This is a genomic window from Natribaculum luteum, from assembly GCF_023008545.1.
GTDB classification, from domain to species: domain Archaea; phylum Halobacteriota; class Halobacteria; order Halobacteriales; family Natrialbaceae; genus Natribaculum; species Natribaculum luteum.
This window is the reverse complement of the sequence record NZ_CP095397.1, coordinates 3299008-3522976: the sequence shown is the minus strand read 5'-3', so window position 1 is coordinate 3522976 and position 223969 is coordinate 3299008. Positions and strand designations below refer to the sequence as shown.

Here is a 223969-nt window from a genome sequence, read left to right as displayed (position 1 = left end):
GTAGTAGCTCAGCGCCAGTCCCGTCAGGCCGCCGCCGACGATGCCGACTCTCATTCGTTCGCGTTCGGAGCCCCGGTCGGTTCCTGGGGGGCGTTCAGGCACATCGTTCCCGGTTCGTCTCGGCACTGACACTGCCGGAACTGGTAGTAACTCGGCTCGAAGCCCGCGACGAACGGCTCGACGAGGTCGGCGAGCAGGTCGCCCAAGCGCGGGTCATTGTGGGGGATCGGCACGCGGTGGAACTCGAGGCCGCGCTCCTCGGCTTCCTCGCGGAGTTCGACGTCCAGTTCCGACAGCGTCTCGGACTGTTCGTGCATGAAGCTCACCGGATCGACGACGACGCGCTCGGCGTCGACCGTCTCGATCACGTCCTCGACGTCCGGTTCGGTCCACGGGATGTCGCGGTTCTCGTGGTTCTGGTAGCCGAGTTCGTAGTCGTCGACGCCGACGAGCGAGGCGATCGTCTCGCAGAACTCCTCGACGTAGATTTCGTAGCGGCTGCCCTCCTCGAGGTAGTGTCGGGGCGTGCCGTGGGCAGAGAAGACGAGCGCCGTCTCGTCGTCGGTCAGGTCGACGCCGCGGTCGGCGGCGCACGACGTGATCGACTCGGCTCGCAGTCGGTTGTACGTGGGGTGTTTGTGCCAGCCGGAGAGTTCGTCGACCTCGACGTCCCAGTCGTCGTGGGCGTCGACGGCCTCGCGCATCTCGGCGAGCGCGGCGACCGTCGTCGACGGGCCACACAGCGGATAGATCGGCAGACCGATCAGGTGCTCGACGCCGTCCTCTCGCGCCTGTGCGACGGTCTCGTCGATATAGGGCTCGAGAAACTGCATCCCGACGTACGTCGTCACGTCGTGGCCTCTGTCCGCGAGTGCAGACTCGAGTGCCGCCGCTTGCGCTCGCGACTGTTCGTTCAGCGGCGAGCCGCCGATCTCCTCGTACTCCTCGATCAGTCCCGGTGCGCGACGCCGTGCGAGTTCCCGGGAGCGTTCCATCGCTTCCTCCTCGGTCTCTGCGCCCTCGAGGTCGGCGTTGTTGAAGAAGATGTTCGTGAGGTACTCGACGACGACCTCGCGGTCGGGCCGTGGCGGTTCGCCGAAGTTGAGCAGGATAATTCCAGTGTTCATGAACGTAGTCTACGCTTTCCCTAGGGACGGGGTCTTAACAATGGTTACTCCTTCGCTAGATGGTGTGGCAGCACGGGTGCCGACTGCGCCCCACGGCCGCCGGTCGGCACCGGGACCGTCCCCACCGGTCCCGTCAGACACACGGCAGTCCGCGATCGTGGACGCTCGCCGGCCGTTCGTGATGATCGTCCAGTCGTGCATTCGCTAGTCTCTCGGGGGGACGCCAGATTAATACGTTCGCGGATTCCTGCCGGCTGGGAACCCGTCGTTTGCCGATGGTGGTCGGGTCGGCTACCGGTCCGCTCGAGTCACGCCCTGCTTCGCTCGTCGCTCGCCTGGACCGGCTGCCTATCGGGCTGGCGCTTCGATGCGAATGCGACCGGGGTGGTCGATCTCGATCTCGTACCCGTCGAACGTGAACGTGACGGTGAACGCCGCTTCCGGCGTTCGTCCTCGAGCGTGATCGACGAGACGGTCGAGTGCGTCCGTATCGATCGCGTCGTGCAGCGGGCTGAGTTCGCTCGGGTCGACGCTCTCGATTCTGGCGAGCGCGTCGACGACGGCGAGCGTCGGTCGATCAGTTCGGCCGTAGGCGACCTCGTATACGTTCGCGTTCGACTTCTGTTCGACCAGTTCGACGTCTGTCTCGAGTAGGGGTGTCATCGGTAGCGAGTGGGAGGTGATGAGCAGCAAGCGACGGCGGATTTTCGATGAGCGAAACTGCCGCCAATATTGTCCATATTGCGCTATCTTCGAAACACCATATGCGATAGTCGTATTAAACTGTTTGGGCGATCCGGGCGCTGTGGCTCGAGCGACGTTGGATCGAAGGTGAACGTCCAGGATCGGTACCAGTTCCCACGACCTGGGAATCGGATCCACACCTTTTACGTACTGATGGGCTACCTACTCTCAAGAGAGGGCTATGAACGAGAGCACAACACCGAGGTGGTTCAAGGCGGTCGTGGGTACGATCGGCGTCGTCGTCGTCGCACTCACCGCCATCGGTCTCTACACGATCGTCCCGACCATCGACGCGATCGATTCCCCGGCGTACTTCGTGAGTATGATCGTCTTCGGTCTCGCAGTGATCGCGGTGGCGTTCGCCGTCACCCGACTCGGACAGCGCGCGACGCCGAGCAACCAGGGTCCCGACCAGACCCCGGCGAGCAGGTAACCGATCGAACCGCGACCTTCGTTTTTCGCGACGTCTCCCCACCATAACGATGGCTGTGAGTCTGTACCGCCGCAACCGCGAACCATCTTGCGGTTGCGTCGACAACCAGTCACAGCCATCATTACAGTCGTTCGCCCGTTCTCGGGAGATACGGATCGTGTCGGCGACGTTACGGACTGTCAGGTTCGTCCCGTGGCCGCCGAACTGACCCGCCCTGGTAGACGGCTGCCAGGAGCACGACCGCGACCAGCACGTCGAGACCGTGTTCGACGAGGTGGTGAACCCCCATCGGCACGACACCGAGGACGGTCCCGAGGCCGACGATCGTCCGGACGACGAGCGCGCTCAGCGCGAGCACCACGAGGAGGTACGGCGTCGACCGTCGCCGTCTGTACGCGACCGTTCCGAGCCAGAAGAGAACCGTCGTTCCGAGCGCCGCGAACGCGAGAAGACCGAGCAGCAAGGGAGAGTAGCGCACCGCCGGCCAGTTCGTCGCGATCGTTCCAGCAGTGGAGATCATAGTTCGATGTCGGACGTTTCGTGCTCGGCGGACATATACTGTCGGCCGTCGGTGTCGCGATCCGCCGGCTCGATCTCGGTGAATCGCACGACCAGGTCGTCGGCATCCGTTCGCGGTTCGCTCGAACCGCAGTGCCAGCTGATACCACTGGATAGCAGTCGGGACACACCACCTATCGAACCTCGACGTCGCATCCCTCGGCTGCCGTCGCAACGGCAGAGAGACGGTGATCCCGGCCCACCGGAATCACGGCCACGCCGAAGGCGGTCGAACGGTCCCGATCGTGGACCGTCGGCACAGCCACAGCGACACACACTTTGGCTCGCGGTTGCTGACTACAACTAGTGACGGCTATCGAGACCAGAGCATGAGCGACGTACGACACCAGATTCGACGACGGATACGGACAGATCCCGGAATCCACTTCAACGCGCTCGCACGGGACCTCGATCTCGCTGCCGGGCAGACGCAGTACCACACGCGACGGCTCCTCCGTGCCGACGAGATCGTCTCGGAGGAACTCTACGGTCGAACGCACTACTATCCCACCGACTACGATCCCTGGGACCGCCGGGCGCTCGCGTTGCTCCGCCGGGAGACGAGCCGTGACGTCCTGGTCTCGCTGATCGAGCGCGGGCCGACGTCGCCGAGCGACGTCGCCGACGAACTCGGCATCGCGCGAAGCACGCTCGAGTGGCACCTCTCGCACCTCGTCGAGCAGGGCCTCGTCGAGAAGCGATACGACGAGCGAAACCGGGTGACCCTCTACCTCGCGAATCCCGAGCGAACCGGCAAACTGCTCGCGCGCGTGACCCCGTCGGTCGCCGACCGGCTGGTCGACCGGTTCGCTCGACTCGTCGACAACCTCCTCGAGGACGCCCACGCCGACGCGAGCGCGCAGCCGGAGTGATCGCGGCCGATCACGCAGCCGATCGTTCGACAGACAAACCAGACGGTATATTTCAGTCCTCGCCCTACGTCCACTGTGCGCGAAACACGGTCGGTCTGGATTCTGGTCGCGATCCTCGTCGTGGCTGGCGGTGCCGTCGGACTGTTCACCGTCGACGCCGGATCGACCTCACCGGAGCCCGTCAACTTCGACGATACGATCTCGATGGGCATCTCGCTGCAGTCACAGTACGCACTCGAGGACGACATCGAACTCCCTCGAGTGCAGGTGTTCTACTCGCAGTACCGCTACGTCGTCGGCTACTACGGCGTCGAGACGTTCGTCGACGCCCAGCAACAGCCGAATCACGAACAGCGCTTTGGCTACCCGCTCGCCGTCTACGTCTCCGACTACAGCGGGACGGACCTCGAGTTGACCGACGAGGGCTATCCGCGAACCGACCGCTTCGGCGGCTGGACGAACGCGGAGGAGGCTCACTTCGTCGTCGACAGCGAGGCGCGAACGCCCGCCGGGGAGACGGTCATCCCGTTTTCCGACCGCGCGGACGCCGAGGCCTTCGCCGACGAGTACGACGGGACCGTCCTCTCCTGGGAGGCGGTCCTCGAGCGGACGTTCGACGTCGACACCGCCGACACGGTTCGCCAGCGCGTCGACGAGCAGCGACGAGACGCCGACGAACGGGTCGCTGCGGCGGCCGAACTCCAGGATCGACCCGAGTCGGTTGTCGTCGGCGAGGACGCGTCGACCATCCAGGAAGCGGTCGACGAGGCACCGGCGAACACGACGGTCGTCGTGCCGGAAGGGACGTACGACGAGAACGTCGTCGTCAACGAGTCGATCACCCTCGCTGGCGAGGGGACGCCGACCATCCACGGCGACGGGAACGGGACGGTCGTCAGGCTGAACGCCGACCGAGCGGCAGTCGTCGGATTCGACGTCACTGGCGTCGGGAACACGACGCGTGACCCCGACGTGGAGATCGAGACCGACACGTGGGACCACAACGTCGAACTCGGCTACGGACACGGCGACGCCGGCGTGGCGGCGGTCGACACGTCCGGCGTGTTGATCGAAGACGTGACGATCGAGACGCCCGCCAACGGCGTGTTGCTTCGTGACAGTCCCGACATGGTCGTCCGGAACGTCACGGTAAACGGCAGCGAGGAGTGGGCCGAAGGGTTCATGGGCGTCATGACGATGCGCTCGCCGGGCGTGATCGAGAACTCGACGTTCCGCCACGGGCGCGACGGCGTCTACATGCACCGTTCGAACGGGCTGGTCGTCCGGAACAACGTGATGGAAGACGGGCGATTCGGCGTCCACGTCATGCACACCTCGGAGACGCTGATCGCCGACAATCGCGTCCGCGATCAGGAACTCTCCGGAATCATCGTCATGACCGGCCCCGAGTTGAACGCCATCGTCGGAAACGACGTTCGCAACACCCCCGGCGGGATTCGGACGGCTGGCTCTAACAGCTACATCGCCGGGAACGTCGTCATCGGCAACGAACTGGGGATGACGACCGCGGCGGGCAACTCGATCTACGAGCACAATCTCATCGCGGGCAACGACGTCGGCCTCCAGGCGAGTTCGATCGTCCCCTCGAACCGGGTGGTCGGCAACGACTTCGTCGACAACGACCGCCACGCGACGGCGAGTTCAGGACCCCTGCGCATTTACACGCACGACGGTCGTGGCAACTACTGGGAGGGGGCCATCGGGACTGCGGAGGGTGGCGTTCTCGATCGGTCGTACTCCCCGACGGACCCCGTCGACCAGCGTCTCCACCGCGTCGACGGTACCCCGGCGCTCGCCCGCTCGCCCGCACTCGACGCGGTCGAGGGGCTGCAGGGAACCGTTCCCGGGATGCGAGCGGGGAGCGTCGTCGACACCGCACCGCTGTGTGAACCGGCGAATCCGGAACTGTTCGCGGACACCGACTGGGATCCGGACGACTACGCGTGTGAAACGAGCGTGAACGAGGAGACATCATGACGGAAGATTCACCGATACTCGAGGCAGTCGACGTAGACAAGTCGTACGGCGACGTCCCCGTGTTAGACGAGGTCTCGATTTCGATCTCGGCGGGCGACGTAACGGCGCTGATCGGTCCAAACGGCTCGGGGAAGACGACGCTCTTGCGCGCGCTCGCCGGTCTCCACGAACCGACGGCCGGCGAGATCCGATACCTGGGCCCCGAAACCGCCCGGCCGATCGGCTATCTCCCCCAGCATCCGGCGTTTCGTCCCGGCTTCACCGTCCGGGAGACGCTCACGTTCTACGCCTCACTGGTCGGCGACGACGAAGACGCCGCGATGAAGCTTCTGAAACGTGTCGGACTCGAGGCCGCGGCAGACCGCCAGGTCGAGGCGCTCTCGGGAGGTATGACGCGCCTGCTCGGCGTCGCACAGGCGACGGTCGGCGATCCGCCGGTCGTCGTCCTCGACGAACCCGGCAGCGGCCTCGATCCCGGAATGAGCGTCCACATCTACGACGTCGCCGCCGACCTCGCCGACGCGGGGACGGCGGTTCTCCTGAGTTCGCACGACCTCGCGCTCGTCGAGCGAGGCGTCGATCAGGTCGTCTTGCTAGACCAGGGGGAGATCGTCCAGACGGGTTCGCCAGCGGCGATCCGAGACGCACTCGAGGCCGACTCGCTGCTCGAGGCCTACGAGGCGTCGGTCACGGGTGAGGCCGGCACCGTCCGCGTCCGGGGTGAGTCGGCGTGAACGGGGAGACCGGTACCGGGACGGCGACGCCGGCGGAGACGGAACACGAAGCCGACGTCGGTGAGCGGGCCACACCGAGCCAGAGCCACGTCCTCGAGACGATCGTCCGACGCGAACTCCAGACGGTGCGTCGAACGCGGACGTTTCTCCTGCTTGGATTCGCGCTGACGGTCGTGCTCCTTGGCGTCGCGTGGGTCGGCGGCGGCGTCCGGGGTGGCTACGTTCCCACGGCGGTCGACCTGCTGACGCCGCTCGAGTTGCTCATCCCGATCGTCGCCGTCGCCTTCGGCTACCGGGCGGTGCTGGCCGACGAGCGCCGCGGCGAACTCGACGTGTTGCGAACGTACCCCGTCTCGTCGTGGCAGGTCGTCGGCGGCGCGTACCTGGGACGGGCGGCGGGACTCGTCACTGCCGTCGCGTTCCCGCTGGTCGTCGTCGCCCTCGCGGTCGCGCTGACCGGGACCGAGGAGGTTCGCATCTACGCGACCCACGCGGGTGCCGACTCACCGATCCTGTTCGCCCGCGTCGTCGTCCTCACGATCCTGTTCGCACTGGTCGTCCTCGCGGTCGCGATCGCGATCTCGGCGGTCGCGAGCACGACCCGGAGCGCGCTCGCACTCGCGGTGGTCGCACTCGTCGTCGTGCTCGTCGGCGCGGACCTCGCGATCGTCTACGGTCTCGCCTCGGGATTCGTCGGCGACTCGAGTCTGGTGTACACGCTCGCGCTCAGTCCGATCAGCGCCTACCGGGGGCTCGTCCTCGAGACGGCGGTCGTCGTGGCCTCCGGGACGGGACCGCGAACGGCCGCGCCGATCGCGAGCCTGCTGGGACTGTTCCTCTGGGCCGGTGTGTCCCTCGCGGTCGCGACGGTCGCCGTTCGGCGCTCCTAGGCGCTCGTGCTGGTCTTGGAGCCGATCGTTATCGGTTCGCTTCGAACCAGTCGACGGCGAAGTCGACGAGTATTCGCTGATCGACGAGCGTGGCGTCCCCAGTGCCGACGGTGCCCGTCGTGACCTCGTGCTCTCGAGTAAATGCCTTGCCGAGGTCGACGAAGTCCTCGGTGCTCGTCTCGAAGTCTTCGTACTCGACGAACGTTCGTCGACCGTCCTCGAGGATCGGCACGTGATTCATCGCAGTCTCCGTGGGAACGTCGGCCCGGTACTCGGCGAGGTGGAGCGACGTGTTGCTGTCGTGGCCGACGCCGAGCAGCAGGACGCTCCCGTCTCGGTCGTAGACGCGTGCGAGCGGAGAGTTCTCGCCGAGGCCGTAGTCGAGTCCGTGGTCGGCCACGATCGCGTCGGCGTCCGCGCCCCACGCCGCAAATGAGACCTCGGGATGGTCGCTGCGCACGACGTCGGGATAGGTCCGAAAACACTCGGGAATCGCGCCCATCCCCCGCGTCGGCGTAACGTCCGGACGAAACGGCGGTCTCGTCTCGCGTATCCGTTCGACCCACGCTTCGGGGACGGGCGGGTTCGACCAGCCTGCCGGATCGGTGTACTGGCCGGTGTGGGTCGGCATCACGAGCGTTCCCGACTCGGTCACGACGGTCCGAAGCGCGTCGACGACCGCCTGCGGACCGCCACAGACCCAGCCGAGCGCGCTCAGCGACGAGTGGACCAGCAGCGTCTCGCCCGCAGTGACGCCGACGTCACGGAGGTCGGCGACGAGCGACGAGACGGTGACGGGTTCGTCCACCCGTTCGACGGCTGTCCGTTCACTCATACCGACATCTCGAGGACGGGCGTGTTAAATCTGCTTCCCGGTCGTTACCTCGAGTTCGTCGAACAGGTCGGCGACGCGCCCGGCGATCTATCGGACCGGCAGAGACGACCGTCCGGCGAGCGCTTTCCGTTACCCGTATACTGTACGTAATTTAGCTCCCGATAGCCGACAGTAGGCCCGTTCGGCTGGCGCTCGGCGGTGGCCGTCCCGAACCCGCGTCAACGGCTTTGAGTTTGGCCCGCAAACACCCGTACCATGGCGATGCCATCGCTCTCGTCGTACTGGAACGAACTCGAGCCGACGGTGCTGATCGTCGTCGGTTTCGTCCTGTTCGTCTTTCCCGAGCCAGCGACGTCCGCGCTCGGCGCGGGACTGATGCTCCTCGGAATCGGCTGGTGGTTCTACGAGTGGGGACGCTGACCGCGAGCAGACCGAGCGGTGCTCGGGTCGAACAGTGGCGTTCTACCGTCGCCGCTCACGCGAACGCCGTCGGTGTGACCGATTTTGTCCTGGCGTACCGTACGAGTACGTGACGATTTCGCGACGGCGATCCGACACCGGCGGGTGGCTCGTCGCTCGAGGACCGTCGTCGTCGAACCGTGGCGGGTAATCTGCCCCTATTCGGTCGTCTCGCGTGAGACTCAGTCAGACGCGGAAAATGATTGATATCTCGGGTCACCCAACTCGGGCGGTATGACGATCGTCGATCGCCGCGACTTTCTTCTGACGACGGCAGGGGCAGTAACGATCGGATCGGTCGCCGGACGTGTCGTGGGAACGGAGTCGAAGACGAAGACGAAACCGACGGAGACGGATCGCCAGTGGGAGTGGCGCCGTAGCGACGACGGGTTCAGTTCGGTCTCGGACGTGCGCTGCGTCGACGACGGCTTCCTCCTCGTCGGGACGGTTCGAGACCTGCCGTCGCCGGCCAGGGGGTTCGCGACGAAACTGACCCGCGACGGCACGGTCGAGTGGGAGCGCCAGTACGCCTCGGCGGACCAGCGCGAGGCGCTCGAGGAAGACGTGATCGGGCCGATCCCGGAAGACGGGTTCGCGTTCGCACTCCCTGCCGACGGCGGCTACCTGCTCGTCGGCTGGACCTACTACGACAACACGGCCGTCTACGTCGGCCGGCTCGTTCGCGTCGATGGCGACGGCAGGGTGGAATGGGAGCGATCGTTCTTCGACCTCGAGGACGCGTCTGGGTACAGCTACCTCGCCGACGGCGTCGTGACCGAGGACGGCTTCCTGCTCTGTGGAATCGAGTCGCCGGGGATCCTGCTCGGCGGTGGCGGCTGGCTCGTCTCGGTCGCGACCGACGGCTCGATAAACTGGTTCCGTCGAATCCCCGCGACGGAGCGCGATCTCGCCGAGACGGCCAGACAGGACGTGTTCACCGGCATCGTCCCGACGGTGGGCGGCTACGTACTCTCCGGCCACTACGAACCAGAGTTGGGTGACGAACGTGCCTGGGTCGTCGGCGTCGACGACCAGGGTGCCGTCCGCTGGCAGGATCAGTTCGCCCTCGAGACGGCGGGGCCGACGCGAGCGACCGACGTCGAACCGAACGAGACGGACACCAGAGAGGACGTCCTCGTCGTCGGCTCTGTCGGCCCGCGTCTCGACGCCCGCGACTTCCAGACGTTTCCCGCCCAGACCCTCGAGGGCGACGGCTTCGTCGTCGGCTACACTGCCGGTGGCGACCGCCAGTGGCTCGAGGAACGAGCGGACACGCCGCTTTTCGGTGCGACGCGAACTCCTCGAGGCGTCGTCGCCGGCGGTGCACGGAACGGTCGCGGCTGGGTCGGGACGCTCGGGCGTACGTTCTTCGAGGCGGACTTCCGGAGCGTCGTCACGTCGCTATGTGACGACGAGGACGACGGTCTCGTCGCCGCAGGGAGGCGGTTCGACGACGACGACGCCGACGCCTGGGCGCGGTCGATCGACGAGAGCCGGAAACGGCACAGCGGAAAGTCGGACGACGACGCCGACGACCGATCAGAGGAGCGAACCGTCGAGTACCTCGACTGCGAGACCGTTCGCGTGACGGGGGCGTTCGCCGACGTGTTGCTCCACGTCGTCTGGTGGACCGAAGCCGACGAGGCGACGGTCGGCACGATCAGCGAACCGGTTGGCGGCGTCGACGGCGAGCGGACGATCTCGGCCAGCGAGGCGTTCGGCTCCTTCGAGTACGGACCGATCGTCGAAGCGACGGAGGTGTTCGAGGCGGGGACGTCGGTCGTACCCGGGTCGGGCGATCTCGTCGTCGAAAACCCCGACGCCGGGGCGTGTCGCGGCGCCGTCCTCGAGCAGTTCGACGGCGGGTAGTTCGACGCCGCCGTCGGCCGTGACCGTCACCAGCGGTGGATCGGCGAGTCGGCGATCGAAACCTCGTCGTCGGTCCGGTCGCCTCTGTCGGCCTCCTGCGGGCCGAGCATCACGCCGACGCTGAGCGCTCGAACGAGATCGGACTGGGTCACCATCCCGACGACCGATCCGGACGCGTCGGTGACCAGGAGCCGATCGGCGTCCGCCGTCTGGAGCGTCCGGAGCGTGCCCATCACGTCGTCGTCGGGATCGACCATCGGCACGTCGGTCGCCATCACGTCCGCGACCGTGTAAGCGTCCCGTTCGACCGGCGCCACGTCGTGGACGTCCTCGAGCGTGACGACGCCGGTGATCGTCCCCTCGTCGACGACCGGGAATCCCGTGTGTCGTCGACCGAGCATCCGCTCGAGCAGACCACTGATCGTTTCCTCTCGGTCGATCGTCACGAGGTCCTCGCGGGGGATCATCACGTCCGCCACCTGGACGTCGCCGAAGGCCGACTCGAGTGCGGTCTGTCGGGCTTCGCCGGCGGCGGCGACGTAGACGAACAGGGCGATGGCGACCATGATGAAGTTGAGCGCGAGCAGGCCGAACAGGCCGAGCGCGATGGCGAACAGTTGGCCGATCCGGGCCGCCTGCTGTGTCGCGACCGCGTAGGGGCGGTTGCGCGCGAGCAGCGCCCGGAGCACCCGTCCACCGTCGAGCGGAAAGCCCGGTAGCATGTTGAACGCCGCGAGTACGACGTTCATGAGCGCGAGATAGGCGAGGACGAACCGGACGGCGTCGACGTTCGCCGGTGTGGCGAGCAACAGCCCGTACGAGAGCGCGCCGAGGACGACGCTGACCACGGGTCCGGCGATCGCGATCGCGAGTTCCTGTCGCCAGTTGTCCGGTCGTCCCGAAAGCTGGGCGACGCCGCCGAGCAGCCAGAGCGTGATCGACTCGATAGGGACGTCGTAGCGTAACGCGACCACCGAGTGGCCCAGTTCGTGCAAGAGGACGCTCGCGAACAGCCCGACTGCGGCGGCCAGCCCGAGCAGCCAGACGACGTTCGTCCCTTCGAGCGCCGTGGCGTCGATTCCGACGCCGAAGATGGCGTTCAGAGCCGTCGCCAGGTCGGTGAACTGGCTCCCGATGAGCCAGGCGAACACCGGCAGGATCAGGAGGAACGTGACATCGAGCTTGATCGGAATCCCGAGGACCGATCCGATCCGGTAGCTTCTGAACATAGCACCACTACGGCTGCGAAAAGTAAAGTCCCTTCAGCGATCGGCCTTGGGAACGGATTCCTGGCTGACGACCGTCACCGGAACCGGTGATCGACGGACGACGACCTCCGCGACGCTCCCAAGCAGGAGCCGGGTCGCGCCGTCGCGGCCGTGACTCCCCATCACGACGTGGTCGACATCGTGACCGGCGGCGTAGTCGACGATCTCACGCCAGGGCGCTCCCGTCTCGATCGCCGTCTCGATCGTCACGTCCTCGTCGTCGAGGCGCGCTCGAGCGTGCTCGAACACCTGTTCGGCGGTCTGGCGCTGTGCCGCCGTGTACTGGCCGTCGGTCGTCGACAGGTCGTCCATCTCGCTGACCGGATCGACGACGTGCAAGAGCGTGATCGTCGCGTCCGAAACGAGTTCGACGGCGTACACCAGGGCGGCGTTCGACTGTTCGGAGCCGTCGACCGGGACCAGGACGTGGTCTATCATAGCACAGTCTTCGACCGGCGACCCAATAACGGTATGTCACCGGGGGGGCACGCCAAACGTTACACGCCACTCGCCTCCGTCCACTCACCGCCGTCGCGATTATCTGACGACGGTTACGGGTACCGGCGTCCGTCGCACGACGACCTCCGCGACGCTCCCGAGTTGCAACTGCGTCGCCTCGCCCCGTCCGTAACTCCCGACGACGACGTGATCGACGTCTTCGCTCTCCGCGTACGCGACGATCGACTCCGCCGGCGCGCCGACGGTCGTCTCTCGCTCGACCCGTTCGTCGGGGAGGTCGACAGCCTCGAGCGCGCGGTCGAACAGGTCGTCGGCGCGCTCGCGCTCTGACTCGAGCCACTCTTCGGTAAGTGGCTCTGCCGTCGACTCCTCTGGATCGCGGTCGAACGGATCGATGGCGTGAAAGCAGACGATCGCCGCGTCGGCGTACGTTTCCGCGGCGTAGGACAGTGCGGCCGTCGACTGTTCGGAGCCGTCGAGTGCGACCAGTACACGCATCGACATACGTCTCGTTCGTCGATGACGAGAATAAGTCTACTCCCGGACGACACCTTCGGTCAACGCCACGACAGGTCTTTGACGGTCGCCGTCGAACGTGGCACCCATGTACGGCGACATCCTCGTCCCGACGGACGGCCGGGAGAGTACGCGACGGGCGATCGAGGAGGCGATCGAACTCGCGGCCGTCCACGGCGCGACCGTCCACGCCCTCTACGTCATCAACTCGGCCGCGATCGCACCCGGGATCGACTTCGAGGACCTCGAGGAGATCGGCCAGCAGGCAGTCGACCACGTTGCGGAACTGGCCGCCGAAGAAGGGGTCACGGACGTCGAGACGATGGTCACACACGGACTTCGCCCCCAGGCAATCCTGAAGTACGCCGACGAGCACGACGTCGACCTGATCGTCATGGGCCGACACAGGGGCATCGACGTCGATCGCCTCTTTCGCGGGAGCGTCTCCGATCGCGTCTCAGAAGACACGTCGATCCCCGTCCTCGTGGTCGAGTGATACCGACGGACGGTCGGCGACGAGTCGCCGGGTTCTCGGGACGAACCGCCGCCGCACAACCGTCGGGTTGATGACGGCTCGACGGCAAGCAGTCGTCTACTATGCCCTCTCTCAGACTGGGTCGTCGGAGTGACGCCGAGAACGATCGACTGCGTAGCGTCAGCGTTCGAGAGCGCCCCGTCGGCGGCTCTTCGTGGCCGGCGGACCGACGCTGATGAGCACCGAGGAGGCGTCCGGGCGCACGGAGCAGCGACCCCGGCGTGCGAACGACGAGTCTGAGTCCACTCGAGGGGGCGAGGACGTGACGTTCACGCTCGAAGGGGCTCGAGTGGGCTTTCTTCGGTGTGTCCCGGTCGCTCTGGGCGTCGGCGGCTACGGCGTCGTCTTCGGCGTCCTGGCGCGACAGGCAGGGTTGAGCGTCGCAGAGGCGACGCTGATGAGCGCGACGGTGGTCGCGGGCGCGGCCCAGCTGGTCGCGATCGAACTCTGGGCCGATCCGATCCCGGTCGCGACGATCGTCGTCACGACGGTTGTGATCAACCTCCGGTACTCGCTGATGGGTGCCGCTCTCAGGCCGTGGTTCGAGCACCTGTCGGCCGCTCGCACCTACGCCAGCGTATTTTTCATGGCCGACGAGAACTGGGCGTTGACGATGAGCGACCTCCGCTCGGGGAGCGCTCGCGGCGCGTTCCTCCTCGGCAGCGGCCTTGCCATCTGGTCGTTCTGGGTCGTCGCAACGATCGTCGGCGCGACCGCGGGCGGCGTGATCGGCGAACCCGCCCGCTTCGGCCTCGACTTCGTCCTCTCGGCAGTGTTCGTCGCGCTCGCGGTCGAACTCTGGGAGGGGAGGTCGTCGCTGCTGCCGTGGCTCGTGGCGCTTTTCGTCGCCGTCGCCGCCGCCGAGATGCTCCCGGGTCGCTGGTACATCCTGCTCGGCGGACTCGCCGCAGCGACGCTCGAGGTGATCCGCTATGACGACTAGCCCGTTCGCCCTCGACCCGTACGTCGTGGCGATCGTCGCCGCGATGGCTGTCGCGACCTACGTCACGAAGGCGGGCGGTCTGTGGGTACTGAGCCGTCTCGAGGTGTCAGAGCGCGTCGAGTCCGGGCTGTCGGTGCTGCCGGGCGCGATCGTGATCTCGATTCTCGGCCCCGAACTCGCGTCGGCAGGCCCCGCCGAGTGGGGTGCGGCCGGCGTCGTCTTCTTGCTCGCGTGGCGGACACAGAACATCCTGCTCGCCCTGGGGGCTGGAATCGGGGCCGTCCTGCTGTTTCGAAGCGTGCTGTGATCGTCGCGATCTCGAATCCAATATCGTGACAGGCCGACGACCGCAAGCCACAACGTCTTTTGGCCCCTCGAGACGACGGCTTACCCGTGCCTACCTACGACCTCTCACACTCCCTCGAGAGCGGGATGCCGGTCTACCCCGGCGATCCGCCGGTCGAGATCGAACCGGCGGCGACCGTCGAGGAGGACGGGTACCGGACGACGAGCCTCGACGTCGACACCCACGCCGGAACCCACGTCGACGCCCCGGCGCACTTGCTCGCGGACGGGCGGACGCTCGATGAGTACCCACTCGAGACGTTCCGCTTCGCGGCGCGTCTCGTCGATCTGCGGCCGCTCGCCGCCCGCGAACCGATCGACGCCGACGCGCTTTATAGTGCCGTCGACGCCGACGCCGCACTCGAGGCTGACCTGCTCGCGGTTTGTACCGGGTGGGCGGCACACTGGGGAACGGACCGGTACTTCGAGCATCCCTTCCTCACAGACGGCGCGGCCGACCTGCTCGTCGAGTGGAACTGTCACCTCGGGATCGACGCGCCGAACGTCGATCCGACGCCGACGGCGACCGCTCGAGACGGCGAACCCGACGGCTACCCTGCCCACCGCGTCCTCTTCGCCGACGGCCGACTGATCGTCGAGAACCTGCGCGCGCTCGAGTCCGTCCCGTGCGAGTTCGACGTACACGCCTACCCGCTCTCGGTCCGGAACGCTGACGGATCGCCGGTGCGAGCGGTCGCCGTGGTCGAGTAGCCTCTCGAGCGGCGACCTCTCGAGCGGCGACCCCTCGAGCGTCCTCGAAAGACGGTTTCGGGCACCAATCGAGCGGCTTCATGAGGGCAGCGTCTCCAGAAGGAGATACTCGAGAGAGACGGACCACCTACGTTCGGTGTACCTTCGCCTCGAACTTCTCTCGGACCTTCTCGACTTTCGGCGCTGCGTGCATCCGGCAATAGGCGTCGTTGGGGTTCTTCTCGAAGTAATCCTGGTGATACTCTTCTGCCTCGTAGAACTCCTCGAGCGGTTCCAGTTCCGTCACCACCTCGTCGTCGTACTCCTCGTCGAGTGCCTCGATGTAGGACTCGGCCAGCCGGCGCTGTTCGTCGTCGTGGTAGAGGACGATAGAGCGATACTGCGTCCCCACGTCGGGGCCCTGTCGGTTCAGCTGCGTCGGATCGTGCGTGGCGAAGAACACCTCGAGGAGGTCGTCGTAGCCGATCACGTCGGGGTCGTACTCGACCTGAACGACCTCCGCGTGGCCGGTCGTGCCGCTACAGACTTGCTGGTACGTCGGGTTCTCCGCGTGGCCGCCGGCGTACCCCGACGTGACCGACGTGACCCCCTCGAGTTCCTTCATCGCCGCTTCCGTACACCAGAAACAACCGCCGCCGAACGTCGCTCGCTGTGTCGAACTCATTGGTACTCATTTGAATCCCAGGGTGTATGTATGTGACGTGCAGAAACCCCGTGTTCTCGCGCAGGACGCTCCGTCGTGGCGGATCACCGCGTGAGATCCGATAAACGCGAGAATTCGACGCCAGTTCTGGTGGCCGAAGTTCTTCAGCCACGCACGAAAACCAAATAGGTTCACCACTTCGTCACGTGTCTACGCTATGAGCGTTACCGCCGACTTCAGCGTTCCAGCAGAGGCGTTCTGTCTGGCCGAGACGCTCGAGGTAGTCCCGCAAATCACCGTCGAGTTGGACCGCCTGGTCGCCCACAGTCCGAACTACGTCATACCGTTTCTCTGGGTGCTGGGAGACGAGTGGGACCAGTTCGAGGCGGCGCTGGCCGGCGATCCGACGGTCGTCGAGTCGACCGTGACCGATTCGTTCTCCGACAGCCGTCTGTATCAGATCCAGTGGGCAGAAGTCGTGAACGAACGACTCGAGACGATCTTAGACCACGAGGGGGTGATCCTCGCGGCACGCGGATCTCGCGACGAGTGGCGGCTGTGGGTCCGATTCGGTTCGCACGAGCACTTCGGCGAGTTCGAAGAGCACTTCGAAGAGGAAGGCCCCGTCACGCTCCACCAGCTGACCGCACCGAAGACCCCGGGGCACGCACAGTACGGCGTCTCGGAGAAACAGCGAAAATCCCTCCTTACGGCGTACGACAAAGGTTACTACGACGTCCCGCGGAAGACGACGGGCGACGAGATAGCAGAGCGGCTTGGAATAACTCAACAGGCACTATCGGGACGATTACGCCGAGGGATGGCGACGCTCATCGAAAATACGCTGGGGCGACACAGGGACGATCGAGACGACGACGACTGATAAATGCGTAGTTCATTCAACGTGTAGGCCTACACGGAGCGATAGCTCAGTAGAGCTATATGACGACGCTCAACCGATCGAATCGAGAGATCACCTTCGACGACGCTCTCGAAGCGCTTCGCGCCTGCGTTCGCCGACGACTTCTCGTGAACCTCATGGAGTCGAATCCGCGACGCGAATCGGCCCAGTTCGAGGAACTCTCGTTCGAGGGCGACGCGAAATACTTCGAGACGCAACTCCGGCACGTCCACCTGCCGAAACTGGCCGAGATGGGGTTCGTCGAGTGGGACCGTGAAAGTGGCCGCATCGTCAAGGGGCCGGCGTTCGACGAGATACGTCCGCTGCTCGAGGTGCTGACTCGACACGAAGACGAACTGCCCGACGGTTACCTGTGAATCCTCCCGCAGAGCGGCCGTAGACACGACCAGAGCGTTCTCCATCGTCGCACCCGTGGAACGGCGTGTTCTCCGACGTTCGAGAAACAGTGTCACAGCCGACGCTCGCCAGTCTCGACGGCAAGAATCGAAAATGGCGAGTTCACGTCCACGGATTTCGAAAACATCAGAATTGTGTATTGGGGACAAGATTATCACTGCCGACCGCGTACGTCAAACTATGAGAGCCGTATTTGCAACCGACCTGTCGGAGGCCAGCACCGCTGCGATCAGTACCCAGGCCTGCCTCGAGTGTCTCAACCGGATCGGAATCGACGAGGTGCACCTCGTCACCGTCATCAGTTCGAACGTCCACTACGGGATGCCGGGGTTCGACCTCGACTCCCAGCGGCGGAAGGCTCTCGAGAACCAGCGAGCGTTCTTCGAGGAAGAGGGCTTCGACGTCGAGATGCACGTCGTCCGCGGGACGCCACACCGCCGGATCAACGACGTCGCAAAGCGCGTTGGCGCGGACATGATCGTCGTCGGCTCGAAAGGGCAGAGCCCGCTCGAGCGTCGGCTGATCGGCAGCACCGCACGGAACGTCGCACGGACTTCCGTTCGGCCGCTACTGATCGAGCGCATCGTCGAGGAGGACGACGGCCACGAGGTCGCCCGCGAGCATCTCTTCCAGCGCGTGCTGTACGCGACGGACTTCTCCGAGAACGCCGACCGCGCGTTCGATCAGTTCCGAGTCCTCAAGAACGCCACCGAGGAAGCGACGCTGGTCCACGTCAGCGACCGCGAACAGCAGGAAGCCGGTATCTCGACCGAGGAGGCGCGCGAGCGCCTCGAGTCGATGGCCGACGACCTCGAGTCGTACGGCATCGACACGACGATCGACGTCCGCGAGGACGAACCGGTCGAGGGGATCCTCGCTGCAGAAGAGGAGTACGATCCGACGGTGATCCTGATGGGGTCGCGCGGGCAGAGCCGCCTGCGCCGCCTGCTCATCGGGAGCGTCTCCGAGAGCGTCACCGCTCGTGCGAAGAGTAACGTACTCATCGTCCCGCCGACGCAGCGATAGTCATCGCAATACACTTATCTTGGCTTTTTCGATCGCCAGAAGAAGTGGACGACGCGTTCGGATTCGGGCGTGATCAGCCCTCGAGTTTTCCGGAGAGGACCTTCGCGGCGGTGAGAATCGGGTCCCAGGTGGGGCTAAACGGCGGCGCGTACGCCAGATCGAGGTTCTGGAGTTCCGTGACGGTCAGTTCTGCAGAGAGCGCGGTTGCGACCGTGTCGACTCGTTTCACGCCGTCGCGGCCGACGAGGCTCGCCCCGAGGACGCGTTCGCTCTCGCGGTCGGCCAGCAGCGTCACGGTGAGCTCGGTCGCGCCGGGGTAGTAGTGTGGGCGCGTGGGCGCGTCGATCGTGACCGAGACGGGGTCGAACCCGGCCTCGCGTGCTTGCTCGGGGTCGACGATCCCGGTTCGAGCCGCACCGAGTTCGAACGCCTTCACGATCGCCGTTCCGGCGATTTTTCCGACGGACGTCGGCGACCCAGTCACGGTCTGGCCGATCGCTCGTCCCGCACGATTCGCCGTCAACGCCAGCGGAACGTGGTCGGGTTCGCCGGTGACGACGTTCGTCGCCTCGGCGCAGTCGCCGGCCGCGTAGATCCGTTCGTCGTTCGTTCGACCGTACTCGTCGATCGCGATGGCCCCCGTCGGACCGAGTTCGATGCCTGCCTCTTCGGCGAGTTCCGTGTTCGGCGCGACGCCGACGCCGACGATCACGAGGTCGGCGGAGACGGCGTCGTCCTCGAGTTCGACCGTGTCGACCCGCTCGTCCCCGACGAAGCCCTGGACGGCCGTCTCGAGGTGGAGGTCGACGCCCTGCTCGCGGAGGTGATCCTCGACGACTTCCGCGACCGGTTCGCCGAACGGCTGGAGGACGTGTGGCAGCATCTCGAAGAGGCTGACGGACAGGCCACGCGCCGTGAGCGCTTCGGCCATCTCGATGCCGACGTAGCCACCGCCGACGATCGCGGCGGTCTCGAGGTCGTGGTCGGCCACGTAGTCGTCGATGGCGTCTGCCTCGTCCATGTCGTGGATCGTGAACACGCCCTCGAGGTCGATCCCGTCGAACGGCGGTTCGATCGCGTGTGCGCCGGTGCCGATCAGCAGGTGGTCGTACGGCTGTTCGAATCGGTCGCCGTCGACGTCGACGGTGACCGTCTGGTCGTCACGATCGATCCCGACGACTTCGTGTCCGGTTCGGAGGTCGACGTCTCGCTCCTCGACGAACTCCTCGGGCGTCACCGCCACGAGATCGTCGAGATCGTCGACGTCGCCTTTCACGTAGTAGGGCATCCCGCAGGCGGCGTAGGAGACCCACTCGCCTTTCTCGAAGACGATCACGTCCATGTCGGGTCGCTCGCGTTTTGCCTTACTTGCGGCACTCATCCCGGCAGCGTCCCCGCCGACGATCACGAACGTCTCGGTCATAAGTGACAGTACAGTTCCCATCGGCTAAAGTATTTCGTGAATGTGCCAATACTACACGCAGTGGACTGGACGGGAGCAGAGCGGCGGAACCGACGTGGGTGTTCCGAAGATCGAGACCTCGAGTGATATATGATAGGTCTTCGATATATACGTCGGAAATGGAACACCTTCTGAATTCGAGTGTACCTTCAGTATAGTAATTCCCACACATGCTGTTAATGTATATATAATATACTGTTTTCTGACCTGTAGGGAAGTTTATTAACGCTGAAGTAGCTGAGCCGTCTCGGGCAAGTATGAACCCGGCGAAGGTATTCGGTCAGGGAGAACTTAACCAGCACGTCGATCCTGCCGAACTTCTCGAGGACATCGACCTCGACGCGGACGAGATCTCTCAGCGGAAGGATTTCATCGGTTTCGACGAGGAAGACGAGCGACGCCTCGCCGACCTCGAGCCGCTGTTGCGCGACAGTCAAAACGAGATCGCGGATCGATTCTACGACAACCTGACCGAGTACGACGGGACTCTCGAGATCATGAGTCGGTCGCCGAAGGGGATCGAGGCCCTGAAACAGACCCAGCGTGCCTACCTCGTCTCGCTCGCCACCGGCAACTACGACGAGGAGTACTTCCGACAGCGGGCCCGAATCGGGAAACTCCACGAACTGCTCGACATGCCGATGAAACACTACGTCGGCCAGTACGGCGTCTACTACGACCTCATCTTCTCCGAAGTCGACGAGCGCGTCCAGCAACAGACCGTAAGCGCCATCGAGCAGTGGGTCGACGAGGAGATGGACGAGGGCGGCTTCCAGTCGCGCGTCGTCGACCGATTCCGGGGACTTACCGGCGACGATGGGGACGACGACGGACTTGATCCGTCGCTCGAGCAGGCGGTCCGCGAGGCGATCCACGACGGAATGGCGGACGTCCTGGCGTTGCTCCGGATCATCAACCTCGACATGCAGGTAGCGGCCGACACCTACTTCGAGAGTTACAGCAACGACCTCGACCGGGCGATCGAGCGGCGCGAACGGCTCGCACGGGAGGTCGAAAAGGACGTCCAGAAGCCGATCAAGGACATGAACGAGACGTCCGCGTCGGTCGCGAGAAGCGCCCAGACGATCAACGACCTCGCGTCGAGTCAGGCCCAGGACATGGACACGATCGCCGACGAGGTGGAGTCGCTGAGCGCGAACGTCGAAGAGATCGCCGCGACCGCCGACACGGTCGGCGAGATGAGCGACGAGGCCGAATCGCTGGCCGAAAACGGTGCCGAACAGGCCGACGCGGCACTCGAGGAACTGGCGGCCGTCCAGGAAGTGACGGCGGAACTCACCGAAACCGTCGAACGACTCGAGCAGCGAACGGACGCGATCGACGACGTGATCGACCGCGTCAGCGGACTTGCAGAGCGGACGCGAGTGCTGGGAACGAACGCGTCCGTCGAGGCCGGACGGGGAGAGAACACGCAGGGGACGCTCAAGGTCATCGCCGAGGAAGTCCAGTCGTTCGCCGACCAGGCCCAGTCAGACCTGGACGCGATCGAGACCGAAGTCGAGGGCATCAAGGAAGTCACGACCGATACGATCGAGACGGTCGACGAGACGACCAATCGGCTCGAACGGAGCGTCGACCGCGTCGACGAGGCGGTCACGGACTTCGACGCCATCCACGACGCGGTCGCGGAAGTCTCGACCGGGATCGACGACGTTGCGGACGCGTCGGCCGATCAGGCGACCAGTGCGGAGGCGATACACCGGACGGTCGAACAGTCGGCACAGAAGGCAGAACGCGTCTCGACCGAGACGCAGTCCGTCGCTGCTGCGACCGAAGAGCAGACGGCGAGACTCTCCGAGATCGCGACCAATGTCGGCAAACTGACCGAGCTAGAGAACGTCGAACGGCGGCCCGTGTACGAACAGTGACTACTCCCACGACTTCGGTCGTGGGATTTCTTCTCGAGTATCTGTAACGGCACGCGGACAGCGGAGGCGCAGACAGAAGTTGTGGCACGCGGACGCGAGAACTCAGACGAGCAGCTGGACGTCGGAGTCGGCCATGTGCTGGAGGGCGGTGGCGGCCCCGACACCGGTGGTGACGCCGTCGTAGAAGTCGTCTTCGTCGTAGTCCATCAGTTCGATGGTCATCTGACAGGCCTGGAGGTCGACGCCGCTGTCCAGCGAGAGTTCGATGAGTTCCTCGATGGTGGCGGTGTTGTTCTCGTCGATCTTCTTTTCCATCATGCGCGTGGCCATCGCGTCCATGCCGGGGAGTGCGGCAAGCGCGTTGGGCATCGGCATACTCGGGTTGCCGACCGCCGAGAGTTTGAGGTTCTCGGACTTCTCCTCGTGGAGGATGTCCAGCCCCCAGAACGTGTGGAAGACGACGACGTCCCAGCCGAAGGCGGCGGCGGTACTCGCCAGGATCAGCGGCGGGTACGCCATGTCGAGCGTCCCCTTCGTCGCGACGATCGTCATCTGCTTCTGGTCGTCGCCGACGGCCGCCTCGAGGTCGGCCAACTGCGCTTCGAGTTCCTCGACACGCTGTCTGAGTTCGGCCTCGGTTGGATCTGCCGCGTCCCCCGATGGCTGTGTATCCGAGCTCATCTCACGCGGTCTTCTCGACGTAGTGTTTGTAGACGTCGCCGTCGTCGACCTGTTCGAGGAGGGAAACGCCGTCGGTGCCGGCGGCCCAGCCCTCGATGTCGCTCATGCTCCCGGAGTCGGTCGCGACTACCTCGAGGACTTCTCCTTCCTCGAGATCGTCGATCGCCTGCTTGGTCTTGACGACCGGCATCGGACAGCTCGCACCCTGTACGTCGAGTGTTTCCGTAACGTCGAATTCAGTGCTCATGGTGGTTTCCTTAGTGCTCTGTATTGGAGCTACCACACAATATTGACGCCAGGATTAAAAGAATACCGGTTCTCAATCGTGAGCACAAGTCTATTATCGGCGCGCATCTCAAAGTTCGTCCGTATCTTCGTCTCTGATCACATTTGCGTGAACCGAATCCCGATCACCGGTCCCACCATATTGCACTATTTGTGAAATACTATGCAAACCCTTATGTGGGTGCGTCCGGTAGAACCGACTGCACAATATGAGCGACATGGACCTTCCGACCCCAGACGTTCCGGTCGACACGGTCGATCCGGAGACGCTCAAGAGCCGAATCGACGCGGGTGAAGACGTGACGCTCCTCGACGTTCGCATGGAAAGTGACTACGAGGAGTGGCACATCGAGGGCGAGACCGTCGAGTCGATCAACGTCCCCTACTTCGAGTTTCTCGAGGACGAGATCGACGACGACGTCCTCGCACAGATCCCCGACGACCGCGAGATCGTCGTCCTCTGTGCGAAAGGCGGCTCGAGCGAGTACGTCGCGGCGACGCTGAAAGAGCGCGGTTACGACGCCGTCCACCTCGAAGACGGGATGAACGGCTGGGCCGCGATCTACGAGGCCGTCGAGGTCGCCGACTACGACGGCCCCGGCACGCTCGTCCAGTACCAGCGCCCCTCGAGTGGCTGTCTGGGCTATTTCGTCTACGACGGCGACGAGGCCGCCGTGATCGATCCCCTCCGGGCCTTCACCGACCGCTACCTCGAGGACGCTGACGACCTCGGCGTCGATCTCACGTACGCAATCGACACGCACATCCACGCCGACCACCTCTCGGGCGTTCGCGCGCTCGACGACGAAGACGTCGAGGGCGTCATCCCCGAGGCGTCGGTCGATCGTGGCGTCACCTACGCCGACGACGTGACGCTGGCCGAAGACGGCGACGAGTTCCAGGTCGGCGACGTCACGATCGAGACCGTCTACACGCCCGGCCACACCTCCGGGATGACCTCCTATCTGATCGGTGACAGCCTGCTGGCGACCGGCGACGGTCTGTTCGTCGAGAGCGTCGCCCGCCCCGACCTCGAGGAGGGCGACGACGGTGCGCCCGACGCCGCACGCCAGCTCTACGAGTCGCTCCAGGAGCGCGTGCTCACGCTCCCTGACGACACCCTGATCGGTGGCGCCCACTTCAGCGACGCGGCCGAGCCCGCCGACGACGGCACCTACACCGCTCCGATCGGCCAGCTCGAGGACGAGATGGACGCGCTCACGATGGACGAAGACGACTTCGTCGAGCTGATCCTCTCGGACATGCCGCCCCGCCCGGCCAACTACGAGACGATCATCCCCACCAACCTCGGCCAGAACGTCGTCGACGACGACGACGAAGCCTTCTCTCTCGAGCTCGGCCCGAACAACTGTGCTGCCAGCCAGGAATCGCTCGCTGGTGACTAATCTCACTATCAATGGTAACTGACCCAGTACCACTACAGCTGGCCGCCGAACTGTTCCCGAACGGGATCAGTCGGTACGCCATCGGCGGGCTCTTCGTCGGTCTCGGGACGGTCGTGATCTACCTCGGGACCGGCATCCCCGCCGGTGCGAGTACGTTCCTCGAGTCGACGCTGTCGTACGTCTCCGGCCAGTCGAGATTCCAGCAGTACGTCTCCTCCCGGGACTGGCGGCTCGTGTTCACGCTCGGCATTATCCTGGGTGCGCTGGCGTTCGCGGCGACGTTCCAGTCCGGGATGATTACGAGTTCGCTCTACCAGCCCGGGACGACCGGCGAACTGTACGAGGTCGGTGGCCTGACGCTCTGGTCGACGGACGTCCAGCCGTGGCGACTCCTCGTCGGCGGCTTCTTCGTCGGGATCGGGACGCGTATCGGCAAGGGCTGTACGTCCGGACACGGCGTCTGTGGCGTCGGCTCCGCGTCGAAGACCTCGATCACGGGCGTGATCACGTTCATGATCGTGGCTATCCTGACCGCACAGATCGTCGCCGCACTGGGGGTGAGTCCGTAATGTCGGACCGTCATCCCCTCTTCATGCCGCTGATCCTGGTCGGCGGCCTGATCTTCGGCTTCGGCCTCGGATTCAGCCACATGGCCCGCCCCGAAGTGGTGCTGAACTTCCTCCAGTTCGAGGACTTCGGACTGGTGTTCGTGATGTTCGGCGCCGCGATCGTGACGGGCGTGACGTTCTTCCTCGCCCCGCGGCTGCTCGGTCGGGCACCGCTGACCGGCGACCAGTTCGAACGCCGGCTGAAATCGTTCGATCGCAACGTCCTGATCGGCGGTTCGATCTTCGGCGTCGGCTGGGGACTGTCCGGCATCTGTCCGGGCGCGGCCTACGCCAGCATCGGCATCGGTAACGTCACCATCCTGTGGGCGCTCGCCGGCATGTTCGCCGGTGCGTACGTCCAGGGCCTGTGGCGCAGCCGTCAGGCGGCGACCGAGACGGCCGGTGCCGGGGCCGACTAACCACCGCGACGCTGTAACGTTCACTTCTCTACGATGGAAGTTACGACAATACTGCTGTTTCTCGCCGCCGCCGTCGCGAGTCTGTTCATGGCGTGGGTCATCGGCGCCGGCTCGAGTGGCGCGACGCCGTTCGCGCCAGCCGTCGGTGCGAACGCCATCTCGACGATGCGCGCGGCGTTCGTCGTCGGCATCTTCGGCTTCGTCGGTGCGGTCACGCAGGGAGCGAACGTCTCGGAGGCCGTCGGACGAGGACTCGTCCACGGCATCAGCCTCCCGCCCAGCGGCGTCATCCTCGCGCTCACGGTCGGCGCGGGACTCATGGCGGTCGGAATCTACACCGGGTACCCGATCGCAACCGCGTTTACGGTGACAGGCGCGATCATCGGCGTCGGACTCGCGCTGGGTGGCGCGCCCGCGTGGGCGAAGTACCAACAGATTGGCGCGATGTGGGTCCTCACGCCGTTCGTCGGGGGCGGGATCGCCTACGGCATCGCGAGCGTCCTCCCGCGAGACGACGTTCCGGAGCGGGTAAGCGTCCCGATCCTGGGTGCTCTCGTCGGTGTCGTCCTCGCGAACCTCGAGTTCGCGTTTCTCGGTCCCGACGGCGGGACGTTCGCGACGACGCTCGGTGCTCGCCTCCCGGTCGACGGGACGATGGCGACGATTGTCGTCTCGCTCGGATTTGGCCTGGCAGTGTGGCTCGCGCTCCGGTGGGATATCGGCCGCGACGTGGCTGGCGGACTCCGGCGATTTCTCCTCGCACTGGGTGCACTCGTGGCGTTCTCCGCCGGCGGCAGCCAGGTCGGGCTCGCCGTCGGCCCGCTGTTCCCGCTGCTCGACGAACTGCCGGCCGTCTCGCCGTTCGCAGTTCTCTTTGGTGGCGGTGTCGGCATTCTCGTCGGCTCCTGGACGGGAGCGCCGCGGATGATCAAGTCGCTCGCACAGGACTACTCCTCGCTCGGCCCCCGTCGATCGATCGCAACGCTCGTGCCCTCGTTTCTCATCGCCCAGACGGCGGTGTTACTCGGCGTTCCGGTCTCGTTCAACGAGATCATCGTCAGCGCGATCGTCGGGAGCGGACTCGCCGTCGGTGGCGGCGGTGGGGTCAGCAGGCGCAAACTCCTCGTCACGGGCGTCGCGTGGGTCCTGTCGTTCGCCGTCGCGTTCGCCATCGGCTACGGCTCGGTTGCCGTAACGGCAGCGTTCTGACGGCCGAGTCGATCTGGGCGACGCGCGCGAGCGATCGGCGGACTCGATTCTGACCCGACTTCGCCCGCATTCTGAGAACGGTCGCGTCGCGGCCGAGACTCGTCCGTGATGCGTGTGTTGCCTATAGGTTATTCGTTGACTCCCAAAATAGTATTGTACGATGTTCCCAAAAGCGTTATTATGCCCTGTGGATTAGGAGGTACTGAGTAGAAAAGTATGATCCGCACACAACTGCACCGCAACGGTGATCGGAACCAATGATAGACGTCGCATCGCTCTCCCCCACGGCCCAGGCGGCGGTCCTCGTGGGTGCCGTCCTGCTCGAGGCGATCGTCCTCTACGTGGGGTACGGCGCGATCTCGAGTGCCGTGACGAAACCGCTGATCGACGCAATCCAGAACGCCTGACACATGGAAATACTTGGAATCGCACTAACCACGTTGGTCCTGTTCGTCGGCTTCGGCCTGATGGTCGGCGTGCTGTTTGGCTTCTTCGGGATGGGGGGATCGTTCCTCGTGACGCCCGCGTTGCTGGTCATGGGGTATCCCGCCAGCGTCGCGGTCGGGAGCGGGATGGCGTTCGTCTTCGGGACGGCCGTCATCGCGACGCTGAAACACCACGACCTCGGCCAGGTCGACTACAAACTCGGCGGCCTGATGATCGTCGGCACTACTGCCGGCATCGAGGTCGGCAAGGAGATGGTTCTCCACCTCGAGTCGATCGGGCTGGCGTCGGGCGTCATCGGCGTCACGTACGTGCTGTTGCTCGGTGGTGTCGGTGTCTTCGTCACCTACAACGCCCTCAAGAGTGACGGCAGCGACGACAGCGACGGTGGCCACCACGAGGCCGCCGACCAGGAGATCGACCCCGACGCGATCCCCGACATCGCCAAGAAAATCCAGTCGTACCACGTCCCGCCGATGATGACCATCCGCGGGGGCATCCAGGTCTCGCTGTGGATGGTGCTCGCAGTTGCGTTCGCGACCGGGCTGCTATCGGGCTTCCTCGGCGTCGGTGGCGGCTTCATCCGGATGCCCGCGATGTTCTACCTCATCGGGGTGCCGGTGCCGATCGCCGTCGGGACCGACCTGTTCGAGATCGTCTTCTCCGGCGGCCTGGGCTCGTTCCTCTACGCCCAGGGCGGCGGCGTCGACCTCTCGATCGTCGCGCCCCTGCTCGCTGGCAGCGCGCTGGGTGCCCGTGTCGGCTCGGCCGCGACCGGCATCGTCGACGAAGGCGAGATCAAGGTCTACTTCGGCCTGATGCTGCTCGGTGGCTCCGTCGCGGTCGCCTTCCGCCAGATCGGCGACTACATCGGGATGGACATCCTGAACACGGTCAGCTTCGCGCTGATCCTCCTGTCGGCGTTCCTCGTCAGCGGCGCCGTCGTCTACTCGAGTGTCGTCGCCCTCCGCCAGGAGCCCGAAACGACCGCGGTCGCCGCAGACTAGACGAGCCGTCGGCGGTCGCCGAGTATTCTCTCGCCGTAGAATTGCACAACACTCGCAAAACTCTTTTAACGCAGTAGCACCTACTGAGCGGTACGATATGGCGAACTCGATGGCCGAGCAACTCCAGCAGGACATGGTGTGTGAGGGCTTGCTGGAGTGTCTCCACGGGCTCAAACGACTCGACAAGGAGTGCTTCCGGACGCTCGTCGAGAGCGAGGAACCGTTGACGATCGACGAGGTGGCAGATCGGGTCGATCGCGAACGATCGACGGCCTACCGCTCGATTCAGCGACTGCTCCAGACGGGCTTCATCCAGAAAGAACAGATCAACTACGACCAGGGCGGCTACTACCACGTCTACCACCCGACGGACCCCAAACAGGTCGCAGACGACATGCAGCGGATGCTCAACGACTGGTACGCCAAGATGGGCCAGCTCATCCAGGAGTTCGAGGACAAGTACGGGCAACGAGACGACGACTGGTCGTCGATCGAGAACTGATACCGTCGATTGGACGTCAGTTCCGGTACAACCTGTCGTGCGGTCGCACCAGGAACCAGTTACTACCGGCAGTATGAGCCTGCGGCGATCGACCCGTCGTGGTGAGGTCAGTCCGAACGACGGCGTCACCACCTCGAGCGGTTGGCTGCGAACGCGGTGAGTGCGCTCGCCACGGGAACCGGGTGACAAGAATTATTATTTTACCTCCTCGAGAATCGTCTCATTCGAGGGCCGTCCGACGGCCTCGCGAACACGTCACGTATGTCGAAGTACATCACTGCCGAAGAGCACGTTCCCGACGACGGCGAGGGTGAGACGGTGCTCCAGATCCGGGACGCGGAGACGAAAGAGATTTTCCACACGCGAGCGCGCATCGCGAAAGAGCCGTCGCGTCTCGACGATCCACAGCCGCTGTCGGTCGTCAGGGGGCCACACGAGAACACGGCCGAGCAGTGGTACGTCGAACTCGTCGACGACGCCGTCGACGAGGACCGACTCCGGCGCATCGTCCGCGAACAGCAGGAGGGGTCGAACGTCATCAACACGCGCTCGGACGATCTGGCGGTGTTGCTCCGGTATCTCGTCGAAACGGACCACTACGAGTCGACGTCGGCAGCCGCTCGCGAGCTCATGTTCGAACGGCTGGCCGATGCCCATCCGTCGCTGCTCGAGGCGTACGACGAGTTGCGAACCGAGTACGAGAGCGATCCGTTACGCGAGGCGTTAGAGCGTGAGTGAGCGCGTGGCCGCCCGGACGTTTCGCGAATTTCTCGACGTCCTCGAGGAGGGAGACGAGACGAACTCCATCACCGACGAAATCTCCTGGGACCTCGAGGCCAGTGCGATCACGATGCTGGCAAACGAGTTCGACGACCGGATTCCCGTCTTCGAGCGGATCGAGTCAGCGATCGACGGCGCGCGCCTCGTCGGCGATCCCTACCGCGGACCGCGACACCGTCCCTGGGATCGGTTCGCTCGAGCGCTCGGCCTCGAGGCGGGGCTGTCCGGGCCGGCCTACTACGAGGCGGTGATCGATCGGCTCCGTTCTTCGCACGAACCGACCGTCGTCGAGGCGTCGGCGGCCCCGTGCAAGGAGGTCGTCCGGACGGGCGACGCGGCCAGCTTGCTCGAGTTTCCCTGGCCGTACATCCACCAGGGCGACGGCGGGCGGTACGCCAACCTCGCGACGCTCGTCGCGCCGGATCCGGACGGCGACTGGGAGAACTGGTCACACCACCGCGCGATGATCCACGCCGCCTCGCAGGCGAGCGTCCTCTTTCTGGCCGGCGAGCAGGTGCCGAACCTCTACTACTACGAGTACGAACGCCGCGACGAACCGATGCCAGTGGCGCTCGCGATCGGTGCGGGACCGGCCGTCGAGGCCGCCTCGCGGATGTGGATCCCGGTCGGTCGGAGCGAGGCGGCCTTCGCGGGCGGACTGCAGGATGCGCCGGTCGAACTCGTCGAGTGCGAGACGAACGACCTCCACGTCCCGGCGTCGGCGGAGGTAGTCGTCGAGGGGCGGGTCCTCCCGAACGAACGGCTCGACGAAGGGCCGTTCGGCGACTACTTCGGCTACATGAACGGCCCGCGGCGGTCGATGCCGGTCCTCGAGGTCGACGCGATCACCCACCGGCGAGCGCCGTACCTGCCGTTTTGCGTCGAGGGGTCGGGCGTCGGCTACAGCCGCAACTCCTCGAGTACGTTCCAGACCGCGGCGAGCGGGCCGGACGCCACGCTCGGCCTCCGGGCCGCCGGGTTCGACGTCGAGATGGCGGTGCCGTGGGACTTTACGTCCCGGACCGTCTGGGTTATCGCGATCGAGCGGTCCTACCCCGGAACGCTACACGAACTCGCGAACTTCATCTTCACGACCTGGGGGATGCTCCACATCGACTTCTTCGTGTTCGTCGACGCGGACGTGAACCCGCTCGATCCCCGTGCCGCCCTCGAGGCGATCGCGTTGCACGCCGATCCCGACCGCGACTTCCACCAGTTCGGCGTCGAGCGGATGCCGAAGGTGCCGCTCAACATCTACCAGACACCGGACGAGAAAGGCAGCGCGACGGTCGGCACGTCGAAGTCGAAGACGGCGAAGGCGTACGTCGACGCGCTGGCCGACGGCTCGCGTCCCGTCCAGACGATCGGCGATCGAGCGGCGCGCGAACGGGCCCGCGACCTGCTCGTCGAGGCGGGAGTCGACGAGACCATCTTCGAACACGACACCGGAGGAGATCGATGACGGCGTTTCGCAACCACCTCGGCTTCCTCCGGAAGACCGACGACCTCGAGTCGCTCGAGCGACCCGAGTCGCCGTCGCCGCAGGTCGTCGCCGCGGAGGCGCTTCGAGCCAACGGGCCGGCGTTGCGGTTCACGACCGACGGCTCGGCGCTCGGACTCGCCAGCGGCATCTACGGCGGCGTCGACCAGCTACAACGCCGACGCCGCTACCCGTGGACGCGACTCGGCATTGGCCTGGGCGTCGATCGCGACCCGGCGTACGTCGACGTCCTCGAGGCGCTGCTCGCGCTCGGGAGACGGCTCGACGAGCGCGACGTCACCTACGTCGCGCGTGCGGCGTCGACCACCGACCTGAACGTGCGCGACCTCGAACTCCCGACGCCGCCGGACGAGACCTGGCCGCGATTTACGCTCGGCGTGCTCTCGGTCGGTGCCGACGAAGGCTCCTACTGGACACCGATCCACGGGACGGTGATCGACGACCGGACGCTTCGCGCTCGCGTCCCCGACGCGATCACGGACCAACTCGAGCAGGGCGACGCCGTCTCGGTCGCGCTCGGCGTCCCGTCGGAGGCGCTGGCGGCGACGTACCTGCTCGCGGTCACCGACCGGCTCTCGACGCCGATCGAGGACCGCGGCGTCGGGGCCGCCGTGCCCGTCGTTCCGACGGCCGGCGGGGTCGTCCCCAGTTCCGCCGAGGTCGTCCTCGAGACGACCGTCGCCGACCAGCAACCCGAAACCCGCTCGGAAAAGCGGGAGTTCTGGGAGCGACTCGTCGACGGGACGACGCTCACACTCGAGGTGGACGACGTGTTCGCTCGCGACGACGCCGTCGTCCCGTTTACGCCACTCGGCGTCCCGCTGTCCGACGACCTCCTGCTCGTGACGCTGGCCACGGCGACGACGCTTTTCGACCGCGTCAACAGCTACTGGGGCGTCTCGCCCGTCGAGTGGCTGCTCTTGCCGGTCGAGGGACGGCTCGGCATCTGCTTCGTCGCGACCGAAACCCTCTACGCCGGTTTCGAGTGGCAGCTGGCGAACTTCCTGTTTTCGCTCTCGGACTGCTTCGACAAGGTCGTCGTCGTCGATGGGGAGACGAGTCCGCGAAACTTCGGGCGGGTGCTCGGCGACATCTGGGTCAAAGCCCACCCGTCGCGCGACTGGCTGTTCAGCGAACCCAACGCGCCGTCGGCTCGCATGCCGACCTACCACAGCGAGGGCGACACCGGCGCTCGCCTCTACGTCGACGCCACGTGGGACCCCCGGTGGGACGACGAGTACATCGCCCCCCGCGTCTCCGTCACCGACTCGTACCCGCCCGAGATCAGAGACGCCGTCTGCGAATCGTGGGCCGACCTCGGCTTCGAGAACGACCTCGAGGGCGACGACCTGACGTAAGGCGCACTCGAGTCGGCAAGCTGTATACGAAACTGTTTACGCAAGACTGCGTCGGGGTCGGATCGAGGAGAGCCGTCGACTCGAGTTTTATTCCACACGACGCGTAAGGAAACGCTCCGAAGTAGTTATTACAACTGACGGAACCTCCTGCGGTGTATGCCACCGAAACACAACATGTCCGACTACGAGCGAGAGCGTGAGTCGTTCTCGTGGACGGACATCTACGCCGACGCGGACGGGAACGCACCGGAGGAGCTGAACATCGCACACGAGGTCTGCGATCGTCACGCCGAAAACAAAGAGAAGGTCGCGCTCTATCAGGTCGACGAGGACGGCGAGCTGACGACGATGACCTTCTGGGAGCTGGCCGAGGAGACGAGCCGGTTTGCCAACGTCCTCGAGGACCTGGGCATCGAGCAGGGCGATCGGGTCTTCTCGTACATGCCGCGGATTCCCGAACACTACGTGGCGCTCGTGGGGACCCTCAAGCGCGGCGCGGTCTTCGGCGGCATCAACGAGCGGTTCGGACCGGACGGCATCTCCTATCGCCTGTCGGACTGCGACGCGACGGCGGTCGTCACCACCGCCGACAACCGCGACACCGTCGCGACGGCACTCGAGGACGCACCCTCCGTCGAGCACGTCATCGTCGTCAGCGACGACGGGACGGGTATCCGGCGCGGCGACGTCAGCTACTACGGCGAACTCGAAACCGCGAGCCGCGAGTACGAACCCGCTTCGACCGGCGGCGAGGACGACGCCCTGCTGTACTACACCAGCGGGACGACCGGGCTGGCCAAGGGCGTCCTTCACAAGCACCGCTGGGTCACCGGCGTCGCTGCCACCCAGAAGTACGCCGCCGACCTCCGGGAGGGCGACTGCTACTGGTCGACCGGCGACCTCGGCTGGCTGACCGGGCCGATCAACACGCTCGGCGCCTGGTTCTGGGGCACCGCGCTGTTCACGTATCAGGGCGAGTTCGATCCCGAAACCTGGGCCGACCTCCTCGACCGATTCCCGATCAGCGTCCTGTTCTCGGTGCCGACCGCCTACCGGATGCTCCGGGAACACGAGGAGGTACTCGAGGGGACCTCCCTCGACTTGCGCCACGCGCTGTCGATCGGCGAACCGCTCTCGGCGGGCGTCGTCGAGTGGGGCGAGGAGACGCTGGGCGTGACGATCCACGACACCTACGGTCAGACCGAAACGGGGAATATGATCATCAACAACTATCCATCGATGGAGGTCCGACCCGGCTCGATGGGCAAGCCCCTCCCCGGAATCGAGGCCGACGTCGTCGACCCGCAGACGGGCGATCCCGTAGAGCCCGGTGAGACTGGCGAGATCGCCCAGCGCGGGGACTACCCGTGTTTCTTCGCCGAGTACTGGGAGAAACCGGACCAGACCCAGGACTGCTTCGTCGACGGGCCCGGGGGCGAGTGGTACCTCTCTGGCGACCTCGCGCACAAAGACGACGACGGCTACTTCTGGTTCGAGGGCCGGGCGGACGACGTCATCATCTCCTCGGGATACCGCATCGGACCTTTCGAGGTCGAGAGTTCGCTGGGTGAACACGACGCCGTCGCCGAGGCCGCCGTCGTCCCGAAACCCCACCGCGAGCGGGGCAACATCGTGAAGGCGTACGTCGTGCCAAGCGAACGGGCGGACCCCTCCGAGGGCCTCGCGGAGGACATCAAGACCCACGTGAAAGAGGAACTCTCGGCCCACGAGTACCCTCGCGAGATCGAGTTCCGCGAGGAGTTGCCCAAGACCGTCACCGGGAAGATCCGCCGGACGGAACTCCAGGACGACGCAGAAGCCGAAGCGGACGACTGAGCCGACACTAGAGACAATGGATTTCGAACCATCACAGGAGCGATCACTGATCCGCTCGACGGCCGAAGAGGTGGCCGCCGAGTACGGACCGGAGCACTGGCGCGAGAAAGAAGAGAAAGGGGAGTTCTCCGAGGCGTTCTGGGACGAACTCGCCGAGGCCGGCTTCCACGGCCTGCTGATCCCCGAGGAGTACGAGGGTGCTGACATGGGCATGCAGGAGATGGGGCTGGCGATGGAGACCCTCTGTGCCGAGGGCTGTGGCATGGCCGGCACCTGGTATCTGGTGCTCACCGCTGGCATGGCGGCCGTCGGCATCCGCGAGTACGGCACCGACGAGCAGAAAGAGACCTACCTGCCCGACATCGCGAACGGGAAGCGAAACTTCTCGATCGGCATCACCGAACCCGAGGCCGGGACGAACACGCTGAACGTCGCCACCACCGCCGAGAGAGAGGGCGACGAGTACGTCCTCAACGGGCAGAAAGCCTGGATCACGTTCTCCGACCGTGCCGAGAACATGATCATCGTCACGCGGACGACGCCACTCGAGGACGTCGATCGGGGCACCGACGGCATCAGCCTGTTCATCGTCGACATGGACGACCCGAACATCGACGTCTCGCCGATCCCCAAACACGCCATCAACTACTCGAAGTCGTGTGAGGTCTTCCTGGAGGACGTCCGGGTCCCCGAGGAGAACTTGCTCGGCGAGGAAGACGACGGCTGGTGGGTCCTCGTGGACATGCTCAATCCCGAGCGGATCGGCTTCGCCGCTGCCGGAACCGGCATCGGGAAACTCGCGGCGAACGCGGCGATCGAGTACGCCAACGACCGCGAGGTCTTCGGCGCGCCGATCGGCACCCATCAGGGCGTCTCCTTCCCCATCACGAAAGCCTACGCGAAGATGGAGACGGCCGCGCTCATGCGCGAGAAGGCCGCCTGGCTCTACGACCAGGGCGAAGACTGTGGCTACGAGACGAACGTCGCGAAGGCGACGGCCGTCTCCGCCGGCATCGAGGCCGTCAAACATTCGATGCAGGCCTTCGGCGGCTGGGGCTACGCGAAGGAGTACGACGTCGAACGCTGGTGGCGCGAGATCAACCTCACCCGCCTCGCGCCCGTCTCCCAGCAGATGGCGTACAACCACATCAGCCAGCAGCTCGGCTTCCCCAAGTCCTACTGACCATGTTCGAGAAACTGCTGGTCGCAAACCGCGGCGAAATCGCCGTCCGCGTCATGCAGGCCTGCGAGGAGCTGGGCGTCGAGACGGTCGCGGTCTACAGCGACGCGGATCGCTCGGCCGGCCACGTCGAGTACGCCGACGAGGCGTACAACGTCGGTCCCGCACCCGCCAGCGACTCCTACCTCGACCAGGAGGCGATCCTCGAGGTGGCCGAACGCGCCGGGGCAGATGCCGTCCACCCGGGGTACGGCTTCCTCGCGGAGAACGCCGAGTTCGCCCGCCGCGTCGAGGAGGCCGACGGAATCACCTGGGTCGGTCCGTCGAGCGACGCGATGGAGGCGCTGGGCGAGAAGACGAAAGCCCGCCGTGTCATGGAGGCGGCCGACGTCCCCGTCGTCCCCGGAACGACCGAACCCGTCGAGTCGGCCGCCGAAGTGCGCGAACTCGGCGCGGAGTACGGCTACCCGCTGGCGATCAAAGCCGAGGGCGGCGGCGGCGGCCGTGGCATGAAGATCGTCCGTGGTGACGAAGAAGTCGAAGACGCCCTGGAGAGCGCGAAACGCGAGGGGAAAGCCTACTTCGACAACGAGTCGGTCTACGTCGAGAAGTTCCTCGAGGAACCGAAACACATCGAGGTGCAGATTCTCGCCGACAACCACGGCAACGTCTTGCACCTGGGCGAACGGGACTGCTCGCTCCAGCGTCGCCACCAGAAGGTCATCGAGGAGGCACCGAGCCCGGCCCTCGACGCCGACCTCCGCGCGGAGATCGGCGAGGCGGCCCGTCGGGGCGTTCGCGAGGCCGGTTACACGAACGCGGGGACGGTCGAATTTCTCGTAGAGGACAGCGTTGCGTCGGAGACGCAACGAGGGGAAGGCGGCGCAGCCGCCGAACCACAGTTCTACTTCATGGAGGTGAACACACGCATCCAGGTCGAACACACCGTAAGCGAGGAGGTCACGGGTATCGACGTCGTTCGCCAGCAGATCCGCGTCGCCGCCGACGAGGAATTGCCCGTAGCGCAGGCCGACGTGGAAATCGAGGGCCACGCGATGGAGTTCCGGATCAACGCCGAGAACCCAGCCGAGGAGTTCGCCCCGACGCCCGGCACGCTCGAGGCGTACGACCCGCCGGGCGGACTCGGCGTCCGCCTGGACGACGCCGTCGCCCAGGGCGACGAGATCGCGGGCGACTACGACTCGATGATCGCGAAGCTGATCGTCCGCGCACCCACGCGAGAGCGGTGTCTCGAGCGCTCCGCCCGAGCCCTCGCCCACTTCGACGTCGCCGGCGTGGAGACGACGATCCCGTTCCACAGGCTGATGCTCGAAGACGACGTCTTCCGGGCTGGCGACCACACGACGAAGTACCTCGATCACGAGGTCGACGCCGCAGACCTGGAAGCGGCAGTCGACCGCTGGGGTGCGCCCGAAGCGATCGGGGGGGTCGACGGCGAGCGCGCGACGAACGAACTCGTCGTGGAGGTCGACGACCGGCGCTACGAGGTGGTCGTCGAGGACGGCCTCCCACGAGCGGCCGCGAGCGCCGAGCGGCCAAACGGCGGCGGTGAGGCGTCCTCGAACGGCGGCGGCACGCAGGTCGCGGCGAGCGACGCCGTCACGGCCGAGATGCAGGGGACGGTCCTCTCGGTGAACGTCTCCCCCGGCGACGAGGTCGGAGGCGGCGACGTCGTCTGCGTCCTCGAAGCGATGAAGATGGAAAACGACGTGGTCGCGCCGGCGGGCGGCACCGTCGCCGAGGTTCCGGTCTCGGAGGGCGACTCCGTCGACATGGGCGATCCGCTGGTGGTGTTCGAGTAATCATGCGACTCAGGATCGACGAATCCACGACGGAAGGTGAAGCGCGGGCGATCGCGAAGGCGCTCGCCGACCACTTCGGCGACGACGTCGACCTCTACGTGGGCGGCGACGACGACCCGCTCGCGAGCGCGTCGGCCAGCGCGAACGGCACCGGAGCACCGACCCCTCGAGCAGACGGCGAAGCCGTCGACGACCTCGAGCCGACCGAACGCGAGGAGCTGCTGCTCGAGGAGATCGAGGACATCCTCGAGGGCGGCCCCGAGAAGTACAAAGAGCGCCTCTCCGAGCAGGGGAAGCTGTTCGTTCGCGATCGGCTCGACCTCTGGTTCAACGGCGAGGACGGCGTTTTGTTCGAGGACGGCAAGTTCGCGAACTTCGATTCGGACGACAGACTGCCGGCCGACGGGCTGCTCACGGGTGCGGCCGAGTTCGAGGGCCGCGACGTCCACTTCATGGCCAACGACTTCACCGTCAAGGCGGGGTCGATGGCCGGGAAAGGCGTCGAGAAGTTCCTGCGGATGCAACAGCGAGCGCTGAAGACCGGCAAGCCAGTGTTGTACCTGATGGACTCCTCCGGCGGCCGGATCGACCAGCAGACCGGCTTCTTCGCCAACCGTGAGGGCATCGGGAAGTACTACTACAACCACTCGATGCTCTCCGGTCGCGTCCCCCAGATCTGCGTGCTCTACGGGCCGTGTATCGCCGGCGCGGCGTACACCCCGGTGTTCGCCGACTTCACGGTCATGGTCCGGGACATGAGCGCGATGGCCATCGCGAGCCCGCGGATGGTCCAGATGGTCACCGGCGAGGACATCAGCATGGACGACCTCGGCGGTCCCGACGTCCACGCTCGCCACTCCGGCAGCGCGGACCTGATCGCCGAGGACGAAGAACACGCCCGCGAACTCGTGGCGAAACTCGTCGGCTACCTGCCGGACAACGCAGACGAGACGCCGCCCCGGACGGACGGGACGGCACCGCGACTGTCTCCCGAGGGCATCGACGCGGTCGTCCCCCAGGAACCGAATCGCGGCTACGACATGTTCGACCTCATCGAGCGGGTGGTCGACGCAGATTCCGTCCTCGAGTTGCGCCCCGAGTACGGTCCGGAGATCATCACGGCGTTCGCGCGGATCGACGGTCGCCCGATCGGCATCGTCGCCAACCAGCCCAACCAGCGGGCCGGGGCGATCTTCCCCGACGCCGCCGAGAAGGCCGCGGAGTTCATCTGGACCTGCGACGCCTACGAGATCCCGCTGCTGTACCTGTGTGACACGCCCGGCTTCATGGCCGGTTCGCAGGTCGAGAAAGACGGCATTCTCGAGCAGGGCAAGAAGATGATCTACGCCACCTCGAGTGCGACGGTTCCGAAACAGTCGGTCGTCGTCCGGAAGGCCTACGGCGCGGGCATCTACGCGATGTCGGGGCCGGCGTACGACCCCGAGAGTGTGATCGGGCTCCCCAGCGGCGAGATAGCCATCATGGGCCCCGAGGCGGCGATCAACGCCGTCTACGCGAACAAGCTCGCGGAGATCGACGACGAGGACGAACGCGAGCAGCGCGAACGGGAGTTACGCGAGGAGTACCGCGAGGACATCGACGTCCACCGGATGGCGAGCGAGGTCGTCATCGACGAAATCGTCCCGCCCAGTTCGCTTCGGGACGAACTCGAGGCACGCTTCGAGTTCTACGAGACCGTCGAGAAGGACCTCCCGTCGAAGAAACACGGAACGATCCTCTGACCACACGATGACAAGCATGACGAACACACCAGCGATAATTACGAACCCATGACTGGGCTGTACTACGAGGAGTTCGAGGTCGGCGAGACGATCGAACACGAGCGTCGCCGCACGATCTCGGAGAGCGACAACCAGCGGTTCTGTGACATGACGATGAACCAGCAGCCGTTGCACCTGGACGCGGCGTTCGCCGGCGAGACGCAGTTCGACGAGCGCCTCGTCAACGGCCTCTACACGATGTCGCTCGCGGTCGGCATCTCCATCCCCGAGACGACGGACGGCACCATCGTCGCCAACCTCTCGTACGACGACGTCGAGCACCCGAAGCCGGTCTTTCACGGTGACACGATCCGGGTTCAGTCGACGGTGACGGACAAACGCGAGACTAGCGACGGCGAGCGCGGCATCGTCACGATGCACGTCGAGGTCTTCAAAGTGAACGACCCGGACGAACCGCTCGTCTGTGAGTTCGATCGAACCGTGCTGTCGCTGAAACGCTCGAGTAAGGCGTAACGCCCGGTGGTCCGGCCTCGAGAGCATCGCCGACGCGCTCGACGCCGTCGGCTCGGTGGCCGCTCGCGATCGCAGGTCGACGGTCCCGACTCTCGTAATAGCAGGTAGGTGGTGGATCTCTCGAGTTATACTTTCTTCTATATTTCGCACCGGCGATCTCGACGCTCGAGACGGAACCCGTCCGAACCAGCCGGTTCCTTGCCCGTTCGGCGGCGAGACGCGCGTTCGGTGGCGATTCGAGACGGAAACGACGCATCGAAGTCGAGTGCGTCGAATCGTCCGTTCGAGCACGAGTCGACGTACCGCCGAGCCGTCTCGATCGAACGTACTGGCAGTCTGCGCGCTCGATAGCGGCTGTCCCGGCTGCTCGAGTGCAGACCTCGGACGAGTCTCCGGCGGTTGCAAGTCGATTCGACGAGATATCAAATCCAGATTATCAGTCAGATACTAGGGTTGTATGTGGATCTGGGAGTTGTGCGACGAACTCGAGAGTCGCGTCCTCGTTCGCCGACGTCGGCCGACTCCGTGCCGTCACTCGTTGCGACCGAGCAGCCACCGCCAGCGTTGTTCGAGTGGCCCCTCGACGTCAGCGAGGAGCGTTCGCGCCTTCTGGACGCGCTCGTCCGGCGGCAGCGTCGGGTACAGCCGCGCTGCGACGGCGGGGATCGAGTAAAACTGTCGGAGGTGGTCGGCGCTGATCTCGCTCTCCCAGGTGCCCGTCTCGAGGGCGAACCGATCCTGCAGTTCCGCTTCGATGTCGGTGGCGTCGCTCGGCGACCGTGAGTCTCGAGCGAGTGTCTCGAAGACGTCCCGGCCGTCGGCCGCGTACCAGCCAAGCGGTGCGACGGCCGCGACGACGCCCCCGGATCGGAGCACGCGACTCGCTTCGGCGACCGCGCGTTCGGGATCGGGCGTGAGAAATAGCGACGCGGTGAAGACGACCGCGTCGAAGCCGTCCACCGCGAACGGGAGCGCGTCGAAGTCGCCCTGCACCCGATCGGTGGTCGGATTCTCGAGGAGCATCTCGCGGCTCAGGTCGAGCGCGACGACCGCGTCCCCGACGGTTCGGAGGCGACGCGTGCTCGCTCCGGTTCCGGCACCGGCGTCGAGGAGGCGGACGGGGTCGTCCGCGAGGGCGTCGTCGACGACCGTCGCGAGTCGCGCCGCCAGCGTCTCGAACTGGCCCGTCTCGGCTTCGAACTCCCGGTAGGTGACGGCGCTCGCGTCGAAGTTTCGGCGGATCGCATCTTTCATCGTTCGTGATCGTCGACACGTGGTGGGAGTACAAAGCAGTACTGTACGGACGAGAAATCGCCAGGGTGGAAGACGCCGGCGCTTTGCACCTACGCGCGCGCCGACCCGAAGTCCAGACCCAGGTAGTCGGCTGCAGTCCGGTAGAAGACGTCGCGTGCGACGTCCGCTGGGAGGTCGCGGTCGAGCAGGCCGACCCGCTCGTTGCGATACGGGTACGGAACGTTCGGAAAGTCCGAGCCGTACATGATCGACTCCGAGAGTTCGACGAAGGTTTCGTCGGGGATGGTCGACGGATCGAACCCCATGGTCTCCTCGGCGGACGTCGACATCGCGAACGTCGTATCGAGGTAGACGTTGTCGTACTCGCGTGCGAACTCGAGGAAGCGATCGACCTCGTACGTGCCCATGTGGGCACAGCAGACCCGAAGGTCGGGATACGAGGCGACCACGTCCTCGAAGACGTCCGCGCCGACGTAGGGGCTGTCCTCGAACATCGGGGCCGTTCCCCCGTGGTACGTCACCGGCCGGTCGAACGCGGCGGCGGTCTCGAGTGCGGGTTCGAGACGCGGATCGGCCGGCGTACACTCCTGGACCGGACAGTGGAACTTCAGCCCTCGAGCGCCGTCCTCGAACGCCCGTCGGACGACGTCGCCGACGTCCTCGTCGTCGGGGTGGACCGTGGCGAACGGGACGAGTCGGTCGGACCGTGCGGCCTGCGCACAGAGCCACTCGTTCAACTCGGTCGCGAGACTGGCCTCGTGAACGTACGGCAAGGCCACGTAGGTCGAAACGCCCGCCTCGGACAGCACGTCCTCGATCTCCGGGCGAGCGGTGGGGTGGGAAAACGACCAGCCCGCTTCGTCGCTGAGCGCGCGTCGAATCGCCTCGGTGAGTCGTTCGGGAAACAGGTGCGTGTGTGCGTCGATCGCTGGCCGAAAGCGGACGTGACGGTCGTCGTCCCCCTCGTTCGATCGGTCGTCTGCCGGCATCGCCACCCCCGTCACTCCGATGCAGTCGCGACGAGCACCGAGCGATCGGTACCGAGAATGACGTCCTGGGTGACGCTTCCGAAGACCGCCTTTCCGGCCGGCGATCGCTTCCGACCGGCGACCGCGATCAGGTCCGCGTCGTGTTCGTCTGCGACCTCGAGGATAACCGAGGCCGGATCGCCGCTGCCCTCCTCGAGTGTCACCTCGATACCCGCCTCCTCGAGGATTTCCTGGGCACGGCGGACCGCGCCGACCTGGGCGATCGACGCACCTTCCGGGTTCTCGTCGAACGAGTGGACGAGGACCGCGGTGACGTCGTCGCCGGGGAAAGCGAGGAGTTCCTCTGCCAGCGCTCGAGCACGATCGGCATCGGTATCGATACCCACGACAACTGTGTACATACACGCGAGTGGACGACCGCATGACAGATAGATGTGTCGGCAGCGGCGAAGTACACGACTCGAGCAGACACGAGTGAGTGCGGAGTCGTCGAAAAGCGACGGACTACCAGTATCACGATAGTTGTTCGAGGCTGATTACACGGCTACTGCTGTAAGCAGTCGTATGCGAGGTCGTGAGTCCCGGAAACACATGTCACTCGCCCACCTCGTCATCGACATCCTCCTGACAATTACAGCCACCCTGATCGAGTAACTCGGTGATCGAATAGTACTGGCCACACTCTTCGCAGGTGATCTGGACACTTACGAACACGGAGAAGTCGCCGAGAGAGAGCACGCCGGTACGGGCGAGTCGCTGCAACGTGTTCTCGGTGACGGCAGTGAGGCGATTTTGCAGACTGGCGATCGTATCTCTCCCTTTCTCGAGCGGATCGCCCGTATCCTTCTCGAGTTCGACGTCACAGCAGTCCCGGAGGTGGCTGTGTATCGCCTGGTGGGAGACGAAGTCGCTGGTGACGCGTTCGACGTCGATACCCTCACGTTCGAGTCGTCGGCGAGCCTCGATTTCGCCGCTGTCGTCGCTCGTGAGGAGTGCGTAGAGGTTCTCGACCTCGCCATTGAGCGGATCGACGCCGGCGGCTTCCAGCGCTGCCTGCAACACCCGTTCGTTGAAGTACCGCTCGAGTTCACGGAGGCTGTACTTCTCGCTGCCACGCCCCGTCCACCGGGCGGCGAGGTCCGCGTTCATCCCCGGGAGGTCGTACGACTCGATCGTCCGCCCGACCTTGCACGAACACCGTGGCATCGCCTCGTCGGCGTGACCGTCGTTCCCGCGATGGTGGCTCATCAGTACCACGTGAGTCGGGCCCGTAGAAAAACCTTGAGAAATCGGTACTCCTCTCCCGTCACAAGGAGTGTATAGTTTAATATGGCTGGCTACGACAGCACTACACGTGAACTCGTACGTGACAGGAACGTCGGATGTACAGGTGTCCGTCGAGAACGTGGGCGGTATCGACAGTACGACCGTCTCGTTCTCACCGGGAATAACGATCCTTTCGGGAAGGAACGCGACGAACAGAACGTCGTTTCTTCGATCGGTAATGGGCGCGCTGGGAAGCGACGACGTCTCGCTGAAAGGCGACGCCGAGCAGGGCGAGATCGAACTGACGATCGGCGACGAGACGTACACCAGATACCTCGAACGGACGGGCGACGGACTCACCACGGCTGGCGACCCGTATCTCGAGGATCCGGAGGTCGCGGATCTGTTCGCGTTTCACCTCCAGACCAACGAAGCCCGTCGGGCGGTCGAAGGAGGCGACGACCTGCGCGAACTCATCATGCGGCCGATCGACACAGCGGCGATACAGGAGGAGATCGAACGGCTGCAGTCGGAGAAGCGAGCGATCGACGCCGAACTCGAGGAACTCGACGAATTATCGCGACGACTGCCCTCGCTCGAGGAGGAGCGAACGACGCTCACCGAGAGCATCGAGGAGAAACGGCAGGAACTGGAGGCAAAACGGACGGAACTCGACGAGGCGGACGAGAACGTCGCGGAGGGACGTGACGGTCAGTCCGAACTCGAAGACGCGCTCGCGACGTTGCAGTCGACCCAGTCGGAACTCGAAGACGCCCGGTTCGACCTGGAGACCGAACGAGAGACGCTCTCGCACGTAATCGACGAGCAGGACGAACTCGAGGCGGAACTCGAGTCGCTCTCGGAGACCGAAACCGAGACGATCGAGACAGTCGAGGAACGCATCACGACGCTGCGCGAGCAGAAGCAGGCGCTCGATTCGGAGATCAACGACTTACAGACCATCGTCCGGTTCAACGAGGACATGCTCGACGGGGCGAGCGCCGACGTTCTCTCGGCCCTTCGCGACGACGAGAGCGAGTCGGTGACCGACCAGCTGCTCGAGGACGAACAGACCGTCATCTGCTGGACGTGCGGGAGCGAGGTGAAACGAGAGGAGATCGAGGATACGCTCGATCGGCTCCGGGACCTCCGAAAGGAGAAGGTCTCCGAACGATCGACCATCCAGAGCGACCTGCGCGAGCTCACGTCGACGCAAAAGGAGCTGCAGAGCCGGCAGGATCGCCGCCAGCGGATCACACGCCGACTCGACGAGATCGACGACGAGATCGAACGGCGCAAAGCGCGTATCGACGACCTAGAGGAGCGCCGCGAGGATCTCACGGCGGAGATCGAAACGCTCGAGACGGACGTCGAGCGACTGGAGTCCGAAGAGTACGGCGAGATCGTCGACCTCCACAAGGAAGTCAACACGCTCGAGATCGAACTGCGCAATCTCGAGGGAGAACGCGAGGACGTGGAGGCGGAGATCGATCGGATCGAGACACGCATAGACGACCGCGACCGACTCGAGCGACAGCGCGACGAGGTCCGAGAGGCGCTGGAAGAACAGCGAACGCGGATCGAGCGAATCGAGCGTGAAGCCGTCGACCACTTCAACGAGCACATGGAGACGATCCTCGAGTTGCTCGATTACGACAACCTCGAGCGGATCTGGATCGAGCGAACCGACGGCCCCGAACTCGGCTCGGATCGATACGAGGGCGGGCGGTTCGATCTTCACATCGTTCGGACGGCCGATTCGGGGCGTGCGTACGAGGACACGATCGAGCACTTGAGCGAGAGCGAACGCGAAGTGACCGGCATCGTCTTCGCGCTGGCCGGCTACCTCGCCCACGAGGTCTACGAGGACGTCCCGTTCATTCTGCTGGACTCGCTCGAGGCGATCGACGCCGACCGAATCGCCCGACTCGTCGAGTACGTCGCCGAGTACGCCGAATACCTGGTCGTCGCGCTGCTGACCGAGGACGCGGCACCGCTCGAGGGAAAGTACGAGACGGTCACCGAAATCTGACTCGCTCGCGATTCCTCCGCCGTCGCTACCTCGACTGTCGGCTGTTTCGGGTCGCCAGTCGCGACCGCGACCACCACCCGGTCGTTCGTCTCTCGGGAACGCAACGGGCACACGTTCTTACGGACATATGCCTGTAAAGAAACCGTGATCGACGTGTGGAATGGTGACAGCAATGACGATGGCTGTTCACGTCTGTACGTCGTTGTCTATCGGAGAGGCCGCGAGTCACCCGTCGACGAGGACGACCACCGTTCCCCTCTGGCGAACGATAGCGGATCTCGCTAGACGTACGTCATGTTGATCTCGATTTCGTTTGCGACTCCGAGCAGGAGATTTGGCATCTCCTCGTCGAACCGCTCGCCGCGGAGCCGTTTGGCCGGAGCCGAGAGGCTCAGCGCGCCGACGGCGACGCCGTCCTCGTCGGTGATCGGAACGCCGACGGCGTGGAGGCCGGGGATCGACTCCTCGCGGTTCTGGGCGAATCCCCGTTCGCGAATCTCCTCGAGTTCGGTCCAGAGTTCGTCGGGGTCGGTGATCGTGTCCTCAGTCTGGGCAGGGAGACCGTACCGGTCGATGATCTCGTCGATCCGGTCGTCGGGGAGGTGGGCGAGGATGGCCTTCCCGGCCGCGAGCTGGTGGAGATAGCTGAGTTGGCCGGTTCGCGCGTAGGTCTGTACCGACCGCTTCCCCGTCGCGATGTACAGGTGCATCCCGCGGCCGTGCTCTTCCGCGAGGATGTAGACTTTCTCGCCCGTCTCCTCGGCGAGTTCGTCGACTTTCTTCCGACCGACCTGGTAGAGCGAACTTTGCTCGCGAGCGTAATTCCCGAGGTTGAAAAATCGGAGCGCGACGTGAAACGTGTCCCCGTCGCGGGTCACGTAGCCGTTCGAGTATAGCGTCGCGAGGTGGCTGTGGACGGTACTTTTCGCCAGGTCCAGTTCCGTCGCCAGTTCGGTGACGCCAGCACCGTCGACCTCCTTCAGGTATTCGACGATGTCGAACGCCGTTTCGACTGCGTTTATCGTCCGCACGTCGTCGTTCATAGCTAATGAACGAGAATCACAGCCGCTTAGTTGTTTTGGAGAGCCGAACAGCGGCCGGCGCTTACAGGGACTGGCCGTCGACGAACAGCCGACAGCCGGCATCGCGCGCGTCGGCGTATCCGTCGTAGTACTCCATCAACTGGAACAGCGCACCCGTCGGATTGGCCGGCGAGACGAACGCCTCCCCCCAGTGGTCGAACTCGGCGTAGTCGACCACCGAGACGCCGCGATCCTCGAGTGCCTCGACCGCCGCCTCGAGGTCGGCGACCTCGAGGGTGACGTGGTGGAGACCGGGGCCGTTCTCCTCGAGGTAGTCGGTCAGGAACGACTCCGACCCCTCCTCGGGGGCGACGAGCTCGAGACGGGAGGCACCTCCGAGGACGTACGTGGCCCAGCGAAAGTCGCCGTACTCGCTCGGTTCCTCGTGGATCTTCTCGCAGCCGAGCGCGAACAGCAGCGCTTCGGCCTCCGCAATCGATTCGACGGCGATTCCAACGTGGTCGACCCGCATCGCTGGTAGTTCGGGCATACGCTGGTGACTGCAGGCCTGGTACATAGTCGTTTGGAACGCGGTTACACGTCTCTCGAGACGAGTGGTCACGTCGCACCGATAGATCAAAGTCACCGGCCTTCGACGGTAGACGTGCATGATAAAACTGGTAGAGTTTCTCGTCCGGAAAGACGAGTACAGCCACGACGAGTTCGTCGAACGCTGGGAGGGCGACCACGCCGCCATCGCACGCGAACTTCCCGGCCTTCGACGATACAGCACGTCCGTCCCGACGAACCCCGACGACGTCGAGTACGACGGCGTCCTCGAACTCGCATTCGAGAGCGAGCAGGCGCTGAACGAGGCGTTCGCCTCCGAGGTCGGCGAGGAGGTCATGGCCGACGCCGCCGAGTTCGTCGAGGTCGGCGCGGGGCCGCGCATGGTCGTCGACGAGACCGTCCAGCTCGAGGACGAATGACGGGAACGGCAGCCGCACTCGTCGAGACGCTCGAGGAACTCGGCGTCGAGTACGTCTTCGGCTATCCGGGTGGCAGGGTCATCGAGTTGCTCGATTACATTCCCGAGTCCGAGGTCGAACTCGTTCGTCCGCGCGACGAGCGTGAGGCGAGCGTGATGGCCGAGGTCCACGGCCGACTCACAGGCGCTCCCGGGGTGCTTGCCGGGCAGGGGCCGTGGGTCGGCAGTCTGGGGACGATCGGACAGATGGAAGCGCGGCTCTCCTCGTCGCCGATGGTCGCGCTCACCGAGGCGTCCGAGCGCGGCGAGTACTCCACGCTCGCGCCGTACCAGCAGGCTCGCGGCGACTACGGCGGCTTCAGCCTCCCGAACGTTCTCGATGGGGTGACCAAGGAGTGGTGGTTCCCCCGGACGCCGACCGAGACGCTTCGCTCGGTGCAACTGGCGTTCAAACACGCCGTCGCGGGCCGACCGGGGCCGACGGCGGTCATCCTCGACGGCGACGCCATCACCGCCGACGTCCCCGACGATCCGACTCCATCCGCGTGGGACGCACGCGAGCAGACGCGGACGTGGGACGCCGCACCGACCGCGAGCGACGTCGCCGCGGCCGTCGAGGCGCTCGAGGCCGCAGATAGGCCGGTGATCGTCGCGGGCAACGGCGTCCACGCCGCCCAGGCCTACGACGAACTGGCGGCGGTCGCCGACGCCTACGACTGCGTCGTCACCACCTCCTACCTGGGCAAGTCGACCTACCCCGAGACGGACGACCGCGCCGCCGGCGTCATCGGCTCGTTCGGCCACGAGGGGGCGAACCAGGCGGTGAGCGAGGCCGACACCGTGCTCGTCGTCGGCTGTCGCCTGAACCCGATGGACACCAACTGGCAGGCCCCCGAGTTCATCCGCCCCGACGAGCAGACGATCGTCCACGCCGACGTGGACACGCGCAACGCCGGCTGGGTCTACCCCGCCGACGTCGGGCTGATCGGCGACGCGAAGGAGAGCCTCGCCGCCCTCGCCGACACGGGGGAGGCGTCGAACGACTGGGCGCTCGAGCGGGCCGAATCGGCCCGGGGGTGGTTCGACGCGCCCGAATGCGAGGACGGCTCGAGTCCGATCAAGCCACAGCGCGCGGCCAAGGAAATTCAGCGAGTTGTCGACGAGGACACGATCGTCACCGCCGACTCCGGCAACAACCGCTTCTGGCTGCTCTACTACCTCCAGACGCCGGCCGTTCGCACCTACTTCGGCAGCGGCGGCGTCGGCGGGATGGGGTGGGCGAACCCGGCTGCGGTGTCGGCTGCGCTGACGACGGGCAAAGACGTCGTGGCGGTCGCCGGCGACGGCGGCTTCACGATGACGATGACGAGCGTCGAGACGGCCGTCGAGTACGGCGTCGCGCCGACGTTCGTCGTCTTAAACGACACCAGCCTCGGGATGGTCCGCCAGATGCAACACGGAGAAGACGACATCGCGGGCGTCGAATTCCACGACACGGACTTCGTCAAAGCCGCCGAGGCGTTCGGCGCGATCGGGCGGCGCGTCACCGAACCGGACGCCCTCGCCGACGCCCTCGAGGAGGGCAAAGCCGCCGACGTCCCCCACGTGATCGACGTTCGTATCGACCGCCAGGAGGACATGGCCGACACGCTCGCGTCCTCGTTCTACGAGTCGGTCGGCGGCCTCCACGAATAGTTACAAAGGATCAGCGGAAAGTAATACGATACAACATGAGCAACAACACGGTACTGGTAACGGGTGGAACCGGCTTCATCGGTTCCTACGTGGTACAGGATCTGATCGAACACGGCCACGACGTCGTCGCCTACGACCTCTCGACGGACACCGAGATCTTAGAGAAACTCGGCGTCGCCGACGAGGTCGAGGTGCGACGCGGCGACGTCTCCGACCCGACGGACGTGATCCGTGCGGTCAAGGAAACGGGCACGACGCACATCATCCACCTCGCGGCACTGCTGACGACGACGGCGCGGAACGCCCCCCGCGCTGCGGCCGAAGTCAATATCATGGGGACGAATAACGTCTTCGAGGCCGCCCGCACCCTCGACGACCAGGTCGAACGCGTCGCGTGGGCCTCCTCGGCCGCCGCGTACGCGCCGCCGGAGAACTACGACGCCGAGTGGGTCGACGAGGACGAACTCGTCTACCCCGACACCCTCTACGGTGCGACCAAAGAGTACAACGAACACCAAGCGCGGGTCTACCACGAAGACTACGGGCTCGACCACGTCGCCCTGCGCCCGACGGTGGCCTACGGCCCCTACCGCGAGACCGGCGGTTCGGCGTTCCTCGCGAACATCATCGAGAAGCCCGCTCTCGGCGAATCCTACAGCGTCGAGTACGGCGACCAGTACGTCGACTGGCAACACGTCGAAGACATCGCCCAGGCGTTCCGCAAGGCCGCGTTCACGCCCGAGGAAGACCTCACCCAGCGCGTCTACAACGTCCGCGGCGTCCTCGCGACCGTTCGCGAGGCCGCCGAGGCTGTCGAAGCCGTCATGCCCGACGCCGAGATCGACGTCTCCGACGAGGGTGAACTCCCCTGGACGCAGAACCTGGACATGACGAAGGCCGAGGCAGACCTCGGCTACGAGGTCCAGTACGACCTCGAGTCCGGCTTCCGCAAGTACATCAACGTCCTCCGCGAGGAGGAAGGCCTCGAGCCAGTCTAGCACCGCGTCTCGAGCGGTCGCGACCGTCGACCGACGACCCGCCGCCGTCGTCTGCCATCGAGACGGAAAGCGGTACGATTTATCACCCCTGCCCCGTTTGGTACGGCCGTACATGACATTCCACGAGCGGAGCTTTATGGAGGGAACGCTTGGCACACAGGCCGTCGACTGGGAAGAGCGGATCAACACCCAGCGGCTGCGTGAGGAGCGAAAAGAGAAGGCCCTGTCGAGACTGCAGGAGACCGATCTGGGCGCGATCCTCTTGCTCTCCGATCCGAACATCCGCTACGTCACTGGACTGGCGATGACCGGCGGCAGCGGTGCGGATCACTACACCCTGCTCACCGAGGAAGGCGACATCGTCCACTGGGACACCGCCGATCACGCGAGCAACCAGCGCGCGAACTGCCCGTGGCTCCAGGACATCCGTTACGCCTGTCCCGGGCTGGGCAACGTCCCGCGGGCCTCGGGCCGAAACTCCGCTCGCCAGTTCTTGCTCGAGACGATGGCCGAGGGCGTCGCCGAGGCGATGACCGAGTACGGCGTCGCCGACGAGACACTCGGCGTCGACGTCGGAAACCGGGGGCTACTGTCGGCACTCGAGGATCAGGGCCTCGAGACCGACGTCGAGACCTGCAACGCGATCATGGAGGACGCCCGCAAGGTCAAGACCGACGACGAGATCGAGTGTCTGCGCATGGTCGCCGCGATCTGTGAGGCCGGCTTCCAGCGGATCACCGAGGAGGCGAAACCGGGGATGCGCGAGACCGAAGTCTGGGGCGAGGCCGTGAGCGAACTCTGGCGTCACGGGGCGTTCGTCGGCGGTGGCTACCTCACTTCCGGGCCGAACACGTGGCCGAAACACCAGGCGAACACCACCGACCGGATGATCCGACCCGGCGACCTCGTCTACGCCGACATGTACAATATCGGCTACCTCGGCTACCGCTCCTGTTACTACCGCACGTTCAGCATGGGCGAGCCCACCCAGGAACAGAAGGACGCCTACGAGACCGCCCGCGACAACCTCTACGACGTGTTAGAGCGCATCGAACCCGGCGCGACGACCGACGAGATCGCGATGGGCTTTCCCGACATGGAGGGCGAGCACGCCGACTTCTACGACGCCGACGAGCACTGGCAGATGACGACCAACCACTGGGCCCACGGCCTCGGGCTGCAGCTCTACGAGGTGCCGCTGATCTGGCGCGGCCTCTCGCCCGACCACCCCATCGAGATCGAGGAGGGGATGACTATGGCCGTCGAGACCCAGGAACCAGCGGGCCGCCAGGGCGTCCGCGTCGAGGAGATGGTCGTCGTCCGCGAGAACGGCGTCGAGATCCTGAGTCAGTGGCCCGTCGAGGAGATCACGGTCATCGACTACTGATAATGATTGCTGTGACTGGTTGCCGACGCAACCGCAAGACGGGTCGCGGTTGCGGCGGTAACGACTCACAGCTATCGTTATGAAACTCGTCCGGTCTGCTCACTCGAGTTCGACTCGATCGTCCTCGGACGCGACGATGCGCTCGCGCCACGCGTCGGGCACCGCTCGAGGCGTCCCCGCTTCGTCGAGCATCACGTGGACGACCTCGCCCTCCGCGGCAATCTCGTCGTCGGTTCGCACCTCGAAGTCCGAGGTCAGACTCGAGTCGCCGATTCGCGTGAACCGATAGGCGACCGTCACGGAGTCCTCGAGGGTGATCGGTGCGGCGTAGTCGATCTCCTGGTGGACGAGCGCGCCCTCGGTCTCCTCGAGGCGAACGCCGAGGACGTGCCGGAAGTACCGCCGTCTGGCTTCTTCGACGTACACCAGGATGGTCGCATTGTGTACCTGATTCATCGGGTCGAGGTCACGAAATCTGACCGCAATCTCCGTCTCGTACGTAAATTTCGTCATGGCGTGTCGAGCTTTCGATCCGAGTGGCTTTGTCTTGACGTTCGGCGAACCATCTGCCGGCCGACGTTTCGCCCCTTCGCCAACGATTAAGACGTTTCCCCCGAATTGAGTGGTGTATGCAACTCGGGACTGGTCTGTTCACCGCCCAGTGGCGGCCGGACGACGACCGCGAGACGAGCGACCTCTACGACGAGATGCTGACGCTGACCCGCGAGATCGAAGACGCGGGATTAGACAGCGCGTGGGTCTCCGAACACCACTTCGCCGAGGACGGCTACCTCTCGGGAACGATGCCCTCGCTCGGGGCGATGGCCGCCGAAACCGACGAGATCGAGATCGGCACCTGTATCGCACTCGGGCCGCTGTACGAACCGATCCGGCTCGCCGAGGACGCCGCCACAGTCGACCTGCTCTCCGACGGCCGACTCACGCTCGGGCTGGCCATCGGCTCGAACCCGAAGGAGTTCGACGTCTTCGGCGTCCCACGCGAGCAGCGGGCCGAACGCCTCGGCGACCTCGTGCCCTTCCTGCGCGGGGCCTGGAGCGAGGGCGACCTCGAGTACGACTCGGAGTTCCACGACGTGCCGACGGACGTCTCGATCACGCCGAAGCCCACGAACGGGGAGGTCCCGATCATGCTCGGCGGCGCGGCAAAGCCCGCCGTGCGGCGTGCGGCCCGGACCGCAGAGGGATGGTGTGCGCCCTCCGCGCTCTCGATCGAGGGCGTGCGAAAGCGCGTCGAAGACATCCGGTCGGTCCGCGAGGAGGAGGGCCTCGACGGCGACTTCACGATCTACGTCCTCCAGCACGGCTGGGTCGGCGACTCCCGCGAGGAGGCCTGGGAGACGATGAAAGACGGCTACCTCTACATCCAGCGTCGCTACGCCGAAATCTTCTCGGGCGAGTCCGTAGACGAACTCGACGACGAACGCAAGCAGGAACTCAAAGAGCAGGCGATCTTCGGCACGCCAGAGCAGGTCGTCGCGGAACTCGAGGAGTACCGTGAGGCGCTTGGCGACGACATTCACTTCATCTTCCGGACGTATCACCCCGGCGTCGGCACCGAGGAGATGGTCGAGTGCGTCCACCGTCTCGGCGAGGAAGTGGCTCCCGAGCTTCGGTAACGCCTCGATCCCTGCTCGAAAACAGCCGTTTTACCGTTATCCCGTCTTGTAGACGCCTCGAGCGTCCGCGATAAGCGTCTCATCGTCTGCGGCGTACACCTCGACGTCGACGGTACCGACGTCGCTCCCACACCGGACCACGTCGGCCTCGGCGTAGAGGTCGCCCGTCCCCGCCGAGAGGTAGTCGATCCGCATGTCGATCGTCGGCACCGGTTGATCGACCAGCGAGACCAGCGCCGCGCCGCCGACGGTGTCCGCGAGCGTGAACGTGACCCCGCCGTGGGCCATCAACTGCTCGTCGTTCCACGAGAGGTCTTCGGTCATCTCGAGGTGGCCCTCGGCGTGGCCGTCCGCACACTCGGTCACGTCGATACCCAGCATGGATGCGAAGGGCATCCCTTCGAAGAACGCTTCGACGTCCATACGCCATGCTCACGCGCGACGAACATAAAACTAGACGAGAGCGTTCGATTCGAACCGTCGGTCGACGTGAACATACCCCATTGTGGTTACGTAGACGCAGTCACGTGCCGAGATGTAAACGCATAAGGTAACGTGAACCCGCTATTCGAACGCATGAGCTACGAAGGACCGACGAGCCTCTACGTCGGCGGCGAGTGGACCGATGGCGATACCGACGAGCGCCTCGAGACGCTCGACCCGTCGAACGAGACGACGTACGCGACGGTCGCGGCAGCGAGCGCGAGTGACGTGGACGCAGCGGTCGACGCGGCCGCAACCGCAGTCGAGCGGGGAAGCGAGTGGCGGACGCTCGACCCCGCCGACCGCGCGGCGTACATGCACGCACTCGCAGACCAGATCGAGGAGTGGAAAGACGACATCGCGCTCGTCGAATCGCGCGATAACGGCAAGACGCTGTTCGAGGCCGGACTGGAGGTACAGATGGTGATCGACACCTTCCGGTACTACGCCGGCTGGGCGGACAAACTCGAGGGGAGCCAGATCCCCGTCCCCGGGGACCGCCTCGATTTCACCATCCGCGAACCCGTCGGGGTGACGGGCCACATCGTGCCGTGGAACTACCCGTTCCAGCTCGCCGGACGTAGCCTCGCGCCCGCGCTGGCTTGCGGGAACAGCGCCGTGGTCAAGCCCTCGAGTCAGACGCCGCTGTCGGCGCTGTACTACGCGAAAGCCGCCGAGGAAGTCGGGCTCCCCGAGGGCGTGCTCAACGTCGTGCCGGGTCGCGGTAGCGTCGCCGGAAACGCACTCGCTGAGAACCCGGCCGTCGACCACGTCGCGTTCACCGGCAGCACCGAGATCGGCAAGCGCGTCATGGGCCAGGCCGCCGAGAACGTCACCGGCGTCACCCTCGAACTGGGCGGCAAGGGGCCGAACGTGATCTTCCCCGACGCCGACCTCGAGGCCGCAGCCCAGGGCGTCCACTACGGCATCTTCATGAACGCCGGCCAGATGTGCTGGGCCGGTTCGCGACTGGTCGTCCACGAGGACGTCCACGACGAGGTCGTCGAACAGATCGTCGCCGGCGCGGAGGCGACGCCACTCGGCGACGGCATCGACGACGACGCCCGCATGGGGCCGCTGGTCAGCGAGTCCCACCGCGAGGAGGTCTTAGAGTACATCGAGCAGGGCGTCGAAGAGGGCGCGACCATCGAAACCGGGGGCGAGATCCCCGAGGACAAACCCGAGGGCTACTTCCTCGAGCCGACCGTCTTCACCGACGTCACGAACGATATGACGATCGCCCGTGAGGAGATCTTCGGGCCCGTGCTGTCGGTCATCGAGGTCGAAAGCGAGGCGGAGGCCCTCGAGGTCGCCAACGACTCGCCGTACGGCCTGCTCGCCGGCGTCTGGACCAACGACCTCTCGCGCGCCCACCGTTTCGCCCGCGACCTCGAGTATGGCATGGTCAGCGTCAACGAGTACCCCGTAACCTTCCCACAGACGCCCTTCGGCGGCGTCAAAGAGAGCGGCGAGGGCCGCGAACAGGGCTACGAGGCGATTCGCGAGTACACCCAGGCGAAGAACGTCAACATCAACTTCGAGTAGTCGTCCGGCGAGGACAGAGAGCCGACTCGCGTCCGCAGGGCCTCAGCGGTGGTCGTAGACGCGTTTTACTTTTCCAACTTCCGTCCGCTCGATGCTGCCGTACTCGACGAACTCGAGTTCGTCGGGCGTAAACGACAGCGCACTCTCGAGTCGGACGAGTACGTCCTCGCGCAGTTCATCGCGGTCGCCGTCGAACTCCTCGGCGAGTTCGACGGTGAGGTCCAGTCGATCGAGGTTCCCCTCGCGGTGGAGGTCGATGCGGTACTGGGGTTCGACGGCGTCGAACTCGAGGACGACGTCCTCGATCTGGCTCGGGTAGAGGTTGACCCCGCGGACGATCAGCAGGTCGTCGGCGCGGCCGGTGACGCCGTCCATTCGGGCCATCGTCCGGCCACACGCACACTCCTCGTAGGTCAGCGTCGTCATGTCGCCGGTCCGATAGCGGAGGACGGGAAGCGCCTCCTTCGAAAGCGACGTGAGCACGAGTTCGCCCTCCTCGCCCTCGGGGAGTGGCTCGCCCGTCTCGGGGTCGATCACCTCGGGATAGAAGTGGTCTTCCCAGATGTGCAGGCCGTCCTGGGCCTCGTGGCACTCGACGGCGACGCCGGGGCCGATCAGTTCCGAGAGGCCGTAGTTTTCGATTCCCGTGGCGTCGAGGCGCGTTTCGATCTCCTCGCGCATCGGCTCCGTGCAGGTCTCTGCGCCGTAGAGGACCGTCGAGATCGGCAACTCTCGGGGGTCGACGCCCATCTCCTCGGCCGTCTCGGCGAGGTAGAGCGCATACGACGGCGTACAGCCGATTGCGTCGCTCCCCAGGTCGCGTGCGAGTTCGATCTGTCGCTGCGTGTTCCCGCTACTCGTGGGGACGACGTTCGCGCCGAGTGCCTCGGCTCCGCCGTGAAAGCCCAACCCGCCGGTGAACAGCCCGTAGCCGTAGGCGTTCTGGACGGTGTCGTTCGAGTCGATCCCCGCCGCTCGCATCGAGCGGGCCATCACCTCGTTCCACACCTCGAGGTCGTCTGCAGTGTAGGCGACGATCTTGGGCTTGCCCGTCGTCCCCGAGGAGGCGTGGATGCGCCGGATCTCCTCGTCGTCGACGGCGAACAGGCCGTCGGGGTACTCGGCGCGGAAATCCGCTTTCGTCGTGAACGGGAGTTCGCGAACGTCGTCGATCGTCTCGACGTCCTCGGGCGAGACGCTCGCCTCCTCGAGTTTCTCCCGGTACCGCGGGACGTTCTCGTAGGCGTGTCGGACCGTCCGTTGGAGCCGCTTGGACTGCAGCTCGCGGAGTTCGGCACGTGACGCTCGCTCGATGTCCTCTGTCATGGTTCTTCACCGAATGCCATGATGGCAAGCGCCAAAGCTCTTGATATCTTGTCTCACGGCCCTACATGGATAGCGAGACGCGTTGGATGGTCACCGGCCGGTCGTGTGGAAGTCGTCGAGCGGGTCCCGGATGGACGTTTCGCCACCCGGACGCGTCAGCCGCAGTGTATCTCGCCGGGACGGGAACTGCTTTCACGGGGGCGTTCGAACGAGACTCCGTATGCGAATCGCGTTACTCGGCGGAACCGGTGACATCGGCGAAGGACTGGCCCTGCGACTGGCTCGCGATACGACCCACGAGGTCGTCGTCGGCTCGCGAACGGCCGAGAAGGCGGCGTCGGCGGTCGAGGAGTACGCCGACCGACTCGGCGACGATCTCACCGCAGAGCTCTCGAGTGCGGAAAACGACGACGCGGCGGTCGACGCGGACGTAGTCGCCGTCTGCGTCCCACCGTACCACGTCTCGGACACCGTCGAATCCGTCGCAGGCAGGGTAGACGACGACGCCGTCCTCGTCAGCCCCGCGGTCGGCATCTCGAGAGACGACGAGGGGTTCCACTACAACCGCCCGCCACACGGAAGCGTCGCGGAGGTCGCGGCGGAGGCCGCACCCGACGCCGTTCCGGTCGTCGGTGCCTTCCAGAACCTCGCGGCCGGCGCGCTGGCGGACCTCGAGCACGACCTCGGGTTCGACGTGATCGTCACCGGGGACGACGCCGACGCGAAGGCGACGGTGACGGCGCTCGTCGAGGAGATCGACGGCCTCCGTGCGCTCGACGGCGGCGCGCTGGCCAACAGCGCCGAGGTCGAGGCGATGACGCCACTTTTGATCAACCTGGCGGTGGAAAACGACGGACTGCACGACCTGGGCGTCTCGTTTCAATAACGCGCGCGCGTGGGGTTCAGGACGAGCACTCGAGTCGACAGAGCGAACGCTGATCGAGCGGGCAAAAATCGGGGGAACGGATTCGGTCGGCCTATTCGAACTTCTCGAACGGCTGGTCGCAGGCGTTACAGTAGTGCATCGACCGGCAGAGCGACGGTCCCTTCGGGTGTTCGCGAACGGTGTTGGTCGATCCGCAGTAGGGACACTCGGCGCCCGCCGTCTCGCCGCTCGTGGCAACGGATGGATCTTCTCGCATGGTTAGATACTGAGTCCGAACTCGCGGAGGTCGTCTTTGCCCTGTTCGGTCACCATCTCGATCGACCAGCCGGGACTCCAGACGAGCTGGAGGTCGACCTCCTCGACGCCGTCGACGTCGGCGACGGCCTCCTCGACCTGGCCCTCGAGCATGTCCCGTGCGGGACAGCCGGAGTAGGTGAGCGTCATGTCGACGTGTGCGACGCCGTCGTCGGAGACGGCGACGCCGTAGATCAGGCCGAGGTCGACGATGCTGACCGGCATCTCGGGATCTTCGATCTCGTAGAGGACCTCCCATACGTCGGCTTCGAGGCCCGTCGCGTCCTCGCCGGTTGCGGGGAGTTCCTCGACGGCTTCGCCTTCGCGGTAGTCGGTGTACGCACACGGCGTCGCGTCGGGGTCGGTGTCTGGAGTCTCGCTGCTCATGATGGGATTATTCGGCGGTCTCCATGATCTTGGTCGCTTCCGAGCGACCGAGTTCGCGGTAGGTGTGGGTAAACTCGTCGTGGAGGTCGGCCCACGCGTCGGTGTGGCTGCCGTCGCGGCCGCGCTCGTCTGGGAGCGCGTCGTCTCGAACTTCGAACTCGTACTCGTCGAAGTGAACCCGTTCGACTGCCGGCGTCTCGAGGCCCAGTCCCTCGAGGAACGGGGCGACCGTGTTGACCCACTCCTCGGCGAGGTCCTCGAGGCTCTCGGTCCGGAACCCGGCGTCGACGATCGTTTCCTCCGTCTGTTCGTCGACCGGTTCGAACAGCGTCAGCGCGTGGGGGAAGAGCCGATCGACGGCATCCTGGAGGTGGTCGTGGCCTTCGCCGTTGGCGAGCCGTTCCATCCAGTTTTCGGCGTGCTCTCGGTGGTATCCTTCCTCGGACTGGATCTTGCCGACGCGGTCTGCGATCTTGGCGTAACTGGACTCCTCGAGCGCCTCGAGGCGGAGTTCCTCGGCGACGTCGTAGAGGTAGTGGCGGACGATGGCGTCGGCCCAGTCACCCTCGGCGAACGGCCGTTCGACGAGCGTGCTGTGGCGCCACTCGTCGGGCTCGCGTTCGTACACGAGTTCGTGTTCCTCGTAGCCGAGGTCTTCCAGGACGTCGTACCACAGTCTGGCGTGACCGAGTTCGTCCTGGGCGTTGTTCGACAGCGCCAGGTCCGACTCGAGGGTGGGTGCGCGGACCTGCCACTCGGTGTAGCGCTCTGCGAGCACGTACTCGTCGTCGGCGAGGCGCTGTAGCAGGGCCTCGAGCGCGTCTCGCTCGTCGGCGTCGAGTTCCTCGGGGCTCTCGATCTCGCCGACCATCAGGCGTCACCCCGCTGTTTCTCGGCTTCGGCCTGCTGGCCTTCCGAGTCGATGACCTCCGCCGCGTGCTCGACGTCCGACTTGTACGTCGGCGCCCAGCGGTAGCTCTTGTCGGTCGAGCCGCCGAAGGAAATTTCGTCGGCGTCGAGTTCGCCGATCTCGGACTTCGGGACGACCCAGATGCTGTTGGTCGGTTTGCGCCGGCCGTGCTGGATAGCGGCGAACTGCTTTGCCATCTCGCGGTCCGGCGCGTGAACGTTGCCACAGTGGGTGTGGTAGCCACCCTGCTCTTCCTGTCGGAATACTTCCCAGATCATGGTCAGTCGGCTGCCTGCGGTTTGGCGCTTCCTTCGGGCACGTTCTCCCACTCGAGCGTGTCACGGACCCACTGGACGGCGTCCTGTGCGGCCTTGCGACCGTTGATCTGACCCAGTCCGGGTTCGTAGTCGTTCTTGGCGATCTGGAAGAACTCGTCCCAGTCCAGATCGTCCTCGACGACCTCGTAGGTGCCGTCGTCGCGCTCGCGAATGCGCGGCTCGTCGGGGATCTCGAGGCCGTAGCGCTCGGCTTTCGGAATGTACTCGCGCAGGAACATCGAGCGAAGTTCGTCGTTGGACTTCGTCTTCAGCCCGACGTCCGAGGAGAAGTCGTGGTGGGTGCTCTGGTCGTCGGTGGGGCCGAAGAACTGGATGATGCGGGGCCACCACTTCTCGAAGGCCTCCTGGGTCATCTCCTGTTCTTTCTTCGAGCCCGTCATCAGCGTCGCGAGGATGCTCTCGCCGTGTTTGACGTGGAAGCCCTCCTCGAAGCAGACCTTGTCCATCGCGTGGGCGTAGGGTTCCCAGCTGGTACGACGCAGGGTCGCCTGCCGGCGCATCGCCGCCCCGTCGACGAAGAAGGCGATCATCGGCGTCTCGACCCAGCTGTCCATCGGGTAGTGGAAGCAGTTGAGGAACTTGCCCTTGCCGTTCGCGAGGTCGTCGAGCATCTCCTCGCGGGTCTTCACGCCGAGGGACTCCGCGGCGCGGTAGAGCAACTGCCCGTGGCCGATCTCGTCCTGGACCTTCGCGGAGAACGCCAGCTTTCGGTCGATACTCGGCGCCTGCCGGATGAACGGACGCTCCAGGTACGCGCCCATGATCTCGCTGTTGGCGTGGAACTCGATCATCCGGGTCGCCGCCTTCCGGTACTCCTCGGGCATGTCGTCCGCGGGGCTGAACGCCCGCGGTTCCGCCCGTTCTTTGACTGTGTCGACGTCCATCGTTCATAGTTGTCTAGCACGGACACGGCCTTAGTGATTGACCCGGACATAGACTGGGTTTAAGTACCCAGGGTCGCTACGATCGACCATGATCGAGGAGTGTCTGGCCGTGGAGTTCCAGGTCACCGACGACGACTGTCCACTGGCCGACGCGACACGGGACGTCGACGTACAGATCAACGCGCTCTCGCCCCAGCTCCGTGACGACGGCTACGTTCTCTTGCAGTTCAGTTCGCCGACGAACGAGGCCCTGCGCGAGACCCTCGACGCCGACGACCGGATCCGCTACCTCCACGTCGCGACCGCGGACGGCCGGGACACCTACCGCTGTCTCTCGAAACACCCCTGCATCGTCCACACGCTCATCAGCGGCGGGCTCATCGTCGAGAACCTCCGGTACCGGGACGGCCGGGCCGCCATCTTCGGTGCGGTCGTCGGCCGCGACGTCCTCAAGGGCGTCATGGAACGGGCCGGACAGGCCGTCGGCGTGCGGCTCGAGCGCGTCTACCCGCTCCAGTCGGAAGCCGAGGAGGTTCCGAGCCAGCAGTGGAACGTCACGCCGAGACAGGAAGAGTGCATTCGCGTCGCGCTGGAACTCGGCTACTTCTCCATCCCGCGGGAGGCGACCGCGAGCGACGTCGCCGACGAACTCGGCATCAGCAAGTCGGCGTTCCTCGAGCGACTCCACCGCGCGGAGGCGTCGCTGTTCGAGCAGATTTTCATGTAGCGACCGCACCCGCCCGATAGTTATTTGGTCTCACACGCACACCGCCCGGCCATGGAGGACTCAGTTGCAACTGCGCGTTCGCTCGCAGAGGACGATCCGTACTGTGAAACCCTCGGGATCGAACTGACCGACATCGGCGAAGGCACCGCGACGACCGAGTTGACGGTGACCGAAGACCTGCTGAACTTCCACGGAACTCCCCACGGCGGCGCGGTCTACTCGCTCGCGGACGCGGCGTTTGCGGCCGCCTCGAACTCCCACGGCGACACCGCGGTCGCCCTCGAGACGAACATCTCCTACCTCGACGCCGTCGACGTCGGTGACGTCCTCACGGCGACCGCAGAGGAGACTCACGTCGCCGGCCGAACCGCCGAGTACGAGGTCGTCGTCACCGACCAGGACGACGAACGGATCTCGACGTTCCGCGGCCGGGTGTACATCCTGGGCTAGAATCGGACGCCGGTTACGTTCTTCTCGCGAAGATACGGGCAGAGAGACCGACGGTTGGCGACGGACAGTCCACCAGCGCCAGCGACAGCTGCGACCAGCGGACAGCAGCGTGTGACCAGCGTTCCGGCAGTCCGACGCGTTCGTCGGTCTCGGAAAAAACGAACCGAAGGCCCTCGGATCGACAGTCCGCAGGGACTATCGGTGGTCGAACACGCGCTGGACCTTGCCGACTTCCGTGCGCTCGATGGTGCCGTACTCGGCGAGCGTCAGGACGTCGGGGGTAAAGGAGAGCACGTTCTCGAGGCGGGTGAGGATCCGGTCGTGGAGTTCGTCCACGTCGCCGTCGAAGTCGTCGACGAGTTCGACCGTGACCTCGATGGTGTCGAGGTTGTTCTCGCGGTCCAGGTCGATGCGGTAGTAGGGTGCCACCTCGTCGAACTCGAGGACGACGTCCTCGATCTCGCTCGGGTAGAGGTTGACCCCGCGGACGATCAGCAGGTCGTCGGCGCGACCGGTGACGTTGTCCATCCGGACCATCGTCCGGCCACACTCACACTCCTCGTAGTTCAGCGTCGTGAGGTCGCCAGTGCGGTACCGGAGCACTGGCAGTGCCTCTTTCGAGAGCGTCGTCAGGACGAGTTCGCCCTCTTCGCCCTCGGGGAGCGGTTCGCCCGTCTCGGGGTCGACGACTTCCGGGTAGAAGCGGTCTTCCCAGAGGTGCAGGCCGTCCTGGGCTTCGTGGCACTCGTTGGAGACGCCGGGGCCGACGATCTCCGAGAGGCCGTAGATGTCGATCCCGTTGACGTCGAGGCGCTCTTCGATCTCCTCGCGCATCGGTTCTGTACAGGGCTCTGCGCCGAAGATGACCGTCGAGAGGGGCAGGTCCTTGACGTCGACGCCCATCTCCTCGGCCGTCTCGGCGAGGTAGAGCGCGTACGATGGCGTACAGGAGATCGCGTCGCTCTCCAGGTCCTGGAGCATCTCGACCTGACGCTGGGTTCCGCCACCGCCGATGGGGATCACCGTCGCGCCGAGTTTTTCGACCCCGTAGTGGAGACCGAGGCCCCCGGTGAACAGGCCGTAGCCGTAGGCGTTCTGGACGGTGTCGCCCGGTTCGACGCCACCCGCGGCGAGCGAGCGTGCGACCGCGTCGCTCCAGACGTCGAGGTCCTTCTCGGTGTAGGAGACGATCTTGGGCTTGCCCGTCGTCCCCGAGGAGGCGTGGATCCGCCGGATCTCCTCGTCGTCGACGGCGAACAGGCCGTCGGGGTACTCGGCGCGGAAGTCTTCTTTCGTCGTGAACGGGAGTTTGTGAATGTCGTCGACCGTCTCGATGTCCTCGGGCGAGACGCCGGCCTCGTCGAGTTCTTCGCGGTAGTAGTCGACGTTCTCGTACGCGTTCCGTACCGTCTCGCGGAGGCGCTCGTTCTGGACTGCCCGGATCTCGTCGCGTGAGGCAGTCTCTATGTCCTCGTAAATCATCCTCACCTCCCACTCTATAGTCACCTGTTAAAAATTATGTGGTACGGAAAGCCACGCTTTCCAGACAGGTAACCGACGGTAACGATCCGCGTCCCGAAGCTATATTTCTGCCCGGGACAACGGGCGGATATGCGGGATGTCTACGTCATCGGAGCGGGACAGACCGCCTTCGGCGCGTTCCCGGACCGGAGCTACCGGGATCTGTTCGCCGAGGCGTACGAGTCCGCCCGTGACAGCGTCGACGACGGAATCGACACGGACGAGATCGACGAGGCAGTAGTCGGCAGCCTCGGCGTCGGGGGACGCCAGCTCGGCCTCTCCGGCCCGGCGGTGACCGAACACGTCGGGCTGCACAACACTCCCTGCTCGAGGGTCGAGAACGCCTGTGCGGCCGGCGGCTTCGCCGTCCGCCAGGGCGTCCAGGCGATCAAGAGCGGGCTGGCCGACGTCGTCCTCGTCGGCGGCTACGAGGTGATGACCGACATGAGCGGCGACGTCACGAAGTACTGGCTCGGCGTCTCCGGCGAGACGGAGTGGGAACGGCTGACCGGAACCACGTTCTCGGGCGTCTACGCCCAGATGGCCAGCGCCTACATGGAGAAATACGGCGCGACGAACGAAGATCTCTCGCGCGTGGCCGTCAAGAACCACGCGAACGGCGCGAAAAACCCGAAGGCCCACCTCGGCTTCGAGTGCTCGCTCGAGGACGCGACCTCCGCACCCGCGGTCGCCGATCCGTTGAACCTCTATCACTGCTGTCCGACCTCCGACGGTGCGGCTGTCGCCTTACTGGCGAGCGAGGACGTCGTCGACGAGTACACCGACGAGCGCATCCGCGTCGCGGGCGTCGGCGCGGCCAGCGAGCGCGTCGGGCTGGCCGAACGGGACAGCTACACCGGCATCTCGGCCTCCCAGGTCGCGGCCGAGACGGCCTACGATCGGGCCGACGTGGCGCCCGAGGACATCGACTTCGCGGAAGTCCACGACTGCTTCGCCATCGCAGAACTGGTCGCCTACGAGGATCTGGGCTTCTGTGAACCCGGCGAAGCGCCCCGCCTGTTGCGCGAGGGCGTCACCGACCCCGACGGCGACCTGCCGGTCAACACCTCCGGCGGGCTGAAGTCGAAGGGCCACCCGATCGGTGCGACCGGCACGGGCCAGGTCGTCGAGGCCTTCGACCAGCTCACCGGCCGGGCAGGCGAGCGCCAGCTCGACGATCCCAGGTACGGTCTCACCCACAACGTGGGCGGGAGCGGCGGTGCGTCAGTCGTCCACGTCTTCGAGAACGAGGAGGTGGCACGATGACCGGCATCGAGAGCGTCGGCGCGTACGCGCCCCGCTACCGACTCACCGCCGAGGCCGTCGAGGAGGCCTGGGGGCAGTTCCACGGCGCGGGCGTCTCCGAAACCGCCGTGCCCGCGGGCGACGAGGACACGCTGACAATGGCCTACGAAGCCGCCTCACGCGCCCTATCGGCGGGTGAGGTCGATCCGGCGGACGTCACTGCCCTGCTCGTCGGGACGACGACCCCGCCCAACGAGGAGGAGGCGATGGCCCCGCGACTGGTCAGCACGCTCGGCCTCCCCGAGGCCCTCGAGACCCGCCAGTTCACGGGGAGTACCCGCGCCGGCGTCGACGCGCTGGCGGCCGGCCTCGAGCGCGACGGCACCTCCCTGGTCGTCGCGACCGACGCGCCGCGGGGCGCGCCGGACGACGAGATCGAACACGCTGGCGGCGCGGGCGCTGCCGCGCTCGTGCTCACGCCAGACGGCTCCGGGTCCGTGACGGAGCACGCCGAACGAGTCGAGGCGTTCCCCGGCACCCGGTTCCGTCCGCGTGGCTCCGAGGAGACGACCGGCCTCGGCGTCACCGGCTACGATCGGCGGGCGTTCACCGACACCGTCGCGGCTGCTGTCGACGACCTCGAGACCGACCTCGCTACCGCCGACGCCGTCTGCCTCCAGTCGCCGAACGGCAAACTCCCCTACCGCGTGACGGGTGCGCTGGGCGTCGACGGCGAGACGCTCCAGCGCGGGACGACCGTCCACGACCTCGGCGACACCGGCGCGGCCAGCACGCTCCTCGGCCTCGCGAACGCGCTCGAGGACGGCCACACCGACCTCGTCCTGATCGGCTACGGCTCCGGCGGCGGCGCGACGGCGTTGGCCGTCGACGGCGACGGGGTCGGCGTCGAGACCCGCCTCGAGGATGCGGAGACGCTCACCTACGGCGAGTACCTCCGGATGCGCGGCGACGTCACCCCCGGCGAACCCGACGGTGGCGGCGCGTACGTCAGCGTCCCGAGCTGGAAACGCACCCTTCCCCAGCGCCACCGGCTCGTCGCCGGTCGCTGTCGGGAGTGTGGAAAGTTCGCGTTCCCACCCGAGGGTGCCTGCACGGACTGTGGTGCGCTCGAGGAGCACGACGAGGTCGAACTGCCCGGGACCGGAACTGTCGAGGCGGCGACCGTCATCGGCCAGGGCGGTGCCCCGCCGGAGTTCGTCGAACAGCAGGCCCGCGAGGGTGCGTACGTCAGCGCCGTGGTCGCCCTCGACGGCCCCGACGGTGCGGACGACACCGTCTCGACGCCGGCACAGGTCCTGACCGTCGGCGACGAGACCGTCGAGGTCGGCGACCGCGTCGCGGCGACGATCCGCCAGATCTACACCCAGGAGGGCGTGACCCGCTACGGGTTCAAGATGCGGCCCCTCGAGGAGTAACGTACTGTCGAACGAAAATCCAGGCGGATTTTCGCCCGCCAGTATCGACGAATAGATCGGGTATGTCCGGGCGCTCATCACGGGACAGGCGTCCCGTTCTTCGCGCCCTCCGTCTTCTCCTCTGCGAGCGGCCGAGGCTCTATACAGGATCGTGACGTATCGTCGTGTGAACGATGGCGACGAACGCCGAACGCGTGCTTCGGTTCCTCCTCGAGCGTCGGGACGAGACGTTCGAACCCAGCGAAATAGCCCGCCGGATCGACGCGACCGAGAACTCGGTTCGGTCGGTTCTCGAACGGCTCTGCGATCTCGACCTCGTCCGGGACGGAGAATCCGGCTGGACGGTCGACGATCTCGAGGCCGTCAGGCACGCGTTCGTCCACAGTTCGACAGCAACGTTTCTCGACGAGGTGCTGGGGGTCGAATCGTGCGATGAATGGATCGAAACAGCAGAAAACGAGTCGCCCTGATCAGGGCCGCTCGAACACCGTCGCGACGCCCTGCCCGAACCCGACGCACATCGTCGCCAGGCCGTGCTGGCCGTCGCGGCGCTCGAGTTCGTGCAGCAGCGTCGTCGCGATGCGCGCACCGGAACAGCCGAGCGGGTGGCCGAGCGCGATCGCGCCGCCGTTGACGTTCAGTTTCTCGTCGTCGAAGCCGAGTTCACGCTTGCAGTAGAGACTCTGGGAGGCGAAGGCCTCGTTGAGTTCGACGAGGTCGAGGTCGTCGACGGTGAGGTCGGTCCCCTCGAGTGCGTTTCGCGTGGCCGGGACGGGGCCGATCCCCATCACGCGCGGGTCGACGCCGGCGACGCCACGGGAGTGAACGCGGGCGAGTACGTCCAGGTCGTGTTCTTCGGCGTACTCGGCGCTGGTCACGAGCAGGCCGGCCGCGCCGTCGGTCAGCGGCGAGGCGTTCCCGGGCGTGACGGTCGCCGCGTCGTCGTCGGCGAAGACGGTGGGGAGGGAGGCGAGGGTCTCGAGGTCGGTGTCCTCCCGGGGTCCTTCGTCGCGGTCGACGACGCCGTCCTCTGTTTCGACGGGGACGACCTCGTCGTCGAACCGGCCCGACTCCCAGGCGTCGATCGCGCGTTCGTGCGAGCGCAGCGCGAACTCGTCCTGTTCCTCGCGGCCGACGTCGTACTTCCGGGCGACGCGCTCGGCCGTCACACCCATCGGGAGGGCGTCGGGGTCGTAGCGTTCCTCGATGCCGGGGTGGAGCCAGTCGGAGAAGGGAATCCGGCTCATGTGTTCGACGCCCGCGACGGGGAAGACGTCGCCGTCGCCCGTCTCGATCGCGCGGGCGGCGTCGACCAGCGTCGTGAGCGAGGACCCGCAGAGTCGGGTGGTCGTCGCGCCGGGTACCGTCTCGGGGAACCCGCCCGCGAGCAGCGACTGGCGGGCGAGGTTCCGACCCTGTTCGTCTTCCTGGTTCGCACAGCCAAGTCGGAAGTCGTCCCACTCCTCGGCCGGCACGCCCGTCCGTTCCTCGAGCGCCTCGAGTACCGTGATCACGAGGTCCTCGGGGTAGGTGTCGGCGAGTCCACCGTCCTTTTTCGCCTGTGGGGTTCGCACTGCGTCGACGATTACAGCCTCGGCTTGCGTCATCACGAAGTAGGTCGAACGGTTCGGGGTTAAGCCTTCGGCTCTGACCGTGTGACGCTGGAGCTGCTGGCACGCTCGCGGTACTCGGTACCGATTCACTATCGTATGAAAGTTCGATATGGTTTTGAATCGCACGTGGCGAGGTTGACGCAGGCAACACCCACGAGTGGGAGAGCCACACCAACGACGATCTCTGCAACCCTGCGCGGATGTCGACGCCCGCCTGTCGGAGTTCGTCTCGACCCCATCATGACCGCGATAGATACCGCATCGACGTGGCCGTCGGTCTCGTCGATTCCACCAGTCGTACCGCTCTCGAACGCGTGCCGTACCGCCGACTGCCGGAAACTCTCCGTCGAACGATGACTGAAGACTTCAAAGCGGGTGCCCGCGACTCCATCGGGATCTTGCTCGGGCTCGTCCCGTTCGCGCTCGTCTTCGGGATCGCCGCGGACGGTGCAGGACTGTCGACGATCCAGACGGTGGCGATGTCCGCGGGTATCTTCGCTGGCACCGCACAGCTGGTCACCGTCGAGTTGATCGCTGCGAACGCGGGACTCGCCATCGTGATCGTCACCGGGATCGTGGTCAACCTGCGGATGCTCATGTACTCGGCGTCGATCGCGCCACACTTCACCGAGTACGGACAGCGCACGCGTGCCGTTCTCGCGTACTTCCTCACCGACCACGTCTACGCGATGTCTATCGCCGAGTACGCCGAGGAAGCCCGGAGCCGGAACAAGCGGCTGTACTACCTCGGACTCGGCGTGAGCATCTGGCTCGTCTGGGTCGCCGCGACGGTCGTCGGCTACGTCCTCGGTGCCGGCATTCCGGAATCGCTGAACCTCATGTTCGCGATTCCGCTGGTCTTCCTCGCGATCCTGGTTCCGGCGATCGAGGACGCCCCACAGGTCGTCGCCGCGCTCGCGAGCGCCGTCGTCGCGATCGCCGCAGCGTACGCCGTCGCCGAGTTCGGCCTGCCACGGGGTCTCGATCTGCTGATCGCGGCAGCCGTCGGGATCGTCGCCGGCGTGACCGCCGAGGAGGTGATGGCCCGATGAGCGAGTACGCCGTCCTCGAGATCTGGGCTGTGATCCTCGTCATCGCCGTCGCGACCTACCTCATCCGGCTCTCGTTTATCCACCTGTTCGGCCGGATCAACCAGGTGCCACCGCGCGTCACGCTCGTTCTCAAGTTCGTGCCCGCGGCGGTGCTGGCGGCGCTGGTCGCACCCCAGCTCGTGACGCCGAGCCCGGACGTCGCCGAGATGGTCGTAGACGAGCGGCTGGCCGCCGGCATCGTCGCCGCCGCGGTGGCGTGGTGGCGCGGCGACATCCTGGTGACGATCCTCGTCGGCATGGTCGCCCTCTGGGCGCTCCAGTTCGGTCCCACGCTCGTCTTTTGAACGGTACCGCTTCCCGAAAACGGAAACTGCTTTCACTCCCCCACGAGATTCGTCGTGTATGCACGTTGCAGTACTCGGAGCCGGTACTATGGGTCACGGCATCGCACAGGTGACCGCCATGGCCGGCCACGACGTGATCGTACGGGACATCGAGACGGAGTACGTCGAGAACGGACTCGAGTCGATCGAGCAGAACCTCGAGGGCGGCGTCGAGCGCGACAAGGTCACTCGCGAGGAAGCCGACGCGACGCTCGAGCGCCTCTCGGGAACGACGGACCTCGCGGAGGCGGTCGAGGGGGCAGACCTCGTCGTCGAGGCAGTCCCCGAGGACATCGACCTCAAGAAGTCGACGATGGAAGACGTCGAGGAACTCGTCGACGACGACGCGGTCATCGCGACCAACACCTCCTCGCTGTCGATCACGGAGATCGCGAGCGCCGCCGACGAGGACGGTCGCGTGATCGGCCTGCACTTTTTCAACCCCGTTCACATCATGGGGCTCGTCGAGATCGTCGTCGCCGAGCAGACCGACGAGGAGACCCTCGAGTTCGCCCACGAGTACGTCGAGGGCATCGACAAGACGCCGGTCGAAGTGACCGACTCGCCCGGCTTTGCCTCCTCGCGGCTGGGCGTCGCACTCGGCGTCGAGGCGATGCGGATGGTCGAGGAAGGCGTCGCCGACCCGCGGGACATCGACGCCGCGATGGAACTGGGTTACAACCACCCGATGGGGCCGATCGAACTCGGCGACGTCGTCGGACTCGACGTCCGACTCGACATCCTCGAGTACCTGCGTGAGGAACTTGGCGAGCGGTTCAAACCGCCACAGGTCCTGAAGCGGAAGGTCCGCGCGGGCAAACTCGGCAAGAAGACCGGCGAGGGCTTCTACGTCTGGGAAGACGGCGAGATCGTCGGCGTCAGCGGGGAGGTCGACGAATGAGTCTGTCCGACGGTCCCGTCGACGGCACAGACGAGATCGAGGCCGTCGCCGACGACTGCGAGACGGTCCACGCGAGCGTCGGCGACCAGGTTTCGGGCGTCGCGACGGTCACGATCGACCGACCCGACGCGCGAAACGCCCTGAACGCCCAGGTCCGCGCCGAACTGAAAGACGTCGCGGCGGCGATCGAGGAGAGTGGCGTCCGCGTCGTCGTCCTCACGGGCGCGGACGAGGCGAAGGCGTTCGTCGCCGGGGCGGACGTCGGCGAGTTCCGCGACCGCGGCGCACTCGAGCAGCGCGAAATCTCGAAGCGGCCGCGCGTCTACGAGGTCGTCGACGACCTGCCCCAGCCCGTCATCGGCCGACTCAACGGCCACGCCCTCGGCGGCGGCTGCGAACTCGCCCAGGCCTGTGACGTACGCATCGCCCACGAGCGCGCGAAGATCGGCCAGCCCGAGATCAACCTCGGGATCATGCCCGGCGGCGGCGGCACCCAGCGTCTCCCCCGGCTGGTCGGCGAGGGACAGGCCATGCGCCTGATCCTCTCGGGCGAACTGATCGACGCCCACGAGGCGTCCGAGATCGGCCTCGTCGACGTCGTCTGCGAGGACGACGAGGAACTCGACGACGAGGTCTACGGCCTCGCCGAGTCGATGGCCGCGAAGAGTCCGGTCGCCCTCGAGTTCGCCAAGGAGGCCGTGAAGGCGAGTTCGCGGATGGACCTGGCGCAGGGCATCGAGTACGAGGCCGAACTGTTCGCACAGCTGTTTGCGACCGAGGACAAAGACGAGGGGATCGACGCCTTCTTCGAGGATCGCGAGCCGGAGTGGAAAGGCCGGTAACCGCGCCGCAAGCGGTCGACTCACAGACGATCGATTTTCGGAACGGACGTTCGATCCGAGTCGACGACGTGGTGAAAAGAGGCGGTTCCGACGGGCGAAACTAAACGGTGACGCCGAGGTACCTGTCGAGCACCTCGTCGTTGTCTGCGAGGTCGTCCGACGTGCCCTCGTAGACGATCTCTCCCTGGTCGATCACGTAGTTTCGATCCGCGAGTTCGAGGCAGACGTGGACGTTCTGCTCGACGAGCAAGACGGTGATGCCCTGCTCGTTGAGTTCGCGGACGATGTCCATCAGATCCTGAACGATATAGGGCGCGAGCCCCTCGGTCGGTTCGTCGAGCAAGACGAGGTCGGCACCGCCGACGAGCGCGCGGGCGATCGCGAGCATCTGCTGTTCGCCACCCGAGAGCGACGAACCGGCGTTGTCGGTCCGTTCCCGGAGGTTCTCGAACATCTCGAGTGCCTCCGCGATCGACAGCGAGTCCGCCTCGGTGCCGCCGCCGTGGTCGGCGATCTCGAGGTTCTCCATGACGGTCAGTTCGGGGAAGATCCGCCGCTCTTCGGGTACCAGCGAGATACCGCGTTTGACCGTCTCGGTCGCTGGGAGCGTCGTGACGTCTTCGCCGCGGTAGGTGACCGAGCCGGCCGTCGGGGTGACGATACCCATGATGCTGCGCAGGGTGGTCGTCTTCCCGGCCCCGTTGCGACCGACCAGCGAGACGACGTCGCCGCGATCGACCGACAGCGACAGGTCGCGAAGCACCTTCGTCTCGCCGTATCCCGAGTCGATGCCGTCGACCGAGAGCAGCGGATCGCTCATTCGATCATCCCTCCGAGGTAGGCGTCCTGGACGTCCTGGTTCTCGGCGATTTCCTCGGGCGTTCCTTCCGCGAGGATCTCGCCACGGTTCAACACGGTAATGCGGTCTGAGAGGTTCATCACGAGTTCGATGTCGTGTTCGATGAGCAACAGCGTCTGGTCGACGAGCACCTCCTCGATCAGGTCGATCGTCGCCTGGGTCTCCTCGACGCTCATGCCCGCGGTCGGTTCGTCGAACAACACCAGGTCGGGGTCGGTCGCGAGCACGACGCCGATCTCGAGGCGGCGGCGATCGCCGTACGCCAGCGCTTCCGCCTGCTCGTCGGCGACGTCCGCCAGGCCGATCTGTTCGAGGATTCGATCGGCGTCGGCGTTCATCGTCTCGTAGCGCTCGGTCGGTTTGAACAGCGACTCGAGGAAGGTGTACTCGTCGTCGTGGACGGCCTGGGACGCCAGCCGGACGTTTTCGCGGACCGAGAGGCCGCCGAAGACGTTCGAGATCTGGAACGAGCGGCCGATCCCGCGACGGACGCGCTCGGGCGGCGAGAGGTCCGTGATCTCTTCGCCGGCGAAGTAGATCGAGCCGTCGGTGACCGGGAGGGCACCGGAGATGAGGTTGAACAGCGTGGTCTTCCCCGCGCCGTTCGGGCCGATGATGCTCCGGAACTCCCCGCGCTCGACCTCGAGGTCGACCCGGTCGGTCGCCGTGAACTGGCCGAACTGTTTGACGAGTCCGTCGGTTCGGAGGATCGCGTCGCCGTCGGCGTCCCGTTCCTGTCGGGGCGTCTCGACGGCCATCAGTCGTCACCTCCGCCGAAGCCGGTGTCTTCCGGCGTCGGCTCGGGACCGGGACCCGACCCGCGCGAGAGGTACGGGGCGAGCTGAGACGGCAACGAGACGAGCCCCTGCGGGAGGAAGATCACGAAGAGGATAAACACCGTCCCGAGCACCAGCCGCCACCGGGCGGTAAAGTCCGTAAGCACGTCCTCGAGTCCGAAGAAGACGAACGAGCCGAGGATGGGGCCGTACAGCGTCCCCATGCCGCCGAGGATGACCATCACGATCACCTCGCCAGAGTGAAGCCAGTGGGCGAACGACGGCGTGGCGTAGCCCGTATTGAGGGTGAACAGCCCACCGGCCAGCCCCGCGAGCGCGCCGCTGACGACGAACGCACGGCGCTTGTAGATGGTCGTCTCGTAGCCGAGGAACGTCGCCCGCTGTTCGTTCTCGCGGATAGACTTCAGCACCGAGCCAAAGGGCGACCGCAGCATCCGGCGCGTCAGCAAGAACGCACCGAGCAGCGCGGCGAGTGCGACGTAGTAGAACAGCGTCTGGCCGGTCAGCGTGACCGTGCCGAGGAAGATGGCGATCGAATCGAGGTCGATCCCGACGCCAGCGACGCCGTAGTACGCCGACGCGCCGAACAGCCCATCGGAACCGTTGGTGATCTCGAGTCGGGAGACGAGGTTGTAGAACAGTTCGGCGAAGCCGAGCGTGATCATCGCGAAGTAGACGCCCGAAACCCGGATCGAGAGGAAGCCGACGAACCACGCGATTCCGGCGGAGACGAGCACCGCCAGGGCGATCGCGACGAACGCGGACTGGCTCACGTTGAGCAAGACGATCGCGACCGCGTACGCACCGGTGCCGTAGAACAGGGCGTGACCGAGCGATACGAGCCCAGTGTAGCCCATCACGAAGTCCAGGCTGAGCGCGAACAGTCCCCAGATGAGGATCTCGATCACGAGCGAGACGACGTACATCGAATAGAGCGTTCCCACCCCGAGCGGGACGAGTGTGAGTAACCCGACCATGACGATCGCCAGCCTGGTCCGCGTCTGTGAGTCGAGGATGCCGCCGGTGCCAGTGAGCAGTTCGCCGCCGTCGTCGTCGTGCGCTTCGGAGCCGAACAGTCCCTGGGGTCGGATCAACAGAATGCCGATCATCAACAGGAAGATGACCAGTCCCTCGAGGACCGGCACGTGGGTTCGCAGGACCGTCTGGATGACCCCGACGAGGAGTCCGGCGACGACGGCACCCTTGAAGCTTCCCAGGCCGCCGAGGACGACGATGACGAACGCCGGAATGATGATCGACGTCCCCATCTCTGGACTGACCGTCTGGTAGCCACCGAGGACGATCCCGGCGACTGCGGCGAGTGCCGCGCCCATCCCGAAGACGAGCGAGTAGTAGCGGTCGATGTCGATCCCGAGGTTGCGGACCATCTGCCGGTCCTGTGAGCCGGCACGGACGATGAGTCCGAACTTCGTGTACTCGAGCAGCGCCCACACGCCGAACGCCATCGCGCCACCGAATGCGATGATAAAGAGGTTGTACAGCGCGTAGTTCGCTCCGAGAACGCCGACCGTGGCCCGCAGGAACTCGGGTATCGGCATGCTGACCGAACCCGGTTCCCAGCCGACGTATATCAGGTCGTTGATCACGAGCACTAACCCGAAGGTCAGCAGGATGTGATAGAGCGGGTTCCGTCCGTACAGCGGCCGGACGGTGAACCGTTCGATCAACACGCCGATGACGCCCACGAGCAGCGGTGCGACGAGTAGTGCAACGAAGAAGCCGGTACCCCCACCGAGTGGCCCGATCAGTGCCAGCGCAAAGTACGCCCCGAGCGCGAACAGTTCGCCGTGGGCGAAGTTGATGACGTGCATGACACCGAAGATGACCGAAAGTCCGGCGGCAAGCAGGACGTACACCACGCCGATCGTCAGGCCGTCCAACAGTTGTTGTATGAGTCCTCCAAGCATTGGTCTAAGAAGAACCGTGTCTGCTTACAGTTCGCAGCCCGTGGTTTCACAGTCTGGAGCGGCCTCCTCACCGGAGAGTTCGGTGAGGAGTTCGACGTCGGCGACGTCGCCGCTATCCGGTTCGACACACTGGCCCATCCAGACCGGGTTCATCGCCTGCTGGTCGCACTCGCGGAACCTGTTCGAACCGAAGATCGTCTCTTGCTCGAGGCCTGCGAGGGTGTCTTTGACCGCCGTCGGATCGGTCGTGCCGGCCTCCTTGATCCCGCGTGCGACCATCCGGACCGACTCGTAGCCGACCCGCGAGAAGTTGTCGGGCAGGGCGTCGTACTCGTCCTGGTACGCCTCGACGAACGTCTGGTTGTCACCCGTCTCGAGGCTCGGCACGTACCGGACCCCGCTGTAGACGCCGTACGCGCCCTCGGCGGCACCTTGCAACACGGGCTGGAACGAGGCCGTCGTCGTCACGATGGGAATCTCCTCGCCCAGTCCGCGGCGGGCGGCCTGCGAGAGGAAGATCGCGAGGTCGGCACCGGTCATGCCGACGACGACGGCGTCCGCCTCGTCGCTGGCGCTCGAGATCTGACTGATAAACGCCTCGAAGTCCGTCGAGCCGAACTCCGACTTGGTCATCCCGACCTCGCTGTAGGAGTCGCTGATCGACGACATCCGCGACTCGACCTCCGCTTTGACGGAATCGCCGTACGCGTAATCGGCGATGTGGTAGAAGATCTGATCACCGAGATTGTCGACGGTCCACTGTGCCATCCCCTCGGCAATCTGGGCGGTGCTCGTCTCGAAGCGGAACACGTAGTCGTTGCAGTTTTCCCCAGTAATCGAGACGGCCGCTGCTCCTGGCGTGTACACGACCTGGTTGTCCCTCGCGAAGTCGTTGACTGCAATCGCGACCGAACTCGAGATACAGCCGGTGAGGTACTGAGCCCCCTCGGACTGCACCGCTTCCGTGGCTTTCTGGGTCGCAGTCGACGCGTTCGACTGACTGTCGTACGTCTCGTACTCGATCTCGAAGTCGTACTCGTCGCTGTCGTTGATCTGCTGGATTGCGAGCTCCGTGCCCTGGAGTCGCTCCTTGCCGAGATCGGTGAACGACCCGCTGAGCGGCTCGATGACACCGTACTGGACCGTATCGGAGTCTCCGCCCCCGTTGTCGACGTCGTCGGCGTCACCGATACAACCGGCCAGCCCGGTCAGACTGACCGCCCCCCCAGCGGAAATCGCTTTGATAAACTGTCGCCTACTACCGTGTGACTCGCTGTCTGAAATCACAGGCTGAATAATTTAGAACACTCTATAAAATTTCACCCGTATTTGTAGCGGCTTTATACGGTTCTATAACGAAAGTAGACGAACTATACGTGACAAGTCACCAACCATCGAGGAAGAAACGACTAGAGGGGAAATACGAATCAGTTGTCGAAAAGAATAAATTACGATTGTCGAAAATAGATCGCGGCCAGCACAACTCGAGACGGCCGCGACCGGGCCGCGATCACTCCGCGCGCTTGATCAGGAACTTCATGTCGCCCTCGAAGACGACGTCGTCGTCCTGGTTCGTCATCGTCGTGTCGATCGTGACCAGTCCGGCGTCGTCCTTGCTCGAGAGTTCGCGTTTTTCGGTGACCTCCATATCGAGGCTGATCGTGTCGTCCATGAAGACCGGGTTCGGGATGTCCATGTAGTTCATCCCCAGGAACGCGTAGACGGTCCGCTCGACGATGCCACACCGGTAGACGAATCCGGTTGCCAGGCTGAACGTCATGGGACCGTGTGCGACGCGACCGTCGAAGTGGCCGTCCTCGGCGAAGTGTTTGTTGGTGTGAAGTTCCGTCCAGTCGCCAGTGAACATCGAGTGCATGACGAAGTCGGACTCGGTGACGGTGCGACCGACGCTCTCGAACATCTGACCCACTTCGAAGTCTTCGAAGTAGTGAGGCTCGTAGCTGTACGCCATGAGAAACTGTTCAAACAATGTCGGTAAATACGTTTCCGTTCGCTGCGCTCGAGGGAGTTTACTGTTCGTGTGTCACAGAAAGACACACTAGTCAGCAGAATTATGTCGAGGGCCTGCAACGGTCGAGGTATGTTCCGCATACTGGTCGGTATCGACACCGACGAACGGCGAGCGAGTGCACAGGCGTCGACGATCGCGTCGCTACCAGCAGCCGACGAGGAGATCACGGCGGTCCTGTGTCACGTGTTCCAGGACAACCCGGAGGGTGCGTCGGTACAGCAACTCGAGTCGGTTCGGCAGGCCGCAGAGTCGCTCGACGAACGCGGTATCGACTACGAGTACTACGAGACGAGCGGGGAACCGGCCAGCGAACTGATCAGGATGGCAGAAGAGCAGGACTTCGACATGATCTGTCTGTCGGGCCGCCAGCAGACCCCGACGGGGAAAGTCATCTTCGGGAGCGTCACGCAGGCGGTCATCCTCGGAACCGATACTCCGGTCGTCACGGTCAGTCCGGAGCAGTAAGTCGGACCGCCGTGGTCGCTTGGCTCGTCCCCCTGCTCCTATTTGAACCCCGTCTATGTGGTGGAGGAGAGTGATCCCCGTGCGCCGCCATCGTATAGACGTGAACGCCGATGACGACCGACACCTGCCCCGCCTGGAACCCGGACGCGTGTGAGGGGACGCCCTACTGTCCGCCGCGCTGCCCGCGGTTCGTCGACAAGCACGGCGAACCGATCCTCGTCGAACCGTTCGACTCGCGCCACCAGGACGGCCTCCTCGAGATGTACGAGGGCTACCCCGACGCCTACCGGTCGATGGGGCTGCCGCCAGTGCGACGCGAGCGCATCGAGGAGTGGCTCGAGGCGCTGGCGGACACCGGCACGAACTTCGTCGCCCGCGACGACGATCGGGTCGTCGGCCATGCAGCGTACGCCCCGGACTCGAGTGCAGAACCCGAGTTCATCGTCTTCGTCGATCCCGACTATCACGACCGGGGGATCGGCAGCGAGCTCTGCCGACAGACGATCGCCTACGCGGCAGCGGACGGCGACCACGAGGCGATCGTGCTCGACGTCGACGTCGCGAACGAGCGGGCGATCCACGTCTACCGGCGGATGGGATTCGAGACGGTCGAACGCCGCGGTACCGACCTTCGCATGCGCCTGTCGTTCGACGAACCGATCGTCGACGCGGTGCAACGACCGCCGGCAGAACGGCCGTCGAGACCGTAACCGCGTCGGCGCGACGCCCTCCTGGACGTGACCGACCGTCGGTGTCATATTTTATTAGGATGGTCTGTCATTGTTCGCTCGCATGTACAAGCACGTAGCCTTGCTCGTCCGCAAGGACGGCCTGAGCCACGAGGAGTTCCTCGACCACTGGCAGAACACGCACACCCCGATTGCCAAGGAGATCGAGGGCGTCGTCCGCTACCAGCAGGTTCTCCCTGCCGACTCCGACGCCGCGGAGTTCGACGGCATCGCCGAACTGTTCTTCGAGGACCTCGAGGAACTGTACGACGCGCTCGGTAGCGAGGGATCGCGCGACTACGATCCCGACCGCGGGAAGGCAAAGGAGGCCCGCGAGGACGTCGACAACTTCCTCGCACTCGAGGAGCGCCCGCGACTGATTGGCGAGGAAATCGTCGAGAAAGACGAGGTCGACGGCGACACCGACGGCCTGTACAAGCACTCGGCGTTTCTCGTCCGCAAAGAGGGAATGACCCACGAGGAGTTCCTCGATCACTGGGCGAACGAACACGTTCCGCTCGCACGCGAGATTCCCGGCGTCGTCCGGTACGCCCGTGTCGTCCCGACCGAACCCGAACACGCCGAGTTCGACGGCATCGCCGAACTCTACTTCGAGGATCTGGACGCGCTGCGTGCTGGCCTCGGCCACGAGTCCTCCCGGGACTACGATCCCGACCACCCCAAGGCCAAGGCTCCCCGCGAAGACGTCGACAACTTCCTCGCACTCGAGGACCGTCCCCGGTTCGTCGGACAGGAACGGCTCGTCAAGGCCGACGACCTGGAGCGATGACCGATCCCGACTACGAGCGCCAGATCCGCGAGGCCTACCCCGAACTCGAACACATCGAGGACGACGACCTCCGCGAGAAGGTCGTCGAGGCCTGGCGGCTGGGACTCGAGCGCGGCGGCTGGAAACACGTCGAAGACATCCCCTACGCGTGGAACATCCACGAGGTAACGAACGTCGAACACGTCCGCGGGGTCACGAAGATCGCACTCGAGTCCGCCGAGATCCAGCGGGAGTTCCACGGTGCCGACCCCGACGTCGACGTGATCGTCGCCGCCTGCTTGCTCCACGACGTCGGCAAGTGCTACGAGTACGTCGACTTCGTCGACGCCGAGACGCTCGTCGACCCCGACCGCGAGACGTACGCGACCGAGGGGATTCCCCACTCCATCTCGGGGTACGCCCTCGCCCACGAGGTGGGCTGTCCACTCGAGGTCCAGCGTGCGATCCCCCACTTCATCGGGGAGGTGCCGACGCGCACGCTCGAGGCGGAACTCGTCAAGTCGGCCAACTCCGCGTCGTCGAACGCGATCACCCAGTCTGCGATGGGGATCACGCTGAAAGAGTGGGTCGAAAAGTACAGTCAGACCCAGGAGTAGCGGGTCGACTCGTCACGACCGGCGCGGACGCGGGAACTCAGACGAGCAGCTGGACGTCGGAGTCAGCCATGTGCTGGAGGGCGGTGGCGGCCCCGACACCGGTGGTGACGCCATCGTAGAAGTCGTCTTCGTCGTAGTCCATCAGTTCGATGGTCATCTGACAGGCCTGGAGGTCGACGCCGCTGTCCAGCGAGAGTTCGATGAGTTCCTCGATGGTGGCGGTGTTGTTCTCGTCGATCTTTTTTTCCATCATGCGCGTGGCCATCGCGTCCATCCCGGGCAACGCAGCCAGCGCGTTGGGCATCGGCATACTTGGGTTGCCGACCGCCGAGAGTTTGAGGTTCTTGGACTTTTCCTCGTGGAGGATGTCGAGTCCCCAGAACGTGTGGAAGACGACGACGTCCCAGCCGAAAGCGGCGGCCGTACTCGCCAGGATCAGCGGCGGGTACGCCATGTCGAGTGTCCCCTTCGTCGCGACGATCGTCATCTGCTTCTGGTCGTCGCCGACGGCCGCCTCGAGGTCGGCCAACTGCGCCTCGAGTTCCTCGACACGCTGTCTGAGTTCGGCCTCGGTTGGATCTGCCGCGTCCCCCGATGGCTGTGTATCCGAGCTCATCTCACGCGGTCTTCTCGACGTAGTGTTTGTAGACGCCGTCGCCTTCCTCCTGGGCCAGGAGTTCGACACCGTCGGTGCCGGCGGCCCAGCCCTCGATGTCGCTCATGCTCCCGGAGTCGGTCGCGACCACCTCGAGGACTTCGCCTTCCTCGAGGTCGTCGATCGCCTGCTTGGTCTTGACGACCGGCATCGGACAGCTCGCACCCTGTACGTCGAGTGTTTCCGTAACGTCGAATTCAGTGCTCATGGTTTGATGTTCTGTGTTGTGGTTAGCGCACAATATTACACCCACGGTTAAAAGGTTATCGCTCCTTGTGGAAAACTCGAACAACTGTAATTCGAGTTTATTCCTTATTCCCTCCCAATAGCGCGTTACGCGCACTAAACAACAATATACAGAGGGTGGCCGTAGTCTATATTGCGCATATTGCAAAATACTATGGAAACTCTTATGTGGGTTCACCCGGTAGGAGTACCTGTACAACATGAGCGACATGGACTTGCCAACGCCAGACGTCCCGGTCGACACGATCGATCCAGAGACGCTCAAGAGCCGAATCGACGCGGGTGAAGACGTGACGGTCCTCGACGTTCGCGCGGCGAACGACTACGAGGAGTGGCACATCGAGGGCGAAACCGTCGAGTCGATCAACGTCCCCTACTTCGAGTTCCTCGAGGACGAGATCGACGACGACGTCCTCGCACAGATCCCCGACGACCGCGAGATCGTCGTCCTCTGTGCGAAAGGCGGCTCGAGCGAGTACGTCGCGGCGACGCTGAAAGAGCGCGGTTACGACGCCGTCCACCTCGAAGACGGGATGAACGGCTGGGCCGCGATCTACGAGGCCGTCGAGGTCGCCGACTACGACGGCCCCGGCACGCTCGTCCAGTACCAGCGCCCCTCGAGTGGCTGCCTGGCCTACATGGTCTACGACGACGACGAGGCTGCCGTGATCGATCCCCTCCGGGCCTTCACCGATCGCTACCTCGAGGACGCCGACGAACTCGGCGTCGACCTCACGTACGCCATCGACACGCACATGCACGCCGACCACCTCTCCGGCGTCCGCGCACTCGTCGAGGAGGGCGTCGAGGGCGTCATCCCACAGAAGTCCGCCGACCGCGGGGCGACCTACACCGACATCGTCACCCTGGCGGAGGACGGCGACGAGTTCCAGGTCGGCGACGTCACGATCGAGGCCCTCTACACGCCCGGCCACACCACCGACATGACGTCCTACCTGATCGGTGACAGCCTGCTGGCGACCGGCGACGGTCTGTTCACCGAGAGCGTCGCCCGCCCCGACCTCGAGGAGGGCGACGACGGTGCACCTGACGCCGCACGCATGCTCTACGAATCGCTCCAGGAGCGCGTCCTGCCGCTGCCAGACGACACGCTGATCGGTGGCGCACACTTCAGTGACGCGGCCGAGCCCGCCGACGACGGCACCTACACCGCCCCGATCGGCCAGCTCGAGGACGAGATGGAGGCGCTCTCGATGGACGAAGAGGAGTTCGTCGAGCTGATCCTCTCGGACATGCCGCCCCGCCCGGCCAACTACGAGACGATCATCCCCACCAACCTCGGCCAGAACGTCGTCGACGACGACGACGAAGCCTTCTCTCTCGAGCTCGGCCCGAACAACTGCGCCGCCAGCCAGGAAGCGCTCACGGGCGACTAATCCCCGTTACGTCCTCTGACGACGGTCCTCACTGTAAGCGACTCCGTCGGCCCTACGGCGGTCGACACTGACTCGACCTGCCGACGACTCTCCTGCCGTACTGGTCGATCCAGTACCTGCGTGTCTGCCGCCTTCGACTCGCAGTTTCCGAAAAATCCGACAGAATTGTGCACAGCCGTCAAAACTGCCTGTACGGCAGTGGCAATGCGGAAACACACACGCGAAAAAGTGCTAGTTGTACATTACTGCCCGGGTGCCAGAGATAGGGGCCAGGTAGCCGACGGCGTCGGCGAATCGTCGCCACGACGGTCGACTCGAGAACGATCCGTCCCCCGTCAGTCTTCGCGGCGGTCGCCCGTATGTCGTGGGACTGCAGTCGTGGGAGAAGTCATACTCTGGACAAAACGATTCACACCTCGATCGCACTCGAACGGCCGTCGTCAGCGGCGACGGGCCGGGAGACGCGATCGAGTGTTCAGTGACCGTTGTCCGGCAGTATCAGAACCGACCTCACGACGAGAACGCATCGTGGTCGGTTGGGCGCGTGCGTCGCACTCGTCTCGGCGACGAGTCACGACGGCACGCAGCCGGCGGCGGTCGCCGTCGGTCGACCGTGACGAGAACGCGCCATCCAGCGGCATTGTGCATGACACACAAAACCCTTTTAACACCGTAGGCCTTACAATCGGCCAATATCATGGCAGACTCGATGTCAGAGTACCTCCAGCAAGACATGGAGTGTGAGGGCTTGCTGGAGTGTCTCCACGGACTCAAACAGCTCGACAAGGAGTGTTTCCAGGTACTCGTCGAGAGCGAGGAGCCGTTGACGATCGACGAGGTGGCCAACCGGGTCGATCGCGAGCGATCGACGGCCTACCGCTCGATCCAGCGACTGCTCCAGACGGGCTTCATCCAGAAAGAACAGATCAACTACGACCAGGGCGGCTACTACCACGTTTACCACCCGGCGGACCCCAAGCAGGTCGCCGACGACATGCAGCGGATGCTCAACGACTGGTACGCCAAGATGGGCCAGCTCATCCAGGAGTTCGAGGACAAGTACGACCAGCGCCTCGAGGAGATGGCCGCCGAGTCGTAATTCACGACGTCACACCACGTTCTATCTTGTCACTCTCCGTTTTTGCTATTCACCGATACGGTTCGCTCGTAGCTCCCGCGACGAGTGGAATCGATCGGTCGTTCTGATGTACCGCCGAAATGACTGAATCACGAGCGATCCGTACTGTACGGCGCTGTATGTGTGTTTTGGTATTGCACAATACATCCAAAACCGTTAAAGCACTGGAGCAAGTACGTGGAGGTACGATGTCGCAGACCCCAACCGAACCAGTTTACATCGACGGTCAGTCACACCTCGAGGAAGTCGTCTCCGAGTACGGCGTCGTCCTCGTCGACTTCTACGCCGACTGGTGTGGCCCGTGTAAGATGATCGAACCCGTCCTGGAAGACCTCGCAAGCGACACAGACGCTGTCATCGCGAAGGTGGACATCGATCAACACCAGCGACTCGCCGGTGCAAACGGCGTGCAGGGCGTCCCCACGCTCTTGCTCTACTCGGACGGCCAGCAGGTCGAACGTACCGTCGGCGTCCAGCCGGCCGAACAGCTCCGGCAGCTGATCGACAACTACGCAGCGTAAATGACCGAGACGACACGCGACGTGGTCGTCGTCGGCTCCGGCGTCTCCGGCCTCTCGGCTGCAGTCTACGCCGCACGGGCCGACCTCGAGCCGGTCGTCCTCGAGGGGCCGGAACCGGGCGGACAGCTCACGCTGACGACCGACGTGGAGAACTTCCTCGGATTCCCCGAGGGCGTCGGTGGGATGGAGCTGATCCAGCGCGGGAAAGAGCAGGCCGAGCGGTTCGGTGCGGAGTTCGTCCGCGCGACCGTCGAGTCCGCTGACCTCGAGGATCGACCGTTCGAACTCTCCCTGTCGAACGGCGAGACGCTGCGAACGCGTGCGTTGATCGTCGCGACCGGTGCGAGCGCTCGCTGGGTCGGTGCCGAGAACGAAGACGAGCTGATGGGCTACGGCGTCTCGACGTGTGCCACCTGTGACGGCGCGTTCCACCGCGGGGACGACGTCCTCGTGATCGGCGGCGGCGACAGCGCGATGGAGGAGGCGCTCTTCCTCGCGAAGTTCGCCGAGAGCGTGACGATCGTCCACCGTCGCGACGAACTGCGCGCCTCCGAGGTCATGGCCCGCCGCGCGCTCGACCACGAGAAGATCGAGTTCCGCTGGAACACCGAACTGCTCGAGATCCACGGCAGCCAGGAGGAAGGCGTCACCGGCGCGACGCTGGTGAGCCACCCCGACGGCTACCCCAAGGAGAAGTTCGAGAACGGCGATGAGGTCGACCGCGATGACGTCGACGTCGGCGGAATCTTCTACGGCGTCGGCCACGTCCCGAACACGGACTTCCTCGAGGAGACGCCCGTTTCCCTCGACGACGACGGCCACCTGCTGACCCTCGAGGGGATGACGACCGAGACGAACGTCGACGGCGTCTTCGGCGCTGGCGACGTGATGGATCCGAACTACCGGCAGGCGATCACCGCCGCCGGCACCGGGAGTATGGCCGCTCTCGACGCGGAAGCGTGGCTCGACGAGCAGGACGCAGAGCGCACCGAGGCGGCTACCCCCGCCTGAACCCGCTCCAGGACGACGACACCGGCGTTTTCAAGACAATTTCCCGAGATACCTAGCGCGAGACCAATGCAACCCACAGACCTCCGTGACGACATTCCCGCCCTCGAGGACGACGTCTACTTCAACACGGGCGCGAGCGGCCCGAGTCCGCGCCGCGTCGTCGAGGCGATCGAATCGACCCTCGAGTACCACGAGTACGAAGCTCCCGCAAACGAAGGGATGTACACCGCCGCGGCGGACGTCTACGAGTCCGCGAGCGCAGCCGTCGCAGACTTGCTCGGCGCTTCCCCCGACGAGATCGCACTGACCCAGAGCACGACAGACGGCATCAACCGCGTCGCGGGCGCGATGGACTGGAGCGACGACGACGTCGTCGTTCGGACCGACCTCGAGCACTCGGCGGGCGTGCTCCCGTGGCGACGACTCGAGCGCACACGCGGGATCGACGTCCGCGTCCTCGAGACCGAGCGAGGATACGTCGACGTAGAGGACGTGAAAGCTGCTGCCGACGACGCGACCCTGTTCTGTGTGAGTTCGCTCACCTGGACGCACGGGACGCGCCTGCCGATCGGCAAGATCGTCGACATCGCCCACGACGCCGGCGCGTCCGTGCTGGTCGACGCCGTACAGGCACCCGGGCAGACGGTCGTCGACGTCGACGAGTGGGGTGCCGACTTCGTCGCCGCTGCAGGACACAAGTGGCTGCTCGGGCCGTTCGGGGCCGGCTTCCTGTACGTCCGCGACGGCGTCGAACGCGACCTCGTGCCGAGCGCGATCGGCTACCGGAGCGTCGTGGAGGCAAACGCCGCGGATTACGAGTACGAACCCGGTGCGGGCCGGTTCGAGGTCGGCACGACGAGCCCCGCGCCGTACGCCGGACTCGAGACGGCGATCGACCTCCTCGAGGAGGTCGGCATCGAGACGGTCGAAGATCGGATCGCGAGCCTCACCGACCGACTCAAAGACGGAGTTCCAGAAGATCGGCTTCTCAGTCCTCGAGAGTACGAGTCCGGTCTCGTAACGATCGCCGTCGACGACCCCGAGGCGACCGTCGAACGGCTGGCCGAACGCGGGATCGTCGTCCGCTCGCTCCCGTATCCCGAGGCGATCCGCGCGTCCGTCCACGCGTTCAACACCCGCGAGGACGTCGACGCCTTGCTCGAGGCGCTGTAGTTACTCGCCCTCTGCGTCGTCGACGCGTCTGATCGCCTCCTCGAACCTGGCGTATGGCTGTGCGCCGACGAGTTTGCCCCACGTCTTCGACTCCCGGTCGAAGATTCCGAACGTCGGCGTGGCGGTGACGTCGTACGAACTGGCCTGCTCGACGTCTGCGTCGATCTCGGCCTCGAGTTCGTCGCGTCGATTCTGGAGGCAGGTCTCGAGTGCGTCGGCGTCGACGCCCGATACCGACCGGGCAATCTCGAGGAGGCTCTCCTCCGAGGCCCACCCGGAGTTCTTCTCGCCTTGCTCCTCGAAGACCGCAGTCTGCCAGTCCCAGTAGGTGCCCGGCGAGTCGTCCCGGACCCGTCGCCAGACGCAGGCGGCCGCGACGGCGGCGGTCATCGAGTCTTCGCCGAAGTACGGCAGCCAGATGAACACGACGCGAACGTTCCCCGGTTCGACCTGCTTGCGGACGATTTCGGGGAGCGTCTCGCGTTCGAATCGCGCACAGAACGGACACTGGAAGTCCGTCCAGTAGTAGAGGTCGATCGGTGCGTCGGGCGACCCCATAAGCGGCTTTCCCTGCAGATCGACGCCGAGTCCGGATGTCTGTTCGCTCGAGTGAAACGTCGGCGAGATGCCGTCGGACGAGTTGCCGCCGGACGAACCGACGCTCGTTGGTCCGTCGGTAGAGCCATCGGAGCGGCCGAAGAGATAGGCACCGCCACCGAGAACTGCCAGCGAACCGCCGAGGAACGCGCGGCGGGACGGCCGATACGAATCCATACGTTGTGATCACGCTTCCGTTAGCGTTGCGCGGTCCTAAACGCAGGGACGTTTTGCTGACCCAGCAAACGATGGTGACGAATTTAGTCGTCGCCGCTCTCGTTTCGATCGAACGTGGTTTCCATCGACACCGACGGACACCGCCGCCGCGGCCGACGACCGCTCGAGGTGGACGAGTCAGACGACCGGACGGTACGGTCTCCGCGTCGTCGAGCCGTTCTTGGCGGACTCGCAGCATCTGTCGGCAGCGTCGCCGGGTGCCTCTCGGCGGGAAAACGACCGGCGTCGGAGGCGGCGTCGAACGACGAATCCACCGCGGAGCTGGTCGCGGCCGCGACGACTGCCCTGGGAACGGACTCGCTCTTTCACGCGACGACCGAGACGACGGCGCTCGGCGTTCCGTTGGCCGGAGTTCCCATTGCGGGCGCACGCGACGCGCCGGTCGACCTCTACTACTGGGGCGACTACCAGTGTCCGTTCTGTACACACTTCGAACGGGGCGCCTTTCCGGAGCTACTCGCAAACGACGTCGCGGACGGCACCGTCCGGATCGCGCTCCTCCAGCTTCCAAAGGTCGGTGACGACTCGAAGGTCGCGGCCGCGCTGTCGAAATGCGTCTGGCGGCAGGTGCAGGAGGACCGACCCGACGCGTACCTCCGCTGGCACGAGGCCGTCTTCGACGCCCAGGGCGAGAAGAACTCGGGATGGGCGTCGCGAGCAGCCTTGCTCTCGCTTACCGAGGACGTCGACGGCATCGACGCCGACGCCCTCGAGGCCGACCTCGAGACGAACCGCGAGAAGATCCGGTCGCGACTCGACGCCGACGCCGAGAGCGCGACGGCCAACGGCGTGTCGGCGACGCCCAGCTTTCTCGTCTTTCACGCCGACTCGGACACGACGACGCAGTTGAAAGGTGCACAGCCCTACGAGATGTACCGCGACGCGATCGAGGAGGTGCAGCATGCGTAGCAGCGCGTTCGCCGACTTCCTCGACGAACTGCGCGCGGCGCTCGCGTACCCGTTCGAGACGTGGCGACGGATCGCCGGGCTGGCGTTCGTCGCGGCCGTCACGTACGTCGTCCTGATCTTCAGTACGATGCCCGAGTTCACAATCCAGATGCTCGGTGCGGGGCTGCACTGGTTCGACTACGTCCTGATCTCGCTGACGGAGACGGCCTACCAGACGGACGGCTTCACCACCCTCGGCGTGATCGTCCTCTACGCCGTCCTCACCGGCGTCGCGGTCGTCAACGCCGCCGCGCAACTGCGCGTCGTCGGCCTCTCGAGTCTCACCGACCTCACCGGCGTCCTCCCCGGACTTCTCGCGTCCGGCTGTGCGAGCTGTGGTGCCGGACTGCTGGGATTTCTGGGCTTCGCCGGCGGACTGGCGGCGTTGCCGTTCGAGGGCCACCTCGTTCGCGTCGCCGGCCTCGCTCTCCTGGTGTTCTTCCTGGGTCGAACTGGAAATCCAGAACAGTGCCGGATCGAGACCGATGTGTCCCGCTGACGTCCGACGGACGACGCCCGCCGCGAGTGCCCCGAGTCGATCGCTCGAGTCGAGAAACCGTCGCCTATTTGCTCGCCGACGCCGAACGCCCGCTGTGCAATCGGAGGGGAATCCGGATCCCGGCGACGTCTTTGCCGTCCTGGCAGACGACTACGCGCGACGTATTCTCGTCGCCGCGGATCGCCAGCCGATGACCGCGAAAGCCCTGAGCGAGGCGTGTGACTCGTCGCTCGCGACGGTCTACCGTCGCGTCTCGACGCTCCAGGAGTACGGCTTGCTCGAGGAACGAACGGCCGTCGATCCCGACGGCGCACACAGAAGCGAGTTCGTGACGACGCTCGAGGGCCTGTCGCTCGAGTTGACCGACGGCGACCTGTCGCTGACCCTCGACACGCGAGACGAACTCGCGGACAACTTCACGGCACTCTGGGACGACCTCCGTGGTGACGAATGATCCAGCCACCGCTCGCCATCGCCAAACTGATCACGCTGGCGTTGAGCCTCGCGGTGGCGTACCTGGCCTACCACGGCTACCGACGAAACGGCAGCGAGCCGATGCTGTACGTCTCCGTCGGCTTCGTCTTCATCGGTGCCGGCGCGATCTGCGAGGGGCTCATCTACCTCGTCTTCGACACGTCGATCGAGTCGGCAGGGCTCATCCAGGCACTGCTCGTCTCGAGTGGAATGCTGCTCGTTCTCGCGTCGCTGCGAAAGTGACGCGGCGCGTCGAGGGTGGCGAGTAGAGCGGCGGAGGGGTTTCAGACGCTGTCGTCGGGATCGTGGCGTTCTCGCATACGGCGTGCCTCGCTGGCGTACCGCTCGACCGTCTTCTCGTCGTCGACTGCAGCCAACCGCTCGGCATCGACGGTCATCGCGGCCGTGACCGTCGGCGCGCCACGCGAACCGAAGCGATTGTACGCGCGTTCTTTCTGCAGGTAGTATCGGCCGTCGGGCGTCGCGTACACCATCACGAGGATGTTCGGCGAGTCCTCGGAGAACGTCCGCTCGACCATCCAGACGCGAACGTCTCCGTCGTCTGCTTCAGGAGCATCGATCGTCCGTGCGGACGCGTCGGTCATAGTCGTGGATCGATCGCAGTCGAATAAATGCGCGCCCGTCGATTCTCGTCGGCTGGGAACGCCGTCTCGGCGTCGCCGTCGGACGGGACACGAATCACATGATCGGCTGATAGTACGGGATCGACGGGTGTGGAAGCGGAATTCCCAGCACCGCCAGACCGTGCTGGAGCGGGATATACCCGAGGACGATGAACACCACGCCGAGCACGCGGTGGAGTCGCATCCGGGTTTCGACGCTGACCGACTGGAAGAACGTGCCGTACAGGAACAGCGACGGGATCGTCCCGGCCCCGAGTGCGGCGAGCGAGACGACGCCGCCGGTCGGCGATCCCTGGACGAACGCGTAGAGGAACGCCGGATAGAGGAGCGGACACGGGAGCAGGCCGTGTACCGCCCCGAGTCCTGCGATCCGACCGTCGCCGACCCAGGCGTCGACGCGGGCGAGCAGCCACGCCTGTACCCGGCCGAGCGCCGATCCGACCAGCGGGATGCTCACCGAACCGCCGAGGACGCCGCGACCGAGGAGGTAGTGGACGCCCATCGCGATTATCACCGCCCCGACGAGCAGTCCGGCGAGCGCGTGGACCTCGGCGACGACCGTGACGACGTCGCGAGGCGTCACGAACACGAGCGAGCCCGCCAGCCCGAAGAGGCCGCCGAGGATCGCGTAACTCGCCGTCCGGCCGAGGTTGAACAGGGCGTGCTGGCGAACCGCTCGAACCGTCACGACGTCGCGTCTCGAGTCGTTGCCCTCGCGCAGTCGGTCGGCGTACGTCGTCACCAGCGGACCACACATGCCCAGACAGTGTGCCCCGCCGAACAGCCCGATCAGGAAGAACACGGCAGGGCCGAACGTCTGCGCGCCGATCGAGGGGTCGACGTCGGGCGTGACGCACGTCTCGAGTGGAACGATCATTCCCAGTTCGACAGGACCGTTTCGATGTCGTCGATCATCCTGTCGATGTCCGGCCGTTCGCTCGTGTAGGCGCGTTCGACGTAGTCGTCGGGGTTAGACAGGAACGTAAGCGTGTTGTGGGAGAACTCGTAGCCTTCGACCTCGCTGTCTTTCTGGAACGCGATGCCGAGTTTCTCGTCGACGACGGCTCTCGCCTCCTCGACTTCCTCGGGTAGCAGGTAGTGCCAGTTGCCCGCCTCGAGGTCGACGCGCATTATCTCCGCGTTCTCCCGGAGTTTCGCTGGCGTGTCGCGTTCCGGATCGAACGAGATCGCGAGGAAGGTGACGTCGTCGACGAGGTCGCGATCGATCGTCTCGGCCTGGAGGCCGGCGAGGGTACTGATCAACGAGACGCACTCGGCTGGACAGAACGTGTAAAATGCCGTCGTGATCAGACACTGGTCCTCGAGTTCGGTAGTGTCGATCGTCGTCTCGGCGAGCGGATCGGGAAGCGAGAAGTCGGGAAACGCCTGGCCGTAAGCGGGGTAGGCGAGGTCTTCGCTGTCGGCCAGCTGGTCCTCTTGTGGCCCGAGGACCACGTTCTCGGTGCCGTCGTCGCCGACGAGCGAGGTGAGACAGCCGCTCGCGGCCACGGCTCCGCCGGCAGCTCCCAGGCGAAGGAACGTACGTCGCTGCATTTGTTGCCGGCTAGGGACGGGCGACTCAAGAGGCGTCTGGTACATCTCTCGAACGGGCGGACCGTTCGGCGTTCACACCAGACGCGCTTTACGACTGCAGCGCCAAAGACGGGTATGACTCGAGAGAGAGCTCGTGCGGGTACCGGACCGACGAGACGGGACGTTCTCGTCGCGACGGGAGTGGCTGGAGTGGCCGCCCTCGCCGGCTGTCTCGGCGGCGACGACGCCCCTGAGCCGGTGTCGCTCGACGACGAGCAGGTCTGTGACGAGTGTGGGATGGTCATCGAGCACCATCCCGGTCCCGTAGGGCAGGCGTTCTACGACGAGGACCTGCCCGAGGGACGAGACGGCCCGGCGTGGTTCTGCAGCGGAACCTGCACGTACACCTGGGTGTTCGGCCAGGAAGACCGCGGTCACGAACCGACGATCATCTACGCGACGGACTACTCGATCGTCGACTGGGAACTGTCCGGGGAAGACGGCGTGACGTTCATCTCCGCACACCTCGAGGCCGAAAATCAGGTCGACGTCACCGACATCACGATGGTCGTCGGAAGCGACGTCCACGGCGCGATGGGCGAGGAGTTGATCGGGTTCTCGGACCGCGACGACGCCGAGTCGTTCGCCAACGAGCACGGCGGCGAACTCGTCACCCACGATCAGGTCACGCGCGAACTGATCGACAGCCTCGGCGGGATGTGACTCGCCGAAGACGAGGTCCGACGTGGCGTTTCGTACGCGCCGGACTCTATCGGGGTTCCACACCTAACAGACGGTCGTGACCGCTCTCGTGGCGGAATTCGTCCGGGTCGAAAGGCCGCGCCGTCCGCCGATGTGCCTCGTAGACCTCGTTCGCCCACGTACGTGCCTCGGGTGATGCCGTATCGATCACGGCCTCGAGTTGCGCAGAGTCGCGATCGTGGCCACAGATGCCGATCCGCTCGTCCATGATGTTGAGTCCGCACCGATCGTCGTCGGGTAACTCGTCGTGGAGCAGTATCGTGCAGTTCTCGCAGGCGAAGGCCTCGGCGGTCAGCTCCGCGTTCCACGCCACGATCGCGCTGAGGATCTGTGGCGCGTAGAGGTACTCCGCCTCCATCCCGTCGACGATACGCCGACAGAACACCTCGAGGTTGCCGGACTTGTAGAGCGTGGTTCCAAAGCCACGAATCGTATCGGTCGACTCGAGCAACTTCGTGACGCGTTCGACGGGCTGGTACGGATACTGCGGCCCCGGATGGGCGACGACGGCATCGGCGAACAGGCCGACCGAGAATCCTTCCATCTCGTGTGGGAGCCACTGCCAGACGTCTCGCAACGTTCGCGCCGTCCCCATCCCCCGTCGCAGTTCGACGAATCGGTCGGTGACGAACTCACCGAGCAGCGTCAGTTCGTAGCGTCGACCGTCGCGAACGATCCACTCGCGTTCCTCGAGGTCGCGAATGATCCGCCCGACCGTCGGATTCGAGGCACCGGTCGCAGCGCACAGCTCGCGACGATCTCGAGGCGCCTCGCGTAGCGTCTCGAGTACCGCGACTCGGTGGCCCGACCGCGCCAAAAATTCGACGTCGCGAATTTCATTGGTCATTGGTGCCAATACGCTCGGACGGCTAATAGGTCCTCCACCTCGGAGGAGACGTCCGTGTCAAGAACAGCGAGAGAGACTAGCAGTAGTAGATCCAGAACCTGTGTCCGTCGGAACAGTGGGCGGTGGTGTACTCGCCGAAGGCCGCGACGTACGGTCGCACGCGTAACTCGGCCTGATGGTCCGACACGGACACGGTCGTCTGTTGGCCACACGTCGGGCAAGCAACGTCGACGTCTCGAGGCTGCTCGCTCGACGACGGGCGCTCCGTCTCGTTACGCATCGTCGGTCATTTTGGTCTGCATATGCTCGAGGACGGTCGTGTGTTCGTCCTGTGGGCTAAAGAGGACGATCTCGGTATCCTCGTCAGCTCGAACGGTGTGTCCGGGCGGCCAGTAGAAGAGATCGCCGGCCACGTCGGTTTCCTCGGTGCCGTCCGTATAGCCGACGGTGAGCTCTCCTTCCAGGACGTATCCCCAGTGTGGACACTGGCACGCGTCGTCTTCGAGACCTTCGAGGAGTTGTGTGATGTCCGTCCCGGCGGTCAGCGTAAAATATTCTCCGCTGAGTTCACCGTACTCTCGTGTGGTTCCGAACCCGGTCTGTTGACGAGCGACGGCAGCCGGGGTGTCGATTTTCGCTGGTATCGTATCTTTTGCTTGATGCATCGGTGTCACCCGGTTCTGATCGGGAGATCGACCCACTACGCGAGTGACTCACGACGCCGCACGATCGAGGGGCGTCTCGGTGGCGGCGCCACTCGACGCGTTGGCCGACGTCGATCCCTGCCGACCAGTACCGTATCGAACGCCCCCCGCGAACGTGTACTCATCCGGTGAAACGTTTCACCGGGTGAAATCGCCATGGCGGTTCAGCGACTCGTAACACGACAGCGTGTATCAAGAAATATATTTCCAGGTTCGCTCTGTGTGCATATGAACCAGGTTTTCGTCGAGTTACTGCAGGACAACGCAGAACACGCGAGCCAGTTTCAGTCCCGATTCGATGACGTCCAGGACTCTCAGCGACCGGACGTGGTCACCGTCTGTTGCTCCGACTCCCGTGTTCTCCAGGACCGGATGTGGGAAAACGACCAGCCGGGACGGATCTTCACCTGCGGCAACATCGGAAACCGCGTCGTCCAGCGGACCGACGCCGGAGACGTCGTCTCCGGAGACGTCCTTTACCCGGTCGAGCACACGGAAACAGACACGATCGTCGTCGTCGGACACACCGGCTGTGGGGCCGTTACGGCGACCTACGACGACCTGACCGGCGGCATCTCCGAACCCGCCGGCATCGAACACTGCCTCGAGTTGCTGAAGCCATACCTCGAGGACGGCGTCGACGCACTCCCGTCGGACGTGAGTCGAACAGAGGCGATAAACAGGCTCGTCGAGTACAACGTCGACAGACAGGTCGAGTTCCTCGAGGAGAGCGACGACGTCCCACAGCACGTCGACGTCGTCGGCGTCGTGTACGATTTCCAGGACGTGTACGGAGACCGTCGCGGCGAAGTCCACGTGATCAACGTCGGCGGCGAAACCGACGTCGAGACGCTCCGAGACGAACACCCCGCGATCGACTCGAGGATCGACCGACTCTGGGAGTATTGACCGTCACAACGGCGGTCGTACCCGTTCCCGATGGATGTCGGTCGCGCCACCCAGCTGCTTGCCAGTCAAGTACCAAACCTGCGACCGCTGGACAGCCTCTCCCAGTCTCCCGTGTCGGTGTTACGCCAGGAACGGCTCGAGTTCCGCGAGTGTCGCGTCGGGCGCTTCCTCCATCACGAAGTGGCCACATGGCAATCCCCGTCCGCGGACCGACGTCGCCCACTCTTCCCAGACTTCCAGCGGATCGAAATCGACGGTCCCCGAGGCGTCGCCCCACAGCGCCAGCACCGGACACTCGATTCGGTCGCCAGCCGCGCGCGAGGACAGATCGTGTTCGAGGTCGACGCTCAGCCCGGCCCGGTAGTCTTCGCAACTCGCCCGGATGACGCGTTCGTCCTCGAAACAGCGTTGGTACTCGGCTATCGCCTCTGGATCGAGGTGGTCGGGATACGCTGCCCAGTTGTCTATCAAGTGGTCGACGTAGAAAGCCGGCTCGTTGGCGAGCAACGTCTCCGGGATCGGATGTGGCTGGGCCAGGAACAGCCAGTGATACATCGCGTAGGCGTATTCGTAGTCCATTCGTTCGACCGTTTCGAGCGTCGGGATGATGTCGAGCACCGCCAGCTTCTCCACCCGATCCGGATGGTCGAGTGCGAATCGGTAGCCGACGCGAGCGCCGCGGTCGTGGCCGACGATACGATACTCATCAAATCCCATCGATGTCATGACTGCGACCATATCCTCGGCCATCTCCCGATTGGTGTACTGTCTCGTCTCGGGATCGGACGGCCCTCTACTGTCGCCGTATCCGCGGAGGTCGGGCGTCACGACCGTGTAGTTCTCGGCCAACTCCGGTGCGATCTTGTGCCAGTTCACGTGCGTCTGCGGGTATCCGTGAAGCAACAGCAACGGGGGGCCGTCACCGCCCTGGCGGAGATGAATTTCTGCCTGACCGACGTCGATACGCGTCTCCTCGAAGCCCTCAAACATACCGAACGACCCACTCGTGAGTTACTAAAGGTTGGTACGCGCTCACAAATGCGTTCGATTCGTGGATATCCACACCGTCCAGTGAGACCAGTTTGAGAACCAAGCAGGGCGCTGAGTCCCGTCTTCGAGGAGCGAACGAGCAAAAGCCGACTCGTACGCGTGTACCGTCCGGATCGGGCCGCTGTCGGAAGCGCCCACGAGTGCGGTGACGCCCTCGACTGTGACCGCCGCGCCGAACCCGCGCTCGTCGCTGTCGAGTTCGAGAGTTACCCGTCTGTGCCAGATCTCGTCTGCCCGTTCGGACGCACACACGACATCCGGACCAATCCCGAGACGGACACGAATTCGGTCATCCAGTCGGGATTCAAAACAGGTCGGTGAGCTCCGATCGGTCCGAGAGCATCGACTGGTCGAGGGAGAGTCGTTCGAGTCCCGCGTCTCGAGCCGCGGCCACCACGTCCTCGTACTCTTCCCGGGTGATCCGGCGGTTGATCTCCTCGTAGACGTCCTCGGTTCTGGCCCTGTAATACGGCTGGTACTGGGCCATGAGATCCACGAACGTCCGCTCGGAGATCTCCTCGGCGACGAACTCGACGATCCGTTTCGCGTCTGCGACGTGATTCGGCATCACGAGGTGGCGCACGAGGAGGCCGCCGGTCGCCAGCCCGGTGTCGTCTATCCGAAGGTCACCCACCTGCCGGTGCATCTCCTCGAGCGAGTCAGTGACGTTCGACCAGTAATTCGGGGCTTTCGAGTACGTCGCCGCCGACTCGTCGTCGGCCCACTTCACGTCCGGCATGTAGACGTCGACGATCCCCTCGAGTTGCTCGATAATCTCCCGCCGCTCGTAGCCGCCGCAGTTCCACACGATCGGGAGGTCGAGGCCACGATCCCTCGCGATCTTGACCGCCTCCACGAGGTGTGGTGAGTGATGGGTCGGCGAGACGAAGTTGACGTTGTGACAGCCCCGTGTCTCGAGTTCGAGGGCCATCTCGGCGATCTCTGCGGCCGTGGCGGGGTCGCCGTCGGCCTCGTGGCTGGTCTCGAAGTTCTGGCAGAACACGCACTTCATGTTGCAGTTCGCGAGAAAGATCGTACCGCTCCCGTTGTGACCCCGCAGGCAGTCTTCCTCGCCGAAGTGCGGGAAGTACGAGGAGACGTAGGCAGTGTCGTCGACCTGGCACGTCCCTTCCCGTCCGGCGGTCCGATCGACGTGACACTCGTAGGCACAGAGGTCGCAGTCGGCGTACCGCTCCCGGAGGTCGTCGATCCGCCGGTCGAAGGTGTCGTCGGACAACTGCCGATAGTTCGGCGTCGGATTGGTGGGTTCGACGCTCATGGACAACCCTCGTGACGAGATGGCATACCTCTGTCGTCGGGAGGCTCGTCGATGGTGCCCCGAGGAAACTGGACTCGGTACTCGCAACCGGTCGTAGACGAGCGAAAACGAACTGGAGAGCCGTCGACCGCGGACGGTACGATCGATCGCGACGATCGACCGACGCGGAGGTCGTCCGGCCAGTGCGAGGTGACGAGATCGGCGGCAGCGATTTCGGCGGCCTCGGGTGCCTCGAGTCGGCGCTGGCCCGCCCTCAGTACGGGACGAGGACCAGCGCCACCGCGAGAAACGGCGTCAGCAGGAGCATCATCGCGATCGCGTAGCCGAACATCTCGCGCGCTTTGATGCCGGTGATCGCGAGCAGCGGGAGCGCCCAGAACGGGTTGAACAGGTTGGTGTGTGCGTCGCCGACGGCGTAGGCGATCGTGGCCTGGCCGAACGGGACGCCGAGTTCCTCGGCGGCGCCGAGGACCGAGGGGCCGACGACGATCCACTCGCCGCCGCCGGAGGGGACGAACAGGTTGACGATCGCGCCCGCGAGCCAGGCGACGATCGGGAACGTCTCGGGCGTCGAGATCGCGAACAGCCCCTCGGCGATCGACTCGGAGAGCCCGGAGGCGTTCATCATCCCCTGGATGCCAGCGAAGAACGGGAACAGCAGGATGATTCCCGCCGCGGCCTCGGCGGCTTCGCCGAACCGCTCGCGGTAGACCGCCGGTCGGAGGTAGATCAACAGGCCGGCAAACAGGAACGCAAAGTTCACCAGGTCGAGATTCCAGCCGTCGAGACCCTGCGTCGCGAGCGTGTAGCCGACGACGGCCACGCCGCCGGCAGCGATCAGGAAGCCGAGCAGTTTGCTGTTGTCGATCGTCTCGGCGGGCATCCGGGTCGTCCGCTCGCCGGCACCGCCGTCGGCCGCGACGCCGGTCTGGCCGACGGTGCCGGCGTCGGCCAACTGCTCGTCCGGGACGAACTCCCCGATCCCGCGGGCACGCCCGGAACCGGGGGCGAGAAGGGCGAGCATCACCGCCGCGAACGCGATCGACAGGACCGTCAGTGCGAGCGCGTACGGGCTAAAGATCGTCGCGCTCGCGGGGACGATCCCGTCGACGACTCCCGCCTCGACGAAGTCGTTTCCGGGCGTGTTGAGAACCAGCGGTGCCGACGCCGACAGCCCCCAGTGCCAGGTCAGGCCGAGGCCCATGTAGCCGGCGACACACAGCAGCGGATAGTGGACGTCGATGCCGTTTTGGCGCGCAGTCTTGCCCATCTCGCGGGCGAAGATCGCCCCGAGGATGAGGCTAAAGCCCCAGTGGATCCACGCGATCGCCATCGAGAACACGCCGACGAGGACGACCGCCTGCCGGCCGTCGCTCGGTATCCGGGTCAGTCGCACGAGGAGGTCGTTCACGCGCGGGTGGTAGGCGATGACAAATCCCGTCATCAGGATGAGGGTCATCTGCATTGCGAACGCGAGGAACGCCCAGAAGCCGTCGTACCAGAACAGCACCATCTCGCCAGGTCCAGCCCCCTCGAGAACGACCCCCGCGACGAAGACCACGTACGAGAGGATGATCGCGAACAGGAACGGACTCGGCATCCACCGCTCGACGACGTCCGCGAGTCGCTTCCCCATTCGCTCGAATATCCCCGCTTCCGACAGCGGACCGTCCGGCCGACCGCCGTCCGATCCAGATTCATCGTTGCGTGCTGCCATAGCCCATGCGACTCGCTGACCTATATTAAATATTTATGTTATCTGGACCGTACCGAAGTGCGAAACCATGGGACTCGAGCACGACGTCTACTACGGCTGGGTCGTCGTCGGTGCCTGTTTCGTCGGCTCGTTCGTCGTCTTCGGCGTCTCCTACTCGTTCGGCGTGTTCCTCGAGCCGCTGATCGCCGAGTTCGGCCTCTCTCGCGGCGTCACGTCGCTCGTGTTCTCGGTGCAGACGCTCGTGCTCTACGTCGGGGCGGCACTGCTCGGCGGACTCGCGGATCGGTACGGGGTACGACGGCTGATGGCGGTCGGCGTCGCTCTCTTCGGCGTCGGGTTGCTGTGGACGAGCCGTGCGACCTCGCCGACGGCGCTCGTCGCCGCCTACGGCGTCGTCGCCGCGCTCGGCCTGGGGCTCGTCTACGTCGTCTCCTACGCGACGATTCCGCGGTGGTTCGGCCGCCGTCGAGGGTTCGCAAGCGGCGTCGCCACCTCCGGACTGGGGATCGGCATGGTCGTGATCGCGCCGGTCGCGACGACCCTGATCACCCGGCACGGCTGGCGCGAGGCCTACCTCGCGCTCGTCGGCGTGATGGTGGCCGCGCTCGCGCTGGCGACCGTCGTCGTCGCGGACAGCCCGCGCAGTCGCGGCGTCGATCCGACGCTCGAGTTTCCTCACGCCGACTCGTCGTCGCGACGGGCCACGAGAAGCTGGCGCGAGCAACTTCGAGAGGTGATAGACGTCGCGACTAGCCCCGCGTTCCTGCTCGTGTTCGCGGGCTGGATCCTGATCTTCGGGACGCTCTACGTGACGTTCGTCCATCTGGTCGCCCACGCGACCGACCTCGGGATGAGCGAACGGACCGGCGCGCTCGCACTCGCCGCGATCGGCGCGGCGACGACCGTGGCACGGCTGGCGATCGGGTTCGCGTCCGACCGCGTCGGGCGTGTGCGGACGTTCGTGACGTGTTCGGTCGGCATGAGCGTGGCGACGCTCGCGTTGCCAGCCCTCTCGAGTCCGCCCGGCCTGTTCGCGTTCGCGGTCGTCTTCGGCACAGCTTACGGCGGAAACGGTGCGTTGCTCTCGCCGCTTTCGGCCGATCTGTTCGGCACGGAGAACGCGAACGCCGTCTTCGGACTCGTCTCGCTGTCGTTCGCCGTCTCGGGACTCGTCGCGCCGCCGCTTGCGGGACTTAGCTACGATTACCTGGGGACGTACACGCCGGCGTTCACCGTCGCAGGCGTCCTGGGACTGCTTGGTGCAGGCTGTGTCGCTGCCGCCGGCCGACTCGCACGGGACGAGTGAGCCGTCTACGTCGCCTCCTCGAGTGCCTCTAACGCTGCCGGATTCTCGAGACTCGAGAGATCACCCAGGTCCTCACCGGTGTAGGCGGCCTCGATGGCCCGACGGATGATCTTGCCCGACTGGGTCTTGGGGAACTCGTCGACGAAGAGGATCTCGCGGGGGCGGAACGGTTTGCCGTGTTCCTCACCGATCTGCTCGCGCAGTTCCTCGCGGAGTTCGTCGGATTCCTCCGCGCCCTCCTCCAGGATGACGTAGGCGACGACCGCGGTCCCCGTCGTGTCGTCGGGAACGCCGACGGCGGCGGCCTGGTTGACCGACTCGTGGTCGATCAGCACGCCCTCGATCTCGGCGGGGCCGACCTTCCGTCCCGCGACGTTCAGGGCGTCGTCAGCCCGGCCGTGGAGGAACCAGAAGCCGTCCTCGTCCTTCTGGGCCCAGTCGCCGTGGTCCCAGAGATTCTCCCAGGAAGACCAGTACTCCTCGAGGTAGCGTTCGTCGCCGCTCCACAGCGACTTGGTCATCGAGGGACAGGAGTCACGCGCGACGAGGAAGCCACGTTCGTGCGTGTCGACGATCGACTCGCCCGAGGAGTCGACGATGTCGATGTCCATGCCCAGTCCGGGGCCGCCGAGCGTGCAGGGCTTGAGCGGCTCGGTCGGCATCGGCATCAGGAAACAGCCACAGATCTCCGTCCCGCCGGAGATGTTGACGATCGGTGCCTCGCTCCCGCCGACGTTCTCGTAGAACCACAGCCAGGACTCGGGGTCCCACGGCTCGCCGGTCGAGCCGAGGATCCGCAGACTCGAGAGGTCGTGGCCCTCGAGCCACTCGTTTCCGTGTTTTCGCAGCGCGCGGATGGCGGTGGGCGAGATGCCAAACTGGGTAATCGCGTGGCGGTCGATCATCTCCCAGAACCGGTCGGGCTGTGGGTAGTCGGGCGCGCCCTCGTACATGAAGACGGTGCCGCCGAAGGTGTGGTTCCCGATGAGCGTCCAGGGACCCATCATCCAGCCGATGTCCGACACCCAGAAAAAACGGTCGGCTGGCTTGACGTCGAAGCCGAAATGCAGTTCCTTGGCACACTGCATCAGCGCGCCCGCGTGCGTGTGGACGATTCCCTTCGGCTTGCCCGTCGTCCCCGAGGAGTACAGCAGCATCGACTCCTGGTCCGACGGCAGGGACTTCGTCTCGTAGTCGTCGTCTCGAGACTCGACCGCGTCGTCCCACCACTCGTCGCGCTCGTCGGTCCAGGGCACCTCGACGTCAGAGTCGTCGTCACTGGCACCCAGCCGGTCGAAGACGATCGTGTGCTCGACGTGACCTGCCTCCTCGATCGCCTCGTCGGCCGCGTCCTTGAGGACGACGGGGTCGCCCCGGCGGTAGAAGCCGTCGCCGGTAAAGAGCACCGAACACTCGCTGTCCTCGATCCGGGTCGCGGTGGCCTCGACGCCGAACCCCGAGAAGATCGGCACCGCGATCGCACCGACCTTGAAACAGCCATAGAGGATCGAGACGACCTCGGGCACCATCGGCATGTAGAGTCCGACGGTGTCGCCCGTCTCGATGCCGCGCTTCTCGAGTGCGTTCGCGACTCTGTTGGCCTGACGGTGGAGTTCGTGGTAGGTCACCTCCCGGATCTCCCCGTCTTCGCCCTCCCAGATCGTGGCGACCCTGTTGCGCGTCTCCGACTCGAGGTCGGCGTGTCGGTCGAGGACGTTGTGCGCGACGTTGATCTCACCGCCGGGGTACCAGTCGGTGAACTTCGGGCCCTCGCTATCGTCGCGAACGGCGTCGTACTCCTCGTAGAACTCGACGTCGAGGTAGTCGACCAGTTCGTCCCAGAACCAGTCGACGCCGCTCTCCCCGTCGCCGAGGTCCGTCGTGGTCCGTTCGATCAGTTCGTCGTAGTCGTCGATGCCGTGCTCCTCCATGAACGCGTAGACGTTCGTCGACTCGACGAACTCCCGGGACGGCTCGTGGACCACCTCGTCGATCAGCTCGTGTTCCATGGTCACTGTCACGTTTTATCCTCACATACAAAGAACGTTCCGTCCAGCGATCACACGCGATCGGACGCCACCGCTCGAGCACGAGTTCGCTCCGAGAGCGTCGCCGTCGACGCCGTTCCGTCGTGCTGTGGTCCCCGCGCTTGGTCCCCGCGCTGTTTCCTCCCACAAACGCTTTTGGCCGCGGATCGCCTACCTCGAATCATGTACGTGCGGGACGCGAAAAACAGAGAGGAGGTCTGGCTTCTCGAGCAGATCGAGGCGATGGGGCTCGACGACACGGCGTTCCGCTCGCGCGACTACGTCGTCGCGATCGACGAAGACTCCGGTGCGAAAGCGGGCTTTGGCCGCATCCGCATCCACAAAGTCGACGACGGCGACGACGTCTGCGAGTTGACGAGCATCGGCGTCCTCGAGAACTGGCGCGGCCAGGGCGTCGGCGCACACGTCATCGAACGCTTGCTCGAGTACGCCGGCGACGAGAGATTCGAGCACGTCTACGCGCTCACGAGCGAGACGCGGTACCTCGCGCAGTTTGGCTTCCGGCGCATCGACGAGTCACAGTTGCCGGAGCCACTCGCCGAACGCCTCGAGGAGAAACGCGAACGGACGGATCCAGAGGCGGTTCCCGCTCGCATCGAGGTGGGGCGGTTCCGGATGCCCGAGCAGCTCCGCGAGGCGTTCAAACGGGCGAGCGAGCACGACGACGGAGAAGACGACGACGAGACGCCCGAGGACTTCGGAATCGACCCGGAGACGGCGACCTACAAGTACGACACTGGCAGGTAGCCGTCCCGACGCCGTTACTGCCCGCCGTCACCCGTCGCCGGACGGTCGCCGACTCCAGTTCGAAACGCGATCCAGCCGAGGACGGTGAAAAAGAGGATCGGCGGCAGAATCGCGAACGCCCACAGCGGGTCCATCCCCCACCCGAGCAGCGCCGCGAGATTCACGAGGCCGACGGCGAGAAACGGCGAGACGAAAAGTGCGGCTCGTCGACGGTTCGTCGCCTCGCTCTCCGTTGGCAGCGGCGTGGTCACGTCCACTCCCTCGACGGACAAACGCAAAAACGTCCGGGCACGTACTGGTGACTGTCGTGACCGACGATACCTCCACGGCTGACGATTCGAAGGCGGCCGACTCGAGCGACGACCGCGTGCGCGTCTGGCTCGTCGAGCGCACGTACTCCGACGACGAACTCAACATCGTCATCCTCGTCTACGCGACCGAGGACGGCGAGCGCTATCACCGTCGCGAGCGCGCGCTTACGAGTTTCACTGGCGCGACGCGGGAGACGAAAGCGAGTCTGCTCGTCCCACGTAACTCGCTCGGTACCGTCGACGATCCCGAGACGCGAGCGCAGTACGCAGCCGAAGCCTCGAGGGTGGCGGCGAAACACGACCCCGACGACGCGATCTGATCGCCTCCTCGAGGGGGAGAACATTTCTTCGATACGTAGTTGTATTCTCCTCGAATCGCAGGATAGCGGGTGCTCGACAACGTTTAAAATGGCCCGGACCTTCGCTTTCGATAATGTTCGATTCCGACGAGCTCGAGGAAATCCGCGAGGGGAAAGAGGAGTGGGAACGCGAGCAAGTCGAGCCGGTCGTCGAACGCTTCGGCGAGCGCAAGGAGACGTTCACGACGGACACGGGTGGCCAGGAGGTCGATCGGCTCTACACGCCGGCGGACGTGGAAGACGTCGAGTACCAGGAGGACCTCGGGTTCCCCGGCGAGGAGCCGTACACCCGCGGGGTGTACTCGACGGGCTATCGCGGCCGGCTGTGGACGATGCGCCAGTACGCCGGCTTCTCGACGCCCGAAGACACCAACGAGCGCTACCACTACCTGCTCGACCAGGGCCAGACCGGCCTCTCGATGGCCTTCGACCTGCCGACCCAGATGGGCTACGACTCCGACGCCGACATGTCTGCGGGTGAGGTCGGCCGCGCTGGCGTCGCGATCGACTCGCTCGAAGACATGGAGACCGTCTTCGACGGCATCCCGCTCGACGAGGTGTCGACGTCGATGACGATCAACGCGCCCGCGTCCGTCTTACTCGCGATGTACATCGCTGTCGGCGACCGCCAGGGCGTCGACCGCGAGGAACTGCGCGGGACGATCCAGAACGACCTGCTCAAGGAGTACATCGCCCGTAACACCTACATCTACCCGCCGGAGCCGTCGATGCGGATCATCACGGACATCTTCGAGTTCTGCGCCGAGGAGACGCCGAAGTTCAACACGATCTCGATCTCGGGGTATCACATCCGCGAGGCCGGTTCGACCGCAGCCCAGGAACTCGCATTCACGCTCGGTAACGGCATCGAGTACGTCGAGGCTGCCATCGACGCCGGACTCGACGTCGACGACTTCGCTCCGCAACTGTCTTTCTTCTTCAACGGCCACAACAACATCTTCGAGGAGGTCGCGAAGTTCCGCGCCGCCCGTCGGATGTGGCACGACATCATGGACGAACGCTTCGACGCCGACGACCCGAAGTCGAAGCAACTCAAGTTCCACACCCAGACTGCGGGCTCGACGCTGACCGCCCAGCAGATCGAGAACAACGTCGTCCGCGTCGCCTACCAGGCGCTCGCCGCGGTTCTTGGCGGCACCCAGAGCCTGCACACCAACGGGAAAGACGAAGCGCTCGCCTTGCCGACCGAGGAGTCCGTCCGCACCGCCCTGCGTACCCAGCAGATCCTCGCCCACGAGTCCGGCGCGGCCGACACCATCGACCCGCTTGCCGGAAGCTACTACGTCGAGAGCCTCACCGACGAGGTCGAACAGGAGGCCTACGACCTCCTGGAACAGGTCGACGAGAAAGGCGGCATGCTCGAGGCCGTCGAACAGCAGTGGGTCCAGCGACAGATCCAGGACACCGCCTTCGACCGCCAGCGCGAGATCGAAGAGCGAGAGCGGATCATCGTCGGCGTCAACGAGTTCGAGGTCGACGAGGAACCGGAGATGGACATCGAGGAAGTCACCGAGGAGGACGAACAGCGCCAGATCGACCGCCTCGAGTCCGTCCGGGCGGACCGCGACAGCGAAGAAGCCGAGGCGAAACTCGAGGCGCTGCGCGAGGCGGCCCGCGGCGACGACAACCTCATGCCGCACATCGTCGACGCGGTGAAGGCGTACGCGACCGTCGGCGAGATCTGTAACGTCCTGCGCGAGGAGTTCGGCGAGTACCAGCCGGGCAGCGCGATCTGATACGGTCTGCTGTAACTGTGTCTTGGGACAGCCACAGGACGGTCCGCGGTTGCCCCGGTACTTGACCTACAGCGGCCCGTATGAGGGTCGACCGATCGGCGACGGCCCGTCTCCGGCGTCGACTCGAGTAGTCGTCGATTTTCTCTCCGAGCGACGGCGAACGTCACTCCGAGCGACGCAAGCGGGCGACGGCGAGTGGCCCGTGGCCACAAGCATAATTACACGAACGTTCCCAGACTACGACAACAATGTACAACATCGAACAAACCCGCTTTGGCTATCAGATCACGTTCGCGGGGAATATGGACGAGGCCGAACTCCAGGAGTGGATCACGGATTCCCGTTCGGTACTCGAGTCGTCGCCGGAGAAGTTCGGCATACTCGTCGACATGCGAGAGCTCCAGTTGCTCGACGACGACGAACAGGAGCTGATGCGGGAGGGCCAGCAGCTCTACAGGGAAACGGGGATGATCCGGTCTGCCGTCGTCCTCGAGTCGGCGGTGTTAACCCTGCAGTTCCGGCGTCTCGCCAAGGAATCCGGCATCTACGACTGGGAACGGTACATCAACGCGAGTGACGAGCCGAACTGGCGGGAACACGCCGAGGAGTGGTTGATCGAAGGCGTCGATCCCGATTACCGCCGGTAGTCGACGGAGCGACGCAGCCGTACAGGGCACGGCGCTAGCCAAGAGCACAAGAATAACGCCCCAGCGCCGCACACGTCGAACCGATGCACTTCGATCACGCAGGCGTCGCGACCGACGACGCGGCGACACTCGCCGAACGGTTCGCCGACCTCTTCGAACTCGAGATCGCCCACGAGGAGGAGTTCGATGGGATGCGCGTCGTCTTCCTCGACACCGGCAACGGCTACGTCGAACTGCTCGAGCCCCTCGAGGACGGCACCATCGCCCGGTACCTCGAGAACAACGGCCCCGGCATCCACCACCTCGCGCTGGCGACCGACGACATCGAGGGTGCACTCGAGCGGGCACGGGAGCTGGGCGTCGAGCTGGTCGACGAGGAGCCCCGTCCCGGCGCGTGGGGCCACACCGTCGCGTTCTTGCACCCGAAGTCGACGGGCGGCATCCTGGTGGAGTTCGTCGAGCACTGACGACCGGTGGCGGCGCGAGTCGTCACCCGTTTTCACTGCCGTTCGTCCGGCAGTATCAGTTACAGTCGGTCCCCGTTCTCGACCGCGAGTGCGACTCGAGGCCGTCCTCACGGAGGACGATCACCGTCTCCGCGTGACCGCAGTCGGCCGGCGATCGCTCGAGTTGCGTCATCGTGGTCGAGCCGCCGGACTCGACGACCAACTCGTGGCGTCCCCCGGCGGCCACGGCGACCTCGAGGTAGGCGTCGGCCGGCACGCCCAGTGACTTCTCGAGGGCGGTCTCGTCGTCCCGACGAACCGTCAGCGAGAGCGAGCGGTCCCCGTCGCCGGCGTTCCAGATGGTGGCGACGTGTGGGTCGTCCCCGGCGTCGCCGACCTCGTAGCGTTCGATCGGGTCGTCGTCGCTCGAGTCGACTTCGGGCGGCGTCTCGCGCTCACCATCCCCGGACGGTCCAGCGTCGTCCCCGGACGATCCGGCGTCGTCCCCGGACGGTCCAGCGTCGTCCCCGGACGATCCGGCGTCGACGACCGCCCCGAGACAGCCGGCGAGTCCACCGAGTGCGACGACGCCGCCGACGCGAGCGATCAGGTTGCGGCGTTTCATATTCACGCCGACAGTACCGAGACGTAAATGTTATTTTTCAGTCGGTGACGACGGTCTCGGTCGCCGATACGTTCGCATCCGCTCGCGGCGAGCGGTCGAGCCACTCGAGGACGGCCTCGGTCAGTCGGTCTCGAGCCGTTCGGTCGTCGATCGTCGCGGGATCGTCGCCGCCCTGGTCGCCGTAGGCGCCGAACTGGGCGTGGTTCATGCCAGCGATTTCGACGATCCAGGTGTTCTGACCGAGCAGTTCGCGGTTCGCGCGCTCCGTTTCGCGGTCGATTACGCCGTCGGCGGTCCCCTGCACCGAGAGGACGGGAATGCCGCTGCCCCGGAGGTCGTCGCCGTCGTCGCAGTACGCCGCGAGCAAGAGCAGACCGTCGGCCCGATCGGGGTTCTCGGAGGCGTATCGACAGGCCATCGAACCGCCCAGCGAGTGCCCGCCGACGATCCAGCGGTCGACGCTCGGATAGTCGGCCATCGTCTCGTCGGCGGCGTCGACGTCGAGGACGGCGAGGTTCAGCGGCATCTCGGGCACGACGAGCACGACGTCGCGCTCGGCGACGACCGGGGCGAGCGTCCACGCGTAGCTCTCGGGGTCGACCCTGGCCCCCGGGTAGACGACGATCCCGACCGTCTCGTCGGTAACTGGACCGCCAGAGAGGATCACGTCCCCGCCCGCCCGCTCGAGTCGGACGTCCTCGCGGGCGTCGATCGCTTCGAGGCGGTCGGGATCGCCGCGGTACGGCGTCTCGAGGTAGACGACGCCACCGACGACGGCGAGGACGACGAGGACGGCGATCGCGAGCGCGACGGCTCGTCGACGGCGGAAAACGGCGGCGACTGCTGTGTCGACGGACGGCACGTCACCCGAAGTTCTCGATCAGCGCGTCGTCGGGGTCGCCGCCTGCCTCCTCGATCGCGTCGGCGACGGCCTCGACGAAGTCGCTGAATCCGAAGACGTAGAACTGGCCGTCCTCGAGGCGCTCGCCGACGGCGGCGGCGAGCCGTTCGTCGTCGCCCTCGTCGACGACGGTGACGTCCGCGCCTGCGTCCTCGAGGGCCTCGAGTCGAGTCCGATGGGCAGGTTCGTCGTCCTGGTAGACGACGGCGGCGTCGTAACCGGCCTCGCGGGCAGCCTCCGCGATCGCCACTGCGGGGCCGACACCGGGACCGCCCGCGACCGCGACGACGTCGGCGTCTCGCTCGTAGGTGATCCGTCCGAACGGCCCCTCGATCCCGACCGTCTCGCCGCCCTCGAGGCTGGCGAGCCACGGCGACAGGTCGCCCTCCGGATCGACGCCAACCGTGATCTCGAACGCCTCCCCGACCGACGGCGACGAGAGCGTGTAGTGGCGCGTCACCTCCTCGCCGTCGACTTCGGCACCGAGCAAGACGAACTGACCGGGGAGCGCATCGAACTCCTCGGGTGTGGTCAACTCGAGTGCGACCGTATCCGTACCGACCTCGCGAACCGTCTCGACGGTGACTTCGGTTCCGTCCATGTCGCGGGGGTTCGTCCGGTGCCCTGAAAGGCGTTCCTTTCGGAGCTGTGCTCTTTCAAACTCCTTTATTAACTATAGTTATTGTAAATACGGTCAGAAATACTGGCCGTAAGAAGGGCTTTCAGAAGCCTTTTCATTTATCACGGGCAAGTTCGCCACGATATGGCTGAGGACCTTAACTGGGCAGTCGGAGGCGAGGCTGGCGACGGCATCGACTCCACGGGGAAAATCTTCGCCCAGGCACTTAGCAGGGCTGGACGACACGTATTCACGTCGAAAGACTTCGCGTCTCGAATTCGCGGCGGCTACACCGCCTACAAGATTCGGACGTCCGTCGACAGGGTCCAGAGCGTCGTCGACCGACTCGACATTCTGGTCGCGTTGACCCAGCGAACTATCGACGAGAATCTAGACGAGCTTCACGACGGGAGTGCCATCATCTACGACGGCGAACGCTCCTGGGAGGCCGAGATTCCCGACGAGATGACTGCAGTCGACGTTCCGCTGAAGTCGCTGGCCGAAGACGCGGGTGGCGCGATCATGCGCAACATCGTCGCACTCGGTGCCGCCTGCGAGATCACCGGCTTCGACGTCGAGTACCTGGACGAAGCACTCGAGAAGCGCTTTGGCGGCAAGGGATCGAAGATCGTCGAGAACAACAAGAAGGCCGCACGCCTCGGACAGGAGTACGTCCAGGAGAACTACGACCTCGATCACCTCGGCTACAACCTCGAGACCACGGACAACGACTACGTCCTGCTCAACGGCAACGAGGCGATTGGGATGGGCGCACTCGCCGCTGGCTGCCGGTTCTACGCCGGTTACCCGATCACGCCCGCGACGTCAATCATGGAGTACCTGACGGGGCGTATCGAAGAGTACGGCGGTCACGTCGTCCAGGCCGAAGACGAGTTGTCGGCGATCAACATGTCGCTCGGTGCCGCACGCGCCGGCGCTCGCTCGATGACCGCGACCTCGGGTGCCGGGATCGACCTCATGACCGAGACGTTCGGCCTGGTCGCGACCAGCGAGACGCCGCTTGTCATCTGTGACGTCCAGCGGTCCGGCCCCTCGACTGGGATGCCGACGAAGCAGGAACAGGGCGACCTCAACATGGCGCTGTACGGCGGCCACGGCGAAGTCCCACGGTTCGTCGTCACCCCCACCTCGATCGACGAGTGTTTCTGGAAGACCGTCGAGGCGTTCAACTACGCCGAGAAGTACCAGACGCCGGTGTTCCTCGTCTCCGACCTGGCGATGTCGGTCACCGAGCAGACGTTCCCGCCGGAGACGTTCGACATGGACGACGTCGAGATCGACCGCGGCAACCTCGTCGACGAAGACGAAGTCGAGGAGTGGCTCGACGACCAGGGTCGTTTCCGCGCCCACGCCGCGACCGACGACGGCGTCAGCCCGCGTGCGATTCCGGGAACGACCGACGGCGCACACATGAGCACCGGTCTCGAGCACGACGAGCTCGGCCGCCGAACCGAGGACACGGAGGTTCGCGTCGAGCAGGTCGACAAGCGCAACCGCAAGGTCGAAACCGCCAAAGAACGCGAAGACTGGGACTACCGCGAGTTCGGTGACGCCGACGCCGACACGCTCGTCGTCTCGTGGGGCTCGAACGAGGGCGCACTGGTCGAAGCCCTCGACTACCTCGAGGAAGACGGCGTCGACGTTCGCGTCCTCTCCGTACCCTACATCTTCCCGCGGCCCGACCTGAGCGAGGAGATCGAAGCCGCAGACGACGTGATCGTCGTCGAGTGTAACGCCACCGGCCAGTTCGCCGACCTGATCGAGCACGACACGCTTACCCGCGTCAAGCGCATCAACAAGTACACCGGCGTCCGCTTCAAGGCGGACGAACTCGCGGAGAAAATCAAGCAGAAACTCACGGAGGAGGTTCCAGCATGAGTTCGGAAGTACGATTCACCGACTTCAAGTCCGACAAGCAGCCGACGTGGTGCCCCGGATGTGGGGACTTCGGCACGATGAACGGCATGATGAAAGCCCTCGCCGAAACCGGCAACGATCCCGACAACACGTTCGTCGTCGCCGGGATCGGCTGCTCGGGGAAGATCGGGACCTACATGCACAGCTACGCGCTGCACGGGGTCCACGGTCGCGCTCTGCCAGTTGGCACGGGCGTCAAGCTTGCCCGACCCGACCTCGAGGTCATGGTCGCCGGTGGCGACGGCGACGGCTACTCGATCGGCTCGGGGCACTTCATCCACGCCGTTCGACGCAACGTCGACATGACCTACGTCGTCATGGACAACCGCATCTACGGCCTCACGAAGGGGCAGGCCTCGCCGACCTCGCGTTCTGACTTCGAAACCTCGACTACCCCGGAAGGTCCGAAACAGCCCCCGGTCAACCCCCACGCGCTCGCACTCGCGGCCGGGGCGACGTTCATCGCCCAGTCCTTTAGCTCCGACGCGCTGCGCCACCAGGAGATCATCCAGGAGGCAATCGAGCACGATGGCTTTGGCTTCGTGAACGTCTACTCGCCGTGTGTCACGTTCAACGACGTCGACACCTACGACTACTTCCGCGACACGCTGGTCGACCTCGAGGAAGAGGGCCACGACCCGACCGACTACGACGCCGCAAAGGAGGTCATCCTCGACGCCGACAAGGAGTATCAGGGCGTCATCTACAAAGACGAAAACTCCGTGCCCTACAGCGAACAGCACGGTGTCGACGCCAACATGTCCGAGATTCCCGACGGCGCACCCGAGAACGCGATGGATCTCGTCCGCGAGTTCTACTGAGCAACCGTCGTCTCTCTCACCCTCTCTTTCTCACCCGTCATCTCTCGCAGTTTTGCGCCGACGAGCGACGCTGCACCAGCATCCGCTCGTGGGCCCCATATAAAACAGTTCAATATACAGCGTAACGCTCACTCGGCAACGGTCGCTACTACTACTTGCAGGTCTCACGGGCAACCGGATACGGAACGTACCTGCATCAGGGTCGGAATTCCGTCCGGCGTGGGCAGCCGGACGGGCACTGTGGTGGTTTCTCCCCTCCCCTCTTTCGAGGCACTGTGAATCTCGAGCAGTGCGTTCGAACGCTGCTTAACAACTGAAACGATTTACACGCTGTGGGCAGGTATGCAATGACTTTCAGTGGCTACGATCGTTCTCCTCGAGTGCACGTGACTGGCCGCAAGCAGATGCCAGACCCGTCCGCCTACGTCTGGACGTCGCGACCGCCGCGGTCGGCGACGAGCGACTGCACGAGCGTCGACTCGACGGCGTTGAGCCGCTGTGAGACCGCCGACCGCGAGACGCCGAGTCGATCCGCGAGTTCCTCGAGGTCGGTCTCGCGCGGCCGGTCGTAGTAGCCAAGTTCGACCGCCAGTTCGACCGCCTCGCGTTGCTTTTCGGTGATCGCGGTCGCGTCGAGTTCGACGCTGCCGCCGTCGTCGCCGAGACGGGAGATGCGCTTGAGGTCGACGCTCGCGCCCGTCTCGCGAAGTGCCGAGACGACGTCACCGAGGAGGGCCCGTTCGGGGACGACGAGCGAGACGCGCAGTGCGCCGTCCCGGACGCCTTCGAGGTCGAAGACGCACTCGAACTGCCTGATCGCCGCACAGGCACACGACTCGTCGACCGACGTCGAGACGTACTCCGTTTGCGTCGTCGTCCCGTCGGCGACGGTAACCTCGTTCTGACACGTCTGGCCGCCGCCGTCGCCGCCGCCCGTAATCGTCTGCGAGACCGCAGACGCGTTCGGGGTCTCGCGGGCGACCGGGCACTGGACGCTTTCGGGCAGTTCGACCTCGAGGATCGCGCGCAACGGCGTCGGCTCGTGGCGAGAATCGGTCGACGGACGCGACTCGGCGCTCATACTCGAGGTATGTCCGGCCAGCCACATAAGGACGAGTGTCACTCGAGGACAGGCGTCACGAGATCGGTTCCCACTGGCGTTTCGCGGTCCGACCGATCATACGGACTACGGTACGTTATTTCCGGTGCAACCGCGACCACCCTGCGGTTGCACCGGTACATCGGTACAGCAGACCGTCTCACTCGAGCGGGTGCTCGATCGACTCCATCAGTACCTCGAGGTCGACGCCCTCGTCGGGGAGCATCTCCGGGTGGCCGCCGAGGAGGACGAGCAGGTCGCCGTCGTGGTCGAACGCCGCGAGCAGGACGGCGACCTCGATCTCCTGGCCCTCGAGGTCGGTCGTCGCGAGGAAGCGGTCGACGTCTCTCGTCTCGCCGAGGATCTCGAGTTCGATCGTCTCGTCGTGACGGACGTCGCGTAACCCGTCGTAGGTCCCGTCGATCTGCTCGCGAAGCTGGTCGAGCAGTTCCTCGTTGTCCAGTTCCGAGAGGGGGTTGTAGTCCGTCCCGAGGACGTCCATGCCGGGTACCGAGACGGCGGCGAAGGTGGCCGCCTCCTGAGCCGTCCCCTGGATCTCGACGGCTTTGGTGTAGATCGATCGCCAGTAGGAGGCGGAAATCTCCCGCGTGACGCCGACGTCGACTTCCTCGCGGTACGTTTCGTTCGTCGACTCGTGCTCTTCGTACCCCGTCTCCGAGAGTACCTCCTCGGTCGGGGCGACTCGAGACGCGTGAAACTCGAGCGGTTCGTTCCCGAGGACGACACCGAGACAGCCCGCCGAAAGCGCGAGTGCCCCGGTCGCGCCGGCGGCGAGTAGCGATCGTCGTGATCTCATTGCGTGAGTAATAAGCCGGCCGCGGTATATTCTTTCCGAACCTAACAATATGATTAGAACACTGTCACGATCGCGGATATCCACGATCGAAACACAGCAAAGTTATCGGGGTCGCCACCACGAGTTCAGGTATGGCGGAATTTTCAGATCGGATCGAGCAGGTGTCGATCAGCGGCATTCGCGAAGTGTTCGAAGCCGCGAGCGAAGACGCGATCAACCTCGGGATCGGCCAGCCGGACTTTCCGACGCCCGCACACGCCCGTCGGGCCGCAATCGAGGCGATCGAATCCGGGCGGACCGACGCGTACACGTCGAACAAGGGTACTCGCGGCCTTCGCGAGGCCATCTCGGCGAAGTACGACCGCGACTACGGACTCGAGGTCGATCCCGGCGACGTCATCGCCACTGCGGGCGGTAGCGAAGCCTTGCACATCGCACTCGAGGCGCACGTCGACCCCGGCGAGGAAGTGATCTTCCCGGATCCGGGCTTCGTCTCCTACGACGCGCTGACCCGGATCGCGGGCGGGACGCCGAAACCGGTGGGGCTTCGCGAGGACCTGACGATGGACCCCGCGACGGTCGAGGAGGCGATCACCGACGAGACGGCGGCGTTCGTCGTCAACAGCCCGGCGAACCCGACGGGTGCCGTCCAGAGCGAAGAAGACATGCGGGAGTTCGCCCGGATCGCGGACGAACACGACGTGCTCTGTGTCTCCGACGAGGTGTACGAACACATCGTCTTCGACGGCGAGCACCACTCGCCGATGGCGTTCGCCCAGACGGACAACGTCGTCGTCATCAGTGCCTGCTCGAAGACCTACTCGATGACCGGGTGGCGACTCGGCTGGGTGATCGGTTCGAACCGCCGCATCGAACGGATGCTGCGGGTCCACCAGTACGCCCAGGCCTGTGCCAGCGCGCCGGCGCAGTACGCCGCCGAGGCGGCGCTGTCGGGCCCCCAGGAGCCCGTCGACGAGATGGTCGCCGCCTTCCAGAAGCGTCGCGACGTCGTCCTCGACGGGCTCGAGGACGCCGGTCTCGAGGTGCCGACGCCGGAGGGTGCGTTCTACGCGATGCCGAAGGTTCCTGAGGGCTGGTGTGACGAGGTGCTCGCGCGGGACGTCGTCGTCGTCCCCGGCGAAGCGTTCGGCGCGAACGGCGAGGGGTACGCCCGCCTTTCGTACGCGACAGGTATGGAAGACCTGAAGGAAGCACTCGAGATCATCGACGAGGCGACGCAGGCGGTGCAGTAGTCTCGCTCCACGACGTCGAGACAGTCGCCGACTCGAGGTGGGCCGCGCCGCTCGGTGCCCGGCCGTGTCACCCCCAGAGGTATATTCTTCGACGACGTAGGATCTTTGACGATCGATCATGATAGATACACATAGCCGCGAACTGGGCATCGAGTTCGGCGACCTCGAGACGAAACTGCGCGAACAGACGTACCCGATCGAGACCGAAGACCTCCTCGAGCAGTGTGGCGAGGATACCGTCGAACTCCAGAACGGCTCCGAGACGTTACGCGAGATGCTCGGCTTGCTGCCCGAAGAGACCTACGAGTCCGTCGAGGAGACACGGGAGGCGATCTTCAACGCCGTCGACAGCAAGGCGATCGGGCGTCGGTACTACTCCGACCGGACGCCGCCGGCGAACGGCGAACGACGCGAGGACGCGCAGTTGTCGTTCTGACGGCGGCCGATCACTCCTCCAGAATGTGCGCACACAGCGCCCGCGCCGCCTCGAGGTGTTCGTCCACCTCGTCGTGGCCGGTCTCGTCGGCCGACTCGAGCAGGTGTGCGACCTGGTCGACGCGCTTTTTCGTCGTCGCCTCGTCGAGGTCGCTCGTCGCGGCGTCGCGCGCGACGGCTTCGGCCTCGCCGAGCCAGCGGTTCGTCCGGGGATCGATCGGGAGTTCGGCGGTCGCCTCGAGATGACGGCAGAGCGCTTCAGTCCGTTCCTCGAGCGAGCGGTCGGTGTCGTCGTCGGTCACGGCAGTTCGTAGGCGCGCGAAGGAGGTGGTCGTTGCGGTGGGTAGACGTGAACCTTGATACGGATCCCGGTCTACGTTCCGGTATGTCCGTCGACTGTACGTTTCTCGAGGATCTTCCTCTCGACGACGATCAGGTGTCGTTCGACGAGGGACGGCGAGAGACACACGCGGCAGACTGGGGCGCACAGCACTCCGGACGGGCCGTCCTGCCCGACGCCGTCGTCTGGCCGGAATCGACCGCCGACGTCTCGACGGTGCTCGCCGCCGCGACCGACCGCGGCGTCCCCGTGACGCCGTACGCCGCCGGATCCGGACTCGAGGGCAACGCCGTCCCCGCCCACGGCGGGATCAGCCTCGACCTGACCCGGATGGACGACGTTCGCGACTACCGGCCCGAGGACTTCCTGATCGACGTCGGGCCGGGGATCATCGGCACCGCCGTCGACGAGTACGTTGCGGCCGACGGCCTCTTCTTCCCGCCGTTACCGTCTTCGGGGAACATCTCGACGGTCGGCGGGATGATCGCCACCGACGCCAGCGGCATGCAGACGGTGCGATACGGCGAGGTCGCAGACTGGGTCCGCCGCGTCGAGGCGGTGCTCGCCGACGGCACGGTGATCGAGGCCGGTTCGCGGGCAGCCAAGACCTCGAGTGGGTACAACCTGAAAGACCTCCTCGTGGGCAGCGAGGGGACCCTCGCGGTGATCACGGAGGCGACGCTCGAACTCGCCGGCCGGCCGGCACAGATCCGCGGCGGCCGGGCCATCTTCGACGACCTCGACGACGCGGCGGAGGCCGTCCTCGAGACCGTCCGCACGGAGGTGGCGGTCGCCAGGATCGAACTCGTCGACGAACCGAGCGCGCGGATGGCCAACGACTACTTCGGGACGGACCTGCCCGACGCGCCCATGGTCTTCCTCGAGTTCCACGCGAACCACGGCATCGAGGAGGAGATCGACCTCTGTCGGACGATCTTCGAGGCCCACGACGTCGCGCGCTTCGAGATGGCCACCGACGAGGCAGAGATGGACGAACTGTGGCACGTCAGGCGGGAACTCGCTCCCGCCGTCGCCGCGTACGACCCCGATCGCGAACCCGTCCACCCCGGCGACGTGACGGTGCCGATCAGCGCCTACCCCGAGATCGTCCGCTACGCGAAAGACCTCGAGACCGAGTACGACCTCGAGATTCCCTGTTTCGGCCACGCGGGCGACGGTAACCTCCACTACACGATCCTGGTCGACCGCGACGACCCTGACGAACGCCAGCGCTGCGAGGACGTCTACGCGCAAATCGTTCGTCGCGCGATCGAACTCGGCGGGACGGCCACCGGCGAGCACGGCGTCGGCGAGGGCAAACGGCGCTATCTCGAGGACGAACACGGCGAGGGGAGCGTCGAGGCGATGCGAGCGGTCAAGCGGGCGCTCGACCCGACGGACACCCTGAACCCGGGCAAGATCTTTCCGGAGACGGAAGGCGGGGGACGGCTCGAGCGGCCCGATCGGTAGGCGGCGACCTCCCCGTTCCTCCAGTCGCCGTAGTCGGCGTCGTCAGGTTCTCCCTTCGCGTTCGGAAGCCAGGCGGTCGAATCTCGCCGCTCGTCGCTCGTGGACAGGCCTCGAGGCGGCGGTGAAAAGACGGCGCTGCAAGAAAGACCACAGTGGGCAAGCAGCAGATAATTTCCACCGGAGGCTGACGACGGGCGTATGGAACCCACGCGGAGCGACCGGGGACCGTGGGATCGGGGGGTCCTCTGGCTCGTGATCTCCGGAAAGCGACTCCGGATCGCTGGAGTCGTGGTCGGCGTCGTCCTCGCGGTGATGGGGACACTCACCGTCGCTGGCGTCCTGCCGAGACGACCGGCAGATCCGATGTATTTCCTGCTTAGCTCGCTTCTCGGCGGGAATCTGACGCTCATCACGGTCGTCATCTCGATCAACCAACTCGTGCTCTCTCGAGAACTGGGCTCGCCGGGGGAGTTGCGAAACCGTATGGAAGACGCCATGGAGTTTCGGACCGATGCCGAGGCGACTGCGGAGTGGTACGTGAGCCCGGTTCGACCCGGCGCGTTCCTGCTCGACCTTCACGAGAGTCTCTGCGACCAGGCTGAAGCGCTCGATGAGGCGGTAGCCGACCACGGGAACGAGCGAGTGACGGATCGAGTCGAGAACATCGCCACGTCCGTTCGGCAGGACGTCCGCGAAGTCGGGGCCGAACTCGACGGATCGGACGGCGAGGAGTTCACCGCGATCGTGGCCACGCTCGGGACGAACCACGCCGAGCAACTCGAGAAACTCGACCGATTTCTGGTCGAATTCCGTGACGACCTCTCCGCGACGGAGCGCGATCTCGTCGACTCGATCGCCACGCACCTGCTGTACGTCGACGTCGCGCGAAACTACTTCCGAACGGTCTACGTCGAACGTGAACTCTCTTTTCTCTCGCGCGTGATCCTCTACGTCGGCGTCCCCGCCGAACTCGTCGTCGCCGTCGCGCTCGCGATGTACGTCGGCCCCGAGGTCGTTCCGCCATTAGCGTTCGCGCTATTCGTTCCAGTCGCCGTCGCCGCCGGATTCGCACCGCTCGCAGTGCTCTTCTCGTTCGTGTTGCGACTCGCGTGGGTCGCGGAACGAAACGCCGCGGTCATTCCGTTCACGGCGTTAGAATCGGAGCAGCCGTAGTCCGCTCGAGTCCGCCGGGACGAGTCAGTCGTGGACGAGTACGTCGAGGACCGTCGGACCGTCGCTCTCGAGTGCGCGTTCGACGGCGGGACCGATCTCGTCGGGCGTCTCGACGAGTTCCGCGTCCGCGCCGTGGCTCTTCGCGTTCGCGACGAGGTCGACGGGTGGCTCGAAGTCCATCCCGACGTACTCGTAGTCCTCGGCGTCGCCGCCGAACAGCTTCGCCGTGTTGTCTTTGAGGATGCGGTAGTTGCGGTTGTCCGGAATCACGACGGTGAGGTCGACGCCGTAGCGGGCCGCCGTGTAGATCGCGTTCGGGTAGTAGAGGTACGAGCCGTCGCCGACGAAGCCGATCACGTCCCGGGGGTCCTCGCGGTCGCCTTCGGCGATCGCCGCGCCGATGGCCGCCGGCAGCCCGTAGCCCAGACCGCCGCCCTTGTTCGATATCAGTCCCTCCGCTTCGAAGGGCCACCGGGTGAGCATCGCGTACCGCGCCGTGACGCCCTCGTCGACGACGTAGGCGTCGGGCGCGACCGCGTGGAGTTCGTCGACCAGTCGCGCCTTCGACGCCCGCCGCTCGTCTGCCGGCGCGTCGCTCTCGCCCATCGATTCGATCGTCTCCTCGAGCGCCGCCGCGGTCGCGTGAACCGACTCGAGGCGCTGCTCGCGGGTCTCGTCGTCGAGACGGGCGCGAACCCGATCGGCGAGGTCGGCGAGGGTCTCACCCGGGTCGCCGAGGACGGTCACGTCCGCGGGCTGGTTCTTGCCGAGTTCCCACGCGTCGTCGCCGAGGTGGATACACGTCGTCTCGGGATCGACGAGGTCGCCTTCGTGGCGGACGAGCGTCGTGTGCGTCGAGGTCCCGACGAAGACGAGCGTGTCGGTCGACGCGAGCATCGACGCCAGGTCCTCCGCCGGCGGCACGTGCGAGACCCACAGGCCGTGGTCGGCCGGGAAGTTCACCTCGCTGGCCATGATCTCGCCGTGGACCCGCAGGCCCGCGGCCTCGGCGAGGTCGACCGCCGCCGCGACCGCGCCGGTGCCCGACCTGGCGACCCCGTCGCCGACGATCATGGCCGGACTGTCCGCCGCCGCGAGGCGGTCGGCCGCGCGCTCGAGTTCGGCCGGATCGCCGCTGCCGGCGGTCGGAATCGATCCCAGCCGCTCGGGTTCGGCGTCGGTCTCGGCCATCGTGACGTCGAGCGGGAGCGCGAGGAAGACCGGCCCGGTCGGCGGCGTCAGCGCGACCCGGAACGCCCGCCGGAGCATCGTCGGGAGCGCGTCGACGTCGAGCACCTCGTCGCTCCACTTGGTGAACGGCTCCGCGAGGTCGACGAGGTCGCCCGAGAGGATCGGCTCCTCGTGGCGAAAGTCGGTGCTGTGGTTGCCCGCCGTCACGACCAGCGGCGCGCCGGCGACCATCGCCCCGTAGAGGTTGCCGAGTCCGTGCGCGAGTCCCGGCGCGAGGTGAAGGTTGACGACGCCGACGGGGTTCGTTTCGGTTACGTCGGGCCCGGTCGCGCCGTCGGCGTGGTACCGGCGCGTGCTCGCGTAGCCCGCCGCCATCCCGACCGCGACGTCCTCGTGGAGGCCGAGGACGTACTCGAGGTCGCTCTCGACGAGTGCGTTCATCACTGGAAGCTCGGTCGTGCCGGGGTTGCCGAAGACGTACTCGACGCCGTAGGACTCGAGGGCGTCGACGAACAGGTCCGCGCCGGTGTACTCGCCAGTCATGCGATGCCCTGGCACGGGACGGGACATGAATCCACCTGTCTTCGCCCTCACGCGCCGGCCGTAGTCGGATCGATCGGGTCTGGTCACACTCGAGTCGGGTCCCGCGTCGGGATCGAGACATATTTATTCGATTCACTGATAGGAACGACGAATGACGGCAGACGATCCAGCGATGGCGTTCGAACGATCTCGAGGGGCGACGTTCACCTGGCGGACGATCGGACCACACCTGGTACAGTTCCTCCGGAACCTCCCACGCGTTCGCCGGGCGAAGAAGGCAGGTCGAGTCAGCGACGCGTTCGCCGAGAAGATCATGCTCGCAGTCACGGCAGTCAACGAGTGTCCCTACTGTGCGCGCTATCACACGGACCTCGCCGCCGACGCCGACGTTTCCCGCGAGACGGTCAGGCAGATTCTCGAGAACGACGTCGAGACGGCGGTCGACGACGACGAACTGCCCGCACTCCAGTTCGCCCAGCACTACGCCGAGTCGAACGCCGACCCAGACGAGGCCGCCCTCGAGGAACTGTACGCCGTCTACGGCCGGCAGACAGGCGAGGACGTGCTGGCGTACGTTCGCGCGATCTACTTCGGGAACCTCCTTGGGAACACGTACGACGCAGTACGGGCGTCGCTGTCGTCGTTCGGACGTAGCCTCCGAACGCGACTCGAGCGGACCCGTTCCTCGCTCGAGCGCCGCTGCCCGCTCTGTTAGCCGCCGAGACCGACGCGTCGGTTCTCGACGCCCACGAGGCGAGCGGGCGGCAGCGGCGGTGACTGGACCGAACCCGCCCGCACCCGCGGTATTATGTTTCAGTAGGCCATCACTAGGGCCATGGCACTGGCGAGAGCAGGGTCGGGTCTCGATGCGACGCTGCGAGCGTATCTCTCGCAGGTCCATCCAGTGTTCATGTTGCCGCCGCTCGCGGCGTCGCTGTTCGGGGCGATCCTCGCGAGCGGAGTCGATCCCGTACTCGCCGCGATCCACGTCGTCGCGATGTTCGCGGCGGTGTACACGGCCCACGTCAAGGACGGCTACGTCGACTTCTACGTCCGCGGCGAGGACGACGACCACCCGCTGACCGAGCGGGGCTGTCGCCTCGGACTGGCGCTCTCGACAGCGGTGTTCGCCGTCTGCTGTGGTCTGCTGTTCGTCCTCGTCGATCCGATCGCCGTCGCGCTGGTCGTTCCGACGTGGCTGATCGCCTACCACCACGCGCCACAGCTGGACACGAACCCCGTGACGGCGACGACGGGCTACCCGCTGGGGATCGCACTGTCCCTGCTGGGCGGCTTCTACGTCCAGGCCGGCGCGATCGAGCCGGTTCCGCTTGGCTTCGCGCTCGTCTTTCTCGTCTTGCTCTCGGGCGTGAAGGTGATCGACGACGCCCAGGACTACGAGTACGACCGCTCGATCGCAAAGCGGACGGTCGCCGTCGCGGTCGGCCCCGATCGCGCCCACACCGTCGCGTACGGGTTGATGGTCGTCGCCCTCCTCGCGGTCGTCGGCTTCGCCGCCGTGGGCGTCTTCCCGCCCTCGAGTGCCCTCGCGTCGGTTCCCTTCGCCGCCGTCGCCCTCGTGGCCCGTCGGGCGGGACCGAAACTCGCGACGATGCTGCTGGTTCGCGGCTCGTACCTCTTTCTGGCCGTACTCATCGCCGCCGCGTGGTTCCGGCCGTTCAGCTAGACGACCGTGATCGAAGACGCCTTGAGCGTCCCGCGGAAACGACCTGCATGGAGCGAACATCGACTGGCAGTGTGGACGGATCGCGTCGGCCGAACGTCCCCGTGACGTCGCGCCGGGCGCTGCTCGCGGCTGCGTCGGCGGGTGCGGTCGGTGCCGTCGCCGGCTGTCTGGGCGGGGGGAACAGCGGCGACGGCGACTGTAGCGGCGAGCAGATCACCGACCTCGAGTCGCCCGCCAGAGGCGATTCGGACGCCCCCGTCACCGTGACTGTCTACAGCGACTTCTCGTGTCCCCACTGTGCGACGTTCGCACTCGAGAAGGCACCGACGCTCGAGGACGACATCGCCGACGGGCGCGTCCGCTACGTCCACAGGGACTTCCCGATCCCCGTCAGCGAGGAGTGGGCGCGACCGGCCGCGAACGCCGCTCGAGCCGTCCAGTACCACGTCGACGACGCGACGTTTTTCGAGTACACCTCGAGGCTGTACCAGAACCAGCAGAATCTCGGGACGGATCTGTTCGGCGACGCCGCCGACGACGTCGACGCCCCGCGCGAGGACGTCGTTTCGGCCGCCGAGGACCAGCCGTTCTGCGAGGTCATCAGCGACGACCGCCAGGAAGGACTCGACCGCGGCGTCGAAGGGACCCCGACCGTGTTCGTCGACGGCGAGATGCTGGTCAATCCGTCGGTCGAGGATCTCCGGGCGGCGGTCGACGGAGCCGGCGAGTGACCGCGGCGAGTGGTCGGCGGTCGTCCCCTCGATAGCTCGATCACCGGCTTCTGTTCTCGCATCTCGGTATTCGACCGCCACCCAGGAATTCGAAGGCACAACGTAGACGCCCGTCGGCCGACACGGTACACCCATCAGCCCTGCTACCGTACCTCGCTGTAAGGGGACGTCACCATGGACGAGCACCGCCGTTCGGACGAACGGGAGGAACCGCGGGTAGCGGAGTCGCTCCTCGAGGACGAGGCCGACGCCGATGAGGCCGCGGCACACGCCGAACACCAGGGACAGGGAGACCACGAGGACGGGGGACACGACCACGGTGGGATGCACGCCGGACACGAAGAGCTGTTCCGTCGACGATTCTTCGTCTCGACGGCGCTCTCGATCCCGGTACTCCTCTACAGCGAGACGCTCCAGGCGTGGCTCGGCTTTTCGGTCCCGACGTTTCCCGGCAGCGAGTGGATCAACCCGGTCTTCGCGGTGCTCGTCTTCGCGTACGGTGGCGTGCCCTTCCTCGAGATGGCCGTCCCGGAACTCCGGGAACGATCACCGGGAATGATGACGCTCATCTCGATGGCGATCACCGTCGCCTTCGTCTACAGTCTGGCGAGCGTCGTGGTGCCGACGGCGTCGACGTTCTTCTGGGAACTCGTGACACTCGTCGACGTCATGCTGCTCGGCCACTGGATCGAGATGCGAAGCGTTCGCCGGGCCTCGAGCGCGCTCGACGAACTCGCCCAGCTTCTGCCCGACACGGCCGAGCGAATTACCGAGGATGGGGACACCGAGGAGGTGCCGGTGGACGACCTCTCCGAGGGCGACCTCGTCCTCGTCCGGCCGGGTGCGAACGTGCCGGCCGACGGCGTCGTCGAGGAGGGCGACTCCGACGTGAACGAGGCGATGATCACCGGCGAGTCGAAGCCGGTCTCGAAAGACCCCGGTGACGAGGTCATCGGTGGTACCGTAAACGGCGATGGCAGCCTCCGGGTGCGGATCGAGGCGACCGGCGAGGAGACGACGCTCGCGGGCATCATGCGACTGGTCGAGGAGGCCCAGCAGAGCGAGTCCCAGACGCAGGTGCTCGCCGATCGGGCCGCCGGCTGGCTGTTCTACGTCGCGGTCGCCGCCGCGGCCGTCACCGCCGTCGTCTGGTCCGTCGCGGTCGCGTTCGACGCTCGAGTCGTCGAGCGGGTGGTGACGGTCCTCGTGATCGCCTGCCCGCACGCGCTCGGACTCGCGATCCCGCTGGTCGTCGCCATCAACACCTCGCTGGCGGCGCGAAACGGAATGCTCGTCAGGGACCGCATCGCGATGGAGCAGGCCCGCGAACTCGACACGATCGTCTTCGACAAGACCGGGACGCTCACGAAAGGCGAGCAGGGTGTCGTCGGCGTCGCGACCGTCGAGGACGTCGACGAGGAGGAGGCCCTGGCACTGGCCGCGGCCGTCGAGGGCGACTCCGAACACATGATCGCGCAGGCGATCCGCGACGCCGCCAGCGACCGCGGCGTGACGACGCCGGACGCACGCGCGTTCGAGGCGATCAAAGGACGGGGCGTCCGCGCTCGAGTCGACGGCGAACTCGTCCACGTCGGCGGTCCGAACCTCCTCTCCCAGCTCGAGATCGAGCCACCCGAGAGGATCGAGGCGTTCGCCGACGACGCGGGCGAGAACGCACAGACGGTCGTCTACCTCGTTCGCGAGGACGAGGTACTCGCGGCGTTCGCCCTCGCGGACGTGATCCGCGACGAGAGCCGTCGGGCGGTCGCCGCCCTCCAGGAACTGGGCGTCGAGGTGGCGATGCTCACCGGCGACAGCGAGGACGTCGCTCGCGCGGTCGCCGACGAACTCGACGTCGGCACGTACTTCGCCGAGGTGCTGCCCGAGGACAAGGACACGAAGATCACCCGTCTCCAGGAGGAGGGCAAACTCGTCGCGATGGTCGGCGACGGCGTCAACGACGCGCCGGCTCTCACTCGAGCCGACGTCGGTATCGCCATCGGGAGCGGGACGGACGTCGCCGTCCAGTCGGCCGACGTCATTCTCGTCCAGAACGACCCGCTCGACGTCGTCCGGCTGGTCAAACTCAGCCGGGCCAGTTACCGGAAGATGCAGGAGAACCTCGTGTGGGCCGCCGGCTACAACGTCTTCGCGATCCCCCTTGCTGCGGGCGTTCTGGCACCCGTGGGCATCCTGCTGTCGCCGGCGGTGGGGGCGCTGTTGATGTCGCTCAGCACGGTCATCGTCGCGATCAACGCGCAGTTCCTCCGTCGCGTCGACCTCTCGTTGCCGAGCCTCCCCGGCGTCGCCGTGACTCGAGAGTCCCGGCCGACGGGGAGCTGACTGGCTACCACGGTGAGCCGGCGGCGAATCGTCGTCGACCGAGTGGCGAAACACCGGCGTATGCGCCGTCGGTGCAAAGTGTTACAGTGCTATAACAAGTGTTCGATAATCACGATGCCCACACTCCAGCGACGCTGGGACGACCTGACTGACGAGTCGTTGCGAGTTGCAACCCTCGTCGGCCTCGCTTCGATCCCGTTTACTGTCGTCCTCTCCGGTGAGTCAGAACCGCACGCCATCGCGGGGGCACCCCTCCTGTTCGCCGGCCTGGTCGTCGGATACGTCTACAGCAAACGGCCGACGGCGAGTCGCCGCGCTGGCAGACGAGCGGGCGCTGTGGCGTCTATCGGAGTCGTCCTGTGGCAACTGTCTTATCTGACGTCCATCGTGCGGACTTTGTCTCTGGAGATCACCGTCGTGGTTACCGCCCTCACACCTGTCGTTGCCGCCGTCGGTGTTGGACTCTCCCTCCTGGTCGCGATGGCCGGTGCGATCGTCGCCGAGTGGATCGTCGCGAACGGTCCTCGTATTCGACACGCCAGTAATTAACACGGGTCGATCAGTTAGTGCCGTCCCCTCCTCGAGTTCGTAGCTCTCACCGGCCGAGAATATGCATGTTAACAACACGCAAATACTTTTCACGGAGAATGGTGTAGGCACTCCTTCGAGGTTCGACCGATGGTAGACGCAACTATCGACGTTCTGTATCGCGGTGGACTGAAATGCGACCAGAATTACATGGTCGAGGGGAAGGTTCTGGGGACGCACGACGAACGGAATCCCGACGTCGACTACGGCGAGATTCCCGTCTGGAGTCTCGTCATCGACCATCCGGAGGGGACGATTCTCTGGGACACTGGCTCCCACCACGACGCCCTCGAGGGACACTGGCCAGAGGGGCTCTACCAGGCCTTTTACCCGCACGACGCCCACGAGCACCGCCTCGACGACGACCTCGAGCGAGCGGGCTACGGAATCGAGGACATCGACTACGTCTTCCAGACGCACCTCCACCTCGACCACGCCGGCGGCCTCGAGTTCTTCGACGGCACCGACGTTCCGGTGTTCGTCCATGAAGAGGAGCTCAAGTTCGCCTACTACAGCGCCAAGAGCGACGAGGGGAGCGCCGCCTACGTCCTCGAAGACTTCGATCACGACCTCAACTGGCACGTCCTCCATCGCGACCGCGAACGGCACTTCGAGGACGTGGAGTTCGTCCACCTCCCGGGTCACACACCGGGGCTCACGGGGACGATGATCCATCTCGACGACGAGGGAACGATCGTCTTCGCCGGCGACCAGCTCTATCAGATGCCGAACTACGAGGAGGGGATCCCTCTCGGTGGACCGCTGGTGTGGGACAAGACTCAGTGGCGCGAGAGCCTCGAGCTGATTCGCTCGCTCGAACGGCGCCACGACGCCGAGGTCGTGCTGGGCCACGACGCCGACCAGTTCGAGGAGATTCGCGAGGGGTGGGGGCAGTGAGCTACGAGCGATCCGTCTCGGCTGAGTCCCACGCGTTGACGCCCGAAACCGTCTGGAACATCCAGATGCCACAGATTCGCTTCGGTCCTCACGCCGTCGAAGAGCTGGGCTACCAGCTCGAGGACCTCGGGGTCGAGGAGGGTTCCCACGGCCTGCTCGTCACCGACGAGGACCTCGTCGAACTCGGCCACGTCGACCGCATCGAAGCGCACCTCGAGGAGGCCGACTACGACGTCACCGTCTGGGACGGCGCAGAGCGCGAGCCCTCGACTGCGGTCGTCGACGAGTGTCTCTCGTTCGTCCGCGAGAACGAGGGCGAGGCGGGCTACGACTTCTACGTCGGCTTCGGCGGCGGGAGCTGTCTCGACATCGCGAAGGGGACCCGGGCGATCATCGCCAACGGCGGCGAGGTGCTCGATTACATCGCCGAACCCACCGGAGAGGGCGAGGCGTTGACCGAGGCCGGCCCGCCGCTGATCCTCATGCCGACGACGGCCGGCACTGGCTCCGAGATCTCGCCGGTGGCCATCTTCGCAGTCGAGGAGAAAGAGACCAAGGAGGGCATCTCGAGCAACTACGTCCGCGCGGACGCGGCGGTCCTCGACCCGACGTTCACGACGACGCTGCCGCCGGACCTGACCGCGGAGACGGCGATGGACGCCCTCGGTCACGCGATCGAGGGCTACACCACCCATCGCTTCGACGACCTTCTGCGGGCGACCGACCCGCGCGAGCGACCGGTGTACGCCGGCCGAACCGATCTCACCGAGATGTTCTCCCGGAAGGCGATCCGATTGCTCTCCGGGAACGTCCGCCGGGTCGTCAACAACGGCGACGACCTCGAGGCACGGGCGAACATGCTCAAGGGAGCGCTGTTCGGGGCCATATCGGGGCTAACCGCAGGCGCGAGCCTCTGTCACGCGATGGCCTACCCCGTCGGGAATCGCTATCACACCTACCACGGCCAGACCATCGCGGCCCTCACTCCGGCGAGCACGCTCGGCTACAACGTCGCCAGCGACCCCGAACGATTCGTCGAGGTCGCGGAGTTGCTCGGAGCGGATACGTCGGGCAAGAGCACTCGCGAGGCGGCCGACGAGGCCAGAAAGGAGTTCGTCCACCTGCAACGGGACCTGAACGTTCTTCCGAGTGGGCTGGCCGAACTCGCCGACGTTTCGGAAGAGGAGATCGACTGGCTCGCCACGCAGACGGTCGAGAACCAGCAGCGGCTGCTTCGCTGTAATCCGCGTCCGGTCACGAAAGAGGACGTGGCGGAAATCTTCCGCGATTCGCTCCACAACTGGGTGCCCGAGAACAAGGACTGAACGGTCGCGACTGGACGACCGTTCGGTCGCGTTGACCACGCCGAAGGTGTGCTGCCTCGAGACGACCGGTAAAGACGCCAACGGTACTGGTACGAGGCGTGTGAGACCGATTCCAGCGGCCTCACGAACACGATCTTCGGTCAGCGTCGCTTCGAGCTCGAAGAGATGTTCTACATCGTCTTCGCGGCCAAGAACGATCCACCGCAGTCGGGACGATACTCCACGTATGGCGACCGAGGACGGTTCAGCGTCCGGTTCCCCGCTCGATGAAGTGATGGACGACGTCCGACGAGAACTCGTCCAGCGGGTGGCAGCGGCTGACCGAGATGCGAATCGAGATATCTACGACGCGCTCGAAAACGAGTAGCAGGCTCCGGTTCCACCCTTGTCAGTTCGTACTCACGATCTTGATCAGTACTTCTGAGTACACAACGGATAAATACGGCCAGACTCCGTGAGCTGCAATAGCAAGGATTACCTCGGGTGCAGTCTGAGTAAACGAACGAATGGCAGACTCGTTCTGGTATCCGTCAGTGGGCGATGTTCTCGCCATCCACGACGACATCGTCTCAGAGTACTCTGACACGCACTCTGGCGTCCAGAATCGTGGAGATATCGAGTTTGCCCTGAACTATATCGAGAGCGGGAATTTCGGGACGGTACCCGAAACGATTCACGAGAAAGCGTTTCACCTCCTCCGACTGCTGGTTGCAAATCATCCGTTCGTCGATGCAAACAAACGCACCGCGCTCAACACGACGGTCGTATTCTATTTCCTCAACGGGTATCGGTTCACGTACGACGACGAAATCAGGACGATCCTCAAGCAGTTCGGCACGGATCAGGCAACTGTTGACGAAACGGAAACCCTCGAATACTTTCGATACCACACCGAAGAAATCGACCTCGCAGGTGAGATTGAACAGTGGCGGGACGACCTCATCCGGTACGGACTGGACGAACTAACCGGCGACTCGTCTAACCCGAACGATTAACCGCAATCGCGACGATACAGCAACTATGGCGACCAAGGAAAGTTCGGAGTCCGAGACCCCCCTCGATGAAGTGATGGAGGATATCCGAGGTGAGATCGTCCGGCGGGTAGCAGCAGCTGACCGGGACGCGAATCGGGACATCTACGACGCGCTCGAAAACGAGTAACGCACTACGACTCCTGTTTTATCAGTTCGTACTCACAATCTTGATCACGTCTCCCTCCTCGAGTTCGTAGCTCTCGCTCACTTCGCGAGCGGACCTGGCGTCGACGGCGTGGAGGTAGCCGTCGCCGATGTCGGAGTGGACGGCGTAGGCGAGGTCGACGGGCGTCGATCCCCGCGGCAGGAGGAAGGCGTCTGGCAGCACGTTGCCGCTGCCGTCGGACCACTTCGAGGCGTCCTCGACGGGGTAGGCGGTGACGTGATCGAGCAGGTCGTAGACGGCGTAGTCGAGCGCGTCCTGGACGCCGGTGCCGTCCCACCGTTCCATCGTCTCGCCGAGTCCCTCCAGGGCCTCGCGCTGGGCGTCGCTCACCTCGCCTTTGATCTCCATCGACTCGTCGCCCGGGTCGTAGTCGACGAGGCCGTTCTCGGCCGCCCGACGGAGTGCGAGTTCGCCCTCGGCCGTGGTCGGGATCACGGGTTTGTCGAGCTCGAGCAGCCGTTCGACGTTCTCCTCGGGGGCGACGTCGATCTTGTTCGCCGCGACGACGATCGGTTTGGTCCGCTGGCGGACGTCGCGGGCGAGCGCCTCGCGGTGTTCGTCGTCCCACTGGATGGGGTCGTCGGGGTACTCGAGGTCCCGCAGGACGATCGCGATCTGGGCCGGCGAGGCACCGAAGCCCGAGAGCATGTCCGCGAGCGCGTCGTCGATGTCGAAATCCGGCGAGCGCGACTTGCGTTCGACCGATTCCCAGTTTCGCTCGACGATGCCCGCCAGCCACATGTCCATCTCCTCCTCGACGAAGTCGATGTCCTCGAGCGGGTCGTGTTCGCCGACCTCGACGGGTTCGCCCTTCTCGTTCGTCGCCCCGGAGGCGTCGATCACGTTGACGATGACGTCGGCGTTGGTGAGTTCGTCGAGAAACTGGTTGCCCAGTCCTTTCCCCTCGTGAGCGCCCGGCACCAGTCCGGCGACGTCGAGCAGTTCGATCGGGACGTACCGCTTGCCGTCCCGGCAGTTCTCGCTGTTGCACCGCTCGTCGCGCTCGAGGCAGGGACACTCGGTGCGGACGTGACTCACGCCGCGGTTGGCGTCGATGGTGGTGAAGGGGTAGTTGGCGACGTCTACCTCCGCCATCGTCGCCGCGGTGTAGAACGTTGACTTGCCGGCGTTCGGTTTTCCGGCAAGCGCGATCGAGAGCATGCCACGAGGTAGCCTCGTGCGGGAAAACTGTCTTTCGATTCCCCGGGTATCCACGGGCACCTCGCCCGGCTGCGCCGTCGCTCTCGTCTGAAGGGTCCGAACTCGTCGGCTTCGACGGGTTCGTCGACGCGTCGCCGAGCGCGAGGAACTCGGCGACGAAGCGCCGACCGAGAGGGTCTTCAACGCGCAGGTTGCCCTCGACGTCGCCGCGGAGGCGACTTCCGGCGGCGCACTCGAGGACGTCCAGAATCAGCTTCCGGACGGCGAAGGGGACGCGGACCGCTTCGAGATCGTGGAGGCCGAGGAGAGCCCCGGTGAGAAAACGAACGAACTCGACGCCGTCGGAGCGGTCGTCTCCTACAACTCGAGGGCCATCATCACTTCGTCGACGTAGTGGCCGTTGAGCTTGTAGTGGTCCTCGCGGACGGCCTCGGTCTCCCAGCCGTGGTGTTCGAGGAAGGCGATTGCGTCCTCGTTCGTCGAGGGGACGCTGTTGTAGACTTTCTCGTAGCCGTTCGAGGCGGCCCACTCGAGCCCGCGCGAGAGGAGGTGTGACCCGATGCCGTGGCCGCGGTACTCCTCGATGACGCCGACGGTGAGTTCGGCGGTGTGGCTCAGTTTGTCGAGTTCGGGCGCGTGGAGGTGGACCCAGCCGACGACATCGTCGCCGACCGTCGCGACGAAGAACATCCGCGCCTCGAGTTCGTTGTGCCGGAGCAGGGCGTCCTCGTGGTCGATCTCGTCGGCGACGCTCTCGGCGACGATGTACGTCTTCTCTTCGGCTACCTGTCTGATCGCGCCGACGATCCCCGAGAGGTCTTCCTGTCTTGCCGGCCGGATATGGAACTCGAGGCCGTCCGTGGCGTACTCCTCTTCGGCCCCGGCGTCGATCGTGACCCTGAGTTTGCCTTCTACTTCCTCGAGTCGACCGTCGCGTTTGAGGATCGCGACGTGGTGGCGGAACCCCCCCGGGTCGATTCGGAGGCGTTCCTGGGCCTCGTCGGGATCGACGGCTCCGTGCCGTTCGACGTATTCGTAGATCCGTTTGCGGTCCTCGTGGCCAAATTCGAGTTCTTCACTGAATGACATGGGTAGTGGTACCACTCATCGATACTTAACGATTGGCTCGCCAGCCACTGCGTCGGGCGACCGCTGCTGATTTAATGCGACGACAGGTGAAGCCGGCGCGGTTTCCGACCGCGGTTCGGCTACTCGAGTACGTGATCGGATTCGACGTGATCGCCGCCGTTGTCGTCCTCGCGCTCGCCGTGGCGGGTGGACTGGTCGCTCACGAGTACGCCCACGCGGCGGTGCTCCGACTCGCCGGTATCGACTACTCCCTCGAGTACAGTCCAGATCGAACGGACGGCGTCGTCACCGCCCTCGCGAGCGGTCGGTGGGCCGTGGTCCGGCCGCGTCCGACCGGGGACGAGCCGCCGTGGGTCCTCCGGATCGCCGCGCTGATGCCGCTCTCGCTCGCCCTCCCCGTCTTCGCACTCGGACTGGGCGGCTACCTGCCCGGGTCCGACGGACTCGTCGTGACAGCTGCAGCGATCGGCTGGCTCGCCTGTGCGGTTCCCAGCCCGCAGGACTTCTCGGTCGCCTTCTACGCACATTGCGCCCTCGAGGCGGACGCCACCCGGTAGCCACCGCGTCACCGACTCGTCGGTCACGGACGCCGCTCGGGGACGTCCGTGAGCAACTGTGCCACGTCGTGGACGTTTCTCGTCTCGAGCAACAACTCGGCCGCCTCGCGAACCGTAAACTCGGCCTCGAGGGAGACGCCGTAGCTCCGGGCGTACAGTTCGAGCCAGGTGTTCATCGACTCGCGGAGGGCAGTGAGCTCGGCCTCGGAGAACGGGACCAGCCGGCCGCCGGTCCGGGCCTCGACGTAGAGCCAGATCGCCTGCCCTGCGCCTTCGCGGAGGTAGTCGGCCGCAGCTCGCTCCGGCGTGACGTCCGGATCGAACGACTCGCGGTCGCGCTCGGCGCGACGCTCGAGCGCGGCGATTCTGGGTCCGTAGCGGCTCATCCTACCCCTGGCGGAACTCGACGCCCTTGCCGCCACGCGGGTGTTCCCACTCGGTGTCGGCGACGACGGCGCAGGTTCCACACTCCACGCAGGGTTGCGTATCGAGGCTGACGAGCGTCTCTTCGGTGCCGTTCGTCTTCACCGTCTCCGCGCGGTAACAGCCGCCGCCGAAGTCCTCGGCGCTCACCGGGCAGGCGTAGACCGCCGCGCCGCTTTCCTCGACGGACTCGTCGCGCAGCCGAATGTGGGGGTTGCCCACGTCCGTATCGTAGGTGAGGTCGCCGATGCGCTCCTCGAGGCTCGGCGGTTCGATCTCGCTCTCCCAGTGGATCGTCCGGCCGAGTTCCTCGCCGACAACCGCCGGAATCGTGACGTACCCCGTCCTGGTGTCGGGGAGCATCGAGACGAGCAGCGGCGAGTTGTACGCCCGCTTCAGTAGCCGATCGGCGATGGGATTTCCGAGCGCGGCGCTGCCGACCCTCGAGTCGAGGACGGCCTCGACGGCGTTCGTGACGGCCTCACGTTCGCCCACCGTCCGGGCGAGGTCGTATCGACGGGGCCGGAGTTTCTCCATCGTGCCCGAGTCCTCGAGCATCGTCGCGTAGCGTCGGCCGGCGGCTTCGGGGTCGGCGTTGCCTCGCGTGACCGCGAACGCGTCAGCCGCGAGCGCGCCTGCGGTGACGGCGTGGTTCATGCCCTTGATGATCGGCCCCTGGGCCTGCATCTGCCCGGCGGCGTCGCCGACGAGGACGAGTCGGTCGCGGTAGGGTTCGCGGTGGGCGACCTTCTTGGAGTCCGGCACCAGTTTGGCGGCGTACTCGCGCTCGTGGTACTCGTCGCCGAGCCATCCCGCGAGCAGCGGGTGCGTGAGCAGGGCATCGAGCAGTTCGTGCGGTTCGGCCTGCTGCTCGACGAGGCTGTCGAGGTGGAAGACGGTCCCGATCGACAGCGAGTCCGCGTTCGTGTAGAGGAAGCCGCCGCCGCGGACGTCCTCGAAGAGGTCGCCCGAGAACAGGTGTGCGACGCCCTCGTCGTCGCCGATCGAGAACCGGCTGTCGATCGCGTCGGGATCGACGTCGACGACTGCCTTGACGCCCTGGAACCACTCGTCGGGTTCCTCCCAGTCCATCAGTCCCGCGTCGCGGGCGAGTTCGGAGTTGACGCCATCGGCGGCGACGACGAAGTCCGCCGTGATCGGGTCCAGTTCGTCGCAGGTAACGCCGACGATCCGGCCGTTCTCCCGGAGGAGTCCGTTGACCCTGACGTCGGTGAGAACGCCCCCGCCCGTCTCGCTCGTCTTCTCGTGGACGCGCTCTTCGAGCCAGCCGTCCATCGTTCGGCGGAGGACGGCGTCACACCAGTCGGTGTCGTGCTCGTGGAGGTCGGTGAGGTCGTAGGTCTTGACCTTTCGTCCCGAGACGTTGTGGATGTAGTAATCGGTGACCGGGCGTTCGGTGGCTTCCTCCCGAATGCCGGGGAACAGTTCGTCGATCGTGTACGGCGCGGACTCCTCGGCGTAGATCAGCCCGCCGGAGACGTTCTTCGAGCCGGCTTCGACGCCCCGCTCGAGTACCAGCGTCTCGATACCGTGATCGGCGAGTCGGGACGCGGCGGCCGCGCCGCCGGGTCCACAGCCGACGACGATCGCCTCGTAATGTTCGTACCCGTCGTCGGCCATCAGTCGTCACCCCCGTCTGCGACGGCCTCGAGGCGGAGTTCGCCGGCTTCGATCGCCTCGACCAGTCGCGGGAGGACCTCGAAGAGATCGCCCTCGACGAAGTAGTCGCTGAAGTCCCTGATCCGTGCGTCGGGGTCGGTGTTGATCGCGACGATCGTGTCGGATTCGTCCATCCCGACTTTGTGCTGGACGGCACCCGAGACGCCGGCCGCGACGTAGAGGTCCGGCGCGACGACCTGGCCCGTCTCGCCGATCTGGCGCTCCTCTTTCGTGTACTCCTCGACGTGACCCTCGAACTGGTAGGAGGAGGTGACGATCCCGCGAGTGATGCCGAGGGCGGCGTCCTCGAAGGCGTCGACGAGGTCCAGTCCGAGTTCGATTCCCTGCGTCGGATCGTCGCCGATCCCGCGTCCGAGACAGACGATCACCTCGTGGCCGGTCAGGTCGACGCCGGCCTCGAGTCGGTCGTGTTCGGTGATCTCGACGCGGAACCAGTCCTCGGCGAGGTCCATCTCGTGTTCGACGACCTGCCCCTCGCGCTCGGGGTCAGGATCCATCGGCTCGAAACTGCCCGGAATGACCGAACACCCCTGTGGGTGGAAGTCCCGGCCCGGGTTGTCCAGACAGAGGATCGTCGAGTACTCGAACCCCGAGAAGTCGGGTCGTTTCATGTGTAAGACGCGCTCGAAGGTCTTCCTGACGCCGGGTTCGCCAGTCTTGACCGGGTTCGCGACCTCCTCTTCCTCGATGAAGAGTCCGGAACAGTCCGAGGCGAGCCCGGAGTCGAGTTCGGCCTGTGTCTGTGCCGAGAGGTCCCGGCCGTTGTTCGTCGCCGGGTACAGGAAGTAGCGGGGCTCGTCGTACTCGCGCCAGTCCGTACTCTCGATGCTTCCCTGCCCGCGAGCCATGTGTGCGGTGATCTCGGTGTAGGGCTTGTGCAGGAACCGCTCGAGTCGCGGGTCCTCGTGGTAGACGGCGACGTCGGCTCCGTAGGCGATGCACTCCTCGGCGAGTTCCTCCACGTCGTCGCCGATCAGGACCGCCACGACGTGTTCCTCCTCGCCGAACTCCGCGGCGTAATCGTCCATCAACTCGCGGGCCTTCCCGAGCATCTCCTTCGAGACGTCGAGCAACTCGCCCTCCTGGGTCTCGCAGTAGACCCACACGTCCTCGTAGTGGCCGCCCTCGAGCGCCCGGACGTGGCGTTTGTCTCGCGTCGGGTGGGAGAGTTCGTCGTCCTCGTCTTCCTCCTCGGGTTCTTCAGCCGCCGTGGACTCGTCCCCGGCTTCCTCTTCCTCGAGTTCCTCGTCGTCCGCCTCCCCGCCGCCCGTCTCCTCACCAACCGTCTGTGCGGTCTCCTCGTACTCGCCTTCGGTCTCGTCGCCCTCGCCGCCGACGGACGCGATGCGTTCTTCGATCGCCTCGCGGGCCGTCTTGCGATCCCGTCCGCCCCGCTCGGCCTCCAGGATCGCGTTCAGTTTCGCCTCGTCCTCGATCGTGTCCAGTTCCTCGATCAGCTCGTCGACCGTGTGTTCGTCGGGGTCTACCATGATTCAATCACCCGCAGCAAACGGTTGCATCTCCTCGAGGAGTCGTTCCATGCCGTCTCGATCGTCGGGCTCGATCATCGTCGCCTCGCGTTCCGACGGTGCCTTGGGGATCGGGTCGACCGACGAGACGATCGTCGGCGACCCGTCCAGCCCGATGTAGTCGGGATCGAGGTTCATGTCCACGTGATCCCAGGTCGTCAGGTGCTCGTCGTAGCTCTCGGCGCGCGCTTCGGTCTCGGCGCGAAGCCGCTTGTGCTCGAGTCGGTGCGAGGCCTTCCGGTAGGTCGGCTCGAACTCCGGATCGGTGACGACGACGCAGGGCAGCGGCGCTTCGACCGTCTCGATCTCGTCGACGTCGCCCTCGACGAGCCGTTTCGCACGAAGCGTCCGTTCGTCGGGATCGACATCGAGTGCGATCGCGTGCGTGACGATCGGCCACTCGAGTCCCCAGCAGGTCTGGGGGCCGGTCTGACCGGTCTCGCCGTCTGCCGTTTTGAAGCCCGCAAAGACGAGATCCAGTTCGCGAACCTCCGCCTGGTACTTCTCGAGTGCAGAACAGAGCGTGATCGCAGTCGCCCAGGTGTCCGCGGCCGCACACTCGCGATCGGAGAGCAAGTAGAGGTCGTCGGCGTAGACGGACGCCATCGCCTCCTGCAGGACACTCTCGTATCCCGGCGGCCCCATGCTCATCACGCTCACGTGACCGCCGTGGCGGACTTTCGTCTGCAAGGCGGCCTCGAGTGCGAACGCGTCGTTCGGATTCATCACCGTTGGCGTCTTCCCCCGCTCGAGGTGGCCATCCTCGTCGAACGAGACGGCTCCCTCGGAGAAGTCGGGGACGCCTTTCGTCAGAACGGCGGAACGCATACCTCCCTCCGCGGTGTGTTTTCTCTTCGCATACTCACCTCACTCTATCGCAAGTATGACTATTAAGAATGTGGGTGTTACTCAACAGACAGGACGGCCGTCGCCCCCCTCGTCAGGCTGCCTGCGGGCGATTCTGGACGGATTGGCGTCGAGATCGAAAGAGATATGTGTCGCGTCACTCGAGGTCGCGCTCGGTCGTCTGCATCGTAATCTCGCCGCTTGCGCGCATCGTCCCGTCGACCTCCGCGCCGGGGCCGAGTTCGAGGTCTTCACAGGAGACGTCACCGAGGACACGAGCGTTCTCGGCGAGCGTGACCGAGCCGTCGCGGGTCGTCACGTCGCCGTGGATGCGAGTGCCGGAGCCGACGGTGACGTCGCCACGAGCGCGCAGGCTCCCGAAGACGTTACACTCCGAGCCGACGTCGATCGTCTCGGCGCGCACGTTCCCGTAGAGACGGCAGTCCGCACCGATCGTCGCGGGCGTCGAGACGCGCCAGACGTCGTCGCTGACCGTCGCGTTCCGGGGAATCACGAGCGGGTCGGCGGCGGGTTCGTCGTCTTCGTCCTCGAGGAGTTCGGAGACGAGCGCCTGTGCGGTGTCGTCCTCGCCGATGAGAAGCAAGTGTTTGAGGTAGACGAATAGAAAGACGATCGTCGGCATCGGGTTGCGGATGACGATCCAGCCGTTGGCCTCGAACCCCTCCTCGACGTCGACGTCGTCACCGATATCCAGGTCGCCCGCGACCTTCAACTCGCCGGCGACGTGGACCCGCTCGCCGAGGTAGGCGTCCTCGCCGACGAGGACGTTCCCATCGACGTCACACCACATGTCGAGTCGGCAGTCGCCCTCGGCCTCGATGTCGCCGTCGAATCGGACCCCTTCTCCCGCGAGGACGTTCTGCCCGCGTACCCCGAACTCGACGGTCGACCGGCTCCCGACGAGCACGTCCCCGTCGGTCACGAGGTCGCGCTCCTGTGCTTCCGTCCCTGCCGGCACGACGAGTTCGGTGAGCGGATCTGTACTGAACGCCACACTCTCACCCAACGTGATGCTTCTGTAATAAACTTCGCGCGAACGTCTGCCGTCCGTCAGACGGAACGGCGAGATTGCCCGTGGATCCACTCCTTTTTGACCGCGCATCTCATACGGGAGTCCATGACGACTCTCGCGTTCGACGAGGACGGCGTCGACGTCGTATACGAAGGAACGGAGTTCCGCCTCGAGCGAGAACTCGTCGAGGAAGCGATCGGCAAATCCTACTACGACGTGACCGACCACGAGGTGCTGAAGATCGTCGCGAAACAGCCGACGCTACAGGGCGAACCGCGGCGAGTCGGCGACATCCTCGACTGATACTGTCTACTGGTACCGTTTGCCGGCGCATCCGCGACCCTCTGGCGGGTGCGCCAGCACTGACCGACAGCAGACGGTCTGATCAGCGCCCGTCTCCGTAGCGCTCTGCGGCCGACTCGAACCCCAGTTCGTCCAGTTCGCGACCGCGCCGCTCCTCGAGCGCGGCGATCGCCGCCGGATCGGGCGCGACGTCGTCGGTGATCCGCGCCCACGAATCGTGGACCTTGGCGTGACACCACCGACAGAGGTAGACCGTGATCTCGTGGGAGAGCGTCTCGCCGTCGGACTGATACGAAAGGTGGTGTTCCTCGAGCAGCGGGCGCTCGCTCGAGTGGCCCATCCGTCGCTCCTCGAGTCCACAGCGGATGCACTCGCGATCGCGGTTGCGCGAGCGGAAGTGCGGGCAATCCGCCCACGACTGCTCGTTTTCGGGATCGACGACGGGACACTCGTAGTCGGCGGCGGCGCGCTCGCGGGCGAACTCGGGGTCGTGCTCGTAGTGGTCGAAGGCGTACCGACACGTCCCCTCGCCCGTGAGGTGATCGCAGACGCCGGCGAACTCGTAGGGATCGTCGACGCCGACGGAGGTTCCTCGAGGCGTTTTCTCCATCTTCGGTCGTCCGCTGATTCGGCCGGAACGGATTTGAATGCTCTGTCACCCACTCTGGTCGTACTCAGGACAACTCGAGGTGGGGCTTCCGTCCACGAGGCGTGAGCAGCGTCGTTCGACAGATCGTCGAGCGAACTCGTTGGGTTCGCGGATCCCGCGGGAGGTTCACTCCGGTTCAGTGACGGGACGACTCTGGCGTCTCGAGCCACGAACGAGCCGGTCGGAGAGAAAACCGGCGAAAGACTACACGCGACCTGAACTGACCCACTCTCTGTCGTTCCAACTTCCACACTTATTACCCCGTCATGTGAACGTGGAGTATCTGACATCGGCCTATGGGCACGACAACTGGTACGATTCGGATCCTTCACGTCGACGACGACCCCGCCGTCGCGGAGTTGACGGCGGACTTCCTCGAACGTGAAGACGATCGATTTACTGTCGAGACGGCGACCAGCGCGAGTGAGGGGGTAGACCAACTCGACGCCGACGACTTCGACTGTATCGTGTCCGATTACGACATGCCTGTGCACAACGGCATCGAGTTTCTCGAGACCGTCCGCGAGGAAGATCCCGAACTCCCGTTTATCCTCTTTACTGGCAAGGGAAGCGAGGAGGTCGCCAGTGAGGCAATCTCCGCCGGCGTCTCCGACTATCTTCAGAAGGGAGTCAACACGGAACAATACGAATTGCTGGCAAATCGAATACTGACTCACGTCGAACGGACTCGCGCACAGCGCGAACGAAAGCGCCACCGCAACGCAATCGAGACTGCCAGGGAAAGGATCAGTATCCTCGACGTCGAGGGACACTTCGTCTACGTCAACGAGGCGTACGCGGATCTGTACGGGTACGATCCCGACGAGATGATCGGTCACTCCTGGGAATTGACCTATCCTGACGACGAAATCCAGGAGATTCGAGAAGAAATTCTCCCAACCGTGGAGGAAACTGGGTTCTGGCGAGGAGAGACGATCGGTCTTCGTGCCGATGGCAGTACCTTCGTCGAAGACCACTCCCTCGCGCTGACCGACGAGGGCGAATTCGTCTGCACGATCCGGGACGTCACCGAGCACCAGGAGTGCAAACACAAACTCCAACGCTCGAACGCCTTACTCTCGACGCTCTTCGAGGCGCTACCTGCTGGTGTACTCGCTGAAGACGAGTCACGCACTGTCCTGGCAGTCAACCAACAGATGGTCGAACTATTCGAGATACCAGAAACACCGGACGAGGTCATCGGCGAAGATTGCGAACGCATGGTCGAGGAAGTCAGCGACATGGTCACCGATCCGGACGAGTTCATCGAACGGATCGACGAGCTGGCAGACGAGCCCGAACCAGTCCACGACGAAGAGCTGGTACTTCAGGACAGCCGGGTACTCGCCCGAAGCCACGAACCGATCGACCTCCCTGACGGGGAGGGGAATCTCTGGGTGTACCGTGGGATTTCGGAGCAAGAACACTACCAAGAGCGACTCGAGCAACTCTACCAGCGGACACGAACGCTGATGCACACCTCCACTACGGAGGAGACGGCTCAGGTCGCCGTCGATGCCGCCCAGGAGATCCTTGGAGCGCCGACGAGCGGCTTCCATCTCGTGAACGACGATAACCACGTACTCGAACCGATCGCCTTCGCTGATACGACGGGCGCCTTTGAGGCAGCCCCGGCCTACGAGAGGGGGGCTGACTCCGATCCGATCTCGACGATCGTCTGGGATCTCTTCGAGAGCGGTGACCCACTCGTGATCGAAGACACTCGTGAGCATGGTCGGATAGCGGCCGAGACACCCGCCCGAAGCGGATTCATCTATCCGCTGGACGACCACGGCGTGTTCATCATCTCGGCAATGGAACCGCACGCTTTCGACGACACGGACACGACGCTCGTCGAAATCTTGATCGCTTTACTCACGGCCGCGCTGGATCGAGCGAAACGTGAGACGCTCCTTCGAGAGCGCGAACACGAGTTAGAACGCCAGAACAACCGCTTAGACGAATTCGCGAGTGTCGTGAGTCACGACCTTCGGAATCCGCTAAACGTAGCTCACGGACGGCTAGAATTAGCTATGGAAGAGTGCGAGAGCGAGCACCTCGATCACGTAGCACGTGCACACGAGCGGATGGTCACGTTGATCGACGATCTTCTCACACTCGCACGCGAAGGTGCTCACGCCAGTGACAGAGAAGTAGTCCACCTCGAGGAGTTGAGCGTGAACTGCTGGCAGAACGTCGACACGGCCGACGCGACACTCACTACGGAAACCACGCGGGAAATCCAGGCCGATCGAAGTCGTCTCCAGCAGCTCCTGGAGAACCTCATGCGGAACGCGGTCGAACACGGCGGTGACGTGACGGTCACCGTGGGCGAACTTGACGACGGTTTCTACGTCGAGGACGACGGTCCCGGCATTCCCGAGGAGGCGCGCGCGGACGTGTTCAAGAACCGGTACTCGACGTCAGAGGATGGAACCGGCCTCGGACTAGGTATCGTCACGCGGGTCGTCGAGGCTCACGACTGGGGGATTCGCGTGACGGAGGGATCTCGTAGCGGCGCACGATTCGAGATTACGAATGTCGAGTTCGCCGATAAGTAATTTCCTCCCTCGGCGTGAACGGCCGTTGCCGAATCTCGCGGAGGCGCGTTTTGCTCTGGCTCTCATCTCCGCTATGATCGAGACAGCTGAGGCAAAACACGTCTGTCGCGCTGCTCTATAAGCGTGTCGTGGGAACAGGAAATCCCGCCTTTAGGGCGGAGATGATGTCACTGGTAGTCAGTTGCGCCGTGATCCGTCCTCGTCGGCCGAACCTTGCCGTGGGCCTCGAGTTCGTGGGCGTTCATCCGGCGTTGCAGGTCGGCGGCCGAGCCGACGACGAAGTACGTTTCACAGACGGGGCACTTGTCGACGAGTAGCTGATCGGAGGGCATATATTGGATCGATGGGGGCAGGGCAGGGGACTCGAGTTCTGTCCGTATCGACCGGTCGGAGGTGTTCGCTCATCAATCCTCTGTTTCGCCCGTCCTGTGACACTGAATTGCACAATGAGAGAACGTCTGTCGATTCCATCTGGGGCGGCTTTCTCGAGAGCGGGAACGGCCACTCGTACGGACTGCTGTACGTCATTTCCGATGCAACCGCAGGGCGGTCGCGGTTGCACCGGTACATCGGTACAGCAGACCGTATCAGTCCCGACGGCTAAACATGCGAGTGACTGCTTCGATCCCCGTCAGAGGGTCCCTGATCGCCCGTCGGTATCCCTCCCAGAGAATCGGTGCAGCCGTACCGGGGTGAGGGAGGTTGAGTTCCCACTGGAATTCGTCGTGTCGTCGGGCGGGTTCGAACAGGTTCGGGTACTCGAATTCCCACAGTCGACAACGCGACGCGGCGTGGTCCTCTCGCCGGAGGATCGCGTTCACGGCCCGCCTCGCGGCCTCGTTGGCCGACTCCATACTCGCGAGGTCCGTGTGGGTCCGGACGTAGTCGGCTGCGATGACGAGGTTCGGGATTTCGACGTCGGCCGGCGGGCGATACTGCAGCGTGTCGACGGTGTTGATCAGCAGCGGTTCGGCGTTCGAGAGCACGCCGGCGTCCTCGTCGTAGCTGAGAGCGGGATCGACGAACCACTCGAGCAGGTTCTCGTCCTCGAGAACAGACGTTTTGTGGCCGCCTCGAGTGCGCTTGTGGTTCAGATGGGCTTTCAACTGTTCCCAGACCTCCGTCGCGAGTTCCGTGGGCGTACACTCGCGTGCCGGCTTCCCGTAGACGATGCCCGGGCGGTCCCACTCGGAGACGATGACCGAGAGAACGCCGCCGACCGCACCGTCGCCGTCGTAGCGGTCGAACTCCTCCCAGAACTGCCGCTGGGAGATCGACGTCAGGGCCCACGGCGAGTCGTAGTAGATCCCGTGACCTTCGACCGTCGACACGTCCCTGGTGAGGTAAAACTGGACGCCGTTCATCCACGCGGTGTCGATCCGCTCGAGGTCCCGGAGCGACGGTGCCGCCGACTCGAGTTCGGCCGTCGTCAGCTCTCGCATCACCTCCACGGGAACTGCGGCGACGTAGTAGTCTGACTCGACGCGCTCGTCGGCCCCGTCGCGACGGAGTCGGACACCGGTGGCGCGGCCGTTTTCGCACTCGAGTGCCGTCGCCGTCGTCTCCGGAACGAGCGTGACGCCGAGGTCCTCGAGGTAGTCGACCCAGGGATCGATCCACGCGTCGTTGGTCGGTCCGTTGAGCAGACGATCGGCGTGAACCGAATCGTCGAACAGCCCGCGCATCATCTGGAGGTAGATCCGCCCGATGGTGCGGGTGCTCGAGACTTCTGGGCGCATCGCGACCAGCGACTGGGTGACGCCGTAGGCGAGGTACTTCTGGTACGCCGACGACATCGCGTCGGCGTTGACGAACTCCCACCAGGGCATCTGCTCGTACTCCTCGTCGAACCGCTGCTGGCAACTCGTCAGCAACACCAGCAGCCGATCGACGAAGAACGCCGACTCGTCCGGTGGAACCTGTCCACCGCCGAAGATCGACGCCAACCGATCACGCCACTCCTCTATGGTCCGCGGCCGTTCCGTGGTCATGACCCTCGAGGTACCCTCCGTTACCGCCTGGAGCATCTGCGTCGTCGGCACGAGGTTGTCCGCGACGGACCGGGACGCGTCAGGGCCCGATTCAACGGGCGTCCGCTCCATCGTATCGATCACGTGCCGGTAGAACCCCGGAAAAAACCGGAAGCCGTGCTCCGCCGGCAGGGAGGTGCCGTCGTCGATTCCTGGACCGGGAAAGCTCCTGGCTTTGCCGCCGAATCGGCGGTTGCGCTCGTAGACCGTCACCTCGAAGCCGCGTTCGGCGAGTTCCTGCGCCGCCGAGAGTCCGGCGACGCCGCCGCCGAGGATCGTTACCTCTGTCATCGTTTCCCTCGAGAGTGCGCACCTCGATACAGAGCGTACGTCTCGAGACGTAATACCAGTTCTCGGTAATCCGATTATCTTTATTAATCCGTTCTGTTGAAACTAAGCCCGTGGTCACCTCGGAGAGGACTGGTCTGTTCCAGGACTCGTTTGTGTCTTACTATCACCAACCTGACCGTTCTTTCGTTTCTCATCACATTTCTGACTCACCTCTCGTTTCGGAACCGATTTGACCCGGAGTTCGCCGAAGCCGTACTTCGAGTGGTTGCCGACTCGAGTGAGGCCGTTCTTCGCGGTCTCGACCGGACGATCACCTTCGTAGCCGACGACCACCCCGTGATCGACTGTTTCCAACTCGTAGACATCGCCACCTTCGACGACGTTCTCCAGTCGGTGCCGCAGCTGAGCTTCGTCGTCAACACTCCACCACCATGGTACGTCCACGTTGTTCGCCGCCGGGTACTCCGACCGGAGTACGAATGGCGTCACGAGCTCGAGGATGAACGCATCGCCATCTTTGAGCCGCGAGTAGTCCAAGTCGTCGAGATTCACGACCTGCGTGTCTTTCAGCGTGGTTGTCCCATAGCCGTAGTTGCGCTTTCCGCCGAACTGCAGCCCATCGAGCACGTCCTCGCCCAGTGGCAGTGTGTCGGGATCATCGGCGTGCAGGTAGGCGTTAATGTACCACTTCGTGGTCTGTTGCTGCTTCCTCGCGTCCTCTGGCCGCCCCGTGATCGTCTCGTGGGACAGCGCGGGCATTCCGCTCTGGATGCGAACATCGTGGGCGTTAAGTCCGTCCCTGGGGCGAGAATCCAGCAGCCACGGGTGACCAGGATGCCGGAAGAGGAAGAGATCATCGTAGCTCTCCACATCTGGGAGCGACGACCCCATGTAGGGGCGGATACCCGACTCGCTATGTTCCTCTGGGAACGTCCCAAACTGACCAGGGACGAACATCCCGTGACTGGCGTTAATGTGCTGATGGACATCGTGGTCAAGCTGCATCCCGAGCGCGTGGTAGATTGCGTTCCCTGAGACGTAGTACGGGTGACCCAGGTAGTCCATCTCGAGTTCCCAGTGTACTTGCTGTATGCGGGTCATGGGTTCTCCTCTTGGCTTTCGAAGTCCTCGATGTACTGGAGTGCGGTACTCCAACTCCAGATCCGGCGAAGGTTCGCATCGAGTACCATATCGTGCTTATCGTGATTGACGTCAAGCGGATGCTCAGTGAGCCGTGTCCAGGTGGACGCCCACGATCGCCACGGACGGCTTCCAAGGCGCGCCCACGGATTCCCACCTGCACTCTCGTCGATCCGGAGTGCAAAGCGATCGCCCGCGTAGACCGTTCGGTGGGGCACAATCTCCCCCGCGTCGTCCACAACCAACAGCAGGTCTTCGAACTCGTTACCGGCGCGGTAGTTGTTGAGCAACGCCGCTACGAGCAGCGTGTGGTACTTCAGCGAGGTGTACGAGTAGTAGATACTCTCGTTGAATCCGCTCGCTACGTCCGACGTGAGCCACGCTCGATGCATCGCCTCGGGATCGGAGCCTGTCAGTAGGTCACTGATGGCTTCAGAGAGACGTGCCCGTGAGAACTCGTCAGGGTCGTAGTGACTCTCGCCGGTCAACAGCGAGAGTCGGTAGTGCGTCTCGTGGGCGTCCACAGTCTGCTCGGGTTGGCCGTTAGGGCGCGAGAGTGCCGACGCATCGCCGTCCGCACAGTGAGGCACCGTCTGGTTCACGGACACCCTGGCGAACGTCTCGGGAGCGTAATCGTGGGGCTGACCGTTCATCTTGTGGGCGTCGTGCCGGTAGGCCGTAACCATCACATCTTGGTCGCCGTCACCCTGAAACTCGTCGAGGATAGCATTCTCGCCCATCTATGGCCCCTCCTCGATACGCTCCTCGAGCGCGTCGACGAACGCCGGGCGGTACTCTGCTTCCCAGCGATCGTCCTTCTCGTCCATCTTGTTCGTGTTGCCTTTTCCGCGGTCGAAGACCCGCTTCAACTCGCGCTCCTCGTAGAGCGGGTTGATGAGTTCACAGTCGACGATCCCCGCGCCGAAGTTGCGGGCACCGCCCAGCTGGTGCATGAAGTCGGTCTTGTGGGCATCGAGGAAGTCAATGCTCTCGGCCAGCAGGCCCAGGAACTCTGGTTTCGTCTCCCTAAACGAGAGGTGCCAGCACCCGTCGAGATTGGCCACAGCGTCGATCTCGGCGTTCCGCAGCGGTTCGCGGTTATCCTCCCGGTTGCGGGAGACGACGTTCCGATTCAGCCGTCGGTAGTGGCCTTCAGCTTGCCCGCGCGTGTAGTCCACGCTGTTGCGGACTGGATTGAACTTGATCGGACGGCGCATCACCTTGCCGGGAACGCCGCCGAAGCCACCGAAGAGATCGAAGATGACACACCCGTCGTCTTCCTTCGGATCGTCGGTACACGCGCCCTTCTCGTGGTAGCCAGCCTCGAGATCGCGACCGTAGACGCCATCCTTGCGAAAGTTCGCGTTCGCCTCACCGGGATGGCAGGCGGTGCCGCCGTACTCCTGGACGATCTCTTCCATCCCATGGCGTAGCCAGCCAGAGAGCGGGAACGCCGGAATGATCCCGCCGATCTGGTTCTGTGGGTCGTCGTCCCCGTAATTACCGTTGCTGGCGTGATGTCGATCGGTCATGATACTGTCGCCGACCACAAGTAGATCGGTCTGAATCCGGACGAACACGTCGCGGTCGATGTCCTCAATCATGATGACCGATCACCTCGGTCATCCCTTCGCGGTCAACTCGCTGGGCGATACTCACAGCGGCACTTCGGTCGCGGCACACGGTGCCGACGGGGCAATCCTCAGTTGTACACTCCAGCGTGTCGTTCTCGAGGCGACCGAGACAGCCACAGACGTGGCACTGCTGGGTCGTGTACTTCGGATTGACATACGTCACGGGAATTCCGACCTCCTGTGCTTTCAGTGCAATCGCGTGCTGGAGGGCCGGGAGCAACCACGTCCCGACATCGTCGGCCGTCCGACGTTCCCACAGTGTCGCCTCGCAGAACGATAGGTCCTCGAGCACGAGCGTTGGCGCGGAGAATCCCTGAGCGTAGCGAACGACGCGGACAGCGGCATCGTAGACCTGCGGTCGGATCTGGTGCCAGAGTGCCGCGAACAGCTGAGTCTGCCCGTCTGCGGTGTCGAATTTCGCGCCTTGGAGTGCTTGCATCGCCTCGACGAGGGTTTCGTGACGCTTCCGAACGTGGTCGCCCTCGATCACCAGCGCCGCCTCCAAGTCGCCGTTTGTTGGGGCCGCAGCGACGAGATTCTTCACCCCGACATCCACACCGACCGGCGTGGGTTCCAGTGTTCGGTCTCGGGAAGTCGTCGCGGGGAGCGGTGTGCTGCTCATCGGCTGTTCACCCACTCCTCACGGTCAGCTGGATCGTAGGCCACGCTCTCGTCGAGCGTCTCCTCGAGTTCGGTGGCCGTCCGGAAGGCGTCGAGATTCAGTGACTCGATCATCGACCCGTCCTCCGCGTGGACGCACCAGACGTTCGTCATTTGGGCGTCGTCGACCTGGCTGATCAGCACCAAATCATGGTACTCGAGAGCGATACCGTGGGGATACGCGCCCTCCATCATTTGCGTGAGGAAGTCGAACGTCGAGTACGGGACGTCCTCACGAGGCGCGATCACGTCCGTCGGCTCGGGGAGACTCATTGTGGTGCCTCGCCGCAGTTACATCCATTGTCGCGGGGACCAAGGCGGCGCATCGCTTCGACGCCACAACTGGTGCAGCGGAAGTAGTCGTGGCCCGTCGTATTCCCGTGCTTGCCGAACTTGGGAGTGAGACCTTTGGCCCAGGATCTGTCGGTCGATTCGTCCGTCGTGGCGGAACGCTGAAGTCCGCCGGATGTCTTCATTGGCATGCTTCCTTGTCTGGAAGCGCGGTCGGGCGTGCTCCAGCACGCTCCGGCCAACTTCTGACCGGTATCCCACGCCCCACATTAGCTACTATGCTCACCACATCACATAAAAGTTAGCTTTATAGCTAACATTAGCTACATAGCCAATCTCATGGCCATAGGTGCTAATGTCCAAGTGTGTGGTTCCCGTAAACCCAGATATGGGACAATACAGAGCCGTCATGACGGCGACAGATCGTGAACGAATTACTGGCGAAGCCGACGTGCCGGACAGCAAGCGGTACGAGGCTGCGAGTCGGATCCGAAAGAGAATTGAGGAACTGGAGGAAGATGCCGAAATTCTAGAGGAATACCACCCTGATTTGTACAAAGAGCTTCGGGGGGCAATTTGTGACGAATAGGTGATCTATAATGTTGAATCTATACAATAACCTTCGAAGATGTCGGACGTCGAAATTTTCGAGGGTTTCTTTCATCATAAGGTGTTGAAAAACGGACTAGGATTACCGAGAACTGATACACGTCTAGCCTAACGTAGCGGGCACGGTGAGGGTCCCTCCGACGGGAACGTTTTTACTTGCCCGCACTGACCCGAGACCGTGCGACTCGTCTTCGATCCGGGCGGCGACCGCGAGGTGCTGGCGACGGACGTCGAGACGGCCGACTCGCTCGCGAGCCAGGTCCGTGGCCTGACGTTCCGGCGATCGATCCCCGACGACTACGCGCTGGCATTTCGCTTCGCGACGGCCAGAACGCGCGACGTCCACATGCTGTTCGTCTTCGTTCCGATCGACGTCGTCTGGGTCGTCGACGGCGTCGTCCGCCGGGTCGAACGGCTCCGCCCCTGGCGCGGCTACGCCCGCGAGGAGGCAGACCTGATCGTCGAACTTCCTGCGGGTGCGGCAGCGACCGTCGACGTCGGCGACCGACTCGTCCTCGAGGAGTGATATCGTCCACCCGGCGGTACGGATCAGTCGGCGACGACGACCGATCCATCTTCGACTTTTACGTCGAGCAGGTTCGTCACCTCGACCGGCAACTCGCCAGGATCGGTGTCGACTCGACGCAAGACGACCACGACGTCGACCAGTTCCGCGCCGGCTTCCTCGAGCGCCGCACAGACCGCCCTGATCGTCCCGCCCGAAGAGAGTACGTCGTCTACGAGCAAGACCCTGTCACCGGCTTCGACGCCGTTGAGATGTAGGTCGCTCTCACCGTAGCTCGTCTCCTGGTGGACTGCCACCTCGTCGGGGAAGCCGTACGACCGCTTGCGAACGACGACGAACGGGATCTCGGTCTCGAGCGAGAGCGCCGTCGCGTGGTGAATCGCCATCGCCTCGGGGGCGACGATCTTCTCGACGTCGTCGAGGTCGACTCGCTCTCGAATGCCGTCGACGACGGCGTTCATGACGGCTGGCTCGACCGGCGGGATGCCGTCGGTCACGCCGTGGACGAAGTACTCGTATCCGTCTCGACCGACGACGGGTGCGTCGCGAAGTGAACGTGCGAGCGGCCGGAGCTTCCTGTCCATACTCGTGACGACGATACGACGGGATCGGGGATGGATGTTCCGCTCCCGTGGTCGGCAAATATCTGTCTAGCCAACGCCGTTTTATAGGAGACGGTACAACGTCGCCTTACACATGGCACGAGATACGCCCACTGTGGAGGATAGAGGAAGTCGCCGCAAGGCGGCTGGCCGAGAAATTCGCCCCCGAAACTGATTCTCACTCCTTCATGGTAGGCCGTGACGGACTCGACGGAGACGACGATCGGACTGTTAAACTGCTCGACACGACGCTTCGTGACGGTGAGCAAGCGCCAGGCGTCTCGCTGTCACCCGACGAGAAAGTCGAAATCGCCCGCGCGCTAGAGCGTGCCGGCGTCGACGTGATCGAAGCCGGCAGCGCCTGCACCGGCCCCGGCGAACGCCAGGGCATCTCCCGCGTGACCGACCTCGACCTGGACGCTCGAGTGACGAGCTTCTGTCGTGGACTGAAAAACGACGTCGACCTCGCACTCGACTGTGACGTCGACGGCATCCACCTCGTCGTTCCGGCGAGCGACCGCCACGTCGAGGGGAAAGTCGGTAGCACCCGCGAGAGCAACCTCGAGACGACCGCGGAACTCGTCGCGTACGCGAAAGACAACGATCTCTGGGTCGAGGTCATCGGCGAGGACGGCTCGCGGGCCGACCTCGACTACCTCGAGGAGCTGATGGAGACGGCACTCGAGGCCGGCGCAGATCGAATCTGTTTCGCCGACACGGTCGGCCACACGGGTCCCGAACGGACCTACGAGGCCGTCTCGCGACTGGCGGAACTCGGGCCCGTAAGCGCCCACACCCACGACGACCTCGGACTCGGCGTGACCAACGCGCTCGCCGCGATCGCCGCCGGTGCGGACATGGTCCACTGTACCGTCAACGGGCTGGGCGAGCGCGCCGGCAACGTCGCCCTGGAGGAGGTCGCGATCGCCCTCTCGCACGTTTACGGCGTCGAGACGCTCGAACTCGAGGAGGTGTACGACCTCGCACAGATCGTCTCGCGAACGACCGGCGTCGCGCTCCCCCCGAACAAAGCGGTCATCGGCGAGAACGCCTTCACCCACGAGAGCGGCATCCACACCGACGGCACGCTCAAAGACGAGAAGATGTACGAGCCCTACGCTCCCGAGACCGTCGGCCGGGAGCGACGGCTCGCCCTCGGCAAACACACCGGCCGTGCTGGCGTCGAGGCCACGCTCGAGGAACACGGCGTCGAGGCGACCGACGACGAGGTCGCCGAAATCGCCACTCGAGTCACGGAACTCGGCGACCGCGGCCGTCGGGTCACCGACGCCGACCTGCTCGCGATCGCAGAGGACGTCACCGGTGACGACCGCGAGCGAACCGTCGAACTGCGCGATCTCACCGCGACCAGCGGCGGTGCGGTCCCGACCGCCAGCGTCAGACTCGACGTCGCCGGCGAGGAACGCGTCGCCGCCGGAACCGGTTCCGGCCCCGTCGACGCGGCCGTCTCCGCCGTTCGCGAGGCGCTCGGCTCGGCCGCCGACGCCGAACTCGACTCGTACCACGTCGACGCCGTCACCGGCGGCACCGACGCCGTCGTCACCGTCGAGGTGACGATGTCTCGCGACGATCGCAGCGTCACCGTTGCCAGAAGCGAAGGCGACATCACCCGCGCGAGCGTCCAGGCGATGGTCGACGCGCTCGACCGCTTACTCGAGAACGAGCGGGACCTGACGGTGCCGGCAGACGACTAGTGGCGTCTCGAGCCTGCACTGCAGGGTCGAATCCGGTGGTGTGGGTCGATTCGACCGTGCAGTCGACGCTCGGGAGGGTACTAGCGCTCGCTACCCGTCGCCGGAGAACGGCCCCTGACTGATCACGTTTTTCGGATCCAGCAGGTAGACGCCCGCCAGAAACAGCGCCACGATCACGACGAACAGCCGGGCGGCTGCGTTTGCCGAGGACGGAACTGTCGGCTCGAGCGTACTCACCATCACGGCCGCGACTGCGATCCAGAGCGCACCGACGACCAGTCGCTGTCGAAACTCCATAACCGGGGTTGGAGACGCAGCGTATGAAAAGATCCGGGTCGGGAGGTGGTGAGGGGGTGGGAATCGCCCGCGATTCTCGCTGAGCGGGCGAGAGGTGAGTGGCGACGCGGCGTATTTGTAATCCGGCTGTTACCGGATCGTTTCGTCCGTGTGTTCTTTCGCAACGGAACCGTCGTGGACGTATGACGGCCGTACCGACCGGCTATCGGTCGCAATCCGTATATAACAAATCGTGTGACAGTCATCCGACTTGACTGCCAATGGCCGACAATCAACGGAGCCGACGGCAGACCAGCGACAGTAGCAACGGCGACAGTGGCGGCGTCCCGCGACGATCGTACCTGCGAGTGCTCGGGGCACTCGGTGGTGCCGGACTCGTTAGCGCGTACGCGACCAGTGACCGATCGGGCGTCGTCGCCGCACAGCAAGACGAGCGGGCCGATCCGCGACGACTGACGGTCGCGGATTCGGGAACGACCGTCGCCGACGGCGTTTCCCACCTCGACTTCGCCGACGGGCTCTCGGCCGTCGAGAGCGAAGCCGGCGTGCGAATCGACGCCGACGGCGATTCCGCGACGAATCCGCACGTCGTCGACGTGAGCGACGACCTGGGCGTCGAGCCCGAACAGGACGACGTCTGGGGTGCGATCTACGACCACTACTCGTCGTTCGACGACCCGACCGACCGCTGTCACGAGTACGTGATTCCGTCGGGAACGTGGTACGTCGAGACCGACGACATCGAACTGTTCGCACACGAGTACTTCGGCGTCGTCGGTGAACCGTTCGCCGTCCTCGAGGTCACCGACCAGGACGTCGACCGCATGATGACCGTCGGGACGATCGACGAGTCGCTCCCGCACGCCCAGCGGACGGTGATGAAGAACCTCCGCGTCGACATTCGCGGCGAGTACGACACCGGTATCGGACGGTGGCACACCTACGGGTACGGCCACGTCGAGAACGTCGAACTCCGCGGGCGACGCGACAGGCTCAACCCCGAGTACGGCGGCGACCGACACACCCTGAAAGTCGACGGTATCCGCCCCGAGGCGACGAACGCGATCAGAAACGTTCGATTCACCCACGGCGATACGAATTACGAGTCGCGAGACACGGGCGTCGGTCACGCGATCCCCTTCGCCGCCGAAATCTACCACAGGGGAACGAACATCTGGGAACAATGCCAGGTTTCGGGGTTCCTCGACAACGGGATCTACGTCTCGAACAACTCCGGACGGAACCTCGTCGTCGGTTGTCGTGCGCACAACAATGCCGGCGCGAACGTTCGCGTCGGTCCGAACGACGTCGTGCTCAACACCAAGATCGTAATGGACGAACACCCGGGCCAGCCGTGGGCTGGACTCTGGCTCGACGGTGAAATTTCCGGTGGCGGACAGGTCGTCGATGGCCTACACTGCATCAATCACGTCCGGAAGAACACCGAGATCGTCCGCTGTACGCAGGCCGGCCCGGCCAGACTGTCGAACGTCCACATCACCGACGACGGCGGCGACGGACGGGCGATCCGCGTCAGCGACGACGCCGCGACGCGAACGACGTTCGAGAACTGTACGATCACCGACCGCTCGAGTCCGACGGTCTCCGACTACGCGGTGTACGTCCGCTCGTCGAACGTCGTCTTCCGGGACTGTTCGTTCGACCACACCTCGCAGTCCGACGCGAGTCGCAACGGAATCTTCGTCGACGCTCGAGGCGACGCCGTCGATCAACTCGTCCTCGACAACTGTGAGGTCGACGCCGACGTTGCGAGTCTCCGGTTTTCCGACGGCGGTGTGGATCACACCGTCGACCAGTCGATCTTCCGGGCGCTCGTGACGAGCGACGCCGACGCGACCCTCTCGAACGTCCTGTGGACCGGCAACCGCCACTACGGCGAGACGAACTTCGCCGGCGTGCGGTCAGACTGGAAGGGCGACTTTAACTGGGGATTCGAGGTCTGACCGCTCGAGGGTAGTGTTTTCGCCCCTCGAGTAGCTGAAAACCGTGACTCGCGTTAGCGACCGCTCGAGCACCCGTGACCGAACGTGCTTTTATTCTGCAGTCTTCATTCGGAATATGACGCTCCTCTTTCAGCAGCTTGGAGGCAGTCTCGAGGGAATACTGTTCTCGATGATGCTCCAGATCGTCGTTATCGCCATCGGGACGTACCTCGGCGTAACGATGGCGCTGAACGCGTTCTTCGATGCGTCTTCGGGGCAAGGCGATACGGTGAACGGCGAACTCGAGGACTGAAACCGGTATTTCAGCGACGCATAGCGCCACGCACCGCTCGCCACGTTGTGTCGGGAAAACCGCCAAGAGGGAGATTTGAACAACGCCAAGACGGTCCGGGTCGCTCACGTCGTTCGCTTCCCGGGCTGCGTCTCGTCTCGTTCAAATCTCCTGTGTCCCTTCTCTGGTCTTCGCGTACTCGCAGTCGGCACGCTGTTCGTGGAAAGTGAGGTTGGAAAAGCGCCGAGAGGGAGATTTGAACCACGGTCGCAGCGAAGCTGCTCCCTGATTCAAATCTCCTGTGTCCCTTCTCTGGTCTTCGCGTACTCGCAGTCGGCACGCTGTTCGTGGAAAGTGAGGTTGGAAAAGCGCCGAGAGGGAGATTTGAACTCCCGAGTCCGTGAGGACAGCAGATTTCGAATCTGCCGCCTTGGCCGGGCTAGGCTATCTCGGCTCACCTATACCTACCCGGCAGACGATTTTATTGGTTTCGATTCGTCTCTCCGCGTGCGAACGACCCACGCCCGCGTCTGTCGGATCGACGGAAGACATATAGACGAGGCGACGAGTAGCACGCCCATGGACGTAACCCAGGCGAGCGAGGAGTGTGCGGCCGTCCTCGAGGCGGTCGGCGACGCCGTCGTCTGTGACCGCGAGTTCCTCGAGACGGTCCTCGTGGGCGTCGTCGGCCGCGGCCACGTCCTCATCGAGGACGTTCCAGGGACCGGCAAGACGCTCACCGCTCGCAGCGTCGCCAGCGCGCTCGGCCTCTCCTTTTCACGAATCCAGTTTACGCCCGATCTGTTGCCGACCGACGTGACCGGGACCCACGTCTTCGACGAGCGGGATCGGACGTTCGAGTTCAGGGAGGGGCCGATCTTCGGCAACGTCGTCCTCGCCGACGAGATCAATCGCGCGCCGCCGAAGACCCAGGCCGCACTGCTCGAGGCGATGGAGGAAGGACAGGTCACCGTCGACGGGGAGACCAGGACGCTGCCGCAGCCGTTTTTCGTCATCGCGACGCAGAACCCGGTCGAACAGGAGGGGACGTTTCCGCTGCCCGAAGCCCAGGTCGACCGCTTTCTCGTCAAGACCGCGATGGGCTATCCCGACGAGGAAGGCGAGGTCGAACTCCTCCAGCGTCGCGTCGACCGCGAGACGATGAGCCCAGCAGTCGACGCAGTCCTGGAACCCGACCGCGTCGCTCGCCTCCGGCAGGTCCCGGAGACGATCCGCGTCGACGAGGACGTCCTCGAGTACGTCGCGGCGCTCGCTCGCCGAACGCGGACCGACGGTCGCGTCGAGGTCGGCGTCTCGCCCCGCGGAACGCAGCGACTGTTCGAGGCCGCCCGGGCGTACGCGGCGATCTCCGGCCGCGAGTACGTCACGCCGGACGACGTCAAACGCGTCGCCCAGCCAGTCATGGCCCACCGGCTCGTCCTGACGCCCGACGCGACGGTCAACGAGGTCGAGAAGGCCCAGATCGTCGAGAGCGTCCTCGAGTCGGTGCCGGTGCCGACGGTCGAGTGACGACGGCGCTCACCCGGTGTTTTTCATGCCCGCCGCGATCCCCTTGACAGTCAGCCGTAGCGTTCGCTCTTCGACGTCGGTGCGGTGGCGCTGTGCGAGCAGGTGCGTCTGCAACAGGTTCAGCGGGTCGACGTAGGGGTTTCGCCGCTCGAGGTTCTCGCCCAGCCAGTCGCGCGTGTGGAGGGTGTCTCGCTGTCCGATCGTCGTGATCAGGTCGACGGCCCGGTCGTACTCGTCGGTCACGCGAGGGAAAAAGCGCTCGCGGAGGTCCGAATCAGCGAGATCCGCGTACTCGGCGGCGATCTCGAGTTCGGTCCGAGACAGCGAGAGGGCGGCGTTGTCGAGCGTAGTTCGGAAGAACGGCCACTCGGCGTACATCTCCTGGAGCGTCTCCATCGAGCCGCCGTCGTCTCGCGGCTCATCACCGCTCGAAGTTGACGAGGAGCGTGGCTCCTCGCTCTCCAGGTAGGCGTCGATCCCCGCCGCGAGCGCGTACCAGCCCGGCAGGATACATCGCGACTGGGTCCAGGAGAACACCCACGGGATCGCCCGCAGGTCCTCGACGGTCCGTTCGCCCGACCGGGAGGCGGGGCGAGAGCCGAGGTCGAGGTCTTCGATGACCGTGATCGGCGTCGCCTGCTCGAAGTACCGGACGAACCCCTCGCTCTCCAGGAGGTCGCGGTACTCCTCGCGGGCGGCGTCGGCCATCGTCTCCATGGCGTCGAGCCACTCGTCGGCGACGTTCTCGCGGGGCTGCTCGAGTGCCTGCTTGCGCGACCGGAGCTGTGCGTTGAGCATCTGCTCGATGTTGCGCTCGGCGATTCGCGGGTTGGCGTACTTCTCGGCGATCGCCTCGCCCTGCTCGGTGAACTTGATCTGTCCCGTCACGCTGCTGTTTGGCAGCGCGAGCATCGCCTCGTTCATCGGGCCGCCGCCGCGAGAGATCGAGCCGCCACGCCCGTGGAACAGCCGCATCGTCACGTCGTAGTCGTCACAGATCGACGCCAGCCGGCGTTGGTTCCGGTACAGCGACCAGTTCGCCGCCAGGAAGCCGTTTTCCTTGTTCGAGTCCGAGTAGCCGAGCATGATCTCCTGGGTGCGTCCGCGGGCGTCGAGTGCCTGCGCGTAGGCCTCGTTCTCGAACAGCGTCCCCATGATCCGGCGAGCCCCGGAGAGGGCGGACTCGGTCTCGAGCAGCGGGACGACGTCGAGTCCCGAGTGCTCCGGGAGGGAGACGACCCCGGCCTGGTCGGCGAGAAAGAGGACCTCGAGGACGTGGCTCGGCTCCTCGGTCATCGAGATGCAGTAGGTGTCGATCGCCTCGATGCCGTACTCGGCCTGCCAGTCGGCGAGGCGGTCGAACAGCGTCAGGACGCGCGCGGCGTCCTCGGAGAGGTCGTCGGCGTCGGCGAGGTCGAGCACCGGTTCGTCCTGCAAGATCGCGTCGGTGAGCCACTCGACGCGCTCGTCTTCGTCGAACGCGGCGTAGTCGATGCCCTCGCGCTCGAGCGCCTGCGCGATGGCGTCGGTGTGTTTCTGCCGGTGATCGCGCAGGTCGAGGCTGGCCAGCGAGAAGCCGAACGTCGCGACCTGGCGACGGAGCGGATCGACGTGGGCCTCGGCGACCGTCTCCGCGCCGTTGTCCCGGAGACTGTCGGCGATCACCTCGAGGTCGGCGACCAGTTCGTCGACGTCGTCGTAGCCGCCGGGCCGGACACCGCCGACGCGCTCGAGTCGGTCCCGCATGAGTTTGAGCTTCTGGCGGTAGGGCTCGCCCGGATACCGTTCCTCGGCGGTGCGGGCGCTGCCCGGCAACCGCTCGCGGTCGGCCTCGAGTGCGGCCTCGAACGCCGGACCGACGTCGATCCGACTCCCGTCCTGGCTGAGCACGCCCGAGAGCCGTTTGAGTTCCTCGCGGTAGCGCTCGAGGATGACCTCGCGCTGGCGCTCCAGGGTGGTTGCAGTCACGTCGGGCGTGACGTACGGGTTGCCGTCGCGGTCGCTGCCGGCCCACGAGCGGAACTCGAACAGTTTGGGCAGATCGAGCGGGGCGTCGATCTCGTCCTCGAGGGCGTCGGCGAGTTCGTCGTAGACCTCGCCGACCACGTCGAACAGCGTATTTTCGAGGTACCACTGGACGTTTCGCGCCTCGTCTTCGGGTTCGGGCTGGCGCTTGCGGACCTGCGGCGTCTGCCAGAGGCTCGTCACCTCGGCGTCGACGTCGCGCCAGACCTGTCCCGCCTCCTTGTCGGTCAACAGCCGCTCGTCGAGCGTCTCGAGGTGGGTCGCCACCTCCCGAAGCTTCGCCTTGACCGTCTTCCGGCGAGCCTCCGTCGGGTGTGCGGTGAACGTCGGTTCGATCAGCACGTCCTCGAGAATCTGCTGGACGGTCGCGTGATCGGCCGCCGCGAGCTCCTCGGCGGCTGCCTCGAGGCTGTCCTCGAGCGTTCCTTCCTGGGAGCTCTGGCGGATCGCCCGCACCCGCTCGCGTTCTTCGGCGAGGTTGATGAGTTCGAAGTAGGTCGTAAACGCTCGCGCGACGACCCGCTGGCGGTGAGGAGACAGGTTCTCGAGTTCCGAGATCAGCGGCTCGCGCGACTCGAGGTCGCCCGCCCGGTAGTCGATCGCCGCCGTCCGACAGGATTCGACCGTCTCGAACGCCTGGCTGGACGTCTGTGCCTCGAGGACGTTACCCAGCAACGCCCCGAGTTCGCGGACGTCCTGGCGCACCTCCCTGTTGTGCAGTTCCATACCACGCACCTTCGCCCCGCACCTCAAAAATCCCCGCACACCCCCGAATGTTTGCCACACTCATGATCGTCCGTGAGAGACTCGAGCGCGAAGCGAGCAAGTCCATCGGGCAGAATCGCCCAGGACGAACTCGTCGGCGCTGCGTCGACGGTCGAAACCGGCGTCGGTTGGCGAGCGCTAGATGGCAGTTAGTTGTACTCCCGCCAGCGGTGACCGCACTCGGTACACTTGAAAAACCGCGTCGGCGGCTCGTCGGCGGAGGCCGTCTGCTTGAGCGTGTACCACGCCTCTTCGTTGCCACACTCCTCACAGCGGACGTCCGTCGCTTTCGGCTTCCCCTCGAAGTTCGCGTCTTCGTCCGACTCGATTACGTCGTCCTCGCTCTGTTCTTCCGTGGTGACGAAGTCGGCCTCGCGATCGCGATCGCGCTCGATCGAGGCACCGCAGTCGGCGTTCGTACAGACCATGCGGTCCCCCTCGGCTTTCATCATCGAACCGCATTCGTCGCAAAACTGCATATCTCGAGGTAGGGCGTCGGTGGTCAAAAGCGCCCGGCTTCGGTTTCGGCTCCCGGAACCGTCGCGTCCCACCGGATTCGATCCTATCTGCCGTCGTGACCTGCTGGGCGACCGACGCAAACACCATCAGTAGCCGGCGGCGAGAGGATGATCTCGCCCTCGAGTCCGCACGACTCGAGTGCCGACCGGGCCATCGCGCGCGCTTCCTCGGCGTGGGCCACGTCGGTCACGCCGTAGACTGCCGGCCCCCACGAGGACTGGCCGACGCCACAGAGGACGGGGCAGTGCTCGAGGTACTCGACGAGTTCGCCCGCGGGCGGGCGGAACACGCCACCCTGGGCGTCGGTGTACCAGACGCCGTTCTTTCGGCCGATCTCGCCGATCGCGTCGCCGAACGCCTCGAGTCGGCCCTCGGCGGCCGCCGGCAGGAGGTTGCGCGTGAGCACGCCCGCGATCTCGTCAGCGACGGTGGGGTCGGCGCGTTCGATCACCGACCGGATGCTCGCGTCCTCGTCGTCGCCGCTCCGGCCGGGTTCGGCGTCCGGGATCACGACGAGAAATCGCCACTCGTCGGGCAGGTCGTGGCGGGCGACGACCGCCGGCACCGTCCAGTCACCGTCGGCCGGCCGGTCGGTCGTGAACCGTCCCGTCGGGTGGCCCGCGTCGACGACGAACCCGCCCGCTTCGAACGTCGCGACGCCGACGCCGCTTCGACCGCCGCGTCCGAGGGCGGGTGCACGTTCGCGAACACGGGCCTCGAGTCCGTGCGCGTGGGCGGTCGCGGCGAGAACCGCGAGCGCGAGTTGCGTCCCGCTGCCGAGACCGACGTGACGCGGAAGCTGTCGCTCGAGCGAGAGGCCGACGCCCGACACCTCGAGGATGTCGACCGCCCGTCGTGCGTACTCGCGGGCGAGCGGGTCGTCGGCGGTGACGCTGTCTGCGGGTTCGGCGACGACGGTCACCCGAGGCTCCTCGAGGCCGACGCCGATGCCGCCGTAGAGTCGTTCGCGGGCCAGCGAGAGGTTCTGGAAGCCGAAGTGGAGTCGCGCGCCCGCGCTGACGATCGCCATACGCGGCGTTGGGGATCGGACGGCAAGGGGATTTCGACGGTGGCAACGAACGACGACGTCGATCACGCCGCCGTCCCATCGCAACGCTTGACCCGGTGGAGCAACTTATACCGACTCGAGCGAACAACTGACTATGAGCGAAGACGAGCAGTTCGATTACGGAAAAGAGGACCGCTTGCGGAGCCGCGAGGTCACGGAAGGGGCCGAGAAGGCACCACACCGGGCGATGTTCCGGGCGATGGATTTCGACGACGAGGACTTCGGCTCGCCGATGATCGGCGTTTCGAACCCGGCAGCCGACATCACACCGTGTAACGTCCACCTGGACGACGTCGCCGAGCCCGCGGTCGATGGGATCAACGGGGCTGGCGGGATGCCAATCGAGTTCGGGACGATCACTATCTCCGATGCCATTTCGATGGGGACCGAGGGGATGAAGGCCTCGCTGATCTCCCGGGAGTTGATCGCCGACTCCGTCGAACTGGTCTCCTTTGGCGAGCGTATGGACGGGCTGGTCACTATCGGCGGCTGTGACAAGAACATGCCCGGAATGATGATGGCTTCGATCCGGACGGACCTCCCCAGCGTCTTCCTCTATGGCGGCTCGATCATGCCCGGCCAGTACGAGGGAGAGGACGTCACGATCGTCGACGTCTTCGAGGGCGTCGGCTCCTACGGCACTGGCGAGATGGCCGCCGAGGAACTCGACGAACTCGAGCGCAACGCCTGTCCCGGCCCGGGCTCGTGTGGCGGGATGTTCACTGCGAACACGATGTCTTCGATCGCCGAGGCGCTGGGGCTTGCCCCGCTGGGGAGCGCCTCCCCCCCTGCCGTAGACGAGGAGCGTTACGAGGTCGCCCGCCGGGCCGGCGAACTCGCCGTCGAGGTCGTCGAAGCGGATCGGCGTCCCTCGGACATCCTCACCCGGAAATCCTTCGAGAACGCGATCGCGCTCCAGACTGCCATCGGTGGTTCGACCAACGCGGTGCTCCACCTGCTCGCACTCGCTCGCGAGGCAGACGTCGACCTCGAGATCGAGGACTTCGACGAGGTCTCCCGCCGGACGCCCAAGATCGCCCACCTCTCGCCCGGCGGCAGCCACGTGATGAACGACCTCCACGAGGTCGGCGGTGTGCCCGTCGTGATCCGGCGACTGCTCGAGGCCGACCTGCTCCACGGTGACGCGATGACCGTGACGGGCCGAACGCTCGAGGAGGAACTCGAGACGCTCGACCTCCCCGACAACGAGGAGATCGAGGCCGACTTCCTCTATCCCGTCGACGACCCGAAAGAGGAGGAGGGTGCGATCAAGATCCTCTCGGGCAACCTCGCACCCGACGGCGCGGTCCTCAAGGTCACTGGCGACGACAAGTTCTACCACGAAGGCCCGGCACGGATCTTCGAGAACGAGGAAACCGCGATGCGCTACGTCCAGGAGGGACACATCGAGAGCGGCGACGTCATCGTCATCCGCAACGAAGGCCCACGGGGCGGCCCCGGTATGCGCGAGATGCTCGGCGTCACCGCCGCAGTGGTCGGTGCCGGCCACGAGGACGACGTCGCACTGATCACCGACGGCCGCTTCTCTGGCGGGACCCGCGGTCCGATGATCGGCCACGTCGCCCCCGAAGCGTTCGTCGGCGGTCCGATCGGACTGCTTGAGGACGGCGACACGATCACGGTCGACGTTCCCGAGCGGACGCTCGAGGTCGACGTCGACGACGACGAACTCGAGGCACGCCGCGAGGAGTGGGACGAACCCGAACCGGCGTACGAGAGCGGCGTCCTCGCGAAGTACGGCCGTGACTTCGACTCGGCGGCCAACGGGGCTGTGACGAATCCCGGCGTGAAACGAGACTAGGTCTCGCTGCGTTTTCGAATCGCTGTGGACGCCGCGCTCGGTCGATAGATGGGACTTCGATCAGTGGGCGGCGGTCGAACCAGCGACAGAATCGACAAACGTGGCTTTGTTCGCACTAGTCGTTTAGTGGCCCTGAATTCTGTACTGTCGGGAGATTCCAGTTGTACGTAACCGCGGTTAATCGAGTCACGACAGTCACTACCGCACACACGACAGCAGCCGTGCTCTCAGCCGCACCCAGCGTTCCCACTACCCAGTATGCACTCCCACCGAGGACCGCACAACTCGCATAAAAATCCTCGAAGAGGATGAACGGGGCTCGATCGAGAAGAATATCTGCAAACGCACCCCCTCCGACGGCGTTGATCGTCGCAATCGCAACGACACCAAATGCTGACACACCTGCTTCCGTTGCGACGATAGCACCAGTCGTAGCGAAGGCAGCCAGTCCGATAGCGTCCGCGACAAGCGTGATTGGATGTGTATCTGGAGACGACAACCCGACGCTTAGTGCGATCGCTAAACCAACTCCGAATAGCCCCAGACTGATTTCAATCGGAGACTGGAGTGCTAACGGAACTCGTGTCACGAGTAGATCGCGGGTTGCTCCACCGGCAAACGCCATCGACAGTCCGACGATAGTAATCCCGAATACGTCGAACTCCTCACGGACCGCCTTCGACGAGCCGACGAGTGCGAACGCAACCAGGCCGATCGTGTTCATAATCGCGAATGGGTCGCCAAATAGGATCGCGACGAAGTCCTGACTCACTGCTCTCGAGTACGAGAGCGAGTCTCTTGAGTGCCACGTATATTTCGTAGCGCCAGAACGTGTCCTGGCTGGTAGCAGCCGAATTTGCCAGCCCGCACACGACCATCCCACGTTCGCACCTGCCAGTAGTCGCCGCTCGAGTTCACCGAGCCGTCACGCTCGCTCGCCAGGGACGCCGACACGGTCGACGAACGCTGGACCCGACATCGCACACCGGTAGGCCGGTTTGAACATCATGTTCGCACCGCCCTCCCGGACCGACCAGGCCGACGCCACGTCGTCCCGGAGGTAGTACTGTGCCCGCTCGTTCCCTTCTCTGACGTAGTACTCGCTGAGCCGAATCGGATCGCGATCGAACAGCCCTCCCGGTTCCGTCCCGTCGACGATGACGACCGTCTTGTCCTCGAGGTACAGCCGTCCGTCTCGAGCGCGCTTTGCGTGGGCGTTCTCTGCGTGGCGCTCGAGAATTCGTTCGCGATCGGCTCGCGGCGTCTCCGGCGTGATCGTCGCTACCTCGGCGACGGTGAAGTAGCCAATCAGGTACCGGTGTGCCCGGTCGCCACCCTGCCGACGCAGTCCCGCGTAGAAGCCGACGACGTCGCCGGATTCGAGTTCGCGCAGTCGGGAGACGTAGCCGCTCGTTCGATGCTCGCCGTAGGTCAGCGCCTCGAAGTTCGGATCGTGGTGGAGCGGCCAGGACTCGAGGGCCTCACCCGTAAGCGTCGTCTCGCCGTCGTGGATCGGCTGTGGACTGATCCGGGTCGTCAGGTCGGCAGCGACGCCGTCGTCGTACCGAAGCGACCACGACCCCAGCGTCTCGGTCTCTCGAGTCTCGCGGGTCTTCTCCGGAATCGGGACGTACTCGAAGGTGCCGTCGTCGTACAGCGGTGCGAGCGCACCGACGTTGGTGCTGTCGGCACCGATTCCGGCGAGGACGACCGTCATGCGTGTACTCGTCGGTGGACCTGATTTAAAGTACCTGATTGGCGGCCACAGATCGCGTCTCGCGACTGCTCGACCACGAGTCGGGCCGACCGACGTGTTGAAAATACCAGCACCGAACCCAACTGGCTCCAGGACGACGTAACCATATGACGTATCAAACGACTGTTGGGTGGTCGCTCATCACCTCGGGTATCGTCACGCTCCTTCTCGCGTACCTCCCGGGCGATTCGATGTGGTGGGGTATCGGACTCTTGCTGGTGGGAATCGCGGTGTTCGTGGGTCGACGGTAGTCGGCCGCTCGAGCCATCGCCTCGAACGACTTCCCTCGTGCTGGACACGTGCTGGTGGACGCCTCGAGCAGCGACTACCCTTTTCCTTCCCGGATAGTCTTTATAATACTCAGTGATGAGCAAGTGGCTGTAATGTCCGGAAATCGTGACACGACGATCAGCGACACCGAATCGCGATCCGGTTTCGACCTGTCGACCGAACGCGACCGCTCCGCCCCGCTTTCGATCACCGTCCTCGGGTCTGGAGCGTCGTCGTTCGGGAACGGCCGGGCGAACGCCGGCCACGTCGTCCACGTCGACGGCGACCCGCGGTTCCTGCTGGACGCAGGCGGCGGAATCGGCGCTCGACTCGCCGAGGCTGGCATCGATCTGACGGCTCTCGAAGCCGTGTTTATCGGCCACCTGCACATCGACCACACCGCAGACCTCCCGGCGGTCGTCAAGGCGACCTACCAGCAGGGACGCGACCGCCCGCTGTCGGTCTACGGTCCGACGGGAACCGACGACTACCCCGGCGTCGAGACGTTCGTCTCGCGGCTGTTCGATCCCGAATCGGGCGCGTACAACTACCTCGAGAGCTTTCTCGATCGCTACAAGGGAAGTCAGCTGGCGGTCGAACCGAACGAGGTCGACGCGACGATCGGCAAGCACGACGAGGCGTCCCAGATATACGACGGGGACGTCACTGTCGAGGCGATTCCCGAAACCCACGGTGAGATACCGACGCTCGCCTATCGGTTCGACTACGACGGAACGTCGATCACTTTCAGCGGCGACACGTCACTCGAGACGGGGAACCTCCGGCGGCTCGCGTCGGGAACGGACCTCCTCGTGCACAACCGGATCATCGACGCCCACGCCGATCCCGACGAACCGAAAACGGCCCTCCACTCGTACGCCGAGGACATCGGCGCGAGTGCGAGCGCGGCCGACGCCGGTGCGCTCGTCCTCTCACACGTCAGCCAGGACGACGACGCCGCGATCGAAGCCGAGATGGAACGCGTACGCCGGGAGTACGACGGCCCGATCGCCACCGTGTGTGACCTGGTGAGGGTGACGCCGGACGGCCAGATCGCCGGCGTCGATCCAGTGGCCAACGACGTCCTCGTCCAGGAGTGAGGGCGGGTGCGTCGGCCCCGTCGTCCTCGTTCAGGGTCGCAAACTGGTCCGGCCACGACGGCTACGACCCGCCACGGCCCGCGAACTCGAGGACGTCGACGGGATCGGCGGGCGTCTCGACCGACGAGTTCCGCGATCGATACTCACGGTTTCCGACCGAGAGTCGAATCGTATCCGTTATCTGTTGTTGTCCCCGAAGACGGGTGTGACTACCTCCGAATCTCTCTCCGAGGACGGTGAAGCGTTGATAAGCCGTGGATACCGGATTACCGTCGACGAGGGCCGCGACTCGTTCTTTGCGATCTGTCTCGAAGAGCCGGGCAGTGAGACGGCGTGGATCATGTCGGACACCGTTCGAACGCTAGAAGACATGCGGTGATACTACTGGACGACGCGCGTACTGGACGACACGCGTTACAATTCAGTTGCAATTCGTACTCTCTCGAGACGGATCTTCAGGGAGCTGTGATCGTATACTTATTTATTACTGTGAGTAAAACAGGAACGTATGGCAGTCAGTCGGTGGCGTCCACGGGCGACGCTCGGACTCGAGCTGGTCTTCAGCGTCGCCCCCGGACTGCTCGTCGGCACGCTCGTCTTCGGCGCGGTGCTCTACGCGACTGACCGAATCGAGGCGGTGGCACAGGTGTACTCTCTCGAGGGCGTCGTCGCCAGCTGGCTGGTCGTCGTCACATACAGTCTCACCCTCGGCGTGTTGTACGCCGCAATGCTGCTATTCGTGGGCCGTGCCGACGATGGACTCCTCGCCGCGCTCAACATCGACTTTCACGATCCGATCGCCGGCGCAATCTGGGGTGGCCTGTTCTCGTTCGTCGTCTGGCTCGGCGTCGTCGAACTCGCGCCTCCGGTCGCGACGGCTGTGATCGACGGGGGGTCGTGGTCGCTTCCGTCTGTCGACTGGATCGTACTGCTTGGTGCCGTCCTGTTCGGTCTCCTGCTCGGCGGTGGCTATCCTCTCGTGCGAGACGTCGTCTCGTAACGACCCGTCATCCCGTTCGTCTCGACGGTTTCGGTCGATCGGGGATTCTCTCGTTCGATACGTCCGAGTCTGAGCCAGCACTCGAGAGAGCGGTCGCAAACGCCGTCACCGACTGGAGATCAGCTGTCCGCCTACGACAGAAAGAGAAACCTCTTAGAAAATAAAAGAAAGTGTGAAAGTGGTCGAAACTAATACGGTTGGGTATGCAACTCGAGGTGATCGGTGTCGGGGGTGCGGGCTGTCGCATCGTCGACGCGATCTACAGCGACACGTGGGATGGGTCGGCCGTCGAGGCATTCGCGTTCGACACCGATTCCAAAAGCCTGCGCGAGTGCACCGCCATTCCAGCAGATCACCGGTACCAGTACGCAGACCGCGACGGCGGTCTCTACGGTGACCTCGGTCGGGGCGTCGAACTCGGCAAGCAGTACGCCGAAGAATTGAGCAACAAACTCGTCCGGGGACAGCCGTCGCTCGCAGACGCGTTTCTCGTCGTCGTCGGCCTCGGTGGCGCGACCGGCGGCGGGGCAGCCCCCGCACTCGTCAGGGAACTGCAGATCCTCTACGACGCGCCGGTCTACGTCCTCGCGACGCTGCCTGCGACCGACACGGACAGCGACCCCAGCGCACCACTGGCGACCGACGAGTCGCGTGAGTTCGACTCCAGTGAGTCTCCGTCCCCCGTGATGGCGAACGCAACCCGGACACTGGAGTTGCTCGACGGGCTCGCGACTGCCGTCATCTGTTTCGACAACGCAGCGTGGCTTCGCACTGGCGAGTCACTGGCCGAGGGTCGCACGCGACTAAACCAGGCCCTCGCCACGCACGTCGCGACCCTGTTCACTATCGTCGGCGACGATGGCGAGGCGACGGCCGAGACTGCAATCGACACGAACGACCTCGAGCGCATCCTTGGGGCCGAGACCGACGTCGTCACCCTCGGCTTCGCGGAACAGCACGTCGAAACTGACGGCGACGACGAGACCGACGTCGGCTCGCGACTCAAGGCCCGACTCTTCTCGTCGAAGTCAAGCGACGAACCGAGCGTCGACCGGACGACGGCGATTCGCGCCGTCGAGACCGCGATCCGGAAAGCCGCCCACGGCAAACACACGCTCGAGCGCGAACCCGAGAACGCCGACCGGGCGCTGCTGGTCGTCGGCGGACCGCCGGCGTGGCTCAACCGGCAGGCGATCGCCGACGGCCGGCGCGATCTCGAGTCGACGATCGGATCGACTCAGGTCCTCGGCGGCGATGCGCCGAGACCGGACGACGACGCCGTGTTCGCGCTGGTCGTGCTCGCCGGCGTCGGCCCGATCGCACGTCTCGAGGAACTGGTCGCGGTGGGGAGCTCCTGACGGCAGTACGTTCCGGAGGGAGCGGCTGGAAATCCCCTCTCTGGATTCGTTCCCGTAGCCAAACGCCGTGCGGTCGCGACGATCGTCGGTGGAGTGCGGTGCCGGTCTCGGGCCGTGGTAGGCCGTGAAAAGAAGGGTTCATAATCCGATGGTGACAGCGTCTGTATATGACCTCGTGGAAGCGAGATTTGGCCAGGGGAGTCGTCGTCCTCGGCCCCATTCTCGTCTCACTCTACGTGATCTACAGGCTCTATGCCCTCGTCGCTGGTCTCGCTCCGGGACTCATCATGAACCCCGACGCGCTCGAACCGTTGATCTCGGGCGAGAGCGAACGGGCCATACGGACCCGCGAGCAGGTCACGCAGTTTCTCCGCGTCGTGGTGACGCTGACCGTCTTCACCAGTCTCACGCTCTCGATGGGGTATCTCATGCGGACGACGATCGGCGACCTCCTCGAGCGTGTCTTCGACGACATCGCGAACAGCATCCCCGGCTTGCGCGTGGTCTACAACGCCTCGAAGATGGCTACCAAGACCGCTTTGGGCGACCAGGAGTCGCTACAAGAGCCAGTCAAAATCGAAACGTGGGAGGGACTTCGCATGACGGCATTCAAAACTGGCAGGCAGACCGAGGACGGTCAGGAATTGCTCTTCTTGCCGACCTCGCCGAATATCTCGTCGGGATTCGTCGTCGCCGTCGAGTCCGACGAGATGACCGAACTCGACGAGACCGTCGAAGAGGCGCTGACTCGCGTTCTGAGCGGTGGTTTCGGCGACGTCGAACGAAATCGGCAGATCGATGCTGGTGTTTCGATCGACGTGGTGGACGACCGGAACGCGAAGGGAGACGACGATTGACTGGCCTCTCCGAGACACGCTCTCGTGGACCTCCACGGCGAGCCGGGCCGAACGCACACAAGTTGGGTGTCCGACATATTGATGACGATGCACGATGTACGCCCGGGGGATGTCAGGTATCGCGGGGTCTATCTCGAAGACGGAGGCGGTCAACTTCCTCGCCAGACAGGGCCACGGCGTCCTCTCGCTGGCCAGAGAGAACGATGGCTACGGTTTCCCGATTTCGGTCGCCTACGACGCCGAGCAGTCGCGCTATATCGTCCACCTCGCGATGGCGGATGACTCCCGAAAGCAGGCGTTCGTCGAGGCGAGCCAGGCCGTCACCATCACGAGCTACGACTTCGACGAGGACGACCAGTGGCAAAGCGCCGTCGTCACCGGCTCACTACGTCCCCTCTCGGACGAGGCAGTCGCGAAGCGAGCCGCCGCGGTGTTTTTCAGCCAGGCCGCTGATGCGGACGCGAGCGTCCGTCGATCGTCGACCGGGCCGAAGACCAGATGGTACGCACTCGAGATCGACGACGTTAGCGGGCGAAAGCGAACGAGCGGCGACGAGGACGTCGTACTCGACCACCGCCCGAAAAACGGGTTCGAAGACGAGGTGTTCACGCCGACTGACAACGTCTAGCGGTATCGCCCAGCAAACCGGATACTGCGTCGACCACCGTCCCTAGAGCGAGGAAGATCAGACCGATCAGCAGACACCGAAACGTACCGCCGGGGAACCCGCACCGACAGTGCCGACGAATTCGAGTGGAGTGGAATGCGTCGCAGATCGAGTGACGAGCGCGCAGGTTGCGGCCGTGATGGTCGCTGGCGACGACGTCGCTGCTGCGGCGTCCGCCGACTCGGCGTCCGTCTCGTACTGTCGGTCGTGGTAAACTCGTACTCTGCAGTCGTCGTCTCGACGCGTTAGTCGAAGCCGATCAGGTCGCCAGGGGTGGATCGATCGCTCGAGCAGTGACGGAATCGCCCGCACGGAGCTGCTCGGTTGCGCCGGATCGACCGGCGTGTCGTGAGTGAGACGTCCCACATCCTGCCAGGAACACCTTTGGTGGTGGACACGGACGTCTGAGTGAATGACCGGCGCCGACGATTCGGTCTACTACGTGATCAGCGATCTCCACATCGGCGGCGACGAGCAACTCGAGCGCGTCGACTTCATAGAGGAGTTACTCGAGTTTCTCGAGCGGCTGGAAGCGACCGACGAAGACGCGGAACTGATCATCAACGGCGACGCGTTCGGCCTCTGGGAGTTTACCGAACTCGAGGGGTTAGAGAAGTTCGACGTCCTGGTCGAGAAGTACGGGAGGCTGTTCGACCAGTTCCGTGCGACGGGCGAGTCGATCCCGATCACGTTGCTGCCGGGCAACCACGATCACGAACTCGCTGCCTACGACGAGTACGTCGACCGGTTCGCCGAGTACAACGTCGACCTCGTCCAGGCCGAGTCGATCACCCGGCTGGTGGGCGACCGCACGATCTGGTTCGAACACGGCCACCAGCGAGACCCCAACAACCGGATCGAGGACTTCGGCAATCCACACGCGACGCCGCTTGGGTACTTCTACAACACGGAAGTGACGAGTCGAGCGGGCCGGCTGTCCGACCGGGGGCGGTACAACTGGCTGAAAGACGTACAGGCGGTGACGCCCACCGAGCGAATGCCCAACTGGCTCGTCTCGAAGTACTTCTACCGCGAGATGAACCCCTTCCTGCGGTACGCAACGGTCCCGTTCCTGTTTCTATTCAATGTCAGCGTCGTCTTCGCCGTTCTCGCGGGGCTCGATCTGGCCGGGATCTGGTCGATGCCGGTCGAGACGGCCGACGCGTTCCTCGCCAGGTTCGGCCTGGCCGGGGCGGCCGTCCACCTGCTGCTCACGATCAACGTGGCGATCGTCGGGCTGTTGGTGCTCGTCGCGATCCCGCTGTCGTTTTTCCTCCGCGACATCAGGGAGACGATCGATCGGTTCGGGATCGGCGAGACGAACCTCACGGTCGATCCCGACGAGCCGTACAGGGAAGCCGCCCGCGAGGTCTTTGCCGATCGTCCGGAGACGGCGATCTTTTGCTACGGACACACGCACCGTCCGAAGGAACTGGAAGTCGACGACAGACTGCTCGTCAACACGGGCACCTGGCTGAAGCGTCTCCACCGTCGAAACGTCGTCGCCGGACGACTCCCGCCGGTCTACTACCCGTCGTATCAGCTGTGTGTCGTCCGCATCGCGTCGAACGACGAGGGCGTCGTGGTCGAGTACGAAGAGATCGAGAAATCGAGTCCGGTCGCGGACGAACTCACCCTCACCGAACGACTGCTCACCCTCGGTCGGGAACCGACGCCCGAACTCCCCGACCGAGCGGTCGTCGCAGACGAGGTGAACCGACCCACGGTCGACGCACTCGAGTGACCTCGCCCGTGCCGAGTGGCTCTTCGCCAGCCGCAATTCTATCAAAATAGTTTTCAATACGCTTATATATTGTATGGAAAAATATATTGTCGCTCGGTATCACCATCGGATATGAACGTCATCGACGACCTGCTCGACCGAATTTTCGACACGACGGACGACGAAGAGCGCGGATACGAGATCGAAGTCGTCGAAGAGTAGCGACGAAACTCACACGCGAGAACTCGAGTTCCCGATCACCGACGATATCGCTCGAGGACGTCACCCGTGCGCTCGGCGACGGTGCCGCCCAGTCGGTCCCGGACGGTCCCGAGCAGGCCGTTGGGGACGAACAGCACGAACAGCACGAAGACGATTCCGAGGTACAGCGGGGCGCGGCCGTCGACGACCGAGTTGATCACGTCGGCGAACGTGACGCCGCCGACGTCGGTCGTCAGCAGGCCTTCGGGAACCGTCTCCCGGAGATAGGTCGCGATCCCGTCGTCTTCCGTCGAGAGGACGTCGCCGAGCCACTCGTGGAAGACGGTGCCGTACAGCGGTCCGGCGAGAGTGCCGATGCCGCCGACGATCGTGACGATCAGGGCGTCCGCCGTCACGAGGAAGAAGTACGTGCTCTCGGGGGAGACCGAGCGCGAGTAGCCGGCGAACAGCGCTCCCGCGATGCCGGCGAAGAAGGCGCTCATGGCGAACGCACCCATCTTGATCCGGAAGACGTCGTAGCCGACGGCTTCGGCGCGTTCTTCGTTCTCTCGGACGGCGATCATCGCCTTGCCGAACGGCGAGTGGATGATCCGCTGCATCGCGAAGTAACAGACGACGACCACGAGCGCGAGCGCGTAGTAGGAGGTCATCGTCGCGGAGACGTCGAAACCGGTCCCGAGAACGTTCTCGAAGCTGTCGCCGGTGAGACGACCGACCGCGAGGCCGAGCGAGTCGACGTAGGGGACGCCGATCTCGAGGGCCCCGCCGTCGACGGTCGCGCCCTCGCTCGGGTTCGGGCTGACGTACCCCCAGTTGCGCACGAGTTCGTACAGCACCTGCGCGAACCCGAGCGTGATCATCGCGAAGTAGACGCCGGTCAGCCGGAACGAGACGGCACCCATGGCGAGTGCGAGGACGCCCGCGAGGACCGCACCGAGCAGCATCGTGAGGACGAACGGCATGTCGGCGGGGACGCCCGGAATCTTGCCGTTCGTCGCGAGCACGACGGCGTACGCGCCCGTCCCGTAGAAGGCGGCGTGGCCGAACGAGAGATAACCGGTGTAGCCGCTGACGAAGTCGAAGCTCATCGCGAACAGACCGAGGTACAGGACCGCGATCATAAACGTCAGTCCGGGCAGGAACGCCGCGGCCTCCGAGGCGAGCGGCGATCGACCCAGGAGGTCGTAGACGACGGGATAGACGAGGAAGGCGACGATCACGAGGCCGTGGGCGACGTGGTCGCGGGCGTAGTCGTAGAGCCAGCCCTCGTCGGTTCGCGTCCGGTCGCTCTGGTCGGTCTCCTCGACCTCGAGCGGCCGCTCGCTCGAGTCGGCCACCGCGTCGGTGCCGCCGTCGGTTTCCCCGGGCGTTCCCGTCCCGTCGCGACTCGAGCTAATGGCCGCCCACCTCCTCGACGCCGTACAGTCCCTGCGGACGGACGATCAGCACGACCACGAGCAGGAGGAAGACCGTCACTTCGGGCAGGCCGGAGAAGGTGACGATACCGGTGTTGAACAGCCACGTGGTAAACGAGTCGGCGACACCGACGACGACGGCAGCCACGAGCGTTCCCTTGAACGAGCCGAGACCACCGATGATGACGACGACGAAAGCGTAGAGCAACACGTCGATGTTCAAGAGCACGCTCGCTCCCCACAGCGGGTCCCACATGAGCAAGACGCCGCCGACGGCCGCGAGCCCAGTGCCGAGCCCGAAGACGACGGTGAACGCCTTCCGAACGTCGATACCGAGTGCCTCGACCATCTCCGAGTCCTCGCTGCCCGCGCGGATGTACAGCCCGTAGAGCGTCCGCGTGAGAAAGAGCCAGACTGCGACCGCGACCAGGACGCCGAGGACGATCTCGAAGACGTAGAACCCCCTGACGTTCGCGCCGAGGACGTCGTACTGGGTCTCCAGGAATCCCGGGAGCGTTCCTCGCGCTTTCAGCCACGGCGGCTCGGGCTGGACGCCCCGAAGCGTGGCGGCGATTCGCGTTCCTTCCTCCAGGATCAGTCCGATACCGAACGTCATCAGGATCTGGTAGGTCGGCGTCCGGTCGTAGATCGGACGCACGAGCGTCACCTCGAGTGCGCCACCGACGACGGTCATGACGGCGAAGACGACCGCCGCGACGACGACGAAGAAGGCGATCGACGTGATCGGGCCGGCACCGCCGGCCAGCGCGAGGACCACGAGGATGCCGCCGAGGTAGGAACCGAGCATCGCGAACGCGCCGTGGGCGAAGTTGAGCACGCCCATCAGCCCGAACACGAGCGTCAGGCCGACGGCGATGATAAAGTACACGGCGGCCTTGCCGAGTCCCTCGACGACGAGTCGGGCGAACGTACTCGGCTGGAAGAACCGTCCGAGGGCGTCGGTTAGCAACGCCACGTCGGGGACGGCGGCCGCCAGCGCGACGACGTCACCCGTCATGCCGACAGATACCTCCGGATGCGTTCGTCGTCGGCGCTTACGTCCGCTGTCGACCCCGACTCGACGACCGTCCCGTGATCGAGCAGATAGAAGCGATCCGCGAGGTCCATCGCCAGCGGGAAGTTCTGCTCGACGAGGATCATCGTGGTCTCTGCCGACGCCTCGCGCAGCGCCTCGACGACCTGGTCGACGATCATCGGTGCCAGCCCCTCGCTGGGTTCGTCGACGAGCAGGAGGTCGTTGTCGCCGACCATGCCGCGGGCGATCGCGAGCATCTGCTGCTGGCCGCCGCTCAAGTTCCGCGCCTCTTTCTCGCGAAAGCGCTCGAGGGCGGGAAAGAGTTCGAAGACGTACTCCCGGAGCGCGTCGAAGTCCTGGTCGGGCCGGACGGCGACGCGGACGTTCTCCTCGACGGTGAGGTAGCCGAACGTCCGTCGCTCTTCTGGTACCCAGCCGACGCCGCGGTCGGCGACCTCGTGGGTGTGTTCGCCGATGACGTCCTCGCCGCGGAAGCGAACGACGCCCTCCCGCGGCGGCGTCAACTGCAGGATCGACCGCAGCGTCGTCGTCTTGCCGACGCCGTTGCGACCGACGAGTGCGACGATCTCGCCCTCCTCGACTGCGAGGTCGACTCCCTGCAGGACGTGACTCTCGTCGTAGTAGGTGTGGACGCCCTCGAGTTCGAGCAGCGTCACGGATCGTCCACCTCCGCTCGCACTCGCGTTCGCACGCTCGTCCTCGCATCGTCGATCGTCGTCCTCATCCGGCGGTCACCCCCGCTCCCGCGTCGCTAGCCCCGTCGTCCTCGTAGCCGCCGAGGTACGCACGCTGGACGGCCTCGCTCTCGCGGACCGTCGCGGGATCGCTGTCGGCGATCAGTTCGCCCCGGTCGAGAACGACGACGCGGTCGCTGATCCCCATGACGACGTCCATGTTGTGTTCGATCAGCATGATCGCGTGGTCGGCGGCGACGTCCTCGATGAGGGCCGTCACCTGGGCCACGTCCTCGCTCGAGACGCCTGCCGTGGGCTCGTCGAGCAACAGCAGGTCGGGATCGCCAGCGAGCGCGATGCCGATCTCGAGGCTGCGTTTCTCTCCGTGGCTCAGGGTCTCGGCGGGCCGATCGGCCGATTCAGCGAGGCCGATCCGCTCGAGGATACGTTCGGCCTCGACGAAGTGATCGTCGAACGCGTGGACGTTCCGCCAGAACCGCCACGTGTCGTTACCGCGGTGAGCCTGGACGGCGATGCGGACGTTCTCGAGGACCGAGACGGTCGGGAAGACGTTCGTGATCTGGTACGACCGGTGGAGACCCAGCAGCGCCGTCTCGTGAGGCGAGGCGTCGGTGACGTCGACCCGACCGTCGCGATCGGACGGCGAGAACTCGACGGTGCCACGCGTCGGCTCGAGGACGCCGGTCAGCAGGTTGAAAAACGTCGTCTTTCCGGCCCCGTTCGGTCCGATGACTGAACAGAGCTCGCCGTCTGCAAGCGCGAAGTCGACGTCGTCGACGGCGGTGATCCCGCCGAACTCCCGGGTGAGCCCGGACGTCGCGAGCAGCGGCTCAGCTGAGGTCACAGCTCGCCTCCTCGGCCGGAACCATCACTTCGTCCGACTCGAGCGTCTCGATCGGTTCGCCGGGCATGATCGACGCATCCCAGGTGTCCTGGTACTCCTCGCTGGTAGGAACCGGCCACGCGACGGTCATCGCCGAGGCGGCCTGATTGTTGTGCTCCTGGAACGTGTAGCCGTCTTCGCCTTTCGGCGTGTCGGTGACGGTCATCCCGCGCATGGCGTCGGCGATCTCCTCGCCGTCGGTCGAACCGGCCTCGTCGATCGCCTGCGAGAGCGCCGACGCGGCGACGAACGTTCCCGCACTGAACAGGTCGGGGACCACGTCGTAGGCCTCGACGTGGAGGTCGACGAACTCGTCGTTGATTTCGTTGTCGTACTGGTTCCAGTGGTATCGCGTCGTGAACGGCCCGAGGCCGACCTCCTGGATGTCTTCGCCGGTGAACTCCTCGCCGTCGAAGACGTTCTCGACCGCGCTGCTTACCTCCTGAGTCGTGACGAGTTCGGCGAATCCCCCGAAGATCTGGACGTCGTAGTCCATCCCCGTCTCGAGGAAGTTCGGCAACGTCAGGAACGTAAAGCCGCCGACGACGCCGTCTGCACCGTCGGCGACCGCCTCGTCGAACAGCCCGCCGAATTCGCTGTATCCCTGTTCGACGTACCGTGGCTCGAGGACCTCGATCCCCTCGTTCTCGAGGACTTCCCGATAGTTGTTCGCGACGCCGCGGCCGAACGCGCCGTCGACAGCGAAGATCGCGACCGTCGAGACGTCGCCCTGCTGGGCGACGTACCGACCGCCGGCGCGAGCGTCCATCGCGGTGTGTTCGCTTGCCCGGAAGGCGAGGTCGTGACAGTGCTCGCTCGAGGCCGTGATGTCGCCGTCGGCCGCCGGTCCGATGAGGTATGGAACGTTCGCCTCGTCGACGACGTTCGGGATGATCCGCCGCGCCGCGTCCGACGACGACGCCCCGAACAGCAGGTCCACGTCCTCGTCGGCGACGAGATTCGTCGCGACGTTCTCGGCCGTTTCGACGTCGAATCCCGTATCCTCCAGGTAGAGTTCGTACGTCGGGCCGTCGTCGGGTTCGATCGTGTACGTCCCGGACGTGAACGCCTCGAGCGGGTCGACGTCGTGTTTGTACGCCAGCCCCGAGTAAAACCCCATCAAGCTGATCCGACCGTAGTACTCGAGCGCGCCCGACAGCGGCTGGATCGCGCCGATCCGGAGCGTCTCGTCTCCGCCACCGCCGCTGTCGTCGCCCAGACAGCCGGCGACGCCGACCGATCCCGCGAGCGCGAGCGCACCCGTTCGCCGCAACACCGACCTGCGAGAGGTATTATCTCCCATAATAACTGTACTGTTGTCACTATATCTCCAAAGCAGAACGGGTTGATATCCGAACCTCCGCGAACGGCCGCGGCTGGGCAGCCACTCGAGCTACGAGAACAGCGGTGCCGGGTTGCCGTCGTCGGTCTCGACGACGCCGGCGAGTTCGACCGCGTCGCCGATCGCCGCGTCGCCCTCGAGGCGGGCGAGCACGCGCGCCTCGCCGAGGTCGACGACCGCGACGCGATAGGGGCCGTCGAATCCCGTGGGGGCGACGCCGATCGTCGTCTCGGTGTAGACCGTTCCCGTCGTCGCCAGCGAGACCGTCTCGAGGGCTCGAGCGCCACACTCGACACAGGCCGCCTTCGGCGAGCCGACCACGGCACCGCACTCGTCACACTGCTGGCCGAGGAGGTCGCCGTCGTGTAAAGCCCTCGCCCACTCGTCGTGGGTCAGGCGGTCGTCGCTCATGCGATCACCTCCAGAGCAAGCACTGGCGTCATCGCATTCGCACGGCTCATGCGATCACCTCCAGAACCGAGACGACCGTCGTCGCGGCGTCGCCACCCAGGTTGTGCGCGAGCGCGTGCGTCGCGTCGTCTACCTGCCGGTCGCCTGCCTCGCCGCGGAGCTGTTCGGTGAGTTCGACCAGCTGGGCGACGCCCGTCGCCCCGATGGGGTGGCCCTTCGCCTTCAGGCCGCCGCTTGGGTTGACCGGAATCTCGCCGCCGAGTGCCGTCCAGCCCTCCGCCGCGGCGGTGCCGCCTTCGCCGTCGTCGACCAGTCCCAGCGCCTCGACGGCGAGCACCTCCGCGCCCGTAAAGCAGTCGTGGAGTTCGACGACGTCGACGTCGTCGGCCGTGATTCCGGCCTCCGCGTACGCCTGGGCGGCGGCGTCGCGCGCCGACTGCGTCGCGGTGAGTTCTGCCTTGTCCGCGATGGGGACGACGTCGGTGGCGTGGCCGACGCCCGCGACCCCAACCGGAGTCCCCGACAGCGACGCGGCGGCCTCCTCGCTGGTGACGACGGCCGCCGCCGCGCCGTCGGAGAACGGACAGCAGTCCATCAGGTGAAACGGATCGGCGACGATCGGCCCCTCGAGGACCTCCTCGACCGTCGTCTCCTTGCCGAACTGGGCGCGGGGGTTCATCGTCCCGTGGCGGTGGTTCTTCACGGCGACGGCAGCGAGGTCCTCCTCGGTCGTCCCGTGGTCGTGCATGTGGCGTTTCGTCAGCAGCGCGAAGACGCCGGGGAAGGTCAGCCCGGTCGGCTGTTCGTACTGGCGGTGGGCCGCGGTCGCGAAGACGCTCGTCATCGCCGGCGTCTCGAGACCCGTCGCGGGCGTACACCGCTCGACGCCGCCGACGAGGACGACGTCGTGCTGGCCGGCCTCGACCGCTCGAACCGCGTGCTTGAACGCGTTCGAGGAGGTCGCACAGGCGTCCTCGTAGCGCTGACACGGGATGCCCGCCATGCCGACGTGGCTCGCGAGCGTCGGCGCGAGGTGGGTGTCGTCTTCGGTCTGTCCGCCCATCGCGTTCCCGAAGTAGAACGCGTCGACGTCGGGGCCGTCGACGCCCGCATCGTCGAACGCCTCGAACGCCGCGTCCGCGAAGAGTTCGGGTAACGGTCGCTCGTGAACGCCGAAGTCGGTCATGCCGACGCCGACGATCTGTGCGTCTGTCATGCATGCAGTGAAACGATACGAGGTGAAAAATGGTGTGGAACAGTAACAAACGGGGACGGCGATGAAACGGCGGGTGTACCGACTATCGCCCACGTTCACACCACCCTCCCCGAGACGTGATCGGCTGCGGGTCCGGACGGAAACGGAGCGCTCATACTACTGGACAAAACGATTCACACGTCGATCGCACTCGAACGGCCGTCGCCAGCGGCGACGGGACGTGAGACGCGATCGAGTGTTCATTGACTGTTGTCCGGCAGTATCAGGGGACCCGTATGTAGCCGTACCCCTCCGCCTGGCGCTTGGCGAGGTCGCCGACCGCGGAGGGGACCGTACCGACGCCGGGAAGGAGGTCGGACTCCGAGACGCCGAGTCCCGCCATGGAGTTTTCACACGCCACGAACTCGACGCCCGACTCCGAGAGGGATCGAACGAGGTCGGCGTGCTGGGACTCCCCGTCGACGTAGACGAAGATTCCCCTCGAGTTGGCGACGAATCGAACCACCTCGTTGTCGACCGTCGAGTCCGCCAAAAGGTTCTGCGCGTTCCGCAGTGCCGTCCCCTGGTCCGACGCGTCGCCACTCGAGAGGTGCAAGAGCGTTCGGACGGGCGGTACCTGCCCGTCGCCCGTCTGGTCGTTATCCGTCTGCTCGTCGTCAGCCTGCTCGTCGGGCTCTTCGGCGTCGTCTCGGTGCGTGCGACCGGTCAGGTAGCCGCCGGCGGTGCCGGCTGCGACCAGCGACCCCGTTCCCGCGAGGTAGTGTCTCCGATTCATACCCGAACGGACAGCCGGGGCGTCAATTCTTATTATCTCCATAAACCCGACGACGATCGGACGTCACCCGTGGTGGTGACGGAACTGACCAGCACCGCGAGTACGAACGCGCATCCGTCGCTCGAGACTGCCACCCTCTCTCGTCGCGTAACTCGAGGACTACTCCACGCCGTCGAGCGACTCGAGGGCGTCGACGACGCGCCGGAGAATCTTCCGTTCGGCGCGCCGAACGTTCTTCGAGACCGCCGTGTCCGAGACGTCGAACTCGTTTGCGAGCATCTGCAACGTCGCGCCCCGGGGCTGGTCGAAGTACCCCTTCCGGGCGGCGACGACGAGCGTCTCGCGTTCGACCGACGAGAGCGCCCGACAGCCCTCGATGAGTTCGTTGGCGGCGTCGGCGTTCTCGAGCAAGTCGTACAGTTCGTCGACCTCGAGGACGTCCTGGGACTCGACGTCGAACTCGTTGTTTCGCTCGAGGTCGGCCAGCGCGTCGTCGGCGACGTCGGCGTCGTCGAAGCCGACCTCCCAGCGTTCGCTCCCGTCTGCGATCCGGAACGGGCCGGTGATGTAGCCGTCGTTGGCACGAATCACCCGCATCGCGTCGGTCTCGTCGATGACGGTTCGGACGAGTGCCGTCCCCTCGTGTTTCTTGAATAGACGACACTCGCGCATGTTGGGGTGTGACTGGAGCGCCGACAGCCCCGACTCCAGAACGCTCCGGTCGGGTCCGTCGATCATCATCCTCGTCTCGAGTTCGCGCCGCTCGCCGTCGAACTCCCACTGGACGGCCGTGAAGGACACGTCGTGGTCGTCCGTCGTGTCGATGAACGGACAGTCGTACTGTTCCATGTCGATGGTAACATCTAACATAACAACGGATTGTGATTACTCCCTGATAGTTCTTTCTCGAGCATTCGTGAACGTCGGTGGTGGACTCATGGCGGATCGGCTCCGAACCGGTCGGCGACCGCGGCACGATCGACCTTCGACGGACCGCTCGTCGGCAGATCGTCGACGAACGTCAGGTACTTCGGGATCTTGAACCGGGCGAGGCGGCCGTCGAGAAACGCCTCGAGTTCCTCGATCGTGAACGGCCGTCCGTCGTTAGCGGTCGTGGAATCGAACCCTCGCTGGTCGTTCCCTGCCCGCGGTTCTGCACGTTCGACCACCGCCTTGCCGACCGTCCCCCACTGCTCGTCAGGCACGCCGATCACGACGACCTCCGAGACGGCCGGGTGATCGGCGATCACGTCCTCGACCTCCGGCGGATAGACGTTCTCGCCACCGCTGACGAACATGTTCTTCTTCCGGCCCTCGATATGGACGAACCCGTCCTCGTCGGTGCGGGCGAGGTCGCCCGTCGAGACCCACCCGTCGACGGGCGCTTTCTCGTTCGCGCTCGCGTCGTCGCCGCGGCGAGCTCCGAACGTCTCCGCGGACGCCTCCGGATTCCGCCAGTACTCGGGTGCCGCGTGAGGACCGGCCAGTTCGAGTTCGCCGACCTCGTCGTTCTCGAGTGGCGTGCCGTCGTCGTCGACGACGCGAACGTCCGTGTGGAGGACTGGCTTCCCGACGCTCGCGACTTTCTCCGGTGCCCAGTCGTCGGGCATCGCGAAGTTGTTCGGCCCACACTCCGTGAGGCCGTACCCCTGGGAGACGTCGACGCCGCGCTCGCGCCAGGCGCGAACGATCGCCTCCCGGCAGGGGCCGCCGCCGCTTTTCACGAACCGTAGCGTCGAGAGGTCGGTCGCTTCCCAGACCTCGTGTCTGGCCATCGACCGAAGGACCGCCGGCACCGCGACGAGGACGGTTGCCTCGCGGTGCTCGATCTGCTCGAGGAGCCGCCCGGGGTCGACCTCGCGGTCGACGAGCACTGTCCCACCCATGTGGAAGATCGGGATCGACAGTACGTTCCAGCCGCCGGTGTGAAACGCCGGGAACACCATCGGCACGACGTCGTCCGGCCGGAGACCCCAGGCAGTGATTGTGTTGAACGAGTTCCAGTAGATCGCGCCGTGGGTCACTGTCGTCTCCTTCGGCGTCCCCGTCGACCCACCGGTGTGCAACAGGAGGTGGGGGTCCTCGAGCGATCGCCGTCGCGACGGGACCGGCGAATCGTCGTCGGGAACGGCGTCGCCGAACTGCCCCCACCCGCCGGCGGGCTCGGATGTCGTCAACTCGAGCACCGCGGGGTCGATGTCGGCGCGCGCCAGCGCGTGTTCGACCCGTTCGACGAACGGCGACTCGATGACCAGCAGTCGGGGCGCGACGAGTTCGAGCAGCGTCGCGAGTTCCGGCGGTGCAAGCCGGTAGGAGAGTGGCGCGAGGACGCTGCCCGTCTTCCCCGTCGCGAAAAAGAGGTCGAAGACCTCGATCCGGTTCCGCGAGACGACCGCGACCCGCTCGCCGGCGTCGACGCTGTAGGCCTCGAGCAGCCGACTCGTTTGGTTCGCTCGTCGATCGAGGACGTCGTACGTGTACGCCTGTCCGCTCGTCTCGTCGACGATGGCGGTTCGGTCGGGCGAGAGCGACGCCCGCCGACCGCTCCAGTCGCCGACCCACTCGTAGGGGCGATCGCCCCAGTTCATGCCTCCCTCGCGAGCCGGCGGCCCGGACGAGTCGCAACGAGGCGATCGAACGCGACACCCGCTCGAGTCGCTCTTCGATCGACCAAATCGTCGACTACTGTTGCCATATCACACACATGGTCGCGTGCGACGAAGTACCCCGTCGTTCGTATATCAACCCGCGTGCGTACCAAAGACGAATACTGACCGAAAAGGCGACGCCGACGCACTAGACCAGCACGCGCTCGAGGTCGACGACAGTCCCCTCCTCGGCATCCGGATCGCCGACCAGTCGACCCAGACAGACCGCCGCGCCGTTCGATGTGTAACAGGCCACGAGGTCGTCCCGATCGGCGTCGTCCACCTCGAGGACGCCCGGCGCGTACACCGGCGCGCCCTCGGCGACCTGTTCAGCAGCACTCTCGGCGATCGTCACGCCCGGCAGGCCCTCGAGGATGCGCTCGCCGGGTTCGACCACCTCGTAGAGCGGGTCGGGGTCGTCGTCCTCGAGCCAGAACGCGAGCGCGTCGAGGAAGTCGTGAGCCGAGTGCAGCGTGCGGTCGTCGAACGGCTCGGTCGCCGTCCGCCGCAGATCACCCATGTGCGCGCCCGTGCCAAGCGCCAGTCCGAGGTCGTGACAGAGCTTTCGGACGTAGGTGCCACTCTCACAGCGAATCCGCAAGAGCACCCGTCGGTCGTCGGTCTCGAGCACCTCGAGGTCGTACACCTCCCGGACGCGAAGCCGCCGGGCGACGGCGCTCTTTCGCGGCGGTTTCTGGTAGATCGGCCCCTCGAACTCCGCGACGACCGACTCGACGTCGGCCGGGACGGGCGCGTGACACTCGAGGACGGCCACGTACTCCTTCTCGCCCTCGAGGAAGGCAGGTGCGAGACGGGTCGCCGTCCCGAGCATGACCGGCAGACAGCCGGTCACCTTCGGATCGAGCGTCCCCGCGTGGGCCGCCTTCTCGACGGTCACGTCCGCGTCCGCCGCCTCGAGCGTCTCTGCGACCGCGTCGCGGAGCCAGCCGCTGACCTGGTGTGAGGACGGCCCCGGCGGTTTGTCGAGGTTGACGACGCCGAACTCGAGGAGAGCCTCGGGCGATCGTTCCTCGGGTGGACCACGCAGCACCATCAGAAGTCGTACTCGACGTCGGTAACTGGGGTCTTTCCTTCGTCGCCAGCCGGATCGTACTCCTCGACGGCCGTGACGAGCATGTCGAGGACGGCGTCGGGCTCCCAGCGAGCCGTGTTCACCGAGAGATCATAGATCGTCAGGTCCCGGATGTCGATCCCGTAGTACTCCTCGTAGCGCTTCGCCTCGCTCGCCTCTCGAGCCCGCGTCTCCTCCGTCGCACGGTCGGGATCTTTCCCCTCCCGTTCGGCGATGCGCTCGCCGCGGACGGCCGCCGGTGCGTCGAGCCAGAACCGGAAGTCGGCATGTTCGCCGGCCAGCCAGCCCGCAAGTCGCGATTCGAGAACCAGATCGTCTCGTTCGATCGCGATCTCGCGCAATCGGCGGTCCAGGTCCCGGTCGATATCCTCGTTTTCCTCTGCCAGTTTGTTGAACTCGAGTGGGGTGTAGCCGCGCTCGTCGGCGAGCTGGCGGAAGATGTCGCCGCCGCTTACGTGCTCGAGATCGAACGCCTCGGCGAGCAACTCCGCAGTCGTGCTCTTCCCGCTCCCTGGCGGGCCCGAAACGGTGAGTAACATATCCGACCTCCGACGTGGCCGGTAAAATGGGTTTTGAATCGCTCGAGGTCGTCAGCTCGTCGACGGCGTCATGTCGATGTTCAGTGACTTGCGAAGCAACTGGGTGAAGCCCATCGAGCAGAGGAAGTACCAGACGATCCAGGCCTGCATCGGACCGAGCACACCGCTGGTCCACTGTTTGGCGCCGACCATCGGAAGGACGACCTCCATCTCGCTCCCGTCGATGTGGCCGTCGCGGATCTTCCAGTACATCCACAGGAAGATCGGAATGGTAAGCAGCATGATCCAGACCATCGGCCGGAACTGCTCTTTGAACATGCCGAGGTTGTCGGCCATCGCCTCCATCTGCTCTTCCTGGACGCGTTGCATCTCGTTTTCCAGCCGCTCGAGTTCGGCCTCGCTCGCACCGCGTTCTTCGGCCTCTTTCTTGCGTTCCTGGACGTCCTTGCGTTTCTCCTGCATCGCCTGCATCCGTTCCTGGTACTTGGCGATGCGATCGCTGTTCATCAGGTTCGCCTGCAGCAACGTCGAGTAAAGACCAGTGAGCAGTGCAGCCGAGAGGATCACCGCGTAAAACGGCAACGCTGCATCGAGCGGGCCGAGCACGAGGTCGAGCGTACTCCCGACCGTATTACGGACCGAATCCGACCAGTAGCCGACCATCAACAGGACGGCACCGGCACCCGCCATCTTGTCCCACTGGGTCCACTGTGCGGCCTCCTCGTCGATGTCGACGTCGGCCGACGCACTCGTGCCGTCGCCGTCGAGCGCCTCGTCGAACGCCTCGCGATCGGCGATGACGAAGCCGTCCTCGCCGTCGACCAGCACACCCTTCTCGATCAGCCGACCCCACTGTCCACTCGAGAGCTCGTCGCTGACGTCCGCCCACTGGATCTCACCGCCGTTTTCGTCGGCCTCCTCGCGAACGGCTTCCAGGGCGTCCGCCATCGAGGAATCCTCGCGGACGAGGGCGTCGATCTTCTCCGCTGTGCGCGTCATCTAGTCGTGCTAGGTCACGTCCGGTATACAAGTGTTTATCTTCGGTGGGCGTGCCGTCCCCACCCAGCCGAATCGGATTCGACGTCTTCCGTGAACACTGATAAATCAAACGAACGTTTTCCCTGCCGTCACGCTTTCTTCCTGGTGGCAGCGGATAATATAACTATATTGAATTAGTTAGATTGCATGTTCTATACTACGATATATTTTTATGATACGAATTACAAAATGACCAACAGTACATGGCCCAAAAATCCGGGAACTCTCGAGGTCGCCAGCCGGAAGATCGTGGGGCCTCCCCGATACTGGGGATCGTCCTTCTCGGAATGTCGTGACTATTCCCGATGTATCCCCAGGGTGGATCGCGGGTGTATCGGTGGATTCACAGCAGTCGTTAGAAGAACACGTTCGCTGGTTTTTCGTCGATCGACGACATCGAAGCGGCGGTCGAAAATCGAACTCGCCCTCGTTCGCTCTTAGGTCATCGATACGCCAGTCACAGGGATATAGTATGATAGATTACACTTCGGATTTTGGCGTTTCGTGGCCCACATGAACGGTCCTGAACGGTCTGGATGACCGAATTGTTTATATGCACTGTTATTCACGAATCTAGAAATATGAGCGCGAGGAGTGGCGGTGGTGATTGGTAATGGACCAGTCATCTCGAGGGCAGACTGCCGTTCTCGGAGTCGTCTTACTCGTCGGGATCGTGGCCATCGGCTCCGTCGGGTTGATGGTCTATGCGGGACAGGCGACGTCCGGCGTCCAGCAGCAGACCGAAAACGAACGCGTCGAGCAGGCGTTCGTCGAGTTGAGCCAGCGGATGGCGACGACGTCGACGAGTAGCGACGCGTCACAGTCGATCGATCTCTCGGTGGACCAGAGGGGGGCGATCGTCAAGAAAGATACGGGAAATATCCGCATCGAAGGCGGTGACGTGAACGAGACTCTCTCGATCGGATCCATCGAGTACGAAGCCGACGACGGAACCAGACTCGCCTACCAGGCCGGTGCCGTCTTCCGCGAAACCGGTAACCAGACTCGAATCGTGTCGGCACCGCCGATACACTACGACGCAGACGCGGAGAGTCTCTCGTTTCCGGTCGTCACGGTGAGCGGTGAAACCGAACTCAACGCCGGTGACGTCACGATCAGTCACGAGTTCACCGATCCCGTCAGGAACGCCAGCATCGTCGAAAACGATTCGGTCCGTATTACGGTCACGAGCAAGTACTACCGTGGCTGGGAGGCGTACTTCGAACGACAGGCGGGCGAGCCGGTTATTCGGGACGTCGATCACGAGAACCAGACGGTGACGGCTGAACTCGGTTACCGAAAACTCGAAGAGACGTTTGGTTCTGGCGTGACGTATTCGGACGATCTTAACGACAAGCACGATAATATCGACGAAGCAGAACAGGGCTCGTTCCAGCCTCTCGACCCAGTGATTTACGACATTGTCAATAGTACAGAAAGCGGTGATCTCGACGTCGACAGAGACCTCGGAACAGTCGATGGGTACGAAAGCCTCTCAAATGGTACCCACATCGCCGACAAGATCGATGGGGGACATCTCGAGTTCAACCTCTCGGAAGGAAATGCGACGCTCATCGTCGATGGGGATATAATAGCAGATGGCTCGACGATAACAATTTCGGATTACGAAGATAACAACACGCTCAAAATCTACGCGACGGGGGATTACGACGCTAGTAACACTGGCGACGTCTGTGTCAAGCCGTGCGGGAAGGACGTCAGCGGAAAAGTGATACAACTCTACGGGACCTCAGAGATGCAGGTCGATTTCGGTCCCGGTGGCAAGTCCCGGTATGAGGGGCTGCTCTACGCCGCAAGTGATAAAGACAACTGGGAGAAGCGGAATAGTTGCAGCTATCAGGTCTGCCTCCACTCGAATCCGGATTTCTACGGCTCGATCATCGCCTCGTCGGTACAGGCCCACGCGAGTGCTATGGACTTCGAATACGACGAGAATCTTCGGGACAGCGAAGTTGATCTCTATCCAGAGGGGTACGCACTCCCGCCTCAGTTGACCTACCTCAACGTCGCCAAACACGAAGTCGACGTGAAAAACAGCTGATTACGCCGCGTCTTCGATCGTCGCTTTCACGTCCTCCCAGACATCGTCCGGTGTCTGCTCGCCGTCGACGCGCTCGAGGGTGCCCTCTTCTTCGTAGTACTCGACGACGGGTTCGGTGTTCTCGTGGTAGACGCGCAGTCGTTCGCGGACGGTCTCCTCGTCGTCGTCGTCGCGCTGGACGAGGCGTTCTTCGACTTCCTCGTCTTCCGGCGGGTTGTACTCGACGTGGTAGATCTCGCCGGTTTCGGGGTCGAGTCGGCGGCCCGTCAGCCGGTGGACGAGTTCTTCTTCACTGACGTCGAGCATGAGGACGACGTCGAGGTCGGTCATCTCCTCGAGTTCTTCGGCCTGTTCCAGGTTACGCGGGTAGCCGTCGAGGACGAAGCCGTCGGCCTGGGTGAGCGCCTCGTCGACGATGGCGTTGACGACCTCGTCGGGAACGAGTTCGCCCTGATCCATGTACTCGCGTGGGGTATCGTACTCCGTGTCCATGTCGGAGATGTCCATGTCCTTGTTCGCCCGGAGCGCGTCGCCGGTCGTGACGTGCTCGACGTCGAACTCCTCGACGATGTTCGCGCTCTGTGTCCCCTTGCCAGCACCCGGTGCACCCAGGATCAGGATTCGTGGCTGTGCCATAGGTGCCCGTTCAGTAGCAGTACATAAATGCTTAAAGAATCGCGCACAATCCACCACCATGACTCGCTTCGACGCTGCCGATCCCGCCGACCGACGAAAGCTGTTCGTCGACGCCATCACGGCCCACCGCAAACGCGCGAGCCCCTTCCTGACGATCGAAGTCGACGAGACGGGACTCGAGGACGACGACGCCCCCGATCCCGACCTCGGCGTCCCCTGGATGCAGTTTGCCGATGGCATCGTCAACCTCGACTGTACGGACGAGGAACTCGAGGCGCTGAAGGCGCTGCTCTCGGAGTTTCCCGCGTTCAAGATCGACGACATCACCCGTCCCGAGGACGCTGACGGTGTCAACGTGCGCGTGAGCGCGAAGGCCGATCCGAACCGCATCGCCCAGTTTCTGGACGCGGCGTTTCGAGAGGTCTACGGACTCCCGGAGGAGTTTCGGGCGTGGGTCGTCGCCGTGTGATTCGGTCGCGATCCGTGCGCCTGTCAGCGTATCACTCACTCGAGAGTGTATCGTGGTGATATAATAACCTCGGGCAGTAACGCCGAGATATGCAACTGCTGAAACGATCCGACTACTTGCGTGTCTGTGCTGTGAATCCGTCGTCCCCGCCCGAGGTAACGCGACGTCGATCGGGTGGTGGCGGATGAACGCCGGCAGGACGGTCGCCGGACGTGGGGGGGTCGAACGAAGGGAACTGGTAGGTGGCCGACGATGAGCGACGAAGAACTGGCGAAAGACCTCGGGCCGCTGGCTGCGCTGACGATCGGCATCGGAACGATGATCGGTGCCGGTATCTTCGTCCTGCCGGGCGAGGCCGTCGCCGAGGCGGGCCCGCTGACGGCGGTCGCGTTCGTCCTCGGGGGCGGAATCGCCCTCCTGACGGCGCTTTCGGCGAGCGAACTCGGGACGGCGATGCCCAAGTCGGGTGGTGCGTACTTTTACGTCAATCGAGCGCTCGGGCCGCTTTTTGGTTCGATCGCGGGCCTGGGAAACTGGATCGGGCTGGCCTTCGCTTCGGCGTTCTACGTGTTCGGCTTCGGCGAGTACATCTCTCGCATGGCCAACACCACGTTCGGCCCGCTCGATCTCTACGTGGTCTCGCTGTCTGCGGCGCAGCTAATCGGCCTCGTCGCGGCGATCCTGTTTATCACCGTCAACTACGTCGGTGCCAAGGAGACGGGCCGTCTCCAGAACATCATCGTGATCGTCCTCGTCGGCATCCTTGCGGTGTTCACCGCGTTCGGCATCCTGAACGCCGACATCTCGACGCTGCGACCCATCGTCCCCCCCGACAAGGGGTACTCGCCGCTGTTACCGGTGACTGGCCTGATCTTCGTCTCCTATCTCGGATTCGTCCAGATTACGTCGGTCGCCGAGGAGATCAAAGAACCGGGCAAGAACCTCCCACGGGCGGTCATCGGCAGCGTCGTGATCGTCACTGCGATCTACGCACTCGTGTTACTCGCCGTCCTCGCTGCGGTCCCCAACGAACTCGTCGCCGGCAACGACACGGCGGTCGTCGACGTCGCCAGGCTACTCATCGGACCAATCGGTGCCGGCGCCCTCTTGCTCGGTGGCCTCCTTGCGACGGCCTCGAGCGCGAACGCTTCGATCCTGGCGTCCTCGCGGATCAACTTCGCGATGGGACGTGACAAGATCGTCAGCCCGGAACTCAACGAGATCCACCCACGCTTCGGGACGCCGTACCGCTCGATCGCGCTGACGGGCGCGTTCATCGTGCTCTTTCTCCTGTTCGGTGACATCCAGACGCTCGCGAAAGCCGGCAGCGTGTTACACCTGGTCATCTACGGGCTGTTGAACGTCGCGTTGATCGTCATGCGCGAGGCTGACCCCGACGAGTACACACCCTCCTATCGCGTCCCGTTCTATCCGGCGACGCCGGTTCTGGGGGCGGTTCTCTCGTTTGCCCTCATCGTGTTCTTCGAACCGGCTGTCATCGCCATCGGTGTCGGACTCGTGGTCGTCGGGGCGCTCTGGTACCTGCTGTACGCCCGCGGAGAGACGGAAAAACAGGGCGTCCTCTCGGAATACATTCTGCGACGTGCCGACCGGATGCCCGAACCTGCAGTGACTGCCGCCACGAGCGTCAAGCCCGACGGCGGTGCGTACCGAGTGATGGTGCCACTCGCAAATCCCGCCCACGAGAAAGAGCTGATCACGCTCGCCAGCGCCATCGCGAAACAGCGAGGCGGGTCCGTCCTCGCGACGCACATCGTTCAGGTGCCAGACCAGACGCCCCTCGAGAAGGGGGCCGAGCACGTCGAGCAACTCGACGCGGAGTCGGCCGAACTGCTCGAGTCCGCCCGCGAGGACGCCGAAACGCTCGGCGTCGACGTCGAAACGCGGACGATCCTCTCGCATCGGTCGTTCGAGGAGGTGTTCGACGCCGCACGGACGAACGACGCGGACCTTCTCGTGATGGGCTGGGGGCCACACTCTCACGGCCGAGCCGAGAGCCGGATGGACGAACTCACGCAGGAGCTGCCGTGTGACGTCCTCGTCCTCAAAGATCGTGGATTCGATGCCTCGAGGATTCTCGTCCCGACTGCCGGCGGTCCAGACTCCGAACTCGGGGCGACCGTCGCGGGGCTGCTCCAGTCGGAGTTCGACGCCGACGTGTCGTTACTGTACGTCCGCGACGAGGACGAATCTCAGGCAGACGCGGAGCGATTCCTCGAGGAGTGGGGAGCGGAAAACGACCTCGAGGACGCGACGTTGCTGGTCGAGTCCGGCGACGTCGAACGGGCGATCGAACGAGCCGCCGACGAGCACACGATGCTGGTCGTCGGTGCGACCGAACGCGGACTGCTCACGCGACTGCTTCGTGACTCGCTGATCATGGACGTCGTCGAAGAGGTCGAGTGTTCGGTTCTGCTCGCGGAGAAGAAGCGGGCCCGGACGCTCCGGGAACGGCTGTTCGGCTGGCGCGAGTGAACGTTCACTCGATCGTCAGACCGCCGCCTCCGCCACCCTGACTCTCGTCGCCTTCCGTCCACTCGAGTTCGAACTCGACGCTGAGCTCCGGGGGGCCGCCGCTGCTCGAGGTTTCGCGTTCGGCTTTGATCTCGAACGTCGGTCGGCCCGGCGGAGAGAGTGCGACGTCCTGGCCGTCCGCCTCGAGGGAGAGGTCGTCACCGGCCTCGAGTCGGTCGGCGACGGTCCGCAGGTACGCTGCGATTTCCGAGCGGTCCATCGACTGTTCGAATCTGAAGAGGACTTCTTCCGGCATGTGACGTCCTACGTCGTTCACGTATAGAGACCTTTTGGGCGACTGTCTGGAATCCGATCCGGAATCGGGAAAATAGGACGTTATAATTCCGGCTACTGCTCGTGTTGACCCGACGGCATCTCACTCGAGATGATTTCGATGTCCGAGATGTGAAGTCGGACGAGTGACTTCCGCTACGACAGGATCCTCGTTCTGGTTGCAAACTGTGAGGACGCGGTCCGGACGGGTGGCGCCGTCGCCGATCGATTCACTGACGTCGACGTCGTCGGTCTGTGCGTCGTCGGGAAGGCGGGCAGCGCTCCGGACAAGCGTCGATCGAACAGCGCGAGGAGTTCGAAATGGCGATGCTCTCTGTGTTCGAGTCCCGACTCGAGGATGCGGATATCCGTTCGTACGGCCGCGGTACGTACAGGCGCGGCCGTAGCCGGAACGATTTCGTCGAGAGTCTGCTGCAGTCGACCGTCTCGGCGGTTCTCTACGGTAATATCATCTTGTTCTGATGTGTTGCCGGTGAAACGCCGACAGAGAAAAAAGCCTGCAACGCAGAGCAAGGACGATGGGTGACAGATGAACACACGCGTGTGTGGTGGTGACTCACCGATCGCTGGCGCCGTCATCGCGGAGGCGGAAGACGCTGTGGCCGTCCAAAATGAATAAATACCCACATTGCATCTGATCTAAGACAACAACCCACACAACAGAGGTGATAACAATCGTCAAATTAATTCCGACCCCAATGCAGACGCGTGTCAACGTGTTCGACGAGATCTTCCTCGTCTTTCTCGGACTCGGAACGCTCGTCGGAATCGTCGTGATTTCGTATACGCTATACAACGCGTACAAGTATCGCGACGTCGACGGACGAGAGAAAGGCGAAGACGTGCCCACACTCGGAGAGTTACCGACCGGTGGTGGCGGGGGCAAGAAACTGTTCGTCTCCTTCGGACTGAGTGCGATCATCGTCATCTCGCTGATCGTCTGGACGTACGGGATGCTCCTGTACGTCGAAGACGGACCCGACAGCCCCGGCGAGGACGCCATCGAAGTGAACGTCGAGGGCTACACGTTCGCCTGGGACTTCGAGTACGAAAACGGTGTCACGTCGACGGGCGAGATGGCGGTTCCCGTCGATACGACCGTCTGGATCGAGGTGACTAGCAGGGACGTCTGGCACACGTTCGGCAGCCAGGAGTTACGTGTGAAAGCCGACGCGATTCCCGGTGAGACGGAACGGACCTGGTTCATCGCCGACGAAACCGGTGAGTACCAGATCGAGTGTTTCGAACTGTGTGGTCCCGGTCACTCGGGGATGAACGCCGACCTGGTCGTGATGGAAGAAGACGAGTTCCAGAACTGGCTCGACGAACAACAACAGGACGGCGGTGACGGTGGATCCGGTGAGGGAGCAAACGGTGACGGACAACAGAACGAAACCGACGCTGGCAACGAGAGCACCGATGCGCAAAACAGCACTAACGAGACGAACGGTGGAGGTGAGAGCTGATGGCTGAGAACTTCCCGCCGATGACGTCGGTCAAACGCTGGTTCGTCACGACGAATCACAAGGACGTCGGGATCCTGTACCTGATGACGGCGCTTTTCTTCCTCATCTTCGGGGGAGTCATGGCGCTACTCTTCCGTATCCAGTTGCTAGAGCCCGGCGGAATCGGTATCCTCTCCGGAAGCGGGTACAACCAGTCGGTGAGTGCACACGGCTTGCTGATGGTCTTCTGGTTCCTCTCACCGTTCGCGTTCGGGTTCGCGAACTACGTCGTTCCGCTGCAGATTGGGGCAAAAGACCTTGCGTTCCCCCGACTGAACGCCCTGAGCTACTGGTTCTACCTGTTCTCGGGGATCCTCTTTGCGATCTCGTTCTTCCAGGGCGGGACGTTCGAGGGCGGCTGGACGATGTACGCTCCGCTGAACGTGCCGATCTACACGCCAGCGATGCAGGCGACCACCGGCGGCACCGCAGCCATCCTCGGCCTGACGCTGTTCGTCCTCTCGACGACCGTCGGGACGGTAAACTTTCTGACGACGATCCACCGCATGCGTGCGGAAGGACTCGGGCTGTGGAACATGCCACTGTTCACGTGGTCGATGCTCCTGACCGTCTGGATGATGCTCTTTGCCTTCGCAGCGCTTCTCGCTGCGTTGCTGTTGCTGTCGACCGACCGCATCCTCCTGACGCAGTACTTCGCGACACAGCAAGGCTCGAGTTTACTCTGGGGACACCTGTTCTGGTTCTTCGGCCACCCAGAGGTGTACATCGTCTTCTTCCCCGCGCTGGGGATGATGTTCGAGATGTTCCAGACGTTCACCGGTCGTCGACTCGTCGGCCGCAAGTGGGTCATCATCGCGATGGTTCTCGTCGCCGTCCAGTCGTTCCTCGTCTGGATGCACCACATGTTCCTGACGGCGATCAACCTGGAGATCAAGACGCTGTTCATGGCGACGACGATCGGCATCTCGCTACCGTTCGACCTGATGGTCTTCTCCCTGATCTACACGATGGTCAAAGGACGGATCCGGTTTACCACGCCGTTCCTGTTCAGCCTCGGCGCACTCGTGTTGTTCATCCTCGGCGGCATCACCGGAGTCTTCCTCGGTGCTGTCGTCCTCGACTACGAGTTCCGCGGTACCTACTGGGTCGTCGCTCACTTCCACTACGTGATGGTCTCGGGCGTGACGGCGCTGATCGGCGGCCTCTACTACTACTGGCCGAAGATCACCGGCAAGATGTACGACGAGTTCCTCGGCAAGGTGAACTTCGCCGTCTACTTCGTCGGGTTCAACCTGCTTTACTTCCCGATGTTCCTCGCCTGGGAGACGCCACGTCGCGTCTTCCACTACGGTGAGGGGCTGCAGATCTACCACCAGCTGGCGACCCTGGGTGCGTTCGTCCTCGGATCGTCGTTCCTGATTCTCTTCTACACGCTCGGCAAGAGTCTCGTTTCGGGACCGGACGCCCCCGACAACCCCTGGGAGTACGCCCGGACCGCCGAGTGGGCGACTACCTCTCCGCCGCCGCTCGAGAACTTCGACGGACGGCCCACGTACGCCAGCGGCAAACTCGAGTTCGTCGACACTGCAACTGACGGTGGCACGGCCACCCCAGGCGAGGCCGCGCGGGCAGACCTCGAACGGGCGTCACACGACGTCGCCCAGACACACGAGGAAGGCCACGCCGACCACGCGAGTATCTGGCCGTTCGGCATCGGTCTGGGAACCTTCGTACTGTTCCTCGGCCTGTCGGGGATGACCTCCTGGGTCGAGGCCTTCCACCCCGAGTTTTCGTCCAACCCGAGCTACCTCTACCCGTCTATCACGATCCTCGGCGTGGGCATTCTCGGCTACGTCCTCTTCCAGTTCGGAGTCGAACAGTTCGAAACACCGGAGTTGGCCGTCGCCGAGCGCTGGCCGTTTGAAGGCATCGAGACGACGAAACTCGGTGTCTGGTTCTTCCTCGCGTCGGACGTCATCGTCTTCGGCGCGGTGATAGGCGCGTACGTGTTCATGCGCATCAACGCCGGCTGGATGAACTGGGGACCGATCCCGGAACACGCCTGGGCTGGCCTGCTCAACACGTACATCCTGCTCACCTCGAGTTTCACCGTCGTCCTGGCACTCGAAATGGCACGCCGCAAGAGCAAGAAGGGACTGCTCGCGTCGATGAGCGTGACGCTCCTGCTCGGCCTCACCTTCATGGGCATCAAGGCCTGGGAGTGGAGCGAGAAGTTCGCCCACGGCGACTACTGGTTCAGCGGCCTCGAGTACTCGCTGTACTACGTCACGACCGGTCTCCACGGTCTCCACGTCCTCCTGGGGCTGTTGCTCGCCGGGTTCATGATCTACCGGGTCCTCACGGTCGACGCCTACCTCGAGGACTCGCGGCCCGTGGAATACTTCGGGCTCTACTGGCACTTCGTCGACGTCGTCTGGGTGTTCCTGTTCCCGCTGTTCTACCTGCTGTAGCGGCCTCGAGCCGCTTCTGCCGGTTTCGTTTTTCGTCGTCACAAATCCCGGACGAACAGTACCGAAGACGGACTCGACGTCACCGTCTCGAAAACGCGATTTTAGCGGCGGCGGTGAGAGTGCCAAAGACCAGTCCGCAACAAGCAAGCGAAGCGAGTGAGATGGAGCAATTCACCCGGACCAGACGAGTGCGTAGAGGAAGGTAAACAGGAAATAGACGAGAAAGACCGAGACGGCAGCCTTGAGGTGGAACGTAAAGAGGTCGTACGTCTCGTCGTCTCGCAACTCCTCGAAGGCCTCCCGTTCGGCGTCGGTACACTCCTCGGCGTGACTGGTGCCGACGTGTAGCGTCGTGTACTCTTCGGTTCGGAACGGCCGATCGCAGTAGGGACATCGCGCTGCGGGCGTCTCGTCGTCGGGAACGTCGTACTCGACGTCGGTGGCTCGCTCGGCCGGCATGGCGTTGTCGTTGCTTTCGTTCGGTGCGTGCAAGTGTCTACCGGTGGCCGTGCGTGGTCGTCTCGAGTCGGCGACACTGCTCGAGGACGTAGCGATCGGGAGAAAGGAATTCGTCGCAGCTGCGAGTGCGCACTAGCTCGAGTCTTCCGGCAGCGGATCCACCATGACGACGGCTTCGCCGTCGACGACGACACCGTCGTCGCTCTCGACGACCGTCTCGAGTCGGTACCGGTCCCCGCCAAGATTCTCGACGACTTCGACGGTCGCGGTGAGCCGGTCGTCGATCGACACCGGGCCGACGAACTCGAGGTCTTGGGAGAGGTAGATGGTGAGCCCGGGCATCCGCGCGAGCGCAGCGCTGATGAGTCCGGAGACGAGTGTCCCGTGGACGATTCGACCGCCAAATCGCGTCTCGGCGGCGAACTCCTCGTCTAAGTGTAACCGGTTCGTGTCGCCACTCGCGTGAGCGAAGTTGCGGACGTCGTCGTCGGAGATGGTCTTGGAGAAGGTCACGACGTCGCCGACGTCGATCGCGACCGGGTCGTCTACGGTTCGTTCGAACTGCCACGGTCGTCGCTCGCGGCCGATCGACGGTATCGTTTCGGCGTCCGATTCGATCGTCTCCTCGTCGACGCCGAAGGCGGCGAAGGTCGCCCGGTTCGCTTCGGCCATGCTCGATACGACGTGGTCAGACGCCCGGGTCCAGGCCCGGATCGCGTGTGTGAGCGGAGTCATCTGTCTGGCACGTACCACCGAACGTCGGAACCGTGATCGGTCTCGTCTACTGCTTGGATCGCATAACACGGTCCTGTCACGACTGGTTGGTGACCGTTACAGGTCAGTTCCTGCTAGCCGACCGTTCGCCAGCGTGGTACGTCTGTGCCCTCTCCGACGGCCCAGAGCATAAGGATTCTGCACAAATTTGCCAGGTGACGAATTCAACTCGACTGGACAATCGTCTAAGTAAATACTTAACGGCTGAATCCGAAAGGAACTGGCCTCAATCGTATCGAACGTCCGACCGTGTTTATCCAGGCTGTCGGCGTACTATGGTATGTGTTATGATATGAAACGGACTGTAATCGTCATCGTCGTCGTACTCACCCTCCTGATCGCCGGCTGTGGTGGACCGGGTGAAGCACCAGACAACGAGACAGATAACGAGACCGAAGAACCGGCCGCGGAGAACGAGACGGAGAACGAGACGATGAATGAGACGGAAAACGAGACGGAGAACGATACCGCGAATGATACCGCGAACGCGACCGCATTCGGACTGGTCGGGCAGACGGTACCAGTGATCGGATAGCGCTGTCTTGAGAGTGAGAATGTCGGCTGTCCCTGTTCCCAGGTACAACTGCACCGTGGACGCGGATGTATCGGAACTGACGGACGGCCGACGTTACGAGCAGTCGGTGATCCCATCGGCTCACTCGGACGTCGCTGGAACGTACCGTGTCACGTGATAGATAGACCCACCGATAAGAAATGTCAATTTATAAAAAGCATTTTGTGGCGGGATAACATCCGTGAACGATAATAAGATGGTGTCAACGTGAAAGATGAAAAACGAAAGATAGCGTATGTATAGAGACTGCTTCCGAGCGATCACTCAGGTTTTCCACCCCGGTGGCGTACGCACGAGTGGGGACACGCCGTTTCTCGATGGGACAGAGCCGTTCGTGAGGGGGATGGCGTTCAAGCAGGCCGTCGGCGACGTACCAGTATTGCTGACCGAGTGGGGACCACATCTGGCAGCACTGCTGGGTATCGTTGCCCTCGCTCTTCTCGGGGGCGGACTCGTGATCCGAAACCGGTTCGTAGACAATGCAACGACGGAACGAGACGAGTCGTCGATAGGTAATGACGAGTTCATGACCGACCGGGAGAGAATTCACCATCTCGTCAGTACCAACGGGGGTCGAATGAAACAGTCCGAGATCGTCGACGCAGTCGACTGGTCGAAAGCCAAAGTGAGTCGACTACTCGCAGATCTCGAGGAGGAAGACGAGATCACAAAACTCCGACTCGGCCGGGAGAACCTGATCTGTCTCCGTGGGCAAGAACCGGCGGCATCGCAGTCGTCGGACGGATCTGGTAGCGAGTGAAGAGGTTCGGGGACGAATCAGACGACGAATGAGTCGTCTTCCAAGACGTGTTTTCCAGGGCGAACGGTCGATGAAGAATCCGTCTTCTGGGTGGCATTATCCCCTTTCCCGACGAAATGGTTGCATCAGTTTATGCGCCGAAACCACGATGAGCCTATGCCTTTACGGCACAACATGAATGCACGCAATCAGCTACTCGTCGTGGTCACTGCGCTGATGCTTGTGTGCTCGAGCGGGGCGGCGATGTCGGTAACAGCGTCGCCACCAGCCGTAGACGAGCACCAAGAGGACAGTGACGATGTCGATGTAGCAGATGACAACGTCAGCGACGATGCAGACGATAACGTCAGCGACGATGACGACGTGGCGGATGACAACGTCAGCGACGACAAAGCCAAGGCACAGAGCGCGTGGGTAACGTTCGAAGATCAAACGAGCGACGGACAGACTGTGGTCGTCGATGAAGTCACGATGGCCAGCGGTGGCTTCGTGACAATTCACAACAGCAGTCTGCTCGTCAACGAGACCTTCAGTAGTGTCATCGGCACCTCCGAGTACCTCGAGCCCGGTACGCACGAGGACGTCGAGATAACACTCGACGACCCACTCGAGGAGTCGGAGACGCTCATCGCGATGCCCCACCGCGACACGAACAACAACGAGGAGTACGACTTCGTCGAACTCGAGGGACAGCAGGACACCCCGTACCTCACGGCTGAGGGCGAGCCGGTGACCGACCAGGCCGTTGTCACCCTCGAAGGCGATGCGGACAACGCCACTGCTGTCGACGGGGACGATGACAACGTCAGTCCTGTCGACGGGGACGATGACAACGTCACCGCGATCGGCGAAGACAAAGAGGACGACAACGTCACCGCGATCGGCGAAGACGAAGAAGAAGATAACGTCACCGCGATCGGCGAAGACGAAGAAGAAGATAACGTCACCGCGATCGGCGAAGACGAAGAAGAAGATAACGTCACCGCGATCGGCGAAGACGAAGTTGACGAAGAACCGGTCGAACCCTCGGAGGAAGTACCCGAGGAGTTCCCGGCAGAGCAACCGATCGTGGTCTTCGTCGGTAACGTCACCGTCGAGGACGTAACCATCGAAGAGCTCACAGTGATCGTCGTCACGGACGAAGAAATCGACGAAGAAGGGCTCGAGGGCGCTATCCAAGACGCACTCGAGGACGAGGAGATGATAGCTGACGACGAGGAGGACGAAGACGAGTTCGACGAGGACGTCACCGACGACGAAGACAACGTCACTGACGGAGACGAGTTCGACGAGAACGTCACCGACGACGAAGACAACGTCACTGACGACGAGTTCGACGAGAACGTCACCGACGACGAAGACAACGTCACTGACGACGAGTTCGACGAGAACGTCACCGACGACGAAGACAACGTCACCGACGACGAAGACAACGTCACTGACGGAGACGAGTTCGACGAGAACGTCACCGACGACGAAGACAACGTCACTGACGGAGACGAGTTCGACGAGAACGTCACCGACGACGAAGCCAACGTAACTGAAGACGGGGCCGAAGAAGCTCCGACCGAATCGTTCACCGTCGAGGACTTCGACGCACCCGAGAGCGCCGAGGTCGGTGACGTCGTCAACGTCAGTGCGACGATCACGAACCCCGGAGACACGGAAGACACGCAAGACGTCCAGTTCCGTCTCGAGGGTGACCTCGTCGCCTCGGAGTCGATCACACTTGAGGGAGGAGAGTCGACGACGATCACCTTCCAGGTCGACACGAGCGACGTCGAGGCTGGCGAATACATCCACATGATCCTCACCGACGAGTTCGGTGAGGTCGCCATCCTGGAACTGACCGAGGACGACAGCGACGAGGAAGACGACGACAACGACGAACGGTTGGCGACCGCGCCGGCGTAGTCTGAACGGGACCTCCCGACGACTCACGTCGCGGCAGCCGATCATCATTTTCTGGCGTGCCGACAGCGATAGTCGCCACTGAACGTCGTTGCACACCTGTTCGCGGCTCGGCGGCCAGTACTGACCACTCCGCTGCGAGCAGTGTATAACTCGTTTCAGCTGGTACTATAGACCGTCGCGTCGGTCCTGTGAGCGGGAACTCTAGCGCGTGTGCGAGCAAGCGCGACCGTCCGATCGATAGCGTCACGTCGTCGCTCGCATCGCTTTCACAGGTTCCGAAGTCGGATGCTACGGAGCCGTTCGAGAGAGCAATACTCTCTCCTTCGTAGTTGCAAGAGCAAACGGAGACCGACAGCCACTCGGCACCGCTAGCTCAACAGGTTGTAGAGACTACTCGCAGCAACGGCGAGGAGCACTAGGACGCTCCACAGGACCGGATCGATACTCGAGAGGACCGGCAGCTCCATCCCGGCGACGGCGATCAGTAGGAGTCCGAGCACGCAGAGAGCGAGGTGCAACTGGAGAACGTTCCTTCGGTCGTCGTAGCCACCGCCGACGTAGCGGAGAACGTCGTGGAAGTGTGGGCCGGGCTGGATCGTCTTCGCTTCGGGGTCGTACTCGATCACGTCGTCCTCCTCGAGTTGTGGAAGGTGCGTCTGCTGGAGTGAGACGTAGACGCTCTTGTAGAGGTTGTTCGGAACTGGCGTCGCGTCCGTCTCTTGTTCTGCAATCTCGGAGGCGACGTCAGAGACGTCGATGCGATCCGACTCCTCCGCCAGCAGTTGTACGATCGCTCGCCGCCTATCGTTGCCGAGAATGTGAAAGATCTCGCTTTCCGCCAGCGAGTCTGTTCGGCTCGTCTGTACGGACATACGTCAGGAGAAACATTCGGCTCGCTCGTTGAATCGGTCGCCACCACCTATCATCATCTATGTGTGTGGTTTTCTGGAACCGAGATGATGAAGCTGATGCATGATTAATAATGGCCATTTAAATTCATCTTCCGGTCGTTCGATTATATGACCGATATTTTATACGTGTACTACCTCGAGCAGGGGCACGCTGGAACCGAGTTACGGCTCTCGAAGAATTGTCGGCTGTCTACTCCGTCGGCACAAAACTCGAGGTCGTCGGTGCGATACGCTGCTGGACGACGCGGGATACGCCTCGATCGAACGTGATCGGACGTCGGGCGATCACCGACTTCCGTCCGATACGCTCGCCGACGATCGGTCAGTCGCCAGGCAAGTGGCCGCCCGATTGCATCTCTCGATACGTGGTGCAGGCGGGACAGCCGTGTACGACGTCGCCGTTGTCGCCAAAGACGCGTGCGAACTGCTGGGTGACGTGTGTTCCGCAGTTTCGACAGCGAGCGCCAGCTGTCGACGATTCCATTGGGGTCCAGTTGGTACCTGTCGATTTCATAGTTGGGGGTGGACGATAGTGTAGTGTGTGACGCCTCCCGATCGGGGTGGTCGAGAGAACCGAGAGACGGTCTCGTCGACGTTGCCCGGACGAACGCAGTCGGACGCAGTTCGGTGTCGTGGACGAAATCCGGCACGCCGCTCGTGTGCGACCACGTCGGCGAGCGGCGACGGCGCGTCGTTCGGGCATCACTACCATTCGGGTCGTCAGATGCGAATAAAGGACATAGACTGTTCACCTGAGATGTGGTTCTGGGAAATTGGTAAATTGGGCATTTCCGTCCGATTTTAGCCGGTAGAGCAATCAGATCGGGAGTTCGTCTCGAGATGGGGTCCTCGGGCGTCAACGTGAATTCAGTCGTATTATCCGATATTCAGTATCGAAACAGCTACTTATCGTCGTGCGTCGGCGCTCGAAAGATGTTATTTCTTTACCGAAATTTGAAATTTCGGTGGAGAATGTCCGAACTTCTCTAAATCAAGTAGGGCGTTATAAAATACCTTGTCGGATTACCGATTCAATCGTGAAGCACGCTGGACGTGTCTGTGACGAGGTGACTGGTCGACGATGTACGCGTATCGCCTCCTCTCGCGAGAGCGGGAGTGAATCCCCCCAAGACCCGGTTACAACGGGCAGTATGACAATGTCAAGCCAGGCGAGCAACACGACGGAATCGGCCACGAGTTCTGCACTCGACGCGCTCGGCGACGAGTGTGCACGAATCATCCTCGTCGCAACGAGCGAGCGACCACGAACGGCAAAGGAGTTGACCGAACGAACTGACAGTTCGTCGGCGACGGTGTATCGGCGGATCAACAACCTCCTCGAGAGTGATCTTCTCGCGGAGTGTATCCGATTCGAGGAAGACGGATCGCACACCACTGCGTACGAAGCGACTGTCGACCACCTCAGCGTCGATATCGGCGCCGAGGGGATCCACGTCGCCCTGTCCCAGTCCGACGAGCAGTAACGTCATCGACGACTCAGGCTGACAGTTCTCCGGTCGACCAGTCGGACGGGAATGCCATCGCGTCGAGACGGTACTGTGCGTGTTGTCACGAGATCAGGTCAGTCTCGGGAACGAACATTTTGATCCAGAGAAACAATCATGAAACGAGCTTTAGAACACCTGTATGAAGCGGATAACAAATTATCCAGTCAACGGAACGGTCCACGTGATTGAGCAATGCACGATCTGACTGGCTTCCAGCGTGACCTCCTGTACGTGATCGCCGGCGCAGACCGCCCATCCGGCCAGGCAGTCAAAGAAGAGGTCGAAAAGTACTACAGTTCGGAGATCAACCACGGGCGGCTGTACCCGAATCTCGACACGCTCGTCAACAAGGAGCTGGTCGAGAAGGGACAACTCGACAGGCGGACGAATTACTATGCGATCACCGACGATGGCCGTCGTCGAATCGAGGAACGGCGCGAGTGGGAAGAGCAGTACGTCGAATTTTAATCACGATACTGGAACTTCAATGAGAAGAGTTCTATCTAGTGGATTCAGGAGCTATAGGTCCCTGTAGCGCCCATTTCATTTCGAGAACGCAACCTCGATCGAGCCGAAATCTATGTAATCCGACCATAACAAAGCGGATGACGAGCGATCGATCTACCGATTCGCGGATGCTAGATCTCTCGTGTTTCGATCGGATGGAACGCTATCGGAGTGATCGACCAGTGGTGGTCCGCCGATGAGTCTGCGAACGGCAACGGAGACGAGACTCGGTTTCGTCCGCTGGTACCCCGCCGACCTTGCCGCGGTGTCGGTTGCGGCGGTTGCCGCGTACCTGGTCGTGACGTCGCACGGTTTCGACGGGACGCTCCGGCTTCTGATGGCAATTCCGCTGATCCTGTTTCTTCCCGGATACGCGCTGGTCTCGGTTCTGTTTCCGGCGGCAGCCAGACGTACTCGAGAGAACGCGCTGACCGGCACCGACACGAGGCCCGGCGGAATCGACGCGGTCGAACGACTCGGACTGGCGTTCGCGCTCTCGATCGCGCTCGTCCCGATGGTGACGATCGGTCTCGCGCTGACCGATTGGGGGCTGGCGACGGAGCCGGTCGCCGCCGCGCTCGCGATCGGTACTATCGGCTTCGCACAGCTGGGCGTCGTTCGACGACTACGCGTTCCGGCGGCCGATCGGTTCACCGTCTCGCCGATTCTCGCGGTGCAGCGACTTCGTCAGGGAGACGAAACGGTCGCGACAGCGTCGACGCTCTTTCTCGCGTTTGCAGTCGTCGTCGCGGGACTCTCGCTCGTCGCAGCGTTCGCCATGCCCCACTCCGCGAGCGAATTCACCGAACTGGGACTGTACACGGAAGACGGCGACGGCGACCTCGTCGCCGGTCAACTGCCGTCGACCGTCGACCCTGGCGAGTCGATCCCGGTGACGATCTCGGTCGAGAACCACGAGGGTGAATCGAAAGCGTACACGGCCGTCGTCCAGCAACAGGTTCTTGCGGACGACGAGGTCGTCGATCGGACCCGGCTGACGACGGTCTCGGCGAGCAGCGACGATGGCGAGGTCGTCACCGTCGACCGCGAGATCACGCCCACGGTCGGTGACGGACGCGTTCGAATCGTCGTTCTCCTGTACGAGGGCGACGTGCCCGGAGAGCCGACGCGAGAGAACGCCGACGAAGACGCGTTCTTCTGGGTGACTGTAACCGACGGCGGAGACACCGCATAGAGACGATGAGGGCGAAGATGAAAGCGACGGCGGCGACCTCCCGGACGTAGCGATGTGGCCCTGGGAGCACCTCGCCGTCGCATACGTCGGGTGTTCGATCGTCACTCGAGTCGTCTTCGGTCGATCGCCGACTGCGTCCGAGGCGCTGCTCGTCGCGTTCGGCTCGCAATTCCCCGACCTGGTCGACAAGCCGTTGGCCTGGCAGTTCGGTGTCCTCCCGAGTGGCGTGTCGCTGGCGCACTCGATATTCCTCGCCGGCCCCGTCTCGCTCGCTGCCGTCGCCGTCGCCTGGCTGACGCGCCGACCGGTCGCTGGCGTCGCGTTCGCCATCGGGTGGCTTTCACACCTCGTCGGCGACGTCTACTACCCGCTCGTCTACGCAAACGGGTACAGCTGGGACGTCGTGCTCTGGCCGATGCGGCCGGCGGCGACGTCGCCGAGCGTCGGGTTCGCACGGCAGTTCTGGACGTACTTCGATCGGTACCTCGAGTTTCTGGTCTCTCCGGAGGGGATGACGTACCTCGGACTCGAGGTCGCCGTACTCGGCGGGGCAGCCCTCCTCTGGGTGTTCGACGGGACGCCGGGGCTACCCCGACCGACCGCGAGGAGTGACGCTCACCAGACCGACACCGAGCCGTAGCGGACCGCGAGAGTGAGCATCGATACTCGAGGCGTGAACGATTCGTCGGAAGGGTGGTGAGAACTCGTCGATACGAGGAGAGAACGCGCGGACGGACGGTCGTTACCGGCGTGTGACGTCGAACGGGAGTCGAAGATCCGGACGGCGCGTGGCGTGGTGGACGGCGGCGACGACGAGAACGGCACCGCTGAGTGCGAGGGCGACGAGTGGTGGAGCGACGGCGGACAGCGGCCCGACGGAGAACGCCGTCAACCCGAGTGCGAGCACACCAGCACCCGCGAGTGTCGCGTACAGCGCGTGCCAGGGACGTTGGTGCTCGAGGTTGCGATCGAGGTACGGTTCGAACAGTGTCTCGCTGGGGAGTAACTCGATGGTGTGGTCGTCGGGATCCCAGTCGACGATGTCGTGGTCCTCGAGCATCGGCAAGTGCGTCTGGTACAGCGAGATGTAGACCCGTCGGCGTTGTGCGCGCGTCACCTCGTCTGGGTCGACGTCGTTCTCCCAGGCGGCGACCTGCTCGACGAGCGGTGCGAGGTCACACGAGCCGTGGTGCTGTTTCAGGTACCGGACCGTCCGTCGACGGCGGGCGTTGCTAAACACGTCGAACAACTCCGCCTGTGTGAGTTCCTCGTCAGTCATAGATTGCCTCGAGTACCCGGGAAAGCCCGTCCGACGGGAGCTTTCGAATACCTCACACTGGCAATGAGTCGAGTGAACACTTTACTATCGTCTTGCTACCCGCTCGAAAGGGAATTGTACCAGTTAGCAGCCGTGACGGACGTGTAATTCGATATTTTGGATCGATAGTCGAACCGATTCGCTCGAAATCGCTGGGCTGTGCGCTCACGAGGGGGTTCGCACGCAGACGGCGGATTTGGGCCTGTAGTTTCGGGCTACTGTCCCGTCAAGACGGGGATAACAAAGCGTCGTTACCGGAAGTATCCGGACGACTGCCCACCCTGGGTAACGATTCCCCATGATTCGATTGTGTACACGTTACTGGCATCGCGGCGCTCGATCGCGACGAGGTGAGAGGCGATGAGAGACGTCGTCCGCGGCGATCGCTGTACGATCGACGACGATGCGATCGTCGGCTACGGCGAGTTCGACGCGCCGGCACGGCTCGGCGACGACGCGACGATCCGGGCCGGAACGATCGTCTACGCGGACGTGACGATCGGCGACGAGTTCACGACGGGCCACGACGTGCTCGTCCGCGAGGAGACGACGATCGGCGACGACGTGCTCGTCGGGACGAAAACCGTCATCGACGGCCGGACGACGATCGGCTCGCACGTGAGCCTCCAGACGAACGTCTACGTGCCGACCGACACGACGATCGGCGACAACGTCTTCGTCGGTCCGGGTGCCGTCCTCACGAACGACGAGTACCCGATCCGGACCGAGGCCGAGCTCGTCGGCCCGACGATCGAAGACGGCGCGTCGATCGGCGCGAACGCGACCCTTCTCCCCGGCGTCACCGTCGGCGAGAACGCGTTCGTCGCCGCCGGGTCGGTCGTCACCGACGACGTCCCGCCGAACACGCTCGCGGTCGGCTCGCCGGCACGGACGCAGACGCTTCCGGAACCGCTCGAGGGGCCAAACCAGCTCGCATGACCGACGTACCAATCGCCGACCCCGAAGTTGGCAACGACGCCCACGACCGGGTCGTCTCGGTACTCGAGAGCGGCCACCTCGCCGACGGCCCGGAAGTCAGAGCCTTCGAGGACGAATTCGCCGCCTACTGTGGCACCGAACACGCCGTGGCGACCTCGAACGGGACGACTGCCCTCCAGACCGCCCTCGAAGCGCTCGGCGTCGAGGACGGCGACGCCGTCATTACGTCCTCGTTTTCGTTCGTCGCGAGTGCGAACGCGATCCGACTGGCCGGCGGGACGCCAGTGTTCGCCGACGTCGATAGCGACACGTTCACGCTCGATCCGGACGCCGTCGCGTCGCTCGTCGCCCGCCGCGACGACGTCGTCGGGCTCCTGCCGGTCCACCTCTACGGGCTGCCGGCCCCGATGGACGAACTCCGCGAGATCGCGGCCGACCACGACCTGTTCGTTCTCGAGGACGCCTGTCAGGCACACGGCGCGGCGATCGGCGGGGATCGCGTGGGCTCGCTGGGCGACGCCGCCTGCTTCTCGTTTTACCCGACGAAGAACATGACGACCGGCGAAGGTGGCATGATCACCACCGATCGAGACGACGTCGCCCGCCGTGCGGCGAGCTACGTCAACCACGGTCGGACGGCCGACGGCGACGGCGGCTACGAACACGCCACCCTCGGCCACAACCACCGAATGACGAGTCTCGCCGCGGCGGTCGGTCGGACGCAGCTCGCACGATTGCCCGAGTTCAACGAGGCCAGGCGGGAGAACGCCGCGTTCTACGACGAGCAGTTCGCCGACCTGCCGATCGAGACCCAGCGAGTTCCCGACGGCTATCGTCACGTTTACCACCAGTATACGATCCGCGCCGAGGACCGTGACGCACTCGAGCAGTCGCTCTCGGCGCGGAACGTCGGCACGGGAATCTACTACCCGACGCCGATCCATCGACAGCCCGCCTACGAGACCGTGAGCGCGGCCGCCGCCGATCTGCCGCGGGCGGAGCGTGCCGCCGAGGAAGTGCTCTCGTTGCCCGTCCATCCGAACCTCACCGCCGACGACCGACGGACGGTCGCCTCGGCGGTGTTCGACCACTACGATCATGACTCTCCCTAACTCGACAGCGACTGAATCGGCACCCCTCCGCGCTGGCGTCGTTGGCGTCGGCTCGATGGGTGAAAACCACGTCCGGGTGTACAGCGAGCTCCAGGACGTCGACCTGGTCGGCGTCACCGACCTCGACGAGTCGCAGGCCAGGCGAGTCGCCGACGCGTACGGGACGACGGCGCGGTCGTTCGACGAGTTGCTTTCGGTGTGTGACGTCGTCTCCATCGCCGCACCGACGAGCGCCCACCACGAGATCGTCTCCGAGTGCATCGACGCAGGTGTTCACGTTCTCGTCGAGAAGCCGATCGCCGACACCGTCGCGAACGCCCGAAACATGGCGAATCGCGCCCGGGACGCAGGAATCGTCCTCCAGGTCGGCCACATCGAACGGTTCAATCCCGCAGTGAAGACGCTCGAGTCGGTGATCGACGACCTCGACGTGATCGCGATCGAGGCCGAACGGCTCGGTCCGCCGATCGATCGAGCGGGGGTCGACGGCGTCGTCTTCGACCTGATGATCCACGACGTCGACGTCGTTCGATCGTTACTCGACGCCGATCCGGTCAACGTCGCCGCGATGGGGGCGGAAAACGGCGGGTACGCGGCGGCCAAGATGGAGTACCCCGACGGCGTGATCGCCTCGCTGACCGCGAGTCGAGTCACCCAGAAGAAGGTTCGCCGGCTCACCGTCACCGCTCGCGAGTGTCTCGTCGAGGTCGACTACCTCGAGCAGTCGGTGCTCATCCACCGTAACTCGCTGCCGGAGTACGTCACCGAGGACGGCCGGAATCGGTACCGACACGAGAGCGTCATCGAACGGCCTCGCGTCGAGAACGGCGAGCCGTTGCGCCGGGAGCTCGAGTCGTTCGTCCGCGCGGTGCGGACGGGAGCGACGCCCGAAGTCACCGCCGAAGACGGACTCCGCGCGCTCGAGACGATCGAGACGATCGATCGCCTCGTCTCGAGTGCCGACGGAATCGAGGTGCAGGCTCGATGACGACCGCTGGCGGATCGGTGACGACCCTCTACGGGACGGCCGCCACGGAGAAGCGCCAGCGAGTGGCGATCAGGTCGGGCGACGTCCCGGTCGCCGTCTACGGACTCGGGAAGATGGGACTGCCGCTCGCGGCCGTCTACGCCGAGGTTACGGGGAACGTAATCGGCGTCGACGTCGATCCGTCGGTCGTCCAGGAAGTTAACGCCGGGGAGTGTCACATCACCGGCGAGCCGGGACTCCCCGAACTGGTCGCACGGCAGGTGAGCGAGGGCCGGCTCCGGGCGACGGCGGAGGGCCAGTCGGCCGCTGTCGACGCGAGCGTCCACGTCGTCATCGTCCCAACGCTACTGTCCGACGGCGAACCGGACCTCTCGACGGTCGAGGCCGTCACCCGAGACGTCGCGACGGGACTCGCACCCGGCGACCTCGTCGTCGTCGAATCGACGATGCCGCCGGGGACCTGCCACGAGGTCGTCTTGCCCACACTCGAGGAGGAAAGCGGCCTCGAGCGCGGCGAGTTCGGACTCGCGTTCTGCCCCGAACGGACGGCCTCCGGGAGAGCCCTGCAGGACATCCGCGGCGCGTACCCGAAGGTCGTCGGCGGCATCGACGACGAGAGTACGCGCGCCGCGGCGGTGCTCTACGACGAACTCACGCACAACGACGTGCACCTTGTCTCGGACGCGACGACCGCGGAGGCAGTGAAAGTGTTCGAGGGGATCTACCGCGACGTCAACATCGCGCTGGCGAACGAGCTCGCGCGGATGGCCGACGATCTCTCGATTTCGATCCGGGAGGCGATCGCCACGGCGAACGAGAGCCCGTTCTGTGACATCCACGACCCGGGGCCGGGCGTCGGTGGACACTGCATCCCGTACTACCCCTACTTCCTGTTCGCACGGACCGACGAGCAGTTGACGCTCACGCGGACGTCCCGGCGAATCAACGAGGAGATGCCTGCGTACACCGTCGCGATCCTGGCGGACGAACTCGCCGACGCCGGCGTCGACCTCGAGGACGCGTCGGTGCTCGTGCTCGGCCTCACTTACCGCCCTGGCGTCGAGGAGACGCGAGCGTCCCCCGCACTCGAGGTCGTCGACCGCCTGCACGAGTTCGGGGCCGACGTCGCCGCGACCGACCCGATCGTCGATCCGGCGACGTACGACGCGCGACCGGTCGAGGTCGACGACGTCGCCGACGAGACGTTCGACGCCGTCGTCCTCGTCACGCCCCACGAGGAGTTCGAGGCGATCGACTGGACCGCCATGGAACCGACGGTCGTCCTCGACGGACGAGACGCGCTCGAACTCGAGGACACGAACCACCGCGTGCGGACCCTCGGCGGTTCGCGAGGGAACCGGCCGGTCGTCCTCGAGGACGAGGGTCGAACCGAACGCCGCGCCTCGCTCGGGAGAACGGACGGTGGCGAGCGGGGCGACTGACCGACGGGAGACGGCCGGTCGAAGCGTTCGATCCCTCGTCGTAACCGATAGCGTTCTCGACTCCGTCGCACGCGTTCGACGTGTACTCGCCGAATACTGTCGCGATACGTACAGTTGACGGCAGGTCCCCGTCGATGGCGTCAAATCCGCTCGCTGCGACCGAAAACGCTCGCGTGACGCGGCTGTTCTGTCAGCATAACAAAGAGCGATACCGTGCTCACACTGCCGTGATGTACGCCACGAGTCATCGGACTCTCGGATGGCGGTCGTTATCGCGCAACAATAGCCGCCTACCGCGGTCGGAGGAGTTCCGATGAAGACCGTCGTCCTCGGATTCGACGCGCTCGACTGGCGGTACCTCGAGCGGTTCTCCTCGTCGCTGCCGAACTTCACCGCGCTTCGCGAGCGGGGCGTCGAGGCTCCGCTTGAGTCGACGCACCCGCCCTGGACCGGGAGCGCCTGGCCGTCGATGTACACCGGAACCGACCCGAGTCACCACGGCGTCTACGGCTTCTTCGACTACGACGGCTATCCCGACGACGGTCACCTCGTCTCGCGCGCCGACGTCCACCGACCCGCACTCTGGAACTACCTCTCCGACGACGGCGTGCCGTCGGTCGTGCTGAACGTCCCGGTGACCCATCCAGCGGAGCCGATCGACGGCGTCCTCGTCCCCGGTTATCTGGCCGCCGAAGACGAGTCGGGACAGCCCGAGGGAATCCGCGACGAACTCTCCGACGAACTCGGCGAGACGTACACGATCTACTCACGCGGCGAGATCAGCGACGATCCCGACGAGAAGTTCGCGGGCTACCTCGAGTTGATCGAGCAACGCCGCGGGGCCGCCGTGGCGTTACTCGAGAACCACGAGTGGGAGTTCGCCCTCCTCCAGGTACAGAAGACCGACGCGGTGTTTCACAACTTCGACGACGAGCGTCGGTTCCGCGCGATCTACGAGGCCGCCGACCGACTCCTCGGCGACGTCCTCCAGTCGGTCGACGAGGCGACGAACGTCGTCGTCTGTTCCGACCACGGCATCGGCCGACTCGACGGCTACCAGATCCACGTCAACGAGGTGCTGGCGGAACACGGCTTCGTCGAGACGACGGCGGAGGGCGACCGGCTGTCGCTCGGGTCCGAGAAGAAGTCCCTGCTGGGAACGACCGAGGAGGACCGCGACGAGACTGGGACACTCGAGCGAACGCTGCTCGCCGGACAGCGCGTCGCGACGGGACTCGGCGTCGAACCGAGCGACGTCTACGCGGCCGCGAAGCGACTCGGCCTCGAGTCCGCGCTCGTTCGACTCGTCCCGGAGTCGATGCAACGCGCCGCAGGAGAGACCGTCGACTGGCGGCGCTCCCGTGCGTACTGTCCCGACGAGACGCGCATGGGCGTCCGCATCAATCTCGAGGGTCGCGAACCCGACGGCGTCGTGTCGCCGTCAGAGTACGAGACGGTCCGCGACGAACTCGTCGAGATTCTTTCCGGACTCGAGACGCCCGACGGCGAACCGGCGTTCGACTACGTCTGTCGTCGCGAGCGGCTGTTCGACGGACCGTTCCTCGACGATGCGCCCGACGTCCTGTTTCTCCCTGCCGGCATGGATCACACGGTCTCGACGGCACTCTACGGGCAGCGGTTCGTCCCCGTCGACGCGCACGACCACAAACTCGACGGGGTGTTCGTCGGTGCCGGACCTGGGTTCGAAGCGTCGGCCGACGTCGGCCGGCTCTCGCTTCCCGACGTCGCACCGATCGCGATGGCGCTGCTCGACCGGCCAGTTCCGTCCCGGATGACGGGATCGGTCCCCGACGGACTCCTCGCCGGTCCGGCGCGTCGAGTCGACTACGGCGATATCGCGTACGGGACTGGTGTGACAGAGCCCACGGTCGACGACGGAGCGGTGACCGAGCGACTCGAGGATCTCGGCTACCTCTGACAGCGGTACGACCGGGGACCGGGTTCCCGTCGGCGGGCGATCAGGCCTCGAACGCTTCGAGCGTCTCGTCGGTGACGCCGCCACGCGAGAGGATCGTCAGGAGGTCGTCGGGACGGATCTCGGTCCCGCCGCGTGGCGTGATGACCGTGTCGTCGCGTTCGATCGCGACGACCAGCAGTTCGTCCTCGAGGACCTCTCGTCTACTGGCCTCCTCGAGCGTCAGCCCGGCGATGGGTGCGTCCGCAGGGACCGTGACCTCGAGGACTTCGGCACCGCCGGAGAGGCTGATGAACTCCGAGAGCGCCGTCGGTTCGTCGTCGTCCGGCCCGAACGGCCGGTAGGGCTGGAAGTGTTCCGACTGGACGAGGTCTTCGTCTTCGATGTCGATTCCCAGTTTGGCGATCTCTCGAGCGATGTGTCGGAGGTCGCCGGTGTCCTCACCGACGGCGAGCACGTGGAGGTTGCGCCGGCCGGTCATCAACTCCCGAACGTTGACGACACCCGGGATGACCCGGACCTGCTGGGCGAGTCGTTCCCGGTCCTCGACGGGCGCGTTGCAGACGTACAGGTTCGTCAGCCTCCCGTCCGCGCGCTCGAAGTCGACGTTCGCGTGGTAGCCCCTGATGACGTTCGCGTCCTCGAGTTGTCGGATCCGATTTCGAATCGTCGCTGGCGAGACGCCGACCTCGTCGGCGATCATCGGGGCAGACGTGTCCCGGGCGTCCTGCATCAGCGCGTGGATGATGCGCCGGTTCACTTCGTCGAGCCGGATGTCCATGACCGGGCGTTCGTCGGGGCAGTAAAAGTTTTCTTTCGTTCGACGCGACGCTCGAAGCTGGATCGCGTCACTCGATCGCGTACTCGACGATGTTCTCCGACTGGCAGGACGGACAGCACGCAGTCTCGGAACCGACCGTCGTTCCGCAGTGGCGACACTCGTAGACGATCACGGCCGACCCGTCGCCAGCCGAGAGACTGGAGACGGGTGCTTGCGAGTCCGTCCCCGCGAGCAGGTCCGAGAGAAAGTCAGTGAGACCCATAGATTCGATAGAAACCAATTCTCGAGTAGTATTATAAGCATTTCGTGACTAATGAGGAATAGGGTATAAGTATCCGTTATCGAATCCCAAACGAGGGCGCCGAAAGAACACCATACTTCCCGGCGAACTGGACGAGTGCGACGGCGACCGCTCGGGGACGCGATCCGACGGATCGCGCTCGCTGGGAGACCTGCGATCGGCTGCGTATCCGACCACCGGAGATGGGTTCGCTTCGTGGCCCGTCCCAATCTGAAAGAGACGGTTAACAAAGCCTCGAGTCGGCCGTACTCTGCTCACCGGATGGACGTCCTCACCCTCACGACGAACGCCGACGCGCCGTTTATGAACCAGCAGATGGCTGCACTCGAGCGACACGGCGTGTCGTTCTCGACGCTGCCGGTCCCTGGCGACGTCGCTGCCGACACGTCACGGAGCGTCGTCGACTATCTGCGATTCTTCCCGGACGTCTTCGACGAAGCGCGCAACGGATACGACCTCGTCCACGCCCACTACGGCCTGACCGCGCCGATGGCGCTGGCACAGATTCGTCTCCCGGTCGTCCTCTCGCTGTGGGGGTCGGACTTACACGGCACGATCGAACCGATCAGCCGCGCGTGTGCCCCGTTCTGTGACGAGGTGGTCGTCATGTCCGAGGAGATGCGCGACGTGCTCGGACGCGATTGCGAGGTCATCCCCGACGGGGTCGATCTGGATCGGTTCGAACCGCAACCACAGGCCGACGCGCGGGCGGCGGTCGGCTGGTCGCCCGACGAGTACCACGTCCTGTTTCCGTACTCGCCGGCACGAGAACTCAAGAACCACCCGCGGGCGCGTCGCGTCGTCGACGTCGTCGACGACCTTCTCGAGCGTCCCGTTCGGCTCCAGACGGTCTACGGCGTCGCCCACGACGAGGTCCCGACGTACATGAACGCCGCCGACGCGCTGTTGCTCACCTCCCACAGCGAGGGGTCGCCTAACTCGGTGAAAGAAGCCCTCGCCTGCAACCTCCCTGTCGTCTCTCTCGAGGTCGGCGACGTGCGCGAACGGCTCGCCGGCGTCTCGCCCTCCGTCGTCGCCTCGAGCGACGAGGAGTTGATCACCGGCCTCCGGGACGTCCTCGAGTGCGGCGAACGGTCGAACGGCCGCGCAGCGGCACGAGAGGTGAGCATCGATCGAACTGCAGACGAGATGCTCGCCGTCTACGAGCGCGTCGTCTGATAATGGTGGCTGTAACTGGTTGCCGACGCAACCACAAGATAGTTCGCGGTTGCGGCGGCAAAGACTCACAGCCATCGTTATGACGCTCACGGCAGGGTCGCGAAAAATGGGTCCACACTCGGGTCCTGACGGACCGCGTTAGTGACCGGTGCCGTATCCGTCGCCCTGTTCGATCGGGCCGGCGAAGACGGAGTAGAGATACCGGAAGTACAGCAGGACGACCACGAGTACGGGGAGTCCGAGCACCGTCGTGACGTTGAGCGCGAGCGGCGAGACGATCGCCTGGCGGAGCGTCAGTCCCGTCGTCGGGTACACGACCGGATACAGGAGGTAGCCGACGAAGGCCACGAGCAGGAACGCGACGGTGGTCGTCGAGAGGAACCACGCCCGGTCCCGTCCCCGGAGCGAGAACACGACGCCGGCGGCGACGAGCACGATCGACGTGACGACGATCGCTGCGACGGGTCCCGAGAGGATCGTCGATCGGACGCCGTGGGGGTTCGTCGCGAACGCGGTGGCGAGCACCGCGACGACGGCCACGAGGTAGCCACCGGCCGCCAGTCGACCGTACCGGGCCATCTCGTCTCTGAGCGATCCCGTGGTCTTGAGCGCCAGGAAGACCGCGCCGGCGAAAAGCGAGAGCGTGACGACCGTGAGACCGACGAACAGGCTCGGTAGCGACAGCGCGCCCGCCCCGAAGACCCAGGTGCCGACGAGCACGCCGAGCAGGAACGGCGTGAGTAGACTTCCGGCGAAGAACGCCTGGTCCCACCGACGCTTCCAGGTCCGATCGTCTTGCTGTTCGCGAAGTTCGGGCGCGATACCACGGAGGATCAGCACGAAGAGGATCGCGATCACGAGCAGGTAGTTCTGGCTGAGCAGCGCCGAGTACACCGGCGGAAACGCGGCGAGCAGGATCGTCCCGAAGGCGACGAGCCACACCTCGTTGGCGTCCCAGATCGGTCCGAACGCCTCGAGGAGGATCTCCCGCTCGTCTTCGCTCTCTCGAGTCGGGAGCAACATCCCGATGCCGAAGTCGAGCCCGTCGAGAGCGACGTACATCGCGAGTGCGAACATGAGGACGCCGAACCACACCTCGGGAAGCGAGTCGACGAGGTAGGTGTCGACGGGGATGAACAGTGGGTTAGTCGTCATCGGTGAACACCCCGGTGATCGGCGGCTGGTCGGACTCGCGTTCGTCCGGGTCGACGCCGATGCGGTCGAGTTCCATCTGGATGAACCGCCGGAACACGTAGAGGAAGCCGCCGAAGAGGGCGACGTAGCCGACGACGAACGCGGCAAGCGAGAGGGTCGCCTCGGTACTCGTCAGCGTCTGCGAGACGGCCTCGCTCGTCCGTAGCACGTCCTGGATCACCCACGGTTGGCGGCCGATCTCGGTGACGTACCAGCCGGTCAGCATCGCCATGAACCCGAGCGGCGTCGATAGCATCATCGCCTGCAGATAGCGATCGCTTTCGGTCAACCGGCCCTTCCACGTGAGGTAACCACCCCAGAGACCGAGGGCGATGAACCAAAAGCCCAGGCCGACCATGAACCGGAACGACCAGAAGACGAGCGCCACCGGCGGCGACGACTCGTACTCGTTCAACCCGAGCACTTCGGCGTCGAAATCACCGCCGCTGGCGAGGAACGAGCCGAGACCCGGAATGCTGAGCGTCCAGAGGTTCTCCGCGCGCGGATCGTTCAACGCGTCGAGACTGGTCGGAATCGCGATGAGGTGGAGGTCGGCCTGTCCGGTCTCGTAGTGGGCCTCCATCGCCGCGAACTTCTGTGGCTGCGTGTCCTCGACGTGGCGGCCGTAGGCGTCACCGTGAAGGGCCTGCAGGGGCGCAGTCAGCAGCAACATCACGACGGCGATCCGGAGCGCCGTCCCCCACGTCTCCGAGTCGCGTTTCGTCCAGACGAAGTACGCGGCGATACCGCCGACGAGCAGGGTAACCGAGATGATCGCGGCGTTCTGCATGTGGACGTACATCCACGGGAGCCGCGGGGTCAGAAACGCAGCGACGGGGTCCGTGAGCTGGGCGATCGTCATCCCGTTTCGTTCGACGAGTTCGAATCCCTGCGGTGTCTGCATCCACGCGTTCACGACGAGAATCCAGAACGCCGACAGCCACGCACCGACGCCGACCAGCACCGACGAGAGGACGTACGTGCGGTCGCTGACGCGCTCGCGGCCGAACAGCAAGATGCCGAGGAAGACCGCCTCGAGGAAGAACGCCATCTTGGCCTCGAACGCCAGCGGGCCACCGATCAACTCTCCGGCGACCTCCGAGAAGATCGGAAAGTTCGTGCCGAACTGGAAGCTCATCGGGATACCAGTTACCGTCCCCATGACGAAGCCGATCGCGAACACCTTCACCCAGAAGTCACGGAGGCGAGCGTACCGCTGCTCGCCCGTGCGGACGTCCTTCCAGGTCAGGTACACGATAAACGGTGCGAGACCGACCGACAGGGACGCAAAGAGGATGTGTATCGTGATCGTCCACCCGAATTGCAGTCGGCTCGCGAGTTCGGCACCGAGCATGCCATACCCCCCCACCTCAGAGAGTAACTCGAGGCTCGCGGTGCCGAGGCTCGTGTAATGACTCATACACTGAATATTAGCCGTCTCGCACCACTAACGGTTCTGGTTTGATCCTCAAAGAGATACGATGAGCTAATCGACCCGGCGAGAAAACGAGACGGCAGCCACGATCAGCTAAGTCAATCGGACAACGCGGGAAGGTATAAATGTTGCCCTTTTCGAGGCGCACGCCACCGGTCCAGCCGACGAGACCGATAAATATGTCTGGCTTCGGCGGTACCTGTCACGGCGCGTATAGAACGCGTATAGTTACCGTAGCCATTTCTAGAATGATTTCTCATCATTGAGTTGATTGTCCGTCGCCGTCGGCGAGTAACTCCGCGCCAGAACCGAGCCGGATCGAAACCGAGCTGTCCGACCTGCCGTACAGTTTCGACGGCGTTCGTGTAGGCGTCGGTCGGAGTGCCGTCGCCGTGGACTGGAGAACGGTCGACGACAGAGAGCTCCACGTCTGGTCTGATACTGATGGCTGTGACTGGTTACCGACGCAACCGCAAGACGTTCGCGGTTGCAGCGGGACAGACTCACAGCTATCGTTATGAGAGCGTGTGAGAAATAGTAGTTCGACTACCAGCACTGCCTCGCCTGCACACCGTCGACGGAAATACGCCGGTTAGCGAACCGGCGAGAACGGCTCGTCTAGTCTGCGGCGACCGCGGTCGTTTCGGGCTCCTGGCGGAGGGCGACGACACTCGAGTAGATGACGGCGCCGCTGACGAGGAACGCCGACAGGAGGATCAGCGCGAAGCTGACCGTGTTCAGGATGTCCATCCCGATGTAGTCGCCGATCTGGCGGAAGGCGACCGCGACGGAGCCACCGAGCAGCATCAGGCCGAAGTAGACCTTGATCTCGCCTTCGTCGACGATGCCGGTCGCGGCCGAGCCGACACGGGCACCCAGCGCGCTGCCAGCGAGCAGGGGCGCGACGATCGAGAGGTCGACGCCGCCGCCCTGGGCGTAGAGGAACGAGCCCAGGCCGCCGGAGAAGACGATCTCGAACAGGTCGGTCCCGACGGCGATCGGCACCGGCACCCCGATGAGGTAGAACATCGCGGGCATCCGGATGAAGCCGCCACCGACGCCGAGGAAGCCCGATAGCAGCCCGGTCGCGAACGCAACTGCGAGCACCATCCACAGCGAGACCTGGATGCCCCCGCGGATGGTCATCATCGGCGGGACGTGGTACGACTGGATTTTCTTTGCGATGTCGGGGATCGCGTCGGGGTCGATCTCCTGGTCGGCGGCCTCGTGGTGGCCACCGTCGCTGTCGTCGCTGCCGTCACTCTTGAGGGCGTTGTAGGTGACGAAGACACCGACACCACCGAGCAACAGCACGTAGGTGACGCCGATGACGCCCGACGCCAGCCCGATCGACTCGAGGTGGAGAACCATCTCCTTGCCGACCTCGATGCCGGCAGTAGTGCCGACGATCATCAGGCCGCCGAGTTTGTAGTCGACCTGGCCGAGGTCGTGGTGTTTCAGCGTCGCGATGACGGCCGTCCCGAAGACGAACGCCATCCCGCTCCCGACCGCGACGCTGGCGGGATACCCCATGACCAGCAACGCGGGCGTCACGAGGAACGATCCCCCCATCCCGAAGAAGCCAAACAGCACGCCGACCATCAGGCCGAAGCCGACGAACAGGACCAACGTGGTTAGTGCGATTCCAAGTATTTCCATGTGTCAGGCGTTCTGGATTGCGTCGATCAGCGGTTTCGTCACGGCACTCGAGATCGCGCCGTACCCCACGTAGAGGACGATCGCCTCGAGCAGGACGGCACCCACGAGGACCGCCGCCTGGGCCGTGGGGGAGAGCGATGCGACGTCTATCATCGGCGAACACCGTCCGACGTGGACGTCGTGGAGAGGGCTCTCGAGGTGGTCGCGTGGCTGTCAGAGTCTAGTAGTGGCGTAATTATCATTTTCGTGTCGTAAACGACAGGTCGCTTGGAAGTCGATCGCGTTCGTCAGTCGTCGGCGACGACGCTGTCCTCGGTCGCCGCACACCGGTTCGGGCCGAGCTCGAGTTCGCTCTCTTCGTCTTCGTCTTCGGGCTCGTACTCGCCGAGGTTCGTCGCGATGACGGTCTCGTAGTTCGGCGGCTTCGACGGGAGGTTGTCGAACATGTGCTCGACGAACTCCTCCTCGTCGAGGTTGAGGATCTCGTTGCCCGTGCGGATGTCGCCGACAGTTCCGAACATGGGCAGGCCGGGCGTGACGTCGATGTACTCGCCGTCGTCGGTGAGCGAGAAGTGTCCGGGGAGGACCTTCACGTCGTCGGGCATCGTCAGGATCTTGTGGTGGAGCGTCTCGTACTGGACGCGTGCGCCGGATTTGGCGTCCTCACCGGCGAACTGGAGCTCCGTCCGACCGATCGATTCGACGAAGAGCGTGTCGCCGGTCAGGAGCGCCTCGTCGTCGACGAGGTAGCTGGTCATGCCGGTGGTGTGGCCCGGCGTGTGGACGGCCTTGATGTCGATCGGGCCGACCGAGACCGTCTCGTTGGGCTCGAGACCGTCGAACTCGACGTCGGGGTCGCGGGTCTCGGCGGGCTGGCCGAGGTGGTACGGGACGCCGAGGTCGTCGGCGAGTTCACGCCCACGAGAGATGTGGTCGGCGTGGATGTGCGTGTCGAGGACGCGGACGACGTCGAGGCCGTACTCGGACGCCGCGTCGAGGAAGACGTCGGTCGCACGGGTGACGTCGACGAGGGCGGCCTTGCCGGCGCGTTTCGAACCAATGAGGTAGCCGAGACAACCTTTGGCACGCCGCTGGAGCTGCAGAATGACGACGTCGTCGTTTTTCGTCGCGATCGGGACCACGTCGTAGGCGAGACTCCAGGATTCCATCCCGCCGTCGACCGTCTCGACGTTCTCGAATCCCTCATCCTCGAGGTACTCGGCGAACATGCCTGCAGAACGGCCGGTCGCACAGATCGTTACGATCTCGTCGTCCTCGTCGAGTTCCTCTCGATACTGGTCGAAGTCGCCGACCAGTTCGTCGTCGGAACCGGAGTACTCGACGTTGACCGCTTCGTTGATTCGCCAGTCGTTGTAGCTCTCTTCATCGCGAGTGTCGAAGAGCGTGAAATCGTCGTCGCGGTCCAACTTGTTTCGCAGTTCACCGGTGGTGATCGTCTCGACCATCGTAGTACTCGCTACAAACTACGGGATATTAAGGGTTCGAGCACCCATTAATGTTGCATTATAAAAGCATGAGATAAAATCTGTGGCGGCTATTAGCCGTTAGTTCGTGCAATTATTGGGTCTTTCTCGAGTGCGTACACGATCGCCTCCCGAGCAGGGCCAGACGGGAGGGAAAGAGATGTATATCGTGGACGGCAACTACACGTACAAACATGGAGGGGGACGACGTCGAGGAGGCTCTCGAAGACCTACCACCCAGCTCGAAGTTCATTTACAAGACGCTGGATCGTTCCGGACCGATGACGCTCAAGGGCCTGACCCAGGAGACGTTGCTCTCGTCGCGGACGGCACGGTACGGGCTGGACCAGCTCGAGGAAGCCGGGTTACTCGAGTCGTCGCCCGCGCTCCACGACGGTCGCCAGACCTGCTACCGACTGGGAACGGACACCGACGACGAGACCGGCGACCAGCAGACACTCGTGACGGCCGAATGGGTGCGCGATCGACTCGAGGAGTTCGAACGCGACGACCCCGACCTCTGTCTCGTCGAGGCCGACGACGAGTACGACCGGGGACACGTCCCCAGCGCCGTCCAGGTCGACATCATGGCGGACCTCGTCGACGTCGACGGCTGTGGGCTGGCCGACAGGGAGACGTTCGAGCGCTACCTCGGCGAGCGCGGCATCACGGAAGACAGCACGGTCGTCATCTACAGCGTCGAAGAAAACCAGTACGCGGCGTATCTCTACTGGCTGTTCAAGTACTATCGACACACGGACGTTCGTCTACTCGACGGCGGCAAACACGGCTGGGAAGAGACCGGATACCCGATGACGACGGACGAGCCGTCCGTCACCCCTCGAGAGTACGTCGCCCAACCGGCCGACGACCGAATTCGCGCCTACCGGACGGACATCGAGGCCGCACTCGCCCGAGACGTCGCCATCGTCGACGTTCGATCGTCAGCCGAGTTCCGCGGAGAGCGAGCGAGTCCGCCCGGCGAACTGCCGGAAGCGCGCACTGCGGGACACATCCCGGGGACCGTCCACCTCCAGTGGTCCGAAGTCATCGACGACGACGGGCAGTTCAGAGATCAGTCCGATCTCGAGCAGTTGTTCCGGGAACGTGGCGTCACGCCCGACATGGAGACGATCGTCTACTGTCACGTCGGCGAACGATCCGCGCTCGTCTGGTTCGTCCTCTCGGAACTGCTCGATCATCGCCACGTCGCGAACTACGACGGGTCGTGGATCGAGTGGGGGAATCTGGTCGACGCTCCCGTCGAAACCGACCCGGACGGACAGTAGAACGGCCGTCGGCCACTCGTTTCTCGAGCAGTCAGTTTTTCTGAGTAGTCGAAACGGCTGATAAACCGACGTGACTGGTTCGATACTGCCGCTTGTACGTTTACTGATACGGACCGCGTCCGTCCGTCCCGCAGCGACCGCGTCCCGTCGGGCGGTCGCTGCGGAAAATCGGTACAGCAGACCGTATGAAGCAACCGCGAGACAGTTCACGATTGCGCCGGAAACGCCTTACAACCGGCGTTATGACGCCAACGGCGAGCAAGAGCGACGCGATTCGAGGAAAGCACCAGGAAATAATTTCAGCAACTCCACGATCTTCCGAGTGATGTGGACATTATTGACCCGAGGAAGGACTTTAGGTGTTCTATGTACAAGTACCAGGTGTACATGGACAACATAGTAGTATTAGGTGCCGGATCCGGCGGCGCCATGACGGCGAACATCCTGCGTCGAAAACTCGACCGTGACGAGGCCCACGTCACGATCGTCGACAAAAGTACCAAGCACTTCTACCAGCCGTCGTTTTACCTCGTCCCGTTCGGCTACCTCGACCCTGATCAGTCGCGAGACGTCCGCGACATCATGCACTCCGACGTCGAGTTCGTCCACGACGCGGTCGCTGGCGTCGATCCGGACGCACAGACCGTCGAACTCGAGGAGACGGACGACCTCGAGTACGACTATCTCGTCGTCGCGACCGGCCATCGACTCGCGCCCGATGCGACGCCAGGGATGGTCGAAGCCTGGGAAGGTCCCGACCACGTGTACCCGTTCTACCACTACGAGGCGGCCCTCGAGATGAAAGAGGGACTCGAGGAGTTCGACGGCGGGACGTTCGTCGTCACCCAGCCGAACACGCCGATCAAGTGTCCCGGTGCGCCGCTGAAGATGACGATGCTCGCGGACGACTACTTCCGTCGGCGTGGCATCCGCGACGACGTCGAAGTGATCATGACCAGAAACGCCGAGCACCACTTCGGCGTTCAGCCCTACCGCGAGAAACTGTACGAACTCTGGGACGAACGCGACATCCAGTTCGAGGCGAACTTCTCCGTCGAGGAGATCGACCCCGACGCGGGCGTGATCCACGCGGCCGACGGCAGGGAGATCGACTACGACTTCTACGCGCCCGTGTCGCCCCAGTTCGGCCAGGAGGCGATCACCGAGAACTCGCCGTTGACCGAAGGCGACGACGAGAACGACGGCCAGTACGTCACGATCGACCAGTACACCCTCCAGCACACGGAGTACGACGACGTCTTCGCACTCGGTGACTGTGAGAACGCACCACACTCCAAGACGGCTGCTGCGGCCCGCAAGGAGGCACACATCGTCTCGAAGAACCTCGTGAGCGCGATGAACGACGAGCCGCTTCGAGCCGAGTACAGCGGATACGCGGCCTGTCCGCTGCTCACCGAGAAAGGCAAGGCGATGATGGCCGAGTTCGACTACGAGGACAGCATCTCCGCGCCAGTCAACAGTAAACTCAACTGGATCCTCGACGTGAACATCCTCCCGTCGGTCTACTGGGACGCCTGGATGCGCGGATACGACCCGCTTCCCTAACTATGGCCCAAAAAGACGAAGCGATCGACGAACCCGGGAGCACGGCACTCGAGGAGGCAGACCTCGACGAGCTCGCCCGGACGCTCGAGCAAAACGAGGAAGAGCTCGCCGAACTGCTGGAACAGCTGGCTGTCGTCCAGCAGCTGTCGGCCGATCTCGCGCCGGAGCTACAGAAGACCGCCCAGGAGAATCGCGAACCGATCCGCGAGGTTCGGGTCGCACTCGAGCGCGAGGAGACGCTCGTGCTCCTCCAGCGCGTCGGCGAGAACGCCGAGACGCTCACGGAGTTGCTCGAGACTCTCGAGGTGGTCGACGACCTCGTCGACGACCTGGTTCCGGAGCTCCAGACCGTCGTCTACGAGAACCGCGAGACGGTCGAACGGCTCCGGTTCGCACTCGAGCGCGAGGAACTGATCGTCCTGCTCGAGCGACTCGGCGAGAACGCCGACACGTTCGTCGAGCTGGTCGAGCTGCTCGACGTGACACACGACCTCGCGGAGGACGTCGTCCCCGAACTGACCGACGTCGCGACCGAGAACCGCGAGCCGATCCGGAACCTCCGGATGGTCATCGCGGGCATTACCGACGGGTACGCGGGCTCCGAGATCGATTGTTACGACCTCGGGCAGAACCTCGGTCACATGCTCGCGCTGGGTCAGCGACTCGGCGATCCCGAACTCATCGACGCCGTCGACTCGGGTCTCGGTGCATTCACCGAGGAGGAACCGCCGAAGAAAGTCGGCCTGTTCGGACTGCTCGGCGCGCTCTTCGACGACGACGTCCGGCAAGGACTCGGCATCCTCGTAGAGTTCCTCCGGCGGATGGGTGCGTCGAAGTCGGAGTAACCCGCCACTCGGCTTCGAACGCGATTTTCTCGCTCGACGGGCGCATCGTCGAACGAGGTGGGACTCCATGATTTTATATTATAGAATTCGCCGAAAATAGTTCCGATTCAGGGAACGTGTATCAGCATACATGAAAATATTTTCTCTATACGTGAAGTTATACTCGATGCATCCGTACCGTCGACTGCGATGTCCGAACAAGCCGCTGACGACCAGGATGGATCGGCCGGAATGCCACTGCTCGGGGACCGGTTCCCCGAACTCGAAGCGGAAACGACCCACGGGACGAAGTCGCTGCCCGACGACTACGAGGGCGAGTGGTTCGTCCTGTTCAGCCACCCGGGTGACTTCACGCCGGTCTGCACTACTGAATTCGTCGCGTTCGAGCAGCGCCGCGAGGAGTTCGAGGAACTCGACGCCAAACTGATCGGCCTGTCGGTCGACCGCGTCCACTCGCACATCAAGTGGACCGAGTGGATCGACGAGGAACTCGACGAAGACGTCGGCTTCCCGATCATCGCTGACGAGAGCGGCGACGTCGCCGAAGCGCTCGGTATGATCCACCCCGGCCAGGGTACCTCGACGGTACGCTCTGTGTTCATCGTCGACCCCGAGGGCAACCTTCGACTCATACTCTACTACCCGATGGAGATCGGCCGCAACATCGACGAAATCCTGCGCTCGCTCGAGGCACTCCAGACCTCCGACGAGGAGGGCGTCGCCCTGCCGGCCAACTGGCCAGAAAACGAGAACTTCGGCGACAAGGCACTGCTCTCGCCACCCTCCAACGTCGCCGACGCCGACGCCCGACTCGAGGAGGCCGAAGAAGAGGGTTACGAGGCCTACGACTGGTGGTTCACGCTAAAGGACCTCTGAAACCCGCGCTGAAGGATCGGTAATCTAATTTCGCGAACGCGTCTTCCGTTCTCGAGACGACTCGAGTCCTCACCTCGTTTCTTCGTTCTCTACGTAACTGCCGACACGTGGGAAAAGACTGTAAGCACTGCCTTCGGCTCTACCGACGAGCCTAATCCATCGTCAGGTGTGATTGGGGTCTAGATCCGTTGGTCACACTCGAGGCGGTCCGGACGCGACGGCGGACGTCGCCGATCGTCTCGACGGTCAGCGTCGTCTCGCGTCGCCGCCGATCGATGTACTCGAGGATCGCTCGCATCCGCTCGTCGTCGCGTTCGCTCGTGAGGTTGTTCGGGTGGAGCCACACGTGGAAGACGCCGTCGTCCTCGACCGCCTGGTCGACGCCACGGCGCACCATCGCGACCATCGGGTCCGCCCAGACGGACTCGGCGACGGTTCGGACCGGGCCCTCGAATCCGAACAGGAACAGCGAGGCCGGCACGTTCACCAGCCCGTACTCGTCGACCGTCGGCTGGACGAGCAGTGATCGGTCGCGCATCGTCGTCTCGAGTACGCCACGAACGCCGTCCGACGTCGGCGATTTCCCGCGATAGGCGGTAAAGCCCTGTTCGGCCAGGACCGCTCTGTGGCCGACGTCGTTTCGCGGGTAGACGAACGACTCGAGCGAGAGCCCCCACTCGTCGGCGATCTCGTGACAGCGCTCGAGTTCGGCGTGAGCGAGTTCGCGCGAGGTGGCCGGATCGCCGAACAGGACGTGGGAAAACGAGTGACAGGCGAGTTCATGATCGACGTCTGAGTCGAGCACTGCGCGGACGAGGTCGGGACCGAACCGGAGGTCCCCCCTGTCTCGCCACGTCGTCCGTTCGCGGTCGAACCAGCCGTCCGGCGCGGGGTGGCCCGCGTGTTCGCCGTCGCAGGTCTCGAGCATGAGGTGACCGACGATGGCCCACGTCGCCGGCACGTCGACGTCCTCGAGGAGGTCGATCATCGTCGTCCAGCCGCGACGGCCGCTCTCGACGCGGTCGGCTGGCAGCGTCTCGAAATCGTGAAACCCCCAGCCGAGTTCGGCGTCGAGCGAGATGACTACGCTACCCACACCACCCACCACCTGTAGCCACGATCATGTCGCGACGTTGCCCGACTGGTGGTTTTGTTATTGATCCCTTGTTCGCGCTCGACGTCGACGCCGTCTCTCGATCGGTCGGACCGGGCGCTGTGGGCGATCGACCACGCCGCGTGAGTGTTCCCTGTTCGTGACGATTGTCGACAGGCAGACGCCGAATAACAAAGCGAGACTCTCGCCACTCCCTCCACAACAGGCGTTCGAGACGCCTCTACGTAATCATGAGCGGATCTACTTCCCCCTCCGGACGAGCGTTCGTGCTCGGGTTCGACGGCGTGCCGTGGAGACTCATCGAGCGATGGAGCGACGACGGAAAACTCCCAAACTTCGCGCGGATGCGAGAGGAGGGGGCTGCCGGTCCACTCGAGAGCACGCGACCGGCGACGACAGCGCTCGCGTGGCCGTCGATCGCGACGGGTGTCTGGCCTGACAAACACGGTATCTACAGTTTCCAGAAACTCTCCAGTGAGTACTCTCATCGAATGTACACCAGCCGCGACTGCAAACAGCCGCAGCTCTGGGACCAGCTGTCGCCCTCCCTCGTCGGCAACGTCCCGATGACCTACCCGCCAAGCGAGATCGACGGGACCATGGTCACGGGCATGATGACGCCCTCGACCGACCAGGAGTTCACGTACCCGCCGGAGGTCGCCGACGAAATCGAACAGCAAATTCCCGACTACCAGATCAGCCTCAACTACCCCGAGTACGCGGATCGACTCGACGAGTTCCAGGTCGCAGTCGACGGGATGCTCGCGAAACGTCGCGAACTGATGCGTCTGTTGATGGACCGGGAAGACGACTGGCAGCTGTTTTTCTTCGTCTTCACCGCGCCGGATCGCTTCCAGCACCTCGTCTGGGACGAGCAGCCGCTGCTCGAGCATTACCAGGCTTTAGACGACGTTCTCGGCGAAGTGATCGAGTACACGGACGAGCGCGACGCCGACCTCTACGTCGTCTCCGACCACGGCTTCGGGCCGATCGAGACGCTCGTGTACACCAATCACTTCCTCGAGCGGGAAGGGTACCTGACACAGCGCGAAAACGAGGGCGCACGCGGCGCGCTCGCGAGTCTCGGCATCTCCAGAGACGCCGTCGTGCGTGCGCTGAACGCCGTGGGGATCTCGGAGGAGATGCTCGTCTCCGTGTTGCCACGACAGCTGGTCGACTCGGTCGCAGCCCAGGTTCCGGGCGACCACGCTCTCTACGACGTCGACTACGACCGGACGGTCGCGTTCGCCCACGGCGCCGGTGGCATCTACGTCAACGACAGCGCCCGGTTCGAAAACGGCATCGTCTCGCCCGACGACGTCCCGGAGATCAAGTCGGAACTCGTCGACCTGTTCGAGTCCGTGACCGACCCGGCCACCGGTGAGCGAATCCTGCACGTCTTCGACGGCGACGAACTGTTCCCGACCGACGAGGAGTCACCCGACCTCGTCGTCAACGGACGCGACGAGTACGAGACGCGAATCACGATCACCGACGAACCGTTCGGCGACACGGGAACGTACGTGGCGAGCCATCGCAGCGAGGGGATCGTCCTCTGCCGTGGTCCCTCGATCGACGCCGGAAGCGAACTTCGGGGCGCACGCGTCGTCGACGTCGCACCCACGCTGTTACACGGTATCGGCGAACCCGTCCCCTCGAACGCCGACGGACGCGTCCTGTTCGACGCCTTCCGCGACGACTCGAGGCCCGCGACCTCGAGAGTCGACCGCATCGACGTCGCGGAACTCGCCGGAAAGACGACGGCAGCAGACGCGAGCGACGACGACTTCTCCGACGTTCAGGATCGGCTGAAAGGGCTCGGGTACATGGAGTGATACGTAGGGTGTCGTAGAACGGCTATCACTCCTCTATGGGGATGCCCTGATTCAATACGTACAGGTCGAGCAGGTAACGGAGCAGCAATCGATATTACTGACATCTATCAATAACTGCGCGCTGAATAGAAAGAATCCTACCGGCAGTTTCACGTAATAGTGCCAGTCGGACGCTTCGAACGAAAGTACGGGTTAACTCGCGTGTATCGGTAACGTACCCTGAGGCTTCGATTCAAACCCGTGTCGACGGCGGTTGAATGCCATCACTCCTTCACCGCGACGACGACATTCCCCGAAGAACGGCCCTGTGACACCGGAAATAACGAGGCTGAGGCGCATCGAAAACCGAAACGCCCGCTCGCTTGCAGGACCTGTCGTCCGGGATGGTCGGGTGGAGGTAATTATGCGGAACGGATACGACATAGTAGTTCACTCCGCCTTCAGAACCGGCACTTGGGGAGCGGATACTGAAGTCGAAAGCAATTGTCGGCTAGCGAGAATGCAATGTGAGACTGTCTGCGTACTGTTGGAGGACGATTTTGTGCCCGCGTATCGGGCGACAACGCTCCAGAAACTGGTCGATCAGACCTCTGTCGAGATCTCTCTTGTCGTGATCAACGACGAGTCGTGTCGGCTCCAGGACCGATCAATGCGTTACCTGTTTCGCCGGAGCCGAGACTGGGGAGCGTGGCTTCCAGTGTGGGCCGTCACGGAACTCTCGAGGACGATACGCGGTCCACCCTCCCACGACGAACCCCGTCACTTCTCGACGATCGACGCACTCGCGAACGCGGACGTGGTGCGATGTTCGCCCACCTGGGAGGACGAGATCTGGCGGTCGATCCCCGATCCGGTCGTCGACAGGATCGCGGACGAGGCAGACGTCGCAGTTCGGTTCGGATTCGGGCTCCTCATGGGTCGGATCCTCGACGCCCCAGACTGTGGCGTTCTCTCTTTCCACTTCGGCGATATTCGAGAATATAGGGGACGAATCGGTCCTCTCTGGGAGTTTATCCACGGCGAGGGTTCGGTCGGCGTGACTCTCCAGCAACTCACCGGCCAAATCGACGGGGGCCGGATCGTCGCCATCGATCACGTTCCCCTTCACGACCACGACACGTACGGCGCGATCAAACGCCGACAACGCACCTCCGCAATGAGCGAACTACTGATCGACGGACTGACGAACCTGAACAACCCCGACTTCGAACCGACTGTTCCGGACTCCCTGGGTACATACCGATCCGCGCCCAGCGCGCTCGAAGTTCTCGCGTTCCTTCGAAAAAACGGCGCTAACGCGGTTCGACGAGAACTCTCCGTGCTCTGACCGCGCCGGCAGTGAGTTCCTCGAGGCATCAACGGTGCCCGCATCTCGTACTTAGTACGTTTTAGCGATCATTCTCTGTCGATGATAGATCTCGTAGTATCGGGTTCGCCTATCCACGTATCGGCCAATTCACCATCGAAGTGGATGTAACCAATACCGTGAGAAGTGTTCTCTGGCACCATTGGGGTGATGCTATCTGCTGTACTTGTTGCTCGGTGCAACTGCTGGACGAGTCGCAGTTGCACCGGATCGACGGACAGCGGACGTATGAACGCCGGATTTGCCGGTCCCGCTCTCATTTTTCGTCGGCGAAAATGACGATCCGCCGACTGCCGGCTATCGATTCGTCGCGAGCCGACGGTAGCTCGCTTTCGCCGCGTTCCACGCTGGATACAGGGTCGTGTAGACGCCGTTTGGCGCGTTTCTCGCGCCCGCGCGAAGAAGCCGGTGGTGTAGCGGCGAGTCGGCGTTGTCGACCAGTTCCTCGAGGTCGGCCCGCTCGAGCCAGGTGAAAAAGGAGCGTTCGGCCGCCGATCGCGGTTCGGTCTCGCGGACGCGATCGCGGATGTCTTCCCACATGTACCGTTCGTCCTGGCCGAGGATCCACTCGCCGCGCTCGAGCGACTGGCGGAGGTCGTGGTACTCTTCGTCGTCGAACTGATAGCCGTGGTCGTTCGGATCGAGCCCCGAGAGCCGGAGGCCGACGGCCGTCCGGTAGCACTTTTCACACTGACTACAGTTGCCGTCCATGCGAACGTTGCAGGTCTGCAACTGCAAGTCGGGTGCTGCCTCGTCGACGTAGTCGGCGATGACGTCGAGTCGTTCCTGGCGGGTGAGTTCGTAGGCGTCGTGGTGACATCGCGTCCCTGCCCAGCGGACGCGTTCGTCGATGTCGGGACGAGACCCCCACTCGAGGTCGATCCCGTCCCAGTGGGTCGCGGCGACGTAGAGGTCGTCCATGCCCCGCGCGTACGCCATCGGCGCACAGAGTCCGAGGAGGCCGAGTCCGTGACCGACAGAGCTGTACCAGCCGCCGTCGACCCGATGGCCGAAGTGAGCGAGCAACATCGGGTGGTCGAGAAACGAGAGCATATTCGACTCGAGAAACGCCGTCTCGAGGCCGCGTTCGTCGGCAAACCGGGAGACGCGCGATCGGAGATCGGCCCACTTTTCGTCGTCCGTCGAGTCGGGCGTGATCGTCCAGCCGCGGACGCTGATCAGCGTCGGTTCTTCCTCGCGGTGGCGGACGTACGAACTCGTCGAGTCGACGCCGCCGGTAAACAGGAGCCCGCTCTCGCTGCCACTCGCAGGTGTGACATCGCTGGTCCGGCGGGTCTTCAGCTGGCCGCCCTCGAGGAAGTCCGGATACAGCGAGAGCAACGTCTTCTTGACGTCCTCGAGAGCACGGGCGAACGTGGCGTCGACCTCGTCGACGTAGACGTCGCCGCCGTGGGCCCAGGCGACTGGACAGACGTGTGCGAGGACGGGGATCGCGAGGACGCCCTCGGGGACGTCGTCGATTGGAACGTCGTAGCTCACCCGGAAGGGATCGCCGGTGAAAAACC

The 223969-nt window shown here is 64.5% G+C and carries 232 protein-coding genes, 1 tRNA gene and 1 pseudogene (2 of these 234 running past the window's edge); 127 read left to right on the top strand and 107 right to left on the bottom strand.

Going from position 1 to position 223969, the window contains the following annotated elements:
- The 3 genes from hemG to MU558_RS18165 form a co-directional block, all read right to left on the bottom strand.
- Nucleotides 1–102, bottom strand: partial view of a protoporphyrinogen oxidase gene (hemG, locus tag MU558_RS18175; RefSeq protein ID WP_246970467.1) — the beginning only. Its footprint begins 1209 nt before the window's first position; the window shows 102 of its 1311 coding nt (coding positions 1–102); the start codon lies at nt 100–102; its stop codon lies beyond the left edge, outside the window.
- Nucleotides 51–1127, bottom strand: a complete 1077-nt coding sequence (gene hemH, locus MU558_RS18170) for a ferrochelatase (protein WP_246970465.1) — start codon at nt 1125–1127, stop codon at nt 51–53. The genes hemG and hemH overlap by 52 nt, the downstream gene beginning before the upstream one ends.
- 348 nt (nt 1128–1475) lie before the next feature.
- Nucleotides 1476–1790: a HalOD1 output domain-containing protein gene (locus tag MU558_RS18165; RefSeq protein WP_246970463.1), complete on the bottom strand. Its 315-nt coding sequence runs from the start codon at nt 1788–1790 to the stop codon at nt 1476–1478.
- 262 nt (nt 1791–2052) lie between these two features.
- On the opposite strand from MU558_RS18165, the gene MU558_RS18160 reads away from it, so the two are divergent.
- On the top strand, nt 2053–2304 hold the full coding sequence (locus MU558_RS18160; protein WP_246970460.1) for a hypothetical protein: 252 nt from the start codon (nt 2053–2055) through the stop codon (nt 2302–2304).
- A 169-nt stretch (nt 2305–2473) separates the two neighbouring features.
- Here MU558_RS18160 and MU558_RS18155 read toward each other — a convergent pair whose 3' ends face one another.
- Nucleotides 2474–2824: a DUF7471 family protein gene (locus MU558_RS18155; RefSeq protein ID WP_246970457.1), complete on the bottom strand. Its 351-nt coding sequence runs from the start codon at nt 2822–2824 to the stop codon at nt 2474–2476.
- A gap of 367 nt (nt 2825–3191) precedes the next feature.
- Here MU558_RS18155 and MU558_RS18150 point away from each other — a divergent pair, with 367 nt between their 5' ends.
- The 4 genes from MU558_RS18150 to MU558_RS18135 all read left to right on the top strand — a co-directional run bounded on the left by MU558_RS18150 (nt 3192) and on the right by MU558_RS18135 (nt 7356).
- Nucleotides 3192–3734, top strand: a complete 543-nt coding sequence (locus MU558_RS18150; protein WP_246970455.1) for a winged helix-turn-helix transcriptional regulator — start codon at nt 3192–3194, stop codon at nt 3732–3734.
- Nucleotides 3735–3809: 75 nt separating this feature from the next.
- Complete coding sequence (locus MU558_RS18145; protein WP_246970446.1) at nt 3810–5732, top strand: NosD domain-containing protein; 1923 nt, start codon at nt 3810–3812, stop codon at nt 5730–5732.
- The gene (locus MU558_RS18140; RefSeq protein ID WP_246970438.1) at nt 5729–6466 is read left to right on the top strand and encodes an ABC transporter ATP-binding protein; all 738 of its coding nucleotides are present in this window, start codon (nt 5729–5731) and stop codon (nt 6464–6466) included. Before MU558_RS18145 ends, MU558_RS18140 begins: the two co-directional genes overlap by 4 nt.
- On the top strand, nt 6463–7356 hold the full coding sequence (locus MU558_RS18135) for an ABC transporter permease (RefSeq protein WP_246970435.1): 894 nt from the start codon (nt 6463–6465) through the stop codon (nt 7354–7356). The genes MU558_RS18140 and MU558_RS18135 overlap by 4 nt, the downstream gene beginning before the upstream one ends.
- A gap of 28 nt (nt 7357–7384) precedes the next feature.
- On the opposite strand, the gene MU558_RS18130 is transcribed toward MU558_RS18135, so the two are convergent.
- On the bottom strand, nt 7385–8191 hold the full coding sequence (locus MU558_RS18130; RefSeq protein ID WP_246970431.1) for an AAC(3) family N-acetyltransferase: 807 nt from the start codon (nt 8189–8191) through the stop codon (nt 7385–7387).
- Nucleotides 8192–8446: 255 nt separating this feature from the next.
- On the opposite strand from MU558_RS18130, the gene MU558_RS18125 reads away from it, so the two are divergent.
- Nucleotides 8447–8611: a hypothetical protein gene (locus tag MU558_RS18125; RefSeq protein ID WP_246970429.1), complete on the top strand. Its 165-nt coding sequence runs from the start codon at nt 8447–8449 to the stop codon at nt 8609–8611.
- Nucleotides 8612–8884: 273 nt separating this feature from the next.
- Nucleotides 8885–10519 (top strand): hypothetical protein, encoded by a 1635-nt coding sequence (locus MU558_RS18120; protein WP_246970428.1) that lies wholly within the window; start codon nt 8885–8887, stop codon nt 10517–10519.
- Between the two features lie 26 nt (nt 10520–10545).
- Here MU558_RS18120 and MU558_RS18115 read toward each other — a convergent pair whose 3' ends face one another.
- The 3 genes from MU558_RS18115 to MU558_RS18105 all read right to left on the bottom strand — a co-directional run bounded on the left by MU558_RS18115 (nt 10546) and on the right by MU558_RS18105 (nt 12750).
- Nucleotides 10546–11748: a site-2 protease family protein gene (locus MU558_RS18115; protein WP_246970426.1), complete on the bottom strand. Its 1203-nt coding sequence runs from the start codon at nt 11746–11748 to the stop codon at nt 10546–10548.
- A 33-nt stretch (nt 11749–11781) separates the two neighbouring features.
- Nucleotides 11782–12225 (bottom strand): universal stress protein, encoded by a 444-nt coding sequence (locus tag MU558_RS18110; RefSeq protein WP_246970424.1) that lies wholly within the window; start codon nt 12223–12225, stop codon nt 11782–11784.
- Nucleotides 12226–12324: 99 nt separating this feature from the next.
- On the bottom strand, nt 12325–12750 hold the full coding sequence (locus tag MU558_RS18105) for a universal stress protein (protein WP_246970422.1): 426 nt from the start codon (nt 12748–12750) through the stop codon (nt 12325–12327).
- Nucleotides 12751–12850: 100 nt separating this feature from the next.
- On the opposite strand from MU558_RS18105, the gene MU558_RS18100 reads away from it, so the two are divergent.
- From MU558_RS18100 to MU558_RS18085, 4 genes are all read left to right on the top strand, one after another.
- Nucleotides 12851–13258, top strand: coding sequence for a universal stress protein (locus tag MU558_RS18100; protein ID WP_246970420.1), 408 nt, complete (start codon nt 12851–12853; stop codon nt 13256–13258).
- A 214-nt stretch (nt 13259–13472) separates the two neighbouring features.
- Nucleotides 13473–14240, top strand: a complete 768-nt coding sequence (locus MU558_RS18095; RefSeq protein ID WP_246970418.1) for an AzlC family ABC transporter permease — start codon at nt 13473–13475, stop codon at nt 14238–14240.
- On the top strand, nt 14230–14547 hold the full coding sequence (locus tag MU558_RS18090; RefSeq protein WP_246970415.1) for an AzlD family protein: 318 nt from the start codon (nt 14230–14232) through the stop codon (nt 14545–14547). The genes MU558_RS18095 and MU558_RS18090 overlap by 11 nt, the downstream gene beginning before the upstream one ends.
- Before the next feature lie 86 nt (nt 14548–14633).
- Entirely contained in the window at nt 14634–15296 is a 663-nt protein-coding gene (locus tag MU558_RS18085) for a cyclase family protein (protein ID WP_246970402.1), read from the top strand.
- A 127-nt stretch (nt 15297–15423) separates the two neighbouring features.
- Here MU558_RS18085 and msrA read toward each other — a convergent pair whose 3' ends face one another.
- A complete protein-coding gene (gene msrA, locus MU558_RS18080; RefSeq protein WP_246970400.1) occupies nt 15424–15960 on the bottom strand; it encodes a peptide-methionine (S)-S-oxide reductase MsrA in 537 nt (178 codons plus the stop codon).
- Nucleotides 15961–16156: 196 nt separating this feature from the next.
- On the opposite strand from msrA, the gene MU558_RS18075 reads away from it, so the two are divergent.
- From MU558_RS18075 to MU558_RS18065, 3 genes are all read left to right on the top strand, one after another.
- On the top strand, nt 16157–16822 hold the full coding sequence (locus MU558_RS18075; RefSeq protein WP_246970397.1) for a helix-turn-helix domain-containing protein: 666 nt from the start codon (nt 16157–16159) through the stop codon (nt 16820–16822).
- Nucleotides 16823–16881: 59 nt separating this feature from the next.
- Nucleotides 16882–17217: a DUF7344 domain-containing protein gene (locus MU558_RS18070; protein ID WP_246970395.1), complete on the top strand. Its 336-nt coding sequence runs from the start codon at nt 16882–16884 to the stop codon at nt 17215–17217.
- A gap of 220 nt (nt 17218–17437) precedes the next feature.
- Nucleotides 17438–18283, top strand: coding sequence for a universal stress protein (locus MU558_RS18065; RefSeq protein WP_246970393.1), 846 nt, complete (start codon nt 17438–17440; stop codon nt 18281–18283).
- 73 nt (nt 18284–18356) lie between these two features.
- Here the strand turns inward: MU558_RS18065 and MU558_RS18060 are convergent, their stop codons facing one another.
- Nucleotides 18357–19706, bottom strand: a complete 1350-nt coding sequence (locus tag MU558_RS18060; protein WP_246970390.1) for an FAD-dependent oxidoreductase — start codon at nt 19704–19706, stop codon at nt 18357–18359.
- Between the two features lie 296 nt (nt 19707–20002).
- On the opposite strand from MU558_RS18060, the gene MU558_RS18055 reads away from it, so the two are divergent.
- Entirely contained in the window at nt 20003–21634 is a 1632-nt protein-coding gene (locus MU558_RS18055) for a globin-coupled sensor protein (protein ID WP_246970388.1), read from the top strand.
- Between the two features lie 102 nt (nt 21635–21736).
- On the opposite strand, the gene MU558_RS18050 is transcribed toward MU558_RS18055, so the two are convergent.
- Both MU558_RS18050 and MU558_RS18045 read right to left on the bottom strand, forming a co-directional pair.
- Complete coding sequence (locus tag MU558_RS18050) at nt 21737–22315, bottom strand: DsrE/DsrF/DrsH-like family protein (protein ID WP_246970386.1); 579 nt, start codon at nt 22313–22315, stop codon at nt 21737–21739.
- A gap of 1 nt (nt 22316) precedes the next feature.
- Complete coding sequence (locus MU558_RS18045) at nt 22317–22562, bottom strand: sulfurtransferase TusA family protein (protein ID WP_246970383.1); 246 nt, start codon at nt 22560–22562, stop codon at nt 22317–22319.
- Nucleotides 22563–22809: 247 nt separating this feature from the next.
- On the opposite strand from MU558_RS18045, the gene MU558_RS18040 reads away from it, so the two are divergent.
- From MU558_RS18040 to MU558_RS17970, 15 genes are all read left to right on the top strand, one after another.
- Nucleotides 22810–24006 carry an MBL fold metallo-hydrolase gene (locus MU558_RS18040; protein ID WP_246970381.1) on the top strand — a complete coding sequence of 399 codons (1197 nt, stop codon included), beginning with the start codon at nt 22810–22812 and terminating at the stop codon, nt 24004–24006.
- 11 nt (nt 24007–24017) lie between these two features.
- Entirely contained in the window at nt 24018–24575 is a 558-nt protein-coding gene (locus MU558_RS18035; RefSeq protein ID WP_246970379.1) for a YeeE/YedE family protein, read from the top strand.
- Nucleotides 24575–25033, top strand: a complete 459-nt coding sequence (locus MU558_RS18030) for a YeeE/YedE family protein (RefSeq protein ID WP_246970378.1) — start codon at nt 24575–24577, stop codon at nt 25031–25033. Before MU558_RS18035 ends, MU558_RS18030 begins: the two co-directional genes overlap by 1 nt.
- Nucleotides 25034–25066: 33 nt before the next feature.
- Nucleotides 25067–26242, top strand: coding sequence for an inorganic phosphate transporter (locus tag MU558_RS18025; RefSeq protein ID WP_246970376.1), 1176 nt, complete (start codon nt 25067–25069; stop codon nt 26240–26242).
- Between the two features lie 257 nt (nt 26243–26499).
- On the top strand, nt 26500–26649 hold the full coding sequence (locus MU558_RS18020; protein ID WP_246969669.1) for a DUF7512 family protein: 150 nt from the start codon (nt 26500–26502) through the stop codon (nt 26647–26649).
- A 3-nt stretch (nt 26650–26652) separates the two neighbouring features.
- Nucleotides 26653–27693 carry a sulfite exporter TauE/SafE family protein gene (locus MU558_RS18015; protein ID WP_246970374.1) on the top strand — a complete coding sequence of 347 codons (1041 nt, stop codon included), beginning with the start codon at nt 26653–26655 and terminating at the stop codon, nt 27691–27693.
- A gap of 97 nt (nt 27694–27790) precedes the next feature.
- Nucleotides 27791–28195 carry a helix-turn-helix domain-containing protein gene (locus tag MU558_RS18010; RefSeq protein WP_246970372.1) on the top strand — a complete coding sequence of 135 codons (405 nt, stop codon included), beginning with the start codon at nt 27791–27793 and terminating at the stop codon, nt 28193–28195.
- A gap of 261 nt (nt 28196–28456) precedes the next feature.
- The gene (locus tag MU558_RS18005; protein WP_246970370.1) at nt 28457–28933 is read left to right on the top strand and encodes a ubiD operon protein; all 477 of its coding nucleotides are present in this window, start codon (nt 28457–28459) and stop codon (nt 28931–28933) included.
- Nucleotides 28934–28937: 4 nt separating this feature from the next.
- Nucleotides 28938–30437, top strand: coding sequence for a UbiD family decarboxylase (locus MU558_RS18000; RefSeq protein ID WP_246975047.1), 1500 nt, complete (start codon nt 28938–28940; stop codon nt 30435–30437).
- Nucleotides 30434–31834, top strand: a complete 1401-nt coding sequence (locus MU558_RS17995) for a UbiD family decarboxylase (protein WP_246970369.1) — start codon at nt 30434–30436, stop codon at nt 31832–31834. The genes MU558_RS18000 and MU558_RS17995 overlap by 4 nt, the downstream gene beginning before the upstream one ends.
- A gap of 156 nt (nt 31835–31990) precedes the next feature.
- Nucleotides 31991–33670 carry an acetate--CoA ligase gene (locus MU558_RS17990; RefSeq protein WP_246970366.1) on the top strand — a complete coding sequence of 560 codons (1680 nt, stop codon included), beginning with the start codon at nt 31991–31993 and terminating at the stop codon, nt 33668–33670.
- Nucleotides 33671–33686: 16 nt separating this feature from the next.
- Nucleotides 33687–34853: an acyl-CoA dehydrogenase family protein gene (locus MU558_RS17985; RefSeq protein WP_246970364.1), complete on the top strand. Its 1167-nt coding sequence runs from the start codon at nt 33687–33689 to the stop codon at nt 34851–34853.
- 2 nt (nt 34854–34855) lie between these two features.
- Entirely contained in the window at nt 34856–36673 is a 1818-nt protein-coding gene (locus MU558_RS17980; RefSeq protein ID WP_246970362.1) for an acetyl-CoA carboxylase biotin carboxylase subunit, read from the top strand.
- Nucleotides 36674–36675: 2 nt separating this feature from the next.
- Nucleotides 36676–38415, top strand: a complete 1740-nt coding sequence (locus tag MU558_RS17975; RefSeq protein WP_246970360.1) for an acyl-CoA carboxylase subunit beta — start codon at nt 36676–36678, stop codon at nt 38413–38415.
- Nucleotides 38416–38463: 48 nt separating this feature from the next.
- Nucleotides 38464–38928 (top strand): MaoC family dehydratase, encoded by a 465-nt coding sequence (locus MU558_RS17970; protein WP_246970358.1) that lies wholly within the window; start codon nt 38464–38466, stop codon nt 38926–38928.
- A gap of 531 nt (nt 38929–39459) precedes the next feature.
- Here MU558_RS17970 and MU558_RS17965 read toward each other — a convergent pair.
- The 4 genes from MU558_RS17965 to rdfA form a co-directional block, all read right to left on the bottom strand.
- Nucleotides 39460–40182, bottom strand: a complete 723-nt coding sequence (locus tag MU558_RS17965; protein WP_246970356.1) for a class I SAM-dependent methyltransferase — start codon at nt 40180–40182, stop codon at nt 39460–39462.
- An 89-nt stretch (nt 40183–40271) separates the two neighbouring features.
- Nucleotides 40272–41171 carry an amidohydrolase family protein gene (locus tag MU558_RS17960; RefSeq protein ID WP_246970354.1) on the bottom strand — a complete coding sequence of 300 codons (900 nt, stop codon included), beginning with the start codon at nt 41169–41171 and terminating at the stop codon, nt 40272–40274.
- 11 nt (nt 41172–41182) lie between these two features.
- A complete protein-coding gene (locus MU558_RS17955; RefSeq protein ID WP_246970352.1) occupies nt 41183–41572 on the bottom strand; it encodes a universal stress protein in 390 nt (129 codons plus the stop codon).
- Between the two features lie 193 nt (nt 41573–41765).
- Nucleotides 41766–42419 (bottom strand): rod-determining factor RdfA, encoded by a 654-nt coding sequence (rdfA, locus tag MU558_RS17950; RefSeq protein WP_246970350.1) that lies wholly within the window; start codon nt 42417–42419, stop codon nt 41766–41768.
- Nucleotides 42420–42486: 67 nt separating this feature from the next.
- Here rdfA and MU558_RS17945 point away from each other — a divergent pair, with 67 nt between their 5' ends.
- Nucleotides 42487–44469, top strand: coding sequence for an archaea-specific SMC-related protein (locus MU558_RS17945; protein ID WP_377071361.1), 1983 nt, complete (start codon nt 42487–42489; stop codon nt 44467–44469).
- A gap of 281 nt (nt 44470–44750) precedes the next feature.
- On the opposite strand, the gene MU558_RS17940 is transcribed toward MU558_RS17945, so the two are convergent.
- Both MU558_RS17940 and MU558_RS17935 read right to left on the bottom strand, forming a co-directional pair.
- Nucleotides 44751–45512, bottom strand: a complete 762-nt coding sequence (locus tag MU558_RS17940) for an IclR family transcriptional regulator (protein WP_246970339.1) — start codon at nt 45510–45512, stop codon at nt 44751–44753.
- Nucleotides 45513–45573: 61 nt separating this feature from the next.
- Nucleotides 45574–46041: a VOC family protein gene (locus MU558_RS17935; RefSeq protein ID WP_246970336.1), complete on the bottom strand. Its 468-nt coding sequence runs from the start codon at nt 46039–46041 to the stop codon at nt 45574–45576.
- A 118-nt stretch (nt 46042–46159) separates the two neighbouring features.
- On the opposite strand from MU558_RS17935, the gene MU558_RS17930 reads away from it, so the two are divergent.
- The 4 genes from MU558_RS17930 (at nt 46160) to MU558_RS17915 (ending at nt 50559) form a co-directional block, all read left to right on the top strand.
- Complete coding sequence (locus MU558_RS17930) at nt 46160–46480, top strand: EthD family reductase (protein WP_246970333.1); 321 nt, start codon at nt 46160–46162, stop codon at nt 46478–46480.
- Nucleotides 46477–48174 (top strand): thiamine pyrophosphate-binding protein, encoded by a 1698-nt coding sequence (locus tag MU558_RS17925; protein ID WP_246970330.1) that lies wholly within the window; start codon nt 46477–46479, stop codon nt 48172–48174. The genes MU558_RS17930 and MU558_RS17925 overlap by 4 nt, the downstream gene beginning before the upstream one ends.
- Before the next feature lie 35 nt (nt 48175–48209).
- Nucleotides 48210–49172, top strand: coding sequence for an NAD-dependent epimerase/dehydratase family protein (locus MU558_RS17920; protein WP_246970328.1), 963 nt, complete (start codon nt 48210–48212; stop codon nt 49170–49172).
- Nucleotides 49173–49284: 112 nt separating this feature from the next.
- On the top strand, nt 49285–50559 hold the full coding sequence (locus MU558_RS17915; RefSeq protein WP_246970326.1) for a M24 family metallopeptidase: 1275 nt from the start codon (nt 49285–49287) through the stop codon (nt 50557–50559).
- A gap of 99 nt (nt 50560–50658) precedes the next feature.
- On the opposite strand, the gene MU558_RS17910 is transcribed toward MU558_RS17915, so the two are convergent.
- Nucleotides 50659–51072, bottom strand: a complete 414-nt coding sequence (locus MU558_RS17910; RefSeq protein ID WP_246970324.1) for an acyl-CoA thioesterase — start codon at nt 51070–51072, stop codon at nt 50659–50661.
- A gap of 116 nt (nt 51073–51188) precedes the next feature.
- Here MU558_RS17910 and MU558_RS17905 point away from each other — a divergent pair, with 116 nt between their 5' ends.
- Nucleotides 51189–52196 carry an LLM class flavin-dependent oxidoreductase gene (locus tag MU558_RS17905; protein WP_246970322.1) on the top strand — a complete coding sequence of 336 codons (1008 nt, stop codon included), beginning with the start codon at nt 51189–51191 and terminating at the stop codon, nt 52194–52196.
- A gap of 36 nt (nt 52197–52232) precedes the next feature.
- Here MU558_RS17905 and MU558_RS17900 read toward each other — a convergent pair whose 3' ends face one another.
- Nucleotides 52233–52619: a PaaI family thioesterase gene (locus MU558_RS17900; RefSeq protein WP_246970319.1), complete on the bottom strand. Its 387-nt coding sequence runs from the start codon at nt 52617–52619 to the stop codon at nt 52233–52235.
- Between the two features lie 153 nt (nt 52620–52772).
- Between MU558_RS17900 and MU558_RS17895 the strand changes: the two genes are divergently transcribed.
- Nucleotides 52773–54224, top strand: coding sequence for an aldehyde dehydrogenase family protein (locus tag MU558_RS17895; RefSeq protein ID WP_246970316.1), 1452 nt, complete (start codon nt 52773–52775; stop codon nt 54222–54224).
- A 42-nt stretch (nt 54225–54266) separates the two neighbouring features.
- Here the strand turns inward: MU558_RS17895 and paaK (MU558_RS17890) are convergent, their stop codons facing one another.
- Nucleotides 54267–55550, bottom strand: coding sequence for a phenylacetate--CoA ligase PaaK (gene paaK, locus MU558_RS17890; RefSeq protein ID WP_246970313.1), 1284 nt, complete (start codon nt 55548–55550; stop codon nt 54267–54269).
- Nucleotides 55551–55770: 220 nt separating this feature from the next.
- On the opposite strand from paaK (MU558_RS17890), the gene npdG reads away from it, so the two are divergent.
- Nucleotides 55771–56436 carry an NADPH-dependent F420 reductase gene (gene npdG, locus MU558_RS17885; protein WP_246970310.1) on the top strand — a complete coding sequence of 222 codons (666 nt, stop codon included), beginning with the start codon at nt 55771–55773 and terminating at the stop codon, nt 56434–56436.
- A 91-nt stretch (nt 56437–56527) separates the two neighbouring features.
- On the opposite strand, the gene paaE is transcribed toward npdG, so the two are convergent.
- The 5 genes from paaE to paaA are packed head-to-tail and all read right to left on the bottom strand — an operon-like array spanning nt 56528 to nt 59249.
- A complete protein-coding gene (gene paaE, locus MU558_RS17880) occupies nt 56528–56692 on the bottom strand; it encodes a 1,2-phenylacetyl-CoA epoxidase subunit PaaE (RefSeq protein ID WP_246970307.1) in 165 nt (54 codons plus the stop codon).
- A gap of 2 nt (nt 56693–56694) precedes the next feature.
- Nucleotides 56695–57117, bottom strand: a complete 423-nt coding sequence (gene paaD, locus MU558_RS17875) for a 1,2-phenylacetyl-CoA epoxidase subunit PaaD (RefSeq protein WP_246970305.1) — start codon at nt 57115–57117, stop codon at nt 56695–56697.
- Between the two features lie 7 nt (nt 57118–57124).
- Entirely contained in the window at nt 57125–57988 is an 864-nt protein-coding gene (gene paaC, locus MU558_RS17870) for a 1,2-phenylacetyl-CoA epoxidase subunit PaaC (protein WP_246970295.1), read from the bottom strand.
- Nucleotides 57988–58305, bottom strand: a complete 318-nt coding sequence (gene paaB / locus MU558_RS17865) for a 1,2-phenylacetyl-CoA epoxidase subunit PaaB (protein ID WP_246970292.1) — start codon at nt 58303–58305, stop codon at nt 57988–57990. Before paaB ends, paaC begins: the two co-directional genes overlap by 1 nt.
- A 2-nt stretch (nt 58306–58307) precedes the next feature.
- Nucleotides 58308–59249 (bottom strand): 1,2-phenylacetyl-CoA epoxidase subunit PaaA, encoded by a 942-nt coding sequence (paaA, locus tag MU558_RS17860; protein ID WP_246970289.1) that lies wholly within the window; start codon nt 59247–59249, stop codon nt 58308–58310.
- An 88-nt stretch (nt 59250–59337) separates the two neighbouring features.
- Between paaA and MU558_RS17855 the strand changes: the two genes are divergently transcribed.
- Nucleotides 59338–59976, top strand: coding sequence for a helix-turn-helix domain-containing protein (locus tag MU558_RS17855; RefSeq protein ID WP_246970286.1), 639 nt, complete (start codon nt 59338–59340; stop codon nt 59974–59976).
- A 51-nt stretch (nt 59977–60027) separates the two neighbouring features.
- On the top strand, nt 60028–60426 hold the full coding sequence (gene paaI, locus MU558_RS17850; protein ID WP_246970282.1) for a hydroxyphenylacetyl-CoA thioesterase PaaI: 399 nt from the start codon (nt 60028–60030) through the stop codon (nt 60424–60426).
- Between the two features lie 195 nt (nt 60427–60621).
- On the opposite strand, the gene paaK (MU558_RS17845) is transcribed toward paaI, so the two are convergent.
- Entirely contained in the window at nt 60622–61908 is a 1287-nt protein-coding gene (gene paaK / locus MU558_RS17845; protein ID WP_246970280.1) for a phenylacetate--CoA ligase PaaK, read from the bottom strand.
- Nucleotides 61909–62037: 129 nt separating this feature from the next.
- On the opposite strand from paaK (MU558_RS17845), the gene MU558_RS17840 reads away from it, so the two are divergent.
- The 3 genes from MU558_RS17840 to MU558_RS17830 all read left to right on the top strand — a co-directional run bounded on the left by MU558_RS17840 (nt 62038) and on the right by MU558_RS17830 (nt 65098).
- A complete protein-coding gene (locus MU558_RS17840; protein WP_246970277.1) occupies nt 62038–63213 on the top strand; it encodes a thiolase domain-containing protein in 1176 nt (391 codons plus the stop codon).
- A complete protein-coding gene (locus tag MU558_RS17835; protein ID WP_246970274.1) occupies nt 63210–64628 on the top strand; it encodes a zinc ribbon domain-containing protein in 1419 nt (472 codons plus the stop codon). Before MU558_RS17840 ends, MU558_RS17835 begins: the two co-directional genes overlap by 4 nt.
- A 173-nt stretch (nt 64629–64801) precedes the next feature.
- A complete protein-coding gene (locus MU558_RS17830) occupies nt 64802–65098 on the top strand; it encodes a DUF4423 domain-containing protein (RefSeq protein ID WP_246970272.1) in 297 nt (98 codons plus the stop codon).
- On the opposite strand, the gene MU558_RS17825 is transcribed toward MU558_RS17830, so the two are convergent.
- Nucleotides 65099–66235, bottom strand: a complete 1137-nt coding sequence (locus tag MU558_RS17825) for a thiolase family protein (RefSeq protein WP_246970270.1) — start codon at nt 66233–66235, stop codon at nt 65099–65101.
- 359 nt (nt 66236–66594) lie between these two features.
- Between MU558_RS17825 and MU558_RS17820 the strand changes: the two genes are divergently transcribed.
- The 4 genes from MU558_RS17820 to MU558_RS17805 are packed head-to-tail and all read left to right on the top strand — an operon-like array spanning nt 66595 to nt 69419.
- Entirely contained in the window at nt 66595–67293 is a 699-nt protein-coding gene (locus tag MU558_RS17820; protein WP_246970269.1) for an AzlC family ABC transporter permease, read from the top strand.
- Entirely contained in the window at nt 67290–67637 is a 348-nt protein-coding gene (locus tag MU558_RS17815) for an AzlD domain-containing protein (RefSeq protein WP_246970267.1), read from the top strand. The genes MU558_RS17820 and MU558_RS17815 overlap by 4 nt, the downstream gene beginning before the upstream one ends.
- Nucleotides 67638–67695: 58 nt before the next feature.
- Nucleotides 67696–68577 (top strand): 3-hydroxyacyl-CoA dehydrogenase family protein, encoded by an 882-nt coding sequence (locus MU558_RS17810; protein ID WP_246970265.1) that lies wholly within the window; start codon nt 67696–67698, stop codon nt 68575–68577.
- Nucleotides 68574–69419 carry an enoyl-CoA hydratase/isomerase family protein gene (locus MU558_RS17805; RefSeq protein WP_246970253.1) on the top strand — a complete coding sequence of 282 codons (846 nt, stop codon included), beginning with the start codon at nt 68574–68576 and terminating at the stop codon, nt 69417–69419. Before MU558_RS17810 ends, MU558_RS17805 begins: the two co-directional genes overlap by 4 nt.
- Before the next feature lie 100 nt (nt 69420–69519).
- Here the strand turns inward: MU558_RS17805 and MU558_RS17800 are convergent, their stop codons facing one another.
- The 5 genes from MU558_RS17800 to MU558_RS17780 all read right to left on the bottom strand — a co-directional run bounded on the left by MU558_RS17800 (nt 69520) and on the right by MU558_RS17780 (nt 74975).
- Nucleotides 69520–70239 (bottom strand): ABC transporter ATP-binding protein, encoded by a 720-nt coding sequence (locus MU558_RS17800; RefSeq protein ID WP_246970250.1) that lies wholly within the window; start codon nt 70237–70239, stop codon nt 69520–69522.
- Nucleotides 70236–71036, bottom strand: a complete 801-nt coding sequence (locus tag MU558_RS17795) for an ABC transporter ATP-binding protein (RefSeq protein ID WP_246970247.1) — start codon at nt 71034–71036, stop codon at nt 70236–70238. The genes MU558_RS17800 and MU558_RS17795 overlap by 4 nt, the downstream gene beginning before the upstream one ends.
- Complete coding sequence (locus MU558_RS17790; RefSeq protein ID WP_246970244.1) at nt 71036–73003, bottom strand: ABC transporter permease; 1968 nt, start codon at nt 73001–73003, stop codon at nt 71036–71038. Before MU558_RS17790 ends, MU558_RS17795 begins: the two co-directional genes overlap by 1 nt.
- Nucleotides 73004–73027: 24 nt before the next feature.
- Nucleotides 73028–74206 (bottom strand): ABC transporter substrate-binding protein, encoded by a 1179-nt coding sequence (locus MU558_RS17785; protein ID WP_377071362.1) that lies wholly within the window; start codon nt 74204–74206, stop codon nt 73028–73030.
- 307 nt (nt 74207–74513) lie between these two features.
- On the bottom strand, nt 74514–74975 hold the full coding sequence (locus MU558_RS17780) for a MaoC/PaaZ C-terminal domain-containing protein (RefSeq protein WP_246970240.1): 462 nt from the start codon (nt 74973–74975) through the stop codon (nt 74514–74516).
- A 129-nt stretch (nt 74976–75104) separates the two neighbouring features.
- On the opposite strand from MU558_RS17780, the gene MU558_RS17775 reads away from it, so the two are divergent.
- From MU558_RS17775 to MU558_RS17760, 4 genes are all read left to right on the top strand, one after another.
- Complete coding sequence (locus tag MU558_RS17775) at nt 75105–75500, top strand: universal stress protein (RefSeq protein WP_246970237.1); 396 nt, start codon at nt 75105–75107, stop codon at nt 75498–75500.
- A 110-nt stretch (nt 75501–75610) separates the two neighbouring features.
- Nucleotides 75611–76210 (top strand): GNAT family N-acetyltransferase, encoded by a 600-nt coding sequence (locus tag MU558_RS17770; protein ID WP_246970234.1) that lies wholly within the window; start codon nt 75611–75613, stop codon nt 76208–76210.
- A gap of 82 nt (nt 76211–76292) precedes the next feature.
- Entirely contained in the window at nt 76293–77018 is a 726-nt protein-coding gene (locus MU558_RS17765; protein ID WP_246970231.1) for an EthD domain-containing protein, read from the top strand.
- Nucleotides 77015–77614, top strand: a complete 600-nt coding sequence (locus MU558_RS17760) for an HD domain-containing protein (RefSeq protein ID WP_246970228.1) — start codon at nt 77015–77017, stop codon at nt 77612–77614. Before MU558_RS17765 ends, MU558_RS17760 begins: the two co-directional genes overlap by 4 nt.
- Before the next feature lie 37 nt (nt 77615–77651).
- Here MU558_RS17760 and MU558_RS17755 read toward each other — a convergent pair whose 3' ends face one another.
- Both MU558_RS17755 and MU558_RS17750 read right to left on the bottom strand, forming a co-directional pair.
- Nucleotides 77652–78230, bottom strand: coding sequence for a DsrE/DsrF/DrsH-like family protein (locus MU558_RS17755; protein ID WP_246970225.1), 579 nt, complete (start codon nt 78228–78230; stop codon nt 77652–77654).
- A gap of 1 nt (nt 78231) precedes the next feature.
- Nucleotides 78232–78477: a sulfurtransferase TusA family protein gene (locus tag MU558_RS17750; protein WP_246970222.1), complete on the bottom strand. Its 246-nt coding sequence runs from the start codon at nt 78475–78477 to the stop codon at nt 78232–78234.
- A gap of 238 nt (nt 78478–78715) precedes the next feature.
- On the opposite strand from MU558_RS17750, the gene MU558_RS17745 reads away from it, so the two are divergent.
- The 5 genes from MU558_RS17745 (at nt 78716) to MU558_RS17725 (ending at nt 83755) form a co-directional block, all read left to right on the top strand.
- Entirely contained in the window at nt 78716–79912 is a 1197-nt protein-coding gene (locus tag MU558_RS17745) for an MBL fold metallo-hydrolase (RefSeq protein ID WP_246970219.1), read from the top strand.
- Nucleotides 79913–80609: 697 nt separating this feature from the next.
- Complete coding sequence (locus MU558_RS17740) at nt 80610–81011, top strand: helix-turn-helix domain-containing protein (protein WP_246970216.1); 402 nt, start codon at nt 80610–80612, stop codon at nt 81009–81011.
- A gap of 227 nt (nt 81012–81238) precedes the next feature.
- On the top strand, nt 81239–81571 hold the full coding sequence (gene trxA / locus MU558_RS17735) for a thioredoxin (protein WP_246970213.1): 333 nt from the start codon (nt 81239–81241) through the stop codon (nt 81569–81571).
- Nucleotides 81572–82582 carry an NAD(P)/FAD-dependent oxidoreductase gene (locus MU558_RS17730; RefSeq protein ID WP_246970210.1) on the top strand — a complete coding sequence of 337 codons (1011 nt, stop codon included), beginning with the start codon at nt 81572–81574 and terminating at the stop codon, nt 82580–82582. It begins immediately after the preceding gene.
- A 66-nt stretch (nt 82583–82648) separates the two neighbouring features.
- Nucleotides 82649–83755, top strand: a complete 1107-nt coding sequence (locus MU558_RS17725) for an aminotransferase class V-fold PLP-dependent enzyme (RefSeq protein WP_246970207.1) — start codon at nt 82649–82651, stop codon at nt 83753–83755.
- On the opposite strand, the gene MU558_RS17720 is transcribed toward MU558_RS17725, so the two are convergent.
- The gene (locus MU558_RS17720) at nt 83756–84529 is read right to left on the bottom strand and encodes a DsbA family protein (protein WP_246970204.1); all 774 of its coding nucleotides are present in this window, start codon (nt 84527–84529) and stop codon (nt 83756–83758) included.
- A gap of 114 nt (nt 84530–84643) precedes the next feature.
- On the opposite strand from MU558_RS17720, the gene MU558_RS17715 reads away from it, so the two are divergent.
- From MU558_RS17715 to MU558_RS17700, 4 genes are all read left to right on the top strand, one after another.
- The gene (locus MU558_RS17715) at nt 84644–85498 is read left to right on the top strand and encodes a DsbA family protein (protein ID WP_246970189.1); all 855 of its coding nucleotides are present in this window, start codon (nt 84644–84646) and stop codon (nt 85496–85498) included.
- Complete coding sequence (locus MU558_RS17710) at nt 85491–86036, top strand: hypothetical protein (protein ID WP_246970186.1); 546 nt, start codon at nt 85491–85493, stop codon at nt 86034–86036. The genes MU558_RS17715 and MU558_RS17710 overlap by 8 nt, the downstream gene beginning before the upstream one ends.
- A 94-nt stretch (nt 86037–86130) precedes the next feature.
- Nucleotides 86131–86490: a winged helix-turn-helix domain-containing protein gene (locus MU558_RS17705; RefSeq protein WP_246970169.1), complete on the top strand. Its 360-nt coding sequence runs from the start codon at nt 86131–86133 to the stop codon at nt 86488–86490.
- Complete coding sequence (locus tag MU558_RS17700; RefSeq protein WP_246970166.1) at nt 86487–86753, top strand: DUF7521 family protein; 267 nt, start codon at nt 86487–86489, stop codon at nt 86751–86753. The genes MU558_RS17705 and MU558_RS17700 overlap by 4 nt, the downstream gene beginning before the upstream one ends.
- Before the next feature lie 41 nt (nt 86754–86794).
- On the opposite strand, the gene MU558_RS17695 is transcribed toward MU558_RS17700, so the two are convergent.
- The 3 genes from MU558_RS17695 to MU558_RS17685 form a co-directional block, all read right to left on the bottom strand.
- The gene (locus tag MU558_RS17695) at nt 86795–87115 is read right to left on the bottom strand and encodes a DUF7967 family protein (protein WP_246970164.1); all 321 of its coding nucleotides are present in this window, start codon (nt 87113–87115) and stop codon (nt 86795–86797) included.
- Nucleotides 87116–87209: 94 nt separating this feature from the next.
- Complete coding sequence (locus tag MU558_RS17690; RefSeq protein ID WP_246970161.1) at nt 87210–88031, bottom strand: sulfite exporter TauE/SafE family protein; 822 nt, start codon at nt 88029–88031, stop codon at nt 87210–87212.
- Nucleotides 88028–88708: an SCO family protein gene (locus MU558_RS17685; RefSeq protein ID WP_246970158.1), complete on the bottom strand. Its 681-nt coding sequence runs from the start codon at nt 88706–88708 to the stop codon at nt 88028–88030. Before MU558_RS17685 ends, MU558_RS17690 begins: the two co-directional genes overlap by 4 nt.
- Before the next feature lie 114 nt (nt 88709–88822).
- Between MU558_RS17685 and MU558_RS17680 the strand changes: the two genes are divergently transcribed.
- On the top strand, nt 88823–89410 hold the full coding sequence (locus MU558_RS17680) for a nitrous oxide reductase accessory protein NosL (RefSeq protein ID WP_246970155.1): 588 nt from the start codon (nt 88823–88825) through the stop codon (nt 89408–89410).
- A gap of 46 nt (nt 89411–89456) precedes the next feature.
- On the opposite strand, the gene MU558_RS17675 is transcribed toward MU558_RS17680, so the two are convergent.
- The 3 genes from MU558_RS17675 to MU558_RS17665 form a co-directional block, all read right to left on the bottom strand.
- Entirely contained in the window at nt 89457–90296 is an 840-nt protein-coding gene (locus MU558_RS17675) for a helix-turn-helix transcriptional regulator (protein ID WP_246970152.1), read from the bottom strand.
- A gap of 76 nt (nt 90297–90372) precedes the next feature.
- Nucleotides 90373–90576 (bottom strand): hypothetical protein, encoded by a 204-nt coding sequence (locus MU558_RS17670; protein ID WP_246970149.1) that lies wholly within the window; start codon nt 90574–90576, stop codon nt 90373–90375.
- On the bottom strand, nt 90569–90961 hold the full coding sequence (locus MU558_RS17665; protein WP_246970146.1) for a cupin domain-containing protein: 393 nt from the start codon (nt 90959–90961) through the stop codon (nt 90569–90571). Before MU558_RS17665 ends, MU558_RS17670 begins: the two co-directional genes overlap by 8 nt.
- Before the next feature lie 267 nt (nt 90962–91228).
- Here MU558_RS17665 and MU558_RS17660 point away from each other — a divergent pair, with 267 nt between their 5' ends.
- On the top strand, nt 91229–91909 hold the full coding sequence (locus MU558_RS17660) for a carbonic anhydrase (RefSeq protein WP_246970131.1): 681 nt from the start codon (nt 91229–91231) through the stop codon (nt 91907–91909).
- Between the two features lie 120 nt (nt 91910–92029).
- Here the strand turns inward: MU558_RS17660 and MU558_RS17655 are convergent, their stop codons facing one another.
- From MU558_RS17655 to MU558_RS17645, 3 genes are all read right to left on the bottom strand, one after another.
- Nucleotides 92030–92899: an alpha/beta fold hydrolase gene (locus MU558_RS17655; RefSeq protein ID WP_246970115.1), complete on the bottom strand. Its 870-nt coding sequence runs from the start codon at nt 92897–92899 to the stop codon at nt 92030–92032.
- A 364-nt stretch (nt 92900–93263) separates the two neighbouring features.
- Nucleotides 93264–94238: a radical SAM protein gene (locus MU558_RS17650; RefSeq protein ID WP_246970112.1), complete on the bottom strand. Its 975-nt coding sequence runs from the start codon at nt 94236–94238 to the stop codon at nt 93264–93266.
- 253 nt (nt 94239–94491) lie between these two features.
- Nucleotides 94492–95838 carry a short-chain fatty acid transporter gene (locus tag MU558_RS17645; RefSeq protein ID WP_377071384.1) on the bottom strand — a complete coding sequence of 449 codons (1347 nt, stop codon included), beginning with the start codon at nt 95836–95838 and terminating at the stop codon, nt 94492–94494.
- A gap of 184 nt (nt 95839–96022) precedes the next feature.
- On the opposite strand from MU558_RS17645, the gene MU558_RS17640 reads away from it, so the two are divergent.
- Complete coding sequence (locus MU558_RS17640) at nt 96023–97261, top strand: MFS transporter (RefSeq protein WP_246970109.1); 1239 nt, start codon at nt 96023–96025, stop codon at nt 97259–97261.
- A gap of 5 nt (nt 97262–97266) precedes the next feature.
- On the opposite strand, the gene MU558_RS17635 is transcribed toward MU558_RS17640, so the two are convergent.
- Nucleotides 97267–99270, bottom strand: coding sequence for an AMP-binding protein (locus tag MU558_RS17635; protein WP_246970106.1), 2004 nt, complete (start codon nt 99268–99270; stop codon nt 97267–97269).
- 201 nt (nt 99271–99471) lie between these two features.
- On the opposite strand from MU558_RS17635, the gene MU558_RS17630 reads away from it, so the two are divergent.
- Complete coding sequence (locus MU558_RS17630) at nt 99472–100056, top strand: GNAT family N-acetyltransferase (protein ID WP_246970103.1); 585 nt, start codon at nt 99472–99474, stop codon at nt 100054–100056.
- 14 nt (nt 100057–100070) lie between these two features.
- Here MU558_RS17630 and MU558_RS17625 read toward each other — a convergent pair whose 3' ends face one another.
- Nucleotides 100071–100307, bottom strand: coding sequence for a DUF8142 family protein (locus tag MU558_RS17625; RefSeq protein ID WP_246970085.1), 237 nt, complete (start codon nt 100305–100307; stop codon nt 100071–100073).
- 56 nt (nt 100308–100363) lie between these two features.
- Here MU558_RS17625 and MU558_RS17620 point away from each other — a divergent pair, with 56 nt between their 5' ends.
- The 4 genes from MU558_RS17620 to mce all read left to right on the top strand — a co-directional run bounded on the left by MU558_RS17620 (nt 100364) and on the right by mce (nt 103597).
- Nucleotides 100364–100687 carry a DUF7967 family protein gene (locus tag MU558_RS17620; RefSeq protein WP_246970082.1) on the top strand — a complete coding sequence of 108 codons (324 nt, stop codon included), beginning with the start codon at nt 100364–100366 and terminating at the stop codon, nt 100685–100687.
- A 113-nt stretch (nt 100688–100800) separates the two neighbouring features.
- Nucleotides 100801–102483: an acyl-CoA mutase large subunit family protein gene (locus MU558_RS17615; RefSeq protein WP_246970079.1), complete on the top strand. Its 1683-nt coding sequence runs from the start codon at nt 100801–100803 to the stop codon at nt 102481–102483.
- A gap of 248 nt (nt 102484–102731) precedes the next feature.
- A complete protein-coding gene (locus MU558_RS17610) occupies nt 102732–103130 on the top strand; it encodes a hypothetical protein (RefSeq protein WP_246970076.1) in 399 nt (132 codons plus the stop codon).
- Between the two features lie 83 nt (nt 103131–103213).
- Nucleotides 103214–103597, top strand: coding sequence for a methylmalonyl-CoA epimerase (gene mce, locus MU558_RS17605; protein ID WP_246970073.1), 384 nt, complete (start codon nt 103214–103216; stop codon nt 103595–103597).
- 55 nt (nt 103598–103652) lie between these two features.
- On the opposite strand, the gene MU558_RS17600 is transcribed toward mce, so the two are convergent.
- The 3 genes from MU558_RS17600 to MU558_RS17590 are packed head-to-tail and all read right to left on the bottom strand — an operon-like array spanning nt 103653 to nt 105703.
- Nucleotides 103653–104201: an Ig-like domain-containing protein gene (locus tag MU558_RS17600; protein ID WP_246970070.1), complete on the bottom strand. Its 549-nt coding sequence runs from the start codon at nt 104199–104201 to the stop codon at nt 103653–103655.
- A 37-nt stretch (nt 104202–104238) separates the two neighbouring features.
- Complete coding sequence (locus tag MU558_RS17595; protein WP_246970067.1) at nt 104239–105063, bottom strand: alpha/beta hydrolase; 825 nt, start codon at nt 105061–105063, stop codon at nt 104239–104241.
- A 1-nt stretch (nt 105064) separates the two neighbouring features.
- Nucleotides 105065–105703 (bottom strand): FAD-dependent oxidoreductase, encoded by a 639-nt coding sequence (locus tag MU558_RS17590; protein WP_246970064.1) that lies wholly within the window; start codon nt 105701–105703, stop codon nt 105065–105067.
- A 162-nt stretch (nt 105704–105865) separates the two neighbouring features.
- Between MU558_RS17590 and MU558_RS17585 the strand changes: the two genes are divergently transcribed.
- Both MU558_RS17585 and MU558_RS17580 read left to right on the top strand, forming a co-directional pair.
- Nucleotides 105866–107620: a 2-oxoacid:acceptor oxidoreductase subunit alpha gene (locus tag MU558_RS17585; protein WP_246970049.1), complete on the top strand. Its 1755-nt coding sequence runs from the start codon at nt 105866–105868 to the stop codon at nt 107618–107620.
- On the top strand, nt 107617–108480 hold the full coding sequence (locus MU558_RS17580; protein WP_246970046.1) for a 2-oxoacid:ferredoxin oxidoreductase subunit beta: 864 nt from the start codon (nt 107617–107619) through the stop codon (nt 108478–108480). The genes MU558_RS17585 and MU558_RS17580 overlap by 4 nt, the downstream gene beginning before the upstream one ends.
- Before the next feature lie 421 nt (nt 108481–108901).
- On the opposite strand, the gene MU558_RS17575 is transcribed toward MU558_RS17580, so the two are convergent.
- A complete protein-coding gene (locus MU558_RS17575; RefSeq protein ID WP_246970044.1) occupies nt 108902–109561 on the bottom strand; it encodes a helix-turn-helix domain-containing protein in 660 nt (219 codons plus the stop codon).
- Nucleotides 109562–109739: 178 nt separating this feature from the next.
- Nucleotides 109740–110396 (bottom strand): DUF6517 family protein, encoded by a 657-nt coding sequence (locus MU558_RS17570; RefSeq protein WP_246970041.1) that lies wholly within the window; start codon nt 110394–110396, stop codon nt 109740–109742.
- Between the two features lie 131 nt (nt 110397–110527).
- Here MU558_RS17570 and MU558_RS17565 point away from each other — a divergent pair, with 131 nt between their 5' ends.
- On the top strand, nt 110528–111649 hold the full coding sequence (locus MU558_RS17565; protein WP_246970038.1) for a pyridoxal phosphate-dependent aminotransferase: 1122 nt from the start codon (nt 110528–110530) through the stop codon (nt 111647–111649).
- 118 nt (nt 111650–111767) lie between these two features.
- Nucleotides 111768–112085, top strand: coding sequence for a DUF5789 family protein (locus tag MU558_RS17560; protein WP_246970035.1), 318 nt, complete (start codon nt 111768–111770; stop codon nt 112083–112085).
- A 10-nt stretch (nt 112086–112095) separates the two neighbouring features.
- Here MU558_RS17560 and MU558_RS17555 read toward each other — a convergent pair whose 3' ends face one another.
- A complete protein-coding gene (locus MU558_RS17555) occupies nt 112096–112386 on the bottom strand; it encodes a DUF8152 family protein (protein WP_246970032.1) in 291 nt (96 codons plus the stop codon).
- An 83-nt stretch (nt 112387–112469) separates the two neighbouring features.
- Here MU558_RS17555 and MU558_RS17550 point away from each other — a divergent pair, with 83 nt between their 5' ends.
- Together MU558_RS17550 and MU558_RS17545 are read left to right on the top strand one after the other, a co-directional pair.
- Nucleotides 112470–113894: an FAD-binding oxidoreductase gene (locus MU558_RS17550; RefSeq protein WP_246970029.1), complete on the top strand. Its 1425-nt coding sequence runs from the start codon at nt 112470–112472 to the stop codon at nt 113892–113894.
- Nucleotides 113895–114092: 198 nt separating this feature from the next.
- Nucleotides 114093–115067, top strand: coding sequence for a DUF7972 family membrane protein (locus MU558_RS17545; protein ID WP_246970026.1), 975 nt, complete (start codon nt 114093–114095; stop codon nt 115065–115067).
- A 24-nt stretch (nt 115068–115091) separates the two neighbouring features.
- Here MU558_RS17545 and MU558_RS17540 read toward each other — a convergent pair whose 3' ends face one another.
- Complete coding sequence (locus MU558_RS17540) at nt 115092–116801, bottom strand: thiamine pyrophosphate-binding protein (protein ID WP_246970023.1); 1710 nt, start codon at nt 116799–116801, stop codon at nt 115092–115094.
- A 151-nt stretch (nt 116802–116952) separates the two neighbouring features.
- Between MU558_RS17540 and MU558_RS17535 the strand changes: the two genes are divergently transcribed.
- From MU558_RS17535 to MU558_RS17485, 11 genes and pseudogenes are all read left to right on the top strand, one after another.
- Nucleotides 116953–117516, top strand: a complete 564-nt coding sequence (locus MU558_RS17535) for a carboxymuconolactone decarboxylase family protein (protein ID WP_246970020.1) — start codon at nt 116953–116955, stop codon at nt 117514–117516.
- Nucleotides 117517–117636: 120 nt separating this feature from the next.
- Nucleotides 117637–118488: a UbiA family prenyltransferase gene (locus tag MU558_RS17530; protein WP_246970006.1), complete on the top strand. Its 852-nt coding sequence runs from the start codon at nt 117637–117639 to the stop codon at nt 118486–118488.
- Nucleotides 118489–118559: 71 nt separating this feature from the next.
- The gene (locus tag MU558_RS17525) at nt 118560–119219 is read left to right on the top strand and encodes a thioredoxin domain-containing protein (protein ID WP_246970003.1); all 660 of its coding nucleotides are present in this window, start codon (nt 118560–118562) and stop codon (nt 119217–119219) included.
- A gap of 174 nt (nt 119220–119393) precedes the next feature.
- A complete protein-coding gene (locus MU558_RS17520; protein ID WP_246970000.1) occupies nt 119394–121562 on the top strand; it encodes a copper-translocating P-type ATPase in 2169 nt (722 codons plus the stop codon).
- A 114-nt stretch (nt 121563–121676) separates the two neighbouring features.
- On the top strand, nt 121677–122111 hold the full coding sequence (locus MU558_RS17515; RefSeq protein ID WP_246969997.1) for a DUF5518 domain-containing protein: 435 nt from the start codon (nt 121677–121679) through the stop codon (nt 122109–122111).
- A 129-nt stretch (nt 122112–122240) separates the two neighbouring features.
- Nucleotides 122241–123047, top strand: a complete 807-nt coding sequence (locus MU558_RS17510; protein ID WP_246969983.1) for an N-acyl homoserine lactonase family protein — start codon at nt 122241–122243, stop codon at nt 123045–123047.
- A complete protein-coding gene (locus tag MU558_RS17505; RefSeq protein WP_246969980.1) occupies nt 123044–124372 on the top strand; it encodes a hydroxyacid-oxoacid transhydrogenase in 1329 nt (442 codons plus the stop codon). The genes MU558_RS17510 and MU558_RS17505 overlap by 4 nt, the downstream gene beginning before the upstream one ends.
- A gap of 61 nt (nt 124373–124433) precedes the next feature.
- A pseudogene (locus MU558_RS17500) lies at nt 124434–124552 on the top strand (IS1595 family transposase); the annotation flags it as partial.
- Between the two features lie 46 nt (nt 124553–124598).
- Nucleotides 124599–124739: a hypothetical protein gene (locus tag MU558_RS17495; protein ID WP_246969978.1), complete on the top strand. Its 141-nt coding sequence runs from the start codon at nt 124599–124601 to the stop codon at nt 124737–124739.
- 139 nt (nt 124740–124878) lie between these two features.
- Nucleotides 124879–125367, top strand: coding sequence for a type II toxin-antitoxin system death-on-curing family toxin (locus tag MU558_RS17490; RefSeq protein ID WP_246969975.1), 489 nt, complete (start codon nt 124879–124881; stop codon nt 125365–125367).
- A gap of 25 nt (nt 125368–125392) precedes the next feature.
- Nucleotides 125393–125533: a hypothetical protein gene (locus tag MU558_RS17485; protein ID WP_246969973.1), complete on the top strand. Its 141-nt coding sequence runs from the start codon at nt 125393–125395 to the stop codon at nt 125531–125533.
- Between the two features lie 21 nt (nt 125534–125554).
- Here MU558_RS17485 and MU558_RS17480 read toward each other — a convergent pair whose 3' ends face one another.
- Nucleotides 125555–126733: a redox-regulated ATPase YchF gene (locus MU558_RS17480; protein ID WP_246969970.1), complete on the bottom strand. Its 1179-nt coding sequence runs from the start codon at nt 126731–126733 to the stop codon at nt 125555–125557.
- A gap of 357 nt (nt 126734–127090) precedes the next feature.
- Nucleotides 127091–127822 carry a GNAT family N-acetyltransferase gene (locus MU558_RS17475; protein ID WP_246969966.1) on the bottom strand — a complete coding sequence of 244 codons (732 nt, stop codon included), beginning with the start codon at nt 127820–127822 and terminating at the stop codon, nt 127091–127093.
- Between the two features lie 131 nt (nt 127823–127953).
- On the opposite strand from MU558_RS17475, the gene MU558_RS17470 reads away from it, so the two are divergent.
- On the top strand, nt 127954–128379 hold the full coding sequence (locus MU558_RS17470) for a hypothetical protein (protein ID WP_246975038.1): 426 nt from the start codon (nt 127954–127956) through the stop codon (nt 128377–128379).
- 23 nt (nt 128380–128402) lie between these two features.
- On the opposite strand, the gene MU558_RS17465 is transcribed toward MU558_RS17470, so the two are convergent.
- From MU558_RS17465 to MU558_RS17445, 5 genes are all read right to left on the bottom strand, one after another.
- A complete protein-coding gene (locus MU558_RS17465) occupies nt 128403–128765 on the bottom strand; it encodes a DUF8055 family protein (protein WP_246969963.1) in 363 nt (120 codons plus the stop codon).
- Nucleotide 128766: 1 nt separating this feature from the next.
- Nucleotides 128767–130443, bottom strand: a complete 1677-nt coding sequence (locus MU558_RS17460; RefSeq protein WP_246969960.1) for an FAD-dependent monooxygenase — start codon at nt 130441–130443, stop codon at nt 128767–128769.
- Nucleotides 130443–131993: an electron transfer flavoprotein subunit alpha/FixB family protein gene (locus MU558_RS17455; RefSeq protein ID WP_377071382.1), complete on the bottom strand. Its 1551-nt coding sequence runs from the start codon at nt 131991–131993 to the stop codon at nt 130443–130445. Before MU558_RS17455 ends, MU558_RS17460 begins: the two co-directional genes overlap by 1 nt.
- 3 nt (nt 131994–131996) lie before the next feature.
- Nucleotides 131997–132860 (bottom strand): electron transfer flavoprotein subunit beta/FixA family protein, encoded by an 864-nt coding sequence (locus tag MU558_RS17450; protein WP_246969957.1) that lies wholly within the window; start codon nt 132858–132860, stop codon nt 131997–131999.
- Nucleotides 132861–133035: 175 nt separating this feature from the next.
- Nucleotides 133036–133893: a polymer-forming cytoskeletal protein gene (locus MU558_RS17445; RefSeq protein ID WP_246969954.1), complete on the bottom strand. Its 858-nt coding sequence runs from the start codon at nt 133891–133893 to the stop codon at nt 133036–133038.
- A 123-nt stretch (nt 133894–134016) separates the two neighbouring features.
- On the opposite strand from MU558_RS17445, the gene MU558_RS17440 reads away from it, so the two are divergent.
- A complete protein-coding gene (locus MU558_RS17440) occupies nt 134017–134214 on the top strand; it encodes a DUF5800 family protein (RefSeq protein WP_246969951.1) in 198 nt (65 codons plus the stop codon).
- An 82-nt stretch (nt 134215–134296) separates the two neighbouring features.
- Here the strand turns inward: MU558_RS17440 and MU558_RS17435 are convergent, their stop codons facing one another.
- Nucleotides 134297–134824: a DUF7097 family protein gene (locus MU558_RS17435; protein ID WP_246969948.1), complete on the bottom strand. Its 528-nt coding sequence runs from the start codon at nt 134822–134824 to the stop codon at nt 134297–134299.
- A gap of 335 nt (nt 134825–135159) precedes the next feature.
- Between MU558_RS17435 and MU558_RS17430 the strand changes: the two genes are divergently transcribed.
- On the top strand, nt 135160–137424 hold the full coding sequence (locus MU558_RS17430) for a hybrid sensor histidine kinase/response regulator (RefSeq protein WP_246969945.1): 2265 nt from the start codon (nt 135160–135162) through the stop codon (nt 137422–137424).
- 167 nt (nt 137425–137591) lie between these two features.
- Here MU558_RS17430 and MU558_RS17425 read toward each other — a convergent pair whose 3' ends face one another.
- The 8 genes from MU558_RS17425 to MU558_RS23550 all read right to left on the bottom strand — a co-directional run bounded on the left by MU558_RS17425 (nt 137592) and on the right by MU558_RS23550 (nt 143655).
- Nucleotides 137592–137756, bottom strand: coding sequence for a hypothetical protein (locus MU558_RS17425; protein WP_246969930.1), 165 nt, complete (start codon nt 137754–137756; stop codon nt 137592–137594).
- Between the two features lie 255 nt (nt 137757–138011).
- The gene (locus tag MU558_RS17420) at nt 138012–139745 is read right to left on the bottom strand and encodes a hydroxysqualene dehydroxylase (protein ID WP_246969915.1); all 1734 of its coding nucleotides are present in this window, start codon (nt 139743–139745) and stop codon (nt 138012–138014) included.
- 114 nt (nt 139746–139859) lie between these two features.
- Nucleotides 139860–140846, bottom strand: a complete 987-nt coding sequence (locus MU558_RS17415; RefSeq protein ID WP_246969912.1) for a hypothetical protein — start codon at nt 140844–140846, stop codon at nt 139860–139862.
- On the bottom strand, nt 140843–141625 hold the full coding sequence (locus MU558_RS17410) for a DUF8168 family protein (RefSeq protein ID WP_246969909.1): 783 nt from the start codon (nt 141623–141625) through the stop codon (nt 140843–140845). The genes MU558_RS17415 and MU558_RS17410 overlap by 4 nt, the downstream gene beginning before the upstream one ends.
- A complete protein-coding gene (locus MU558_RS17405; protein WP_246969906.1) occupies nt 141626–142489 on the bottom strand; it encodes a hypothetical protein in 864 nt (287 codons plus the stop codon).
- Nucleotides 142482–143141, bottom strand: a complete 660-nt coding sequence (locus tag MU558_RS17400; RefSeq protein WP_246969903.1) for a zinc ribbon domain-containing protein — start codon at nt 143139–143141, stop codon at nt 142482–142484. Before MU558_RS17400 ends, MU558_RS17405 begins: the two co-directional genes overlap by 8 nt.
- Nucleotides 143138–143452, bottom strand: coding sequence for a hypothetical protein (locus tag MU558_RS17395; RefSeq protein WP_246969900.1), 315 nt, complete (start codon nt 143450–143452; stop codon nt 143138–143140). Before MU558_RS17395 ends, MU558_RS17400 begins: the two co-directional genes overlap by 4 nt.
- A complete protein-coding gene (locus MU558_RS23550; protein ID WP_486642001.1) occupies nt 143449–143655 on the bottom strand; it encodes a DUF8118 domain-containing protein in 207 nt (68 codons plus the stop codon). Before MU558_RS23550 ends, MU558_RS17395 begins: the two co-directional genes overlap by 4 nt.
- Nucleotides 143656–143858: 203 nt before the next feature.
- On the opposite strand from MU558_RS23550, the gene MU558_RS17390 reads away from it, so the two are divergent.
- Together MU558_RS17390 and MU558_RS17385 are read left to right on the top strand one after the other, a co-directional pair.
- Complete coding sequence (locus tag MU558_RS17390) at nt 143859–144059, top strand: hypothetical protein (protein ID WP_246969897.1); 201 nt, start codon at nt 143859–143861, stop codon at nt 144057–144059.
- 198 nt (nt 144060–144257) lie between these two features.
- The gene (locus tag MU558_RS17385; protein ID WP_246969894.1) at nt 144258–144605 is read left to right on the top strand and encodes a DUF192 domain-containing protein; all 348 of its coding nucleotides are present in this window, start codon (nt 144258–144260) and stop codon (nt 144603–144605) included.
- Nucleotides 144606–144628: 23 nt separating this feature from the next.
- Here the strand turns inward: MU558_RS17385 and hpt are convergent, their stop codons facing one another.
- Nucleotides 144629–145189 (bottom strand): hypoxanthine/guanine phosphoribosyltransferase, encoded by a 561-nt coding sequence (gene hpt, locus MU558_RS17380; RefSeq protein ID WP_246969891.1) that lies wholly within the window; start codon nt 145187–145189, stop codon nt 144629–144631.
- 206 nt (nt 145190–145395) lie between these two features.
- On the opposite strand from hpt, the gene MU558_RS17375 reads away from it, so the two are divergent.
- Nucleotides 145396–146922, top strand: coding sequence for a (R)-citramalate synthase (locus MU558_RS17375; protein ID WP_246969888.1), 1527 nt, complete (start codon nt 145396–145398; stop codon nt 146920–146922).
- Nucleotides 146923–147012: 90 nt separating this feature from the next.
- Here MU558_RS17375 and MU558_RS17370 read toward each other — a convergent pair whose 3' ends face one another.
- Entirely contained in the window at nt 147013–147219 is a 207-nt protein-coding gene (locus MU558_RS17370) for a hypothetical protein (protein ID WP_246969886.1), read from the bottom strand.
- A gap of 260 nt (nt 147220–147479) precedes the next feature.
- Here MU558_RS17370 and MU558_RS17365 point away from each other — a divergent pair, with 260 nt between their 5' ends.
- Together MU558_RS17365 and MU558_RS17360 are read left to right on the top strand one after the other, a co-directional pair.
- Nucleotides 147480–149183, top strand: a complete 1704-nt coding sequence (locus MU558_RS17365) for a right-handed parallel beta-helix repeat-containing protein (protein ID WP_246969883.1) — start codon at nt 147480–147482, stop codon at nt 149181–149183.
- A 115-nt stretch (nt 149184–149298) separates the two neighbouring features.
- Nucleotides 149299–149475 carry a hypothetical protein gene (locus MU558_RS17360; RefSeq protein WP_246969880.1) on the top strand — a complete coding sequence of 59 codons (177 nt, stop codon included), beginning with the start codon at nt 149299–149301 and terminating at the stop codon, nt 149473–149475.
- Nucleotides 149476–149823: 348 nt separating this feature from the next.
- Here the strand turns inward: MU558_RS17360 and MU558_RS17355 are convergent.
- Nucleotides 149824–149908 (bottom strand) — tRNA-Ser (locus MU558_RS17355).
- 125 nt (nt 149909–150033) lie between these two features.
- Between MU558_RS17355 and MU558_RS17350 the strand changes: the two genes are divergently transcribed.
- Nucleotides 150034–150984, top strand: a complete 951-nt coding sequence (locus MU558_RS17350; RefSeq protein WP_246969877.1) for an AAA family ATPase — start codon at nt 150034–150036, stop codon at nt 150982–150984.
- A gap of 9 nt (nt 150985–150993) precedes the next feature.
- On the opposite strand, the gene ppc is transcribed toward MU558_RS17350, so the two are convergent.
- The 3 genes from ppc to MU558_RS17335 all read right to left on the bottom strand — a co-directional run bounded on the left by ppc (nt 150994) and on the right by MU558_RS17335 (nt 155323).
- A complete protein-coding gene (gene ppc, locus MU558_RS17345; protein ID WP_246969874.1) occupies nt 150994–153735 on the bottom strand; it encodes a phosphoenolpyruvate carboxylase in 2742 nt (913 codons plus the stop codon).
- Between the two features lie 188 nt (nt 153736–153923).
- Nucleotides 153924–154253 carry a transcription factor S gene (locus MU558_RS17340; protein ID WP_246969871.1) on the bottom strand — a complete coding sequence of 110 codons (330 nt, stop codon included), beginning with the start codon at nt 154251–154253 and terminating at the stop codon, nt 153924–153926.
- 83 nt (nt 154254–154336) lie between these two features.
- Nucleotides 154337–155323: a beta-ribofuranosylaminobenzene 5'-phosphate synthase family protein gene (locus tag MU558_RS17335; protein ID WP_246969868.1), complete on the bottom strand. Its 987-nt coding sequence runs from the start codon at nt 155321–155323 to the stop codon at nt 154337–154339.
- Between the two features lie 133 nt (nt 155324–155456).
- Here MU558_RS17335 and ilvD point away from each other — a divergent pair, with 133 nt between their 5' ends.
- Nucleotides 155457–157184: a dihydroxy-acid dehydratase gene (gene ilvD, locus MU558_RS17330; RefSeq protein ID WP_246969865.1), complete on the top strand. Its 1728-nt coding sequence runs from the start codon at nt 155457–155459 to the stop codon at nt 157182–157184.
- Between the two features lie 115 nt (nt 157185–157299).
- Here the strand turns inward: ilvD and MU558_RS17325 are convergent, their stop codons facing one another.
- The gene (locus tag MU558_RS17325; protein WP_246969862.1) at nt 157300–157956 is read right to left on the bottom strand and encodes a trimeric intracellular cation channel family protein; all 657 of its coding nucleotides are present in this window, start codon (nt 157954–157956) and stop codon (nt 157300–157302) included.
- Nucleotides 157957–158109: 153 nt separating this feature from the next.
- Entirely contained in the window at nt 158110–158901 is a 792-nt protein-coding gene (locus MU558_RS17320; protein ID WP_246969847.1) for an Nmad3 family putative nucleotide modification protein, read from the bottom strand.
- 146 nt (nt 158902–159047) lie between these two features.
- Between MU558_RS17320 and MU558_RS17315 the strand changes: the two genes are divergently transcribed.
- The 8 genes from MU558_RS17315 (at nt 159048) to MU558_RS17280 (ending at nt 165936) form a co-directional block, all read left to right on the top strand.
- Nucleotides 159048–159191 (top strand): hypothetical protein, encoded by a 144-nt coding sequence (locus MU558_RS17315; RefSeq protein ID WP_246969844.1) that lies wholly within the window; start codon nt 159048–159050, stop codon nt 159189–159191.
- A 132-nt stretch (nt 159192–159323) separates the two neighbouring features.
- Complete coding sequence (locus MU558_RS17310; protein WP_246969842.1) at nt 159324–160310, top strand: MBL fold metallo-hydrolase; 987 nt, start codon at nt 159324–159326, stop codon at nt 160308–160310.
- Nucleotides 160311–160515: 205 nt separating this feature from the next.
- Entirely contained in the window at nt 160516–160689 is a 174-nt protein-coding gene (locus MU558_RS17305; protein ID WP_246969839.1) for a hypothetical protein, read from the top strand.
- 129 nt (nt 160690–160818) lie between these two features.
- Nucleotides 160819–161310, top strand: coding sequence for a hypothetical protein (locus tag MU558_RS17300; protein WP_246969837.1), 492 nt, complete (start codon nt 160819–160821; stop codon nt 161308–161310).
- 203 nt (nt 161311–161513) lie between these two features.
- Entirely contained in the window at nt 161514–162668 is a 1155-nt protein-coding gene (locus tag MU558_RS17295; protein WP_246969834.1) for an FtsZ/tubulin family protein, read from the top strand.
- Between the two features lie 167 nt (nt 162669–162835).
- Complete coding sequence (locus MU558_RS17290) at nt 162836–163525, top strand: DUF502 domain-containing protein (RefSeq protein ID WP_246969831.1); 690 nt, start codon at nt 162836–162838, stop codon at nt 163523–163525.
- Nucleotides 163526–163634: 109 nt separating this feature from the next.
- Nucleotides 163635–164153, top strand: a complete 519-nt coding sequence (locus MU558_RS17285; RefSeq protein ID WP_246969828.1) for a pyridoxamine 5'-phosphate oxidase family protein — start codon at nt 163635–163637, stop codon at nt 164151–164153.
- A gap of 451 nt (nt 164154–164604) precedes the next feature.
- The gene (locus tag MU558_RS17280; RefSeq protein WP_246969825.1) at nt 164605–165936 is read left to right on the top strand and encodes a metallophosphoesterase; all 1332 of its coding nucleotides are present in this window, start codon (nt 164605–164607) and stop codon (nt 165934–165936) included.
- Nucleotides 165937–166172: 236 nt separating this feature from the next.
- Here MU558_RS17280 and MU558_RS17275 read toward each other — a convergent pair whose 3' ends face one another.
- The 13 genes from MU558_RS17275 to MU558_RS17215 form a co-directional block, all read right to left on the bottom strand.
- Nucleotides 166173–167357: a branched-chain amino acid ABC transporter permease gene (locus MU558_RS17275; RefSeq protein ID WP_377071385.1), complete on the bottom strand. Its 1185-nt coding sequence runs from the start codon at nt 167355–167357 to the stop codon at nt 166173–166175.
- A 172-nt stretch (nt 167358–167529) separates the two neighbouring features.
- On the bottom strand, nt 167530–168570 hold the full coding sequence (locus tag MU558_RS17270) for a branched-chain amino acid ABC transporter permease (protein WP_246969819.1): 1041 nt from the start codon (nt 168568–168570) through the stop codon (nt 167530–167532).
- Nucleotides 168567–169265, bottom strand: a complete 699-nt coding sequence (locus MU558_RS17265) for an ABC transporter ATP-binding protein (RefSeq protein WP_246969817.1) — start codon at nt 169263–169265, stop codon at nt 168567–168569. The genes MU558_RS17270 and MU558_RS17265 overlap by 4 nt, the downstream gene beginning before the upstream one ends.
- Before the next feature lie 64 nt (nt 169266–169329).
- Nucleotides 169330–170148, bottom strand: coding sequence for an ABC transporter ATP-binding protein (locus MU558_RS17260; protein ID WP_246969814.1), 819 nt, complete (start codon nt 170146–170148; stop codon nt 169330–169332).
- Nucleotides 170135–171490, bottom strand: coding sequence for an ABC transporter substrate-binding protein (locus MU558_RS17255; protein ID WP_345781504.1), 1356 nt, complete (start codon nt 171488–171490; stop codon nt 170135–170137). Before MU558_RS17255 ends, MU558_RS17260 begins: the two co-directional genes overlap by 14 nt.
- Before the next feature lie 90 nt (nt 171491–171580).
- Nucleotides 171581–171940: a Zn-ribbon domain-containing OB-fold protein gene (locus MU558_RS17250; protein WP_246969808.1), complete on the bottom strand. Its 360-nt coding sequence runs from the start codon at nt 171938–171940 to the stop codon at nt 171581–171583.
- Between the two features lie 46 nt (nt 171941–171986).
- Nucleotides 171987–173156 (bottom strand): thiolase domain-containing protein, encoded by a 1170-nt coding sequence (locus tag MU558_RS17245; RefSeq protein ID WP_246969805.1) that lies wholly within the window; start codon nt 173154–173156, stop codon nt 171987–171989.
- Between the two features lie 262 nt (nt 173157–173418).
- Nucleotides 173419–173931, bottom strand: coding sequence for a DsrE family protein (locus MU558_RS17240; RefSeq protein ID WP_246969804.1), 513 nt, complete (start codon nt 173929–173931; stop codon nt 173419–173421).
- A 159-nt stretch (nt 173932–174090) separates the two neighbouring features.
- Nucleotides 174091–174801 carry a helix-turn-helix domain-containing protein gene (locus MU558_RS17235; protein ID WP_246969801.1) on the bottom strand — a complete coding sequence of 237 codons (711 nt, stop codon included), beginning with the start codon at nt 174799–174801 and terminating at the stop codon, nt 174091–174093.
- Between the two features lie 65 nt (nt 174802–174866).
- The gene (locus MU558_RS17230; RefSeq protein WP_246969798.1) at nt 174867–176519 is read right to left on the bottom strand and encodes an AMP-binding protein; all 1653 of its coding nucleotides are present in this window, start codon (nt 176517–176519) and stop codon (nt 174867–174869) included.
- Between the two features lie 208 nt (nt 176520–176727).
- Nucleotides 176728–177633 (bottom strand): RNA-guided pseudouridylation complex pseudouridine synthase subunit Cbf5, encoded by a 906-nt coding sequence (locus MU558_RS17225; protein ID WP_246969795.1) that lies wholly within the window; start codon nt 177631–177633, stop codon nt 176728–176730.
- Nucleotides 177633–178211, bottom strand: coding sequence for a (d)CMP kinase (gene cmk, locus MU558_RS17220; protein ID WP_246969792.1), 579 nt, complete (start codon nt 178209–178211; stop codon nt 177633–177635). The genes MU558_RS17225 and cmk overlap by 1 nt, the downstream gene beginning before the upstream one ends.
- A gap of 51 nt (nt 178212–178262) precedes the next feature.
- A complete protein-coding gene (locus MU558_RS17215) occupies nt 178263–179210 on the bottom strand; it encodes a DUF106 domain-containing protein (RefSeq protein ID WP_246969789.1) in 948 nt (315 codons plus the stop codon).
- Between the two features lie 652 nt (nt 179211–179862).
- Here MU558_RS17215 and MU558_RS17210 point away from each other — a divergent pair.
- Complete coding sequence (locus MU558_RS17210) at nt 179863–181311, top strand: DUF7289 family protein (protein WP_246969787.1); 1449 nt, start codon at nt 179863–179865, stop codon at nt 181309–181311.
- Here the strand turns inward: MU558_RS17210 and MU558_RS17205 are convergent, their stop codons facing one another.
- Nucleotides 181312–181947, bottom strand: a complete 636-nt coding sequence (locus MU558_RS17205) for an adenylate kinase (protein ID WP_246969784.1) — start codon at nt 181945–181947, stop codon at nt 181312–181314.
- 58 nt (nt 181948–182005) lie between these two features.
- On the opposite strand from MU558_RS17205, the gene MU558_RS17200 reads away from it, so the two are divergent.
- Nucleotides 182006–182416, top strand: coding sequence for a DUF7975 family protein (locus MU558_RS17200; protein WP_246969781.1), 411 nt, complete (start codon nt 182006–182008; stop codon nt 182414–182416).
- 252 nt (nt 182417–182668) lie between these two features.
- On the top strand, nt 182669–184912 hold the full coding sequence (locus MU558_RS17195; protein WP_246969778.1) for an amino acid permease: 2244 nt from the start codon (nt 182669–182671) through the stop codon (nt 184910–184912).
- A 4-nt stretch (nt 184913–184916) separates the two neighbouring features.
- Here the strand turns inward: MU558_RS17195 and MU558_RS17190 are convergent, their stop codons facing one another.
- Nucleotides 184917–185207, bottom strand: a complete 291-nt coding sequence (locus MU558_RS17190; RefSeq protein WP_246969775.1) for an amphi-Trp domain-containing protein — start codon at nt 185205–185207, stop codon at nt 184917–184919.
- Between the two features lie 736 nt (nt 185208–185943).
- Between MU558_RS17190 and coxB the strand changes: the two genes are divergently transcribed.
- A complete protein-coding gene (coxB, locus tag MU558_RS17185) occupies nt 185944–186711 on the top strand; it encodes a cytochrome c oxidase subunit II (protein ID WP_377071383.1) in 768 nt (255 codons plus the stop codon).
- Complete coding sequence (locus MU558_RS17180; protein ID WP_246969759.1) at nt 186711–189182, top strand: cbb3-type cytochrome c oxidase subunit I; 2472 nt, start codon at nt 186711–186713, stop codon at nt 189180–189182. Before coxB ends, MU558_RS17180 begins: the two co-directional genes overlap by 1 nt.
- Nucleotides 189183–189353: 171 nt before the next feature.
- Here the strand turns inward: MU558_RS17180 and MU558_RS17175 are convergent, their stop codons facing one another.
- Together MU558_RS17175 and MU558_RS17170 are read right to left on the bottom strand one after the other, a co-directional pair.
- Nucleotides 189354–189641 carry a DUF7410 domain-containing protein gene (locus MU558_RS17175; protein WP_246969753.1) on the bottom strand — a complete coding sequence of 96 codons (288 nt, stop codon included), beginning with the start codon at nt 189639–189641 and terminating at the stop codon, nt 189354–189356.
- A 132-nt stretch (nt 189642–189773) separates the two neighbouring features.
- On the bottom strand, nt 189774–190313 hold the full coding sequence (locus MU558_RS17170) for a MaoC family dehydratase (RefSeq protein WP_246969750.1): 540 nt from the start codon (nt 190311–190313) through the stop codon (nt 189774–189776).
- A 394-nt stretch (nt 190314–190707) separates the two neighbouring features.
- Here MU558_RS17170 and MU558_RS17165 point away from each other — a divergent pair, with 394 nt between their 5' ends.
- The 3 genes from MU558_RS17165 (at nt 190708) to MU558_RS17155 (ending at nt 193663) form a co-directional block, all read left to right on the top strand.
- Nucleotides 190708–190950, top strand: coding sequence for a hypothetical protein (locus MU558_RS17165; RefSeq protein ID WP_246969736.1), 243 nt, complete (start codon nt 190708–190710; stop codon nt 190948–190950).
- 382 nt (nt 190951–191332) lie between these two features.
- Nucleotides 191333–191749 (top strand): helix-turn-helix transcriptional regulator, encoded by a 417-nt coding sequence (locus MU558_RS17160; RefSeq protein ID WP_246969733.1) that lies wholly within the window; start codon nt 191333–191335, stop codon nt 191747–191749.
- Nucleotides 191750–191923: 174 nt separating this feature from the next.
- Nucleotides 191924–193663, top strand: coding sequence for a DUF7282 domain-containing protein (locus tag MU558_RS17155; RefSeq protein WP_246969730.1), 1740 nt, complete (start codon nt 191924–191926; stop codon nt 193661–193663).
- Between the two features lie 368 nt (nt 193664–194031).
- Here the strand turns inward: MU558_RS17155 and MU558_RS17150 are convergent, their stop codons facing one another.
- Both MU558_RS17150 and MU558_RS17145 read right to left on the bottom strand, forming a co-directional pair.
- Nucleotides 194032–194535, bottom strand: coding sequence for a DUF7344 domain-containing protein (locus tag MU558_RS17150; protein WP_246969727.1), 504 nt, complete (start codon nt 194533–194535; stop codon nt 194032–194034).
- Nucleotides 194536–194896: 361 nt separating this feature from the next.
- Complete coding sequence (locus MU558_RS17145) at nt 194897–195058, bottom strand: DUF7563 family protein (RefSeq protein WP_246969724.1); 162 nt, start codon at nt 195056–195058, stop codon at nt 194897–194899.
- A gap of 673 nt (nt 195059–195731) precedes the next feature.
- On the opposite strand from MU558_RS17145, the gene MU558_RS17140 reads away from it, so the two are divergent.
- The 4 genes from MU558_RS17140 to MU558_RS17125 all read left to right on the top strand — a co-directional run bounded on the left by MU558_RS17140 (nt 195732) and on the right by MU558_RS17125 (nt 198424).
- Nucleotides 195732–196058 carry a winged helix-turn-helix domain-containing protein gene (locus MU558_RS17140; protein ID WP_246975032.1) on the top strand — a complete coding sequence of 109 codons (327 nt, stop codon included), beginning with the start codon at nt 195732–195734 and terminating at the stop codon, nt 196056–196058.
- Between the two features lie 216 nt (nt 196059–196274).
- On the top strand, nt 196275–196550 hold the full coding sequence (locus tag MU558_RS17135; RefSeq protein ID WP_246969721.1) for a helix-turn-helix transcriptional regulator: 276 nt from the start codon (nt 196275–196277) through the stop codon (nt 196548–196550).
- A gap of 235 nt (nt 196551–196785) precedes the next feature.
- Nucleotides 196786–197784: a DUF1616 domain-containing protein gene (locus tag MU558_RS17130; protein ID WP_246969719.1), complete on the top strand. Its 999-nt coding sequence runs from the start codon at nt 196786–196788 to the stop codon at nt 197782–197784.
- Between the two features lie 52 nt (nt 197785–197836).
- On the top strand, nt 197837–198424 hold the full coding sequence (locus tag MU558_RS17125) for a metal-dependent hydrolase (RefSeq protein WP_246969716.1): 588 nt from the start codon (nt 197837–197839) through the stop codon (nt 198422–198424).
- Nucleotides 198425–198526: 102 nt separating this feature from the next.
- On the opposite strand, the gene MU558_RS17120 is transcribed toward MU558_RS17125, so the two are convergent.
- Nucleotides 198527–199063, bottom strand: a complete 537-nt coding sequence (locus MU558_RS17120) for a DUF7344 domain-containing protein (RefSeq protein WP_246969713.1) — start codon at nt 199061–199063, stop codon at nt 198527–198529.
- A 399-nt stretch (nt 199064–199462) separates the two neighbouring features.
- Here MU558_RS17120 and MU558_RS17115 point away from each other — a divergent pair, with 399 nt between their 5' ends.
- The 5 genes from MU558_RS17115 to MU558_RS17095 all read left to right on the top strand — a co-directional run bounded on the left by MU558_RS17115 (nt 199463) and on the right by MU558_RS17095 (nt 205522).
- Nucleotides 199463–200041, top strand: a complete 579-nt coding sequence (locus MU558_RS17115) for an acyltransferase (protein ID WP_246969710.1) — start codon at nt 199463–199465, stop codon at nt 200039–200041.
- Entirely contained in the window at nt 200038–201153 is a 1116-nt protein-coding gene (locus MU558_RS17110) for a DegT/DnrJ/EryC1/StrS family aminotransferase (protein ID WP_246969707.1), read from the top strand. The genes MU558_RS17115 and MU558_RS17110 overlap by 4 nt, the downstream gene beginning before the upstream one ends.
- Nucleotides 201140–202141 (top strand): Gfo/Idh/MocA family protein, encoded by a 1002-nt coding sequence (locus MU558_RS17105; RefSeq protein WP_246969691.1) that lies wholly within the window; start codon nt 201140–201142, stop codon nt 202139–202141. The genes MU558_RS17110 and MU558_RS17105 overlap by 14 nt, the downstream gene beginning before the upstream one ends.
- Nucleotides 202138–203583, top strand: coding sequence for a nucleotide sugar dehydrogenase (locus MU558_RS17100; RefSeq protein ID WP_246969688.1), 1446 nt, complete (start codon nt 202138–202140; stop codon nt 203581–203583). The genes MU558_RS17105 and MU558_RS17100 overlap by 4 nt, the downstream gene beginning before the upstream one ends.
- Before the next feature lie 313 nt (nt 203584–203896).
- Nucleotides 203897–205522, top strand: a complete 1626-nt coding sequence (locus MU558_RS17095; RefSeq protein WP_246969685.1) for an alkaline phosphatase family protein — start codon at nt 203897–203899, stop codon at nt 205520–205522.
- 40 nt (nt 205523–205562) lie between these two features.
- On the opposite strand, the gene MU558_RS17090 is transcribed toward MU558_RS17095, so the two are convergent.
- Nucleotides 205563–206300, bottom strand: coding sequence for an Lrp/AsnC family transcriptional regulator (locus MU558_RS17090; RefSeq protein WP_246969682.1), 738 nt, complete (start codon nt 206298–206300; stop codon nt 205563–205565).
- Nucleotides 206301–206367: 67 nt separating this feature from the next.
- A complete protein-coding gene (locus MU558_RS17085; protein ID WP_246969679.1) occupies nt 206368–206562 on the bottom strand; it encodes a hypothetical protein in 195 nt (64 codons plus the stop codon).
- Between the two features lie 300 nt (nt 206563–206862).
- Here MU558_RS17085 and MU558_RS17080 point away from each other — a divergent pair, with 300 nt between their 5' ends.
- Nucleotides 206863–207780, top strand: a complete 918-nt coding sequence (locus tag MU558_RS17080; protein WP_246975029.1) for a glycosyltransferase — start codon at nt 206863–206865, stop codon at nt 207778–207780.
- A gap of 138 nt (nt 207781–207918) precedes the next feature.
- Here the strand turns inward: MU558_RS17080 and MU558_RS17075 are convergent, their stop codons facing one another.
- The 5 genes from MU558_RS17075 to MU558_RS17055 form a co-directional block, all read right to left on the bottom strand.
- The gene (locus MU558_RS17075) at nt 207919–208935 is read right to left on the bottom strand and encodes a cytochrome d ubiquinol oxidase subunit II (RefSeq protein WP_246969675.1); all 1017 of its coding nucleotides are present in this window, start codon (nt 208933–208935) and stop codon (nt 207919–207921) included.
- Nucleotides 208925–210328, bottom strand: coding sequence for a cytochrome ubiquinol oxidase subunit I (locus tag MU558_RS17070; RefSeq protein ID WP_246975026.1), 1404 nt, complete (start codon nt 210326–210328; stop codon nt 208925–208927). The genes MU558_RS17075 and MU558_RS17070 overlap by 11 nt, the downstream gene beginning before the upstream one ends.
- Before the next feature lie 699 nt (nt 210329–211027).
- A complete protein-coding gene (locus MU558_RS17065; protein ID WP_246969672.1) occupies nt 211028–212068 on the bottom strand; it encodes a sulfite exporter TauE/SafE family protein in 1041 nt (346 codons plus the stop codon).
- A gap of 3 nt (nt 212069–212071) precedes the next feature.
- Nucleotides 212072–212221 carry a DUF7512 family protein gene (locus MU558_RS17060; protein ID WP_246969669.1) on the bottom strand — a complete coding sequence of 50 codons (150 nt, stop codon included), beginning with the start codon at nt 212219–212221 and terminating at the stop codon, nt 212072–212074.
- A gap of 134 nt (nt 212222–212355) precedes the next feature.
- Nucleotides 212356–213534 carry an MBL fold metallo-hydrolase gene (locus MU558_RS17055; RefSeq protein WP_246969666.1) on the bottom strand — a complete coding sequence of 393 codons (1179 nt, stop codon included), beginning with the start codon at nt 213532–213534 and terminating at the stop codon, nt 212356–212358.
- A gap of 212 nt (nt 213535–213746) precedes the next feature.
- On the opposite strand from MU558_RS17055, the gene MU558_RS17050 reads away from it, so the two are divergent.
- The 4 genes from MU558_RS17050 to MU558_RS17035 all read left to right on the top strand — a co-directional run bounded on the left by MU558_RS17050 (nt 213747) and on the right by MU558_RS17035 (nt 218128).
- The gene (locus MU558_RS17050; protein ID WP_246969652.1) at nt 213747–214841 is read left to right on the top strand and encodes a rhodanese-like domain-containing protein; all 1095 of its coding nucleotides are present in this window, start codon (nt 213747–213749) and stop codon (nt 214839–214841) included.
- 366 nt (nt 214842–215207) lie between these two features.
- Complete coding sequence (locus MU558_RS17045) at nt 215208–216407, top strand: NAD(P)/FAD-dependent oxidoreductase (protein ID WP_425607604.1); 1200 nt, start codon at nt 215208–215210, stop codon at nt 216405–216407.
- A gap of 2 nt (nt 216408–216409) precedes the next feature.
- A complete protein-coding gene (locus MU558_RS17040) occupies nt 216410–217252 on the top strand; it encodes a helical membrane plugin domain-containing protein (protein ID WP_246969646.1) in 843 nt (280 codons plus the stop codon).
- Between the two features lie 189 nt (nt 217253–217441).
- On the top strand, nt 217442–218128 hold the full coding sequence (locus tag MU558_RS17035) for a peroxiredoxin (RefSeq protein WP_246969643.1): 687 nt from the start codon (nt 217442–217444) through the stop codon (nt 218126–218128).
- Between the two features lie 151 nt (nt 218129–218279).
- Here the strand turns inward: MU558_RS17035 and MU558_RS17030 are convergent, their stop codons facing one another.
- A complete protein-coding gene (locus MU558_RS17030; RefSeq protein WP_246969616.1) occupies nt 218280–219224 on the bottom strand; it encodes a polysaccharide deacetylase family protein in 945 nt (314 codons plus the stop codon).
- A 248-nt stretch (nt 219225–219472) separates the two neighbouring features.
- Here MU558_RS17030 and MU558_RS17025 point away from each other — a divergent pair, with 248 nt between their 5' ends.
- Both MU558_RS17025 and MU558_RS17020 read left to right on the top strand, forming a co-directional pair.
- Complete coding sequence (locus MU558_RS17025; RefSeq protein WP_246969602.1) at nt 219473–221077, top strand: alkaline phosphatase family protein; 1605 nt, start codon at nt 219473–219475, stop codon at nt 221075–221077.
- Between the two features lie 649 nt (nt 221078–221726).
- On the top strand, nt 221727–222404 hold the full coding sequence (locus MU558_RS17020) for a formyltransferase family protein (protein WP_246969600.1): 678 nt from the start codon (nt 221727–221729) through the stop codon (nt 222402–222404).
- Between the two features lie 336 nt (nt 222405–222740).
- On the opposite strand, the gene MU558_RS17015 is transcribed toward MU558_RS17020, so the two are convergent.
- A protein-coding gene (locus MU558_RS17015; protein WP_246969586.1) for a hypothetical protein crosses the window boundary here: on the bottom strand, nt 222741–223969 show its 3' portion. 94 nt of this gene lie beyond the right edge of the window; only the last 1229 of its 1323 coding nucleotides appear in the window; the start codon falls outside the window, past its right edge; its stop codon occupies nt 222741–222743.

What these genes read in the sequence shown, in the direction of transcription:
- MU558_RS17955 (WP_246970352.1), bottom strand. Translation starts at nt 41,572, where the DNA reads ATGTACACAGTTGTCGTGGGTATCGATACCGATGCCGATCGTGCTCGA.
- MU558_RS17300 (WP_246969837.1), top strand. Translation starts at nt 160,819, where the DNA reads ATGGCAGTCAGTCGGTGGCGTCCACGGGCGACGCTCGGACTCGAGCTG.
- MU558_RS17730 (WP_246970210.1), top strand. Translation starts at nt 81,572, where the DNA reads ATGACCGAGACGACACGCGACGTGGTCGTCGTCGGCTCCGGCGTCTCC.
- MU558_RS17560 (WP_246970035.1), top strand. Translation starts at nt 111,768, where the DNA reads ATGATAGATACACATAGCCGCGAACTGGGCATCGAGTTCGGCGACCTC.
- paaK (WP_246970313.1), bottom strand. Translation starts at nt 55,550, where the DNA reads ATGACAGAGGACATCGAGCGAGCGTCACGTGCCGAACTCCGCGAGCTG.
- MU558_RS17250 (WP_246969808.1), bottom strand. Translation starts at nt 171,940, where the DNA reads ATGAGCGACGACCGCCTGACCCACGACGAGTGGGCGAGGGCTTTACAC.
- MU558_RS17370 (WP_246969886.1), bottom strand. Translation starts at nt 147,219, where the DNA reads ATGGAGTTTCGACAGCGACTGGTCGTCGGTGCGCTCTGGATCGCAGTC.
- MU558_RS17310 (WP_246969842.1), top strand. Translation starts at nt 159,324, where the DNA reads ATGTCCGGAAATCGTGACACGACGATCAGCGACACCGAATCGCGATCC.
- MU558_RS17130 (WP_246969719.1), top strand. Translation starts at nt 196,786, where the DNA reads ATGAGTCTGCGAACGGCAACGGAGACGAGACTCGGTTTCGTCCGCTGG.
- MU558_RS17460 (WP_246969960.1), bottom strand. Translation starts at nt 130,443, where the DNA reads ATGGCCGACGACGGGTACGAACATTACGAGGCGATCGTCGTCGGCTGT.
- MU558_RS17805 (WP_246970253.1), top strand. Translation starts at nt 68,574, where the DNA reads ATGAGTCTGTCCGACGGTCCCGTCGACGGCACAGACGAGATCGAGGCC.
- MU558_RS18130 (WP_246970431.1), bottom strand. Translation starts at nt 8,191, where the DNA reads ATGAGTGAACGGACAGCCGTCGAACGGGTGGACGAACCCGTCACCGTC.
- MU558_RS17090 (WP_246969682.1), bottom strand. Translation starts at nt 206,300, where the DNA reads ATGGACATCCGGCTCGACGAAGTGAACCGGCGCATCATCCACGCGCTG.
- MU558_RS17125 (WP_246969716.1), top strand. Translation starts at nt 197,837, where the DNA reads ATGTGGCCCTGGGAGCACCTCGCCGTCGCATACGTCGGGTGTTCGATC.
- MU558_RS18105 (WP_246970422.1), bottom strand. Translation starts at nt 12,750, where the DNA reads ATGTCGATGCGTGTACTGGTCGCACTCGACGGCTCCGAACAGTCGACG.
- MU558_RS17830 (WP_246970272.1), top strand. Translation starts at nt 64,802, where the DNA reads ATGGCGACGAACGCCGAACGCGTGCTTCGGTTCCTCCTCGAGCGTCGG.
- MU558_RS17510 (WP_246969983.1), top strand. Translation starts at nt 122,241, where the DNA reads ATGGTAGACGCAACTATCGACGTTCTGTATCGCGGTGGACTGAAATGC.
- MU558_RS17390 (WP_246969897.1), top strand. Translation starts at nt 143,859, where the DNA reads ATGGGACAATACAGAGCCGTCATGACGGCGACAGATCGTGAACGAATT.
- MU558_RS17490 (WP_246969975.1), top strand. Translation starts at nt 124,879, where the DNA reads ATGGCAGACTCGTTCTGGTATCCGTCAGTGGGCGATGTTCTCGCCATC.
- MU558_RS17660 (WP_246970131.1), top strand. Translation starts at nt 91,229, where the DNA reads ATGAACCAGGTTTTCGTCGAGTTACTGCAGGACAACGCAGAACACGCG.
- MU558_RS17475 (WP_246969966.1), bottom strand. Translation starts at nt 127,822, where the DNA reads ATGTCATTCAGTGAAGAACTCGAATTTGGCCACGAGGACCGCAAACGG.
- MU558_RS17855 (WP_246970286.1), top strand. Translation starts at nt 59,338, where the DNA reads ATGATCGAGGAGTGTCTGGCCGTGGAGTTCCAGGTCACCGACGACGAC.
- MU558_RS18040 (WP_246970381.1), top strand. Translation starts at nt 22,810, where the DNA reads ATGAGCGACATGGACCTTCCGACCCCAGACGTTCCGGTCGACACGGTC.
- MU558_RS17895 (WP_246970316.1), top strand. Translation starts at nt 52,773, where the DNA reads ATGAGCTACGAAGGACCGACGAGCCTCTACGTCGGCGGCGAGTGGACC.
- MU558_RS18030 (WP_246970378.1), top strand. Translation starts at nt 24,575, where the DNA reads ATGTCGGACCGTCATCCCCTCTTCATGCCGCTGATCCTGGTCGGCGGC.
- MU558_RS17925 (WP_246970330.1), top strand. Translation starts at nt 46,477, where the DNA reads ATGACGGGAACGGCAGCCGCACTCGTCGAGACGCTCGAGGAACTCGGC.
- MU558_RS17145 (WP_246969724.1), bottom strand. Translation starts at nt 195,058, where the DNA reads ATGGAATCGTCGACAGCTGGCGCTCGCTGTCGAAACTGCGGAACACAC.
- MU558_RS17285 (WP_246969828.1), top strand. Translation starts at nt 163,635, where the DNA reads ATGTCAGGTATCGCGGGGTCTATCTCGAAGACGGAGGCGGTCAACTTC.
- MU558_RS17205 (WP_246969784.1), bottom strand. Translation starts at nt 181,947, where the DNA reads ATGGCACAGCCACGAATCCTGATCCTGGGTGCACCGGGTGCTGGCAAG.
- MU558_RS17990 (WP_246970366.1), top strand. Translation starts at nt 31,991, where the DNA reads ATGCCACCGAAACACAACATGTCCGACTACGAGCGAGAGCGTGAGTCG.
- MU558_RS17415 (WP_246969912.1), bottom strand. Translation starts at nt 140,846, where the DNA reads ATGACCCGCATACAGCAAGTACACTGGGAACTCGAGATGGACTACCTG.
- MU558_RS17685 (WP_246970158.1), bottom strand. Translation starts at nt 88,708, where the DNA reads ATGCAGCGACGTACGTTCCTTCGCCTGGGAGCTGCCGGCGGAGCCGTG.
- MU558_RS17230 (WP_246969798.1), bottom strand. Translation starts at nt 176,519, where the DNA reads ATGAACTGGGGCGATCGCCCCTACGAGTGGGTCGGCGACTGGAGCGGT.
- MU558_RS17765 (WP_246970231.1), top strand. Translation starts at nt 76,293, where the DNA reads ATGTACAAGCACGTAGCCTTGCTCGTCCGCAAGGACGGCCTGAGCCAC.
- MU558_RS17170 (WP_246969750.1), bottom strand. Translation starts at nt 190,313, where the DNA reads ATGGCCGAAGCGAACCGGGCGACCTTCGCCGCCTTCGGCGTCGACGAG.
- MU558_RS17375 (WP_246969888.1), top strand. Translation starts at nt 145,396, where the DNA reads ATGGTAGGCCGTGACGGACTCGACGGAGACGACGATCGGACTGTTAAA.
- MU558_RS17315 (WP_246969844.1), top strand. Translation starts at nt 159,048, where the DNA reads ATGACGTATCAAACGACTGTTGGGTGGTCGCTCATCACCTCGGGTATC.
- paaE (WP_246970307.1), bottom strand. Translation starts at nt 56,692, where the DNA reads ATGCGAGAAGATCCATCCGTTGCCACGAGCGGCGAGACGGCGGGCGCC.
- MU558_RS17270 (WP_246969819.1), bottom strand. Translation starts at nt 168,570, where the DNA reads ATGACGGGTGACGTCGTCGCGCTGGCGGCCGCCGTCCCCGACGTGGCG.
- coxB (WP_377071383.1), top strand. Translation starts at nt 185,944, where the DNA reads ATGCAGACGCGTGTCAACGTGTTCGACGAGATCTTCCTCGTCTTTCTC.
- paaK (WP_246970280.1), bottom strand. Translation starts at nt 61,908, where the DNA reads ATGATTTACGAGGACATAGAGACTGCCTCACGCGACGAGATCCGGGCA.
- MU558_RS17530 (WP_246970006.1), top strand. Translation starts at nt 117,637, where the DNA reads ATGGCACTGGCGAGAGCAGGGTCGGGTCTCGATGCGACGCTGCGAGCG.
- MU558_RS17450 (WP_246969957.1), bottom strand. Translation starts at nt 132,860, where the DNA reads ATGCGTTCCGCCGTTCTGACGAAAGGCGTCCCCGACTTCTCCGAGGGA.
- MU558_RS17840 (WP_246970277.1), top strand. Translation starts at nt 62,038, where the DNA reads ATGCGGGATGTCTACGTCATCGGAGCGGGACAGACCGCCTTCGGCGCG.
- MU558_RS17565 (WP_246970038.1), top strand. Translation starts at nt 110,528, where the DNA reads ATGGCGGAATTTTCAGATCGGATCGAGCAGGTGTCGATCAGCGGCATT.
- MU558_RS17695 (WP_246970164.1), bottom strand. Translation starts at nt 87,115, where the DNA reads ATGACCGACGCGTCCGCACGGACGATCGATGCTCCTGAAGCAGACGAC.
- paaC (WP_246970295.1), bottom strand. Translation starts at nt 57,988, where the DNA reads ATGGTCGGCGAGATCGAGAGCCCCGAGGAACTCGACGCCGACGAGCGA.
- MU558_RS17040 (WP_246969646.1), top strand. Translation starts at nt 216,410, where the DNA reads ATGGCCCAAAAAGACGAAGCGATCGACGAACCCGGGAGCACGGCACTC.
- MU558_RS18125 (WP_246970429.1), top strand. Translation starts at nt 8,447, where the DNA reads ATGGCGATGCCATCGCTCTCGTCGTACTGGAACGAACTCGAGCCGACG.
- MU558_RS17540 (WP_246970023.1), bottom strand. Translation starts at nt 116,801, where the DNA reads ATGACTGGCGAGTACACCGGCGCGGACCTGTTCGTCGACGCCCTCGAG.
- MU558_RS17360 (WP_246969880.1), top strand. Translation starts at nt 149,299, where the DNA reads ATGACGCTCCTCTTTCAGCAGCTTGGAGGCAGTCTCGAGGGAATACTG.
- MU558_RS17800 (WP_246970250.1), bottom strand. Translation starts at nt 70,239, where the DNA reads ATGAGCGATCCGCTGCTCTCGGTCGACGGCATCGACTCGGGATACGGC.
- MU558_RS17075 (WP_246969675.1), bottom strand. Translation starts at nt 208,935, where the DNA reads ATGACGACTAACCCACTGTTCATCCCCGTCGACACCTACCTCGTCGAC.
- MU558_RS17545 (WP_246970026.1), top strand. Translation starts at nt 114,093, where the DNA reads ATGGAACCCACGCGGAGCGACCGGGGACCGTGGGATCGGGGGGTCCTC.
- MU558_RS17405 (WP_246969906.1), bottom strand. Translation starts at nt 142,489, where the DNA reads ATGATTGAGGACATCGACCGCGACGTGTTCGTCCGGATTCAGACCGAT.
- MU558_RS17055 (WP_246969666.1), bottom strand. Translation starts at nt 213,534, where the DNA reads ATGGTCGAGACGATCACCACCGGTGAACTGCGAAACAAGTTGGACCGC.
- MU558_RS17755 (WP_246970225.1), bottom strand. Translation starts at nt 78,230, where the DNA reads ATGAGCTCGGATACACAGCCATCGGGGGACGCGGCAGATCCAACCGAG.
- MU558_RS17725 (WP_246970207.1), top strand. Translation starts at nt 82,649, where the DNA reads ATGCAACCCACAGACCTCCGTGACGACATTCCCGCCCTCGAGGACGAC.
- MU558_RS17175 (WP_246969753.1), bottom strand. Translation starts at nt 189,641, where the DNA reads ATGCCGGCCGAGCGAGCCACCGACGTCGAGTACGACGTTCCCGACGAC.
- MU558_RS17290 (WP_246969831.1), top strand. Translation starts at nt 162,836, where the DNA reads ATGACCTCGTGGAAGCGAGATTTGGCCAGGGGAGTCGTCGTCCTCGGC.
- MU558_RS17340 (WP_246969871.1), bottom strand. Translation starts at nt 154,253, where the DNA reads ATGCAGTTTTGCGACGAATGCGGTTCGATGATGAAAGCCGAGGGGGAC.
- MU558_RS17235 (WP_246969801.1), bottom strand. Translation starts at nt 174,801, where the DNA reads ATGTTAGATGTTACCATCGACATGGAACAGTACGACTGTCCGTTCATC.
- MU558_RS17910 (WP_246970324.1), bottom strand. Translation starts at nt 51,072, where the DNA reads ATGACGAAATTTACGTACGAGACGGAGATTGCGGTCAGATTTCGTGAC.
- MU558_RS18045 (WP_246970383.1), bottom strand. Translation starts at nt 22,562, where the DNA reads ATGAGCACTGAATTCGACGTTACGGAAACACTCGACGTACAGGGTGCG.
- MU558_RS18165 (WP_246970463.1), bottom strand. Translation starts at nt 1,790, where the DNA reads ATGACACCCCTACTCGAGACAGACGTCGAACTGGTCGAACAGAAGTCG.
- MU558_RS18035 (WP_246970379.1), top strand. Translation starts at nt 24,018, where the DNA reads ATGGTAACTGACCCAGTACCACTACAGCTGGCCGCCGAACTGTTCCCG.
- MU558_RS17720 (WP_246970204.1), bottom strand. Translation starts at nt 84,529, where the DNA reads ATGGATTCGTATCGGCCGTCCCGCCGCGCGTTCCTCGGCGGTTCGCTG.
- MU558_RS17200 (WP_246969781.1), top strand. Translation starts at nt 182,006, where the DNA reads ATGACTCGCTTCGACGCTGCCGATCCCGCCGACCGACGAAAGCTGTTC.
- npdG (WP_246970310.1), top strand. Translation starts at nt 55,771, where the DNA reads ATGCGAATCGCGTTACTCGGCGGAACCGGTGACATCGGCGAAGGACTG.
- MU558_RS17795 (WP_246970247.1), bottom strand. Translation starts at nt 71,036, where the DNA reads ATGGCCGTCGAGACGCCCCGACAGGAACGGGACGCCGACGGCGACGCG.
- MU558_RS17110 (WP_246969707.1), top strand. Translation starts at nt 200,038, where the DNA reads ATGACCGACGTACCAATCGCCGACCCCGAAGTTGGCAACGACGCCCAC.
- MU558_RS17120 (WP_246969713.1), bottom strand. Translation starts at nt 199,063, where the DNA reads ATGACTGACGAGGAACTCACACAGGCGGAGTTGTTCGACGTGTTTAGC.
- MU558_RS17665 (WP_246970146.1), bottom strand. Translation starts at nt 90,961, where the DNA reads ATGCATCAAGCAAAAGATACGATACCAGCGAAAATCGACACCCCGGCT.
- MU558_RS18150 (WP_246970455.1), top strand. Translation starts at nt 3,192, where the DNA reads ATGAGCGACGTACGACACCAGATTCGACGACGGATACGGACAGATCCC.
- MU558_RS17570 (WP_246970041.1), bottom strand. Translation starts at nt 110,396, where the DNA reads ATGAGATCACGACGATCGCTACTCGCCGCCGGCGCGACCGGGGCACTC.
- MU558_RS23550 (WP_486642001.1), bottom strand. Translation starts at nt 143,655, where the DNA reads ATGAAGACATCCGGCGGACTTCAGCGTTCCGCCACGACGGACGAATCG.
- MU558_RS17395 (WP_246969900.1), bottom strand. Translation starts at nt 143,452, where the DNA reads ATGAGTCTCCCCGAGCCGACGGACGTGATCGCGCCTCGTGAGGACGTC.
- MU558_RS17320 (WP_246969847.1), bottom strand. Translation starts at nt 158,901, where the DNA reads ATGACGGTCGTCCTCGCCGGAATCGGTGCCGACAGCACCAACGTCGGT.
- MU558_RS17255 (WP_345781504.1), bottom strand. Translation starts at nt 171,490, where the DNA reads ATGGGAGATAATACCTCTCGCAGGTCGGTGTTGCGGCGAACGGGTGCG.
- MU558_RS17835 (WP_246970274.1), top strand. Translation starts at nt 63,210, where the DNA reads ATGACCGGCATCGAGAGCGTCGGCGCGTACGCGCCCCGCTACCGACTC.
- MU558_RS18115 (WP_246970426.1), bottom strand. Translation starts at nt 11,748, where the DNA reads ATGTTCAGAAGCTACCGGATCGGATCGGTCCTCGGGATTCCGATCAAG.
- MU558_RS17035 (WP_246969643.1), top strand. Translation starts at nt 217,442, where the DNA reads ATGTCCGAACAAGCCGCTGACGACCAGGATGGATCGGCCGGAATGCCA.
- MU558_RS17150 (WP_246969727.1), bottom strand. Translation starts at nt 194,535, where the DNA reads ATGTCCGTACAGACGAGCCGAACAGACTCGCTGGCGGAAAGCGAGATC.
- MU558_RS18020 (WP_246969669.1), top strand. Translation starts at nt 26,500, where the DNA reads ATGATAGACGTCGCATCGCTCTCCCCCACGGCCCAGGCGGCGGTCCTC.
- MU558_RS17350 (WP_246969877.1), top strand. Translation starts at nt 150,034, where the DNA reads ATGGACGTAACCCAGGCGAGCGAGGAGTGTGCGGCCGTCCTCGAGGCG.
- MU558_RS17980 (WP_246970362.1), top strand. Translation starts at nt 34,856, where the DNA reads ATGTTCGAGAAACTGCTGGTCGCAAACCGCGGCGAAATCGCCGTCCGC.
- MU558_RS17155 (WP_246969730.1), top strand. Translation starts at nt 191,924, where the DNA reads ATGAATGCACGCAATCAGCTACTCGTCGTGGTCACTGCGCTGATGCTT.
- MU558_RS17965 (WP_246970356.1), bottom strand. Translation starts at nt 40,182, where the DNA reads ATGAAAGATGCGATCCGCCGAAACTTCGACGCGAGCGCCGTCACCTAC.
- MU558_RS17630 (WP_246970103.1), top strand. Translation starts at nt 99,472, where the DNA reads ATGTACGTGCGGGACGCGAAAAACAGAGAGGAGGTCTGGCTTCTCGAG.
- MU558_RS17060 (WP_246969669.1), bottom strand. Translation starts at nt 212,221, where the DNA reads ATGATAGACGTCGCATCGCTCTCCCCCACGGCCCAGGCGGCGGTCCTC.
- MU558_RS18065 (WP_246970393.1), top strand. Translation starts at nt 17,438, where the DNA reads ATGAGAGCCGTATTTGCAACCGACCTGTCGGAGGCCAGCACCGCTGCG.
- MU558_RS17485 (WP_246969973.1), top strand. Translation starts at nt 125,393, where the DNA reads ATGGCGACCAAGGAAAGTTCGGAGTCCGAGACCCCCCTCGATGAAGTG.
- MU558_RS17900 (WP_246970319.1), bottom strand. Translation starts at nt 52,619, where the DNA reads ATGGACGTCGAAGCGTTCTTCGAAGGGATGCCCTTCGCATCCATGCTG.
- MU558_RS17590 (WP_246970064.1), bottom strand. Translation starts at nt 105,703, where the DNA reads ATGGACGGAACCGAAGTCACCGTCGAGACGGTTCGCGAGGTCGGTACG.
- MU558_RS17295 (WP_246969834.1), top strand. Translation starts at nt 161,514, where the DNA reads ATGCAACTCGAGGTGATCGGTGTCGGGGGTGCGGGCTGTCGCATCGTC.
- MU558_RS17645 (WP_377071384.1), bottom strand. Translation starts at nt 95,838, where the DNA reads ATGCCGAGTCCGTTCCTGTTCGCGATCATCCTCTCGTACGTGGTCTTC.
- MU558_RS17960 (WP_246970354.1), bottom strand. Translation starts at nt 41,171, where the DNA reads ATGCCGGCAGACGACCGATCGAACGAGGGGGACGACGACCGTCACGTC.
- MU558_RS17675 (WP_246970152.1), bottom strand. Translation starts at nt 90,296, where the DNA reads ATGACCAATGAAATTCGCGACGTCGAATTTTTGGCGCGGTCGGGCCAC.
- hemH (WP_246970465.1), bottom strand. Translation starts at nt 1,127, where the DNA reads ATGAACACTGGAATTATCCTGCTCAACTTCGGCGAACCGCCACGGCCC.
- MU558_RS17750 (WP_246970222.1), bottom strand. Translation starts at nt 78,477, where the DNA reads ATGAGCACTGAATTCGACGTTACGGAAACACTCGACGTACAGGGTGCG.
- MU558_RS17670 (WP_246970149.1), bottom strand. Translation starts at nt 90,576, where the DNA reads ATGCGTAACGAGACGGAGCGCCCGTCGTCGAGCGAGCAGCCTCGAGAC.
- msrA (WP_246970400.1), bottom strand. Translation starts at nt 15,960, where the DNA reads ATGAGTTCGACACAGCGAGCGACGTTCGGCGGCGGTTGTTTCTGGTGT.
- MU558_RS17930 (WP_246970333.1), top strand. Translation starts at nt 46,160, where the DNA reads ATGATAAAACTGGTAGAGTTTCTCGTCCGGAAAGACGAGTACAGCCAC.
- MU558_RS17425 (WP_246969930.1), bottom strand. Translation starts at nt 137,756, where the DNA reads ATGCCCTCCGATCAGCTACTCGTCGACAAGTGCCCCGTCTGTGAAACG.
- MU558_RS17700 (WP_246970166.1), top strand. Translation starts at nt 86,487, where the DNA reads ATGATCCAGCCACCGCTCGCCATCGCCAAACTGATCACGCTGGCGTTG.
- MU558_RS18050 (WP_246970386.1), bottom strand. Translation starts at nt 22,315, where the DNA reads ATGAGCTCGGATACACAGCCATCGGGGGACGCGGCAGATCCAACCGAG.
- rdfA (WP_246970350.1), bottom strand. Translation starts at nt 42,419, where the DNA reads ATGAGCCACCATCGCGGGAACGACGGTCACGCCGACGAGGCGATGCCA.
- MU558_RS17600 (WP_246970070.1), bottom strand. Translation starts at nt 104,201, where the DNA reads ATGAAACGCCGCAACCTGATCGCTCGCGTCGGCGGCGTCGTCGCACTC.
- MU558_RS17045 (WP_425607604.1), top strand. Translation starts at nt 215,208, where the DNA reads ATGTACAAGTACCAGGTGTACATGGACAACATAGTAGTATTAGGTGCC.
- MU558_RS17050 (WP_246969652.1), top strand. Translation starts at nt 213,747, where the DNA reads ATGGAGGGGGACGACGTCGAGGAGGCTCTCGAAGACCTACCACCCAGC.
- MU558_RS17245 (WP_246969805.1), bottom strand. Translation starts at nt 173,156, where the DNA reads ATGACAGACGCACAGATCGTCGGCGTCGGCATGACCGACTTCGGCGTT.
- MU558_RS17690 (WP_246970161.1), bottom strand. Translation starts at nt 88,031, where the DNA reads ATGATCGTTCCACTCGAGACGTGCGTCACGCCCGACGTCGACCCCTCG.
- cmk (WP_246969792.1), bottom strand. Translation starts at nt 178,211, where the DNA reads ATGTTACTCACCGTTTCGGGCCCGCCAGGGAGCGGGAAGAGCACGACT.
- MU558_RS17225 (WP_246969795.1), bottom strand. Translation starts at nt 177,633, where the DNA reads ATGGTGCTGCGTGGTCCACCCGAGGAACGATCGCCCGAGGCTCTCCTC.
- MU558_RS17160 (WP_246969733.1), top strand. Translation starts at nt 191,333, where the DNA reads ATGGCGTTCAAGCAGGCCGTCGGCGACGTACCAGTATTGCTGACCGAG.
- MU558_RS18100 (WP_246970420.1), top strand. Translation starts at nt 12,851, where the DNA reads ATGTACGGCGACATCCTCGTCCCGACGGACGGCCGGGAGAGTACGCGA.
- MU558_RS17115 (WP_246969710.1), top strand. Translation starts at nt 199,463, where the DNA reads ATGAGAGACGTCGTCCGCGGCGATCGCTGTACGATCGACGACGATGCG.
- MU558_RS17655 (WP_246970115.1), bottom strand. Translation starts at nt 92,899, where the DNA reads ATGTTTGAGGGCTTCGAGGAGACGCGTATCGACGTCGGTCAGGCAGAA.
- MU558_RS17515 (WP_246969997.1), top strand. Translation starts at nt 121,677, where the DNA reads ATGCCCACACTCCAGCGACGCTGGGACGACCTGACTGACGAGTCGTTG.
- MU558_RS17190 (WP_246969775.1), bottom strand. Translation starts at nt 185,207, where the DNA reads ATGCCGGAAGAAGTCCTCTTCAGATTCGAACAGTCGATGGACCGCTCG.
- MU558_RS17140 (WP_246975032.1), top strand. Translation starts at nt 195,732, where the DNA reads ATGTCAAGCCAGGCGAGCAACACGACGGAATCGGCCACGAGTTCTGCA.
- MU558_RS18070 (WP_246970395.1), top strand. Translation starts at nt 16,882, where the DNA reads ATGACGACGCTCAACCGATCGAATCGAGAGATCACCTTCGACGACGCT.
- MU558_RS17440 (WP_246969951.1), top strand. Translation starts at nt 134,017, where the DNA reads ATGACGACTCTCGCGTTCGACGAGGACGGCGTCGACGTCGTATACGAA.
- MU558_RS18025 (WP_246970376.1), top strand. Translation starts at nt 25,067, where the DNA reads ATGGAAGTTACGACAATACTGCTGTTTCTCGCCGCCGCCGTCGCGAGT.
- MU558_RS17775 (WP_246970237.1), top strand. Translation starts at nt 75,105, where the DNA reads ATGTTCCGCATACTGGTCGGTATCGACACCGACGAACGGCGAGCGAGT.
- MU558_RS17585 (WP_246970049.1), top strand. Translation starts at nt 105,866, where the DNA reads ATGGCTGAGGACCTTAACTGGGCAGTCGGAGGCGAGGCTGGCGACGGC.
- MU558_RS17985 (WP_246970364.1), top strand. Translation starts at nt 33,687, where the DNA reads ATGGATTTCGAACCATCACAGGAGCGATCACTGATCCGCTCGACGGCC.
- MU558_RS18120 (WP_246970428.1), top strand. Translation starts at nt 8,885, where the DNA reads ATGACGATCGTCGATCGCCGCGACTTTCTTCTGACGACGGCAGGGGCA.
- mce (WP_246970073.1), top strand. Translation starts at nt 103,214, where the DNA reads ATGCACTTCGATCACGCAGGCGTCGCGACCGACGACGCGGCGACACTC.
- MU558_RS17905 (WP_246970322.1), top strand. Translation starts at nt 51,189, where the DNA reads ATGCAACTCGGGACTGGTCTGTTCACCGCCCAGTGGCGGCCGGACGAC.
- MU558_RS17820 (WP_246970269.1), top strand. Translation starts at nt 66,595, where the DNA reads ATGACTGAAGACTTCAAAGCGGGTGCCCGCGACTCCATCGGGATCTTG.
- MU558_RS18095 (WP_246970418.1), top strand. Translation starts at nt 13,473, where the DNA reads ATGAGCACCGAGGAGGCGTCCGGGCGCACGGAGCAGCGACCCCGGCGT.
- MU558_RS17825 (WP_246970270.1), bottom strand. Translation starts at nt 66,235, where the DNA reads ATGACGCAAGCCGAGGCTGTAATCGTCGACGCAGTGCGAACCCCACAG.
- MU558_RS17975 (WP_246970360.1), top strand. Translation starts at nt 36,676, where the DNA reads ATGCGACTCAGGATCGACGAATCCACGACGGAAGGTGAAGCGCGGGCG.
- MU558_RS17180 (WP_246969759.1), top strand. Translation starts at nt 186,711, where the DNA reads ATGGCTGAGAACTTCCCGCCGATGACGTCGGTCAAACGCTGGTTCGTC.
- MU558_RS17080 (WP_246975029.1), top strand. Translation starts at nt 206,863, where the DNA reads ATGGACGTCCTCACCCTCACGACGAACGCCGACGCGCCGTTTATGAAC.
- MU558_RS17240 (WP_246969804.1), bottom strand. Translation starts at nt 173,931, where the DNA reads ATGAATCGGAGACACTACCTCGCGGGAACGGGGTCGCTGGTCGCAGCC.
- MU558_RS17400 (WP_246969903.1), bottom strand. Translation starts at nt 143,141, where the DNA reads ATGAGCAGCACACCGCTCCCCGCGACGACTTCCCGAGACCGAACACTG.
- MU558_RS17195 (WP_246969778.1), top strand. Translation starts at nt 182,669, where the DNA reads ATGAGCGACGAAGAACTGGCGAAAGACCTCGGGCCGCTGGCTGCGCTG.
- MU558_RS17615 (WP_246970079.1), top strand. Translation starts at nt 100,801, where the DNA reads ATGTTCGATTCCGACGAGCTCGAGGAAATCCGCGAGGGGAAAGAGGAG.
- MU558_RS18005 (WP_246970370.1), top strand. Translation starts at nt 28,457, where the DNA reads ATGTCGAAGTACATCACTGCCGAAGAGCACGTTCCCGACGACGGCGAG.
- MU558_RS17215 (WP_246969789.1), bottom strand. Translation starts at nt 179,210, where the DNA reads ATGACGCGCACAGCGGAGAAGATCGACGCCCTCGTCCGCGAGGATTCC.
- MU558_RS17095 (WP_246969685.1), top strand. Translation starts at nt 203,897, where the DNA reads ATGAAGACCGTCGTCCTCGGATTCGACGCGCTCGACTGGCGGTACCTC.
- MU558_RS17365 (WP_246969883.1), top strand. Translation starts at nt 147,480, where the DNA reads ATGGCCGACAATCAACGGAGCCGACGGCAGACCAGCGACAGTAGCAAC.
- MU558_RS17770 (WP_246970234.1), top strand. Translation starts at nt 75,611, where the DNA reads ATGACGACCGACACCTGCCCCGCCTGGAACCCGGACGCGTGTGAGGGG.
- paaD (WP_246970305.1), bottom strand. Translation starts at nt 57,117, where the DNA reads ATGAGCAGCGAGACTCCAGACACCGACCCCGACGCGACGCCGTGTGCG.
- MU558_RS18155 (WP_246970457.1), bottom strand. Translation starts at nt 2,824, where the DNA reads ATGATCTCCACTGCTGGAACGATCGCGACGAACTGGCCGGCGGTGCGC.
- MU558_RS17025 (WP_246969602.1), top strand. Translation starts at nt 219,473, where the DNA reads ATGAGCGGATCTACTTCCCCCTCCGGACGAGCGTTCGTGCTCGGGTTC.
- MU558_RS17680 (WP_246970155.1), top strand. Translation starts at nt 88,823, where the DNA reads ATGACTCGAGAGAGAGCTCGTGCGGGTACCGGACCGACGAGACGGGAC.
- paaA (WP_246970289.1), bottom strand. Translation starts at nt 59,249, where the DNA reads ATGGACGTCGACACAGTCAAAGAACGGGCGGAACCGCGGGCGTTCAGC.
- MU558_RS17935 (WP_246970336.1), bottom strand. Translation starts at nt 46,041, where the DNA reads ATGCCCGAACTACCAGCGATGCGGGTCGACCACGTTGGAATCGCCGTC.
- MU558_RS18010 (WP_246970372.1), top strand. Translation starts at nt 27,791, where the DNA reads ATGGCGAACTCGATGGCCGAGCAACTCCAGCAGGACATGGTGTGTGAG.
- MU558_RS17335 (WP_246969868.1), bottom strand. Translation starts at nt 155,323, where the DNA reads ATGGCGATCGTCAGCGCGGGCGCGCGACTCCACTTCGGCTTCCAGAAC.
- trxA (WP_246970213.1), top strand. Translation starts at nt 81,239, where the DNA reads ATGTCGCAGACCCCAACCGAACCAGTTTACATCGACGGTCAGTCACAC.
- MU558_RS17710 (WP_246970186.1), top strand. Translation starts at nt 85,491, where the DNA reads ATGCGTAGCAGCGCGTTCGCCGACTTCCTCGACGAACTGCGCGCGGCG.
- MU558_RS17810 (WP_246970265.1), top strand. Translation starts at nt 67,696, where the DNA reads ATGCACGTTGCAGTACTCGGAGCCGGTACTATGGGTCACGGCATCGCA.
- MU558_RS17165 (WP_246969736.1), top strand. Translation starts at nt 190,708, where the DNA reads ATGAAACGGACTGTAATCGTCATCGTCGTCGTACTCACCCTCCTGATC.
- MU558_RS17640 (WP_246970109.1), top strand. Translation starts at nt 96,023, where the DNA reads ATGGGACTCGAGCACGACGTCTACTACGGCTGGGTCGTCGTCGGTGCC.
- MU558_RS17455 (WP_377071382.1), bottom strand. Translation starts at nt 131,993, where the DNA reads ATGGTAGACCCCGACGAACACACGGTCGACGAGCTGATCGAGGAACTG.
- MU558_RS17020 (WP_246969600.1), top strand. Translation starts at nt 221,727, where the DNA reads ATGCGTTACCTGTTTCGCCGGAGCCGAGACTGGGGAGCGTGGCTTCCA.
- MU558_RS17550 (WP_246970029.1), top strand. Translation starts at nt 112,470, where the DNA reads ATGTCCGTCGACTGTACGTTTCTCGAGGATCTTCCTCTCGACGACGAT.
- MU558_RS17465 (WP_246969963.1), bottom strand. Translation starts at nt 128,765, where the DNA reads ATGAGCCGCTACGGACCCAGAATCGCCGCGCTCGAGCGTCGCGCCGAG.
- MU558_RS17435 (WP_246969948.1), bottom strand. Translation starts at nt 134,824, where the DNA reads ATGGAGAAAACGCCTCGAGGAACCTCCGTCGGCGTCGACGATCCCTAC.
- MU558_RS17745 (WP_246970219.1), top strand. Translation starts at nt 78,716, where the DNA reads ATGAGCGACATGGACTTGCCAACGCCAGACGTCCCGGTCGACACGATC.
- paaB (WP_246970292.1), bottom strand. Translation starts at nt 58,305, where the DNA reads ATGATCTGGGAAGTATTCCGACAGGAAGAGCAGGGTGGCTACCACACC.
- MU558_RS17070 (WP_246975026.1), bottom strand. Translation starts at nt 210,328, where the DNA reads ATGCTCGGTGCCGAACTCGCGAGCCGACTGCAATTCGGGTGGACGATC.
- MU558_RS17100 (WP_246969688.1), top strand. Translation starts at nt 202,138, where the DNA reads ATGACGACCGCTGGCGGATCGGTGACGACCCTCTACGGGACGGCCGCC.
- MU558_RS18075 (WP_246970397.1), top strand. Translation starts at nt 16,157, where the DNA reads ATGAGCGTTACCGCCGACTTCAGCGTTCCAGCAGAGGCGTTCTGTCTG.
- ilvD (WP_246969865.1), top strand. Translation starts at nt 155,457, where the DNA reads ATGAGCGAAGACGAGCAGTTCGATTACGGAAAAGAGGACCGCTTGCGG.
- MU558_RS17430 (WP_246969945.1), top strand. Translation starts at nt 135,160, where the DNA reads ATGGGCACGACAACTGGTACGATTCGGATCCTTCACGTCGACGACGAC.
- ppc (WP_246969874.1), bottom strand. Translation starts at nt 153,735, where the DNA reads ATGGAACTGCACAACAGGGAGGTGCGCCAGGACGTCCGCGAACTCGGG.
- MU558_RS17635 (WP_246970106.1), bottom strand. Translation starts at nt 99,270, where the DNA reads ATGGAACACGAGCTGATCGACGAGGTGGTCCACGAGCCGTCCCGGGAG.
- MU558_RS17915 (WP_246970326.1), top strand. Translation starts at nt 49,285, where the DNA reads ATGACATTCCACGAGCGGAGCTTTATGGAGGGAACGCTTGGCACACAG.
- MU558_RS17420 (WP_246969915.1), bottom strand. Translation starts at nt 139,745, where the DNA reads ATGACAGAGGTAACGATCCTCGGCGGCGGCGTCGCCGGACTCTCGGCG.
- MU558_RS17995 (WP_246970369.1), top strand. Translation starts at nt 30,434, where the DNA reads ATGACGGCGTTTCGCAACCACCTCGGCTTCCTCCGGAAGACCGACGAC.
- MU558_RS18160 (WP_246970460.1), top strand. Translation starts at nt 2,053, where the DNA reads ATGAACGAGAGCACAACACCGAGGTGGTTCAAGGCGGTCGTGGGTACG.
- MU558_RS17815 (WP_246970267.1), top strand. Translation starts at nt 67,290, where the DNA reads ATGAGCGAGTACGCCGTCCTCGAGATCTGGGCTGTGATCCTCGTCATC.
- MU558_RS17135 (WP_246969721.1), top strand. Translation starts at nt 196,275, where the DNA reads ATGCACGATCTGACTGGCTTCCAGCGTGACCTCCTGTACGTGATCGCC.
- MU558_RS18140 (WP_246970438.1), top strand. Translation starts at nt 5,729, where the DNA reads ATGACGGAAGATTCACCGATACTCGAGGCAGTCGACGTAGACAAGTCG.
- MU558_RS17970 (WP_246970358.1), top strand. Translation starts at nt 38,464, where the DNA reads ATGACTGGGCTGTACTACGAGGAGTTCGAGGTCGGCGAGACGATCGAA.
- MU558_RS17920 (WP_246970328.1), top strand. Translation starts at nt 48,210, where the DNA reads ATGAGCAACAACACGGTACTGGTAACGGGTGGAACCGGCTTCATCGGT.
- MU558_RS17520 (WP_246970000.1), top strand. Translation starts at nt 119,394, where the DNA reads ATGGACGAGCACCGCCGTTCGGACGAACGGGAGGAACCGCGGGTAGCG.
- MU558_RS17610 (WP_246970076.1), top strand. Translation starts at nt 102,732, where the DNA reads ATGTACAACATCGAACAAACCCGCTTTGGCTATCAGATCACGTTCGCG.
- MU558_RS17065 (WP_246969672.1), bottom strand. Translation starts at nt 212,068, where the DNA reads ATGGAAATACTTGGAATCGCACTAACCACGTTGGTCCTGTTCGTCGGC.
- MU558_RS18110 (WP_246970424.1), bottom strand. Translation starts at nt 12,225, where the DNA reads ATGATAGACCACGTCCTGGTCCCGGTCGACGGCTCCGAACAGTCGAAC.
- MU558_RS17280 (WP_246969825.1), top strand. Translation starts at nt 164,605, where the DNA reads ATGACCGGCGCCGACGATTCGGTCTACTACGTGATCAGCGATCTCCAC.
- MU558_RS17085 (WP_246969679.1), bottom strand. Translation starts at nt 206,562, where the DNA reads ATGGGTCTCACTGACTTTCTCTCGGACCTGCTCGCGGGGACGGACTCG.
- MU558_RS18060 (WP_246970390.1), bottom strand. Translation starts at nt 19,706, where the DNA reads ATGACCGAGACGTTCGTGATCGTCGGCGGGGACGCTGCCGGGATGAGT.
- MU558_RS17210 (WP_246969787.1), top strand. Translation starts at nt 179,863, where the DNA reads ATGGACCAGTCATCTCGAGGGCAGACTGCCGTTCTCGGAGTCGTCTTA.
- MU558_RS17535 (WP_246970020.1), top strand. Translation starts at nt 116,953, where the DNA reads ATGACGGCAGACGATCCAGCGATGGCGTTCGAACGATCTCGAGGGGCG.
- MU558_RS18015 (WP_246970374.1), top strand. Translation starts at nt 26,653, where the DNA reads ATGGAAATACTTGGAATCGCACTAACCACGTTGGTCCTGTTCGTCGGC.
- MU558_RS17495 (WP_246969978.1), top strand. Translation starts at nt 124,599, where the DNA reads ATGGCGACCGAGGACGGTTCAGCGTCCGGTTCCCCGCTCGATGAAGTG.
- MU558_RS17575 (WP_246970044.1), bottom strand. Translation starts at nt 109,561, where the DNA reads ATGAGCGCCGAGTCGCGTCCGTCGACCGATTCTCGCCACGAGCCGACG.
- MU558_RS17105 (WP_246969691.1), top strand. Translation starts at nt 201,140, where the DNA reads ATGACTCTCCCTAACTCGACAGCGACTGAATCGGCACCCCTCCGCGCT.
- MU558_RS17650 (WP_246970112.1), bottom strand. Translation starts at nt 94,238, where the DNA reads ATGAGCGTCGAACCCACCAATCCGACGCCGAACTATCGGCAGTTGTCC.
- MU558_RS17760 (WP_246970228.1), top strand. Translation starts at nt 77,015, where the DNA reads ATGACCGATCCCGACTACGAGCGCCAGATCCGCGAGGCCTACCCCGAA.
- paaI (WP_246970282.1), top strand. Translation starts at nt 60,028, where the DNA reads ATGGAGGACTCAGTTGCAACTGCGCGTTCGCTCGCAGAGGACGATCCG.
- MU558_RS17740 (WP_246970216.1), top strand. Translation starts at nt 80,610, where the DNA reads ATGGCAGACTCGATGTCAGAGTACCTCCAGCAAGACATGGAGTGTGAG.
- MU558_RS17790 (WP_246970244.1), bottom strand. Translation starts at nt 73,003, where the DNA reads ATGCTTGGAGGACTCATACAACAACTGTTGGACGGCCTGACGATCGGC.
- MU558_RS18090 (WP_246970415.1), top strand. Translation starts at nt 14,230, where the DNA reads ATGACGACTAGCCCGTTCGCCCTCGACCCGTACGTCGTGGCGATCGTC.
- MU558_RS18055 (WP_246970388.1), top strand. Translation starts at nt 20,003, where the DNA reads ATGAACCCGGCGAAGGTATTCGGTCAGGGAGAACTTAACCAGCACGTC.
- MU558_RS17940 (WP_246970339.1), bottom strand. Translation starts at nt 45,512, where the DNA reads ATGAACGACGACGTGCGGACGATAAACGCAGTCGAAACGGCGTTCGAC.
- MU558_RS17780 (WP_246970240.1), bottom strand. Translation starts at nt 74,975, where the DNA reads ATGGCGTACAGCTACGAGCCTCACTACTTCGAAGACTTCGAAGTGGGT.
- MU558_RS17410 (WP_246969909.1), bottom strand. Translation starts at nt 141,625, where the DNA reads ATGGGCGAGAATGCTATCCTCGACGAGTTTCAGGGTGACGGCGACCAA.
- hpt (WP_246969891.1), bottom strand. Translation starts at nt 145,189, where the DNA reads ATGGACAGGAAGCTCCGGCCGCTCGCACGTTCACTTCGCGACGCACCC.
- MU558_RS17580 (WP_246970046.1), top strand. Translation starts at nt 107,617, where the DNA reads ATGAGTTCGGAAGTACGATTCACCGACTTCAAGTCCGACAAGCAGCCG.
- MU558_RS17480 (WP_246969970.1), bottom strand. Translation starts at nt 126,733, where the DNA reads ATGCTCTCGATCGCGCTTGCCGGAAAACCGAACGCCGGCAAGTCAACG.